Origin of the sequence: Pseudomonas sp. TH15 (genome assembly GCF_016651105.1) — a bacterium.
Classification (GTDB): domain Bacteria; phylum Pseudomonadota; class Gammaproteobacteria; order Pseudomonadales; family Pseudomonadaceae; genus Aquipseudomonas.
This window is the reverse complement of the sequence record NZ_JAEKEL010000001.1, coordinates 1,850,001-2,080,686: the sequence shown is the minus strand read 5'-3', so window position 1 is coordinate 2,080,686 and position 230,686 is coordinate 1,850,001. Positions and strand designations below refer to the sequence as shown.

The 230,686-nt window shown below is 58.4% G+C and carries 187 protein-coding genes, 3 tRNA genes, 2 rRNA genes, 1 other RNA gene and 8 pseudogenes (2 of these 201 only partly in view); 84 read left to right on the top strand and 117 right to left on the bottom strand.

Features of this window, described 5'->3' with window-relative positions; all coding sequences use genetic code 11:
- A protein-coding gene (locus JFT87_RS09290; protein ID WP_201195774.1) for an FKBP-type peptidyl-prolyl cis-trans isomerase crosses the window boundary here: on the bottom strand, positions 1-324 show its 5' portion. It extends 162 nt beyond the left edge of the window; 324 of the gene's 486 nt are visible here — the first part of the coding sequence; the start codon lies at positions 322-324; its stop codon lies off the left edge, out of view.
- Between JFT87_RS09290 and JFT87_RS09285 the strand changes: the two genes are divergently transcribed.
- Genes JFT87_RS09285 through JFT87_RS09275 form a run of 3 tightly spaced genes read left to right on the top strand, consistent with a single transcriptional unit; the run spans position 293 to position 3,694 of the window.
- Positions 293-631, top strand: coding sequence for a DUF3565 domain-containing protein (locus JFT87_RS09285; RefSeq protein WP_201200614.1), 339 nt, complete (start codon positions 293-295; stop codon positions 629-631). The two genes, JFT87_RS09290 and JFT87_RS09285, sit on opposite strands and share 32 nt — an antisense overlap.
- Positions 632-691: 60 nt before the next feature.
- A complete protein-coding gene (gene pta / locus JFT87_RS09280; RefSeq protein ID WP_201200613.1) occupies positions 692-2,791 on the top strand; it encodes a phosphate acetyltransferase in 2,100 nt (699 codons plus the stop codon).
- Positions 2,792-3,694 (top strand): acyltransferase, encoded by a 903-nt coding sequence (locus tag JFT87_RS09275; protein WP_201200611.1) that lies wholly within the window; start codon positions 2,792-2,794, stop codon positions 3,692-3,694.
- A gap of 161 nt (positions 3,695-3,855) precedes the next feature.
- On the opposite strand, the gene cysN is transcribed toward JFT87_RS09275, so the two are convergent.
- The 3 genes from cysN to JFT87_RS09260 all read right to left on the bottom strand — a co-directional run bounded on the left by cysN (position 3,856) and on the right by JFT87_RS09260 (position 7,696).
- Positions 3,856-5,754: a sulfate adenylyltransferase subunit CysN gene (gene cysN / locus JFT87_RS09270; RefSeq protein WP_201200609.1), complete on the bottom strand. Its 1,899-nt coding sequence runs from the start codon at positions 5,752-5,754 to the stop codon at positions 3,856-3,858.
- Positions 5,755-5,763: 9 nt separating this feature from the next.
- Positions 5,764-6,681, bottom strand: a complete 918-nt coding sequence (gene cysD / locus JFT87_RS09265; protein ID WP_201114859.1) for a sulfate adenylyltransferase subunit CysD — start codon at positions 6,679-6,681, stop codon at positions 5,764-5,766.
- Between the two features lie 256 nt (positions 6,682-6,937).
- Positions 6,938-7,696, bottom strand: coding sequence for a Nif3-like dinuclear metal center hexameric protein (locus JFT87_RS09260; protein ID WP_054616127.1), 759 nt, complete (start codon positions 7,694-7,696; stop codon positions 6,938-6,940).
- A gap of 102 nt (positions 7,697-7,798) precedes the next feature.
- Between JFT87_RS09260 and algW the strand changes: the two genes are divergently transcribed.
- The 3 genes from algW to JFT87_RS09245 all read left to right on the top strand — a co-directional run bounded on the left by algW (position 7,799) and on the right by JFT87_RS09245 (position 11,879).
- The gene (gene algW, locus JFT87_RS09255) at positions 7,799-8,953 is read left to right on the top strand and encodes a Do family serine endopeptidase AlgW (RefSeq protein WP_201200607.1); all 1,155 of its coding nucleotides are present in this window, start codon (positions 7,799-7,801) and stop codon (positions 8,951-8,953) included.
- Positions 8,954-9,041: 88 nt separating this feature from the next.
- Positions 9,042-11,147 (top strand): TonB-dependent siderophore receptor, encoded by a 2,106-nt coding sequence (locus JFT87_RS09250; protein ID WP_201200603.1) that lies wholly within the window; start codon positions 9,042-9,044, stop codon positions 11,145-11,147.
- A 12-nt stretch (positions 11,148-11,159) separates the two neighbouring features.
- The gene (locus JFT87_RS09245; protein ID WP_201200602.1) at positions 11,160-11,879 is read left to right on the top strand and encodes a DUF4198 domain-containing protein; all 720 of its coding nucleotides are present in this window, start codon (positions 11,160-11,162) and stop codon (positions 11,877-11,879) included.
- Between the two features lie 597 nt (positions 11,880-12,476).
- Here JFT87_RS09245 and hisC read toward each other — a convergent pair.
- From hisC to JFT87_RS09195, 10 genes are all read right to left on the bottom strand, one after another.
- Positions 12,477-13,529 (bottom strand): histidinol-phosphate transaminase, encoded by a 1,053-nt coding sequence (hisC, locus tag JFT87_RS09240; protein ID WP_201200601.1) that lies wholly within the window; start codon positions 13,527-13,529, stop codon positions 12,477-12,479.
- Between the two features lie 2 nt (positions 13,530-13,531).
- Complete coding sequence (hisD, locus tag JFT87_RS09235) at positions 13,532-14,857, bottom strand: histidinol dehydrogenase (protein WP_201200600.1); 1,326 nt, start codon at positions 14,855-14,857, stop codon at positions 13,532-13,534.
- Between the two features lie 126 nt (positions 14,858-14,983).
- A complete protein-coding gene (hisG, locus tag JFT87_RS09230) occupies positions 14,984-15,619 on the bottom strand; it encodes an ATP phosphoribosyltransferase (RefSeq protein ID WP_201200599.1) in 636 nt (211 codons plus the stop codon).
- 129 nt (positions 15,620-15,748) lie between these two features.
- Positions 15,749-17,014, bottom strand: a complete 1,266-nt coding sequence (murA, locus tag JFT87_RS09225) for a UDP-N-acetylglucosamine 1-carboxyvinyltransferase (RefSeq protein WP_054049887.1) — start codon at positions 17,012-17,014, stop codon at positions 15,749-15,751.
- Positions 17,015-17,036: 22 nt separating this feature from the next.
- Positions 17,037-17,288, bottom strand: coding sequence for a BolA family protein (locus JFT87_RS09220; RefSeq protein ID WP_201195781.1), 252 nt, complete (start codon positions 17,286-17,288; stop codon positions 17,037-17,039).
- A gap of 115 nt (positions 17,289-17,403) precedes the next feature.
- Positions 17,404-17,709 carry an STAS domain-containing protein gene (locus tag JFT87_RS09215; RefSeq protein ID WP_201200596.1) on the bottom strand — a complete coding sequence of 102 codons (306 nt, stop codon included), beginning with the start codon at positions 17,707-17,709 and terminating at the stop codon, positions 17,404-17,406.
- The gene (locus JFT87_RS09210; RefSeq protein WP_201200595.1) at positions 17,706-18,347 is read right to left on the bottom strand and encodes an MlaC/ttg2D family ABC transporter substrate-binding protein; all 642 of its coding nucleotides are present in this window, start codon (positions 18,345-18,347) and stop codon (positions 17,706-17,708) included. The genes JFT87_RS09215 and JFT87_RS09210 overlap by 4 nt, the downstream gene beginning before the upstream one ends.
- An 11-nt stretch (positions 18,348-18,358) precedes the next feature.
- The gene (gene mlaD, locus JFT87_RS09205) at positions 18,359-18,826 is read right to left on the bottom strand and encodes an outer membrane lipid asymmetry maintenance protein MlaD (RefSeq protein ID WP_201195787.1); all 468 of its coding nucleotides are present in this window, start codon (positions 18,824-18,826) and stop codon (positions 18,359-18,361) included.
- A complete protein-coding gene (mlaE, locus tag JFT87_RS09200) occupies positions 18,826-19,623 on the bottom strand; it encodes a lipid asymmetry maintenance ABC transporter permease subunit MlaE (RefSeq protein WP_201200594.1) in 798 nt (265 codons plus the stop codon). Before mlaE ends, mlaD begins: the two co-directional genes overlap by 1 nt.
- Complete coding sequence (locus JFT87_RS09195; protein WP_201200590.1) at positions 19,623-20,432, bottom strand: ATP-binding cassette domain-containing protein; 810 nt, start codon at positions 20,430-20,432, stop codon at positions 19,623-19,625. The genes mlaE and JFT87_RS09195 overlap by 1 nt, the downstream gene beginning before the upstream one ends.
- Before the next feature lie 275 nt (positions 20,433-20,707).
- On the opposite strand from JFT87_RS09195, the gene JFT87_RS09190 reads away from it, so the two are divergent.
- From JFT87_RS09190 to JFT87_RS09145, 10 genes are all read left to right on the top strand, one after another.
- On the top strand, positions 20,708-21,682 hold the full coding sequence (locus tag JFT87_RS09190) for a KpsF/GutQ family sugar-phosphate isomerase (RefSeq protein WP_201200589.1): 975 nt from the start codon (positions 20,708-20,710) through the stop codon (positions 21,680-21,682).
- On the top strand, positions 21,682-22,206 hold the full coding sequence (locus JFT87_RS09185) for a KdsC family phosphatase (protein ID WP_201195792.1): 525 nt from the start codon (positions 21,682-21,684) through the stop codon (positions 22,204-22,206). Before JFT87_RS09190 ends, JFT87_RS09185 begins: the two co-directional genes overlap by 1 nt.
- Before the next feature lie 7 nt (positions 22,207-22,213).
- Positions 22,214-22,786, top strand: coding sequence for an LPS export ABC transporter periplasmic protein LptC (gene lptC / locus JFT87_RS09180; RefSeq protein ID WP_201200586.1), 573 nt, complete (start codon positions 22,214-22,216; stop codon positions 22,784-22,786).
- Complete coding sequence (gene lptA / locus JFT87_RS09175; protein WP_201200585.1) at positions 22,773-23,306, top strand: lipopolysaccharide transport periplasmic protein LptA; 534 nt, start codon at positions 22,773-22,775, stop codon at positions 23,304-23,306. The genes lptC and lptA overlap by 14 nt, the downstream gene beginning before the upstream one ends.
- The gene (gene lptB, locus JFT87_RS09170; RefSeq protein ID WP_201195796.1) at positions 23,306-24,031 is read left to right on the top strand and encodes an LPS export ABC transporter ATP-binding protein; all 726 of its coding nucleotides are present in this window, start codon (positions 23,306-23,308) and stop codon (positions 24,029-24,031) included. The genes lptA and lptB overlap by 1 nt, the downstream gene beginning before the upstream one ends.
- 186 nt (positions 24,032-24,217) lie before the next feature.
- Positions 24,218-25,711 (top strand): RNA polymerase factor sigma-54, encoded by a 1,494-nt coding sequence (locus tag JFT87_RS09165; protein WP_109787870.1) that lies wholly within the window; start codon positions 24,218-24,220, stop codon positions 25,709-25,711.
- Positions 25,712-25,784: 73 nt separating this feature from the next.
- Positions 25,785-26,093, top strand: coding sequence for a ribosome hibernation-promoting factor, HPF/YfiA family (hpf, locus tag JFT87_RS09160; protein ID WP_093226719.1), 309 nt, complete (start codon positions 25,785-25,787; stop codon positions 26,091-26,093).
- A gap of 12 nt (positions 26,094-26,105) precedes the next feature.
- Positions 26,106-26,570, top strand: a complete 465-nt coding sequence (gene ptsN, locus JFT87_RS09155) for a PTS IIA-like nitrogen regulatory protein PtsN (protein ID WP_201195800.1) — start codon at positions 26,106-26,108, stop codon at positions 26,568-26,570.
- Between the two features lie 2 nt (positions 26,571-26,572).
- On the top strand, positions 26,573-27,430 hold the full coding sequence (gene rapZ, locus JFT87_RS09150) for an RNase adapter RapZ (protein ID WP_201200580.1): 858 nt from the start codon (positions 26,573-26,575) through the stop codon (positions 27,428-27,430).
- A gap of 15 nt (positions 27,431-27,445) precedes the next feature.
- Positions 27,446-27,718 carry an HPr family phosphocarrier protein gene (locus JFT87_RS09145; protein WP_201200579.1) on the top strand — a complete coding sequence of 91 codons (273 nt, stop codon included), beginning with the start codon at positions 27,446-27,448 and terminating at the stop codon, positions 27,716-27,718.
- Between the two features lie 70 nt (positions 27,719-27,788).
- Here the strand turns inward: JFT87_RS09145 and JFT87_RS09140 are convergent, their stop codons facing one another.
- The 6 genes from JFT87_RS09140 to pmbA form a co-directional block, all read right to left on the bottom strand.
- Positions 27,789-28,682 (bottom strand): ZIP family metal transporter, encoded by an 894-nt coding sequence (locus tag JFT87_RS09140; RefSeq protein ID WP_201200578.1) that lies wholly within the window; start codon positions 28,680-28,682, stop codon positions 27,789-27,791.
- 30 nt (positions 28,683-28,712) lie between these two features.
- On the bottom strand, positions 28,713-29,324 hold the full coding sequence (locus JFT87_RS09135) for a superoxide dismutase (RefSeq protein WP_201200577.1): 612 nt from the start codon (positions 29,322-29,324) through the stop codon (positions 28,713-28,715).
- A 2-nt stretch (positions 29,325-29,326) separates the two neighbouring features.
- Positions 29,327-29,767 (bottom strand): hypothetical protein, encoded by a 441-nt coding sequence (locus JFT87_RS09130; protein ID WP_201200576.1) that lies wholly within the window; start codon positions 29,765-29,767, stop codon positions 29,327-29,329.
- Between the two features lie 27 nt (positions 29,768-29,794).
- Positions 29,795-31,171: a class II fumarate hydratase gene (locus tag JFT87_RS09125; protein ID WP_201200575.1), complete on the bottom strand. Its 1,377-nt coding sequence runs from the start codon at positions 31,169-31,171 to the stop codon at positions 29,795-29,797.
- The gene (locus tag JFT87_RS09120; protein ID WP_201200574.1) at positions 31,164-31,559 is read right to left on the bottom strand and encodes a FagA protein; all 396 of its coding nucleotides are present in this window, start codon (positions 31,557-31,559) and stop codon (positions 31,164-31,166) included. Before JFT87_RS09120 ends, JFT87_RS09125 begins: the two co-directional genes overlap by 8 nt.
- A gap of 248 nt (positions 31,560-31,807) precedes the next feature.
- Entirely contained in the window at positions 31,808-33,154 is a 1,347-nt protein-coding gene (gene pmbA / locus JFT87_RS09115) for a metalloprotease PmbA (RefSeq protein ID WP_201200573.1), read from the bottom strand.
- Between the two features lie 108 nt (positions 33,155-33,262).
- Between pmbA and yjgA the strand changes: the two genes are divergently transcribed.
- Positions 33,263-33,787: a ribosome biogenesis factor YjgA gene (gene yjgA, locus JFT87_RS09110; RefSeq protein ID WP_201200571.1), complete on the top strand. Its 525-nt coding sequence runs from the start codon at positions 33,263-33,265 to the stop codon at positions 33,785-33,787.
- Between the two features lie 48 nt (positions 33,788-33,835).
- Here the strand turns inward: yjgA and tldD are convergent, their stop codons facing one another.
- The 8 genes from tldD to mreB form a co-directional block, all read right to left on the bottom strand.
- The gene (gene tldD / locus JFT87_RS09105; protein WP_201200569.1) at positions 33,836-35,278 is read right to left on the bottom strand and encodes a metalloprotease TldD; all 1,443 of its coding nucleotides are present in this window, start codon (positions 35,276-35,278) and stop codon (positions 33,836-33,838) included.
- A gap of 18 nt (positions 35,279-35,296) precedes the next feature.
- A complete protein-coding gene (locus JFT87_RS09100) occupies positions 35,297-36,145 on the bottom strand; it encodes a carbon-nitrogen hydrolase family protein (RefSeq protein ID WP_201200566.1) in 849 nt (282 codons plus the stop codon).
- A gap of 127 nt (positions 36,146-36,272) precedes the next feature.
- Entirely contained in the window at positions 36,273-40,076 is a 3,804-nt protein-coding gene (locus JFT87_RS09095) for a YhdP family protein (protein WP_201200565.1), read from the bottom strand.
- 75 nt (positions 40,077-40,151) lie between these two features.
- Entirely contained in the window at positions 40,152-41,609 is a 1,458-nt protein-coding gene (rng, locus tag JFT87_RS09090; RefSeq protein WP_201200562.1) for a ribonuclease G, read from the bottom strand.
- A 57-nt stretch (positions 41,610-41,666) separates the two neighbouring features.
- A complete protein-coding gene (locus tag JFT87_RS09085; RefSeq protein WP_201200561.1) occupies positions 41,667-42,266 on the bottom strand; it encodes a Maf family protein in 600 nt (199 codons plus the stop codon).
- Positions 42,267-42,307: 41 nt separating this feature from the next.
- On the bottom strand, positions 42,308-42,799 hold the full coding sequence (gene mreD / locus JFT87_RS09080) for a rod shape-determining protein MreD (protein WP_201200560.1): 492 nt from the start codon (positions 42,797-42,799) through the stop codon (positions 42,308-42,310).
- Positions 42,799-43,896 (bottom strand): rod shape-determining protein MreC, encoded by a 1,098-nt coding sequence (mreC, locus tag JFT87_RS09075; RefSeq protein WP_201205130.1) that lies wholly within the window; start codon positions 43,894-43,896, stop codon positions 42,799-42,801. Before mreC ends, mreD begins: the two co-directional genes overlap by 1 nt.
- A 142-nt stretch (positions 43,897-44,038) precedes the next feature.
- Positions 44,039-45,076 (bottom strand): rod shape-determining protein MreB, encoded by a 1,038-nt coding sequence (gene mreB / locus JFT87_RS09070; RefSeq protein ID WP_002555108.1) that lies wholly within the window; start codon positions 45,074-45,076, stop codon positions 44,039-44,041.
- Between the two features lie 211 nt (positions 45,077-45,287).
- On the opposite strand from mreB, the gene gatC reads away from it, so the two are divergent.
- The 6 genes from gatC to JFT87_RS09040 all read left to right on the top strand — a co-directional run bounded on the left by gatC (position 45,288) and on the right by JFT87_RS09040 (position 50,593).
- Entirely contained in the window at positions 45,288-45,575 is a 288-nt protein-coding gene (gene gatC, locus JFT87_RS09065) for an Asp-tRNA(Asn)/Glu-tRNA(Gln) amidotransferase subunit GatC (RefSeq protein WP_007901429.1), read from the top strand.
- Between the two features lie 16 nt (positions 45,576-45,591).
- Positions 45,592-47,043: an Asp-tRNA(Asn)/Glu-tRNA(Gln) amidotransferase subunit GatA gene (gene gatA / locus JFT87_RS09060; protein ID WP_201200559.1), complete on the top strand. Its 1,452-nt coding sequence runs from the start codon at positions 45,592-45,594 to the stop codon at positions 47,041-47,043.
- Positions 47,044-47,053: 10 nt separating this feature from the next.
- Entirely contained in the window at positions 47,054-48,499 is a 1,446-nt protein-coding gene (gene gatB, locus JFT87_RS09055; protein WP_201200558.1) for an Asp-tRNA(Asn)/Glu-tRNA(Gln) amidotransferase subunit GatB, read from the top strand.
- A 221-nt stretch (positions 48,500-48,720) separates the two neighbouring features.
- The gene (locus JFT87_RS09050) at positions 48,721-49,095 is read left to right on the top strand and encodes a septal ring lytic transglycosylase RlpA family protein (protein WP_201200556.1); all 375 of its coding nucleotides are present in this window, start codon (positions 48,721-48,723) and stop codon (positions 49,093-49,095) included.
- Positions 49,096-49,154: 59 nt separating this feature from the next.
- Positions 49,155-50,216, top strand: a complete 1,062-nt coding sequence (locus tag JFT87_RS09045; protein WP_201200554.1) for a calcium/sodium antiporter — start codon at positions 49,155-49,157, stop codon at positions 50,214-50,216.
- The gene (locus JFT87_RS09040) at positions 50,213-50,593 is read left to right on the top strand and encodes a carboxymuconolactone decarboxylase family protein (protein WP_090175522.1); all 381 of its coding nucleotides are present in this window, start codon (positions 50,213-50,215) and stop codon (positions 50,591-50,593) included. The genes JFT87_RS09045 and JFT87_RS09040 overlap by 4 nt, the downstream gene beginning before the upstream one ends.
- Before the next feature lie 115 nt (positions 50,594-50,708).
- On the opposite strand, the gene JFT87_RS09035 is transcribed toward JFT87_RS09040, so the two are convergent.
- The 9 genes from JFT87_RS09035 to JFT87_RS08995 all read right to left on the bottom strand — a co-directional run bounded on the left by JFT87_RS09035 (position 50,709) and on the right by JFT87_RS08995 (position 62,371).
- The gene (locus JFT87_RS09035) at positions 50,709-51,650 is read right to left on the bottom strand and encodes an AEC family transporter (RefSeq protein ID WP_201200547.1); all 942 of its coding nucleotides are present in this window, start codon (positions 51,648-51,650) and stop codon (positions 50,709-50,711) included.
- A gap of 265 nt (positions 51,651-51,915) precedes the next feature.
- A complete protein-coding gene (gene garD / locus JFT87_RS09030; RefSeq protein WP_201200545.1) occupies positions 51,916-53,469 on the bottom strand; it encodes a galactarate dehydratase in 1,554 nt (517 codons plus the stop codon).
- Positions 53,470-53,480: 11 nt separating this feature from the next.
- Complete coding sequence (locus JFT87_RS09025; RefSeq protein ID WP_201200542.1) at positions 53,481-54,848, bottom strand: MFS transporter; 1,368 nt, start codon at positions 54,846-54,848, stop codon at positions 53,481-53,483.
- Between the two features lie 164 nt (positions 54,849-55,012).
- The gene (locus JFT87_RS09020) at positions 55,013-56,458 is read right to left on the bottom strand and encodes an aldehyde dehydrogenase family protein (protein ID WP_201200541.1); all 1,446 of its coding nucleotides are present in this window, start codon (positions 56,456-56,458) and stop codon (positions 55,013-55,015) included.
- A gap of 59 nt (positions 56,459-56,517) precedes the next feature.
- On the bottom strand, positions 56,518-57,429 hold the full coding sequence (kdgD, locus tag JFT87_RS09015; RefSeq protein WP_201200540.1) for a 5-dehydro-4-deoxyglucarate dehydratase: 912 nt from the start codon (positions 57,427-57,429) through the stop codon (positions 56,518-56,520).
- Positions 57,430-57,787: 358 nt separating this feature from the next.
- Complete coding sequence (locus JFT87_RS09010) at positions 57,788-58,537, bottom strand: FadR/GntR family transcriptional regulator (RefSeq protein ID WP_201200538.1); 750 nt, start codon at positions 58,535-58,537, stop codon at positions 57,788-57,790.
- A 193-nt stretch (positions 58,538-58,730) separates the two neighbouring features.
- Positions 58,731-60,458 carry an ABC transporter ATP-binding protein/permease gene (locus tag JFT87_RS09005; protein WP_201200536.1) on the bottom strand — a complete coding sequence of 576 codons (1,728 nt, stop codon included), beginning with the start codon at positions 60,456-60,458 and terminating at the stop codon, positions 58,731-58,733.
- A gap of 97 nt (positions 60,459-60,555) precedes the next feature.
- The gene (locus tag JFT87_RS09000) at positions 60,556-61,116 is read right to left on the bottom strand and encodes a response regulator transcription factor (protein ID WP_007942792.1); all 561 of its coding nucleotides are present in this window, start codon (positions 61,114-61,116) and stop codon (positions 60,556-60,558) included.
- Positions 61,109-62,371, bottom strand: a complete 1,263-nt coding sequence (locus JFT87_RS08995) for an ATP-binding protein (protein WP_201200533.1) — start codon at positions 62,369-62,371, stop codon at positions 61,109-61,111. Before JFT87_RS08995 ends, JFT87_RS09000 begins: the two co-directional genes overlap by 8 nt.
- 385 nt (positions 62,372-62,756) lie before the next feature.
- Between JFT87_RS08995 and JFT87_RS08990 the strand changes: the two genes are divergently transcribed.
- Entirely contained in the window at positions 62,757-63,476 is a 720-nt protein-coding gene (locus JFT87_RS08990) for an SIMPL domain-containing protein (RefSeq protein WP_201200531.1), read from the top strand.
- Positions 63,477-63,645: 169 nt separating this feature from the next.
- Here the strand turns inward: JFT87_RS08990 and JFT87_RS08985 are convergent.
- From JFT87_RS08985 to JFT87_RS08975, 3 pseudogenes are all read right to left on the bottom strand, one after another.
- A pseudogene (locus JFT87_RS08985) lies at positions 63,646-63,822 on the bottom strand (DUF6124 family protein); the annotation flags it as partial.
- Positions 63,823-63,939: 117 nt separating this feature from the next.
- Positions 63,940-64,116: pseudogene (locus JFT87_RS08980) on the bottom strand (DUF6124 family protein); the annotation flags it as partial.
- A 122-nt stretch (positions 64,117-64,238) separates the two neighbouring features.
- Positions 64,239-64,591: pseudogene (locus JFT87_RS08975) on the bottom strand (DUF6124 family protein); the annotation flags it as partial.
- A 1,145-nt stretch (positions 64,592-65,736) separates the two neighbouring features.
- Between JFT87_RS08975 and JFT87_RS08970 the strand changes: the two are divergent.
- From JFT87_RS08970 to JFT87_RS08925, 10 genes are all read left to right on the top strand, one after another.
- Positions 65,737-66,999, top strand: coding sequence for an IS256 family transposase (locus JFT87_RS08970; RefSeq protein WP_201205128.1), 1,263 nt, complete (start codon positions 65,737-65,739; stop codon positions 66,997-66,999).
- 297 nt (positions 67,000-67,296) lie between these two features.
- Complete coding sequence (locus JFT87_RS08965) at positions 67,297-68,898, top strand: ABC transporter substrate-binding protein (RefSeq protein ID WP_201200527.1); 1,602 nt, start codon at positions 67,297-67,299, stop codon at positions 68,896-68,898.
- Positions 68,899-69,157: 259 nt separating this feature from the next.
- On the top strand, positions 69,158-70,783 hold the full coding sequence (locus JFT87_RS08960; protein ID WP_201200526.1) for an ABC transporter substrate-binding protein: 1,626 nt from the start codon (positions 69,158-69,160) through the stop codon (positions 70,781-70,783).
- 301 nt (positions 70,784-71,084) lie between these two features.
- The gene (locus tag JFT87_RS08955; protein WP_201200525.1) at positions 71,085-72,686 is read left to right on the top strand and encodes an ABC transporter substrate-binding protein; all 1,602 of its coding nucleotides are present in this window, start codon (positions 71,085-71,087) and stop codon (positions 72,684-72,686) included.
- A gap of 170 nt (positions 72,687-72,856) precedes the next feature.
- Positions 72,857-74,269 (top strand): OprD family porin, encoded by a 1,413-nt coding sequence (locus JFT87_RS08950; protein ID WP_201200523.1) that lies wholly within the window; start codon positions 72,857-72,859, stop codon positions 74,267-74,269.
- Positions 74,270-74,347: 78 nt separating this feature from the next.
- Entirely contained in the window at positions 74,348-75,943 is a 1,596-nt protein-coding gene (locus JFT87_RS08945; protein ID WP_201200521.1) for an ABC transporter substrate-binding protein, read from the top strand.
- 74 nt (positions 75,944-76,017) lie between these two features.
- Entirely contained in the window at positions 76,018-77,028 is a 1,011-nt protein-coding gene (locus JFT87_RS08940) for an ABC transporter permease subunit (protein WP_201200520.1), read from the top strand.
- 13 nt (positions 77,029-77,041) lie between these two features.
- Positions 77,042-77,953 (top strand): ABC transporter permease subunit, encoded by a 912-nt coding sequence (locus JFT87_RS08935; protein ID WP_201205126.1) that lies wholly within the window; start codon positions 77,042-77,044, stop codon positions 77,951-77,953.
- 10 nt (positions 77,954-77,963) lie between these two features.
- Complete coding sequence (locus JFT87_RS08930) at positions 77,964-78,932, top strand: ABC transporter ATP-binding protein (protein ID WP_201194391.1); 969 nt, start codon at positions 77,964-77,966, stop codon at positions 78,930-78,932.
- Complete coding sequence (locus JFT87_RS08925) at positions 78,932-79,912, top strand: peptide ABC transporter ATP-binding protein (RefSeq protein ID WP_201200519.1); 981 nt, start codon at positions 78,932-78,934, stop codon at positions 79,910-79,912. Before JFT87_RS08930 ends, JFT87_RS08925 begins: the two co-directional genes overlap by 1 nt.
- Before the next feature lie 202 nt (positions 79,913-80,114).
- On the opposite strand, the gene JFT87_RS08920 is transcribed toward JFT87_RS08925, so the two are convergent.
- Together JFT87_RS08920 and JFT87_RS08915 are read right to left on the bottom strand one after the other, a co-directional pair.
- On the bottom strand, positions 80,115-80,375 hold the full coding sequence (locus JFT87_RS08920) for a hypothetical protein (RefSeq protein ID WP_201200518.1): 261 nt from the start codon (positions 80,373-80,375) through the stop codon (positions 80,115-80,117).
- Between the two features lie 907 nt (positions 80,376-81,282).
- Positions 81,283-82,866 (bottom strand): peptide chain release factor 3, encoded by a 1,584-nt coding sequence (locus JFT87_RS08915; protein ID WP_201200517.1) that lies wholly within the window; start codon positions 82,864-82,866, stop codon positions 81,283-81,285.
- A gap of 330 nt (positions 82,867-83,196) precedes the next feature.
- On the opposite strand from JFT87_RS08915, the gene JFT87_RS08910 reads away from it, so the two are divergent.
- The 5 genes from JFT87_RS08910 (at position 83,197) to JFT87_RS08890 (ending at position 88,450) form a co-directional block, all read left to right on the top strand.
- On the top strand, positions 83,197-83,913 hold the full coding sequence (locus tag JFT87_RS08910; protein ID WP_054049992.1) for an ABC transporter permease: 717 nt from the start codon (positions 83,197-83,199) through the stop codon (positions 83,911-83,913).
- A 20-nt stretch (positions 83,914-83,933) separates the two neighbouring features.
- On the top strand, positions 83,934-84,827 hold the full coding sequence (locus JFT87_RS08905; RefSeq protein WP_201200516.1) for a glycine betaine ABC transporter substrate-binding protein: 894 nt from the start codon (positions 83,934-83,936) through the stop codon (positions 84,825-84,827).
- Between the two features lie 12 nt (positions 84,828-84,839).
- On the top strand, positions 84,840-85,493 hold the full coding sequence (locus tag JFT87_RS08900) for an ABC transporter permease (protein WP_201200515.1): 654 nt from the start codon (positions 84,840-84,842) through the stop codon (positions 85,491-85,493).
- Positions 85,490-86,647, top strand: coding sequence for an osmoprotectant ABC transporter ATP-binding protein OsmV (locus JFT87_RS08895; protein ID WP_201200514.1), 1,158 nt, complete (start codon positions 85,490-85,492; stop codon positions 86,645-86,647). The genes JFT87_RS08900 and JFT87_RS08895 overlap by 4 nt, the downstream gene beginning before the upstream one ends.
- A 639-nt stretch (positions 86,648-87,286) precedes the next feature.
- On the top strand, positions 87,287-88,450 hold the full coding sequence (locus JFT87_RS08890; RefSeq protein WP_201194372.1) for a type III PLP-dependent enzyme: 1,164 nt from the start codon (positions 87,287-87,289) through the stop codon (positions 88,448-88,450).
- Between the two features lie 51 nt (positions 88,451-88,501).
- Here JFT87_RS08890 and JFT87_RS08885 read toward each other — a convergent pair whose 3' ends face one another.
- The 4 genes from JFT87_RS08885 to JFT87_RS08870 all read right to left on the bottom strand — a co-directional run bounded on the left by JFT87_RS08885 (position 88,502) and on the right by JFT87_RS08870 (position 93,397).
- Positions 88,502-89,395, bottom strand: coding sequence for a hypothetical protein (locus tag JFT87_RS08885; protein WP_201200512.1), 894 nt, complete (start codon positions 89,393-89,395; stop codon positions 88,502-88,504).
- Between the two features lie 110 nt (positions 89,396-89,505).
- Positions 89,506-91,608 (bottom strand): alpha-xenorhabdolysin family binary toxin subunit A, encoded by a 2,103-nt coding sequence (locus JFT87_RS08880; protein WP_242487244.1) that lies wholly within the window; start codon positions 91,606-91,608, stop codon positions 89,506-89,508.
- Positions 91,609-91,958: 350 nt separating this feature from the next.
- Entirely contained in the window at positions 91,959-92,720 is a 762-nt protein-coding gene (locus JFT87_RS08875) for a tetratricopeptide repeat protein (protein ID WP_201200511.1), read from the bottom strand.
- The gene (locus JFT87_RS08870; RefSeq protein ID WP_201200510.1) at positions 92,717-93,397 is read right to left on the bottom strand and encodes a Fe2+-dependent dioxygenase; all 681 of its coding nucleotides are present in this window, start codon (positions 93,395-93,397) and stop codon (positions 92,717-92,719) included. Before JFT87_RS08870 ends, JFT87_RS08875 begins: the two co-directional genes overlap by 4 nt.
- 207 nt (positions 93,398-93,604) lie before the next feature.
- On the opposite strand from JFT87_RS08870, the gene JFT87_RS08865 reads away from it, so the two are divergent.
- Both JFT87_RS08865 and JFT87_RS08860 read left to right on the top strand, forming a co-directional pair.
- A complete protein-coding gene (locus JFT87_RS08865) occupies positions 93,605-95,920 on the top strand; it encodes a TonB-dependent receptor (RefSeq protein WP_201200509.1) in 2,316 nt (771 codons plus the stop codon).
- Positions 95,921-96,159: 239 nt separating this feature from the next.
- Positions 96,160-98,685, top strand: a complete 2,526-nt coding sequence (locus JFT87_RS08860) for a PepSY domain-containing protein (RefSeq protein ID WP_201200508.1) — start codon at positions 96,160-96,162, stop codon at positions 98,683-98,685.
- Between the two features lie 130 nt (positions 98,686-98,815).
- On the opposite strand, the gene JFT87_RS08855 is transcribed toward JFT87_RS08860, so the two are convergent.
- The 4 genes from JFT87_RS08855 to ptsP all read right to left on the bottom strand — a co-directional run bounded on the left by JFT87_RS08855 (position 98,816) and on the right by ptsP (position 106,078).
- Positions 98,816-100,357 carry an alkaline phosphatase D family protein gene (locus JFT87_RS08855; protein ID WP_201200503.1) on the bottom strand — a complete coding sequence of 514 codons (1,542 nt, stop codon included), beginning with the start codon at positions 100,355-100,357 and terminating at the stop codon, positions 98,816-98,818.
- Between the two features lie 167 nt (positions 100,358-100,524).
- Positions 100,525-102,264 (bottom strand): PTS fructose-like transporter subunit IIB, encoded by a 1,740-nt coding sequence (locus JFT87_RS08850; RefSeq protein WP_201200501.1) that lies wholly within the window; start codon positions 102,262-102,264, stop codon positions 100,525-100,527.
- An 11-nt stretch (positions 102,265-102,275) separates the two neighbouring features.
- Entirely contained in the window at positions 102,276-103,217 is a 942-nt protein-coding gene (gene pfkB / locus JFT87_RS08845) for a 1-phosphofructokinase (protein WP_201200499.1), read from the bottom strand.
- The gene (ptsP, locus tag JFT87_RS08840; RefSeq protein ID WP_201200497.1) at positions 103,217-106,078 is read right to left on the bottom strand and encodes a phosphoenolpyruvate--protein phosphotransferase; all 2,862 of its coding nucleotides are present in this window, start codon (positions 106,076-106,078) and stop codon (positions 103,217-103,219) included. Before ptsP ends, pfkB begins: the two co-directional genes overlap by 1 nt.
- Before the next feature lie 291 nt (positions 106,079-106,369).
- Here ptsP and cra point away from each other — a divergent pair, with 291 nt between their 5' ends.
- Both cra and JFT87_RS08830 read left to right on the top strand, forming a co-directional pair.
- Positions 106,370-107,365 carry a catabolite repressor/activator gene (cra, locus tag JFT87_RS08835; protein WP_201200495.1) on the top strand — a complete coding sequence of 332 codons (996 nt, stop codon included), beginning with the start codon at positions 106,370-106,372 and terminating at the stop codon, positions 107,363-107,365.
- Between the two features lie 3 nt (positions 107,366-107,368).
- Positions 107,369-108,145 (top strand): TatD family hydrolase, encoded by a 777-nt coding sequence (locus JFT87_RS08830; RefSeq protein WP_201200493.1) that lies wholly within the window; start codon positions 107,369-107,371, stop codon positions 108,143-108,145.
- A gap of 174 nt (positions 108,146-108,319) precedes the next feature.
- On the opposite strand, the gene JFT87_RS08825 is transcribed toward JFT87_RS08830, so the two are convergent.
- The 6 genes and pseudogenes from JFT87_RS08825 to JFT87_RS08805 all read right to left on the bottom strand — a co-directional run bounded on the left by JFT87_RS08825 (position 108,320) and on the right by JFT87_RS08805 (position 114,859).
- A complete protein-coding gene (locus JFT87_RS08825; RefSeq protein WP_201200491.1) occupies positions 108,320-108,709 on the bottom strand; it encodes a hypothetical protein in 390 nt (129 codons plus the stop codon).
- Between the two features lie 261 nt (positions 108,710-108,970).
- Positions 108,971-109,675: a methyl-accepting chemotaxis protein gene (locus JFT87_RS28800; RefSeq protein ID WP_446739729.1), complete on the bottom strand. Its 705-nt coding sequence runs from the start codon at positions 109,673-109,675 to the stop codon at positions 108,971-108,973.
- A 153-nt stretch (positions 109,676-109,828) separates the two neighbouring features.
- Positions 109,829-110,032, bottom strand: a pseudogene (locus JFT87_RS28795) (HAMP domain-containing protein); the annotation flags it as partial.
- 1,164 nt (positions 110,033-111,196) lie between these two features.
- A complete protein-coding gene (ampE, locus tag JFT87_RS08815; RefSeq protein ID WP_201200487.1) occupies positions 111,197-112,036 on the bottom strand; it encodes a regulatory signaling modulator protein AmpE in 840 nt (279 codons plus the stop codon).
- Positions 112,033-112,593 (bottom strand): 1,6-anhydro-N-acetylmuramyl-L-alanine amidase AmpD, encoded by a 561-nt coding sequence (gene ampD / locus JFT87_RS08810; protein WP_201200486.1) that lies wholly within the window; start codon positions 112,591-112,593, stop codon positions 112,033-112,035. The genes ampE and ampD overlap by 4 nt, the downstream gene beginning before the upstream one ends.
- Positions 112,594-112,657: 64 nt before the next feature.
- The gene (locus JFT87_RS08805; RefSeq protein ID WP_201200485.1) at positions 112,658-114,859 is read right to left on the bottom strand and encodes a DUF1631 domain-containing protein; all 2,202 of its coding nucleotides are present in this window, start codon (positions 114,857-114,859) and stop codon (positions 112,658-112,660) included.
- A 364-nt stretch (positions 114,860-115,223) separates the two neighbouring features.
- Between JFT87_RS08805 and nadC the strand changes: the two genes are divergently transcribed.
- Positions 115,224-116,072 carry a carboxylating nicotinate-nucleotide diphosphorylase gene (gene nadC / locus JFT87_RS08800; RefSeq protein ID WP_201200483.1) on the top strand — a complete coding sequence of 283 codons (849 nt, stop codon included), beginning with the start codon at positions 115,224-115,226 and terminating at the stop codon, positions 116,070-116,072.
- A gap of 101 nt (positions 116,073-116,173) precedes the next feature.
- On the opposite strand, the gene JFT87_RS08795 is transcribed toward nadC, so the two are convergent.
- Positions 116,174-116,479 carry a DUF6388 family protein gene (locus JFT87_RS08795; RefSeq protein ID WP_201200481.1) on the bottom strand — a complete coding sequence of 102 codons (306 nt, stop codon included), beginning with the start codon at positions 116,477-116,479 and terminating at the stop codon, positions 116,174-116,176.
- Between the two features lie 295 nt (positions 116,480-116,774).
- Here JFT87_RS08795 and JFT87_RS08790 point away from each other — a divergent pair, with 295 nt between their 5' ends.
- Positions 116,775-117,269, top strand: a complete 495-nt coding sequence (locus JFT87_RS08790) for a hypothetical protein (RefSeq protein ID WP_201200480.1) — start codon at positions 116,775-116,777, stop codon at positions 117,267-117,269.
- Positions 117,270-117,280: 11 nt separating this feature from the next.
- On the opposite strand, the gene JFT87_RS08785 is transcribed toward JFT87_RS08790, so the two are convergent.
- From JFT87_RS08785 to rlmE, 16 genes are all read right to left on the bottom strand, one after another.
- Positions 117,281-117,353 (bottom strand) — tRNA-Thr (locus tag JFT87_RS08785).
- Between the two features lie 152 nt (positions 117,354-117,505).
- A complete protein-coding gene (pnp, locus tag JFT87_RS08780; RefSeq protein WP_046045794.1) occupies positions 117,506-119,611 on the bottom strand; it encodes a polyribonucleotide nucleotidyltransferase in 2,106 nt (701 codons plus the stop codon).
- Positions 119,612-119,805: 194 nt separating this feature from the next.
- The gene (rpsO, locus tag JFT87_RS08775) at positions 119,806-120,075 is read right to left on the bottom strand and encodes a 30S ribosomal protein S15 (RefSeq protein ID WP_003176135.1); all 270 of its coding nucleotides are present in this window, start codon (positions 120,073-120,075) and stop codon (positions 119,806-119,808) included.
- 142 nt (positions 120,076-120,217) lie between these two features.
- Positions 120,218-121,135: a tRNA pseudouridine(55) synthase TruB gene (truB, locus tag JFT87_RS08770; protein ID WP_201200479.1), complete on the bottom strand. Its 918-nt coding sequence runs from the start codon at positions 121,133-121,135 to the stop codon at positions 120,218-120,220.
- Between the two features lie 3 nt (positions 121,136-121,138).
- Positions 121,139-121,540 carry a 30S ribosome-binding factor RbfA gene (rbfA, locus tag JFT87_RS08765; protein WP_007942872.1) on the bottom strand — a complete coding sequence of 134 codons (402 nt, stop codon included), beginning with the start codon at positions 121,538-121,540 and terminating at the stop codon, positions 121,139-121,141.
- 159 nt (positions 121,541-121,699) lie between these two features.
- The gene (gene infB, locus JFT87_RS08760; protein ID WP_201200477.1) at positions 121,700-124,225 is read right to left on the bottom strand and encodes a translation initiation factor IF-2; all 2,526 of its coding nucleotides are present in this window, start codon (positions 124,223-124,225) and stop codon (positions 121,700-121,702) included.
- A 27-nt stretch (positions 124,226-124,252) separates the two neighbouring features.
- Entirely contained in the window at positions 124,253-125,734 is a 1,482-nt protein-coding gene (gene nusA / locus JFT87_RS08755) for a transcription termination factor NusA (protein ID WP_201194346.1), read from the bottom strand.
- 47 nt (positions 125,735-125,781) lie between these two features.
- A complete protein-coding gene (rimP, locus tag JFT87_RS08750; protein WP_149657639.1) occupies positions 125,782-126,240 on the bottom strand; it encodes a ribosome maturation factor RimP in 459 nt (152 codons plus the stop codon).
- A gap of 138 nt (positions 126,241-126,378) precedes the next feature.
- Positions 126,379-126,455 (bottom strand) — tRNA-Met (locus JFT87_RS08745).
- Between the two features lie 96 nt (positions 126,456-126,551).
- A tRNA-Leu gene (locus JFT87_RS08740) sits at positions 126,552-126,637 on the bottom strand.
- Positions 126,638-126,659: 22 nt separating this feature from the next.
- Positions 126,660-127,043: a preprotein translocase subunit SecG gene (gene secG, locus JFT87_RS08735; protein ID WP_201194393.1), complete on the bottom strand. Its 384-nt coding sequence runs from the start codon at positions 127,041-127,043 to the stop codon at positions 126,660-126,662.
- Between the two features lie 4 nt (positions 127,044-127,047).
- Positions 127,048-127,803, bottom strand: a complete 756-nt coding sequence (gene tpiA, locus JFT87_RS08730) for a triose-phosphate isomerase (RefSeq protein ID WP_201200474.1) — start codon at positions 127,801-127,803, stop codon at positions 127,048-127,050.
- 66 nt (positions 127,804-127,869) lie between these two features.
- A complete protein-coding gene (gene glmM, locus JFT87_RS08725; RefSeq protein ID WP_201200473.1) occupies positions 127,870-129,207 on the bottom strand; it encodes a phosphoglucosamine mutase in 1,338 nt (445 codons plus the stop codon).
- 16 nt (positions 129,208-129,223) lie between these two features.
- The gene (gene folP, locus JFT87_RS08720; RefSeq protein ID WP_201200472.1) at positions 129,224-130,075 is read right to left on the bottom strand and encodes a dihydropteroate synthase; all 852 of its coding nucleotides are present in this window, start codon (positions 130,073-130,075) and stop codon (positions 129,224-129,226) included.
- Positions 130,076-130,083: 8 nt separating this feature from the next.
- Positions 130,084-131,997: an ATP-dependent zinc metalloprotease FtsH gene (ftsH, locus tag JFT87_RS08715; protein ID WP_054050044.1), complete on the bottom strand. Its 1,914-nt coding sequence runs from the start codon at positions 131,995-131,997 to the stop codon at positions 130,084-130,086.
- 200 nt (positions 131,998-132,197) lie between these two features.
- Positions 132,198-132,830, bottom strand: a complete 633-nt coding sequence (gene rlmE / locus JFT87_RS08710; protein ID WP_201200471.1) for a 23S rRNA (uridine(2552)-2'-O)-methyltransferase RlmE — start codon at positions 132,828-132,830, stop codon at positions 132,198-132,200.
- Positions 132,831-132,935: 105 nt separating this feature from the next.
- Between rlmE and JFT87_RS08705 the strand changes: the two genes are divergently transcribed.
- On the top strand, positions 132,936-133,244 hold the full coding sequence (locus JFT87_RS08705) for a YhbY family RNA-binding protein (RefSeq protein WP_008005472.1): 309 nt from the start codon (positions 132,936-132,938) through the stop codon (positions 133,242-133,244).
- A gap of 9 nt (positions 133,245-133,253) precedes the next feature.
- Here the strand turns inward: JFT87_RS08705 and JFT87_RS08700 are convergent, their stop codons facing one another.
- From JFT87_RS08700 to grpE, 8 genes are all read right to left on the bottom strand, one after another.
- The gene (locus JFT87_RS08700; RefSeq protein WP_201200470.1) at positions 133,254-133,658 is read right to left on the bottom strand and encodes an MFS transporter; all 405 of its coding nucleotides are present in this window, start codon (positions 133,656-133,658) and stop codon (positions 133,254-133,256) included.
- 28 nt (positions 133,659-133,686) lie between these two features.
- Positions 133,687-134,163 (bottom strand): transcription elongation factor GreA, encoded by a 477-nt coding sequence (greA, locus tag JFT87_RS08695; protein ID WP_201200469.1) that lies wholly within the window; start codon positions 134,161-134,163, stop codon positions 133,687-133,689.
- The gene (gene carB / locus JFT87_RS08690; protein WP_201200468.1) at positions 134,160-137,381 is read right to left on the bottom strand and encodes a carbamoyl-phosphate synthase large subunit; all 3,222 of its coding nucleotides are present in this window, start codon (positions 137,379-137,381) and stop codon (positions 134,160-134,162) included. Before carB ends, greA begins: the two co-directional genes overlap by 4 nt.
- Before the next feature lie 118 nt (positions 137,382-137,499).
- The gene (carA, locus tag JFT87_RS08685) at positions 137,500-138,636 is read right to left on the bottom strand and encodes a glutamine-hydrolyzing carbamoyl-phosphate synthase small subunit (protein WP_201200463.1); all 1,137 of its coding nucleotides are present in this window, start codon (positions 138,634-138,636) and stop codon (positions 137,500-137,502) included.
- A gap of 259 nt (positions 138,637-138,895) precedes the next feature.
- A complete protein-coding gene (gene dapB, locus JFT87_RS08680) occupies positions 138,896-139,702 on the bottom strand; it encodes a 4-hydroxy-tetrahydrodipicolinate reductase (protein WP_201200459.1) in 807 nt (268 codons plus the stop codon).
- 9 nt (positions 139,703-139,711) lie between these two features.
- Positions 139,712-140,836, bottom strand: coding sequence for a molecular chaperone DnaJ (gene dnaJ, locus JFT87_RS08675; protein WP_201200458.1), 1,125 nt, complete (start codon positions 140,834-140,836; stop codon positions 139,712-139,714).
- Between the two features lie 453 nt (positions 140,837-141,289).
- Positions 141,290-143,206, bottom strand: coding sequence for a molecular chaperone DnaK (dnaK, locus tag JFT87_RS08670; protein WP_201194329.1), 1,917 nt, complete (start codon positions 143,204-143,206; stop codon positions 141,290-141,292).
- 102 nt (positions 143,207-143,308) lie between these two features.
- Entirely contained in the window at positions 143,309-143,875 is a 567-nt protein-coding gene (grpE, locus tag JFT87_RS08665) for a nucleotide exchange factor GrpE (protein WP_201200457.1), read from the bottom strand.
- 241 nt (positions 143,876-144,116) lie between these two features.
- Between grpE and recN the strand changes: the two genes are divergently transcribed.
- Entirely contained in the window at positions 144,117-145,790 is a 1,674-nt protein-coding gene (gene recN, locus JFT87_RS08660; protein ID WP_201200456.1) for a DNA repair protein RecN, read from the top strand.
- A gap of 75 nt (positions 145,791-145,865) precedes the next feature.
- Here the strand turns inward: recN and fur are convergent, their stop codons facing one another.
- On the bottom strand, positions 145,866-146,270 hold the full coding sequence (gene fur, locus JFT87_RS08655; RefSeq protein ID WP_003197684.1) for a ferric iron uptake transcriptional regulator: 405 nt from the start codon (positions 146,268-146,270) through the stop codon (positions 145,866-145,868).
- 97 nt (positions 146,271-146,367) lie between these two features.
- Here fur and JFT87_RS08650 point away from each other — a divergent pair, with 97 nt between their 5' ends.
- On the top strand, positions 146,368-146,895 hold the full coding sequence (locus tag JFT87_RS08650; RefSeq protein WP_201200455.1) for an outer membrane protein assembly factor BamE: 528 nt from the start codon (positions 146,368-146,370) through the stop codon (positions 146,893-146,895).
- Positions 146,896-146,955: 60 nt separating this feature from the next.
- Here the strand turns inward: JFT87_RS08650 and JFT87_RS08645 are convergent, their stop codons facing one another.
- From JFT87_RS08645 to JFT87_RS08635, 3 genes are read right to left on the bottom strand one after another with little or no spacing between them, the layout of a single operon-like run.
- Positions 146,956-147,270 (bottom strand): RnfH family protein, encoded by a 315-nt coding sequence (locus JFT87_RS08645; protein ID WP_201200453.1) that lies wholly within the window; start codon positions 147,268-147,270, stop codon positions 146,956-146,958.
- On the bottom strand, positions 147,263-147,697 hold the full coding sequence (locus JFT87_RS08640; RefSeq protein WP_201200451.1) for a type II toxin-antitoxin system RatA family toxin: 435 nt from the start codon (positions 147,695-147,697) through the stop codon (positions 147,263-147,265). The genes JFT87_RS08645 and JFT87_RS08640 overlap by 8 nt, the downstream gene beginning before the upstream one ends.
- A 7-nt stretch (positions 147,698-147,704) precedes the next feature.
- Positions 147,705-149,108, bottom strand: coding sequence for a sodium-dependent transporter (locus JFT87_RS08635; protein WP_201200449.1), 1,404 nt, complete (start codon positions 149,106-149,108; stop codon positions 147,705-147,707).
- A gap of 118 nt (positions 149,109-149,226) precedes the next feature.
- On the opposite strand from JFT87_RS08635, the gene smpB reads away from it, so the two are divergent.
- Positions 149,227-149,709, top strand: a complete 483-nt coding sequence (smpB, locus tag JFT87_RS08630) for an SsrA-binding protein SmpB (RefSeq protein WP_076028704.1) — start codon at positions 149,227-149,229, stop codon at positions 149,707-149,709.
- A 150-nt stretch (positions 149,710-149,859) separates the two neighbouring features.
- Here the strand turns inward: smpB and JFT87_RS08625 are convergent, their stop codons facing one another.
- The gene (locus JFT87_RS08625; RefSeq protein WP_201200448.1) at positions 149,860-150,627 is read right to left on the bottom strand and encodes an FCD domain-containing protein; all 768 of its coding nucleotides are present in this window, start codon (positions 150,625-150,627) and stop codon (positions 149,860-149,862) included.
- Between the two features lie 261 nt (positions 150,628-150,888).
- Between JFT87_RS08625 and JFT87_RS08620 the strand changes: the two genes are divergently transcribed.
- The 9 genes from JFT87_RS08620 (at position 150,889) to JFT87_RS08580 (ending at position 161,303) form a co-directional block, all read left to right on the top strand.
- Positions 150,889-152,583, top strand: a complete 1,695-nt coding sequence (locus JFT87_RS08620; RefSeq protein ID WP_201200447.1) for a lactate permease LctP family transporter — start codon at positions 150,889-150,891, stop codon at positions 152,581-152,583.
- A 146-nt stretch (positions 152,584-152,729) separates the two neighbouring features.
- Positions 152,730-153,554, top strand: a complete 825-nt coding sequence (locus JFT87_RS08615) for a (Fe-S)-binding protein (RefSeq protein ID WP_201200446.1) — start codon at positions 152,730-152,732, stop codon at positions 153,552-153,554.
- A complete protein-coding gene (locus JFT87_RS08610; RefSeq protein WP_201200445.1) occupies positions 153,551-155,005 on the top strand; it encodes a LutB/LldF family L-lactate oxidation iron-sulfur protein in 1,455 nt (484 codons plus the stop codon). The genes JFT87_RS08615 and JFT87_RS08610 overlap by 4 nt, the downstream gene beginning before the upstream one ends.
- Entirely contained in the window at positions 155,005-155,676 is a 672-nt protein-coding gene (locus JFT87_RS08605; RefSeq protein ID WP_201200444.1) for a LutC/YkgG family protein, read from the top strand. The genes JFT87_RS08610 and JFT87_RS08605 overlap by 1 nt, the downstream gene beginning before the upstream one ends.
- Positions 155,673-158,483, top strand: coding sequence for an FAD-binding and (Fe-S)-binding domain-containing protein (locus JFT87_RS08600; protein ID WP_201200443.1), 2,811 nt, complete (start codon positions 155,673-155,675; stop codon positions 158,481-158,483). The genes JFT87_RS08605 and JFT87_RS08600 overlap by 4 nt, the downstream gene beginning before the upstream one ends.
- A 130-nt stretch (positions 158,484-158,613) precedes the next feature.
- Positions 158,614-158,895, top strand: coding sequence for a hypothetical protein (locus JFT87_RS08595; protein WP_201200442.1), 282 nt, complete (start codon positions 158,614-158,616; stop codon positions 158,893-158,895).
- Between the two features lie 206 nt (positions 158,896-159,101).
- A complete protein-coding gene (locus JFT87_RS08590; protein ID WP_201200441.1) occupies positions 159,102-159,377 on the top strand; it encodes a hypothetical protein in 276 nt (91 codons plus the stop codon).
- A 97-nt stretch (positions 159,378-159,474) separates the two neighbouring features.
- Positions 159,475-159,868: a transfer-messenger RNA gene (ssrA, locus tag JFT87_RS08585) on the top strand.
- A 187-nt stretch (positions 159,869-160,055) separates the two neighbouring features.
- The gene (locus tag JFT87_RS08580) at positions 160,056-161,303 is read left to right on the top strand and encodes an integrase domain-containing protein (RefSeq protein ID WP_201200439.1); all 1,248 of its coding nucleotides are present in this window, start codon (positions 160,056-160,058) and stop codon (positions 161,301-161,303) included.
- A 629-nt stretch (positions 161,304-161,932) separates the two neighbouring features.
- On the opposite strand, the gene JFT87_RS28665 is transcribed toward JFT87_RS08580, so the two are convergent.
- Both JFT87_RS28665 and JFT87_RS08570 read right to left on the bottom strand, forming a co-directional pair.
- Positions 161,933-162,736 carry an endonuclease NucS domain-containing protein gene (locus tag JFT87_RS28665; RefSeq protein ID WP_201200435.1) on the bottom strand — a complete coding sequence of 268 codons (804 nt, stop codon included), beginning with the start codon at positions 162,734-162,736 and terminating at the stop codon, positions 161,933-161,935.
- A 247-nt stretch (positions 162,737-162,983) separates the two neighbouring features.
- Entirely contained in the window at positions 162,984-163,718 is a 735-nt protein-coding gene (locus JFT87_RS08570) for an HNH endonuclease (protein ID WP_201200430.1), read from the bottom strand.
- Positions 163,719-163,730: 12 nt separating this feature from the next.
- Here JFT87_RS08570 and JFT87_RS08565 point away from each other — a divergent pair.
- A pseudogene (locus JFT87_RS08565) lies at positions 163,731-163,910 on the top strand (transposase); the annotation flags it as partial.
- 171 nt (positions 163,911-164,081) lie between these two features.
- On the opposite strand, the gene JFT87_RS08560 reads toward JFT87_RS08565, so the two are convergent.
- Positions 164,082-164,693, bottom strand: a complete 612-nt coding sequence (locus JFT87_RS08560; protein WP_223522833.1) for an EcsC family protein — start codon at positions 164,691-164,693, stop codon at positions 164,082-164,084.
- Between the two features lie 1,216 nt (positions 164,694-165,909).
- Here JFT87_RS08560 and JFT87_RS08555 point away from each other — a divergent pair.
- From JFT87_RS08555 to JFT87_RS28660, 12 genes and pseudogenes are all read left to right on the top strand, one after another.
- Positions 165,910-167,310 carry a YfjI family protein gene (locus JFT87_RS08555; RefSeq protein WP_201200427.1) on the top strand — a complete coding sequence of 467 codons (1,401 nt, stop codon included), beginning with the start codon at positions 165,910-165,912 and terminating at the stop codon, positions 167,308-167,310.
- Positions 167,294-167,664, top strand: a pseudogene (locus tag JFT87_RS28335) (hypothetical protein). Before JFT87_RS08555 ends, JFT87_RS28335 begins: the two are co-directional and overlap by 17 nt.
- Positions 167,642-168,622: an integrase domain-containing protein gene (locus JFT87_RS08550; RefSeq protein ID WP_201205124.1), complete on the top strand. Its 981-nt coding sequence runs from the start codon at positions 167,642-167,644 to the stop codon at positions 168,620-168,622. Before JFT87_RS28335 ends, JFT87_RS08550 begins: the two are co-directional and overlap by 23 nt.
- Positions 168,619-168,879: a hypothetical protein gene (locus tag JFT87_RS28330; RefSeq protein ID WP_342367170.1), complete on the top strand. Its 261-nt coding sequence runs from the start codon at positions 168,619-168,621 to the stop codon at positions 168,877-168,879. The genes JFT87_RS08550 and JFT87_RS28330 overlap by 4 nt, the downstream gene beginning before the upstream one ends.
- Before the next feature lie 559 nt (positions 168,880-169,438).
- Positions 169,439-170,647, top strand: coding sequence for an ABC-three component system protein (locus JFT87_RS08545; RefSeq protein WP_201200426.1), 1,209 nt, complete (start codon positions 169,439-169,441; stop codon positions 170,645-170,647).
- A complete protein-coding gene (locus tag JFT87_RS08540) occupies positions 170,644-171,084 on the top strand; it encodes an ABC-three component system middle component 4 (RefSeq protein WP_201200424.1) in 441 nt (146 codons plus the stop codon). The genes JFT87_RS08545 and JFT87_RS08540 overlap by 4 nt, the downstream gene beginning before the upstream one ends.
- 87 nt (positions 171,085-171,171) lie before the next feature.
- The gene (locus JFT87_RS08535) at positions 171,172-171,552 is read left to right on the top strand and encodes an AAA family ATPase (RefSeq protein ID WP_201200422.1); all 381 of its coding nucleotides are present in this window, start codon (positions 171,172-171,174) and stop codon (positions 171,550-171,552) included.
- Positions 171,552-173,144: an exonuclease SbcC gene (locus JFT87_RS08530; RefSeq protein ID WP_201200420.1), complete on the top strand. Its 1,593-nt coding sequence runs from the start codon at positions 171,552-171,554 to the stop codon at positions 173,142-173,144. The genes JFT87_RS08535 and JFT87_RS08530 overlap by 1 nt, the downstream gene beginning before the upstream one ends.
- A gap of 55 nt (positions 173,145-173,199) precedes the next feature.
- Entirely contained in the window at positions 173,200-174,945 is a 1,746-nt protein-coding gene (locus JFT87_RS08525) for a phosphoribosyltransferase-like protein (protein ID WP_201200418.1), read from the top strand.
- Complete coding sequence (locus JFT87_RS28790; RefSeq protein WP_446739728.1) at positions 174,861-175,070, top strand: phosphoribosyltransferase-like protein; 210 nt, start codon at positions 174,861-174,863, stop codon at positions 175,068-175,070. The genes JFT87_RS08525 and JFT87_RS28790 overlap by 85 nt, the downstream gene beginning before the upstream one ends.
- Positions 175,071-175,311: 241 nt before the next feature.
- Entirely contained in the window at positions 175,312-175,695 is a 384-nt protein-coding gene (locus JFT87_RS08520) for a MazG-like family protein (RefSeq protein WP_201200416.1), read from the top strand.
- Between the two features lie 174 nt (positions 175,696-175,869).
- Positions 175,870-177,590, top strand: a pseudogene (locus tag JFT87_RS28660) (DNA/RNA helicase domain-containing protein).
- Between the two features lie 793 nt (positions 177,591-178,383).
- Here the strand turns inward: JFT87_RS28660 and JFT87_RS08510 are convergent.
- Positions 178,384-179,991, bottom strand: a complete 1,608-nt coding sequence (locus JFT87_RS08510; protein ID WP_201200414.1) for an ATP-dependent nuclease — start codon at positions 179,989-179,991, stop codon at positions 178,384-178,386.
- Positions 179,992-180,219: 228 nt separating this feature from the next.
- Here JFT87_RS08510 and JFT87_RS08505 point away from each other — a divergent pair, with 228 nt between their 5' ends.
- From JFT87_RS08505 to JFT87_RS08495, 3 genes are all read left to right on the top strand, one after another.
- Positions 180,220-180,771: an SH3 domain-containing protein gene (locus tag JFT87_RS08505; RefSeq protein ID WP_201200411.1), complete on the top strand. Its 552-nt coding sequence runs from the start codon at positions 180,220-180,222 to the stop codon at positions 180,769-180,771.
- 99 nt (positions 180,772-180,870) lie between these two features.
- A complete protein-coding gene (locus tag JFT87_RS08500) occupies positions 180,871-181,647 on the top strand; it encodes a hypothetical protein (protein ID WP_242487242.1) in 777 nt (258 codons plus the stop codon).
- 234 nt (positions 181,648-181,881) lie between these two features.
- A complete protein-coding gene (locus JFT87_RS08495) occupies positions 181,882-183,288 on the top strand; it encodes a DUF2252 domain-containing protein (RefSeq protein ID WP_201200410.1) in 1,407 nt (468 codons plus the stop codon).
- A gap of 88 nt (positions 183,289-183,376) precedes the next feature.
- Here JFT87_RS08495 and JFT87_RS08490 read toward each other — a convergent pair whose 3' ends face one another.
- Entirely contained in the window at positions 183,377-183,955 is a 579-nt protein-coding gene (locus JFT87_RS08490) for a GNAT family N-acetyltransferase (RefSeq protein WP_201200408.1), read from the bottom strand.
- Between the two features lie 212 nt (positions 183,956-184,167).
- Between JFT87_RS08490 and rimJ the strand changes: the two genes are divergently transcribed.
- Positions 184,168-184,755, top strand: coding sequence for a ribosomal protein S5-alanine N-acetyltransferase (gene rimJ, locus JFT87_RS08485; protein ID WP_201200406.1), 588 nt, complete (start codon positions 184,168-184,170; stop codon positions 184,753-184,755).
- Between the two features lie 69 nt (positions 184,756-184,824).
- Positions 184,825-186,263, top strand: a pseudogene (locus JFT87_RS08480) (ArnT family glycosyltransferase).
- Positions 186,264-186,390: 127 nt separating this feature from the next.
- Here JFT87_RS08480 and JFT87_RS08475 read toward each other — a convergent pair.
- Positions 186,391-187,233 (bottom strand): phosphatase PAP2 family protein, encoded by an 843-nt coding sequence (locus JFT87_RS08475; RefSeq protein WP_201200404.1) that lies wholly within the window; start codon positions 187,231-187,233, stop codon positions 186,391-186,393.
- A 32-nt stretch (positions 187,234-187,265) separates the two neighbouring features.
- On the bottom strand, positions 187,266-187,937 hold the full coding sequence (pmrG, locus tag JFT87_RS08470; protein ID WP_201200401.1) for a lipopolysaccharide core heptose(II)-phosphate phosphatase PmrG: 672 nt from the start codon (positions 187,935-187,937) through the stop codon (positions 187,266-187,268).
- Positions 187,938-188,191: 254 nt separating this feature from the next.
- Here pmrG and JFT87_RS08465 point away from each other — a divergent pair, with 254 nt between their 5' ends.
- The gene (locus tag JFT87_RS08465; protein ID WP_201200399.1) at positions 188,192-190,111 is read left to right on the top strand and encodes a HAMP domain-containing methyl-accepting chemotaxis protein; all 1,920 of its coding nucleotides are present in this window, start codon (positions 188,192-188,194) and stop codon (positions 190,109-190,111) included.
- Between the two features lie 175 nt (positions 190,112-190,286).
- Here the strand turns inward: JFT87_RS08465 and JFT87_RS08460 are convergent, their stop codons facing one another.
- The 6 genes from JFT87_RS08460 to JFT87_RS08435 form a co-directional block, all read right to left on the bottom strand.
- Complete coding sequence (locus JFT87_RS08460; RefSeq protein ID WP_201200397.1) at positions 190,287-191,660, bottom strand: DUF1329 domain-containing protein; 1,374 nt, start codon at positions 191,658-191,660, stop codon at positions 190,287-190,289.
- A gap of 132 nt (positions 191,661-191,792) precedes the next feature.
- Positions 191,793-193,751, bottom strand: coding sequence for a DUF1302 domain-containing protein (locus JFT87_RS08455; protein WP_201200395.1), 1,959 nt, complete (start codon positions 193,749-193,751; stop codon positions 191,793-191,795).
- Between the two features lie 45 nt (positions 193,752-193,796).
- Entirely contained in the window at positions 193,797-195,086 is a 1,290-nt protein-coding gene (locus tag JFT87_RS08450) for a phospholipase (RefSeq protein WP_201200394.1), read from the bottom strand.
- A gap of 229 nt (positions 195,087-195,315) precedes the next feature.
- Entirely contained in the window at positions 195,316-196,884 is a 1,569-nt protein-coding gene (locus JFT87_RS08445; protein ID WP_201200393.1) for an FGGY-family carbohydrate kinase, read from the bottom strand.
- Between the two features lie 10 nt (positions 196,885-196,894).
- Complete coding sequence (locus tag JFT87_RS08440; protein ID WP_201200392.1) at positions 196,895-198,499, bottom strand: glycerol-3-phosphate dehydrogenase/oxidase; 1,605 nt, start codon at positions 198,497-198,499, stop codon at positions 196,895-196,897.
- A gap of 5 nt (positions 198,500-198,504) precedes the next feature.
- Positions 198,505-200,100 carry an FAD-binding oxidoreductase gene (locus JFT87_RS08435; RefSeq protein WP_201200391.1) on the bottom strand — a complete coding sequence of 532 codons (1,596 nt, stop codon included), beginning with the start codon at positions 200,098-200,100 and terminating at the stop codon, positions 198,505-198,507.
- A gap of 210 nt (positions 200,101-200,310) precedes the next feature.
- Here JFT87_RS08435 and gliR point away from each other — a divergent pair, with 210 nt between their 5' ends.
- Complete coding sequence (gene gliR / locus JFT87_RS08430) at positions 200,311-201,339, top strand: AraC family transcriptional regulator GliR (protein ID WP_201200390.1); 1,029 nt, start codon at positions 200,311-200,313, stop codon at positions 201,337-201,339.
- Positions 201,340-201,342: 3 nt separating this feature from the next.
- Here the strand turns inward: gliR and JFT87_RS08425 are convergent, their stop codons facing one another.
- The 7 genes from JFT87_RS08425 to JFT87_RS08395 all read right to left on the bottom strand — a co-directional run bounded on the left by JFT87_RS08425 (position 201,343) and on the right by JFT87_RS08395 (position 208,985).
- Positions 201,343-201,711, bottom strand: coding sequence for a glyoxalase superfamily protein (locus tag JFT87_RS08425; RefSeq protein ID WP_201200389.1), 369 nt, complete (start codon positions 201,709-201,711; stop codon positions 201,343-201,345).
- A gap of 148 nt (positions 201,712-201,859) precedes the next feature.
- Complete coding sequence (locus JFT87_RS08420) at positions 201,860-203,317, bottom strand: N-acyl-D-amino-acid deacylase family protein (RefSeq protein WP_201200387.1); 1,458 nt, start codon at positions 203,315-203,317, stop codon at positions 201,860-201,862.
- Position 203,318: 1 nt separating this feature from the next.
- Entirely contained in the window at positions 203,319-204,179 is an 861-nt protein-coding gene (locus JFT87_RS08415; protein ID WP_201200384.1) for a MurR/RpiR family transcriptional regulator, read from the bottom strand.
- A gap of 15 nt (positions 204,180-204,194) precedes the next feature.
- A complete protein-coding gene (locus JFT87_RS08410) occupies positions 204,195-205,544 on the bottom strand; it encodes a GntP family permease (RefSeq protein ID WP_166220365.1) in 1,350 nt (449 codons plus the stop codon).
- Between the two features lie 735 nt (positions 205,545-206,279).
- Positions 206,280-207,173 carry an NAD-dependent epimerase/dehydratase family protein gene (locus JFT87_RS08405; RefSeq protein ID WP_201200382.1) on the bottom strand — a complete coding sequence of 298 codons (894 nt, stop codon included), beginning with the start codon at positions 207,171-207,173 and terminating at the stop codon, positions 206,280-206,282.
- A gap of 103 nt (positions 207,174-207,276) precedes the next feature.
- Positions 207,277-208,188, bottom strand: coding sequence for a LysR substrate-binding domain-containing protein (locus JFT87_RS08400; RefSeq protein WP_201200380.1), 912 nt, complete (start codon positions 208,186-208,188; stop codon positions 207,277-207,279).
- A gap of 206 nt (positions 208,189-208,394) precedes the next feature.
- Positions 208,395-208,985, bottom strand: a complete 591-nt coding sequence (locus JFT87_RS08395; RefSeq protein ID WP_201200378.1) for an NAD(P)H-dependent oxidoreductase — start codon at positions 208,983-208,985, stop codon at positions 208,395-208,397.
- 161 nt (positions 208,986-209,146) lie between these two features.
- On the opposite strand from JFT87_RS08395, the gene JFT87_RS08390 reads away from it, so the two are divergent.
- Positions 209,147-209,461: a putative quinol monooxygenase gene (locus JFT87_RS08390; protein WP_201200376.1), complete on the top strand. Its 315-nt coding sequence runs from the start codon at positions 209,147-209,149 to the stop codon at positions 209,459-209,461.
- Here the strand turns inward: JFT87_RS08390 and JFT87_RS08385 are convergent.
- Positions 209,451-210,215, bottom strand: coding sequence for a sulfite exporter TauE/SafE family protein (locus JFT87_RS08385; protein WP_201200374.1), 765 nt, complete (start codon positions 210,213-210,215; stop codon positions 209,451-209,453). The genes JFT87_RS08390 and JFT87_RS08385 overlap by 11 nt on opposite strands.
- Before the next feature lie 214 nt (positions 210,216-210,429).
- Here JFT87_RS08385 and JFT87_RS08380 point away from each other — a divergent pair, with 214 nt between their 5' ends.
- The 4 genes from JFT87_RS08380 to JFT87_RS08365 all read left to right on the top strand — a co-directional run bounded on the left by JFT87_RS08380 (position 210,430) and on the right by JFT87_RS08365 (position 212,808).
- The gene (locus JFT87_RS08380) at positions 210,430-211,311 is read left to right on the top strand and encodes a LysR substrate-binding domain-containing protein (protein WP_201200372.1); all 882 of its coding nucleotides are present in this window, start codon (positions 210,430-210,432) and stop codon (positions 211,309-211,311) included.
- 43 nt (positions 211,312-211,354) lie between these two features.
- Positions 211,355-211,930: an NAD(P)H-dependent oxidoreductase gene (locus tag JFT87_RS08375; RefSeq protein ID WP_201200370.1), complete on the top strand. Its 576-nt coding sequence runs from the start codon at positions 211,355-211,357 to the stop codon at positions 211,928-211,930.
- Between the two features lie 46 nt (positions 211,931-211,976).
- Positions 211,977-212,348: a MerR family transcriptional regulator gene (locus JFT87_RS08370; RefSeq protein WP_201200369.1), complete on the top strand. Its 372-nt coding sequence runs from the start codon at positions 211,977-211,979 to the stop codon at positions 212,346-212,348.
- 109 nt (positions 212,349-212,457) lie between these two features.
- Positions 212,458-212,808: a cupin domain-containing protein gene (locus tag JFT87_RS08365; RefSeq protein WP_201200368.1), complete on the top strand. Its 351-nt coding sequence runs from the start codon at positions 212,458-212,460 to the stop codon at positions 212,806-212,808.
- 266 nt (positions 212,809-213,074) lie between these two features.
- On the opposite strand, the gene mmsB is transcribed toward JFT87_RS08365, so the two are convergent.
- Positions 213,075-213,962 (bottom strand): 3-hydroxyisobutyrate dehydrogenase, encoded by an 888-nt coding sequence (gene mmsB, locus JFT87_RS08360; RefSeq protein WP_201200364.1) that lies wholly within the window; start codon positions 213,960-213,962, stop codon positions 213,075-213,077.
- A gap of 10 nt (positions 213,963-213,972) precedes the next feature.
- Complete coding sequence (locus JFT87_RS08355; RefSeq protein WP_201200361.1) at positions 213,973-215,499, bottom strand: CoA-acylating methylmalonate-semialdehyde dehydrogenase; 1,527 nt, start codon at positions 215,497-215,499, stop codon at positions 213,973-213,975.
- A gap of 149 nt (positions 215,500-215,648) precedes the next feature.
- Between JFT87_RS08355 and JFT87_RS08350 the strand changes: the two genes are divergently transcribed.
- Positions 215,649-216,596, top strand: a complete 948-nt coding sequence (locus JFT87_RS08350; RefSeq protein ID WP_201200360.1) for a LysR family transcriptional regulator — start codon at positions 215,649-215,651, stop codon at positions 216,594-216,596.
- Here JFT87_RS08350 and JFT87_RS08345 read toward each other — a convergent pair.
- The 8 genes from JFT87_RS08345 to JFT87_RS08310 form a co-directional block, all read right to left on the bottom strand.
- Positions 216,593-217,045 carry an OmpA family protein gene (locus JFT87_RS08345; RefSeq protein WP_201205122.1) on the bottom strand — a complete coding sequence of 151 codons (453 nt, stop codon included), beginning with the start codon at positions 217,043-217,045 and terminating at the stop codon, positions 216,593-216,595. The genes JFT87_RS08350 and JFT87_RS08345 overlap by 4 nt on opposite strands.
- A 56-nt stretch (positions 217,046-217,101) precedes the next feature.
- Positions 217,102-218,370, bottom strand: coding sequence for a diguanylate cyclase domain-containing protein (locus JFT87_RS08340; protein ID WP_201200358.1), 1,269 nt, complete (start codon positions 218,368-218,370; stop codon positions 217,102-217,104).
- Entirely contained in the window at positions 218,367-218,942 is a 576-nt protein-coding gene (locus tag JFT87_RS08335) for a YfiR family protein (protein ID WP_201200356.1), read from the bottom strand. Before JFT87_RS08335 ends, JFT87_RS08340 begins: the two co-directional genes overlap by 4 nt.
- 119 nt (positions 218,943-219,061) lie before the next feature.
- Entirely contained in the window at positions 219,062-221,170 is a 2,109-nt protein-coding gene (gene recD, locus JFT87_RS08330) for an exodeoxyribonuclease V subunit alpha (RefSeq protein WP_201200355.1), read from the bottom strand.
- The gene (gene recB / locus JFT87_RS08325) at positions 221,167-224,856 is read right to left on the bottom strand and encodes an exodeoxyribonuclease V subunit beta (RefSeq protein ID WP_201200354.1); all 3,690 of its coding nucleotides are present in this window, start codon (positions 224,854-224,856) and stop codon (positions 221,167-221,169) included. The genes recD and recB overlap by 4 nt, the downstream gene beginning before the upstream one ends.
- A complete protein-coding gene (gene recC / locus JFT87_RS08320; RefSeq protein WP_201200352.1) occupies positions 224,853-228,305 on the bottom strand; it encodes an exodeoxyribonuclease V subunit gamma in 3,453 nt (1,150 codons plus the stop codon). The genes recB and recC overlap by 4 nt, the downstream gene beginning before the upstream one ends.
- A gap of 155 nt (positions 228,306-228,460) precedes the next feature.
- Positions 228,461-228,576: ribosomal RNA gene (gene rrf, locus JFT87_RS08315) — 5S ribosomal RNA — on the bottom strand.
- A 173-nt stretch (positions 228,577-228,749) separates the two neighbouring features.
- Positions 228,750-230,686, bottom strand: a 23S ribosomal RNA gene (locus tag JFT87_RS08310) (it continues 954 nt past the right edge of the window).

The window sequence follows — 230,686 nt, the reverse complement described above, 5'->3', positions numbered from 1 at the left end:
GACGATTTGCATCTGGCCGTCCGGCGCGGAAGCGTGGAACTGCATGCCCACTTCCAGTTCGTCGACGCCTTCGAACATGCTGCGGCTCAGGGTGCTGACCAGTTCGGCAGCGTATTCGCCGTAAGCATCTTCAGGTTCTACGGCGACAGTCAGTTCGTCACCGACTTTCTTGCCTTCCAGCGCCTTTTCCAGGCCCGGAATGATGTTACCTGCGCCTTGCAGGTAGACCAGCGGCGCGCCGCCGGCGGAGCTGTCGATGACCTCACCAGCGTCGTTGGTCAGGGTATAGTCGATGGAGACAGCCTTATTGGCGGCGATCAGCATGGGGCGAGACCTTTTGCAGAAGAATATAGAAAGACCAAGTTTAGCGAAGCAATCGCCCGAAAGCGAACACAACCCGGACAGACGGATTGCGGCGCAGTTCTCGACGGTCACAGGCTTTCATCAGGACGAGGACGGGCACTGGGTGGCCGAGCTTTCCTGCGGTCATACCCAGCACCTGCGCCACCAGCCGCCCTGGCAATCCCGGGCCTGGGTCCTGGACCCGGCGCAACGTATTGAAAAAATAGGCCAACCCTTTGACTGCGGTTGGTGCGCACAAGGCTCGGTTAGCGATAACCTTGGCGACTGAATTTCGGTAGAAGGCCAGTCATAGGCGTTCACCATTGCCATGCACCTCCAGGGAATCCGCATGCAAACTTTTTTTATCGCGCCCACCGATTTTGGTGTGGGTCTGACCTCCATCAGCCTCGGGCTGGTGCGTACCCTTGAGCGAGCCGGGCTGAAAGTCGGCTTTTTCAAACCGATTGCCCAGCCGCATCCGGGTGACACCGGCCCTGAGCGCTCCACTGAACTGGTGGCGCGCACCCACGGCCTCAAGCCGCCGCAACCACTGGGCCTGGCCCATGTCGAGCGCATGCTCGGCGACGGTCAGCTGGACGAATTACTCGAAGAAATCATCACCCTGTATCAGCAGGCGGCCATCGGCAAAGACGTGCTGATCGTCGAAGGCATGGTTCCGACCCGCAGCGCCAGCTACGCCGCACGGGTCAATCTGCACTTGGCCAAGAGCCTCGATGCCGAAGTGATTCTGGTCTCGGCACCGGAAAACGAAGTGCTGACCGAACTCTCCGGCCGGGTGGAATTGCAGGCGCAGTTGTTCGGCGGCCCGAAAGACCCGAAGGTCCTCGGCGTGATCCTGAACAAGGTAAAGACCGACGAAAGCATGGAGGCCTTCGCCTCGCGCCTGAAAGAGCACTCGCCTTTGCTGCGCAGCGGCGACTTCCGGCTGCTCGGCTGCATTCCGTTCCAGCCGGAACTGAACGCCCCGCGCACCCGTGACGTCGCCGACCTGATGGGCGCGCAAATTCTCAATGCCGGTGACTACGAAACCCGGCGCATGACCAAAATCATCATCTGCGCCCGCACCATGCGCAATACCGTGGAGCTACTCAAGCCCGGCGTGCTGGTGGTGACCCCCGGCGATCGTGACGACATCATTCTCGCCGTCAGCCTCGCCGCCATGAACGGCGTGCCGCTGGCCGGCCTGTTGCTGACCAGCGACACCCTGCCCGACCCGCGAATCATGGACCTGTGCCGTGGTGCCTTGCAGGCTGGCCTGCCGGTGTTGTCGGTGAGCACCGGGTCCTACGAAACCGCCAACCTGTTAAACGGCCTGAACAAGGAAATCCCGATCGACGACCGCGAGCGCGCGGAGATCATCACCGATTTCGTCGCCAGCCACCTCGACGCCAAATGGCTGCACCAGCGTTGCGGTACGCCACGGGAAATGCGCTTGTCGCCCGCAGTGTTCCGCTATCAACTGATCCAGCGTGCCCAGGCTGCCAACAAGCGCATTGTGTTGCCTGAAGGCAGCGAGCCGCTGACCGTGCAAGCCGCCGCGATCTGCCAGGCGCGCGGGATCGCCCGTTGCGTGTTGCTGGCCAAACCGGCGGACGTCGAAGCCGTGGCCCGCGCCCAAGGTATCGAGTTGCCGCCCGGCCTGGAGATTCTTGACCCGGACCTGATTCGCGGTAACTACATCGAACCGATGGTTGCCCTGCGCAAGACCAAAAGCCTCAACGCACCGATGGCCGAGCAGCAACTGGAAGACACCGTGGTGATCGGCACCATGATGCTCGCGCTGGATGAAGTCGACGGCCTCGTCTCCGGGGTCATCCACTCCACCGCCAACACCATCCGCCCGGCCCTGCAACTGATCAAGACCGCGCCGGGCTGCACGCTGGTGTCATCGGTGTTCTTTATGCTGTTTCCCGAGGAAGTGCTGGTTTACGGTGACTGCGTGATGAACCCACACCCGAGCGCCAGCGAATTGGCCGAGATCGCGTTGCAAAGCGCCGACTCGGCCGCCGCGTTTGGCATCACCCCACGGGTGGCGATGATCAGCTATTCCAGCGGTGAGTCAGCCAGCGGTGAAGAAGTCGAGAAGGTCCGCGAAGCAACGTTGCTCGCCCACGAACAACAAAACTCGTTGCTGATCGACGGCCCGTTGCAGTACGACGCCGCCGCCAACGAAACCGTGGCCCGGCAACTGGCGCCGAACAGTCAGGTGGCCGGTCGCGCCACGGTCTTCGTGTTCCCCGACCTGAACACCGGCAACACCACCCACAAAGCCGTGCAACGCAGCGCCGACTGCGTCAGCCTCGGGCCGATGCTGCAAGGCCTGCGCAAACCGGTGAACGACCTGCCGCGCGGCGCGCAAGTCGACGACATCGTCTACACCATCGCGTTGACCGCGATTCAAGCTGCCAACCGACCTTTGGATCTTTAAATGCTGCAATTCCTACCTGCACCCGTGCGCGGCGTGATCGCCTCGCTGCTGTTGGCACTGAATACCATTTTGCTGTGCTCGTTTCTGTTCTGCGTAGCGATTTTCAAGGTGTTGCCGTTTGCCCTCACCCAGCGCTTCACGCGTTGGTTGATGGGCCACACCCATGAAGCCTGGATCAGCAACAACAAGGCCTGGATGAACCTGGTCTGCCGTACCCGCTGGCACCTCACGGGCCTTGAAGGGCTGGACTACGAACACTCGTACCTGATCACCAGTAACCACCAGAGCTGGGTCGACATCATGGTGCTGCAATACGTACTCAACCGCCGTATCCAGCCGCTGAAGTTCTTTCTCAAACAAGAACTGATCTGGGTGCCAGTGATTGGTCTGGCCTGGTGGACCCTGGGCTTTCCGTTCATGAAGCGCTACTCCAAGGCCTACCTGGAAAAACACCCGGAGAAGAAAGGCAAAGACCTGGAAACCACCCGCAAGACCTGCGACAAGTTCCGCAATAGCCCGGTGGGGATTTTCAATTTCGTCGAAGGCACACGCTTCACCGAGGGCAAGCATGCCCAGCAAAAATCACCGTTTCGCTATCTGCTGAAACCCAAGGCTGGCGGCATTGCGTTTGTGCTGGATGCGATGGGTGAGCAGCTGGAATCCATCGTCAATGTGACCATTCACTATCCGGGCGGGCGTCCGGGTTATTGGGATTTGCTCTGCGGGAACGTGAAAGATGTAGTGGTGAATTTTGAAGAGTTGAAGATTCCGCCGCAGTTCATTGGCAAGAATTACGACCAGGATGGGGAATACCGACTGGAGTTTCAGGGTTGGATCAATAAGTTGTGGGAAGACAAGGATGCGCAGCTGGCGCAGATGCATCGCGAATACCCTACCCAATAATCGATTGCCTGTGATGGCCTCTTCGCGGGCAAGCCTTGCTCCTGCAATGTTATGAGGTGTACCTCCTGTAGGAGCAAGGCTTGCCCGCGAAAGCGATCTCAAGCTCACAAAAAAACCGCCGATGATCACTCATCGGCGGGTTTTTTATGAGCGGCTAACGCTTAGATCGCGCCGCGGCTACGCAGCAGATCCAGCACTTGCTTGACGCTTTCTTCCAGCGACAGCGACTGGGTGTCGACTACAAGGTCAGCGTCCAGTGGCACGTCGTACGGGAAGGAGTCGCCCGGGATGTTATCGCCAGCGGCGGTATACAGCCCTTGCGGATCACGCTCGGCGCAAACTGTCGGCGAGGCCTGGACGTAAACCGTCAGCAAACGCTCCTTGCCGATCAGGTCCTTGGCCTGCTCACGACCTTCGGCGCTTGGAGCAACAAATGCCGCCAGGGTCAGCAAACCGGCTTCGTTGAACTGACGCGCAACGTGCGCCGCACGACGCCAGTTCTCGGTACGGCCGGCGCGATCCAGTGGCAGACCTTTGTTCAGGTCATGACGCAGGTTCTGACCGTCGAGCACGAACACCGCACGGCCCAAGTCGAACAACTTGCGTTCAACCGCATAGGCCAGCGTGCTTTTGCCTGCGCCCGACAAGCCGCTGAACAACACGGTGGTCGGTTGCTGGCCGAAGCGTTGGGCACGCTCCTCGGTGGCTACATGGGCCGATTTGCCATGATGAGTGCCGCTTTCATGGCTCAACGGCTGGGCGATGATCATGCCAGCGGCGACGGTGCCGTTGGTCAAGCGATCGATGACGATGAACGAACCGGTGGTGCGGTTGCTCGAGTAACCGTCCAGCGCGATGGCGGCGTCGAGGCTGACCTTGACCCGACCGATCTCGTTCAGGTTCAACGAACTGGCCGGACCTTCTTCCAGGGTGTTCACGTCAACGCGGTTGACGATGCTGGTGATCGAACCCGGCACGTAGGACGTGGCGCGTTTGATGTCGTATTTCTTGCCCGGCAGCATCGGTTCTTCAGCCATCCACACCAGCATGGCGTCGAAGGCGTCAGTCACTTGCGGCTGGTTGTCGGCGTGCACCAGCAAGTCACCGCGAGAGATGTCGATCTCGTCTTCCATGGTCAGCGTGACCGCTTGACCTGGACCTGCGTGCTCCAGTTCACCCTCGAAGGTGACAATGGATTTCACGCGGCTGCTCTTGCCCGACGGCAGCACCACGACTTCGTCGCCCTTGTGCACGATGCCGCTGGCCAGGGTGCCGGCGAAACCACGGAAGTTCAGGTTCGGACGGTTGACGTACTGCACCGGGAAACGCAGGTCGGTGTAGTTGCGGTCGTTGGCGATTTCGACGGTTTCAAGGATTTCCATCAGCGACTGGCCGGTGTACCACGGCGAGCGCTCGGACTTGTTCACCACGTTGTCGCCCTTCAGAGCGGACATCGGCACGAAGGCCATGGTGGTCGGCTTGAACGCGATGCCTTCGGCGAACTTCAGGTAATCGGCCTTGATCGACTCGAACACGCTTTCGTCGAAGCCATTGAGGTCCATCTTGTTGATGGCGACCACGATGTGCTTGATGCCGAGCAACGAGGCAATGAAGCTGTGGCGACGGGTCTGGGTCTGCACGCCGTAACGGGCATCGACCAGGATGATCGCCAGGTCACAGGTGGACGCACCGGTGGCCATGTTGCGGGTGTACTGCTCATGGCCAGGGGTATCGGCGATGATGAACTTGCGCTTGGCGGTGGAGAAGTAGCGGTAAGCGACATCGATGGTGATTCCCTGCTCACGCTCAGCCTGCAAGCCGTCGACCAGCAATGCCAGGTCGATGTCTTCGCCGGTGGTGCCGACTTTTTTCGAGTCGCGGGTGATGGCTTCCAGGTGATCTTCGTAGATCATTTTGGAGTCGTGCAGCAGGCGCCCGATCAGGGTGCTCTTGCCGTCGTCGACGTTGCCACAGGTCAGAAAGCGCAGCATTTCCTTGCGTTCGTGCTGGCCCAGGTAGGCGAGGATGTCCTCGCTGATCAAATCAGATACGTGCGACATGACAACCCCTTAGAAATAACCCTGACGTTTCTTTTCTTCCATCGAGCCTGCACCATCGTGATCGATGACCCGGCCCTGGCGTTCGGAAGTTCGCGTCAGGAGCATTTCCTGAATGATGTCGGTCAGGCTGGTGGCCTCGGACTCGACCGCACCGGTCAACGGGTAGTCGCCCAGCGTACGGAAACGGACCTTTTTCTTGACGATGCGCGCCTTGTCTTCGTCGCTCAGGTGATTGAGCAGGCGTTCGTCGTCGATCATGATCCAGGTGCCGTTCATCTCGATAACGTCGCGCTCGGCGGCGAAATACAGCGGCACAATCGGGATGCCTTCGAGGTAGATGTACTGCCAGATGTCCAGTTCGGTCCAGTTCGACAATGGGAACACACGAATGGATTCGCCCTTGTTGACGTTACCGTTGTAGACGTTCCACAGCTCCGGGCGCTGGTTCTTCGGGTCCCAGCGGTGCTTGGTATCGCGGAAGGAATACACGCGCTCTTTGGCACGGGATTTCTCTTCGTCACGGCGGGCACCACCAAATGCGGCGTCGAAGCCGTACTTGTCGAGGGCCTGCTTGAGGCCTTCGGTTTTCATGATGTCAGTGTGTTTGGCACTGCCGTGGGTCAGCGGGTTGATACCCTGCGCAACGCCATCGGGGTTGACGTGCACCAGCAGGTCCAGGCCCAGTTCTTCGACCATGCGGTCGCGGAACGTGTACATCTCCTTGAACTTCCACTGGGTGTCGACGTGCATTACCGGGAACGGCAGCTTGCCCGGGAAGAATGCCTTGCGCGCAAGGTGCAGCATCACGGCGGAGTCTTTACCGACGGAGTACAGCATCACCGGGTTATCGAACTCGGCGGCGACCTCGCGGATGATGTGGATGCTTTCGGCCTCCAGCTGTTTCAGATGCGTCAGTTTGTCGACCATGGCTACTCACGAAAACGATCTTATGGACGGCCAGCGGGCCGTGTTCGAGCGGGGAATCCTAGCACAGCGGCCCCCTTCTAATCAGGACGCCAACTAGATCGAAAGGGTATATGAATATACCCCCTCGTTTGGCCACCACAGATCTCATGTGGGAGCGGGCTTGCTCGCGAATGCTGACTCACATTCAACATTGATGTCGACTGATACGCCGCCTTCGCGAGCAAGCCCGCTCCCACATTTTGATCAGTGGTCGATCTCAGATCGGGTTCGGGCAATCGATGAAGATGTGTTCCAGGGCAAACCGGCGTGCCAGGTAATCCCCCAGCGCCTGAACGCCATAGCGCTCAGTGGCGTGGTGGCCCGCGGCGATGAAACTGATGTCGTTTTCCCGGGCACTGTGGAAGGTCTGTTCGGACGCTTCGCCGCTGAGGTACAGATCGACACCCGCCAGAACCGCCTGATCAATGTAACCCTGACCGCCACCGGTGCACCAGCCGACCCGACGGATCATCTCGCTGCCTTCAATCAGCAACGGCTCACGACCCATGACTTCCTGCACACGACGGGCGAAGTCACGCGGGCTCATCGGTTCGCTCAGCGAGCCGACCAGACCGACGACTTTCAGGTTATCGGGGTCCAGCGGGCCCTCGACGGTGATGTCCAACTGACGCGCAAGCTGCACGTTGTTGCCGACGTCCGGGTGCAGGTCCAGAGGCAAGTGATACGACAGCAAACTGATGTCGTGCTTGAGCAGGGTTTTCAACCGGCGTTGCTTCATGCCGGTGATGCACGGGTTCTCGCCCTTCCAGAAATAGCCGTGATGCACCAACACCAGATCGGCCTTGGCTTCCACCGCAGCGTCCAGCAGCGCCTGGCTGGCGGTGACGCCGCTGACGATGCGCATCACTTGCGGGCGGCCTTCGACCTGCAACCCGTTGGGGCAGTAGTCGGCAATCTTTGAACTGTTCAGGTAACGGTCGGCTTCTTCGACCAGGGTGCTCAGGGCGACGGCCATAAAAGACTCCTAAATATCCCGTTCAGAGGCACGCGCGACCTCTATAATGCGCGACATTATGGGCGGTCTCATACCTCCTGCAACCTCTGTAGGACTTGTTTAATGCTTAAGGCGCTGCGTTTTTCCGGCTGGCCGTTGTTGGCCGGCGTGCTTATCGCTCTGTTGATCATTCAGCGTTACCCGCAATGGGTCGGGCTTCCGAGCCTCGACGTCAACCTGCAGCAAGCTCCGCAAACCACCAGCGTGCAACAGGGGCCCGTGTCCTATGCCGATGCCGTGGTCATTGCCGCGCCGGCGGTGGTCAACCTGTACACCACCAAAGTCATCAACAAACCCAATCACCCGCTGTTCGAAGATCCGCAGTTCCGCCGCTTCTTCGGCGACAACTCGCCCAAGCAGAAGCGCATGGAGTCAAGCCTGGGTTCCGGCGTGATCATGAGCCCGGAAGGCTACATCCTGACCAATAACCACGTGACCACCGGCGCCGACCAGATTGTCGTGGCGCTCAAGGATGGCCGTGAGACCCTGGCCCGGGTCATCGGCAGCGACCCGGAAACCGATCTCGCGGTATTGAAGATCGACCTGAAAACCCTGCCGTCGATCACGATCGGGCGTTCCGACAACATCCGCATCGGTGACGTCGCGCTGGCCATCGGCAACCCGTTCGGTGTCGGCCAGACCGTGACCATGGGCATCATCAGCGCCACTGGCCGCAATCAACTGGGCCTGAACAACTACGAAGACTTCATCCAGACCGACGCCGCGATCAACCCCGGCAACTCTGGCGGTGCGCTGGTGGATGCCAACGGCAACCTGACCGGCATCAACACGGCTATTTTCTCCAAGTCCGGCGGCTCGCAAGGCATCGGTTTTGCGATTCCGGTGAAACTGGCGATGGAAGTGATGAAGTCGATCATCGAACACGGCCAGGTAATTCGTGGCTGGCTGGGGATTGAAGTGCAGCCGTTGACTCAGGAACTGGCGGAGTCGTTCGGCCTGTCCGGGCGTCCGGGGATTGTGGTGGCGGGGATTTTCCGTGACGGCCCGGCGCAGAAGGCCGGCCTGCAACTGGGTGACGTGATCCTCAGCATCGACGGCGAACCGGCCGGCGATGGTCGCCGCTCGATGAACCAGGTGGCGCGGATCAAACCGACCGACAAGGTCTCGATTCAGGTGATGCGTAACGGCAAGGAATTGAAGCTGAGCGCGGAGATTGGTTTGCGTCCGCCGCCGGCACCGGTCAAAGAAGAAGAGTAAAACTTTTTTCGCGCGGTTCGCGCGAATAAAAGACATTCTCAAAAGGCATGTTATATTGTTTCAATTCTAGGAATTGGAACAACATAACATGTCGTCTCGAACAAAGGCTTCCCTGCTGAGCCTGAGCCTTGGTTTACTGGTCGATCCAGTCTTCGCCGAAGAACCGCAGCCCCTCGAACTCGACGCCATCAGCGTCACTTCCGACTATGAATCGCCGACCGGACCGGTCAAAGGCTACCGCGCCACGCGCTCCTCCAGCGCGACCAAAACCGACACCGCGATCCGCGATATCCCGCAAGCGATCAGCGTTGTACCGGCCAGCGTACTCAAGGATCTGGGCAGCACCAGCGTCGAACGCGCGCTGGATTTTGCCGGCGGTGTGTCGAAGCAAAACAATTTTGGCGGCCTGACCCTCTACGAGTACAGCGTGCGCGGCTTCACCACGTCGGAGTTCTATAAGGACGGCTTCAGCGCCAATCGTGGTTATCCAAGCACGCCCGACGCCGCCAACATCGAGCGCATCGAAGTGCTCAAAGGCCCGGCGGCCAGCCTGTATGGTCGAGGCGATCCGGGTGGTACGGTGAACATCGTCACCAAGAAACCAGAGCCCGACGCCTTCACCACCCTGCAAACCAGCGCCGGCAGTTGGGATCGCTATCGCACTGCACTGGACGTCAACACGCCGCTGGATGATCAGGGCGATGTGCTCTCGCGGATCAACCTTGCGGTCGAGGATAACCACAGCTTTCGCGATCACGTCGATAGCCAGCATGTGTTTGTCGCACCTTCAATCAGCTGGCAATTGAATCCGGACACGTCGCTGTTGGTTGAAAGTGAAATCGTCCGCCACAACTCCACTTTCGACCGTGGCATCGTTGCGCCGAACAATAAATGGAGCGGCGTCTCACGCTCGACCTTCCTCGGCGAACCCAACGACGGCAACATCGACAACCACAACAACCTGTTGCAGGCGACCCTCGAACATCACCTCAATGACAGCTGGAAACTGCGTCTGGCCAGCCATTACAAGGAAGGCAAACTCTGGGGTGATGCCTCCGAGTCTCGCCCGTTGAACGCTGACGGCCACACCGTCAATCGCCGCTATCGCGAACGTGACACAAACTGGCACGACAGCATCACGCAGCTGGAACTGCGGGGTCTGTTCGACCTTGGCCCGTGGCAACACGAACTGCTGATCGGCACCGAGTACGAAAACTTCCGCAAGAACGAACGCGTCACCACGATTGCTGGCGGCCCCTACGCGATCGACATCTACAACCCGATCTACGGCCAGCCGAAACCCAACGGTGCACGCTCGGGCACGGATACTTTCGAACACGTCGAAAGCCATGCGCTGAACCTGCAGGATCAAATCGTCTTCAGCGACAAACTGCGCGGGATGTTCGGCGCGCGCTTCGAGCATTTCGACCAGCGTATCGACGACCACAGCCGTAACGCCAACAGTCGCCAGAGCCACGATGCCCTGACCCAGCGCGTCGGTCTGCTCTATCAGCTGACGCCCAATACCGGGCTGTTCGCCAACGCCTCGACCTCGTTCAAACCGAACAACGGTCTCGACGCCGCGGGCAAATCCTTCGATCCGGAAGAAGGCGTCGGCTATGAAGTCGGGATCAAGAACGAGTTGTTCGACGAGCGCCTGAGCAGCACCCTCGCCTTCTTCCACATCGACAAGGAAAACGTCCTCGCCCTCGACCCCGGTACCGATACCAGCCGCGCGATGGGCAAAGCGCGTAGCCAGGGCTTCGATCTGCAAGTGACCGGACAAGTCACTGACGCGGTGCGGGTGATCGGTGCATTCGCGTACATCGACGCGGAAGTGACCGAGGGCGACGCGGTCATCCCAAAAGGCAGCCGCATTCTTGGCGTGGCCAAACGCAGCGGCAGCCTGCTCGGTGTTTATGAATTTCAGGATGGCCCTTTGCGGGGCTCGGACGTCGGCGCAGCGTTCACTTATGTCGGCGACCGCTCTGGCGAATCCGGCAGCGATTTTGAATTGCCGGCCTACCACACCGTTGACCTGCTGGCCCATTACAAGGCCAGCGGCAACGTCACCGTCGGCCTGAACCTGAACAACCTTTTCGACGAAAAGTATTACGAGCGCTCCTACAGCAACTACTGGGTCAACCCCGGCGAGCCGCGCAACTTCACTGTCAGCCTGACCCTCAACCTGTAAAAGGACGTCACCATGCGACACGGCAAAACCCTTGTACTCATCGCCGCACTGTTCGCCGGCCAGGTCTCGGCCCACGGTCTGTGGACTGAACAACGTCGCGGCAATATCGAAGTGATCTACGGCCACGGCGCCGAAGACAATGCCTTCAAGGCCCGGAAGATCAGCGGCGCCTGGGCTTATGACGCCAGCGGCAAGATGATCCCGGTCACGGTTGAACGCTTGGCAGATCACGCTCGCCTGAAACCACTGAAAACACCGGCGGTGATGGCCGTGGCCCTGAACAACGGCATGTGGTCGCAAACAGCGGACAAGAAGTGGATCAATGAAGGGCGCAGCAAAGTGCCTGGCGCCATCGAGGCGACGCAGACGTTCAAATACAGCCTGGCGATTTACCAGCCGGGGGCGAAGTTGCCGAAGCTCGATCAGATCAAACTGCTGATTGTGCCGGAGGTTGATCCACTGACCGTGGGGCCGGGCAATTCATTGCCGGTGCGGGTGTTGCTCGATGGCAAACCGGTGGCGGGTGTGAAGTTGATTGGTGACTACCGCAGCGCACCGCACACCCTGAGCACCGAGACGGATAAGGATGGCCGTGCGCAGGTGCTGGTGAGGAACGAAGGCTTGAATGTAATTGCCGCGCAGGTTGAAGTGCCGGTGAAGGACAGCCCTGATGTCAACAGTCGCGGCCTGTTCACCTCACTGACATTCCTCGGCGAGCCGCATCACGAATAAAAGCAAACCCTCACCCCAGCCCTCTCCCGGAGGGAGAGGGGGCCGACCGAGGTGACTCAGCCTATCCATCAACCTGAAAAACCGTGTCGATTATGGACTCGACAAAGCAAGATCAGGTCGGTGCAATTCAACAGCATCCCCCATTCAGTCCCCTCTCTCTTTGGCTGGGAGAGGGGGCCGACCGAGGTGACTCAGCCTATCCATCGACCTGAAAAACCATGTCGATTATGGATTCGGCAAAGCAAGATCAGGTCGGTGCAATTCAACAGCATCCCCAATCAGTCCCCTCTCCCTTTGGCTGGGAGAGTGAGCCGACCGAGGTGACTCTGGCTATCCATCAACCTGAAAAACCGTGTCGATTATGGATTCGGCAAAGCAAGATCAGGTCGGTGCAATTCAACAGCATCCCCAATTCAGTCCCCTCTCCCTTTGGCCGGGAGAGGGAGCCGACAGAATTGTCTTGCGGGGTACATCGACCTGAAAAACCATGTCGATTATGGATTCGGTTAAGCAAGATCAGGTCGGCGCAATTCAACAGCATCCCCCATTCAGTCCCCTCTCCCTTTGGGAGAGGGTTAGGGTGAGGGGCTCTTGCCTTTAGAGCTCGCCGAGGCCGTCGATCAGCGCCTGATTCTGCTCAGGCGTACCCACCGAAATCCGCAGGAACTGCGCAATCCGCTCCTGCTTGAAGTGCCGCACAATCACGCCCTGCTCGCGCAACTTCGCTGCCAGAGCCGCCGCATCGTGCTGCGGGTGCCGGGCGAAGATGAAGTTGGCCGCCGACGGCAGTACTTCAAAGCCCTTGGCCTCCAACTGCGCGACAACCTTCTCGCGATTGTCGATGACCAACCGGCAAGTCTTGTCGAAGTACTCGCGATCCTCGAACGCCGCCGCTGCCCCGACATTCGCCAGGCGATCCAGCGGATAAGAGTTGAAGCTGTTCTTGATCCGCTCCAGCGCCTCGATCAGGTCTGGATGCCCAACCGCCAGACCGACCCGCAGGCCCGCCAAAGAACGGGACTTGGACAGGGTCTGGGTCACGAGCAGGTTCGGGTAACGGTCCACCAGGCTGATCGCGGTTTCGCCGCCGAAGTCGATATAGGCTTCATCGACCACCACCACGGAATCCGGGCTGGCCTTGAGGATTTGCTCCACGGCATCCAGCGCCAACAGACAACCGGTCGGTGCGTTCGGGTTCGGAAAAATGATCCCGCCGTTCGGCTTGGCGTAGTCTGCCGGGTTGATCTGGAATTGCGCGTCCAGCGGCACCGCATCGAAGGCAATGCCGTACAACCCGCAGTAGACCGGATAGAAGCTGTAGCTGATGTCCGGGAACAGTACCGGATTGTCGTGTTGCAACAAGCCGTGGAAGATGTGCGCCAGGACTTCATCGGAGCCATTGCCGAGGAACACTTGGTTCGCCTGCACGCCGTAATAAGTGGCGACCGCATTCTTCAGCAGATCGCTGTTCGGGTCCGGGTACAGGCGCAGGTTGTCGTTCAGTTCGGTCTGCATCGCGGCCAAGGCTTTAGGCGATGGGCCGTACGGGTTTTCGTTGGTGTTGAGCTTCACCAGTTTCGCCAGCTTCGGCTGCTCGCCCGGTACGTAAGGCACCAGACTCTTGACGAAGGGACTCCAGAATTTACTCATCTTTATTTCCCTTCTTGATCATCAACGATGCGGTATTCAGCGCTACGGGCGTGAGCGGTCAGCGACTCGCCACGGGCCAGCACGGAAGCGGTTTTGCCCAATTCGGAAGCACCCTGCTCGGAGCAGAAGATGATCGACGAGCGTTTCTGGAAGTCGTACACACCCAGCGGCGAAGAGAATCGCGCGGTGCCGGAGGTCGGCAAGACGTGGTTCGGCCCGGCGCAGTAATCGCCCAACGCTTCGGAGGTGTGACGGCCCATGAAGATTGCACCAGCGTGGCGGATCTGCGGCAGCCAGGCTTGTGGATCGGCGACCGACAACTCCAGGTGCTCCGGCGCGATGCGGTTGGCCACTTCGATGGCTTGTTGCATGTCGCGGACCAGGATCAGCGCGCCGCGGCCATTGATCGACGTCTCGATGATCTCGGCACGTTCCATGGTCGGCAGCAATTTGCTGATGCTGGCGGCGACTTTGTCGAGGAACTCGGCGTCCGGGCTGACCAGAATCGCCTGGGCGTCTTCGTCATGCTCGGCCTGGGAGAACAGGTCCATGGCGATCCAGTCCGGATCGGTCTGGCCGTCGCAGACCACAAGGATCTCGGACGGACCGGCGATCATGTCGATGCCGACCTGGCCAAACACGTGGCGCTTGGCGGTGGCGACATAAATATTGCCCGGGCCAACCACTTTGTCGACCTTCGGCACGCTTTCGGTGCCGTAAGCCAGCGCGGCAACCGCTTGGGCGCCACCGATGGTAAACACACGATCCACGCCGGCAATGCAGGCCGCGGCCAATACCAGTTCATTGATTTCACCGCGCGGGGTCGGCACGACCATGACCACTTCGGTCACGCCAGCGACCTTGGCCGGAATCGCGTTCATCAGTACCGACGACGGGTACGACGCCTTGCCGCCCGGCACGTACAGACCGGCGCGATCCAGCGGCGTGACCTTCTGGCCCAGCACCGTGCCGTCGGCTTCGGTGTAGCTCCAGGAGTCCTGTTTCTGTTTTTCGTGGTAGCTGCGCACTCGGGCCGCGGCTTTTTCCAATGCTTCGCGCTGGGGCGCGGTGATGCGGGTCAGGGCCAGCTCCAGGCGTTCGCGCGGCAGGATGAGGTCGGCCATCGAGGCAACTTGCAGGCCGTCGAACTTCTGGGTGAACTCCACCAGCGCCGCATCGCCACGCTCGCGCACGGCTTTGATGATGTCCAGCACCCGCTGATTGACCGAGTCGTCAGACACACTTTCCCAGCTCAGCAGATGATCCAGATGATGTGCGAAATCCGGGGCAGCAGCGTTGAGTCGGCGAATTGCAGTCGGTGCGGTCATAGCGAGAGCCTCATAGGAATGGCAAAAACTCAGGCGCCCTAACTTAGCAGTCGTTTCCGCTTGGGCACCTGAGAATTCTGGCTATGAGGCGGATAGACGGGCGCGACTTAACGTCGCGCAGGTGAATCAGCCGCGGTGTCGAGACTCCACTGCCTTGCGCAGGGTGTCGATCAACGCCTGGATACGGGCGTGCTGCATTTTCATCGAAGCTTTGTTGACGATCAGACGGGAGCTGATGTCAGCGATGAAATCCTGTGGTTCCAGGCCATTGGCCCGCAGCGTGTTACCGGTGTCGACCACGTCGATGATCTTGTCGGCCAGACCGATCAGCGGTGCCAGCTCCATCGAGCCGTAGAGCTTGATGATGTCAACCTGACGACCCTGCTCGGCGTAGTAACGCTTGGCAACGTTGACGAACTTGGTGGCAACGCGCAGTCGGCCCTTGGGCTCGACTGCGCCAATTTTGCCGGCGGTCATCAGCTTGCACAGGGCAATTCGTAGGTCCAGCGGCTCGTAGAGGCCCTGGCCGCCGTATTCCATCAGCACATCTTTACCGGCGACGCCCAGGTCCGCGGCACCATGTTCGACGTAAGTCGGCACATCGGTTGCGCGCACGATCAGCAGACGTACGTCGGGCTGGGTCGTGGGGATGATCAGCTTGCGGCTCTTGTCCGGATTCTCGGTCGGCACGATGCCTGCTTCAGCCAGAAGCGGCAGGGTGTCGTCAAGGATGCGGCCCTTGGACAGTGCGATGGTCAACATGGGAAACGTCAGTCCTTATCAAGGTACTCATGTCCGGTCGCAAACGGCGCCGGACACACATCGAGGGTGTAACCACCCTCGACTTGGAACAAAACCAACGGGCGCGTCCCTGCGCCCATGCAGCAGAAACTAGCCCGGTACGCGGCGGATCTTGGCGCCGAGCATCTGCAGTTTCTCTTCGATGCACTCGTAACCACGGTCGATGTGGTAGATGCGATCGATCAGGGTGTCGCCTTCGGCGATCAGTGCCGAGATTACCAGGCTGGCCGAAGCACGCAGGTCGGTGGCCATGACTGGCGCGCCTTTCAGCTTCTCGGTGCCGGTAACGATGGCGGTGTTGCCCTCGACCTGGATCTTGGCGCCCATGCGGTGCAACTCATACACGTGCATGAAACGGTTTTCGAAGATCGTCTCGATCACCGCACCGGTGCCTTCGGCAATGGCGTTGAGGGAGATGAACTGCGCCTGCATATCGGTCGGGAACGCCGGGTACGGAGCGGTACGCACATTGACGGCTTTTGGCCGCTTGCCGTGCATGTTCAGCTCGATCCAGTCATCGCCGCAGGTGATTTCGGCACCCGACTCACGGAGTTTTTCCAGAACGGCTTCGAGGATGGTCGGATCAGTGTCCTTGACCTTCACACGGCCGCCGGTCACGGCAGCTGCCACCAGGTAGGTGCCGGTTTCGATACGGTCCGGCATCACTTTATAGGTGGCCGGGTGCAGACGCTCAACGCCATCGATGGTGATGGTGTCGGTGCCGGCGCCAGTGATCTTGGCGCCCATGGCGATCAGGAAGTTCGCCAGGTCGATGACTTCAGGCTCGCGAGCGGCGTTAGCCAGAACGCTGCGGCCCTTGGCCAGAGCGGCGGCCATCATGATGTTTTCGGTACCGGTCACGCTGACGGTGTCGAAGAAGAAGTGCGCACCGCGCAAGCCGCCTTCAGGCGCCTTGGCCTTGATGTAGCCGCCCTCGACATCGATGACTGCGCCCATGGCTTCGAGGCCACGGATGTGCAGGTCGACCGGACGCGAACCAATGGCGCAACCGCCAGGCAGCGCGACTTCGGCTTCACCGAAACGGGCAACCATCGGCCCCAATACCAGGATCGAGGCACGCATGGTTTTCACCAGTTCGTACGGCGCGATCAGGGTCTTGATGGTGCGTGGGTCGATTTCGACGCTCAGCTTCTCGTCGATCACCGGCTCGATGCCCATGCGACCGAACAGCTCGATCATGGTGGTGATGTCGTGCAGGTGCGGCAGGTTGGCCACGGTGACCGGGCCATCACACAACAGAGTGGCCGCAAGGATCGGCAGGGCAGAGTTCTTTGCCCCGGAGATGCGGATTTCGCCATCAAGACGAACACCACCAGTAATAATCAATTTATCCATAAGAATCTCGACGCCCTTGGGCTCAGGTGCGCTCGGCCCAGGCCGCGCTGCTGAAAAATTTCATAGTGACCGCATGGATGCTGCCATCGGTGATCCATGGGTTCAAATGGGCATAGATCTGCTGCTGACGCTTCACCGGGCTCAACGCCGCCAGTTCATCGCTAATCACGTTCAGCTGAAAGTTGCAGCCTTCGCCCTCAACTTCAACCTGCACAGATAAAAAAGTCTCGGACAGCTTTCCTTCGAGAAAGCTCTTCACTTCGGTGGCCTGCATGCTCAACCTCAATCGGCGCTCTGCGCGCGCGGGTCGGACATCATACAAAAAAGCCCCGCGCCTGCGAACCCCGCATTCACAGGACTCTGACGGGGGGCTTCTTTATAGATGCCGGTTAGGGGTGCGCCAACAGCTCGGTCAATTCGCTGACCTGAGCGATTTCGCGCATGTCTTCGGGCATTGCGCGGATGCTGACGGCCTTGCCGGCCGCCTCTGCATCACGCATGAAACACAGCAGCAGCGACAAGCCGACACTGCTGGATTTCAACACCGCCGAACAATCGACCACCACGGCGGGGGCCGTACTGGCTTTGATCAGCGCCTGGCCCTGCTTGCGCAGACCCGGGCCGGTGCGGTAATCCAGCATGCCGCTCAACCGCAGCTCGCCGGACTCGGTCATGCGAATGGCCGATACACTCATTGTGCTGGCTTCTCGGTGCTGGCCTTGGCTTTGGCGACTTCCCCGGCCCAACCATTGATGGTCTTGTCCAGGTCGTTGCCATTGCGCTGCATCGCGTCAGCAAACTGATCGCGGAACAGCTTGCCAATGTTGATGCCGTTGATGATCACGTTGCGCAGCTTCCACTCGCCATTGATCTTCTCGAGCGTGTACTGCACCGGATAAATCGCGCCGTTGCTGCCCTTGACCGTCATGCCAATGCTGGTGCGGTCGCCCGACTCATCCTTGGCAGGATCAACGACGATGCCCTGGTTGTTGTACTCCAGCAAGGCGTTGCCGTAGAACTGGAACAGGCCTTTCTTGAAGTTTTCCTGAAAGGTCTGCATTTGCGCAGGCGTGGCTTTGCGCGAGTACTTGACCGTCATGATGCTTTTGGAAATGCCCTCGGCATCCACCACAGGTCCGACGATGGTGTTCAGCGCCGTATAAAAGTCCTGCGGGTCCTGCTTGTACTTCTCTTTATTGGCCGACAGATCGGCAAGCATCCGATTGGTCGTGTCCTGCACGAGCGCGTGCGCGGAAGAATCCGCCACGGCGTTGCCCATCAGCGGCAATGTTGCAAGCAGTACCAGCAGGCCACGTCGCAAGGTAGAAATCATTCAAAAGCTCCTCATTTAGCGTCTTTGCTAACGGTATTGAGCAGGAATTTACCGATCAAGTCCTCGAGCACCAGCGACGACTGGGTGTCGTGGATGGTTCCACCATCCTTGAGCAAGGCTTGTTCCCCGCCCACGCTGATACCGATGTACTTCTCGCCCAACAGGCCAGCCGTCAGGATAGATGCAGTGGAGTCAGTCGGCAGATTATCTACGCGCTTTTCCAATTGCATGGTCACCCGGCCGGTGAAACTGTCGCGGTCCAGATCGATCGCCGTAACCTTGCCGATAGTCACACCGGCCATGGTCACTTTAGCTCTGACAGTCAAACCGGCGATATTGTCGAAGTAGGCATAAAGTTTATACGTATCGGTGTTTGCGGTCGGGGACAGGCCACTGACCCGCAACGCAAGCAGCAACAAAGCCAGGATGCCAGCCAGCAAGAAAAGGCCGACACCGATTTCCAGGGTGCGGTTTTGCATCAGAAATCTCCAAACATCAGGGCGGTCAAAATAAAGTCCAGGCCGAGCACTGCCAAAGAGGCATACACCACGGTCTTGGTTGTGGCACGACTGATCCCCTCGGAAGTAGGCTCGCAATCATAGCCTTGGAATACGGCAATCCAGGTCACGACAAAGGCGAAGACGACACTTTTGATGATGCCGTTGAGCACATCACCATTGAACGTCACGCTGTTCTGCATGTTCGCCCAGTAGGAGCCGTCATAGACACCCAGCCAGTCGACTGCCACCCACGAACCGCCCCAGATCCCGACGACGCTGAAAATCATCGCCAGCACCGGCAGGGAAATGAAACCGGCCCACAGGCGCGGGGCAATGATGTACTTGAGCGGATCGACGCCAATCATTTCCAGACTGGACAACTGCTCGGTGGACTTCATGTTGCCGATTTCGGCAGTCAGGGCCGAACCTGCGCGCCCGGCAAACAGCAATGCAGTCACCACCGGCCCCAGTTCACGCAGCAACGTCAGGGCAACCATCTGCCCGACAGCCTGTTCCGAACCGTAGCTGGACAGGATATTGAAGCCTTGCAGCGCCAACACCATGCCGATGAACACCCCGGAGACGACGATGATCACCAGGGACATCACGCCGACCGAATGCAATTGCTTGATCAGCAAACCAAAACCGCCGCCAATACCGCCGCGGCTAAACAATGCGTGAAACAGGAAAATCGTCGCCCGCCCGAACACCCCGACGGCATCGATAGCCCCGTGGCCGAACCGGCGCACTTTTTCTATCAGTGAAATCTTGCGCATCAGCGCTTCCCCAGAAGATCTGCGCGGTAATCCGTCGCTGGAAAGTGATAGGCGACCGGACCATCGGGGTCACCTGTCATGAATTGACGGATACGTGGCTCCTGAGAATTCATCAATTCGTCAGGCGTGCCCTGCCCCAGCACTTGCCCATCACCCACTACATAAATGTAATCGGCAATGCTCGCGGTCTCTGCCAGATCGTGGGAGACCACGATGCTGGTGATGCCCAACGCATCGTTGAGCAGACGGATCAGGCGCACCAGTACGCCCATGGCGATCGGGTCCTGCCCCACAAAGGGCTCGTCATACATGAGGATTTGCGGATCGAGGGCAATCGCTCGCGCCAGCGCGACACGACGCTTCATGCCACCGGACAGTTCGTCGGGCATGAGATCGATGGCGCCGCGCAAGCCAACGGCCTGCAATTTAAGCAGGACGATGTCACGGATCATTTCTTCCGGCAGCTCGGTATGAACCCGTAGCGGGAAGGCGACGTTCTCGAACACATCCAGATCGGTAAACAACGCGCCGCTCTGGAACAGCACACCCATGTGCTTGCGCGCATCGAACAAATCGCTGCGCGACAACTTGGGCAGGTTCTGACCGTTGACCCAGACTTCACCGCTATTAGGTCGCAACTGGGCGCCCATCAGCCGTAACAGGGTGGTCTTGCCACACCCGGAAGGCCCCATGATACCGGTGACCTTGCCGCGTGGGATGCGGATATCGACGTTATTGAAAATGCTGCGCGCACCGCGCTTGAAGGTCAGTCCCTTCAGCTCGACCGCGTAGGCGTTATCGGCACTCATCTAAACTCCTTGCGATGCAGCCTCTCACTCGGACGCCTGGCTTTCTGACGAAAGCACATACCTCCCCGGGCAGGCCGAACTGGCGGCGAACTATATCACTGCAATAGCCAAGCGCCCAAGGCCCAAGCCGGGGCATGTTCAGCAAGAGGACAGGCAAAAAGCCGCATTTGGAGTATTTCGGTAACAGGTATTAACAAAGCACGACGAACTAACGTGAGGGTTTCGATCATTACCGCTATAATCGCCGCCTTTTCATCGGGCTATACGATTCTGACATGAGCCAATCAAGCGACCTGATTCAATCGGCACAACGCACCATCCGCCTCGAAGTGGAAGCCGTACAAGGCTTACTGCCCCATATCGACGCTGATTTCGTACGCGCTTGCGAGATGATTCTGGCCAGCAAAGGCCGCGTAGTCGTGGTCGGCATGGGCAAGTCGGGGCATATCGGTAACAAAATTGCCGCCACCCTGGCCAGCACCGGCACCACGGCGTTTTTCGTACACCCGGCCGAAGCCAGTCATGGCGACATGGGCATGATCACCCGCGACGACATCATTGTGGCGCTGTCGAACTCTGGCTCTACCAATGAGATCGTTACGCTGCTGCCGCTGATCAAGCGTCTGGGCATCCAGTTGATCAGCATGACCGGCAATCCCGATTCGCCATTGGCCAAGGCTGCCGAGGTCAACCTCAACGTTCACGTGGAGCACGAAGCCTGCCCGCTGAACCTGGCGCCGACCTCATCGACCACCGCCGCGCTGGTCATGGGCGATGCCCTGGCCGTGGCGCTGCTCGAAGCCCGCGGTTTTACCGCAGAAGACTTCGCATTTTCCCACCCGGGCGGCGCGCTCGGCCGACGCTTACTACTAAAAGTGGAAAACGTCATGCACGCCGGCGAAGAGTTGCCGCAAGTCCAGCGTGGCACGCTACTCAAGGATGCCCTGATGGAAATGACCCGCAAGGGCCTGGGCATGACCGTCATTCTGGAAGCCGACGGCAAGCTGGCTGGGATTTTCACTGACGGCGACTTGCGCCGCTCCCTGGATCGCACGATCGACATTCACCGGGCGACCATCGATGAAGTGATGACCGCTCACGGCAAGACCGCACGCGCCGAGATGCTTGCCGCCGAAGCCCTGAAGATCATGGAAGACAACAAAATCAGCGCACTGGTAGTGGTCGACAGCGAAGACCGTCCGGTCGGCGCCTTGAACATGCACGATTTGCTGCGTGCAGGAGTAATGTAATGAGCAACGACCTGCTGCAACGCGGCAAACAAATCAAACTGGCCGTGTTCGACGTCGATGGCGTCCTGACCGACGGGCGCCTGTACTTCCTCGAAGACGGCAGTGAATTCAAGACATTCAGCACCCTCGACGGCCAAGGCATCAAGATGTTGATGGCAGCCGGCGTGCAGACCGCTATCATCAGCGGCCGCAAGACCCCTGTGGTCGAACGGCGGGCAAAAAACCTCGGCATTCCACACCTCTACCAGGGTCGCGAAGACAAACTGGTGGTACTCGACGAGCTTCTTGCCCAACTCAACCTAAGCTATGAACAAGTTGCCTACCTCGGTGACGACCTGCCTGACCTGCCGGTGATTCGCCGCGTCGGGCTGGGCATGGCGGTGGCCAATGCCGCCAGTTTCGTGCGCGAACACGCCCACGGCATCACCCTGGCCCGTGGCGGCGAAGGTGCTGCCCGCGAATTCTGCGAACTGATCCTGCGCGCCCAGGGCCGCCTCGATGCGGCTAACGCCGCGTACCTGTGAGCCCATTATGCTGAGCAAAAAGTTTCGCAATTTCTTGATGTTCTGTTGCATCGCCGCGATATTCGCAGCGGTCGGCTACTGGAACATCAGCCCGGAACGCTTCCTCGACAAGCCAGTGGCCAAGGTCGATGTCAGCCAGATCGACTATTACGCACTCAACGCCCACAGCGTGCAGTACCTGCCGGACGGCGGCTTGCAGTACGACTTGACGTCCGACAAGGTCGAACACCTCAAGGCGAGCGACATTACGCTGGTCACCAAACCCGACCTGAACATGTACCGCGGCACCGAGTTTCCGTGGCATGTCACAAGCTTGCGTGGCGAGGTGAATCCGGACGGCACTCAGGTAGAGCTGATCGACTCGGTACGTATCGCACGGACCGATGAAAAGAACCGCGAGATGATTATTACCAGTACTCGCATGACAGTGTTCCCGCAGCAGCAATATGCGCAGACCGAGCAACCCGTTAGAATCGACGGCGCTGGCGGTGTATCGACTGGCAACGGAATGAAAGCGTATTTGAAAGAAAGCAGGATACACCTGCTATCGAACGTAAGAGGACAGTATGAGGCTCGTTAAAACCCTCCCTATTTTGCTCAGTCTGGGCGCAGCACTGGGAAGCGTGAGCGCCTGGGCTCTGCCGGACGATAGTACGAAACCGATCCGTATCCAGGCCGACGATGCCCAGCTCGATGACAAGCAAGGTATCGCCACCTATAAAGGTGATGTAATCATCACCCAGGGTTCGATGAAGGTTACCGGCAATACCGTGACCATCACTCGTACAAAGGATGGCCAGATCGATGTCGTAACGTCGGTGGGCAACCTGGCGTACTTCGAGCAGTTGCAAAAAACCACCTCCCCACAGCCAGTCAAAGGCTATGGCAAGACTGTCCAGTACCATGCCCAGCAAAACCGCATCGTGCTGATCGATCAAGCCAAAGTCATCAGCGATGACGGCAGCACCACCGAAGGCGAGAAAATCGTCTACGACACGGTGAAACAGGTGGCTACGGCCGGCCGCGCCACTGGCTCGCCGATCACAACGCCGCGCCAACGGATCGACATGGTGATCCCGCCGAAGCAGAAGGCCCAGTAATGGCAACTCTGAAAGCCCAGCATCTGGCCAAGAGCTACAAGAGCCGCCAGGTCGTGCGTGACGTCAGCCTGTCCATCGACAGCGGTCAGATCGTCGGCCTGCTTGGCCCGAACGGCGCCGGCAAGACCACCTGCTTTTACATGATCGTTGGCCTGGTACAAGCCGACCAGGGTCGCGTACTGATCGACGATCTGGACGTCAGCCACCAGCCGATGCACGGTCGTGCAAAGGCCGGTATCGGCTATCTTCCGCAAGAAGCGTCGATCTTCCGCAAACTCTCGGTCGCCGACAACATCATGGCCATCCTCGAGACCCGCAAGGAACTCGACAAGGCCGCTCGCCGCAAAGAGCTGGAAAGCCTGCTGCAGGAATTCCACATCAGCCACATCCGTGACAACCTCGGCATGAGCCTGTCCGGTGGTGAACGACGCCGAGTGGAAATCGCCCGGGCCTTGGCCACCAACCCGAAATTCATCCTGCTCGACGAACCTTTCGCCGGTGTAGACCCGATTTCGGTTGGCGACATCAAGCAGATCATCCATCACCTCAAGGCCAAAGGCATTGGCGTGCTGATCACCGACCACAACGTCCGTGAAACACTGGATATCTGCGAAACCGCCTACATCGTCAACGATGGTCAGCTAATTGCCGAAGGTGACTCCGCCACCATCCTGGCCAACGAACTGGTCAAGGAAGTGTATCTGGGCCACGAGTTCCGCCTGTAAACACCGAGGTGTCTGGCTAGTCGACAGAGCGCATGGCGCAATTAACACATCGCTGTGTTTTTTATTGTTACGGCGCTCTAGGCAAACACTTCAGTTTCAGGCATATAATTTGCTTAAGTTTGGCGCTTCGGCGCCCTGTAGTGGATGGCGCATGCGCGCCGGCGAATAAGGTGTTAAGCCCCTGCCATGAAACCATCGCTAGTCTTGAGAATGGGCCAGCAGCTGACGATGACACCTCAGCTGCAACAGGCCATCCGCCTGCTCCAATTGTCGACCCTGGACCTGCAACAGGAAATCCAGGAGGCCCTGGAGTCCAATCCGATGCTCGAACGCCAGGAAGAAGGCGACGACTTCGATAACGCCGACCCATTGGCCGACAAAGCCGAACAACCACCCAACGCCGACATTCAGGAACCCTCCTACCAGGAAACCGCCCCGACGGTGGATAACCTCGAGGAAGGGGACTGGAACGAGCGCATTCCCAACGAACTGCCCGTCGATACCGCCTGGGAAGACGTTTACCAGACCAGCGCCAGCAGCCTGCCGAGCAACGATGACGACGAGTGGGATTTCACCACCCGTACATCCGCCGGCGAAAGCCTGCAAAGCCACCTGCTCTGGCAACTGAACCTGGCGCCGATGTCCGACACCGATCGCCTGATCGCCGTGACCTTGATCGATTGCATCAACAATCAGGGCTACCTGGACGAAACCCTCGAGGAAATCCTCGAAGCCTTCGATCCGGAACTGGACATCGAGCTGGACGAAATCGAAGCCGTCCTGCATCGCATCCAGCAATTCGAACCGGCCGGCATCGGCGCCCGCAACCTGGGCGAGTGCCTGTTGCTGCAATTGCGTCAACTGCCCGCCAAAACACCTTGGCTGGCTGAGGCCAAGCGCCTGGTCACCGATTACATCGACCTGCTCGGCAGCCGCGACTACAGCCAACTGATGCGCCGCATGAAGCTCAAGGAAGATGAACTGCGCCAGGTGATCGAGCTGGTCCAGAGCCTGAACCCGCGTCCAGGCTCGCAGATCGAGTCCAGCGAAGCCGAATACGTCGTGCCCGACGTCATCGTGCGCAAGGATAATGAGCGCTGGCTGGTGGAGTTGAATCAAGAGTCAGTGCCAAAGCTGCGGGTCAACGCCCAGTACGCCGGCTTCGTGCGCCGCGCCGACACCAGTGCCGACAACACCTTCATGCGTAATCAGTTGCAGGAAGCCCGCTGGTTCATCAAGAGCCTGCAAAGCCGTAACGAAACCCTGATGAAAGTCGCCACCCAGATCGTCGAGCACCAGCGCGGTTTCCTGGAGTACGGCGACGAAGCCATGAAGCCGCTGGTCCTGCATGACATCGCCGAAGCGGTGGGCATGCACGAATCGACGATTTCACGGGTGACCACCCAAAAGTTCATGCATACCCCACGGGGCATTTATGAACTGAAATACTTTTTCTCCAGCCATGTCAGCACCTCTGAAGGCGGCGAATGCTCGTCCACAGCGATCCGCGCGATCATCAAAAAACTGGTTGCCGCGGAAAATCAGAAAAAGCCGTTGAGTGACAGCAAGATCGCTGGTTTACTGGAGGCACAAGGCATTCAGGTGGCTCGCCGCACCGTCGCCAAGTACCGCGAGTCCTTAGGGATCGCGCCTTCGAGCGAACGCAAGCGGTTGATGTAAGCCACGCCACAGCGTTCCAGTGGCAGGTACCTTTACCTGCCGCTTTATGCACTGGCAACGAAGGAGAAGCTGTATGCAAGTCAACATCAGTGGACACCAACTGGAAGTGACCGAACCCCTGCGCACCTACATCGGCGAAAAACTCGACCGATTAGAGAGGCATTTCGACAAGATCACCAACGTGCAAGTCACGATGACCGTCGAGAAGCTGCTGCAGAAAATCGAAGCCACGCTGCATATCCCCGGCGGAGAAGTGGTCGCCAATGCCGAGCATAACGACATGTATGCCGCTATTGACCTACTGACCGACAAGCTGGATCGCCAACTTAAAAAGCATAAGGAAAAGACCCAGAGCCTCCTTCAGGGCGCAACCGGTCGTTAACACTCCCAACCCATGATCCGACTTGAAAGTATCCTGACCCCCGGCCGTTCCCTCGTGAACGTGCCGGGCGGCAGTAAAAAGAAAGCCCTCGAACAAATTGCCAACCTGATCGCCCGGGAAGTCCCGGATCTGGAGATGCAAGATGTCTTCGAGGCTCTGATTGCCCGTGAAAAACTCGGCTCCACCGGTTTTGGCAACGGCATTGCTATCCCCCACTGTCGCCTGAAGGGCTGCACCTCGCCCATCAGTGCCTTGATGCACCTTGACGCACCTATCGATTTCGACGCCATCGACGGCGCTCCGGTTGACCTGCTGTTCGTGCTGCTGGTCCCGCAAGCCGCCACCGATGCGCACCTGGAATTACTGCGCCAGATCGCCAGCATGCTTGATCGCAAGGAAGTACGCGAAAAACTGCGCAGTGCCCCGAGCAACGAAGCCTTGTATCAGGTTGTCCTGAGCGAGCAAAACGGTCACTAATCATGCGTTTGATCATTGTCAGTGGCCGCTCCGGCTCAGGTAAAAGTACTGCACTCGATGTCCTTGAGGACAACGGCTACTACTGCATCGACAACCTGCCGGCCGGCCTGCTGCCGGAGTTGGCCGAACGCGCGCTGATTCATACAGAGCTGGCTCAGCCGCTGGTCGCCGTTTCCATCGACGCCCGCAACCTGCCCAGTCACCTGACGCGATTCCCCGAATTACTTGAAGAAGTTCGCGGTCGGCATATCCAATGCGATGTGCTGTATCTGGACGCCGATGAAGAAACCCTGCTCAAGCGTTTCTCGGAAACCCGCCGCCGTCACCCGCTGAGCACCGCCAACCGCTCATTGGCCGAGGCGATAGAAGACGAAACTCAACTGCTGGGGCCGATTGCAGACCTGGCCGACCTCAAGGTCAACACCACCAACCTGAACCTGTACCAACTGCGCGACACCATCAAGCTGCGCCTGTTGAATCAGCCTGAGCCCGGCACGGCGTTCCTGGTGGAGTCTTTCGGGTTCAAGCGTGGCATGCCAGTAGATGCCGACGTGGTGTTCGATGTGCGCTGCCTGCCCAATCCTTATTGGAAACCGGAGCTGCGCGCACAGTCCGGGCTCGATCAACCGGTAGCCGAATACCTGGCAGCACAGCCGGACGTCGAAGAAATGTTCCAGGACATTTATGGTTATCTGTTCAAGTGGCTTCCGCGTTTTGCTGCCAGCAATCGCGCTTACGTCACCATCGCCATTGGCTGTACCGGCGGTCATCACCGCTCCGTCTACCTGACCGAACGTCTGGGCCAGGCCCTGCAACAATCCCTGAAGAACGTCCAGGTTCGCCACCGCGACCTCAGCTAAAGGATTCACAACGCGATGCCTGCTCTGGAAATTGAAATCATCAACAAACTGGGCCTGCATGCCCGTGCTTCAGCGAAATTCGTTGGGGTTGCCGGTCAGTTTCCCTGCCAGATCAGAGCGGGACGCACCCCGCAAGCCATGGTCGATGGCAAAAGCATCATGGCCATGATGATGCTCGCCGCCGGCAAGGGCAGCAAAATCCATCTGAGTACTGAAGGTGAGCAAGAGCAAGAAGCGCTGGATGCACTGGTGGCGCTGATCAATAACTTCTTCGACGAAGGCGAATAAATCAAAAAATCGCAGCCCTCGGCAGCCCCGCTCCCTATCTCGTAGGAGCTGCCGAAGGCTGCGATCTTTTTCAAGCCAGTGCCGTATCCATCACCATCATCAAACAAAACCCCAGCAGCAACCCCAGACTCGCCAGTTTGTCGTGACCATTACGCCGCGACTCTGGGATGATTTCATGGGTCACCACCAGCAGCATCGCCCCGGCCGCCAGCGCCAAACCCAATGGCAATAACAATTCAGCCAGGCTAACCAGCCACGCACATAACAGTGCGAAGACCGGCTCTACCAGCCCTGACGCAGCACCGATCAGGAACGCCTTGGCCCGCGACATCCCGGCCCCGGCCAATATCAACGCGATCACCAGCCCTTCGGGTACGTCTTGCAAGGCGATACCCATGGCCAGGCTGTCGGCGTCGGGCATACCGCCGCCGGCCGAAACCCCGACCGCCATGCCCTCGGGAATGTTGTGGGCGATGATGGCGAACACAAACAGCCAGATTCGCGGTGGAATCACCGGTCGCTGCAAGGTGCCGACGAGCATTTCCGGGCTGGCCCCGGAAACCTTGCGATCCACCAGAAACAGCCCGAATGCGCCGAACATGATACCGAAGCTGATTAGTCCACTGGCCGCCCAAGGCGTCAGCCCCAGGCTTTCGGCCGCAGAAATGCCCGGGACGATTAGCGAGAACGCGGTCGCCGCGAGCATCACCCCGGCACCGAAACCGAGCAGGGTATCGCTGAGCGTCCGCGGCATGCGCCGAATCACCAGCACCGGCACCGCCCCCAGCGCGGTACCCAAGGCGCAGATCGCCCCTCCTTGCAGGGCACGCGACAGCTTCGGTTCCAGGTCTAGCCATGCCAACCCTTGGGCTGCCAACAACGTCATACCCGCCAGCAGTAACAACGATCCCAGTGCGTAACGAAACATTCGTCCACTTCCGATCGCCAATGTTTCAGTGCCCATAGTCGGCCTTGGATTCTTGTTATCGATGACTTAAACCAGTGCAGCCTGATAGCGCGCCGCGACTTCAGGCCAATTAATCACGTTGTAGAACGCGTTGATGTATTCCGGTCGACGGTTCTGATAGCGCAGGTAATAAGCGTGCTCCCAGACGTCGAGGCCGAGGATGGGCGTGTTGCCATTCATCAACGGGCTGTCCTGATTGCCGCTACTCTCCACTATCAGGGTCTTTTGCGGCGTGACGCTCAACCACGCCCAGCCACTGCCGAAACGCGTCAACGCTGCTTTGGTGAACGCCTCTTTAAAACGATCCAGGCCACCCAGTTGCTCATCAATAGCCTCGGCCAGCGCACCGTCAGGCTTGCCTCCAGCATGGGGCGCCATGATTTCCCAGAACAGCGAATGGTTGGCGTGGCCGCCGCCCTGATTAATCACCGCTGCGCGAAGCTTTTCCGGGAGTTGCTGGACGCTGGCCACCAGTTTTTCCACCGACCATTCGGCAAACTCGGTGCCTTCGACGGCCGCGTTGAGGTTGTTGATATAGGTCTGGTGGTGCTTGGTGTAGTGGATTTCCATGGTCTGCGCATCGATATGCGGTTCCAGGGCGTCGTAGGCGTAGGGCAAGGCAGGCAAGGTAAAAGCCATGTTCAATGGACTCCATGTTGATGAGAGGCGGGCTGATGCCGGGGCGATGCAGCATCCATGTGCAACAGCCGATGGGTGCGCGGGTATTCGCCGTACTCACTGATGAAATTCAGCAGTTCGACGTAGGTCTTGCTGCTCTGGCGCAACGCCGCCTCGCGCAGCGCCGGAGCCAGTCGCGCGTCCTGCATCGTCTGCAACAACCGTTGATGGATGGCGCACAGGTACTCGGCGCTCTCCTCCGGCTGGTTCAGACGCAAGTGCAGATCCGCGAGGTTGTGGTGAGAAATCACGCAAGCAGCCACCGCTTCATCGGCATCCGCCCAACGCTCAAACAACACCTGGGCCAGCGCCAGTGCCTGCAAGTAAGCCTCGCGGGCATCGACGAATTCGCCCAGCATGAAACAGCGATTAGCCCTTTCGATCGTGCGTTTCCAGTGCTCCATGGTGAGCCTCCAAAGCGGTAGCGGTGATTACACGCCGCCTGCGGTGAGCTTTTCTGGATTGAGCAACTCTTCCAGCTGGCTGCGCGACAGGTCGGTGTGTTCCAGAGCGATATCAATCACCGGACGGCCCTGCTGATACGCCTTCTTGGCGATCTCAGCGGCTTTTTGGTAACCAATGATCGGGTTGAGTGCGGTAACCAGAATCGGGTTGCGCGACAGCGCTTCCTTGAGCCGGGCCTCGTTGACCTTGAAGCTGGCGATGGCCTTGTCACCCAGCAGACGGCTGGCGTTGGCCAGCAATTCGATGCTGCTCAGCAGGTTTTGGGCGATGATCGGCAGCATCACGTTCAATTCGAAGTTGCCCGACTGGCCGGCGATGGTGATCACCGTGTCGTTGCCGATCACTTGAGCGGCGACCATCGCGGTGGCTTCCGGGATCACCGGGTTGACCTTGCCTGGCATAATCGAGGAGCCAGGCTGTAAGGCTTCGAGTTCGATTTCGCCGAGGCCGGCCAACGGGCCGGAGTTCATCCAGCGCAGGTCGTTGGCGATTTTCATCAGCGACACGGCGGTGGCCTTGAGCTGTCCGGAGACCGCGACCGCCGTGTCCTGCGAGCCGATCAGCGCGAACAGGTCCTTGCCAGGCTTGAATTGCACCTGAGTCAGTTTGCTCAACTGCTGACTGAATCGCGCCGCGAACTCCGGATGCGCGTTGATCCCGGTGCCCACCGCTGTGCCGCCCTGCGCCAGGGATTGCAGGCTCGGTAGCAAATCTTGCAGGTGGCCGATATTGGCCTTGAGCTGTTGCGCCCAACCGTTGAGCACCTGACTCATGCGCACCGGCATGGCATCCATCAGGTGAGTGCGGCCGGTTTTGACGTGATGATAAACCTGCTCGGCCTTGTGCTCGATCACCTGCACCAGATGCACCAGCGTCGGCAGCAATTGCTCGTGCAGCGCCAGTGCGGCACTGACGTGGATGGTGGTCGGAATGATGTCGTTGCTGCTCTGGCCGCAGTTGACGTGATCGTTGGGGTTCACCGGCTCGCCGAGCAGTCGGCTGGCCAGGGTGGCGATCACTTCGTTGGCGTTCATGTTGGAGCTGGTGCCAGAGCCAGTCTGGAAGATATCCACCGGGAAGTGCTGCATAAAGTTGCCTTCGAGCAGCCCTTGCGCCGCGTCGACGATGGCTTTGCCCTGGGACTCGCTGATTTGCTTGAGCTCGACGTTGGCCCCGGCGGCGGCAGCCTTTGCCAGGATCAACGCGCGGATGAACTGCACCGGCATAGGTTTGCCGCTGATCGGGAAGTTATCCACCGCGCGCTGGGTTTGCGCGCCATAGAGGGCGTCTTCGGGGACCTGAAGCTCGCCCATGCTGTCACGTTCGATACGCGTGTTATTCATCGGGAAATCCTTGCACCAGTTCTATGAGAGGAATCGAAGGCTGCAACTCGCAGGTCGCCAGTTGCCAGGTGTAGCTTTGCCAGCGCTTGAGGCGGCACTTACACAGGGAGAGGCGTTCCAGTTCGCGCAATGGGCGCCAGGCCTGGTCGAGGCAGAAGGTGCGCCAGTGCCACGGCAGCGCGACATCGGCGGCGGTGTCGAGCAACAAACGGAAGGAAGTTTCGGCGATGGTCCAGGGAGACGTTGCCGTGCAACAGGCCAGATACCGACCTTCGGCCAGGTAATGGTCGATCAGGCGAGGCTCATCGGGGTCCATCGCGCAACGGATCTGGCGACTCATCCAGCGCCAGCTTTCGAGGTAAGGCTGCTCGTGCAAGGCAGAACTCATGATCCGGGCTCATTCGGTAATGAGATTTATTATTAGATGATAATGAGAACCAAAACAACCCCGAGAAATTAGATGAGATCCATTGTGGGAGCGCGCTTGCTCGCGATGACGGTCGACCATTCAACATATGTGTCGTCTGACACACTGCTATCGTGAGCAAGCTCGCTCCCACAGGGGACGGTGTGAACGCCATAAAAAAAGGCGCGCCATCCGTTTGGATGACGCGCCTTTTTGTGTAACGGTGTGGGTCAGCTACCCGCCACCGTCATCCGCTCGATCAACACCGAACCGGTGCGAATGTTGCTGCGCAGTTCCAGGTCATTCCCCACGGCAACGATCTGTTTGAACATGTCGCGCATGTTGCCGGCGATCGTGACTTCCTGGACCGCGAACTGGATTTCACCGTTCTCGACCCAGAAACCCGCCGCGCCACGGGAGTAATCGCCGGTGACCATGTTCAAGCCGTGGCCCATCAACTCGGTGACCAGCAGACCACGCCCCATGCGACGCAACAGGGCAGCCTGATCTTCATCGCCATGGGTCACGAACAGGTTGTGCACGCCGCCCGCGTTGGCGGTGCTCGGCATGCCCAGCTTGCGTCCGGAATAGGTACCGAGGATGTACGACACCAACACGCCGTTCTCGACGAACGGTTTGGCATAGGTCGCCAAGCCATCGCCATCGAACGCCGAACTGCCCATCGCCTGCATCAGGTGCGGACGCTCATCAAGGGTCAGCCATTCCGGGAACAACTTCTGACCCAGCGTGCCTTCCAGGAACGATGACTTGCGATACAGACTGCCGCCAGACACTGCCGACAGGAAGCTGCCGAACAACCCACCGGCCAACTCGGCCGAAAACAGCACCGGCACTTCGCAAGTTGGCACCGGACGCGCGCCCAAACGGCTCGCTGCCCGTTGCGCGGCACGCTGGCCAATGCTCACCGGGTCAGCCAGCAAAGTGCCCTGACGGCTCACGTCGTACCAATAATCGCGCTGCATCTGGCCTTCGGCCTCGGCGATCATCACGCAGCTCAGGCTGTGGCGGGTCGACGCATAACCGCCGATAAACCCGTGGCTGTTGCCGTAAACGCGGCAGCCCTGGTGGGTGCTGAGGGTAGTGCCGTCGGCGTTCTTGATCCGGCTATCGGTGGCAAATGCCGCCGCTTCACAGGTCAGGGCCATCTCGATGGCTTGCTCGGGGGTGATGTCCCATTGGTGGAACAGGTCGAAATCGTGCAGATCCTTGGCCATCAGCGCGGCGTCGGCCAGGCCTGAGGCTTCGTCTTCAGAGGTGTGCTTGGCGATGGCCAGTGCGGCAGCAACGGTTTCGCGAATCGCTTCCGGACCGCTGGCCGAAGTGCTGGCCGATCCTTTGCGCTGGCCAACGTACAAGGTGATGCCAAAGCCCTGATCGCGATTGAATTCGACGGTTTCGACTTCTCGCTGACGAACCGATGTCGACAGGCCTTGTTCCAGCGAGACCGCGACTTCACAGGCGCTGGCGCCTTGGCGCTTGGCTTCAGCAATGATCTGCTCGACTTGCTCTTGCAGTGCCGGCAACGCTTGTGGGCCGACGCTTTCAACTGCACTCATGCTGTTCTCCACTCAAATTCTGCTTTCGGCTAGGGCCTTCGAGCGACCGGGCCGGACAAGCGGCCCCCGACTGGTTATCATGGCGGCGTTTCTTTGCGGACGGCCACCATGGTTGATTCTTACGACGACTCCCTCGATACGGGAGAAAAAAGCAAATCCCAGGTTAAACGCGAGCTGCATGCTCTGGTTGACCTTGGCGAGCGCCTTACAACACTCAAGCCTGACTTGCTGGCAAAACTGCCGTTGACCGACGCTATGCGCCGGGCCCTGGCCGATGCGCCCAAGCACACCGCGAATATCGCGCGTAAACGGCACCTTATGTTCATCGGCAAACTGATGCGCGACCAGGACACTGACGCCATTCTGACCTTGCTCGATCAACTCGATGCCTCCACCCGGCAGTACAACGAACGTTTCCACGGCCTGGAACGCTGGCGCGATCGCTTGATCGCAGGCGACGACGCGGTCCTGGAGAAATTCGTTGTCGATTACCCGGAGGCTGATCGTCAACAGTTGCGCTCCCTGATCCGTCAGGCCCAGCACGAACTGGCGACCAACAAGCCACCGGCATCGAGCCGTAAAATGTTCAAGTACATCCGTGAGCTGGACGAGACTCAACGCGGTCTGCGTTAAGTCCCTTCTCGGGTGGGCTGCACCGCAGTCCACCCGAAGCTCCATCCCTCAAGATCCTGTGCCACCCACAGTGATCGCATCGATTTTCAGCGTTGGCTGGCCGACACCCACCGGCACCGACTGCCCATCCTTCCCGCACGTTCCCACGCCACTGTCCAGCGCCAGATCGTTACCGACCATCGACACTTTGCTCATGGCTTCCGGCCCGTTGCCGATCAACGTCGCGCCTTTGACCGGGGCGGTAATCTTGCCGTCTTCGATCAGGTACGCCTCGCTGGTGGAGAACACGAACTTGCCGCTGGTGATGTCCACCTGACCGCCGCCGAGGTTGGCGCAGTAGATGCCGCGTTTCACCGAGGCGATGATTTCTGCCGGGTCGCTTTCGCCCGCCAGCATGTAGGTGTTGGTCATCCGAGGCATCGGCAGGTGCGCGTAGGATTCACGACGACCGTTACCGGTGCGGGCCACGCCCATCAGGCGCGCGTTGAGCTTGTCCTGCATGTAGCCTTTGAGCACGCCGTTTTCGATCAGCGTGGTGCACTCGGTCGGGGTGCCTTCGTCATCGACGCTCAACGAGCCACGACGACCCGCCAGGGTGCCGTCATCGACGATGGTGCAGAGCTTGGACGCAACCATCTCGCCCATGCGCCCGCTGTAGGCCGAACTGCCCTTGCGGTTGAAGTCGCCTTCCAGGCCGTGGCCGACCGCTTCGTGCAACAGCACACCGGACCAACCCGAACCCAACACCACCGGCAACGTACCAGCCGGCGCCGGAATCGCTTCCAGGTTCACCAGCGCCTGACGCAACGCTTCACGGGCGTAGCCCATGGCACGGTCGTCGCTGAGAAAATAACGATAATCGGTACGACCGCCGCCGCCATGACCACCGCGCTCGCGGCGGCCGTTTTGTTCAACGATCACGCTGACGTTGAAGCGCACCAATGGCCGCACATCCGCCGCCAGGCTGCCGTCGGTGGAAGCCACGAGAATGCGCTCCCAAACCCCGGCCATGCTCACGGTGACTTGCTGGATACGCGGGTCGAGGGCACGGGTCGCGACGTCGATACGCTTGAGCAGTTCGACTTTTTCGGCGCGGGTCATCACTTCCAGCGGGTTGTCCGGACCGTACAACTGGGCGACATCCTGGGTGGTGAACGCTTGCACCGTGCCGTTCTGCCCGGCTCGGGAGATCGAACGCGCGGCACGAGCCGCCGCGCCGAGCGCTTCGAGGGTGATGGCGTTGCTATAGGCAAAACCGGTTTTCTCACCCGATTGCGCCCGCACGCCGACGCCCTGGTCGAGGTTGAAGCTGCCTTCCTTGACGATGCCGTCTTCCAGCGCCCAGGACTCGGAAATCTGGCCCTGGAAATACAGATCGGCAGCATCGATGCCCGGGCCGGCCAGATCGCCGAGCACACTTTGCAGGCTCTCGATGGTCACGCCGCCGGGCGCTAACAGGTGGTCACTGACTGAGGACAACAACTCGCTCATATGCTTTACGCCTTAAATTCATCGTTCTGAGGCAGGTCGCTGCGCGCCCTGCGAGAAAAAGCGCCGGTGACTGGACACCGGCATCCGCGCCCTGATGGACGCCTGTTCGCTGCTATCGCGTTCGGCCAGCAACACGGCCTCGCCTTGATCCTGTTGCGCCAGCACGCGCCCCCATGGGTCGACGATGGCGGCATGTCCATAAGTCTCTCGCGGTCCCGGATGGGTGCCACCCTGGGCGGCCGCGAGTATGTAGCATTGGGTCTCGATGGCCCGTGCGCGGATCAGTACATCCCAATGGGCCGCGCCAGTCACGGCGGTGAAGGCCGATGGCGCGGTGATCAACTCTGCACCGGCAGCCCGCAATTCGCTGTACAGCTCCGGGAAACGCAGGTCATAACACACTGTCAGGCCGACTCGACCGACGGGTGTGTCTGCCACAACCACCCCACTGCCATAAGCATAGTCATCGGATTCGCGATAACGCCCGCGATCGTCCGCCACATCGACGTCGAACAAGTGCAACTTGTCATACCGTGCAACGGTTTCGCCCTGATCATCCACCAACAGCGAGCAGGCATGCACTTTCGCCATCGGCTGGTCAGCCGGCGGTAACGGCAAGGTGCCGGCTACTATCCATAACTTGAGGGCGCGGGCGGTCTGTTTCAACCACGGCAGGATCGGACCTTCGCCCAAGGCTTCGGCGCGACCGATATCGGCGATGTCGCGACGCCCCATGGCGGCGAAGTTTTCCGGCAGCACTGCCAGTCGAGCGCCAGCGTTCGCCGCTTGCTCCAGCAAGCGACGGGCCTGGGCCAGATTGGCCAGCACATCGCTCTGGCTGACCATTTGAATCACCGCTACAGACATGGCCATTTCCTTATCTGGAATCAACACATACCTGTAGGAGCTGCCGCAGGCTGCGATCTTTTGATTTTCACAAGATCAAAAGATCGCAGCCTGCGGCAGCTCCTACAAGGGGATAGGATCATGCTACTCAAAAAGGTTTATCCAGAGTGATCTTCGGCTCTTTCCATGGGCCTTTGACGGTGTATTTGACGCTGGCGAATCGCGCCACGCGGTCGCCGATCAGTTTGTCGATCAGGAACAGCGCACCACCAATGGCTGGCGCGCCGACAATCAGCGCAGCAATCGGCAGGTTGTTCGTCAGCGGCAGCGTCACCAGCAACTTGGCGTCGACATTATCGCCCACCAGATCCAGCGTGCCGTTGATCTCCAGATTGCTCGACGGACCGGTCAGCACAATCGGCTCGCGAGTGACATAAACCCCGCTGCTCGCCACCAACAGGCCTTTGACCCGGTCGTAGCTCAGACCTTTGCCAAACAGGTCGGAGAAGTCCAGGCGCAAGCGCCGACCAATCGAGTTGAAGTTAAGCAGACCAAATACCCGCAATGCCTGGGCACCGCCCTCGACTTCGACAAACTGACCTTTGTTCAACGATGCATCGAGGCTGCCGGAGAACCGCTTGGTAGCCAACCAGGCCGGGGAGCCCGGCCATCGGCCATCGACATCCATGTGAAAGTCCTGACTGGTGACGCTCGGGGCAAAGCCCCAGCCCTTGAGCGAGTCGGCCAGGTTCTTGCCACTGATTCGGCCCTTGTACCAACTGCTGGTGGCACCCGGCGTTCCTTCCCAGCCCCCGTTGCCCTGCAACAGGATGCCCTTGAGGCCCATGTCCAGCGTATTGAGCGCAATGCCTTTGGCTGTCGGGCGGACTTTCAGCGACCAGGCGCCGACCAGGTCATCGCCCTGGAACAGCTGATTGATGAGGATATCCAGCGCGGGAATCTTCGTCGGGTCCACGGAAACCAGCGGGTCCGGCGAGTTTTCATCGGCCAGCACGGTCGGGTCGGGAGCCGGCAATTTCACGTATTGCAGATTGATGCCAATCGGCGTGGCTTTCGCGTCCGGGATAGTCACGCTGCCCTTGGCCTGTTGACTGTCGAGCTGCAAGGCCCAGACAGAAGGTTTGCGGGTCAACTGCACTGATGCTTGATCCAGTGTCGTACCGAAACCACTGAGCTTGCCGACTTTGAAGTCCGCGCCGCTGAGCAACTGCTTGGCGCTACCGCCCGGGTCCTGACCGGCGTACTTGTCCACAAGGTCTTTCCATGGGCCGACGTCCAGTTCCGACAGCACCCCACTGACGCGCAAGCCCTTGGTGGCCGGCAGCACGGCATTGCCGCCACCGAGGAACAACTCACCGCGACCGTCGCCGAAATTACCCGGCGGCGCCGCGAAAGTGAAATTCGCCAGGTCACCATAGCTGACCCAATAGCGCCGCTCCGGCCCTTGCAGGGTCATGCGGAACACCGTGTCACGCCCCACATCAGTGGCCATGCCGAACGGCGCCGGCAAATCGACGGCCACGCCTTTAAGGTTGGAGCTGACCATCAATTGGCTGTCCGGCCCATTGAGGTTCAGTTGCAGTTGGTAAGGGACCACGCCGGAAACCGGCAACGGCTGGGTCACGTTGAGCCAGTCCGTGAGTTTCTTGACCTCGACCTGACCGGATGCGCTGACCCGGGTATTGAGTTTGCCCGGGCTGCCATCGGCAAAAATCTGCGCGGTCACCGGTTTGTCGAAGGCTCTCGCGGTGATGTTCTGACCGCTCAAACCCTTGCTGCTGTCGAAACGGAAATCACCTTTGAGCTGAGTCAGTTCCAGCGTCGGCTCAGCCAGTTTCAGCCGGGCCCTGGCGGTCTTGAAGTCGACGATAATCTTCGGCAGATCACCTTTGGCCAGCGGGATGTCCAGTTTCAGCTTGCCCTGCAGGTCGCCATCGCCTTCCCAACCGGCAAAGGTGTCGGCGGTGCCGATCGGTGCTTGCTGAAGAATTTTCAGGCCATCGCCCAAGCCTCCGGCAAACGCACCGTCGAGGAACAGATGGACGTTTTGCCCGGCTGGGACATGCGGGATATTGACGTAGACATCGCTGACCTGAGTGTCGAGCAACTGGCCCTTGCTGGCCAGAATCCGCACACCGCTGTCTTCGATAAACACATCGCCACTGACCTTGCTGACGTGCGGCCAACCCGGCTGGAATGCCAGTTCGGCGTCGTGAACCTTGAAGAACAGGCTGATGCTGCGAGCGTTTTCGGGGGCGCCATGGTTCAGCGAACCCTGGTACTGGAAGAAACCCTGGTCCACGGCACCTTTGAGAATCGCCGTGCGCAGCCATTCGTCCAGCGCCGGGCTGAGGACTTGCGGCAAGTACTTGGCGGTGTATTTGCCATCGCCGTCCACCAGGCCGACCCGCAGGTCCATGTAGTCTTCCTGGGTGTGATCGAAATGCAGGCGGATCAGGAAGTCGCCGGCGATCTTGCCCTCTTCGCCCAACACCTTCAGGTATGGCGCGATCAGCGTGAAGCCTTCTTTATCGAGTTTCCAGGTCAGCCGGGCATTGGCCTGGATGTACTGCCATGGCTTGGCGAAAATCGGGTCCAGGTGCAGGACGAAATCCTTGCTGTCCATGCGCAATTCACCGTGACCGAGGTCACCGCTGATGCTGCCGCTGACATTCCGCGCTGCCGGGGCGCCGTGATAAGCGTCGAAACCGACCCGCTCCAGATTGGCGGCGAAACTGAATTTGCTGTCGTCCGTGGCATTGGGCCGCAGGTCGATCAACACGTTGCGCAATGCACCCGTGACCTTGAGCTTCTCGACAGCGGTGGCCACACCTTCAGGCAGTGGCCCCAGGGCATTGAGCAGCGGCGTGAGAGGCGCCAGGTCCAGACGGTCGGCTTGCAGATGCCAAAGCTCTTCGGTCTTGTCGGTGGCTTCGCTTTGTTTGAGTTGCAGGTGGCTTTCCCAGCGTGTGTCGCCCAGGTTCATGGCCAGGGAATCGAGGGTTACCACGGCGCCTTCGCTGCTACGCTGGAAGTAACCGTTCAGCGCCAGATTGTTGATCTGGATTGGCTTGCGCTCGGCGTAGGCGCCTTTGAGTTGCGGGGCGTTGAGGCGAATCGCCGCGCTTTGCACCGCGCCCTCACCCCAGCTCAGCCAAAGCTCGCCGCCGGCCTTGATCTCGGAAAAACCCCATTGCCGGGTCAGGCGTCCGGGCAACCATTTCGACCAGTCACTTTGCGGCAGACTCAGGTAAGCCTCGGCTTCGCCGTCCTTCCACGCACTGGCACGCACGCGAGTACGCAGGCTCATGGCCACTGGCTGACCATCGGGCAAGGTCAGGCGCACGTCGAGGCGCTGGCGGGAGGCGCCGGTTTTCAGGTTCAGGCCGACGTAGGTCAACGTCAACGGTTCATGGTCCACGGGCTGCAAGGTGATCTGGCTATCGAGTACCGACAGCTGTTCGATCATTTGCAGGCTATTGAGCAGTTGTTCCGGGTCGAGCGGCTGGTCCTGCCGCACCGGCAAACCTTCCAGCGCCCATTGACCGTCCTCGCCTTCCTTGAGGCTGATCTTCAGACCATTGAGTTCCAGGTGAGCAATGCGTACTTGCCGGGCCATCAGGCTGGTCCAGAGATCCGGCACGGCGCGCACGTTATCCAGGTGCAGGGCATTGCTGCCCTCGCCGACTGTCACGTCGTGAGCCAGCAGAATCGGCGCAAAACCGCTCCAGCTACCTTCCAGCCTGCCGATTTGCAGGGGCATGCCCAACGCGTCACTGGCCTTGGTCTCGATGTCGGCGCGGTATTCGGCCACCAGCGGCGTCAGTTCCCGACCGAGGCTGACGTACAACGCCATCAGCACCAGAACCAACGCACACAGGCCCAGCCCCCAGCGGGTCATTGCAGCCAAAATGCGTGTCAGACGGTCCATGTCAGTTGGCTCCCATGGCATAAATACTGCAAAAAGCTGAGGCCAGCCGTTCTAGTCGCGGTGAAACCTGGAGATTCAGAGCAGCACCACGTCGTATTGTTCCTGGGAATACATGGTTTCTACCTGAAATCGTATGGTGCGACCGATAAAGCCTTCCAGCTCGGCGACGTTGCCTGACTCTTCATCGAGCAAACGGTCCACCACTTTTTGGTTCGCCAATACACGATAGCCTTCAGCCTGATAGGCGCGGGCTTCGCGGAGGATTTCGCGGAAAATTTCGTAGCAGACCGTTTCCGGGGTCTTGAGCTTGCCGCGACCCTGGCAACTGCTGCACGGTTCGCACAGCACCTGTTCGAGACTTTCGCGGGTGCGCTTGCGGGTCATCTGCACCAGGCCCAACTCGGTGATGCCGATGATGTTGGTCTTGGCGTGATCGCGCTCCAGTTGCTTCTCAAGCGTGCGCAGCACCTGGCGCTGATGCTCTTCGTCTTCCATGTCGATGAAGTCGATGATGATGATCCCGCCCAGGTTGCGCAGGCGCAGCTGACGGGCAATAGCGGTGGCGGCTTCGAGGTTGGTCTTGAAGATGGTTTCTTCGAGGTTGCGATGGCCGACAAACGCACCGGTATTGACGTCGATGGTGCTCATGGCTTCCGCCGGGTCCACCACCAGATAACCACCGGACTTGAGCGGCACCTTGCGCTCGAGGGCTTTCTGGATTTCATCTTCGACACCGTACAGGTCGAAAATCGGCCGCTCGCCAGGGTAATGCTCAAGGCGATCGGCGATTTCCGGCATCAGCTCGGCGACGAATTGTGTAGTTTTCTGGAAGGTTTCCCGGGAGTCGATCCGGATCTTCTCGATCTTCGGGCTCACCAGGTCACGCAAGGTCCGCAGGGCCAGGCCGAGGTCTTCGTAGATCACGCTCGGGGCGCCGATGGTTTGGATCTGGGCGTTGATCTGGTCCCACAGACGGCGCAGGTAGCGGATGTCCATGAGGATTTCATCGGCCCCGGCGCCTTCGGCGGCAGTACGCAGGATGAAGCCGCCGGCTTCCTTGATGCCTTCTGTGGCCACGCAGTCGGTGACCACTTGCTTGAGGCGTTCGCGCTCGGCTTCGTCTTCAATCTTCAGGGAAATGCCGACATGGGCCGTGCGCGGCATGTACACCAGATAACGCGATGGAATCGACAGTTGCGTGGTCAGGCGCGCGCCCTTTGAGCCGATCGGGTCCTTGGTGACTTGCACCACCAGGCTCTGGCCTTCGTGCACCAGACTGCTGATGCTTTCTACCGCAGGGCCTTCACGCAGGGAAATTTCCGAGGCATGAATGAACGCTGCACGGTCCAGGCCGATGTCGACGAAGGCCGCCTGCATGCCCGGCAAAACACGTACGACTTTGCCTTTATAGATGTTGCCGACGATCCCGCGCTTTTGCGTGCGTTCGACATGAACCTCTTGCAGAACACCGTTTTCGACCACCGCCACGCGCGATTCCATCGGCGTGATGTTGATCAGAATCTCTTCACTCATGGCAGGGTCTCGTTCAGGCATGTTCACGATAATGGCCGCATCTTGTCAGTACGACGCTTAGCGCGCGTTAAGGGTTTGCCAACAGGGTATGCCGAAACGGCCGAGTAGTTCTGCGGTTTCGCACAGCGGCAGTCCGACCACCGCTGAATAGCTGCCATCGAGCCCAGCGACAAACACCGCGCCCAGTCCTTGAATACCATAGCCGCCGGCCTTGTCCCGGGGTTCGCCGCTGGCCCAGTAGGCCGCCGCTTCCTGAGCGCTGATCGGGCGAAAACGCACCAGACTGCGCACCACCAAAGACTCGCAACGCTCGTCGTCGAGCACCGCGATGGCCGTCAGGACTTCATGCTCATGACCGGACAATATTTTAAGCATGGCGCACGCATCGGCTTCGTCCACCGGTTTGCCGAGAATTTTTCCATCCAGCACCACCGCCGTGTCGGCGCCCAACACGCAAAACGACGCATCGGACACGACTGTGCCGCGCCCGGCCTCGGCCTTGCCGCGCGCCAGACGCTCGACATAAGCCGACGGGGTTTCGTCGTTTAAAGGGGTTTCATCGATGTCCGCACTGATGACGGAAAACGGCACGCCGATCTGCGTGAGCAGTTCACGTCGACGCGGCGAGCCAGAGGCGAGGTACAGCGGCTTACTCATCAAGACATCTCCCTGTCCAGTACGGGCTAATGCCTGACCGTTTAATTGATTTTGTAACGTCGACGCAAACCACGCAAACCGAAGCTGATCCACGGCCAGAGCAACGCACTCACCAAGGCTGGAAGTACCAACGCCAGGGTGGGTTGGCGGTTGCCGGTCAGGGCGCTGAGCCACAGTTGAACCAGTTGGGCCAGGCCGAAAATCACCAGAAGCACCAGGCACTGCTGCCACATCGGGAACATCCGCAGACGCTGTTGCAGCGACAGCACCAGGAAGGTGATGAGGGTCAGGATCAACGCATTCTGGCCAAGCAATGTGCCGTAGAGCACGTCTTCAGCCAGCCCCAGGCAAAAAGCGGTCACCATGCCGACTTTTTGCGGCATGGCCAGCGCCCAGAATGCCAGTAGCAACGCCAGCCAGAGCGGGCGCAGGATTTCCATGAATTGTGGCAACGGCGAAACGCTGAGCAACAGACCGATGGCGAAGGTCAGCCAGACGATCCAGCCGTTTCGGGATGCAGTCGCACCGGCCATTATTCTCTTCCCCCAGTGGTGGCCGGTGCAGAGACAGGCGGTTTGGCAGCAGGTTTCACAGCAGGCGGCTTGGCGACAGGCTTGGCCGGACGGGTGGTTGCCGCAGGCTTGGCAGGCGTTGTGGCAACTGGCGCTGTGGCCGGCGCAGCAACAGCTGGAGTCGGCACGACCGCAGGAATCGGCTTCGGCACGGTTGCCGGGATGATCGGCCCGCCGCCGTGTTGATCCAGAGCCTCCTGGGCCTGGGCTGCGTCGTTGGCGCGCTCTTCTGCGGTGCGACCATCGCTGAACACCAGCAGCAGATAACGGCTACGGTTCAAGGCTGCGGTCGGCACGGCGCGCACAATGGCAAACGGCTGGCCGGAATCGTGGATCACTTCCTTGACCGTTGCTACCGGGTAACCCGCCGGGAAACGCTGACCGAGGCCGGAGCTAACCAACAAGTCGCCTTCTTTAATGTCGGCAGTGTCGGCGACATGACGCAGTTCCAGGCGTTCCGGATTACCCGTGCCGCTGGCAATCGCCCGCAGGCCGTTACGGTTCACTTGCACAGGGATGCTGTGGGTCGTGTCTGTCAGCAACAATACGCGGGAGGTGTACGGCATCAACTCCACCACTTGGCCCATCAGGCCGCGGGCATCGAGCACCGGCTGACCGAGGACCACACCGTCGCGCTCACCTTTATTGATGATGATGCGATGGGTGAAGGGGTTGGGGTCCATGCCGATCAACTCGGCCACTTCGACCTTCTCGTTGACCAGCGCGGAGGAATTGAGCAACTCGCGCAGCCGAACGTTCTGCTCCGTGAGGGCGGCAAGCTTTTGCATGCGACCCTGCAGCAGCAGGTTTTCAGTCTTGAGTTTTTCGTTCTCGGCAACCAGTTCGGTACGGCTGCCAAATTGGCTGGCCACACCTTGCCATAGCCGCTGCGGCAGGTCGGTGATCCAGTAAGACTGCATCAGCACCAGCGACATCTGACTACGCACTGGCTTGAGCAGTGTGAAGCGGGCATCGACCACCATCAGCGCGACCGATAGCACGACCAGCACCAATAAGCGCACGCCCAGTGAGGGGCCTTTGGCGAAAAGCGGTTTAATAAGCCGCTCCTCCCAGGCAAATGTTCTCTTTATTCATACGGCATCAAACCGGCCTGGATGCAGACTGACAGAAGATAAACGCCAACAGGCAGCACTGCAAAGTGCTGCCTGCGCGCTCACAGCATAGATGCAACCCAACGACTTATTCGCTGGAGAGCAGGTCCATGGTGTGTTTATCCATCATTTCCAATGCACGGCCACCGCCGCGAGCAACACAGGTCAGCGGATCTTCGGCAACGATTACCGGCAGACCGGTTTCCTGGGCCAGCAACTTGTCGAGGTCGCGCAGCAAGGCGCCACCACCGGTCAGTACCAGGCCACGCTCGGCGATATCGGAAGCCAGTTCCGGAGGCGATTGCTCCAACGCGCTTTTGACAGCCTGAACGATGGTGGCCAGGGACTCTTGCAGAGCTTCCAGCACTTCATTGGAGTTCAGGGTGAATGCGCGTGGAACGCCTTCAGCCAGGTTACGGCCGCGAACGTCGACTTCACGCACTTCGCCGCCCGGGTAGGCAGTACCGATTTCCTGCTTGATGCGCTCGGCGGTGGATTCGCCGATCAGGCTGCCGTAGTTGCGACGTACATAGGTGATGATCGCTTCGTCGAAACGGTCGCCGCCAACCCGTACGGATTCGGCGTAAACCACACCGTTCAGGGAGATCAACGCGATTTCAGTGGTACCACCACCGATATCGACAACCATCGAACCGCGTGCTTCTTCAACTGGCAGGCCGGCACCGATCGCAGCAGCCATTGGCTCTTCGATCAGGAACACTTCACGAGCACCGGCACCAAGGGCCGATTCACGGATGGCACGACGCTCCACCTGGGTGGATTTGCACGGAACGCAGATCAGCACACGAGGGCTAGGCTGCAGGAAGCTGTTTTCGTGAACCTTGTTGATAAAGTACTGCAGCATCTTTTCGCAGACGCTGAAGTCGGCAATGACGCCGTCTTTCATCGGACGAATGGCAGCAATGTTGCCCGGCGTACGACCAAGCATGCGCTTCGCTTCGGTGCCGACAGCAACGACACTTTTCTGGTTACCGTGTGTCCGAATAGCCACAACGGAGGGCTCATTCAGGACGATTCCGCGCTCGCGCACGTAAATAAGGGTGTTGGCAGTGCCCAGGTCAATGGAAAGATCGCTGGAAAACATGCCACGCAGTTTCTTGAACATGGGAAAGGGACCCTAGGCAACGCGTGGGTAAAAAAGTGCGGCAAACTCTAACAACGACAGGGATTTTGGGCAAGGCGCCAATATGTTAAATTGGCCGCTTTTCTGTGCACCAACCCCCACAATCGCGGCCTTATGACCGTAGAAATGCGGTAGTGTTCCGACAATCTAACACACGGACGCCGTCCGTTCTGTTTTCCACTGGAGAATCGCAATGGCGCTTGAACGCTCCGACGTGGAAAAAATCGCACATCTGGCCTGCCTTGGCCTGAATGATGCCGATCTTCCACACATCACTTCGGCCCTGAACAGCATTCTCGGGCTGGTCGACGAAATGCAGGCAGTCAATACCGATGGTATCGAGCCGCTGGCCCACCCACTGGAAGCCAGCCAGCGCCTGCGTGCAGACGTCGTGACCGAGACCAATCATCGCGAGGCCTATCAGTCCATCGCACCAGCGGTCGAAAACGGCCTGTACCTGGTTCCGAAAGTCATCGACTAAAGGGAAAGAGCCTGCAATGCATCAAATGACTCTGGCCGAGATCGCCCGCGGACTCGCCGATAAAAAGTTTTCTTCCGAAGAGCTGACCAAAGTCCTGCTGGCGCGTATCGCCCAGCTCGATCCACAGCTCAACAGTTTCATCAGCCTCACCGAAGACCTGGCGCTCCAGCAGGCGAAAGCCGCTGACGCACGCCGCGCCAATGGTGAGAGCGGCGCCCTGCTCGGCGCGCCGATTGCCCACAAAGACCTGTTCTGCACGCAAGGCATCCGCACCAGCTGTGGCTCGAAGATGCTCGACAACTTTAAAGCACCGTATGACGCCACCGTGGTCGCCAAACTGGCCGCTGCCGGCGCCGTGACGCTGGGCAAGACCAACATGGACGAATTCGCCATGGGGTCGGCCAACGAGTCGAGTTACTACGGCGCGGTGAAAAACCCGTGGAACCTGGAACACGTGCCGGGCGGTTCGTCCGGTGGTTCGGCTGCCGCGGTTGCCGCTCGTCTGTTGCCAGCCGCGACGGCTACCGACACCGGTGGCTCGATCCGCCAACCGGCGGCGTTCACCAACCTCACTGGCCTGAAACCGACCTACGGTCGTGTTTCGCGTTGGGGCATGATCGCTTATGCCTCTAGCCTCGACCAAGGCGGCCCGTTGGCGCGCACGGCTGAAGACTGCGCGATCCTGCTGCAAGGCATGGCCGGTTTCGATACCAAGGACTCCACCAGCATCGACGAGCCTGTGCCGGATTACAGCGCCAGCCTCAATACGTCGCTCAAAGGCCTGCGCATCGGCGTGCCGAAGGAATACTTCAGCGCCGGTCTCGACCCTCGCATCGCCGAGCTGATCCACAACAGCGTCAAGGAGCTGGAAAAGCTCGGTGCCGTGATCAAGGAAATCAGCCTGCCGAACATGCAGCACGCGATTCCTGCGTACTACGTGATCGCTCCGGCAGAAGCCTCCTCCAACCTGTCGCGTTTCGACGGTGTGCGTTTCGGCCACCGCTGCGCCGATCCGAAGAACCTGGAAGACCTGTACAAACGTTCCCGTGGCGAAGGCTTTGGCCCGGAAGTGCAGCGCCGGATCATGGTCGGGGCCTACGCGCTGTCGGCTGGTTACTACGACGCCTACTACCTGAAGGCGCAGAAGATCCGTCGCTTGGTGAAGAACGATTTCATGGCCGCCTTCACTGAGGTCGACATCATCCTCGGCCCAACCACGCCGAACCCGGCCTGGAAGATTGGTGCCAACAAAAACGATCCGATCGCCGAGTACCTGGAAGATATCTACACCATCACCGCCAACCTCGCGGGCCTGCCGGGCTTGTCCATGCCAGCTGGTTTTGTCGACGGTCTGCCGGTCGGCGTGCAATTGCTCGCCCCGTATTTCCAGGAAGGTCGCCTGTTGAACGTTGCCCATCAGTATCAGTTACACACTGACTGGCACACCCGCACCCCAACCGGCTTCTGAGGAGAAACACATGCAATGGGAAGTCGTGATCGGGCTGGAGATTCATACCCAGCTCACCACCCGGTCGAAAATCTTTTCCGGTAGTTCCACCACCTTCGGTTCCGAGCCGAACACCCAGGCCAGCCTGATAGACCTGGGCATGCCCGGCGTACTGCCAGTGCTGAACCAGGAAGCGGTGCGCATGGCGGTGATGTTCGGCTTGGCAATCGATGCCGAGATCGGCCAGCACAACGTGTTCGCCCGTAAAAACTATTTCTACCCGGACCTGCCCAAGGGCTACCAGATCAGCCAGATGGAATTGCCGATCGTCGGCAAAGGCCACCTGGACATCGCCATGGACGACGGCACGATCAAACGTGTCGGCGTGACCCGTGCGCACCTGGAAGAAGACGCCGGTAAAAGCCTGCACGAAGAGTTCAACGGCGCCACCGGCATCGACTTGAACCGCGCCGGCACGCCGCTGCTGGAAATCGTTTCCGAGCCGGACATGCGCAGCGCCAAGGAAGCCGTGGCCTACGTCAAGACCGTCCACGCGCTGGTGCGCTATCTGGGGATCTGCGACGGCAACATGGCCGAAGGCTCGCTGCGTTGCGACTGCAACGTGTCGATCCGTCCGAAAGGCCAGGTCGAATTCGGCACGCGCTGCGAGATCAAGAACGTCAACTCGTTCCGCTTTATCGAGAAGGCGATCAACAGCGAAGTACGCCGTCAGATCGAGCTGATCGAAGACGGCGGCAAAGTGATCCAGCAGACTCGCCTGTACGATCCGAACAAGGACGAAACCCGTCCAATGCGCAGCAAAGAGGAAGCCAACGACTACCGTTACTTCCCCGATCCGGACCTGCTGCCGGTGGTGATCGAGGACTCGTTCCTCAATGACGTGCGCGCTACCCTGCCGGAACTGCCGCCGCAGAAACGCGAGCGCTTCCAGGCGCAGTTCGGTCTGTCGGTCTACGACGCCAGTGTCCTGGCCACCAGCCGTGAGCAAGCCGATTACTTCGAGAAAGTCGCGAGCATCGGCGGCGACGCCAAGCTGGCGGCCAACTGGGTGATGGTTGAACTGGGCAGCCTGTTGAACAAACAGGGCCTGGACATCGAGCAGTCGCCGGTCTCGGCCGAGCAACTGGGCGGCATGTTGCTGCGCATCACCGACAACACCATCTCCGGCAAAATCGCCAAGGTTGTGTTTGAAGCGATGGCCAACGGCGAAGGCAGCGCGGACGAGATCATCGACAAGCGCGGCCTCAAGCAAGTGACTGACAGCGGCGCGATCTCGGCGGTACTGGACGAAATGCTCGCAGCCAATGCCGAACAAGTTGAACAGTACCGCGCGGCAGACGAAGCCAAACGCGGCAAGATGTTCGGCTTCTTCGTCGGCCAGGCCATGAAAGCCTCCAAAGGCAAGGCCAACCCGCAACAGGTCAACGAACTGCTGAAAAGCAAGCTCGAAGGCTGATGAGAATAGAGCCAGTCTCAAGGACTGGCTCCGTCTCCTGCAGGAGTGATCTGTGGCGAGGGGATTTATCCCCGTTGGGCTGCGCAGCAGTCCCAAAATCTGAGAGCTCGGTTTATCGGGTGTAAATCAAGCTCGGCATCTGGGGCCGCTTCGCTGCCCAACGGGGATAAATTCCCTCGCCACAAAAGCTCACGCCTGCACTAGTTTCGGGAAACCTTTGAATGAAGCGTTTGTTCATCAGCTGCGCCCTGCTCTCCTTGCTGGCCGGTTGCGCCAGCAACGACATCATCGACCCACACGGTTACGACCAGACAGGCACGGCGTCCTATTACGGCGCCAAGCACCACGGCAAACGGACCGCCAGTGGCGAGCCGTTCAACCAGAATGCCCTGACCGCCGCCCATCGCCAGTTGCCGTTCGGCACCCGGGTGAAGGTCACGAATTTGAACAACGACAAATCCTGTGTGGTGCGCATCAATGATCGTGGCCCGCATACTCGCGGACGCTTGATCGACCTGTCCCGCGCAGCCGCCGCGCAGTTGGGTATGGTCAGCAGCGGCACCGCACGGGTTCGCGTGCAAGCCCTCGATAACTGACCCCTGCCACTGATGGAGCCCAGGCCATTTACGGATTAGCCGACATCCCCCTGCTGAGCGTGATCGAACTGCTCAGCGGCCTGTTTCTACTGATCGCCGGCGCCGAGCTGATGGTCCGCGCCGCCGTACGCCTGGCAGCGCGCCTGCATGTGCGGCCGCTGATCATCGGCCTGACCATCGTCGCCCTCAGCAGCAGCGCCCCGCAGATGGCCGTCAGCCTGCAAGCCATGCTTGCGCAAAACGCCGACATTGCCGTCGGCAGCGTGATCGGCAGCAGCATTTTCAACATCCTCGTCACCCTTGGCCTGTCGGCGCTGATCATTCCGTTGCGGGTGTCGCGTCAGTTGGTACGCCTGGACATTCCGCTGATGATCGGCGCCAGCCTGCTGGTGTGCGTATTGGCCTGGAACGAAAGACTGACCCGCCTCGACGGTGTGATTCTGCTGGCCGCGCTGGTGTTGTACCTCGGCCTGCTGCTTCGCCAGTCACGGCACTCGGCCCGTCCGCAAACGAACCACGAAGCCACGTCACAAGCCCCGTGGTTCAGCAGCCTGCTGATGATCTTCGCCGGGCTGGCAATGTTGGTGTACGCCGGTCACTTGTTGTTGGGCGCGGCCGTTTCCGTCGCCAGCGACTTGGGGCTGTCGGAGCGGATCATCGGCCTGACCGTCGTCGCCATCAGCACCTCCCTGCCCGAGCTCGCCACCTCGCTGATCGCCGCGCTGCGCGGTCAACGGGAGATTGCCGTGGGCAACGTGATCGGCAGTAACCTGTTCAACCTGTTGGGCGTGCTCGGCTTTACCGCACTGGTGGCGCCATCGCCGCTGTCGGTTTCGCCCAATGCCCTGGACTTCGATTTGCCGGTGATGCTCGGCGTCGCCGTACTCTGCCTGCCGCTGTTTTATACCGGCTACCGGATAACCCGGGCCGAAGGATTGCTGTGCCTGGGTTTGTACCTGGCGTACGGCCTGCACATGGTGTCGTTCACCACCGGGATGCCGCTGGCCGGCAAACTTGAACACCTGATGCTGTTTTTCGTATTGCCGGCGCTGTTGGCGTTCTTGCTGTTCACGTCGCTGCGCGCCTGGCGTCGCCAACACCACAAGAGGGATGTGCAATGACCGACAACAAAAAGCCCGGCGTTGAAGTTCGACGCCAAGTGATGGGCGATGCTTTCGTCGACCGGGCGCTGGGCAATGCCACCGAGTTCAGTCAGCCGCTGCAGGATTTCGTCAATGAACATGCTTGGGGCAGCGTCTGGAATCGTGAAGGTCTGCCGCTGAAAACCCGCAGCCTGATCACCCTCGCCGCGCTGACCGCGTTGAAGTGCCCGCAAGAGCTGAAAGGTCACGTGCGCGGTGCACTGAACAACGGCTGCACCGTGGAAGAGATTCGCGAGGCGTTGCTGCATTGCGCGGTGTATGCCGGAGTGCCGGCGGCGATTGATGCGTTTCGGGCGGCGCAGGAAGTGATCGATAGCTATCAGAAGCCCGAGTAATTCAGAGAGGCTGAAATAGCTTTCGCGAGCAGGCTCGCTCCCACATTGAAATGCGTTTCAACTGTGGGAGCGAGCCTGCTCGCGAAGAGGCCCGAAAGAACAACCAAGCTTCAGGCTAGATCCACCCACCCCACTGCAAAACGAAGATGCCGATATTGGTGGTAATCGCCGCCATCAGCGTGGTCAGCACAATAATCGCCGCCGCCAACTCATGATTGCCCTGCGCCGCCCGGGCCATGACAAAACTCGCCGCCGCCGTTGGGCTGCCGAAGTACAGAAACAGAATCCCCAACTCCGCCCCACGAAAGCCGCACAGCCAGGCGCCAGCGGTCGCCAGCAGCGGCAGGCCGATCATCTTCACCAGGCTTGAACTCAGCGCCATGTTGCCGCTTTTGCGCAATGCCGCCAGTGACAGCGTGCCGCCGATGCAGATCAGCGCCAATGGCAACGTGGTTTGCGCCAGATACTGACCGGACGCCTCCAGCCAACCCGGCAAACTGATCTTGAAATAGGCACACGGCGCTGCCGCAATCACGCTGATGATCAGCGGGTTGGCCATCACGCTTTTGCAGATACTCCACGGATCGGACTTGATCACCGGGCTGTACACCGCCAGCACGATGGTCGAGAGGGTGTTGTAGAAGAGAATGACGAGCGCCGCAAGAATCGCCCCGAGGGAAATCCCGTAGTCGCCGTACATGCTCGCCGCCAGGGCCAGGCCGATGACGCCGTTGTTCCCGCGAAACGCGCCTTGGGTGTAGATGCCCCGGTCTTCTCTCGGACACTTCCAGATCGCCCAACCCCAGGCGATGGCGAAACACACCAGCGTGGCAACGGAGAAGTAAATCAGCAGCGCCGGTTGCAGCGCGGCGTGCAGATCCGCGTGCAAGATGCCCAGAAACAGCAGCGCCGGCATGGTGACGTTGAACACCAGGGCCGACGCGGTATGGATGAAGTTGTCGTTGATCCAGTTGATGCGCTTGAGCAGCACACCCAGAAACAGCATGGCAAACACCGGCGCGGTGATGTTCAGGGTTTCGAGGAAAATTGCCAGCATGCCGGGGGGAACCTTGGGTGGGCGTTGTCAGGGGGCTAATGATAAAGCAAAAGCCCCTCACCCTAGCCCTCTCCCCGAGGGAGAGGGGACCGATCGCGGGATATTCAATAATTCCACCGACCTGAAAGGGCACCTCTGAATCCGGAACGGCTTGTCGAGTCCATAATCAACGCGGTATTTCAGGTCGATGTATTGCGCTGGACAACTCGGTCGGCCCCCTCGCCCTCTGGGAGAGGGCTGGGGTGAGGGCCAAGCCGATCACGCATCAAGTAATCGGCGCCGGGTTGAACAACGTGATGTCGTTATGCAGCTTATGCCGCTCCGCCCACGTCTGCTTCTTGCCGCTGGCCACGTCCAGGTAGTAGTGAAACAACTCCCAGCCCAAATCCTCAATCGAAGCCCGACCCGTCGCAATCCGCCCGGCATCGATATCAATCAGGTCCGGCCAACGCTGCGCCAGTTCAGTCCGGGTCGAGACCTTCACCACCGGCGCCATCGCCAAACCATACGGCGTGCCACGCCCGGTGGTGAACACGTGCAGGTTCATCCCCGCCGCCAGTTGCAACGTCCCGCAGACAAAGTCACTGGCCGGGGTCGCGCAGAAGATCAGGCCTTTGCGCTTGAAGCGCTCGCCAGGGCCAAGCACGCCATTGATCGCGCTGCTGCCGGATTTGACGATCGAACCCAACGACTTCTCGACAATGTTCGACAACCCACCCTTCTTGTTCCCCGGCGTGGTGTTGGCGCTGCGATCCGCTTCGCCCTTGGCCAGGTAACGGTCGTACCAGTCCATTTCCCGCACCAGCTCCTCGGCGACTTCTTTGCTTTCGGCCCGGGAGGTCAGCAGGTAAATCGCGTCGCGCACTTCGGTGACTTCGGAAAACATCACCGTCGCACCGGCCCGCAGCAACAAGTCCGAGGCATAGCCCAGCGCCGGGTTGGCGGTGATGCCGGAGAACGCATCGCTGCCGCCGCACTGCATGCCCAGGATCAGTTCGGACGCCGGCACGGTTTCCCGGCGACGTTGATCGAGCTTCTTCAAACGGGTTTCGGCCAGCGCCATGATCTGCTCGATCATCTCGGTGAAACCATGACTCGAATCCTGCAAGCGATACAGCCATGGCTCGCTCAAATCCACCGAGCTGTCGTTGTCGTGCATCACCTGCCCGGCCTGCAATTTTTCGCAACCGAGGCTGATCACCAGCGCTTCACCACCCAGGTTCGGGTTGCGCGCCAGGTTGCGCACGGTGCGAATCGGGATGTACGCGTCGGTGGCGGTGATCGCCACGCCGCAGCCGTAACTGTGGGTCAGCGCCACCACGTCATCGACGTTCGGATAGCGCGGCAGTAACTCGTCCTTGATGCGCTTGACCGCATGATTGAGCACGCCAGTGACGCATTGCACGGTCGTGGTAATCCCGAGAATATTGCGCGTGCCAACGGTACCGTCGGCGTTGCGGTAACCCTCGAATGTAAAGCCTTCCAGCGGTGCCTGCGCCGCCGGCACTTCGGTGGACAGCGGCAGGCTGTCCAGCGGTGGCGCGGTGGGCATACGCAGTTGATCTTCCTTGACCCAACTGCCGCGCGGAATCGGCTGCAAGGCGTAGCCGATGGTCTGGCCGTAGCGAATCACCTGGCCGCCCTCGGGAATGTCTTCGAGGGTGACTTTATGGCTCTGCGGCACGAAGTCCACCGTCACCAGACCATCGGGAAACTCGGTGCCGGCCGGCACGCCCTGGTCATTGACCACGATCACCACATTGTCCCGCTCGTGCAGGCGGATGTAGCGCGGCGAGTCGGAATGTTCAATCAACTGCATGACGCCGCTCCTCAGGAATGCGCTCGGGATAATTTGTTGGTCATTTCAGGACCATTGACGGGAGGCTCTTTCAACACGACGCGTTTGATCGGGCCGACGATCACCAGATAACTGAACACCGCCACCAACGCATTGCAACCGACAAACACCAGCGCCCACTTGAACGATCCGGTGGTGGCGATGATGTAGCCGATGACGATCGGCGTGGTGATCGAGGCGATGTTGCCGAACATGTTGAACAGGCCGCCACTCAAACCGGCGATCTGTTTCGGCGAGGTGTCCGAGACCACGGCCCAGCCCAGCGCGCCAACGCCTTTGCCGAAGAATGCCAATGCCATGAAGCCGACGACCATCCATTCCACGTCCACGTAATTGCAGGCGACGATGGTGGTCGAGAGCAGCAGACCGCCAATGATCGGCGCCTTGCGGGCGAAGGTCAGCGAGTGGCCCTTGCGCAGCAGGTAGTCGGAAATGATCCCGCCGAGTACACCGCCGATGAAGCCGCAGATCGCCGGCAACGACGCGATGAAACCGGCCTTGAGAATGGTCATGCCGCGTTCCTGCACCAGGTACACCGGAAACCAGGTCAGGAAGAAGTAGGTGATGCCGTTGATGCAGTATTGGCCCAGGTACACGCCGAGCATCATGCGGTTGGTCAGCAACTGGCGAATGTAGTCCCACTTCGGACCGTCGACCTTTTGGCCTTTGCCTTTGTCTTGATCCATGTCCACCAGGCCGCCGTTGTCGGCGATGTGCTGGAACTCGGCGTCGTTGATCATCGGGTGCTGGCGCGGGCTGTGGATAAGTTTCAGCCAGAGCAGCGAGAACACGATGCCGATGCCGCCCATGACCACGAACACATGCTGCCAGCCGAAGGTGTAGACGATCCAGCCCATCAGCGGCGCGAAGATCACCGTGGCGAAGTATTGCGCCGAGTTGAAGATTGCCGAAGCGGTACCGCGTTCAGCGGTCGGGAACCAGGCCGCCACAATGCGGGCGTTGCCAGGGAACGACGGCGCTTCGGCCAGGCCCACCAGGAAGCGCAGCATGAACAGCGCGACGATGGCGGTGGAAACCCCGAACTCACCGACATAGCCCTGGAGCACGGTGAACAGCGACCAGGTGAAGATGCTCAGTGCGTATACTTTTTTCGAGCCAAAACGGTCCAGCAACCAGCCACCGGGAATTTGCCCGGCCACGTAGGCCCAACCGAACGCAGAGAAGATAAAGCCGAGGGTGACCGCGTCGATGCCGAGGTCTTTTTGCAGGCTGGAGCCGGCGATAGCGATCGTAGCCCGGTCGGCGTAGTTGATCGTGGTCACCAGAAACAGCATGAGCAGGATCAAATAGCGGACGTGAGTCGGCTTGGTCGATGACATGTAGATGTACTCCCACTGATTATTTTTATGCGGGGTGAATCTTTAGTTTTTCTGTGGGAGCGAGCTTGCTCGCGATGGTGGTCAACGATGACACAGGGCATCAGGTTTACCACCGCGTCCTCAAGACCATCGCGAGCAAGCTCGCTCCCACAGGGGTATTGCGTTTACGATCCGATGTAGGAGGTCTTCACCACGGTGTAGAACTCTTGCGCATAACGACCTTGCTCACGTGAGCCATAGGATGAACCTTTACGGCCACCGAACGGAACGTGGTAATCCACACCGGCGGTCGGCAGGTTGACCATTACCATTCCGGCCTGGGAATGGCGTTTGAAGTGGTTGGCGTACTTCAACGAGGTGGTGGCGATGCCCGCCGACAGACCGAACTCGGTGTCGTTGGCCATGGCCAGTGCTGCCTCGTAATCCGCCACGCGAACCACGTTGGCTACTGGGCCGAAGATCTCTTCGCGGCTGATACGCATCGCTGCTTCGCTGTCGGCAAACAGCGTTGGCGCGAGGTAGTAGCCTTCGGTGTCGCACGTCACCAAGCCACCGCCGCTGACCAGACGCGCACCTTCGGACTGGCCGATGTCGATGTACTTCAAGTCTTGCTCAAGCTGAGCCTGGGACACCACTGGACCGATGTCGGTGCCGGTTTTTAGTGCGTGGCCGACCTTGATCGACTTCATGCGCTCGGCCACGGCTTCAACGAACTTGTCGTGAATCCCGGCAGTAACGATGAAACGGCTCGAAGCGGTGCAACGCTGGCCGGTGGAGTAGAACGCACTCTGTACCGACAGCTCGACCGCTTGCTTGAGGTCGGCGTCGTCGAGAATGATCTGCGGGTTCTTGCCGCCCATTTCCAGCTGAACTTTCGCTTGGCGCGAGACACAGCTGACGGCGATCTGACGACCGACACCGACCGAACCGGTGAAGCTGATGCCGTCGACTTTCGGGCTCTGCACCAGCGCATCGCCAACCACACGACCGCTGCCCATCACCAGGTTGAACACGCCGGCCGGGAAACCTGCGCGGGAGATGATTTCAGCGAGGGCCCAGGCGCAACCTGGAACCAGATCCGCCGGTTTCAGCACGACGCAGTTGCCGTAGGCCAGGGCCGGGGCGATTTTCCACGCAGGGATGGCGATCGGGAAATTCCACGGGGTGATCAGACCGACCACGCCCAAGGCTTCGCGAGTGACTTCAACATTCACACCCGGACGCACCGACGGCAGGTAGTCGCCGGACAGACGCAGGCATTCACCGGCGAAGAACTTGAAGATGTTGCCGGCGCGAGTCACTTCGCCGATGGCTTCCGGCAGGGTCTTGCCCTCTTCCCGGGCCAGCAAGGTGCCGAGTTCTTCACGGCGGGCGAGGATTTCAGTGCCGACTTTATCCAGCGAATCGTGGCGAGCCTGGATGCCCGAGGTCGACCAGGCCGGGAACGCAGCGCGAGCGGCGTCGATGGCGGCGTGGACCTGAGCCAGATCGGCTTTGGCGTATTCACCGATGGTGTCGGTCAACTCGGACGGGTTGATGTTGCGGCAGTAATCGCTGCCCGCAATCCATTCACCGTTGATGTAGTTATCAAAACGCTTTGAATCAGCCACAGAATTTCTCCTACGCAAAAGGCCGCTGATCACTCAGCGGCCTTGTTTAATCGGGATGGTTACTGAGCACCTTGCTTGTCGATCAGCGCGGCGAGCATTTCGTACTCTGCGCCCGTCAGATCGGTCAGCGGTGCACGCACAGGACCTGCGTCATAGCCGGCAATTTTTGCCCCGGCCTTGACGATGCTCACCGCGTAACCGGCTTTGCGGTTGCGGATGTCCAGGTACGGCAGGAAGAAGTCGTCGATGATCTTGCCGACGGTGGCGTGATCGTCGCGAGCGATGGCGTGGTAGAAATCCATCGCGGTTTTCGGGATGAAGTTGAACACCGCCGAGGAGTAAACCGGTACGCCCAGCGCCTTATAAGCAGCGGCATACACTTCGGCGGTCGGCAAACCACCCAGGTAGCTGAAGCGATCACCGAGGCGGCGACGGATCGACACCATCAATTCGATATCGCCCAGGCCATCTTTGTAGCCGATCAGGTTCGGGCAGCGTTCGGCCAGACGTTCCAGCAGCGGCGCGGTCAGGCGGCAGACATTGCGGTTGTAGACCACGACGCCGATTTTCACCGACTTGCAGACCGCTTCAACGTGGGCGGCAACGCCGTCCTGGCTGGCTTCGGTCAGGTAGTGCGGCAGCAGCAACAGGCCTTTGGCGCCCAGACGTTCGGCTTCCTGTGCGTATTCGATGGCTTGACGAGTCGAACCGCCTACACCGGCCAGGATTGGCACGCTGGTTTCGCAGGTGTCGACAGCGGTCTTGATGATTTCCGAGTATTCGCTGGCCGCCAGAGAGAAGAACTCACCGGTGCCGCCCGCGGCGAAAAGTGCCGTGGCGCCGTATGGGGCCAGCCACTCGAGACGTTTGATGTAGCCCGCGCGATGGAAATCGCCCTGAGCATTGAAATCGGTGACCGGGAAAGACAGCAGGCCGGAAGAGAGGATGGACTTCAGTTCTTGTGGATTCATTATTCGAACACCCTGGATAGCAACGTATGTGTGAGAAAACCGTTCAGCCTTCGCCGAAGTTGTAGGTCATCGTACAACTTAAAATATAACCGTCAACTGCATTTCATCGTTGCGGGCGATTTTTTGTCGGACAGGATTCCAGGTAATGCCGGAAAAACGTTGCAGCAGGGGGCTATCAGCGGCGGCGCGATAACACGCCAGAAAGGTTATGGACGAGAAAGGATGTCGGAGGAGTCAGCCATGACTAGCTGAATACAAAAGCGGCGGCGCACTGCGATCTTTTGACCTGATACTAAAACTGGATCAGAAGATCGTAACGTGCCGCCGCTTTGCAGGATGGGGGCTGGTGCTGAAGCGCTTAGCCGCGCTGGGCTTGTGCTTCTTCGTGGGCCTGGCGCAACCGCTCGCGGCTGTTGGTCAGGTGCAGTCGCATGGCCGCGCGGGCGGCATCACTGTCCTGACGGGCAATCGCTTCGTAGATTTCTTCGTGCTCACGGCTCAGGCGGTGCATGTAGTGCTGCTGATCATCATGCGCCAGACGCGCCGAATTCAGCCGCGTGCGCGGAATAATACTGGTGCCGAGGTGAGTCATGATGTCGGTGAAATAGCGGTTGCCAGTGGACAGCGCAATTTCCAGGTGGAAGGCGAAGTCCGAGGCCACAGCATCGCTGGCGTGGGCGACACTGTCGTTCAAGGCATCGAGGGCGGCGCGCATGGTTGCCAGTTGCTCGGGACTGCGGCGTTGCGCGGCGAGGCCGGCGGACTCCACTTCCAGGCTGATACGCAGTTCCAGAATGGCCAGCACATCACGCAAGGTGACGACGGTGGCCGGGTCAATACGGAAACCGCTCGGGCTCGGGGTGTCGAGCACGAAGGTGCCGATGCCGTGACGGGTTTCAACCTGCCCGGCGGCCTGCAAACGGGAAATCGCTTCGCGCACCACGGTGCGGCTGACGCCATGGGCATCCATGATCGCCGACTCGGTGGGCAACTTGTCGCCACGCTTGAGCTGACCGTCGCGGATCTGCTCGGACAGCACCGTCACCAGTTCCTGAGCGAGGCTGCGGCGCTTGCGAGGGAGGCGAGGTGCGTCGATCGGGTTTTCCATGGTGAACGTCTGTCTCGAAAAATTCGGCTGAAAGCGCATCATAGCGCAAGCGGGTTGTACGATCACTTCTCGTCACACGTTGCCTTTGCAGGAGCCGGGCTTGCTCGCGAAAGCGCCGTGTCAGTCAGCCCATGATTTGGCTGGTATGTCGCCTTCGCGAGCAAGCTTTGCTCCTACAAGTGTTATGGGCTGATCAGGCAGTGACGGTTTGCTCGACAAGGTGGCCGTTGTCGATGCGTACATGCCGTGGGTGGAATCGTTTCAAACTGCTGCGGTGGCCGACACTGACGATGCTCAGCCCTGGCAACTCATCGATCAACGCCTGATACAGCGACGCTTCGTCCTCTTCATCCATCGCCGACGTGGCTTCGTCCATGTACAGCCATTGCGGTGCATAGAGCAGCGCACGGGCAAAGGCCAATCGTTGCTGCTCACCCGGCGACAACATGCGTTGCCAGTGATTGGCTTCATCCAGACGCGACACAAGGTGCGGCAAACGGCAGGTTTCCAACACTTCCACATAACGCTCAGGCGCATACGTGTCGCCGGGCTGTGGATAACTCAACGCTTCGCGCAAGGAGCCAATCGGCAGATACGGCTTCTGCGGCAAGAACAGGTAACGCGCCGCCGGTAGTCGAATGTTGCCGTGACCCGCTGGCCACAAATGCCCCATCGCCCGCAGCAAGGTGGATTTGCCGCTGCCGGAACGACCGCTGAGCATGACGCGTTCGCCCTCCTCCACGGTCATATTGCCGCTGGTCAGCAAGTGGCGACCGTCGGCCAGATCGAGGCCCAGGTTGTGGATTTTCAGGTCCGAGCCCTGGTTTTGAACATCGATGGCTGGCTCGCGCTCTTCGTTATCGGCCATGGCCTGGCGGAAACTCAGGAGACGATCACAGGTGGCGCGCCACGAGGCGAGGTCCGAGTACGCGCTGATAAACCAGCTGAAACTCTCCTGCACGTTGCCGAACGCCGAGCTGATTTGCATCAGTTCACCGAGTTCGATCTTGCCGGCGAAGTAACGCGGCGCAGCGACCATGAACGGGAAGATGATCGCGATCTGGCTGTAACCGGAGGTGAAGAACGTCAGACGCTTGGACACCTTCATGATGTCCCAGAAGTTGTGCCAGACCATCCCGAAGCGGTTGCTCAGGCGACGGTTCTCGTTGGGTTCGCCGTTGTACAGCGCGATGCTTTCAGCATTCTCGCGCACCCGCACCATGGAGAAACGCAGGTCAGCTTCGAAGCGTTGTTGTTGGTTGTTCAGGCCGATCAAGCGACGACCGATCAAGTGCGTCAGCCAACTGCCGACCGCCGCGTACACCAGCACGCACCAGAACATGTAGCCGGGAATCTCATAGCCGAACACCTCGATGCTGCCCGAGACACCCCACAAAATGATCGAGAACGACACTAGGCTGACGACGTTGCGGATCAGCCCAAGGCCCAGGCTCAGGGTGTTGGAGGTGAAGTTGTTAAGGTCTTCGGAAATCCGCTGGTCCGGGTTATCGGTATAACCACCCTGCTCCAACTGATAGTAATTTTTGTCGCCAAGCCAACGGTCGAAGTATTTCTCGGTGAGCCAGGCCCGCCAGCGGATGGTCAGCATCTGCGTCAGGTACAGCCGATACACCGCGCCGACAATCGCCACGGCGGCAATCACGCAGAAATACAGAATCAACTTCCAGAACGCCGCCTCGTCTTTCTTTTGCAGGGCGTTGTAGAAATCCTTGTACCAGGTGTTGAACCACACCGAGATGCCGACGCTGATCAGCGACAGCGCGATCACAGCGATCAGCAACGTCCAGGCCTTGCCCTTCTCTTCGCTGAACCAATACGGCGTGGTCATCGCCCAGACTTTGCGGAAAAACTGCCCGCGCACAGCATCATTGACCGCGGAATATTCAGCGTTCTGATTCATGGATAAGGCTCGATAGAGAAAAGAACACGCACGAACCGATCATAGATGATCGGTTCGGTTTGTCGCGAGGCGTGGCCTGCATTCGTTCAGCGCAGGTTCAGCGACGAACAGGGCGCTTCTGCAGTTTGCGCTGCAGAGTGCGACGGTGCATGCCCAAGGCGCGGGCAGTGGCGGAGATGTTGCCTTCGTGCTCGGTCAACACCCGCTGGATGTGCTCCCACTGCAGGCGATCCACGGACATCGGGTTTTCCGGCACCAGGGTGTCGAGGTCGGCGTGCTCGGACAGCAGCGCGGCCAGCACGTCATCGGCGTCGGCCGGTTTGCACAGGTAATTGCAGGCGCCGCGCTTGATAGCCTCGACGGCGGTGGCGATGCTCGAGTAACCGGTGAGGATCACCACGCGCATTTCCGGATCGAGTTCGAGCAGTTTTGGCAGCAGTACCAGGCCCGAATCGCCGTCCATTTTCAGGTCGAGCGCGGCGTAATCCGGCAGGTCGGCCTGGGCGATGGTCAGGCCTTCTTCGGCGGAACCGGCGGTGCTGACGCGAAAACCACGGCGGGCCATGGCGCGGGCCATCACGCGGGTGAACGTGGCGTCATCGTCTACCAACAGCAAATGCGGCAGTTCTTCGCCTTCTACTTGGATCTCGTCACTCATGTTCGTCTCCTCGGGCGACACGGGGCAGGCGCAGCTCGGTAAGCGTGCCACCTTCCTCATGACTGTAGAGTTTCACTGAGCCGCCGGCGCGTGTCACGCTGGCCTTGCTCAAAAACAGGCCCAGGCCGAAACCTTTGCCCTTAGTGGTAAAGAACGGTTTGCCGATCTGTTCGGCAATGGCCAGCGGCACACCGGCGCCGTGGTCGCGAATGCTGATGGTCAAGTCCTCGGCATTCCAGTCCAGCGTCACTTGCAGCCCTTCGGGGCAAGCGTCGGCGGCGTTGTTCAACAAATTCAGCAGTGCCTGGGTCAGGTCTGGCGGCGGCGCCATGCGTGGCACCGCGCCCTGGCCCAGACGCTGGAAGCGGTAACTGGCTTCCGGGCGCATCAAGTGCCAGCGGTTCAGCGCTTCGTCGAGCCAGTCGGTGACGTCCTGCATCTCTACCGCCAAGCGGCGATTGGCTTCAGCGGCGCGCACCAGTTGCTGCAAGGTCTCCTTGCAGAGTTTGACCTGATCCTGCAGCACCTTCAGGTCATCCTGCAACAGCGGGTCTGGATGATCCTGCTGCATCTCTTTGAGCAGCACGCTCATGGTTGCCAGCGGCGTGCCCAGTTCATGGGCGGCACCGGCAGCCTGAGTCGCGACGGCCAGCAATTGCTGATCGCGCAGGCCTTCTTCGCGGCGGATCGCGCGCAATTCTTCCTGACGGCGCAGCTCTTCGGCCATACGCGCGGCGAAGAACGTGATCACCGCAGCAGCGAGGGCGAAACTCAGCCACATTCCATAGACCTGAAGGCTTTCCCGGGCAATCGGAAAGGTTTGCAGCGGGTAAAACCGCGCCAGCAGCAGGGTGTACATGGTCAGGGCGATGCCCGACAGGATCACCGAAAAACGCCATGGCAACGTCACGGCGGCGATGGTCAGCGGCACCAGGTAATAAGAGACGAACGGATTGGTCGAACCGCCGGAGAAATACAGCAAGGCACTGTGGATAAACAGATCGCAGGCCAGTTGCACGGCGTATTCGAGTTCGGTCACCGGCCACGAAGTGCGCAAGCGGATGGCCGTGAAGGCACACAGCAGCATCGAGCACGCGAGGGTCATTGCCAGTTGAAACCAGGGCAACGGCAGCAAATCGAACCAGTAGGCCAGCCCCACGGAACCGGCCTGAGCGGCCAATACCAAAGTGCGGATGAACGTCAGCCGCCAGAGATTCTGGCGAGTCGCGGAAGTGAGTTGAACGGGGGCGAGCATGAGCTCTCCTGATGAGCGCTCCAGGCGGATCGCAGGGAGTATAACCAAGCGCGGGGGCTGGCAGGCAAAAGTGCGGCAAACCGCCACAGTTACCCACGATCCATCGGCGATGAATAACTCCTGTGGCGAGGGAGCTTGCTCCCGCTCAGCTGCGCAGCAGACGCAAATCGGCTGACTCGGTTTGACGGTTAAATCGCGGTGACTGGTTTTGGGCCTGCTTCGCAGTCCAGCGGGAGCAAGCTCCCTCGCCACACAAGCTTTTCACCACCGAGTTGATTCATCTGTATAGAAGTTGTAACTGGGCGAACCGGATCATAAAAGCTAGAGTCTGATGGTTTCACGCAGGCTCGGACCTTAACCCCTGCGCCCCTTCAAGGAGCTTTTCATGCACACACTTCGCCGCAGCGCCGCCCTCCTCGCCCTCAGCGTTGGCACCGTCGCCAGCCTCCCAGCCCTGGCCGCCGACGAATTGCATTACAACCAGATCTCCCTGCGCGCCGAAGTCAGTCAGGAAGTGGCCCGCGACCTGATGATCGTGACGCTCTACACCGAAGATCAAAACACCGACCCGGCCAAACTCGCCGCCGACGTCAGCACCACCATGAACAAGGCACTGGCCCAGGCCAAGCAAGTCAAAGACATCACCCTGCGCCAGGGCAGCCGCAACAGCTACCCGATCTACGACACCAAAGGCCAGAAAATCACCGGCTGGCGTGAACGCGCCGAACTGCGCCTGGAAAGCTCCGACTTCGCCGCCCTGTCGAAACTGACCGGCGAACTGCTGACCGACCTGAAAATGGGCGGCATGGACTTCGCCATCGCCACGCCAACCCGCAAAGCCAGCGAAGACGCGCTGCTTAAAGAAGCCGTCACCGCATTCAAGGCCCGAGCGCAACTGGCCACCGATGCGTTGGGCGGCAAGGGCTACAAAATCGTTAACCTGAATTTGAACAGCAACGGTTATCCACAACCCTTCATGCGCGCGCCAATGATGATGAAAGCGGCAGCAGGCATGGACTCGGCACCGGTAACGCCGGATGTTGAAGCCGGTACCAGCCAGGTCAGCATGACGGCGGATGGGTCGATTGAAGTGTTGATGCAGTGATTTGATTTGGGCTGAATGAAAAACCGGCGATCAGACAATGATCGCCGGTTTTTTTATGCCTGGGATTTGTGGTGGAAGACCCGACGCCTTCGCGAGCAAGCCCGCTCCCACATTTGGAATGCGGTCTCCTGTGGGAGCGGGCTTGCTCGCGAAGAACGATAACGCGGTCTCACGTCTGCGGGTCCAGATTATCCAGCGCCCGATTCACCGCCAGCTCACTGAGCATGATGATCTGCTGTAGTGCCAGCATCGTGTTGCGTTGCAAACCGCTCAGCTCATCGGCGAAGTTACTGGCCGCAGCACTGGCGGAGGCCAGTGATTCACAGGCGTGAGCGAGCAGGCTTTTCATGTGCCTGGAATTTGTGGTGGAAGATCCGACGCCTTCGCGAGCAGGCTCGCTCCCACATTTGGAATGCGCACTCCTGTGGGAGCGGGCTTGCTCGCGAAGAACGATAACGCGGTCTCAAGTCTGCGGATCAACCCGATCCAGCGCCCGATTCACCGCCAACTCAGCCAACATGATGATCTGCTGAATCCCCAGCACTGTGTTGCGCTGCAGACCGCTCAGCTCATTGGCGAAGTTGCTGGCCGCAGCACTGGCGGAGGCCAGTGATTCACAGGCGTGAGCGAGCAGGCTTTTCATGTGCCTGGAATTTGTGGTGGAAGATCCGACGCCTTCGCGAGCAGGCTCGCTCCCACAGGTACGGCGGAGTCCTTGTGGGAGCGAGCCTGCTCGCGATGAACGATAACGCGGTCTACACCGGGATCGACGTTGTCCAGGGCGCGGTTCACCGCCAGTTCTGCCTGCATGATGATTTGCTGGATCGCCAACGCGGTGTGGCGTTGCGGGCCGATCAGGTTGTTGGCGAAGTCGCTGGCCAGGACACTTGCTGAGGCCAGCGATTCACAGGCGTTGGCCAGCAGGCTTTCGGTGTCGACGTCCGGGGCGATCATGTACATGGTGCTCGGCCGGCGCGACTTCGTGGGTTGGGGGCAGAGATAGAAATCGAGGGCGCGTTTCATGGCTTCGCGGTTTCGGGCGAGGTCTTCGTCGCGTATGGCTTCGTCGAGAGGGGTTGGTTTTTCTTCGGGGGATCGGGTACAGGCTTAGTCATTGGAAAACCCTATTTTGCAAATGGAGCCATCACTTTCCGTTTCTCACACGGAAAGGGGTGGCAGCTATGTGCAGGGTGAGAAAACCGGGAGTAGAACCGGCCAGACCGAAGTCTGCCCGCACACAGCCGCCATAGAACATCACTGGCAGCGGATAAGCTGGCGGCAATTATGGTGGTACTGGCGCCAGATTCATACTCTCGGGCTTCTCACACCCGATCGCTGATGGGTCAGCGACAGCCAAAAGACTAGAGAGCCAGCGTCCGACGGACAACCTGAAAATGTCGTGGGAAGGTTCCGAAATTTTTGCTGACCATTAAACAGCGTCGTTTGCGAGGGCCTCATCGCGAGCAGGCTCGCTCCCACAATTGGACCGAGTACATCCGAGAGAGATTGGTCGGCTGTCAGGCCGCCTTCGCAGGCAAGCCAGCTCCCACAATTGGACCGAGTGCATCCGAAAGAGATGGGTCGGCTGTCAGGCCGCCTTCGCAGGCAAGCCAGCTCCCACAATTGGACTGAGTGCATCCGAGAGAGATGGGTCGGCTGTCAGGCCGCCTTCGCAGGCAAGCCAGCTCCCACAATTGGACCGAGTGCATCCGGGAGAGATAGGTCGGCTGTCAGGCCGCCTTCGCGAGCAAGCTCGCTCCCACAATTGGACCGAGTGCATCCGAAAGAGATGGGTCGGCTGTCAGGCCGCCTTCGCAGGCAAGCCAGCTCCCACAATTGGACCGAGTGCATCCGAAAGAGATTGGTCGGCTGGCAGGCCGCCTTCGCGGGCAAGCCTCGCTCCTACAGGATCGAAATCAAGATCAAAAGATCGCAGCCCTCGGCAGCGCCTACCGGGGAGACAAGTACACCCACCACGCGGCGCAGCCGCCCCACTCAACAGGATGAGCGTTAGCTCGGCAGCAGCTCTTGATCTTGATTCACGGGCGACATCGGAAGGCTGAGTGGAGGGATTCATCCGGGGGTGGGAGCGCAGCGACCGTTCGACGAAGTCGAACACATCGAGAGGAGGTGCAGCGCAGCAAACCGTAGGCGATGCCCCCGGATGGATCCCGGAGCGAAGGAACCCCGAGCCCCAGCGAGCGGGCCGCACGGGAGTGTCATAAATTTTGTGTTCGGGCATAACATGCTGCAGAGGTGCATGTATGCCAACCAAAAGAAACCGGCCCGTGAGGCCAAGCGTGACCTTCCGTCCATTCCAAAAGAGCTGATCGACCAGTTCCTCAGCGAGACGATGAGTGCCGAAGCGATTCAGGATGCCGCGATGGCGTTCAAAAAGGCGCTTATCGAAAGAGCCCTTGGTGCCGAGTTGGGACTTCACCTTGGCTATCCTCAGGGCGCGGAGCGCCCTGAGGATTCGAGTAACCAGCGTAACGGCAAGAGCGGCAAAACCGTGCTGACCGATGACGGCCCGTTGCGTCTGGATATTCCCAGAGACCGTGACGGCAGCTTTTCTCCGATTTTGATCCCCAAACACGAGCGGCGTTTTACAGGCTTTGATGACAAGATCATTGCCATGTATGCCCGCGGCATGAGCGTTCGTGAGATTCGTGCATTTCTCTCGGAACAGTACGCAACAGATGTCTCCCATGACTTCATCAGCACCGTTACCGACGCTGTTCTGGAGGAAGTCAGTACGTGGCAACAACGGCCCCTCGAGCCCATGTACCCGGTCATTTTCTTTGATGCGCTGCGGGTTAAAATCCGTGATGAAGGCGTGGTTCGCAACAAAGCGATTTACCTGGCTCTGGGCGTACTTCCGGACGGCACCCGCGACATTCTGGGCATCTGGATTGAGAACACAGAGGGCGCCAAGTTCTGGATGAAAGTCTTCAACGACCTTAAAACCCGAGGTGTCGAAGATGTCCTGATTGCGGTAACGGATGGTCTCAAAGGCATGCCTGAAGCCTTGAGTGCAGTGTTTCCTCAGACAGCGTTGCAGACATGCATCGTTCACCTGATCCGCAACAGCCTTGATTACGCGGCATGGGACAAGCGTCGCGAACTGGCCAAGGCCCTGAAACCGATTTATCAAGCACTCAACGCCGAAGTCGCCGAGCAAGCTCTGGATGCCTTCGAATCGGGGCCTTGGGGCAAGCAATATCCAACGGTGGTTGCAGCCTGGCGACGCGCTTGGGATCGAGTTATCCCGTTCTTTGTGTTCCCGCCAGCCATACGAAAGGTGATCTACACCACCAATGCCATCGAGAGTATCAACTCGCAGCTGCGCAAGATCATCAAGACAAGAGGTCACTTTCCAACCGACGAAGCCGCGACGAAACTGATCTGGCTGGCACTGCAAAACATCACCGCCAACTGGGGAAGCGCCGCCCATGACTGGAAAAACGCTATGAATCAATTTGCGGTTTTGTACGGGGACCGATTCATCAGGTCTAACTGGTGAAATGAAGGCCTGCCTGACGGCAGGCCATTAACGGCCCGCACACAAAAAATCTGACACTCTCGGCCGCACGTAGGAGCAAGCCTTTTTTGCTTACTTTTTTGAGGCGTTTGTCAAAAAAGTGAGTCGCCGTCAGGGCGAAACCCTAAGCAGCCGTTACCGCAGCAACGGATATGCCCCCAACAAAAACCCCCACATATACCGAGATAGACACTCCCACAGGAAAAACGATATTTCCGGACACCCCCAAATCCCCGCTACCCTCAAAAAACCACCACCTCCAATATCCCCGGGGACTCCATGGAAAGAACCACCGTCAAACCTCTCCTGCTCGCAATCGCCCTAGCCACCACCGCTCCCTTCGCCCAAGCCGCCACAACATTGGTCTACTGCTCCGAAGCCAGCCCCGCCGGCTTCGACCCGAGCCAATACACCAGCGGCACCGACTTCGATGCCTCGGCGGAAACCGTCTTCAACCGCCTCACCCAATTCAAACGCGGCGGCACCGAAGTCGAGCCTGGCCTGGCGACCAGTTGGGACGTGAGCAAGGACGGCCTCAGCTACACCTTCCACCTGCGCGACGGCGTGAAGTTTCATACCACCGACTACTTCACCCCAACCCGGGATTTCAACGCCGACGACGTGTTGTTCACCTTCCAGCGTCTGCTCGATCCGGAGAATGCGTTCCGCAAGGCCTACCCCGCCGAGTCGCCGTATTTCACCGACATGGACCTGAACAAAACGATCAAGAGCGTCGACAAGATCGATGAGCACACCGTGCGCTTCAGCCTGAACAACACCGACGCCGCCTTCATCCAGAACCTGGCCATGAGCTTCGCCTCGGTCCAGTCCGCCGAGTACGGCGCGCAGCTATTAAAGGAAGGCAAAGCCGCGGACATCAACCAGAAGCCGGTCGGCACTGGCCCGTTCGTGTTCAAGCGTTATCAGAAGGACTCGCAGATCCGCTACGTCGGCAACAAGGCGTACTGGAAACCTGAGGACGTGAAGATCGACAACCTGGTGTTCTCGATCACCCCGGACGCCGCCGTACGCTTGCAGAAGCTCAAGACCGGCGAGTGTCAGGTCAGCGGCTACCCGCGCCCGGCCGATATCGAGGTGATGGAGAAAGACCCGAACCTGACGGTGCTGAAGCAGGCCGGATTCAACCTCGGCTTCCTGGCCTACAACGTGACGCATCCGCCACTGGATCAGCTCAAGGTCCGCCAGGCCCTGGACATGGCCATCGACAAACCGGCGATCATCAAAGCCGTGTACCAGAGCGCCGGCCAACTCGCGCAAAACGCCCTGCCACCGGCGCAATGGTCGTATGACCCGACCATCAAGGACGCGCCCTACGACCCGACCAAAGCCAAGGCGCTACTGAAAGAAGCAGGGGTTGCACCCGGTACGACGATCAATTTGTGGGCGATGACCGTGCAGCGCGCCTCCAACCCGAATGCGCGGATGTCGGCGCAGATGATCCAGCAGGATTGGGAGAAGGTCGGGATCAAGGCCAATATCGTCAGCTATGAGTGGGGCGAGTACATCAAACGCGCCAAGAACGGCGAGCATGACGCGATGATCTACGGCTGGACCGGCGACAACGGTGACCCGGATAACTGGCTCGGCGTGCTCTACAGCTGCGCTGCGGTGAAAGGTAGCAACTACGCCAAGTGGTGTGATCCGGCGTACGACAAACTGGTTCAGCAAGCCAAGGTTTCAACCGATCGTGACGAACGGGTCAAGCTCTACCAACAGGCGCAGAAAATCCTTAAGCAACAGGTGCCTATCACACCGATCGCCAACTCGACGGTGTTCCAGCCTTTGCGCAAGGAAGTTACCGACTTCAAGATCAGTCCTTTTGGCCTCACACCCTTCTATGGCGTGGGTATAAATAAGTAACACCGCGCGCCAACCGGGTGCGCCAGGCGCCCCGGTTGCCCCCTTGTGGGGCGCCATTTGCACCGTAAAAAACGTGCGCAAACGGTCAAATGCGTCAAAATTTATACATATGCGACATTAAGGTACGTTCGTGCCACTGTTTAAGACTTGTGGCCGCTCTGGATCTTGCAATGGGTATGGCCCCTGCATAAGTATCCGCAGGCACGACTCACGAGGTCGTCCTCTAATTCCAAAAATGACAACAAATCATGAGGCCACCATGCTTAAACACGCGGTCATTCCGTTTTTAGTCGGCGCAAGCTTGTTAGCTAGCGCACCTTTCGCCCAAGCGGCGACTAACCTGGTGTTTTGCTCCGAAGGGAGCCCGGCCGGTTTTGATCCTGGTCAGTACACCACCGGAACCGACTTCGACGCCTCTGCAGAAACCATGTTCAACCGCCTGACCCAGTTCGAGCGCGGCGGCACCGCCGTGATTCCTGGTTTGGCGACCAGTTGGGATATTTCCCCGGACGTGAAGGAATACACTTTTCACCTGCGTGAAGGTGTGAAGTTCCATACCACTCCGTATTTCACCCCGACTCGCAACTTCAACGCTGATGACGTGCTGTTCACCTTTAATCGCATGATTAACAAGGATGATCCGTTCCGCAAAGCGTACCCGACCGAATTCCCGTACTTCACCGACATGGGGATGGACACCAACATCGCCAAGATCGAGAAGGTCGACGATCACACGGTCAAGTTTGTCCTGAACACCGTTGACGCTGCGTTCATCCAGAACATGGCGATGAGCTTCGCTTCCATCCAGTCCGCCGAGTACGCTGCCAAGCTGCTCAAGGAAGGCAAGGCAGCCGACATCAACCAGAAGCCAATCGGCACTGGCCCGTTCGTGTTCAAGAGCTACCAGAAAGACTCCAACATCCGCTACACCGGGAACAAGGACTACTGGAAGCCTGAAGACGTGAAGATCGACAACCTGATCTTCGCTATCACCACCGACCCGTCGGTACGTATTCAGAAGCTGAAGAAAAACGAATGCCAGGTCACTCTTTTCCCGCGTCCAGCCGACCTCAAGGCACTGGGTGAAGACAAAGAGCTGAAACTGCCAAACCAGGCCGGTTTCAACCTGGGCTACATCGCCTACAACGTGATGGACAAGGTCAAGGGCAGCAACGAGCCGAACCCGCTGGCTGACCTGCGCGTCCGTCAGGCACTGGACATGGCCGTCAACAAGCCTCAGATCATCGACTCGGTTTACCAGGGCGCCGGCCAACTGGCCGTCAACGCCATGCCTCCGACCCAGTGGTCCTACGACACCACCATCAAAGATGCCAAGTACGACCCTGAGAAAGCCAAAGAGCTGCTCAAGGAAGCTGGCGTCAAGGAAGGCACCCAGATCACTCTGTGGGCCATGCCGGTTCAGCGGCCATACAACCCGAACGCCAAACTGATGGCTGAAATGCTGCAGTCCGACTGGAAGAAAATCGGCCTGAACGTGAACATCGTCAGCTACGAATGGGGCGAGTACATCAAGCGTTCCAAAGGTGGCGAAAACCAGGCGATGATCATCGGCTGGAGCGGTGACAATGGGGACCCGGACAACTGGCTCGGCACCCTGTTCGGCTGCGACGCGCTGAACGGCAACAACTTCTCCAAATGGTGCGACAAGCCGTACGACGCTCTGATCAAAGAAGCCAAGGCTACGCCTGATCAGGCCAAGCGCATCGAGCTGTACAAGCAAGCACAACACATCCTCAAAGATGCAGTTCCAATGACACCTATCGCACACTCGACGGTGTATCAACCCATGCGCGCCAACGTGCAGGACTTCAAGATCAGCCCATTCGGCTTGAACTCCTTCTACGGCGTCAGCGTCAGCAAATAAGGTTTGGCAACGGCGACGTTTATGACGTCGCCGTTGCTTTATCTGCCGGGAAAGTAGGAATTCTCTGACAGCCAAATCCACTGCGTACCACAGCAGAGGTTTAGGACGTGTCGGCTTTTCCTACGCGTTTTTCAGGCCTTTCCGCATTTACTGCCAGACCCGCGGCTCATACCGTCGGGATCTGACCAGTGCATGCGTGGGCTCTCGGTTTGCTGCGCGCAATGGTTTGAACTCAATGCAGCCCCCACGTCCCTGGACGGGACGGAGGCTCATTGTTAAACACTAATAAAGAGGGAGCGTTATGCGCCATACCTTGGTTTTATCCGCATTGCTGGGCACCGGCCTGTTGGCCGCCACTTCCATCAGCCAGGCCGCCAACAACAGCCTGGTATTCTGCTCAGAAGGCAGCCCCGCCGGTTTCGACACGGCGCAGTACACCACTGCGACCGACAACGACGCCGCCGAGCCGCTGTATAACCGACTGGCAGAGTTTGAAAAAGGCGCCACCAACGTCGTTCCTGGCCTGGCAACCCGCTGGGATATTTCCGAAGACGGCCTCACGTACACCTTCCACCTGCGCGAAGGGGTGAAGTTCCATACCACGCCTTACTTCACGCCAACCCGTGATTTCAATGCCGATGACGTGCTGTTCACGTTTAATCGCATGCTCGACCCGCAACAACCTTTCCGTAAGGCTTATCCGACTGAGTTCCCGTATTTCAACGGGATGAGCCTGAACAAGAACATCGCCAAGGTCGAGAAGACCGGGCCGCTGACCGTGGTCATGACGCTCAACAGCGTGGACGCCGCGTTCATCCAGAACATCGCCATGAGCTTCGCCGCCATCCTGTCGGCCGAATACGCCGACAAACTGCTGGCGGTTGGCAAACCAAGCGATATTAATCAGAAGCCGATCGGCACCGGGCCGTTCGTGTTCAAGAGTTACCAGAAAGACTCCAACATCCGTTACACCGGCAACAAGCAGTACTGGGACCCGAGCCGGGTCAAGCTCGACAACCTGATTTTCGCCATCAACACCGACGCGTCGGTGCGGGTGCAGAAGCTCAAGGCCAACGAATGCCAGATCACTCTGCACCCGCGCCCGGCCGATGTAACAGCACTCAAGAACGACCCGAAACTCCAGCTCATCGAGAAGCCTGGCTTCAACCTCGGCTACATCGCCTACAACGTGCGCCACAAACCGTTCGACCAGCTCGAAGTGCGTCAGGCGCTGGACATGGCGGTGAACAAAAAAAGCATTTTGAACGCCGTGTACCAGGGCGCCGGGCAGTTGGCGGTCAACGCCATGCCGCCGACCCAGTGGTCCTACGACGAAACCATTAAAGATGCTGCCTACGATCCGGAAAAAGCCAGAGAGTTGCTCAAGGCTGCCGGCGTCAAGGAAGGCACCGAAATCACCCTCTGGGCCATGCCGGTCCAGCGCCCCTACAACCCCAACGCCAAGTTGATGGCCGAAATGCTCCAGGCTGACTGGGCGAAAATCGGCCTCAAAGTGAAGATCGTCAGCTACGAATGGGGCGAGTACATCAAGCGCACCAAGAATGGCGAGCACGACATCAGCCTGATCGGCTGGACCGGTGACAACGGGGACCCGGACAACTGGCTCGGCACGCTGTACAGCTGCGACGCCATTGGCGGCAACAACTACTCCATGTGGTGTGATCCGGCTTACGACAAGCTGGTCAAGCAGGCGAAGGTCGTCACTGATCGGGACCAGCGCACCGTGCTGTACAAACAGGCGCAGCAATTGCTCAAGCAGCAAGTGCCGATCACGCCTATCGCTCACTCGACGGTCAACCAGCCGTTAAGCGCCAAAATAGAAGGGTTCAAGGTGAGCCCGTTTGGTCGCAACGTGTTCTCGGGTGTCAGCATCGATCAATAACCGATAAGCCAAAAACGCTGGGGGCGGATTTCGCCCTCACGCAAGCGTATTGCCGTAATTCGCCAATTGGGCCTACAGCAAACGTTTGCGAAGCGCTGAATGAGTTCTAAACCAATAGCCGGGCCACAAAAAAACCGGCACTAAAAAAAGAAAGTAAAGGAGCTTCACCCATGAAACTGAGCAGCACCGCGATCCTGGCCTTGGCCATCAGCAGCATCACCGCCACGGCGTATGCGGAAACCCAGAGCCAGGATTTCACCCCGGTGACCGTCAACACCGCCAGCGCCCAAGCCGAAGCACCTGGCTTTGTCGAAGGTACAACGATCAAAGGCACCACCCGTAACTGGTACGCCAACGAGCAACTGAAACGTGGCGGCAAGTTCACCTACCGTAAAGACGGTGTAGCAACCCCGACCGATCGCCGGATCAACTGGGTTCAGGGCACCATCGTCAATTTCACTTCCGGCTTCACTCAGGGCACCGTCGGTGTCAGCACTGAAGTGGCCGCGTACAACGCCGTTGCACTGGAACGTGATCGCAAGAGCCTGGCCTCCAACAACGGTGGCGCACCAGGTTCCCGTCCAGGCGCCGGTAACAACCGTACCCTGACCACCGAAGGCGGCGACGCTGAAGGTCAGTGGAGCAAACTGGGCCTGGCCAACGTCAAGTTCCGCGTGTCGAACACCACCCTGACCGCCGGTCGCCAGAACTTCAGCACGCCAATCGTCGACACCATCGGCAACCGTCCACTGCCTTCGAGCTTTGAAGGTGTGAGCCTGCACAGCGAAGAGCTGAACAACCTGTCGTTCGACGCTGGCACCTTCGACCGCGTATCGCCGCGTACCGAAGAGAGCCTGTCGAAATTTCGCTCCGAGTACACCAACAACAACGCTGAAACCGATCGCGTTAGCATCGTCGGCCTGAACTACCAGCCGCTGAAAAGCCTGAAGACCAGCCTGTATGCATCCCAGGTTGAAGACTTCTGGAACCAGTACTACTTCGGCGCTACCCATGAACTGGGTGACAGCAATGTCCTGAGCCTGACCACTGGCCTGAACTACTACAAAACCGTCGATACCGGCAAAAAAGAGATGGGTGAAATCGACAACGACGCCTACTCCCTGTCGTTCGGCCTGACTCACCAGGCCCACAGCCTGACCTTCTCGTACCAGGAAATTAACGGCAACGAGTACTTCGACTACCTGCATGAAACCAACGGCATCTACCTGGCCAACTCCCTGCTGTCCGACTTCAACGGTCCGAACGAGAAATCCTTCCAGATCGCCTACGGTCTGAACATGGCCGAATACGGCGTGCCAGGCCTGAAGTTCAACATCTACCAGGCTCGCGGCTGGGGCATCGACGGTACTCACTACACCGGCACTGCGTATGACGTGAAAAACATGGACGGCGAGCATCACTACGAATACGGCATCGGTGCTTCGTACGCAGTGCAGAGCGGCCCACTCAAGGCCTCCACTGTTCGCGCGACCTACACCGCTCACCGTGCCAGCGAAAACCAGGCTGACGGCAGCATCAACGAGTTCCGTCTCGTAACCACCATCCCGTTCAACATTCTGTAAAAACACCGCCCAACGGCTGACTCATGAAGAGTCGGCCGTTCGGTTTTTTCCTGTTCAACCGATTGCAGAGGGCTCTTGATGAAAATGCTTCCCCTACGTGCGGCCATCGCTGCCGCGTTGCTGAGTGTCGCTGTTGGCGTCTCGGCCAAACCCTTGGTGGTCTGCACCGAAGCCAGTCCGGAAGGCTTCGATATGGTCCAGTACACGACTGCAGTCACAGGCGACGCAGTGTCCGAAACCATCTTCAATCGTCTGGTGGCGTTCAAGCCCGGTACCACCGAAGTGGTTCCGGCACTGGCCGACTCCTGGGACATCAGCGAGGACGGTCTGAACTACACGTTCCATCTGCGCAAAGGCGTCAAGTTTCACACCACCGAATACTTCAAGCCGACCCGCGACATGAATGCCGACGACGTGGTCTGGAGCTTCCAGCGTCAACTGGACCCAAACCATCCATGGCACAAACTGTCGAGCGTGGGCTTCCCGTACTTTGAAAGCATGGGCTTCAAGGAACTGCTGAAAAGCGTCGAGAAAGTTGACGACAACACCGTCAAATTCACCCTGACTCGTCGCGAAGCGCCATTCCTGGCTGACATCGCCATGGCCTTCTCCTCGATCTACTCCGCCGAGTACGCTGACCAGTTGCTCAAGGCCGACAAGACCAGCGATCTGAACAGCAAGCCAATCGGCACCGGCCCGTTTATCTTCCAGCGTTACGCCAAGGATGCTCAGGTCCGTTTCAAGGCCAACCCGGAGTATTTCCGTGGCAAGCCTCCGGCTGATGCGCTGATCCTGGCCATCGCCACCGACAACAACGTGCGCCTGCAAAAGCTCAAGGCCAACGAGTGCCAGATCGCGCTGTACCCGAAACCGGATGACATCCCGAGCATCAAGAAAGACTCGAACCTGAAGGTCGATGAACTGAACGCGATGACCGTTTCGTACATCGCCATGAACACCACCCACAAGTACATGAGTGACGTGCGGGTGCGTAAGGCCATCGACATCGCCTTCGACAAAGCGGCTTACGTCAATGCGCTGTTCGGCAAAGGTAACGCCACGGTCGCGGTCAACCCGTACCCGGACACCCTGCTGGGTTACAACCACGACTTGAAGAACCCGCCGCGTGATCTCGACAAGGCTCGCGCCCTGCTCAAGGAAGCCGGCGTACCGGAAGGCACGGTGCTCACCCTGTTCACCCGTAACGGCGGCGGCCCGACCAACCCGAACCCGATGCTCGGCGCGCAGATGATGCAGGCCGACCTGGCCAAGGTCGGAATCAAGATTGATATTCGCGTCATGGAATGGGGCGAAATGCTCAAACGCGCCAAAAACGGCGAGCACGACATGGTTTCCGCCGGATGGGCGGGCGACAACGGCGACCCGGATAATTTTCTGACGCCTATGCTCAGTTGCGAGGCTGCCAAAAACGGCGAAAACTACGCCCGTTGGTGCAACGAGAAATTCCAGACACTGCTGGACGAAGCACGCGCTAAAGTTGACCCGGCCGAACGGGCCAAGCTGTACGAGCAGGCTCAGGTGATCTTTAACCAGGATCAACCGTGGATCAGCATGGCCCACACCCGTATGTTTACCGCAATGCGCAACAACGTAGAGGGCTATCACATTAGCCCCCTCACCACTAATAACTTCGCCACCACCCAGGTGAAGTAGATAAGAAAACTCCCGGCGTCCCTGACCCCAGGGACGCCAGGCACGCCTAACCGGCTGATGAGGTACCACACAAGATGTTTAGTTTTATTGCCCGCCGACTGGGGTTATTGATCCCCACGTTTTTCGGCATCACCCTGCTGACTTTCGCACTGATTCGCATGATTCCGGGCGACCCCGTGGAAGTAATGATGGGCGAACGTCGGGTCGACCCCGAAATGCACGCCCAGGCAATGGAACGCCTAGGTCTGAACAAACCCCTGTATGCCCAATACCTGGATTACATCGGCAAGTTGGCCCACGGCGACCTTGGCGAATCACTGCGCACACGCACCAGTGTCTGGACCGAGTTCAGCTCTCTATTCCCTGCGACCCTGGAACTGTCCATGGCCGCACTGTTGTTCGCTGGCGTCCTGGGCCTTCTGGCCGGGGTGATTGCGGCACTCAAGCGAGGATCCCTGTTCGACCATGGGGTGATGGGCATCTCCCTGGCGGGATATTCGATGCCTATCTTCTGGTGGGGCCTGATCCTGATCATGTTCTTCTCGGTATCCCTGGGCTGGACGCCAGTGTCCGGGCGGATCGACCTGCTCTATGACATCGAGCCGCGCACCGGCTTCATGCTCATCGACACCTTGCTGGCCGATGACGTCGGTGCATTCTTCGATGCCCTGCATCACCTGATCCTGCCGGCCATTGTGCTCGGCACCATCCCGCTGGCCGTTATTGCGCGGATGACCCGTTCGTCGATGCTCGAAGTGCTGCGTGAGGATTACATCCGTACCGCTCGCGCCAAAGGCCTGTCGCCGGCTCGCGTGGTATTCGTCCACGGCCTGCGCAACGCACTGATTCCGGTGCTGACCGTGGTTGGCCTGCAAGTCGGCACGTTGCTGGCCGGTGCGGTCCTGACCGAAACCATCTTCTCCTGGCCCGGCATCGGCAAATGGCTGATCGAAGCCATTGGCGCACGGGACTATCCCGTGGTGCAAAACGGCATCCTGTTAATCGCCTGCCTGGTGATTCTGGTCAACTTCGTAGTGGACATCCTCTACGGCTTTGCCAACCCACGCATTCGTCACCAGCGCTGAGATCATCATGACCATGAGCACTCCAATTCCAGCGGTAGCAGTCGATCAAAGCCTGCTGTACCCGTCTCCGTACAAAGAATTCTGGCAAGCATTCTCCAAGAACAAAGGCGCCGTCGCCGGCCTGATGTTCATGCTGCTGGTGATTTTCTGCGCGATCTTCGCGCCGTGGGTTGCCCCGCACAACCCGAGCGAGCAATACCGTGACTTCCTGCTGACCCCGCCGTCCTGGCTGGAAGGTGGGCACATCCAGTTCCTGCTCGGTACCGATGAACTGGGTCGCGACCTGCTGTCGCGGCTGATCAACGGTTCGCGCCTGTCCCTGTTGATCGGCTTGTCGTCGGTTGTCATGTCGCTGATCCCGGGGATCCTGCTGGGTCTGTTCGCCGGTTTCTTCCCGAAAATGCTCGGCCCGACCATCATGCGTCTGATGGACATCATGCTGGCCCTGCCGTCCCTGCTGCTGGCGGTGGCAATTGTCGCCATCCTCGGCCCTGGCCTGATTAACACCATTATTGCGATCGCCGTGGTTTCGTTGCCGTCCTATGTTCGTCTGACCCGCGCCGCGGTGATGGGCGAACTGAACCGCGACTACGTGACCGCCGCGCGCCTGGCCGGTGCCGGCCTGCCACGCCTGATGTTCGTCACTGTGCTGCCCAACTGCATGGCGCCACTGATCGTTCAAGCGACCTTGAGCTTCTCCTCGGCGATTCTCGATGCCGCCGCCCTGGGCTTCCTGGGTCTTGGCGTTCAACCGCCAACCCCTGAGTGGGGCACCATGCTGGCTTCGGCTCGCGACTACATCGAACGCGCCTGGTGGGTGGTAAGTCTGCCTGGTTTGACCATTTTGCTCAGCGTGCTGGCAATCAACTTGATGGGCGACGGCCTGCGCGATGCGCTGGACCCGAAACTCAAGAACGCCGCCTGAGGAGATTCAAATGTCACTGTTAGAAATCAAGAATCTCAACGTTCGTTTCGGCGACAAGAACGCCGTTCCGGTGGTCGACGGTCTCGACATTACCGTGGACAAAGGCGAAGTCCTGGCCATCGTTGGCGAATCGGGTTCCGGCAAGTCCGTGACCATGATGGCGCTGATGGGCCTGATCGAACATCCGGGGATCGTCACTGCTGACGCCCTGAATTTCGACGGCAAGGACATGCTCAAGCTTAGCAACCGTCAGCGTCGGCAAATCGTCGGCAAAGACCTGGCTATGGTCTTCCAGGACCCAATGACCGCGCTGAACCCGAGCTACACCGTCGGTTTCCAGATCGAAGAAGTGCTGCGCCTGCACCTGAAAATGTCCAGCAAGCAAGCGCGCAAGCGTGCCATCGAGCTCCTGGAAAAAGTTGAAATCCCGGGGGCCGCCAGCCGTATGGAGGCCTACCCGCATCAATTGTCGGGCGGTATGAGCCAGCGTGTTGCAATCGCCATGGCGATTGCCGGCGAACCGAAACTGTTGATCGCCGACGAACCGACCACTGCACTCGACGTGACCATTCAGGCCCAGATCATGGACCTGCTGTTGGCCCTGCAAAAAGAGCAGAACATGGGCCTGGTGCTGATCACTCACGACCTCGCGGTCGTGGCCGAAACCGCCCAGCGTGTGTGCGTGATGTACGCCGGCCAAGCGGTCGAAGTCGGTCAAGTGCCACAACTGTTCGACATTCCGGCGCACCCGTACAGCGAAGCGCTGCTCAAGGCGATTCCGGAACACAGCCTCGGCGCCACGCGTCTGGCCACGCTGCCGGGCATCGTTCCCGGTCGCTACGACCGCCCGCAGGGTTGCCTGCTATCGCCGCGTTGCCCGTACGTGCAGGATTCCTGCCGCGCACAGCGTCCTGGCCTTGACCCGAAAAGCAACAGCCTCGCCCGCTGCTTCTACCCGCTGAATCAGGAGGTGGCGTAATGGCCGTCGTACTTACCGCCCGCGACCTGACCCGTCATTACGAAGTGTCCCGCGGCCTGTTCAAGGGCCATGCGCTGGTTCGCGCGCTTAACGGTGTGTCGTTCGAACTGGAAGCCGGCAAGACCCTCGCCGTTGTAGGCGAATCGGGTTGCGGCAAATCCACTCTGGCCCGTGCCCTGACACTGATCGAAGAGCCGTCCTCCGGTTCCTTGAAAATCGCCGGGCAAGAAGTGACCGGCGCTGACAAGGCTCAGCGCAAGCAATTGCGCAAAGACGTGCAGATGGTGTTCCAGAGCCCGTACGCCTCGTTGAACCCACGGCAGAAAGTCGGTGACCAGCTCGGCGAGCCGCTGCTGATCAACACCAACCTGTCGGCCGCCGAACGTCGCGAGAAAGTCCAGGCGATGATGAAGCAGGTGGGCTTGCGTCCTGAGCACTACCAGCGTTATCCGCACATGTTCTCCGGCGGTCAGCGCCAGCGGATCGCCCTGGCGCGCGCCATGATGCTGCAACCGAAAGTGCTGGTGGCGGACGAACCGACCTCCGCGCTGGACGTGTCGATCCAGGCGCAGGTGCTGAACCTGTTCATGGATTTGCAGCAAGAGTTCAACACCGCCTACGTGTTCATCTCCCACAACCTGGCGGTCGTCCAGCACGTGGCCGATGACGTGATGGTGATGTACCTCGGTCGCCCGGTGGAAATGGGCCCGAAGAACGACATCTATCAGCGTCCGCTGCACCCGTACACCCAGGCGTTGCTGTCGGCCACCCCGACCATTCACCCGGACCCGAACAAGCCGAAAATCAAGATCGTCGGCGAATTGCCCAACCCGCTGAACCCACCGTCCGGCTGCGCTTTCCACAAGCGCTGCCCGTACGCCACCGAGCGCTGCAGCACCGAAGAGCCGGCCCTGCGCCTGCTCGACAGCCGCCAGGTGGCTTGCCATTACGCCGAGCAATTTCTCGACGGCGCTGCGTAAAAAGATCTGCGGACAAACACAAAACCTGTAGGAGCTGCGGCACGCTGCGATCTTTTGATTTTTAGAATCAGGATCAAAAGATCGCAGCGTGCCGCAGCTCCTACAGGGATCGTGTTTTACCCGGGTTTAAAGTGTTAACCAAACCCCTTCCACCTCGATTGCGCATCAGTCGAGGCAGAAGGGGTTTTCTTTTGCCTGCAATCTACGTCTGGCTGTCGCCATCATCTGGATCATCGGTGTCCGGCTCGTCCGTGGTCGAGTCGTCATCGTCCTTGCTACCGCCCTGATCCTGATCGCCAGGCTCGGATTCGGACTTCGCCAGCATCAACCCGCTATGCCCGGCCTGCCCACTGAACGCCTGCGAACCATGATCCTCGCACGCGGCCCAAGCCGTCGCGGTGCCGAGGGACAGCATGACCATCACTTTCAACAGCAGTAAAACGCGTAGCAACCTGTTTTTCATGACCGATTCCATCCTGTGCAGGTGAAACACCAAAGCCGATCCGGCGCTGAGTGAAATCTAGTTCCGATCAGCCGGGTTCACCAGATAGGACGCTAATGAACACGCAGAAATGCCGTTGGCGGACAGACCTGTTTCGAATAAAGGTCATAACCGGATCAGCTAAGCGACACGCGACAGCGAGGGTTCACGGGCTGGGCGGGCGCCTTCGCGAGCAGGCTCGCTCCTACAATTGGATCGTGTGCAGCCTGTAAGGAATGAGGTGGCTGGCGGGACGCCATCGCTGGCAAGCCAGGCTCCCACAGGGATTGGGTGCAGCCTGAAGGGAATGGGGCGGCTGGCGGGACGCTATCGCTGGCAAGCCAGGCTCCCACAGGGATTGGGTGCAGCCTGAAGGGAATGGGGCGGCTGGTGGGTCGCCATCGCTGGCAAGCCAGGCTCCCACAGGCATCGCGAGCAGGCTCGCTCCCACAAAAACCAACAGCAAAACACCCATCACCCCTGCTCCTCACCACTCAACAGGATGAGCGTTAGCTCGGCAGCAGCTCTTGATCTTGATTCACGGGCGACGTCGGGAGGCTGAGTGGAGGTGTTCATCTGGGGGTGGGCGCGTAGCGCCGTGCGGCGAAGCCGCACACATCGAGAGGAGGTCGAAGCGAAGCCGACCGTAGGCGATGCCCCCAGATGAATACCGGAACGAAGGAACGCCGAGCCTAGGCGAGGGGCCGGACGCTCGGGGCGAGCCTTTTTTTGCTTACTTTTTTTTGGCGTTTGAAAAAAAAGTGAGTCGCCGTAAGGGCGAAACCCTAAGCCGCCGTTACCGCAGAAATGGATATACACACAAAACCAAACCAACAAAAAAGCCCCCAAGGCCTACACCTAGGGGGCTTCAGATAAACCAGCTAAAAGCTTAGTGATGCTCACGCGTCGCACGGAATTTCACATCCGGCCAACGCTCTTCCATCAACGCCAGGTTGACCCGGGTCGGGGCCAGGTAGGTCAGGTGACCGCCGCCATCGATAGCCAGGTTTTCCACAGCCTTGACGCTGAACTCTTCAAGCTTCTTCTTATCGCTGCAATCGATCCAGCGGGCGGAGTACACCGTGATCGGCTCGTATGAGCATTCGACCTTGTATTCCTCTTTCAAGCGGCTGGCGACCACATCGAACTGCAGCACACCGACGGCGCCGAGGATGATGTCGTTGCTGCGCGTCGGGAAGAACACTTGGGTCGCGCCCTCTTCGGCCAATTGCTGCAGGCCCTGGCGTAGTTGCTTGGATTTCAGCGGATCGCGCAGGCGTACGCGACGGAACAGTTCCGGGGCGAAGTGCGGAATACCGGTAAAACCCAGGACTTCGCCTTCGGTGAAGGTGTCGCCAATCTGGATGGTGCCGTGGTTGTGCAGGCCGATGATGTCGCCGGCAAACGCCTCTTCCAGTTGCTCACGCTCGGAGGAGAAGAACGTCAGCGCGTCGCCGATCCGTACATCCTTGCCGGTACGCACGTGGCGCATCTTCATGCCTTTTTCGTATTTGCCGGAGCAGATACGCATGAAGGCAATACGGTCGCGGTGTTTCGGGTCCATGTTCGCCTGGATCTTGAACACGAAACCGGCGAACTTCTCTTCAACCGGTTCCACGGTGCGCTCATTGGCAACACGGGCCAGGGGTTTCGGCGCCCAGTTGACCACGGCGTCGAGCACGTGATCGACACCGAAGTTGCCCAGAGCAGTACCGAAGAACACCGGGGTCAGTTGGCCGTCGAGGAATTCCTGTTGATTGAATTCGTGGCAGGCGCCCTGCACCAGTTCCAGCTGATCGACGAAGCGATCGTATTCGTCACCCAAGTGCGCGCGGGCTTCATCGGAGTCGAGCTTCTCGATGATTTTCACATCGGTGCGCTCGTGGCCGTGACCGGCGGTGTAGACAATGATGTAGTCGTCGGCGAGGTGATAAACGCCCTTGAAGTCGCGGTAGCAACCGATCGGCCAGGTGATCGGCGCGGCCTTGATCTTCAGGACGGCTTCGATTTCGTCGAGCAGTTCGATCGGGTCGCGGATGTCACGGTCGAGTTTGTTGATGAAGCTGACAATCGGCGTATCCCGCAGACGGCAGACGTCCATCAGCGCAATAGTCCGTGGCTCTACACCCTTACCGCCATCGAGGACCATCAATGCCGAGTCCACTGCCGTCAAGGTGCGGTAGGTATCTTCAGAGAAGTCTTCGTGGCCCGGGGTGTCGAGCAGGTTGATCATGTGGTCGCGATACGGGAACTGCATGACCGACGTGGTAATCGAGATACCACGCTGCTTTTCCATTTCCATCCAGTCGGAGGTGGCATGGCGGTCGGATTTACGGGATTTCACCGTGCCAGCAATCGCAATCGCCTTCCCCATCAGCAAGAGCTTCTCGGTGATGGTGGTTTTACCGGCATCGGGGTGGGAAATGATGGCGAAAGTGCGGCGTTTCGCGACTTCGGCGGCCTGGTTGGTCATGGGAAATCGCCTGGCGGTGATTCAAAAAAGGGCCGCGATTATAGCCCAAGTCAGTGCAATAACCGAACCGTTGGGACATCAAGGGTGGCTAAATGCTGCTAAATATGGAACCTTTTAAAAGGTGCAGACGTCCACTCCCCTGTTACTGCACTCGTACCAGGGGCTGAAAAATCAGCAAGTTAGCCTGACGAGGCTGCGCTTATGGCTCGATTCATGTCCCTTTGCGGACATAGAACGCGCTGCTTTTCGCGAACGTTGATATCCCGGCAGCCAGCAATGGCATGCCACAAAGGACTGCGTTCGCCGACTAAGAAAAAAAGGAGTCCGCCTGTGGCGATTCGCTATGGCAAGGGGCTTATAGGAGGTGCGGTTGTCGTCGCACTCCTGGCCCTGCTGGTCCACTGGATTGGCATCAACACGATCGAACATTACCGCGACGATTTATTGTTTTACCTGCAAGCTCACTTGATTCTCGTCCTTGTCTCCATGCTGGCCGCCCTCGTTGTGGGCATCCCCGCCGGTATCTTCCTCAGCCGCCCGACCATGGTTGGCCGCGCTGAACGCTTCATGCAGATCTTCAACATCGGCAACACCGTTCCGCCTCTCGCCGTACTGGCCATCGCCCTGGGGATTCTGGGCATCGGCAGCGGCCCCGCGATCTTCGCCCTGTTCCTCGCCTCGCTGTTGCCGATCGTGCGCAACACCTATGAAGGCCTGAAAAACGTCCAGGGTTCACTCAAGGAAGCGGCCGTCGGCATCGGCATGACCCCGACTCAAGTGCTGTGGCGGGTCGAACTGCCGAACGCGGTGCCGATCATCATCGGTGGTGTGCGCGTGGCCCTGGCGATCAATGTCGGGACCGCACCGCTGGCGTTCCTGATCGGCGCCAACAGCCTGGGCAGCCTGATTTTCCCTGGCATCGCCCTGAACAATCAGCCGCAACTGCTGCTCGGCGCCGCTTGCACCGCCCTGCTGGCCTTGCTGCTCGACGGTCTGGTGACACTCGCCAGCCGCCTCTGGCTCGAACGCGGCCTACGCCCGTCTTAAGCCTCGGCAAAGGAATATTTATGAAAAGACTGACCCTATTACTAGGCTGCGCCCTGCTGTTCGCAGGATTTGCCCAAGCCGCTGAAAAACCGGTGATCCGCATCGGCGCCCGGGTGTTCACCGAACAAACCCTGCTCGCGGAAATCACTTCCCAATACCTGCGCACCAAGGGTTACGACACCCAGGTGACCGGCGGTCTGGGCAGTAACCTGGCCCGCAGCGCTCACGAAAGTGGCCAGCTCGATCTGATGTGGGAATACACCGGCGTGTCGCTGGTGGCTTACAACCACGTCACTGAAAAGCTCGACAGCGAACAGTCCTACGCCCGGGTGAAAGAACTCGACGCGAAAAAAGGCCTGGTCTGGCTCACGCCGTCGAAATTCAGCAACACCTACGCCCTGGCCCTGCCGGAAACCACCGCCAAGGCTTATCCGCAGATCAACACCATCAGCGAGCTGAACACGGTGTTGCAGGCTGAGCAGAAGGACAATCACCTGGTGGCGCTGGACACCGAGTTCGCCAACCGTTCCGACGGTCTGGACGGCATGGTCAAGCTCTATGGCATGAACCTGACCCGCAAAAACATCCGGCAGATGGATGCTGGTTTGGTTTACACCGCCTTGCGTAACGGCCAAGTGTTTGCCGGTCTGGTCTACACCACCGACGGTCGATTGAACGCCTTTAAGCTGAAACTGCTCGAAGACGACAAGCACTACTTCCCGGACTACACCGCCGCCCCGGTGGTGCGTCAGGTTTACCTCGACGCGCATCCCAAGCTTGCCGAAGAACTCAAGCCACTGGCGGAACTGTTCGATGACGCGACCATGCGCCAGCTCAACGCGCGGGTCGATGTCGATCACGAAAGCCCTTCATCCGTTGCCGCAGATTTCCTGCGCCAGCACCCGATCAACTGAGGAGGAAAAGCCATGGAATTTCTGAACGCCTTTTCCCATCTCGACTGGCCGCTGGTCCTGCACCTGACCTGGCAGCACATCACGTTGGTCGGCATCGCTGTGACGTTGGCAATCCTCGTTGGTGTACCGCTGGGCGTGCTGATGACGCGCTTCCCGTCGCTGGCCGGCCCACTGCAAGCCAGCGCCACGGTGCTGCTGACCGTGCCGTCGATTGCGCTGTTCGGCCTGCTGCTGCCGTTTTACTCCAAGTTCGGCCAGGGCCTGGGCCCGATGCCGGCAATCACCGCCGTGTTTCTCTACTCGCTGTTGCCGATCATGCGTAACACCTACTTGGCGCTGACCGGTGTCGAACCCGGCATTCGCGAAGCCGCTCGCGGCATCGGCATGACGTTCTATCAGCGCTTGCGCATGGTCGAACTGCCGATCGCGGTGCCGGTGATCCTGGCTGGCGTGCGCACCGCCGTGGTCATGAACATTGGTGTCATGACCATCGCCGCGACCATCGGCGCCGGTGGCCTCGGTGTACTTATTCTCGCTTCAATCAGCCGCAGCGACATGTCGATGCTGATCGTCGGCGCCGTGCTGGTCAGTCTCCTGGCCATCTTCGCCGACCTGCTTCTGCAATGGCTGCAACGCTCGCTGACTCCAAAAGGACTCCTGAAATGATCGAACTTCAAAACCTCAGCAAGACCTTCCAAAGCAACGGCAAAGATGTGAAAGCCGTGGATTCGGTAAGCCTGACCGTCAATGAAGGCGAAATCTGTGTGTTCCTCGGGCCATCGGGTTGCGGCAAAAGCACCACGCTGAAGATGATCAACCGGTTAATCAAGCCGACTTCGGGCAAGATCCTGATCAACGGCGAAGACACTACCGACCTCGACGCGGTGACCCTGCGTCGCAACATCGGTTATGTGATCCAGCAGATCGGTCTGTTCCCGAACATGACCATCGAGGAAAACATCACCATCGTTCCGCGCCTGCTGGGCTGGGACAAACAGAAATGCCACGACCGCGCCCGCGAGTTGATGAGCATGATCAAGCTCGAACCCAAGCAGTACCTGACTCGCTACCCGCGTGAGTTGTCCGGTGGTCAACAGCAACGGATCGGCGTGATTCGTGCGCTGGCGGCGGATGCGCCGCTGTTGTTGATGGACGAACCGTTCGGCGCGGTCGACCCGATCAACCGCGAAATGATCCAGAACGAGTTCTTCGAGATGCAACGCGCGCTGAACAAGACCGTGATCATGGTCAGCCACGACATCGACGAAGCCATCAAGCTCGGCGACAAGATTGCGATCTTCCGCGCCGGCAAGCTGTTGCAGATCGATCACCCGGACACGCTGCTGGCGCACCCGGCGGATGACTTTGTCAGCAACTTCGTCGGCCAGGACAGCACGCTCAAGCGCCTGTTGCTGGTGAAAGCCGAAGACGCTGCGGACAACGCACCGTCGGTGAGCCCGGAAACCCCGGTGGCCGAGGCCCTGGAGTTGATGGACGAACTGGACCGTCGTTATGTCGTGGTGACTTGCTCCGACAACAAGGCGCTGGGTTACGTACGACGTCGCGACCTGCACCGTCAGACCGGCACCTGTGCGCAATACCTTCGCGAGTTCAACGCCACGGCCGCGTTCGACGAACATTTGCGCATCCTGCTGTCGCGCATGTACGAGTTCAATCGCTCGTGGCTGCCGGTGATGGATGCCGAGCGGGTGTTCCTGGGGGAAGTGACCCAGGAGTCGATTGCCGAGTATTTGAGCTCCGGTAAGTCCCGTGGCGGCAAGACCAGCATTGTTTCGCCGGCTGAAGCGGTAGTCGCCTAAAAAATACACACCCTGTGAGAGCGAGCCTGCTCGCGAAAGCAAAATGTCAGTCGGCGATGATGTCGGCTGGGAAAATGCCTTCGCGAGCAGGCTCGCTCCCACAGGATTCGTGTGATTTTTTCTTCACTCATGAGGCGGAAAAGAATCTCAACACTTGAGAACAGCACAGTCGACCTTAAACAGTCTGCGAAACAGCCAAAATCCCCCTCACACCGTCCTCACGCCGCCAACGTCGCCGATGTTGTCGCCATCACACTTACCCACGACTTCGCTGACAAAAGCGGCGAACGTGCAGGTATTTTTAACACTCTAAAATTCCTGGGGAACATCTGCCCGTCATCTCGGTCGGCTACAAAGAGTGCTGAAAGCGACGCACGACGGAAGCGTGTAAAAACGCGACATTTTTTGTTGATCTCAAGCCCCTCACGCCCTAAAGTTCGCGCCGAACGTCCATGCTGGAAACGATCCATCCGGCTCAAGTACTGACGACGAGACAGCAAGGCCAAGGGAAGCACCATTTCCCATGGCCTTTTTGCTTTCGGCGACATGCCTTGGGAAGTAGGCGAACCAAAGTGGGGATACGGAGGACGTTCATTTGCACCCATTGATTAATCTAGTTTGCCAGTAGGAGTTCCCAGCATGTCGATCAACGTCGAAGACTATTTCGCGCGTGAAACCTTCAACAAAATGAAGGCGTTTGCCGACAAACAAGAAACCCCGTTCGTGGTGATCGACACCGCGATGATCAGCCAGGCCTATGACGACCTGCGTGCCGGTTTCGAATTCGCCAAGGTCTACTACGCGGTCAAGGCCAACCCGGCCGTCGAAATCATCGACCTGCTCAAAGAGAAAGGCTCGAACTTCGACATCGCGTCGATCTACGAGCTCGACAAAGTGATGAACCAGGGCGTCGGCCCGGATCGCATCAGCTATGGCAACACCATCAAGAAATCCAAGGACATTCGCTACTTCTACGAGAAGGGCGTGCGTCTGTATGCCACCGACTCCGAAGCCGACCTGCGCAACATCGCCAAGGCTGCGCCGGGTTCGAAAGTCTACGTGCGCATCCTCACCGAAGGCTCGACCACTGCTGACTGGCCTTTGTCGCGCAAATTCGGCTGCCAGACCGACATGGCCATGGACTTGCTGATCCTAGCCCGTGACCTGGGCCTGGTGCCTTACGGCATCTCGTTCCACGTCGGCTCGCAGCAACGCGACATCAGCGTCTGGGACGCAGCGATCGCCAAGGTCAAAGTGATCTTCGAACGCCTGAAAGAAGAAGACGGCATTCACCTGAAGCTGATCAACATGGGCGGCGGCTTCCCGGCCAACTACATCACCCGCACCAACAGCCTGGAAACCTACGCTGAAGAAATCATCCGTTTCCTCAAGGAAGATTTCGGCGACGACCTGCCGGAAATCATCCTGGAACCGGGCCGTTCGTTGATCGCCAACGCCGGTATCCTGGTCAGCGAAGTGGTATTGGTCGCGCGTAAATCCCGTACTGCGGTAGAGCGCTGGGTGTACACGGATGTGGGCAAATTCTCCGGTCTGATCGAAACCATGGACGAAGCCATCAAGTTCCCGATCTGGACCGAGAAGAAAGGCGAGATGGAAGAAGTCGTCATCGCCGGCCCGACCTGCGACAGCGCCGACATCATGTACGAGAACTACAAGTACGGTTTGCCGCTGAACCTGGCCATTGGTGATCGTATGTACTGGTTGTCGACCGGTGCCTACACCACCAGTTACAGCGCCGTTGAATTCAATGGCTTCCCGCCGCTGAAGTCGTTTTACGTGTGATCAGCCTGTAACTCAACGAAAGCCCTTGACCTGTCATGGGCTTTTTTTGGTTTACAACCTGCGCATTTTGACCAGTTGATCCGACATACTTTGAACGTCGCTCAGCGGGCCCTTGAACATCGGCAGCACAGCTTTTGCACGTGCCATGGTCATCGCCGGGTAATGGCATTGAAGCACCTGCCTGGCCTCATCCAGCATGCATGTCATCCGATAGCAAAAATCGCTGAGGTTGTTCGCCGCACTGGCGGCGCGTCGGCGCAGGTTGAAGAGAAACTCGACATGCTCTTTCGACTGCGCGATTCGCTCCTCCTGCGAATACAGTCGACCCGGCTCGTAAGTCGTACCGGGCAAACCGATTTTACCCAAGCTGTAATACGCTTCGATCTTGGGGATCGGCTTATCGCAAGTGCATATTGGCGTAGTCAAACACTCTATGAAACGCACGAAGATACTGTGCATCGACTCCGCCAGTCGGGTCACCTGGACATTGAAGTCCAGCACAGCCGACCGGTACTGACCCAGTCGCCGATGCATTTCGCGTAGAACATCGATTATGTTTTCGGCGGGGGCATTACCCCATGCGGGCGATCTGACCAGTGAAAAGTGCTGTGGATCGATAGTGACAATCGCCTTCCGGCGATTGTCGACATTTGAAACAACAGACTCAAACTCTTCGATAAAGCCAAAAACGTCACGCAATACCAGCGTGCAATTGCTGCCAAGCAGCGGTGTTGCCATCGCTATCGCGCGCCAACAAGCAGCGCTGGTTTGGGCTGCCTCTTTCAAGCTTTGAACATTCGGCGGCGGCAAAATGAGGTGTTTTTGCCGCTCGAAAATCGCAGTAAATTCGCTGATTTCCTGCAAAGCAGGACGCAGGTCGTTGAGGAACGTTACATATTGCTTCAATGCAGAAAAGTTCTTTTCTGCCAGTAGATAGGCAAGCATCAGTCTCTCCTTAGTCTGATCGAATTGATGGTGCCGATGGACCTGTATCCATCGGCAGCCCTGCGGCACTCTGATCTCAAGCAGCAAGGCAGGGCACCAGGACAACTACATCAGCGCTGCGGCATCGACAGCGGATAAAGGAGCGCACTAAACAGTGGCGCGTGCTGTTTCAGTACTGCACTGAGTGCATCACTGTCGTCGTACAGGTCGACATTGATTGCATTGCGGAACTGCTCAAAAGCATTCACCGCGACACTGAAGCTGACGGCAAACTTCTCGCGCTGGTCTTCCATCACATGAATGGCCTTCAGGTAAGCGACCTTGCCCTGCGAATCACGAATCCCTGCGCGCTCACGCTCGATATCAGCCTGAACAACATCGATCTTCTGTTTCAACTTGGCATTCTCGCGAACCATGTCCAGAAAGCGCACAGACTCACTTATACCGATAAGGGTTCGTTTCAGTTGGTCAATGGCCGCCATGACCAGCTTGACTTCCGGCGGAGCCAGACCGAGTTCGGTAATCTGGCCGATGGTCAGTTCAATGTCTTTGCCCAGATTCTCGATGCCGCTTTTTTCCAGGAGACTGATGCCGTCATTGATGACCTTTCGCCCTGCTGCAAGCTCTGCAAGCTTGTCCTCCAGTTGCGAAATTTCAGCATTGATCAGGAGCGCGTCATGCTGGAAATCAGCGATGTAAGCCTGTGTCAGACGCACATCAAACTTTGCATCAATGTTGCGCAAGGAGCCACGCAACAGGGAGGCCTGCCTGGACATGGCAGAGGAAATCGCAGTCAGAATTTCCTTGCGCTCATCGTCGATTTCTCCGATGACTTCAGGATCGGTTTCTTTCAATCGGTCCTTTTCGTTGCGGGCGAGACGTCGCAAGGTGTTTTGCAGATCATACATACCCACTTGTGCCGAATCCTGTAATTGGCTTTGGCATTGCCCCATACCACTCACGATACGCTTGAAGCGGTCGAATAGATCTGGCAGGTAACTCAGTTTGACCTTCCAGACTTCCGCCTGAGTACGGGCCTCACGCATCTGTTCAATAGTCGAATTCAGAGCGGCAGTGTCTACCAGTGGATAATTCACTGGGGCGTTGAAGAAGCTGACCACACGAGTGGTTCGCGCGCTGAAAGAATAATTACGCTCGTACTCTTCATCAGCCTCTTTGAAGACCTCAATCAGCTTGTCCGAGTCGCTGCCGATGGCTTTCCATGGCTGCACGACTTCTTCGAACTCGACACCAAAGATCCGCAGACTCAACGCGTCATTGATTCGACTCATTGCCGAAACGGAATTGCTGATGTGCAGGTACAGACTTTTCCAGACGTGCAGCAGGTTCTGCGTTGCAATGTCGGCATCGATCGCCACAATCATCAGGTTTTGCAGGTCGTGTTTGACGCGAGCAAGGGAACCCAGCGTCTGGTTCTTGCTCGACAGAGTCTGAATGTCTCGATCCTGTTCGGCGTACAACTCATCGCGTGCAACCCGAATGTTCTCGGCTTCTACACCCATGTAAATAGCCATCGCCAAGCCTGCGATATTCAGCCCGGCGGCAGACTTCAACGCCTCCTGAACAGCCGCCTTGTACTCAGTATTCTTTATATCGATTTCTTTCGCACGGTTATCAATATCGTTTTTCAAGACTTTGATATCCACCGCCAACGTACTACTGTCAATCAACCCGACCCTTAGCTTTATGTTAGGTAGAACATGCTCCCGCAGATCATAAGCAAACGTATCCAGATCATTCTTGATGCTCTGCACATCACTCAGGTTTTGATTGATCTTTTCAAATATCCGCTGCAGATAATAGTCCAGCGTCGCGACCGTATCAGGATCAATTTCAATATCCGGAAACTTGTTGCCCAATTCCATTTCGAGTGCTTTAAGCTGAGCAAGCGTTTTAATTTTGTTTTTCTTGAGGAACGCGACCGAATCATCGTCGTTCAAGACTTCCTGAATCGACCTGCCATAATTGATCATGCTGCTGGCAAAGCTCTTCAGCCCTTGCCCGGTCATCATGATGCGTTGACGCAGCGGCGACCAGCGTCTCGCGTGGTTGCGGGTCTGGGTGAATGTGTTCAGAAAGTCGGTAGGGTTCAAACCGGGCCCACCGTCCTGACCTGCGCCAAAACGCAGGTAATCCTGAACATCTTTGAGGGTGTAGGGAAGTGCCAGACCGGCGGCTTCATACTTACGCAAATCAATGATCTGTTTTTTGTGAGGAGAAGCCCTCTGTCACGTACTACATCATCGCCATCTGAATTGGATACATCGCTCAGCAACTTTGGCGCGGTGATCGCCATTTGCATGACTTGCTCAGGCGAGGCATTATTCAGGGCGCTGCCCCATAAACTGGAAGAAGGCATGATCATTCCTTTAATCGATATTTTAAGTTAAGTAGACACCAGAAATAAAAGCCGCAATGGCTATAAACTTCCGAGCTGACTTAAACATAAAAGCTGCACGTGTAAAAGCAGCACAGGCCTTCAATATATTTATAAAAAATACCAACAACTTGACACACGAATTAAAATTCGCGAATTGCCATCTTAATCCACTTGACCAGCCAGTTGTTCTGCGCGTTTTTTATACTCTAACGCCATTGATTGAATGGCGGTATGCGAAGCGTTCGCCAATGTCTGAGCAGCCACTTCGAGAAACACCGCATGCCCTCCGGACATCGCCTGGCGGTACCAAACTAACGCTTCCTGAATATTTGAGCGTTCAGCCAGCACGCTGGCAAAACTGAACTGACCGCGGAAATCGCCACCCTGCGCCGACCGGCGATACCAATCGAAAGCCGCGTCAGGATCCGCGCAACAATGGCGCCCCTCTTCCAGGTAACGGCCAAGCAGATTCATCGACTTGGCGTGGCCTAACTCGGCAGCCTGACGATAAAGTGCCAATGCTTGCGGCTGATCAACCGTCACACCGCGCCCGGTCGCCAACAGATTGGCAAGGTTGTACATCGCCCAGTCCAGACCCGCCTCGGCGGCGATTCGGTAATGCCGCGCAGCAATCGCAGCATCAGCGGTACATCCCCAGCCATGCTCATGACAACGACCGAGCATGTTGCACGCCATCAAATGCCCGCCCTTGGCGGCGATCCCGAACCAGCGCACCGCCAGCGGCTGATCCTGCTCAATGCCCAGCCCGTCCAGCAGAATCTGCCCCAGCAAGGCCTGAGCATCGAGAACACCTTCGCCAGCCGCGATCAAAATCGCTTGCGCCGCCCGTGCCGGACTTTCCTCGAGCATCGCTTTGAGCCGATCACCGTCGAGCACTTCCTCGCGACGCAGTTGATAACTCATACCTCGACCCAGCGGCGCAGCAGGTTGTGATAGGTGCCGGTGAGGCGAATCAGCGAAGGGTGATCAGGCATGTCCTGTGTCAGTTGCTGGATCGCCCCGTCCATCTCGAACAGCAACGCGCGCTGGCTGTCTTCGCGGACCAGGCTTTGGGTCCAGAAAAACGACGCATAGCGCGTACCGCGGGTGACGGCGTTGACCTTGTGCAGACTGCTGCCGGGGTACAGGACCATGTCGCCGGCGGGCAACTTGACGCGTTGAGTGCCGAAGGTGTCCTGGATTTCAAGTTCACCGCCGTCGTAGTCGTCCGGTTCGCTGAAGAACAGCGTCGCCGACAGGTCGGTGCGCACGCGCTCGATGCTGCCCTTGGGCTGACGCACGGCGTTGTCGATGTGGAAGTCGAAACTGCCGCCCGCCGTGTAACAGTTCAGCAACGGTGGGAAGACTTTGCTCGGTAACGCCGCTGACATGAACTGTGGATTTTTCCACAACCGCTCAAGCATCGCCGCACCGATTTCCTTGGCCAGCGGATGACCTTCCGGCAGTTGCAGGTTGTGCTTGGCCTTGGCCGACTGAAAGCCGGCGGTGATTTTGCCGTCGGCCCAATCGGCCTGTTCCAGCGCCTCACGGATGCGCTGCACTTCTTCTTTCGCGAACACGCCGGGAATGTGCAGCAACATGGGGACGACACCTGAAAACAGAGGGGCGCCAATGGTATTGATTCTTATTGCCCGTGTAAAACCCCATAGACGAACGAGACACCAAAAACCGTAAGGTCAAATTGTAAAGAATGTAAATTCGTCACGAATAGCAACGTTTCGCAATTGATACAGATACTTGTTTACCCTATATTCCGCGGCCTCAAATCCTTGGGGAGGGGAATTCAAATGTCACGCCAACAACTACAATCACCCGTCAGTTCACCGCGCTTGCTCGCCTCTGCGATTGGCATGGCGATCACCGCCGGCTCCGCTGGCCACATGGTTTTCGCTGCTGAAAAGACCGACAGCAAAGCCTCTGGTAATGCCATCGCCCTGGACGCTACCGCCATCACCGGCGAAACGCAGGACCCGACGTCCTACCAGGTCGAGAAAGCCTCCTCGCCCAAGTACACCGCACCGCTGGTCGACACGCCGCGCTCGGTAACGGTAATTCCGCAACAGGTTCTGAAAGACACCGGCGCCCTGAACATGCAGGACGCGCTGCGTACCGTGCCAGGCATCACTTTCGGCGCCGGTGAAGGCGGCAACCCGCAGGGCGACCGTCCATTCATCCGTGGTTTCGATGCCCAGGGCGACACCTACCTCGACGGCGTGCGCGACACCGGTTCGCAGAGCCGCGAGATCTTCGCCGTGGAAAACATTGAAGTCAGCAAGGGCCCGAACTCAGCCATCGGCGGTCGTGGCGCAGCCGGCGGCAGCATCAACCTGGTCAGCAAGAAAGCCCATCTGGGCAACTCGTTCGACGGTGGGTTCACCTGGGGCTCCGACCAGACCCAGCGCTACACCCTCGACGGCAACTACCAGTTCAGCGACACCGCCGCCGGCCGTCTCAACCTGATGAGCCACGAGAGCAACGTTGCCGGTCGCGACAAGGTCGATTACGACCGTTGGGGTATCGCCCCGTCCCTGGCCTTTGGCCTGGGTACCGACACCCGCGTCAACCTCGATTACTACCATCTCGAAAGCAACGACACCCCGGATTCGGGCATCCCGTACACCATTCCAACCGGTGGCTCGGCGGCGCGCACCAAGTCCAACCCGGACAAACCGTACTCGGGTGGCGACCACAGCAACTTCTACGGTCTGGATCGCGACTTCCGCAAGGGCCGCACCGACACCGCGACCTTCGCCATCGAGCATGACCTGAGCGACTCGCTGACGATCAAGAACACCCTGCGTCACGGCACCAGCATGCAGGATTACATCCTCACTCAGCCGGACGACAGCAAGGGCAACGTCAACAATGGCAGCGTCTGGCGTCGTGCGAATACTCGGGTGAGCAACACCGAGACCACCACCAACCAGACCGACCTGTTCGGCAACTTCTACGTCGCCGGCTTCAAGAACAGCTTCTCCACTGGCGTTGAATACACCCGGGAGGAAAGCCAGAAGTCCTCGTACAACGTCAACACCGACACCACGCCACGCACCAGCGCCGCGACCACCAACTGCACCCCGTCGATGATCGGCGCATCGAGTGGCTACAACTGCACCTCGCTGTCGAACCCGAACCCGAACGATCCGTGGAACGGCGCGATCTCGCGTAACTACGCCGGCACCGACACCAAGGCCAACACCTACGCGCTGTATGTGTTCGACACCCTGGAGTTGAACGAGCAGTGGCTGGTGAACATGGGTCTGCGCTACGACCATTTCGACACCGACTACAAGTCGTATACCGCTGCCGGCGCGACCACGGCCAAGGGCGATGACACCAGCGAGTTCGTTACCGGTCAGTTCGGCATCGTCTACAAGCCGGCAGAAAACGGCAGCATCTATGCCTCCTACGCCACCTCGGCGACGCCACCGGGCAATACCCTCGGTGAAGGCATGGACGGCAACCCGTTGGGCGGCGCCACCGATCGCAGCGGCAATCTGCTGAGCAGCGACATGGAGCCGGAAACCACCAAGAACTACGAAATCGGTACCAAGTGGGATCTGTTGAATGATCGTCTGTCGCTGACCGCCGACATCTTCCGCACCGAGAAAGAAAACGCTCGTGTGCAAGTCGATACCACGTCGTACGAAAACGCCGGCAAGACCCGCGTGCAAGGTGTCGAACTGTCGGCCAGCGGCAAGATCACTGACAAGTGGCAAGTGTTCGCCGGTTACGCCTACATGGACAGCGAGCAGGTGGATGGCGGCCCGCTCAACCGCGCCACCGACGGTAACGAACTGCCGAACACACCGAAAAACAGTGCCAGCCTGTGGACCACTTACCAGGTCACGCCGAAGCTGACCATCGGTGGCGGTGCGTTCTACGTTGATGACGTCTTCGGCAGCGTGGCCAACACCACCATGGTCGATTCGTATGTACGTTACGACGCAATGGCCAGCTACGCCCTGACCAAAAACGTCGACCTGCAACTCAACGTGCAGAACCTGACCAACGAAACCTACTACGACAAAGCCTTCTCGACCCACTTCGCCAACCAGGCGGCGGGGCGTACGGCACTGCTGAGCACCAATTTCCACTTCTAACCGATGTGGAAACCTGTGGGAGCGGGCTTGCTCGCGAAAGCGGTGTGTCAGGCAACATTGATGTTGACTGACACGACGCCTTCGCGAGCAAGCCCGCTCCCACATGGGAATGCGCTGCAAGGCTCGGCCCCGTTCATCCAGGTGAACGGGGCTTTTGTGCGTAATAAAGAATGTTTCTCGACAACCCACGGCATAATGCGCGCCGTGATGATTACTTTCGAACGAACAAGGCGAGCGACGTGTTGAAGAAAACCCTGTTCCAGTTGCACTGGTTTTTTGGCATCAGCGCCGGGCTGATCCTGGCCTTGATGGGCATCACCGGAGCAACGGTGTCGTTTCAGGATGAAATCCTGCGGGCGTTGAATCCCTCTGTGCTGCAGGTCGAGAAACAGGTCGCCGGCGTCCTCCCGCCCGCCGAACTGGTCGAGCGCATCGAAGCCGCATCCGGCAAAAAAGTCTCGATGCTCTGGGTCGAGACCGACAGCGGCAACGCTGCGCGGGTGATCTTCACGGCGCCGCCGGGCGAGCGTCGCGGCGAGATGCGTTATTTCGACCCGTACACCGCCGAGTTCACGGGCGACGTCACCGGCCAGGACTTCTTCGGCCTGATGCTGCAATTGCACCGCTTCCTTGCGATGGGCGATACCGGGCGGCAAATCACTGGCGCGTGCACATTGATCCTGGTGTTTTTCTGCCTCTCAGGCCTGTACCTGCGCTGGCCGCGCCAATGGAAGAACTGGCGAGCCTGGCTGACCCTGGACTGGAAGAAAAAGGGCCGCAGCTTCAACTGGGACTTGCACTCGGTGGCGGGCACCTGGTGCCTGGTGTTTTACCTCTTGGCCGCGCTGACCGGGTTGTCCTGGTCTTACGAGTGGTACAACCAAGGTCTGACCAAACTGCTGTCCGACGCACCGCAAAACGAGCGGGTTCGCAACCGCGGGCCGGCGCCGAGCGGGCCGGCGCCGACTGCCGATTACGCCGCGATGTGGAGCAGCATCTACAGCGCCGCCGGCCCGCACTTGTCTGCCTACAACATCCGCATGCCGCCGGTGGCTGGCCAACCGGCCACGGTGTTCTACCTGTTGAATACCTCGCCCCATGACCGCGCGCTGAACCAGATCACCCTGGATCCGGCGACCGGGATCACCAAACGTCATGATCGCTACAGTGACAAGAGCCTCAAGGCGCAATTGCTGACCAGCATTTATGCGCTGCACACGGGCAGTTACTTCGGCATTGTCGGGCGGATCATCCTGACGATCACCGCGCTGACCATGCCGCTGTTTTTCGTCACGGGCTGGTTGCTGTACCTGGATCGTCGACGCAAAAAGCGTCAGATCAAGGACGCGCGCAAAGGCCTGGTGCAACCGGGCGGCGACGCACCTGCCTGGCTGATCGGCTTCGCCAGTCAGAGCGGGTTTGCCGAGCAATTGGCTTGGCAGACTGCCGGGCAATTGCAGGCCGCAGGCTTGCCGGTGAAGGTGCAGCCGCTGGCGAATGTCAGCGAACAGGATCTGCGTGATTCGAGCAATGCACTGTTCGTGGTCAGCACTTTCGGCGACGGCGAAGCACCGGACAGCGCCCGTGGTTTTGAGCGCAAAGTGCTGGGTCGGGCGTTGAGCCTTGAGAGTTTGAACTACGCGGTGCTTGGTCTCGGTGATCGACAGTATCAGCACTTCTGCGGCTTCGCCCGGCGCTTGCACACCTGGCTCGGCGAACACGGCGGCAAGACCCTGTTTGCCCCGGTGGAAGTCGACAGCGGCGACCCCTACGCCTTGCGTCACTGGCAGCAGCAACTTGGCCTGCTGACCGGACAGGCGCCTGTGGATACCTGGCAAGCGCCCAGCTACGACAACTGGACGCTGGCCCGGCGCGAACTGCTCAACCCGGACAGCTGCGGCTCGCCGGTGTACTTGGTGGGTCTGATTGCCCCAAGCACCAGCAGTTGGCTGGCCGGTGATCTGGTGGAAGTCATGCCGCGCAATTGCACGTGGGCGATCGAGCATTTCCTCGATGGCTTGGGGATTGATGGCCGGGCCAGTGTAGAACTCGACGGCCTCTCGCAACCGCTGGATCAAGCCCTCGCCAGTCGACAACTGCCCGAAAACCGGGCACATCTGGTTGGTCTGCACGCCCAGGCATTGGTGCAGGCGTTGGTGCCGTTGGCGATGCGTGAATACTCGATTGCTTCGATTGCCGCCGACGGCGTGCTGGAACTGATCGTGCGTCAGGAACTTCATCCCGACGGCAGTCTCGGCATCGGCTCCGGCTGGCTGACCGAACACGCCCCAGTGGGCGGCAGCATCAGTTTGCGGGTACGGCGCAACAGCGGTTTCCACCTGCCGAACGAACCGGTGCCGATGATCCTGCTGGGCAACGGCACGGGCCTCGCCGGGCTGCGCAGTTTGCTCAAGGCGCGGATTGCCGATGGGCAGCAACGGCATTGGCTGTTGTTTGGCGAGCGCAATCGCGAGCACGACTTCCTGTGTCGCGATGAGCTGGAAGGTTGGCTGATTGAAGGTGACCTGGAGCGGCTGGACCTAGTGTTTTCACGGGATCAGGCCGAGAAAATCTACGTCCAGGATCGCCTGCGCGAATCCGCCGCCGAGCTGAAAAAATGGCTGGCCGACGGCGCCGTGATCTACATCTGCGGCAGCTTGCAAGGCATGGCTTCGGGCGTGGATCACGTGCTCAACCAAGTGCTGGGGATCGAAGAAGTCGATCGATTGATCGAACAAGGCCGCTACCGCCGCGACGTTTACTGAAAACACACCCTCCCTGTGGGAGCGGGGTTGCTCGCGAAAGCGGTCTGACAGCCAACATCTCTGTTGAATGTTGAGCCGTCATCGCGAGCAAGCCCGCTCCCACAGTTGATCTACGCCCTGCCTGAAAGTATCAAACCGGCGCCAGCTTCTGCTCAAACACACTCACCCCATCCAAATCCCGCAACACCACACTCATCTCCCCGCTCTGCCCATCAATATTCACCTCGCCAAAAAACTGAAACCCGGCAAATGGCGAGGTGTTCTGCGCCGGTGGTGCTTTCTCGAACACCACTTGCGGCCCAAAGGTTTTATCCAGCGGATTAGGCCCGAAGCTCCCGGCATTCAACGGCCCGGCGACAAACTCCCAAAACGGCTCAAAATCCTGAAACGCCGCACGCTCCGGGTGATAGTGATGCGCAGCGCAGTAATGCACATCCGCAGTCAGGAAGACGAAATTGCGCACTTGCTGGGCGCGCAGAAAACCGAGCAACTCGGCGATTTCCAGCTCGCGGCCCTGAGCCGGTCCCGGGTCACCATTGGCCACCGCTTCCCAACGGGCGACACCTGGGCTGACTTCACCATCGGGCACACCGAGACCAATCGGCATGTCGGCCGCGATCACTTTCCATTGCGCGTTTGAAGCTTTCAACGAGGCCTTCAACCAGTCCAGTTGCTCGCGGCCGAGGAACGGCTTCTCCCCGCCCAGGTTGTCATCATTCGCCCCACGATAACTGCGCATGTCGAGCACGAACACATCAAGCATCGGCCCGTAACTGAGCTTGCGATAAATCCGTCCGCCGTTGTCGGCGGCTTGCAAACGCATCGGCGCGTATTCGAGCCAGGCCTGCCGCGCGCGGCCGACCAGGCTGTGGATATCTTTGCTCTTGTAGCGGTCGTCCAACTGCTTGCCCGGCGACCAGTTGTTGACCACCTCATGGTCGTCCCACTGCCAGATCTGCGGCACTTCAGCGTTGAAGCGGCGGATGTTTTCGTCCATCAGGTTGTAGCGATAGTTGCCGCGATATTCGTCGAGGGTTTCGGCGACTTTGCTCTTGGCTTCGCTGGTGATGTTGCGCCACACCCGACCACTTTCAGTAACAAGCTGTGCCGGCACCGGGCCGTCGGCGTAGATGGTGTCGCCGCTGTGGATAAAGAAGTCCGGCAGGCGCAGGCGCATGGCTTCGTAGATGCGCATGCCACCGATGTCCGGGTTGATGCCGAAGCCCTGGCCGACGGTGTCGCCGCTCCAGACAAAACGAATGTCGCGACGGGCCGTCGGCACGCTGCGCAAGTGGCCGAACCAGGGTTCACTGGCGGCACCACTTTGGGCGTCTTCGAAGTGCACTCGATAGAAAATCGCCTGGTCGGCTGGCAGCCCATTGAGTTCAACTCGAGCGGTGAAATCGGTGCGGGCGTCTGCCAGTGGCGAGACAAAACGACGCGGGTTGGTGAACAGGCTGCGGGTGTCCCATTCCACCACCATCCGCGCCGGACGGTCGCTGCGACTCCAGACCATCGCTCGGTCGCCCAGTAGATCGCCGGACTGCACGCCGTCGGTGAGTTGCGGCCGATCCTGGACCGAGGCAATCACCGCCGGGGCCAGGCCCGGCAGCAACAAACCAGCGCCGACCGCTTGCATGACACGACGGCGACCGAGGTTGAATTCGCTCATGGTGTTCTCCCTGTAAAAGGGAAACTAAAGCATGTGCGCATGACGCCCGTGTGAAACGCGATCCCCTGTGGGAGCGAGCTTGCTCGCGATAGCGGCGTGTCAGACAACATCAATGCTGAATGTTAAACCGTCATCGCGAGCAAGCTCGCTCCCACAGGGGCTGGGTGTCAGGCCTTGGCTGGTTCCAGAGCCAACTCCACCACTTCCGGTCGCTTGAGCACCGCGTACGCCACCGCAGTCAGCAAACTCCCCGCCACAATCGCCAGCAAATAAAGCAGCGCATGGTTGATCGCATTCGGGATCATCAGCACGAACAACCCGCCGTGCGGTGCCATCAACTTGCAGCCGAAGTACATCGACAACGCACCGGTCAGCGCGCCGCCAGCAATGCTCGCCGGAATCACCCGCAACGGGTCTTTGGCGGCAAACGGAATCGCGCCTTCAGAGATAAAGCACAGCCCCAACACCAACGCCGCTTTACCGGCCTCGCGCTCGGTCTGGGCAAATTTTCGCCGGGCAATAAACGTCGCAATCCCAAGACCAATCGGCGGCACCATACCGGCGGCCATGGTCGCGGCCATCGGTGCATAACTCTGCGACGCCAACAGCCCGACCGAGAACGCGTAAGCAGCCTTGTTGATCGGTCCGCCGAGGTCGACGCACATCATGCCGCCGAGCAACACACCGAGCAGAATCGCGTTGGTGGTTCCCATGCTGTCGAGGAAATGCGTCAACGCTTCGAGCATCCCCGCCACCGGTTTGCCGACCACGTAGATCATCACCAGACCGGTGAACAGACTCGCCAGCAAAGGGATGATCAGGATCGGTTTCAGCGCTTCAAGGCTCTGCGGCAACCGCGCATAACGATTGATCGCCTGGGCCGCGTAACCGGCGATGAAACCGGCAACAATCCCGCCGATAAAACCGGCGCCCAAGGTACTCGCGAGCAAGCCACCAATCATCCCCGGCGCCAGGCCCGGACGGTCGGCAATGGAGTAAGCGATGTAGCCCGCCAGCAACGGCACCATCAACTTGAACGCAGTCTCGCCGCCGATCTGCATCAGCGCGGCCGCCAGCGTGCCCGGTTCCTTGAACGCGGTGATGCCGAACACAAACGACAGCGCGATCATCAACCCGCCCGCCACCACCATCGGCAGCATGAACGACACACCGGTCAGCAGGTGTTTGTAGACGCCGGTCTTCTCTTGCTTGGCCGGGCCTTTGGCGCCGCTCGAAGCGGTTTCCTGCTTGCCTTCGGCCAGGGCTTTGTTGAGCGTGGCTTCGGCTTGTTTCAACGCGATGCCAGTGCCACAACGGTAAATCTTCTTGCCGGCGAAACGCTCGGTGGCGACTTCGATATCGCAAGCCAGCAGCACCACGTCAGCATCGGCAATCGCTGCGGCACTCAGCGGATTGCGCGCGCCGACCGAGCCCTGGGTTTCCACTTGCAGGTCGTAGCCCAGACGCTTGGCCGCTTGCTGCAAGGCTTCGGCAGCCATGAAGGTGTGGGCAACACCGGTCGGGCACGCGGTGATCGCGACCAGGCGCGGAGCGTTTTTAGCGGCCACGACAGGCTCGGCGACTGCTTCAGCGGCGACGTAAATCTCGGCCTCTTCCGCGCCACGGCGCAGCACGACTTCAACGTCTTGCAGGGCCTGGGCCGGGGTGCTGCGGAATACGCGTTTGCCGACGAATCGGGCCATGTCCACTGGCGCGCTGGTCACCAGCAGCACCCATTCGGCGGACTCAATGGTGGCCGCCGACAACTGGCGTTCCGGATGTGCCGCGTCGTTCACTTCGACGCAGGTGCTCCAGCCCTGACGCTGGGCGGCGGCGTCAAGCAACCGCGCGCACAGCACACTGGTGACCATACCGTTCGGGCAGGCCGTAACAATGGCTAACTTCATGACAACCCCTCTTATTGTTCTGTCAGGAGGCGCACGCGCACGCCCTGTTCGAGCTGCGCCAATTGCGCGGCATCACTGATGCCGAAACCGATCTGCGTGACGGCCATCGCGGCAATCGCCGTGGCGGTGCGCAGGGTCTGTTCAGGCGTGTCGGCACTGAGCAAACCGTGAAGCATGCCGGCCAGCAACGAATCGCCCGCACCCACCGTGCTGGCCACACTGACCTTGGGCGGCGTGGCATGCATCGCCGCGCCGACACTGAACCAGTTCACCCCTTCGGCGCCGTGGGAAATCACCACATGCTCGATACCTTGAGCGTGCAAGCGGCTCGCGGCTTTGGCTTGTGCAGCTACGCAAATCACTTCGCAACCGAGCGCATCCGCAAGCTCTTCGGTGTTGGGTTTGATCAGCCATGGACCGGCCGCCAGCCCTGCACGCAATGCTTCACCGCTGGTGTCCAGCGCCACGTTCAAACCGAGGTTTTTCAAGCGAGCGATCAACGCCTGCAACCATTGCGGGCTAACGCCTCGCGGCAGGCTACCGGCGACGACAACGGCATCATGCCCCGGCGCGATCTGATCCAGTCGGTCCAGCAACGCTTGCTGCGCCGCTTCACTGACTTGCGGGCCTGGGCCGTTGATATCGGTGATGCGCCCGTCGCTTTCCGCCAGTTTGATGTTGCTGCGAGTCTCTCCTGGCACGCGAATGAACGCGTCGACAAAACCGCGTTTGACGAACAGGGTTTCAAACGCCTGAAGATTGTCTTCACCGAGAAAACCGCTGACCGTCAGTTGATGCCCGAGATCGGCCAGCACCTGGGCCACGTTCACGCCTTTGCCAGCGGCGTGGGTGTGCATCTCGTCACTGCGGTTGACCTGACCGGGTTCCAACCGTGGCAACTGGACGGTCAGGTCCAGCGCCGGGTTGAGGGTCAGGGTTAAAATCTTGGCCATTACAGGGCCTCCACTAATGCGCGCACTTCATTGGCGCTGCCCACGATCAGGGCCTGTTGAGCGAGCGTTTGAGTCTGGGCCAGGCTGAGTTCGCGGATACGCGCCTTGACCTCGGCGATGCTGCGGCCGGAGACGCTGAGTTCGTCCACACCGAGGCCGACCAGCACCGGTACCGCCAGCGGGTCCGCCGCCAGTTCGCCACAGACGCCAACCCACTTGCCATGGGCATGGGCCGCGCGCACGGTGATGTCGATCAGTTGCAGCACCGCCGGGTGCAAGCCGTCCGCCTGGGCCGACAAGGTCGGATGCCCCCGGTCGATGGCCAGGGTGTATTGCGTCAGGTCGTTGGTGCCGACACTGAAGAAGTCGACTTCCTTGGCCAGAACCGGCGCCAGCAATGCTGCCGACGGCACTTCGATCATGATCCCCAGTTGCAGGTCTGCCACCGGGATTTCCAGACGCAGGCGCTCGGTCATGTCCCGGGCCTGACGCCACTCATCAACGCTGCCGACCATCGGGAACATGATCCGCAATGGACGGTTGTCCGCCGCACGCAGCAACGCGCGCAACTGCGCTTCCATGATGTGCGGACGTTGCAAGGTCAGGCGAATGCCGCGCACACCGAGGAACGGGTTTTCTTCCTTGGCGATCGGCCAATACGGCAGCGGTTTGTCGCCGCCGACATCAAGGGTACGCACCACCAGCGGACGACCGGCGAGGCCATCGAGGACGCGACGGTATTCAACTTCCTGAGTAGCTTCGTCCGGTGCTTGCGAGTGCGCCATGAAAATCAGTTCGGTACGCAGCAGGCCGATGCCTTCGGCGCCCTGCTCTACCGCACTGGTCACACCGGCGCTTTCGCCGATGTTGGCGAACACTTCGACTGCATGACCGTCGGTGGTCAGCGCCGGTTGGTGGCGTTGTTCGGCCGCCGCTTTTAATCGCTGCTCGCGGGTGTCGCGTTCTTCAGTGGCACGCTGCAAGGTTGCGGCATCGGCGTCGACATGCAGGCGACCGCGTTGCCCATCAATCAGCAACGGCGTGCCCGGTGCCAGCAGCAACACTGCGGCACCGGCGCCGACCAGCGCCGGAATCCCAAGGGCGCGGGCGACGATGGCGCTGTGGGCGGTGGCGCCGCCACGGGCAGTGAGAATGCCGGCCACCCGCGCTGGATCGAGACGGGCGACGTCGGATGGACCGACCTCGTCCATCACCAGAATGTACGGTTGCTCCGGTTCGCTCGGGGTTTCAATGCCGCAAAGTTGCGACAGCACCCGGCGACCGATATCGCGCAAGTCAGCAGCGCGCTCGGCGAGCAAGGCGTCTTGCAGCGATTCCTGTTGTTTAGCGGCGGCTTCGATCACCGCCATCCACGCCGCTTCGGCGCTTTCGCCTTGCTTGAGGCGCGTGTCGACTTCATCGGTCAATTCCGGGTCGTCGAGCATCTCTTGGTGGGTGATGAAAATCTCGCGAATGGCTTTGGATTTGCTGCGTTCGATCAAGCCTTCGATGTCGCGACGGACATCGGTCAGCGCTTGCTTGAGACGCTCGCGCTCGACGGCGGCGGATTCACCGCGCAGCGGATAATCGATGGCTTGCAGTACTTGAATGTGCGCCGGGCCGATGGCGATTCCCGGCGCGGCGGCGATGGCCTGGACCAAGCTGCCGGACTTTGGCGCGAGCAACACTTCGGCGACATCGGCAAACACTTCGCGCTGCTGACTGACGGCTGGCAACGGCTCGACTTCTTCACCGAGACCTTCTTCGATGGCTGCCAGCAACGCCGGCAAGGCATCGGCGGCGATGCTCGGTTCGGCGATGAACTCCAGCACCTGACCGCGACGGGCGCCAAGGCTGAGCAGCTTGCTCAAGCTCTTCACCGACACGGCGCTGTCCTGGCCATCGACGATGCGCACACGAATTTCGCCTTCAAAACTTTTCGCCAGTTGCGCGAGGATCTTCGCCGGGCGCGCATGCAAACCGTGGGCGTTGGCCAGGGCAATGCGCGCGCTCGGCCAGTCGGCAGGCACTTCACCGCCCAGTACTTCGAGGACTTTGCGACTGCTGGTGGCGCGGCCCAATTCGTGGCCACGGCCTTCAATCAGCAACGCACACAGGCGTTCGAGCAAGGCCTGATGCGCTTCGCCGAGGCTGGCCAGGCAGAACAGACCGCTCAACGGCTGACCTAGGTAGCGCATCGGTTTGTCCGGCGTGACGAAGGCCAGCCCCGGACGCTTCACGGTTTGCTCGCTGTGCAGCCACCACAGGCCATCGCCCAACGGCAGCGCGTCGACTTGTTGCAGCACGGCGGAGAAACCGTTGCTCACGCAATCGGCCTGACGCAGCAAACGCGCGCCGCGCCAGACCAGTTCTTCGAAGTCATCGGCGGACACACCGAGGCCGATCATCTGGGCATCCAGCGCCAATTCTTGCGGCGCGCCTTGCAGCAGTTTCAGCAGCGCTTCGGCGGAACTGGCGCGACGCAGGGCCTGGCCCAGATCGGTCTCGCCGAGGGCACGGGTCAGCAGTTGCAGCAGACGCAGGTGTTCATCGGATTTGGCAGCGATACCAATCGCCAGGTAGACAATGTGGCCATCGCCCCAGTCCACGCCCTCAGGAAATTGCATCAGCCGCACGCCAGTGGAAAACACCTGATCGCGGGTTTCCGGAGTACCGTGGGGGATGGCAATACCTTGACCGAGAAAGGTCGAGCCCTGGGCTTCACGCGCCTGCAAACCGGCGAGATAACCCTCGGCGACCAAGCCATCGGCGACCAGATGTTGGGCCAGCAGGTGCAACGCGGCTGACTTATCCACAGCCGACTGGCCCATGGATATCTGCTCTATGGTGAGCTCGAGCATGCTTTCTCCTTTTTGGCGCCCTTGGGGTGCCAGGTATTGTTTTGAATGTTTCAGCTTAGGCGCTTGATCATGACTTTTGGCAGTTTCGCGGCAGAACCGGCCAAAGGCACCTATAACGTAGAAAATACGCTTGCTGAAACGTTTAATCTAGAAAGTTTGGCACGTTACTCGATAATGTCTCATCCTTGAAGTCCAACTTGTCGGATGCGCTGCGACAATGGTTGCCTGCCTGAATCAGGTAGGATTGGCGAAAATGTCGGGGCAAGCTCGAAAAAACAAGGAAATCCCGAGTTGAAACTCAGTGATATCGCACAGTTGGCCGGTGTGTCCGTAACCACCGCCAGTTATGTCATCAATGGCAAAGCCGCACAGCAACGCATCAGCAGCGCTACCGTCGAGCGTGTGCGTGCCGTGGTTGAGCAACATGGCTTTACACCCAACCCTCAAGCCGCCGGGCTGCGCAGTCGGCATACCCGCACCTTGGGGTTCATCCTGCCGGACCTGGAAAACCCCAGTTACGCGCGGATCGCCAAACTCCTGGAGCAAGGCGCCCGGGCGCGCGGCTATCAGTTGCTGATCGCCAGCTCCGATGATGCACCGGACAGCGAACGGCAACTGCTGAAACTGTTCCGGGCCCGGCGTTGCGACGCCTTGATCGTCGCCAGTTGCCTGCCGACCGATGATGACAGCTATCGCCAGTTGCAGGCCAAAGGCATTCCAATCATCGCCATCGACCGGGTTATGGAACCCGAGCATTTCTGCTCGGTGATCAGTGACGACCGCGAGGCCAGCCTGCAACTGACCCGCAGCCTGCTCGACCCATTGCCCAAGCAAATCGCCCTGATCGGCGCCCGTCCCGAGCTGAGCATCAGCCAGGAGCGGACGGCGGGCTTCAAAGAGGCGCTGGCCGGGTTCAAAGGCGAAATCCTGATCGAACAGGGCGAGTCGTTCAGCCGCGAGTGCGGCAAGCAACTGATGGAAGAATTACTCCAGCGTCTGGGGCATTTGCCGGATGCGCTGGTGACCACGTCCTACGTGCTGCTTCAAGGCGTGTTCGACGCGTTGCACGACTTCCCGCTGAAAACCCGGCCGCTGCGTCTCGGCACGTTCGGCGACACGCAGTTGCTGGATTTCCTGCCGTTGCCGGTCAACGCCATGGCCCAGCAGCATCAGTTGATCGCCGACAAAGCCCTGGAGCTGGCCCTGGCCGCCATCGAACAGTCGGACTACCAACCCGGCGTGCTCGCCATTGCGCGGACGTTCAAGCAGCGCATTCGCCAGGACTGAACCGTGGAGCTGATCGACAGCCACACTCATCTGGATTTTCCGGACTTCGACGCCGATCGCACGGCGTTGTTGGCCGAAAGCCGCGCCCTCGGGGTACGGCGGATGGTGGTGCTGGGGGTTTACCAGGGTAATTGGCAGCGGGTCTGGGACCTGGTTTTGAGTGATCCTGATCTGCATGCAGCGTTCGGCTTGCATCCGGTGTATCTGGATGACCATCGTCCTGAGGACCTGACGGTTCTCGGCGAATGGCTGACTCGGCTGGCCGGTCATCGGCAGTTGTGCGCCGTGGGCGAAATCGGTCTGGACTACTTCATCGAAACCCTTGATCGCGAGCGCCAGCAGGCGTTGTTCGATGCGCAGCTGCAACTGGCGGTGGATTTCAATCTGCCGGCGCTGATTCATGTGCGGCGCAGTCATGCCGCGGTGATAGCTACCCTCAAACGCTTTCGTTTGAAACGCGCAGGCATCATCCACGCCTTCGCCGGCAGCAAGGAAGAGGCGCGGGAATACATCAAGCTTGGTTTCAAACTGGGCCTCGGTGGCGCCGCGACCTGGCCTCAGGCCTTGCGCATGCATCGGGTGCTGGCCGAGTTGCCACTGGACTCGGTGGTACTGGAAACCGACTCCCCGGACATGGCACCTGTCATGTTCCCCGGCCAACGCAACAGCCCGGCGCACTTGCCGGCGATCTGCTCGGCACTGGCCGAGCTGATGAGTCTTTCCCCGCAACAACTTGCCGCCGCCAGCACGGCCAACAGTTGTGAAGTATTTGGCTGGTAACCGACCGAGCGAATGCATCCTCCTGCAGGAGCCGCGGCCCGCGGCGATCTTTTGATCCTGCCTTTGAAGCAAGATCAAAAGATCGCAGCCTCGTTTCACTCGACAGCTCCTACTGCTCCTACCGCTCCTACAGTTAGCCATCAATGATCATCAGGTCGCGGTCAGTCGGAATTTTTAGTCGGCGTGAGCCTTGGCGGCTTCGAGAAGCAGAGTCAGGTGCTGACGTTGGCGCGCATAACGCACCACCACGAAGTACACGAAGATCGTGATCAGTGAAGCATTCAGTTGTTCGGTGACGCTGAGCAGCCCCACCCACTCCATCACCAACGCCACCAGCAGCGCGGTACACACTGTCACCGAGGCAGTGAAGCGCAACAACGCCAGTGAATCGAGCGATTTGAAGCGCTTGATCTGTTGCGGGCAGCGTAGCTCCAGAGCTTTTTGACAATGCTCGCAACTGAACGCCTCGTTGATCGAGATAGCATTGAGCTGCCAGGGTTTGAGGGCCAGAGTGGTCTGGCAATGGGCACAGCGGCCCTGGACTCCCAGGGTTGCAACAGACATGTGCAGTCTCCTCCAAAACGGTCTGACACGGATTCTGGTTGATTGAAGGCGAAAATCCAGCGGACTGAGGAAAACAGGATTTCACCTACAGAAGCCAGCCAAAAAGTACTACAAGCAATTCAGACATAAACCCGAGTCTTGTCCCTGCAAACTGGCAACTGGCAACTGGCAATGTAGGAGCTGCGGCACGCTGCGATCTTTTGATCTTTAAAAACAACATCAAAAGACCGCAGCGTACCGCAGCTCCTACGGGGGTGTTGATTAGACCCGGAACGCGCAGATCAACTGTTTCAACTCCACCACCTGCGCCGACAATGCGCGGCTGGCATTTTCGGTCTGGTGCGCACCTTCGGCGGTACGCTCGCCGGCACGGTTGATCTCGACGATGTTCTGGTCGATGTCATGGGCCACGGCGGTTTGTTGCTCCACGGCAGCGGCGATCTGCTGGTTCTGGTCGACGATCATACCCACGGCGCCGAGGATGTTTTTCAGTGCTTGCTGGACCTTTTCCGACTGCCCCACGGTGCCGTTAGCCATTTGATGGCTGACGCCCATGGCTTTCACCGCCGCACCGACACCGCCATGGAGCTTGGCGATCATCTGCTCGATTTCTTCGGTCGATTGCTGGGTGCGTTTGGCCAAGGTCCGGACTTCATCCGCCACCACCGCGAAACCACGGCCCTGCTCCCCCGCCCGCGCGGCTTCGATGGCGGCGTTCAGCGCCAGCAGGTTGGTCTGCTCGGCAATGCTTTTGATCACATCCAGCACGCGGCTGATGGACTGGCTGTCGCTGGCCAGTTGATTGATCACCATCACCGACTGATCGATCTCGCCAGCCAGTGCCGCAATGCTGCCCTGCTGGGACTCCACCAGCCCACGACCGTTGAGGGTCTCGTCATTGACGCTGTGGGCGCTGCTGACTGCCGCCGCCGCGCTGCGTGCCACTTCCAGCGATGTGGCTGACATCTGGTTCATGGCAGTGGCGACCTGTTCGATCTGCGTCCGCTGCCCGGCCACGGCCTGATTGCTCTGGGCGGAAACGCTTTCCACTTGCCCGGCCTGGCGCTCGACTTCGCTGACGGTCTGGCCGACCCGCTCGATCAAGTCGTGGATTTTCTTCACCGTCCCGTTGAACACCTCGCCCAACTCACCCAACTCATCGCGGCTGTGGGCGCTGAACGTCACGGTCATGTCGCCGGCCGCCACTTTATCCATCACCGCGCCCAGGCGCTTGAGGGTGGTGCGGGTCGAGGCGTAAAAGCCGCCGTAGAGATAGAAGATCAACACAAACACCACCGACAACGCTACGGCCTGCAAGACCATGTGAGTGCGGTTCTGCTCCAGTCGCTGCTGCAACTGGGTGCCGAGAAACGTCAGGGTGGCTTCATTGAGCTGGTAAGTCTGGTCCATCAGGCCAGTTACCTGATCGTAAAATCCCTGCCACGGTGCATCGAGCGTGTCGGCCACAACCACCTGCGTTTCGAACAGCTCGCCGGCCTTTTTCAGCGAGGCCTTGCTGCTCTCGGCCTGAGCGGCCAGGGTGTCGTGCGCCGCTTGGCTTGCGCCCAACGCATCGTGCAACTTCAACCCGTATTCGGCTTGAAGCTTTTCGATCTGCGCCAGCAACTCGTCGAAACGGGTGCTTGACGCCGAATTGAGAAAGCCCTGCCCCAGCGAAAATGAGCCCATGGCCCGGCCTTCGCCCAGAATCTGCGTCACCGGCGGGGTGACGCTGGTGATGAGTTCACTGAGCTGGCGCATGTCGCTCTGGGTGTCACGACTCAGGCCGGCCTGGCTGGCGATGATCTGGCTGAAAACCTGCGCGTTGCCGAGCAACTTGCCAATCAGCGCACTTTTGCTTTGCAGAGAATTTTCCGCTTGCTGGGCCTTGAACGCGGCGATCATTTCATCGCGTTTGCCATCGAAGACTTTGATCTGTTCCGGGTCGGTGCTCATGGCCACCAGACCTTGCAAGCGAGTCAGAATACTTTGTCCCAGCGCCGTGATCTTCGACTCCACATCACCGGCCTTGCCGGACTGACCGAGGGTGACGTTGATCTGCACCAGGTTGTTCAGGGTTTCCAGATCCCGCCGAAGGGTCAGGCTGCTGCCCAGCAGGTCGAGGCTTTGCAGTTCGACCTGGGTGCCCTGGAATTCGCGATAAGAATCGCGCACCAGATAGAAGTTGGTCACCAGCATCGGCACCAGGAACAGCACGCTGATCAGGCTGAACTTCATGCCGAAGCTCAGACGGTTCATCAGCGCGACAGCGGGATAGAGCAAGCTCTTCACTGTGAAGTCTCCCTTTTGATTTCTTATTTTTATTGGCAGGCGCGCAGCGACAGCAGATAGCCACTATTTGGCGCTATGTCTGTATAGCTCAAATCGAAGGGAGGTTTTGTAACTTAAGGTTAACGACAGCCCGCGAAACACACATCCCTCTGTAGGAAATGCCGCAGGCTGCGATCTTTTGATCCTTCTTTGAAATCAGTGAACCAGAACCGTCCACAACGCAAACCCGGCATACCAGAGCACCGCCGCCCGCAGCAGCAATTCCCAGATGCGATCCAGGCTGTTGATGCCGTCGGGGCCGACCATCGGCGCTGGTATCTCACCGGCCACCAGCCCGACCTTTTCGATCAACTGGGCGGCGCTGATGTTCCAGTTCAGCAACTCGTGCAGCATCACCCGCCCGACCGCAACAAAGTTACCGACCAAGGCAAAACTCGCCGCCAGCAACCGCACGGGCACCCAATCGAAGGCATGGCGCAATTGCGCAGCACGCTCAGCCACCGCCGGGTTCTGGCTATGCTCTTCGGCCAGCGCGAGCAAGCGATAGCTCAGCGCAGCTACCGGGCCCAGCAGGAAGTACCAGAAAATAACCGCGAAAAAGCTTTGGTAGGCCTCCCAAATCAGATGGGCCTGAACCCGCTCCAGCAGTTGCTCGCCATTGTCAGCGCAGATGTCCAGGTCACGCTTGGCCACGTGTGCAGCGGCTTGCAGGTCTTCGCGGCGCCAGGCATCGCGAAACGGTCCGAGACCCGCCAGCAGATCACCACGCCCCAGGCTGTAAATCACCACCAACAGGTGCACCGGCAGCGCCAGCAAGCCATAAGCCAAAGGCTCCAGGACCAGCAACAGCAAACCGAGCAGCGCCACCGGCAACAACACCAACAGCACCAATACCAGCCACGGACGGTCTTTCAGACGCGGGCTGGCCTCAAGCTTGTGCAGCTCGCGGACCCAACCACCATCACGCTGAACCCGATGACGCAGGGCCGAGAACTTCTCGATCCAGACCGCCAACAGCAACACCAGAAAACTCATTGTTGTTCCTCTTTTGCCAGAGCGGCGCGATAGCGTGTCCAGTCGAACGCCGGTCCCGGATCGGTTTTGCGCCCGGGTGCGATGTCGCTATGCCCGCAAATGCGCTGCGCGGTAATGCCGGTGAACGTGTTTTGCAACTGGCGGGTCAGTGTCGTCAACGCCTGATACTGCGCGTCCGTAAAGGGCAGATCATCCGTACCTTCGAGCTCGATGCCCACGGAAAAATCATTACAGACTTCCCGCCCCTCAAAATTCGAGACACCGGCATGCCAGGCACGCTCAAGACAGGAGACAAACTGAGTGACGGTGCCGTCACGCTCGATCAGAAAATGCGCAGACACCCGCAGGTCAGCAATCCCCTCAAAGTAGGGATGCTCCGTGACATCCAGACGATTCTGGAAAAACTCCTGCACCTTGCCGGTGGCGAACTGCGCCGGCGGCAGGCTGATGTTGTGGATCACCAGCAGGGAAATTTCATCCGTGGGGCGCGCATTGAAGTTGGGCGAGGGGCATATGTTTACGCCCTGGCACCAACCGCTCGCGGGGTCCAACTGCATACAGGTTCCTTCAACGACGACCGTGTTGGCGCCCAGTATGCCGCGATAGACCCTCTGCGCGCGATCACTTGCCGTGATTGAGACGCCGCAAGTTGCCAATCACCGATTCCAGAGCCCGATCGAACAGCAACGTATCGTCCAGCGCACGCACCGCACCACGGCGAAACTCCAGGGCCAGACCGATACGGTTGCGCTCCAACACTTTCATCCCGGTGCGGTTGACGAAGATGTACTTGCCGGTGGCGTCAATGACCGCCGCCAGCTTGCAACGCAAGGTGTTTTCTTCGTCTTCCTGAAACTCGACCCAGCAGCCCAGGCGCAGCTGATCTACCTGGAGCAGGCCAATATCGTCCGCCGGCAAACGTACCGACGCCGTGTCGACCGGACCTTCATCGGCAGTACGCAAGACGATTTCCTCCCGCACTTCGACCATCACTGGCTCATCGCGGGGTGTCGTCTGTTCCGGTGTCCGGGCTGGCCGCTCGAACAGTTGAACGTGCAAGGCTTCCAGCTCACTGAAGAATTCACTGGTGGCAAACGGGTCGAACGCCGAACTGCTCAGGCCATCACGCAGGGATTTGAGCAGCCCCGGCACCAGCGACAGCAGACGCAGGCTCGCGTCGGCTTCGTCGTGACGCTGCACGCTCCAGATCAATTGCGCCATGGTTTGCACATCGGCGTGCCATTCGGCGGACTGATCGCCGTGCTTGAGGTAAGTCAGCAACAGCAGCTTGCTCCAGGCGTCCTGGACGAATACCACCACGCCTTGCGGGAGCAGCTTGCCCAACAAGGCCTCATTCAGCGCCCGTTCGACCCGCTGACGCGCCAATTCAGTCTTGGTCCGGCCTTCTTCGGCGTCCCGGGTGCGCTGTTCCAGCAGCTCGCTGCGACGGCGTTCATCACTGGTAAACGCCAGAAAGTCCGCCAGCAACTCGGAGAAAATCGCCGGGTCGTCGACAAAGTCATTCAACAGCCGCTGCACCACTTGCTCAATGCGCAGGTACAACGAATCGCGCTCATGATCGTCACACTGGCCCCAACCCATGGCCGCGGTGGCGATTTCATTGAGCAGACGTCGCGCCGGGTGGCTGCTGCGGCTGAAAAAGCTCTTGTCGAGCACCGCGACCTTCAGCATCGGGATCTGCAAGCGAGCGATCAACGCTTTGAGCGAGTCCGGCACATTGCGGTCTTCGAGGATGCAGTCGAAGACCATGGCAATCAGATTGATCACGTCTTCGTCTGCGCCGCCGACAATCCGTGATTTGCCACTTCTGACGCTGACCCGAGTCAGCAGTTGTTCGAGCTGATTGCGCAGATCGAAGTCGTCCTGCGCCGCCAGCGCCGGCACGTACTGTTGCAAATGCGAGAGCAGGCGCAGCAGGTCGCGGGTGGTAATCGGCTGACTGGTGCCGCTGGGCTCCAGCGTCGGTGCGACGCTACCGCGCACATGCAACAGCAACTCCTGCAACGCGGCGAAGACCTCCTGCACGCCTTCGTCAGCCGGTGCGGGGTCATGACTTTCTTCGCTGTAGACGCTGGACGCGACGCGATCAATTGCGCGACGCGCCGGCGCTGGTTGCAACCCTGGCAGCACGCCGGTGGCGATCAGCAATTGGTTGGCTTCGGCGTAGAGCTGATCGGCGCTGCTGAGCACATAGCGCTCGAACAGTTTGAGAATGATCAGCTTGACCTTGATCTCCACGCCCAGATTGCGCCCGGACTGCAGAAAATACTCGCACAACATCGCCGGGCCCATCGGGTTGTGCTGTTCGAGCAACTCCTTGCCCAACAACACGCTGAGTCGGGTGGTCAGTTGATCGAGGGCGAACCCTTCGCGGTTGAGTACTTTGCTGACCATCGCCTCCACCGCAACGTTGCGCTCCAGGTCGTCATTGGGCAGCGATGCATTAGCATCGAACGCCAATGCCTGGGGCAAGGTCGAGTGAGTGATGTCGTACTGAGTGAGGCTGACGAATGCCTCAAAAAACTGTTCGAGAAAGCCGCGTTCAATGCTTTTGCGCTTGAGGCGCAAGTCGCGCATGGCTTCGAAAAAGAGGTTCTGCTCGACGTCGTTGCGGGCCCGGTCGGCCATTTCGAACAGCGTGTCATCTGCATTATCGAACAGCTCCTGCAAACCATGCCTGAGTAACTGAGCAGCCTTGTCGCGAACCTGAAGCAGAATCACAGGCAGGCGGGCGAGCGGCGAGTGGGTCGCCTGATCGGTAGCCGCCTTGTGCAAAGGCACTACATTCCCGTCGTTGTGCATCCAAGCCTCCTGAAACGGTGATTCTTCGGTTCGGTAAGAAAGATCGACGGCGGGTGCAAGCCTCACGGGCGGTGCTCAACGGGGATCACCGCCCACCCGCTGTCATTCAATAATCGGGGACCCAAAGGGACGTCAAAGCTATGACGTCAAATGCAAGGCGAATTATCTGTAAAACACACGGCTTGTGCCAGCAGACTCTGCGCTTCTCATTGAAATAGACGTACAAGGCAGACCCCTGCTTAACGCCAAATGCTCAGGCGAATCGACCAAATGCAGGTTTCAGAGCGATGTGAACACCGTGGATGCCTTGGGTTGGTTCGCGCCATGGCCCTATAATCGAGCCACTTAGTTTGTGGAGCCCGTTATGCCGAATCTACGTCTCGCCGATTTGACCGCCGAAATCGAAGCCAACGTGCGCCGTGCGTTGCTCGAAGATATCGGCAGCGGCGACATCACCGCACAGCTGATCCCGGCCGAACGCCTGGCCAAAGCCACCATCATCACCCGCGACGCGGCCGTCATTGCCGGCACTGCTTGGGTTGACGCCGTTTTCCGGCAGTTGGACCCACGGGTTGCGGTGCACTGGCAGGTGCGCGATGGCGAACGGGTGCAGCCCAATCAGCCGCTGTTTCACCTCGAAGGCCCGGCGCGTTCGCTGCTGACGGGTGAGCGCTGTGCGCTGAATTTCCTGCAATTGCTGTCAGGTGTGGCAACGCGCGCGCAATTTCTGGCGGATTTCGTCGCCGAGACTCAGGTAAAGCTGCTCGACACCCGCAAAACCCTGCCGGGGCTGCGTCTGGCGCAGAAGTATGCCGTGACTTGCGGCGGCTGCCACAACCACCGTATTGGTCTGTATGACGCCTTCCTGATCAAGGAAAACCATATCGCGGCCTGCGGCGGCATTCCTGAAGCGATCAAGGCCGCGCACAAGATTGCCCCGGGCAAGCCGGTAGAAATCGAAGTGGAAAGCCTGGATGAGCTGAAAGAGGCCCTGGCGGCCGGTGCCGATATCATCATGCTCGACGAACTGAGCCTGGATGACATGCGTGAAGCGGTGCGCCTGAACGGCGGCAAGGCAAAACTGGAGGCCAGCGGCGGTATCAACGAAAGCACGTTGCTGCCGATTGCCGAAACCGGGGTTGATTACATTTCGATTGGTGCGATGACCAAGGATGTAAAAGCCGTCGACCTATCGATGCGGCTCAGCCTCTGATTGAAAAATGTGGGAGCGGGCTTGCTCGCGAAAGCGGTGAGTCAGACGATAAAAATCGTCGACTGATACACCCTCTTCGCGAGCAAGCCCGCTCCCACAGGTCAGACCACCAGATTATTGTCCTCGCAGTACTGTTCCCACTCGACACCCAATACTTCGGCCGCCTCTTTGTGCAGAACCAGGCGTGCCGCCTCGAACTCTTCAGGACTTGAGGTGTACTTGAGCGTCAGCTCCCAAGGCTGCAAGCCTTGCGATTCCGCTTCATCCTCGAACGCCCATTGGACCTGGTCTTTCTGATCGTCGGCGGGCAGGTCCTTGATCTCTTCGGCTAGCTGGGGCGACTCCAGCAAGTACTTCTTGAGCGCTTCTTCGTGTCTGGCTTCTTGGGTCAATTCTTTAACGGTCATGTCGTTCTCGCTGATCTGGGGAATGGAAGATGGATCTGGATCATCAAGGATCTCTCTGACGCAAAAAACCGCGTGAAGCCTGGTTTGTCTGGCCTTCAGAACCATTCGGGATCATCTGAAAACAGCTCGGTGGTGCTCATGCAAGCTCCGAATATAGGACCTTTAGCTGACGATTTACACGGCTCTTTACATCTCTCTCACAAAAAGTTGACCTGCGGAACATAAATACGCTTTTCGAGTCATAGCGATGTGCCACTTCGGCACTCATCTCCGCTGTTCACAAGGAAAACCAGTGATGCGCAGCTTTTCGAAGATCTCCACCGTTGTGTCCGCCACCGCTCTGATCACGGTTCTGGCGCTTCCTGCCAGCGCGATGGCTGTGGAGCTGAGTTCCAGTAGTCCGTCCTACGGCGACAAGGTTCCGCTGATTCACAACGATTACGGCAAAGAGGTGGTGATCAGAAGCGACATCAGTATCGATGAGCTGAAAAAGATGCGTGACACGATCAGTGAGCAGACGCGCCAGATCGAAGACCTCAAACGCAGTAGCGGTTCCAGTTCAAACTCCAGTGGCAAGGAAATTGATGACCTGAAGAACAAGGTCAAGGAACAGGATCGCGAGCTGGACACCCTCGGTCGTCAGGTCGAAGACCTCAAGCGCAACAGCGGTTCGAGCTCAAGCTCGAGCAGCAGCGAGATTTCCAATCTGAAACAGAAGATCAATGATCAGGATCGGGCGATGGATCAGCTCAAACGCTCCGTCGAGGATCTGAGCCGGAAGGTGAAATAGCAGTAATTCTTTGCCCGAGACAGGAATCGAACCTGCGACCTTCGCGTTACGAGTGCGCTGCTCTACCGGCTGAGCTACACGGGCGGTGAGCTAAACCTAGCACAGGTCGTGTGCTGCGGCAAATTTGTGGGTTGCCTGATGGTTATCTCTTGAAACTCAATTGCTTTTTACCAGACAAAAAATGCCCCGCCGTGTACACGGCGGGGCATTTTTATTGCGCTAAAGCGAGGGGTGTCTTAAACGCCCGACGCCTTGGCTGCTGCTACGTCTTTGATGGACAGCTTGATACGGCCGCGGTTGTCCACGTCCAGTACCAGTACTTCCACTTCCTGGCCTTCTTTCAGGATGTCGGTCACTTTCTCAACGCGAGCGTCGCTCAACATGGAGATGTGAACCAGACCGTCCTTGCCAGGCAGGATGTTGACGAATGCGCCGAAGTCGACGATGCGCTCAACCTTACCGACGTAGATCTTGCCGATTTCAGCTTCTGCGGTGATGCCCAGAACGCGCTGACGTGCAGCTTCAGCAGCTTCCTTGGTTTCGCCGAAGATCTTGATCGAGCCGTCGTCTTCGATATCGATCGAAGCCTTGGTCTCTTCACAGATCGCACGAATGGTCGCGCCGCCTTTACCGATAACATCACGGATTTTGTCGGTGTCGATTTTCATCGCGATCATGGTCGGAGCATTTTCCGACAACTCGGTGCGGGACTGACCAATGATCTGGTTCATCTGACCGAGGATGTTCAGGCGCGCTTCCAGGGCTTGGCCCAGAGCGATTTCCATGATTTCTTCGGTGATGCCTTTGATCTTGATGTCCATCTGCAGCGCGGTAACACCTTTGGCGGTACCGGCTACTTTGAAGTCCATGTCGCCGAGGTGGTCTTCGTCACCCAGGATGTCGGTCAGGATGGCGAATTTCTCGCCTTCTTTAACCAGACCCATGGCGATACCGGCAACCGGTGCCTTCATCGGAACGCCGGCATCCATCAGGGCCAGGGAAGCGCCGCAGACCGAAGCCATGGAGCTCGAACCGTTGGACTCGGTGATTTCCGACACAACACGAATGGTGTACGGGAACACGTCGGCAGCAGGCAGCATGGCTGCAATCGAACGACGGGCCAGACGGCCGTGACCGATTTCGCGACGACCAGCGCCACCCATGCGACCACACTCACCTACCGAAAACGGAGGGAAGTTGTAGTGCAGCATGAACGGGTCTTTTTTCTCGCCTTCCAGGGTGTCCAGCAGTTGTGCGTCACGGGCGGTGCCCAGTGTTGCAACAACCAGAGCCTGGGTTTCGCCACGGGTGAACAGTGCCGAACCGTGGGTCTTTGGCAGAACACCGACTTCGATGTTCAGAGGACGTACGGTCTTGGTGTCGCGGCCGTCGATACGTGGCTTGCCGTTTACGATATTTTCGCGAACGGTGCGGTATTCGATTTCGCCGAAAGCAGCTTTGACTTCGCTGGAAGAAGGCTGGCCTTCTTCACCGGACAGCTTGGCAACAACCTGGTCTTTCAGCTCACCCAGGCGAGCGTAACGGTCGGCCTTGATGGTGATGGTGTAAGCCTGGGAGATCGCGTCGCCGAACTCGGCACGGATGGCGCCCAGCAGAGCGGTGGCTTCTGGCTGTGGAGTCCAGGTCCAGGTTGGCTTGGCCGCTTCGGCAGCCAGTTCTTTAACGGCGTTGATCACAACCTGGAACTCGTCGTGAGCAAACAGTACCGCGCCCAGCATCTGGTCTTCGGTCAGCTCTTTGGCTTCCGATTCAACCATCAACACAGCTTCCGAAGTACCGGCAACGACCATGTCCAGGCTCGAAGCTTTCTGTTGTTCGTAAGTCGGGTTCAGCAGGTAGCCGGTGCTTTCGTGGAACGCAACGCGTGCACAGCCGATAGGGCCATCGAAAGGAATGCCGGAGATGGCCAGGGCAGCCGAGGTACCGATCATCGCAGCGATGTCCGGATCGGTCTTCTTGCTGGTGGAAACGACGGTGCAGACAACCTGCACTTCGTTCATGAAGCCTTCTGGGAACAGCGGACGGATCGGACGATCGATCAGTCGGGAAGTCAGGGTTTCTTTCTCGGAAGGACGGCCTTCGCGCTTGAAGAAACCGCCAGGGATCTTACCGGCAGCGTAAGTCTTTTCCTGGTAGTGAACGGACAGAGGGAAGAAGCCCTTGCCTGGATCGGCTTGCTTGGCACCAACGACGGTCACCAATACGCTGACGTCGTCGTCAACGGTGACCAATACTGCGCCGGAGGCCTGACGGGCGATACGGCCAGTCTCGAGGGTAACGGTCGACTGACCGAACTGGAATTTTTTGATTACCGGGTTCACGGTGTCCTACCTTCTTTGTGGCTCTTGGGGAACTTGTCTTCTTGCGAAATTCTTGGGCAATGTCGGGAGTCGGCCCAACGTCTGTCCAGGGTAAAACGTGTATCCAGATAAAACTTGAGGCTGGGAGCCTGCCATGCGCCAGCGGGAAACCCACTGACGCAAGACAGACAACCAACCTCTAGCGCAATCGCTTATTAGCGACGCAGACCCAGGCGACCGATCAGAGCCTGGTAACGGCCCAGATCCTTGCCTTTCAGGTAGTCCAGCAGCTTACGGCGCTGGTTTACCATGCGGATCAGACCACGACGGGAGTGGTGATCTTTACCGTTGGCCTTGAAGTGACCTTGCAGTTTGTTGATGTTGTGGGTCAGCAGTGCAACTTGCACTTCTGGCGAACCAGTGTCACCAACAGCTTGCTGGTAGTCAGCTACGATTTGAGCTTTTTCTTGAACGTCGAGAGCCATGAGGCAATCCTTTTATCAGGAAACTGTTTCAGAGAAACAGCTTCAACAGGCCAGGGACAAATCCCTGTATCTAAAAATGAGTAGTGACCGTGCCTGCTAACAGCCACCCTCGCCAGCCTGCTGTTACGCAGACCGGTTTCGGTCATTCCGACCGAATCAGTCGACGCGGCGCGATGCGCCCGTCTTCGCTCACTTCACCGATACCGATGAAGCGACCGTTGTGATCCTGTACCCGTACCATGCCAAACTTCGGTGCATCCGGGGCCCGTACCGGTTGGCCGTTAAGCCAGTAGAACGAGCTGTGCTCCGAGAACTGCAACAGTGGCCAATCCAGCAAGCCGCTGTCCGATGGCATCAGGAAGCGGTCGACCGCTTCGTTGCCGCCTTCGGCATGTACCGCTTCCAACTCTTCAAGCGTGACAGTCTGCGCCAGCGTGAAAGGCCCGGCCTGGGTACGTCGCAATTCAGCAACGTAAGCGCCACAACCGAGTTGCTCACCGATATCCTCCACCAGTGTGCGGATATAGGTGCCTTTGCTGCAATCCACCGCAAGCCGCGCAGTATCACCCTCAAAGGCCAGCAATTCCAAGCGCGCAATAGTAACAGAACGCGGTTCGCGCTCCACTACTTCGCCTGCACGGGCCAGCTTGTACAGCGGCTGGCCATCACGCTTGAGCGCCGAGTACATCGGCGGTATCTGACTGATTTGCCCACGAAAACCGGGTAAAGCAGCTTCGACATCGGCGCGACCAACGGTCACCGGGCGCTCCAGCAGAACATCACCTTCGGCATCCGCCGTGGTGGTGGTCTTGCCCAGTTGCGCCAGGGTTTCATAAGCCTTGTCGGAGTCGAGCAGGTATTGCGAGAACTTGGTGGCCTCACCGAAGCACAACGGCAGCACACCGGTGGCCAGCGGATCAAGGCTACCGGTGTGCCCGGCCTTCTCGGCGTTCAGCAACCAGCGAACCTTCTGCAACGCCGCGTTGGAGGTGAACCCCAGCGGTTTGTCGAGCAGGATGATGCCGCTGACGTTACGACGGATACGTTTGACCTGAGCCACCGATTACTCCTTGGCGTCTTCGGGTTCAGCCGCTACCGGGTGCTGATTGTCTTCAGCCACTGCACGCTCGATCAGGGCCGACAGGTGCGCGCCACGCACGACGCTTTCGTCGTAGTGGAAGTGCAACTGTGGAACGCTGCGCAACTTCATTTCGCGAGCCAACTGCATGCGCAGGAAGCCGGCGGCGGAGTTGAGCACCTTGATGCTTTGCGCGATGTCTTCGGCGTTGTCCTGGCCCATCACGGTGATGAAGATCTTGGCGTGACCGACGTCACGGCTGACTTCAACAGCGGTAATGGTGACCAGGCCGACGCGCGGGTCTTTGACTTCACGACGGATCAGCTGTGCAAGCTCACGCTGCATCTGATCGCCGATACGTTGGGTACGGCTGTATTCTTTTGCCATGTCTTGTTACCTGTTACTGCCTCACGGTGAAACCCGTGGGGTCTGAAAGCGGCAAACGCCCGGCCTGACAAAAGCCAGACCGGGCGTTGCGTTTAGAGTCCTGACGCCGTGCCGCGCACTTGCATGCGGCGGCTCGCCGTGGCCCTTGAAGTGCGCGAGTTAGAGGCTGCGAGCAACCTGAACCTTCTCGTAGACTTCGATCTTGTCGCCAGCTTTGACGTCGTTGTAGCTCTTGACGCCAATACCGCATTCCATGCCGGCACGTACTTCGGAAGCGTCATCCTTGAAGCGGCGCAGGGATTCCAGCTCGCCTTCGAAGATAACGATGTCTTCACGCAGTACACGGATTGGACGGTTACGGTGAACAACACCTTCGATAACCATGCAACCGGCGATCGCGCCAAACTTCGGCGAACGGAACACGTCACGTACTTCAGCGGTACCCAGGATGTTCTCGCGAACATCGCTGCCCAGCATACCGGTGAGGGCTTTCTTGACGTCTTCGATGATGTCGTAGATCACGTTGTAGTAACGCATATCCAGACCTTCCTGCTCGACGATCTTGCGAGCGCCAGCATCGGCACGCACGTTGAAGCCAAACAGTACAGCGTTGGAGGCCAGCGCCAGGTTAGCGTCGGACTCGGTGATACCACCGACGCCGCCACCAACAACACGCACTTGCACTTCGTCGTTACCCAGGCCGTTCAAGGCACCGTTCAACGCTTCCAGCGAACCACGGACGTCAGATTTGAGGACGATGTTAAGCGTCTTCTTCTCTGCCTGGCCCATGTTTTCGAAGATGTTTTCCAGCTTGCCGGCGTGAGCACGGGCCAGCTTGACTTCGCGGAACTTGCCTTGACGGAACAGAGCCACTTCACGGGCTTTCTTCTCGTCCGACAGCACGCTCATCTCGTCGCCGGCGTCCGGGGTACCGTCCAGGCCGAGGATCTCGACAGGGATGGAAGGACCGGCTTCCTTGATTGGCTTGCCGTTCTCGTCGAGCATGGCACGTACACGGCCATAGTTCGAACCGACCAGGACCATGTCGCCTTGGCGCAGGGTACCGTCTTGAACCAGAACGGTTGCAACCGGGCCACGACCTTTGTCGAGACGCGATTCAACCACGACACCACGACCTGGGGCCGATGGAGTCGCTTTCAGTTCCAGAACTTCGGCTTGCAGCAGAACAGCTTCGAGCAACTCGTCCACGCCAGTACCGACTTTCGCCGAAACCGATACGAACGGGGTGTCGCCGCCCCACTCTTCCGAGGTCACGCCGTGAACCGACAGTTCACTACGGATGCGATCAAGATCAGCGCCCGGCTTGTCGATTTTGTTCACTGCAACGACCAGTGGAACACCGGCAGCCTTGGCGTGCTGGACAGCTTCAATGGTCTGCGGCATTACGCCGTCGTCCGCTGCAACGACCAGGATCACGATGTCGGTCGCCTTGGCACCACGGGCACGCATTGCGGTAAACGCAGCGTGACCCGGGGTATCGAGGAAAGTGACCATACCGCGATCAGTTTCAACGTGGTACGCACCGATGTGCTGGGTGATACCGCCGGCTTCGCCAGCAGCTACCTTGGCACGACGGATGTAGTCGAGCAGCGAGGTTTTACCGTGGTCAACGTGGCCCATTACGGTCACAACCGGTGCACGGGAGAACGTCTCACCCTCAAACTTCAGGGACTCGGCCAGGGAATCTTCCAGGGCGGTGTCGCTGACCAGGGTCACTTTGTGGCCCAGTTCTTCGGCTACCAGCTGAGCAGTTTCCTGATCAAGCACCTGGTTGATGGTCGCTGGGGTACCCAGTTTGAACATGAACTTGATGATTTCAGCAGCCTTGACCGACATCTGATTGGCGAGATCGCCAACAGTGATGGTCTCGCCAATCTGCACATCACGCACGACAGGGCCGGTTGGGCTCTGGAAACCGTGAGCGTTGCGTTTCTTCAGCTTGGCCTTGCCGCGACCACCACGACGGAAGCCATCGCTTTCTTCGTCGGTAGTACGTGGCGCAACACGTGGAGCAGGCGCTTTCTCTTTAACCGAAGCACGATGCGGAGCGTTTTTGCGCTCACCATCGCCACCGCCGCTACGACGATTATTATCGTCGGCACGTGGTTTGTCCGGACGACGCTGATCGTTTGGCTTGCGGTCGGCAGAAGGAGCCGGTGCAGCCGCCACAACCGGTGCGCTTTCGCGTACTGGCTCGGCAACCGCAGCAGGCGCTGCGACAGCATCGTTAGTAGCGTTTTGCGCAGTAGCAGGCTGGCGACGCGCTTCTTCTTCGGCGCGACGCTTGGCTTCTTCTTCAGCCTTTTGACGGGCAGCATTATCTACTGCGCGACGTTCTTCCAGTTCGCGTTTGCGCTCGGCTTCGATTTCTTCCGGGCTGCGTTGTACGAAAACTTTCTTTTTACGGACTTCAACGCTGATGCTTTTGCTGCCAGCAACACGCAGGGTGCTGGTGGTTTTACGCTGCAGCGTGATCTTGCGTGGTTCTTCCACTTTCGCCTTGTGGCTGCTTTTCAAGTGAGTCAGCAAAGATTGCTTCTCACTGTCAGTCACATGTTCTTCGGCGGCGGTGTGCGGCAGACCTGCCTCACGCATCTGCTGCAACAGGCGCTCTACCGGTGTTTTGACCTCATCGGCCAGTTGTTTCACCGTGACTTGCGTCATGCACTTCTCTCCTCAGGCCGCGCCTAATTACTCGAACCAGTGGGCTCGGGCGGCCATGATCAACTTGCCGGCACGATCATCGTCAATGCCGTCGATGTCGAGCAGGTCGTCAATAGACTGCTCGGCCAGGTCTTCGCGGGTAATTACGCCGCGCACCGCCAGTTCCATCGCCAAATCCTTGTCCATACCCTCAAGCGAGAGCAGGTCTTCGGCCGGATGGGCGTCTGCCAGCTTTTCCTCAGTAGCGATGGCTTTGGTCAACAAACGATCCTTGGCGCGAGCGCGAAGCTCGTTGACGGTTTCTTCGTCAAAGCCGTCGATGTTGAGCATTTCTTCCAACGGTACGTAGGCAATCTCTTCCAGGCTGGTGAAGCCTTCATCTACCAGCACTTGCGCCAGGTCTTCATCGACTTCCAGCTCGTCGATGAAGTTGCGCAGGATGTCGCCGGTTTCTGCTTGCTGCTTAGCCTGGATGTCCGATTCGGTCATCACGTTCAGGGTCCAGCCAGTCAACTGGCTAGCCAGACGCACGTTCTGACCACCGCGACCGATGGCCTGAGCCAGATTGTCTGCGCCAACGGCGATGTCCATTGCATGGGCATCTTCGTCAACGATAATTGCCGCCACTTCAGCCGGCGACATTGCATTAATCACGAACTGCGCCGGGTTATCGTCCCACAGGACGATGTCCACACGCTCGCCGCCCAACTCGCCCGACACTGCCTGGACGCGCGAACCGCGCATACCGATGCAAGCGCCTTGCGGGTCAATGCGTTTGTCCTTGGAGCGGACCGCGATCTTGGCGCGCGAACCCGGGTCACGGGACGCAGCCATTACTTCGATCAGGCCTTCAGCGATTTCCGGCACTTCGATGCGGAACAACTCGATCAGCATTTCCGGCGCGGTACGCGACAGGATCAGCTGCGGGCCGCGGTTCTCGGTGCGGATTTCCTTGAGCAGCGCACGCAGACGCACGCCAACCCGGAAAGTTTCGCGAGAAATGATGTCTTCACGAGCCAGCAACGCCTCAGCGTTGTTGCCCAGGTCAACGATCACGTTGTCGCGGGTCACTTTCTTCACGGTGCCGGAGATGATTTCACCCAGGCGCTCGCGGTAAGCATCAACAACTTGAGCACGCTCGGCTTCGCGAACTTTCTGCACGATGACTTGCTTGGCAGTCTGTGCAGCGATACGGCCGAACTCGATGGATTCGATCTTTTCTTCGACTACATCACCAACCTGGGCACCAGGATGCGTTTCTGCAACCTTGCTCGGCCAGGTTTCGATAGCCGGATCGTCCAGGTTTGCTTCTTCGACGACCGTCCAGCGACGGAATGTCTCGTAAGCACCGGTGTGGCGATTGATTTCCACACGCAGATCGACTTCGTCCTCGAAACGTTTTTTGGTAGCAGTGGCCAGAGCCAGCTCCAGCGCTTCAAAAATTACGTTTGCCGGTACGCCCTTTTCATTGGATACCGACTCAACAACCAGCAGTACTTCTTTGCTCATCGTACGCCTCGCCTTTCGCAAGCCATTGGATCCGCGGGATCCGCGTCTCAGTCAAAACTGGGAATAATGTTGGCCTTGTCGACCATATCGATCGGCAACAGGAACTCATGGTCTTCTACCTGCACCACGACGTCCTGCTCTTCTACACCGCGCAGAAGGCCCTGAAAGTTGCGTCGGCCTTCGAAAGGCGAGCGCAGCTTGATCTTCACTTGTTCACCGGCAAATTTTGCAAACTGCTCAAGAGTGAACAGTGGGCGTTCCATGCCTGGCGAGGAAACTTCAAGGGTGTACTCAACGGCGATTGGATCTTCAACATCCAGAACACCGCTGATCTGACGGCTGACGATGGCACAGTCGTCAACCAACACACCGCCTTCTTTATCGATATAAACGCGCAACATTGAGTGGCGACCTTGAGCCGAAAACTCAATACCCCAGCATTCATAGCCTAGGGCCACGACCACCGGGGCCAGCAAGGCCTGCAACTCTTCTAGCTTGCTCGACACCTGAACCCCCTCGTGCATGTATGTGCATGCTATGCAAAATAAAAAAATGGGCGAAACGCCCATCCTTGAAACGCCGTCGAACAGCGGCGTTGAAAGTGTCCAGCTAACAAAAAGCCCCTTAAAAGGGGCTCCTTAAACTGGTTGCGGGGGCCGGATTTGAACCGACGACCTTCGGGTTATGAGCCCGACGAGCTACCAGACTGCTCCACCCCGCGACAAAGCTGGGGCGGAAGTATACGACCGATCCCTGACAGGGTCAATGTAACCTTCCACCTACAAGAAAGCCCGCAACAGCGGGCTCTCCTGATAATTGGTACCGAGAAGGGGACTCGAACCCCTACACCCTATGGGCACAACCACCTCAAGGTTGCGTGTCTACCAATTCCACCACCTCGGCAATACTACGTTTGAAACCCTTCTTACTTCTGCTCTTGAGCTGGAGGCACGTCAGTCGCTGGAGTAGCCGACTTTTGCTCTTGAAGCACCGGGACATCATCAGAAGCCGGTTTTTGCTTTGGTACTTCCAACACTGCTGGATTTGGCAAACCTACTTGAGTCAGCTGATGAGCTTTCTCTTTAGCAAAGTAACCTAACCCTAAGCTGGTTATGAAGAAACCTGCGGCAAGTATAGCAGTAAACTTACTAAGAAAGGTAGAGGAACCTTGGCTTCCGAACACAGTATTTGAAGCACCTGCTCCGAAAGACGCGCCAGCATCCGCACCTTTACCCTGCTGCAGCAATACCAGAGCAACTACGCCCAATGCGCCCAGCAGATGAAAAACGACTACGACTGTTTCCAGCATTTTTTCAGTTTCCCGCGGCGCGACAAATCGCACCGAACTCATCTGCATTCAGGGAAGCTCCACCAATGAGCCCCCCATCGATATCCGGCATGCCGAACAGTTCGACCGCATTGGCCGCCTTCACGCTGCCGCCGTATAGAAGCCGCACACCTTGTGCGACCTCAGAATTCTCTGCTGCCAACTGAGCGCGAATGGCTGCGTGCACATCCTGCGCCTGTTGCGGCGAAGCAGTCAGCCCGGTGCCAATGGCCCAGACCGGCTCGTAAGCAATTACTGCCTTTGCAAAAGCACCAACACCCAGCTCCTCAATGATGCTGCCCAGCTGACGCCCGACAACCTCAAGAGTTTTCCCGGCTTCGCGCTGCTCAAGGGTTTCCCCTATGCACAACACCGGAATCAAGCCACATGCCTGTGCCGCTGCGAACTTGCGAATGAGTGTTTCATCATTCTCGCCGATGATCTGGCGACGTTCAGAGTGACCCACGAGTACCAGTGAGCAACCCTCTTCGGCCAGCTGACTCGGCGCAACTTCACCGGTCAACGCACCTTGTTTGGATTCCACCGCAGCGTTCTGCGCGCCGACCTTGATCGACTTTCCTTCCAGACCATCAATCACTTGATTGACATGCAGAAAGGACGGGAATACCGCTACATCAACACCGCTCGGCAAGGCTAGATTACGCAAGCCATTGATCAGCTCAGCGACGCTGGCGCGGGTACCATGCATCTTCCAGTTACCAGCTACCATAGGGCGACGCATGCTGTACCTCGTCGGTCAAAGTGGGCGCAGATGTTACCCAACACAATCATGGCTGGCAAGCCGAATTCAGGCAGAAACTTCAGTAACCAGTTTTGCCAGCTCTTCGGCATAACCACGAACCTGTGTTTCGTCCTCGCCTTCAACCATGACCCGCACCAGTGGCTCGGTACCGGACTTGCGCAACAGCACACGCCCACGACCCGCCATGGCCTGCGTGACGCGCTCGCTGGCCTCCATAACCGACGGATGTTCGAGAGGGCTCGCACCGCCGCCGAAACGGACATTAATCAGCACCTGAGGACACTTGCGCAGCGCCTGACGGGCCTGAGCCAGTCCTTCGGAGCGAGTCTTCAGCGCCATCAACACCTGCAACGCCGCGATGATCGCATCACCGGTGGTGGTGTGATTGAAGCAGACGATGTGCCCGGAGTTCTCGCCACCGACCAACCAGTTGCGCTCCAGCAGGTCAGCGATCACATAACGGTCGCCGACATTGGCGCGCACAAATGGAATCGACAGATCTGCCAGGGCCAGTTCCAGGCCCAGGTTACTCATCAACGTACCGACCACGCCGCCCTGCAACTTGCCACGCTCATGCAGATCGCGAGCGATGATGAACAGCAGCTCATCACCATCGACGACAGCGCCAGTGTGATCGACCATCAGCACCCGATCACCATCACCATCGAAGGCGATACCCAGATCGGCATGTTCGGCCAATACGGCAGCTTGCAGTGGACCCATATGAGTCGATCCGCAATTTTCGTTGATGTTCAGGCCGTTTGGCTGAGCAGATAACACAACAACATCGGCACCCAGCTCACGGAATACGCTAGGCGCGACTTTGTAAGTCGCACCATGGGCGCAGTCGATTACGATTTTCAGGCCCGCGAAGCTGGTGCCGGTCGGGACGCTGCTCTTGCAGAATTCAATGTAACGACCCGAGGCATCGTTGATGCGCGACACCCTGCCGATCTTGCTCGACTCAACCACGGTCATCGGGGTATCGAGCAACTCTTCGATCATCAACTCGACTTCATCCGGAAGCTTGGTGCCTTTCCCGGAGAAAAACTTGATGCCGTTGTCATCGTGTGGATTGTGCGAAGCACTGATCACGATGCCGGCCTCGGCATGGAAAGTACGCGTCAGGTACGCGATGGCCGGTGTCGGCATTGGCCCCAGGAGCATCACGTCGGCACCGGCCGAAGTCAGCCCGGCTTCAAGTGCCGATTCGAACATGTACCCGGAAATTCGAGTGTCCTTGCCTACCAGCACCTTGCAGGCACCCATCTTGCGGAACGCCATGCCGGCAGCCCAACCGAGCTTGAGCATAAAGTCTGGAGTGATCGGATATTCGCCGACCCGACCACGAATGCCGTCGGTGCCAAAATATTTCTTAGTCATAAGTGCTCCATCATTCTTATTCGGCTGATTCCACTGCGGCAATCATCCGCACGAGATCGACTGTTTCGGCCACATCATGAACGCGCAATATGCGCGCGCCCTTAACCGAAGCCAGCGCTGCCAACGCCAGACCGCCATACAGACGTTCGCCAACCGGACGATTCAAGGCCTGACCTATCATGCTCTTTCGCGAAACCCCTACCAACAGGGGCCGCCCCAAGGCATGCAAGGCCTCCATATGTTTGAACAAGCTTAGATTGTGCTGCAGGGTTTTCGCGAAACCGAAACCCGGATCAAGAATGATCCGCTCAGCCGGAATCCCCACTGACGCACACTGTGCCATGCGCTCGGCGAGAAACTCACCCACCTCTTTCGTCACGTCGCGATACTGCGGATCGTCCTGCATATCGCCCGGCTCGCCGAGCATATGCATCAGACACACCGGAAGACCGGTCGCCGCCGCAGCATCCAGGGCGCCGTCACGTCGCAATGACCGTACATCATTGATCAACCCAGCACCCAGTCGCGCAGTTTCGCGCATGACTGCTGGCGTGGAAGTATCAACTGAGATGATCACATCCAGCTCGCGATTGATGCGCTCGACAATCGGCGCAACGCGCTCAAGCTCTTCGAGCGGTGAAACCGCCCTGGCGCCAGGCCGGGTCGACTCACCACCGACATCTATAAGCGTTGCACCAGCCGCCACCATCGCTTCGGCGTGGCGCAGCGCTGCATCGAGCTGGCTGTATCGGCCGCCATCGGAAAAGGAATCGGGAGTGACATTGAGAATGCCCATGACATGCGTATGGGCCAAATCAAGAACCCGGTTGCCGCAAGGCAACCGGGTCAGGGACTGAACAGAAGTCATTTCAAACCTTAAACGTCAGCAGCCGGACCGCCGATCGGTGTTTCCGGACGCGGATCCTGCGCCACCGGAGGTGTTCCGGAGGTACCAGCACCGCCGCCCGACCAGTCGCGTGGTTCACGAGGCGTACGACCGGCCATGATGTCGTCGATCTGATCGGCGTCGATCGTCTCGTACTTCATCAGGGCGTCCGCCATGGCGTCGAGCTTGTCACGGTTATCCGTGAGGATCTGCTTGGCTGTGCCGTAGCACTGATCAATGATGCTGCGCACTTCGGAGTCGATCAGCTTGGCAGTCTCACCGGAGAAGCTTGCACTCTGACCACCGCCGCCACGACCGAGGAACACTTCACCCTCTTCTTCGGCGTACATCAACGGACCGAGTTTTTCCGACAGCCCCCACTTGGTCACCATGTTTCGTGCAATCTGACTTGCACGCATGATGTCGTTCGACGCACCGGTAGTAACGCCATCAAAGCCCAGGGTCATCTCTTCAGCGATACGGCCGCCGTACAACGAGCAGATCTGGCTGATCAAGGCGCGCTTGGACAGGCTGTATCGATCTTCTTCCGGCAGGAACATGGTCACACCCAGCGCACGACCGCGCGGAATGATCGACACCTTGTAGACCGGATCATGCTCAGGCACGACGCGACCGACGATAGCGTGGCCAGCCTCGTGGTAAGCGGTGTTCTGCTTCTCTTTCTCGGACATGACCATCGATTTGCGCTCGGCGCCCATCATGATCTTGTCTTTGGCCAGTTCGAACTCTTTCATCTCAACGATGCGCTTGCCGGTACGGGCAGCGAACAACGACGCTTCGTTTACCAGGTTGGCCAGGTCGGCACCAGAGAAACCAGGCGTACCACGAGCAATTACGGCCGGAGCGACATCGTCACCCATCGGCACTTTGCGCATGTGAACCTTGAGGATCTGCTCACGACCACGGATATCCGGCAAGCCGACCACAACCTGACGGTCGAAACGGCCCGGACGCAGCAACGCAGGGTCCAGAACGTCCGGACGGTTGGTTGCAGCGATCACGATGATGCCGTCATTCATTTCAAAGCCGTCCATCTCTACCAGCAACTGGTTGAGTGTCTGCTCGCGCTCATCGTGACCACCGCCCATGCCGGCGCCACGGTGGCGACCGACAGCGTCGATTTCATCGATGAAGATGATGCATGGCGCGTGCTTTTTGGCTTGTTCGAACATGTCACGAACACGGCTGGCACCAACGCCGACGAACATTTCGACGAAATCGGAACCGGAGATCGTGAAGAACGGAACCTTGGCTTCACCGGCAATCGCCTTGGCAAGCAAGGTTTTACCGGTACCCGGAGGACCGACCATCAGCACGCCGCGAGGAATGCGACCGCCCAGACGCTGGAACTTGCCTGGATCACGCAGGAACTCGACCAGCTCACCGACTTCTTCCTTGGCTTCGTCGCAACCTGCAACGTCACCCAAGGTGGTTTTCACCTGATCTTCGGAGAGCAGGCGCGCCTTGCTCTTGCCGAAGCTCATCGGCCCGCCCTTGCCTCCAGCGCCACCCTGCATCTGCCGCATGAAGAACATGAACACGGCGATGATCACCAGGATCGGGAAGCTTGCGACCAGGAGTTGAGTCCAGATGCTTTGCTGTTCCGGCTGCTTGCCTTCGACTACGACGTGGTTATCCACCAGGTCGCCGATCAGGCCATTGTCCTGAATTGCCGGACGAATGGTCTTGAAGCTGTCGCCATCGTTGCGCTTGCCGGTAATCACATAGCCATCCACGGCTACGCGCTCGACCTTGCCATCCTTGACCTGCTGGATGAAGTCGGAATAGTTAAGGGTCTGCGGCTCGTTAGGGCTGGAGAAGTTGTTCATCACCGTCACAAGGACAGCCGCGATGATCAACCACAGGATCAGATTCTTTGCCATATCGTTCAATTAACTACCCTCTGAAGCAAGCTCCGCTACTGGCGCGCGCTTCGCATGATATTCACCGGCCTAACTTACTACATTACCTACGGCTCTGGCAGGCGCCGTCTGTAACCCTTTGTGAAACACTTTCTACACAATATTCGCTAATGCTCACGAGGCGAAATGCGAAAAACCTATCACCCCGGTCGAAAAACCTCTTATTCCTCGCTACGCCCGCGGAAACCGCGGCCCAGCAGGTACTGCTCACGAGAGCGATCGCGCGACGATTTAGGCTTGCGCGTCGTGACCTTTTCGAACTGCATGCGAACGCTCTTGTGGTATTCGTCGAAGCCTTCACCCTGGAAGACCTTGATCAAAAAATCACCACCTGGCTTCAATACCCGTACCGCAAGATCCAGTGCCAACTCGCACAGGAACATTGATCGCGGCATATCTACAGACGCCAATCCACTCATATTGGGGGCCATATCGGAAATCACAAGGTCCACCTCGTTTTTTCCGACAGCTTCGAGAATCTGCGCGAGCACTGCATCCTCGGTGAAGTCACCCTGAATAAAGGTCACATCAGGGATGCTGTCCATTTCCAGGATGTCGGAAGCGATCAGCGTGCCTTGCCCACCAATCAGACGACTGGTCACTTGGGACCAGCCACCCGGGGCGGCGCCCAGGTCGATCACGCTCATGCCGGGGCGGATCAGACGATCCCTGTCCTGGATCTCCAGCAGCTTGTAGCTGGCACGGGAGCGGTACCCGTCTTTTTGCGCCATTTTGACGAATGGGTCGTTGAAATGCTCTTGCAGCCATTTAAGACTTGTCTTGGAACGGGCCACGGGCCACCTCGAAAATAAAACGGGTCGTGATTAACTGGGCGGTCCCGGACTCGCTCGGGTAAACTGGCCGCCGCTTTTTACAAGATCAGACGCAGGGGTCAGATTATGCCGCTCACTCAAGAGCAGAAGAAACAGTACAAATCCATTGGCCACCATCTGAAACCAGTTTTGACTGTGGCTGATAACGGTTTGACTGAAGGTGTGTTAGCCGAACTTGAACGCGCGTTGGCGGATCACGAGCTGATTAAAATCAAGCTCAACATCCTCGATCGCGAGTCGCGCCTGGCGAACATTGCAGAACTGTGCAAGGTCGGCAAAGCGGACCTGGTTCAGGTTATCGGCAAGATGGCACTGATTTACCGCAAGAACTTCAGCGTCAACAAGCAGCTGTCGAACGTCCATCGCTTCAAGTGATGGCAAGGGTCAAGGGTGTGCTTCGCGCACCCTGCCACTCCATCCAGGCACCGGCTGCAACACCAGCACCAGCCCGGCAAACCCCAGGACCAGATAGCTGAACTCTTCCCAGCGCACTGCATCCGGCCAATCGAAGCGCACGACGAAATACATCGCGCACGCATAGAGCGCCATCAGCAGCAGTTGCCCGCGAATATCCCGCCATAGACTGACAAGGCCCTCGGCCTGAACCAGCACCAAAGCCTGAAAAATCACACACGCTGTGGCGAATCCCACCATCAGCGCATCAAGCATGCCTTCAATTTCATCGATCAGCAGCGGCGCCAGGCCAATTTTGCCCAACGCCGGCAGCAAACCGATATGCAACAGCCACAGGCCCCCAACCCACAACATCTGGGTCAGCTGCCAAAGCATGGCGCCCGCACGTAGCGGGCGCCTTCTTTTAGATGTGACGGACTTCGACAATCTCGTACTCGATAACGCCACCTGGCGTTTTCACGGCGACCACATCGCCTTCTTGCTTGGCGATCAAGGCGCGAGCCAGTGGCGAACCCACCGAAATCTTGCCCAGCTTGAAGTCAGCCTCGTCCTCACCAACGATGTGGTAAATGACGGTCTCGTCAGTTTCGACGTTGGCGATTTCAACGGTGGTACCGAAAATCACTTTGCCGGTATGAGGAATGGTCGTGACATCAATGATCACCGCATTCTGCATACGGCCTTCGATGTCACGGATCCGCGCCTCGACCATACCCTGCTGCTCGCGAGCAGCGTGGTATTCGGCGTTTTCCTTCAGATCACCCAATTCGCGGGCCGTACCGATGTCCTGGCTGAGCTTCGGACGGACGACCTTGGTCAGGTGAGCGTGTTCCTCTTCCAGGGCTTTGGCACCCTGGACGGTCATTGGGTATTTGATCATGCCTTCAATCCTGCGTGTAGGTCCTGCAAGCGGCGCACAGTCTTCTCGGGACCGAACTTCAGCGCTTCACAGATAGCTTCGCCAGCAGCAATGGTGGTGGTGCAGTAGATCTTGTGCTGCAAGGCATTACGACGAATGGAGTACGAATCAGCGATCGATTGACGACCTTCGGTGGTGTTGATGATCAGGGTGACTTCGTCATTTTTGATCATGTCGACCACGTGCGGACGACCTTCGGTCACTTTGTTCACACGACGCACTTTCAGGCCTGCGGCTTCGATCAGCTTGGCAGTACCGGCAGTGGCAACCACTTCGAAGCCCAAGTTGATCAGATCACGGGCCACGCCTGCAACCAGCGGCTTGTCGTCGTCACGCACGCTGATGAACGCGGTACCGCCGGTCGGCAGCACTTCGCTGGCGCCCATTTGGGCCTTGGCGAACGCTTCACCGAAGGTATCACCCACGCCCATCACTTCACCGGTGGACTTCATCTCTGGGCCCAGGATCGGGTCCACGCCAGGGAATTTGGCGAATGGGAACACCGCCTCTTTCACGCTGTAGAAGTTCGGAATGATTTCTTTGGTGAAGCCGATTTCTTTCAGGGTTTTACCGGCCATCACGCGAGCCGCGATCATTGCCAGGGAAACACCGATGCACTTGGACACGAACGGTACGGTACGGGAAGCGCGCGGGTTGACTTCGATGACGTAGATGTCTTCGCCTTGCAGCGCCAACTGAACGTTCATCAGGCCGACAACGCCCAGCTCCAGGGCCATTTTCTTGACCTGTTCGCGCATCTCGTCCTGGATGTGCCCAGGCAGAGAATACGGCGGCAGGGAGCACGCGGAGTCACCGGAGTGAACGCCGGCCTGCTCGATGTGCTGCATGATCGCGCCGATCACCACGTCGGTGCCGTCGCAAACTGCATCCACGTCCATTTCGATGGCGCAGTTGAGGAAGTGGTCGAGCAGCACCGGGCTGTCGTTGGACACTTTCACCGCGTCACGCAGGTAGCGCTTGAGTTCTTCTTCTTCGTAGACGATTTCCATCGCACGACCGCCCAGTACGTAGGACGGACGAACCACCAGCGGGTAACCGATCTTGGCAGCAGCGCGAATCGCTTCGTCTTCGCTGCGAACGGTAGCGTTTGGCGGCTGACGCAGATTCAGGCGCTCAACCATTTGCTGGAAGCGCTCACGGTCTTCAGCACGGTCGATAGCGTCCGGGCTGGTGCCGATGATCGGCACGCCGGCTTCTTCCAGGGCACGCGCCAGTTTCAGCGGGGTTTGGCCGCCGTACTGGACGATCACGCCTTTCGGCTTCTCGACGCGGACGATTTCCAGCACGTCTTCCAGGGTCACTGGCTCGAAGTACAGGCGATCGGAGGTGTCGTAGTCGGTGGAGACGGTTTCCGGGTTGCAGTTGACCATGATGGTCTCGTACCCGTCGGCGCGCAGGGCCAGTGCCGCGTGTACGCAGCAGTAGTCGAACTCGATGCCTTGGCCGATACGGTTAGGACCGCCGCCGAGGATCATGATCTTGTCGCGGCCCGACGGTGCAGCTTCGCACTCTTCCTCGTAAGTCGAGTAGAGGTAAGCGGTGTCGGTGGCGAACTCGGCCGCGCAGGTGTCAACGCGCTTGTAGACCGGGAAGATTTCCAGCTTGTGACGGTGGCGACGCAGGTTTTTCTCGGTCACGCCCAGCAGCTTGGCCAGACGCATGTCGGAGAAGCCTTTGCGCTTGAGGCGGAACATCACGTCGCGGTCGATGCTGGCCAGACCCAGGGTCTTGACCTTCTCTTCTTCCTTGATCAGATCTTCGATCTGCACCAGGAACCACGGGTCGATCATGTTCATGCCGAAGATGTCTTCGACCGACAGGCCGGCGCGGAACGCGTCAGCCACATACCAGATACGCTCGGCGCCCGGCACGGTCAGTTCGCGCTTGAGAATACTCATGCTTTCCGGATTGCTCAGGTCGAGCTTCTCGTCCAGGCCGCAAACGCCCACTTCCAGACCGCGAAGGGCTTTCTGCAGGGATTCCTGGAAAGTCCGGCCGATGGCCATGACTTCACCCACCGACTTCATTTGAGTGGTCAGGCGCGCGTCGGCTTTCGGGAATTTCTCGAAGGCGAAGCGTGGCAGCTTGGTCACGACGTAGTCGATGGACGGCTCGAAGGATGCAGGAGTAGCGCCGCCGGTGATTTCGTTCTGCAGTTCGTCCAGGGTGTAGCCGATCGCCAGTTTGGCAGCGATACGCGCAATCGGGAAACCGGTGGCTTTCGAGGCCAGGGCCGAGGAACGGGATACCCGCGGGTTCATCTCGATGACAACCATACGGCCAGTGTCCGGGCAGATGCCGAACTGGACGTTGGAGCCGCCGGTTTCCACGCCGATCTCACGCAGTACCGCCAGGGAGGCGTTACGCATGATTTGGTATTCCTTGTCCGTCAGGGTCTGTGCTGGCGCAACAGTGATCGAGTCACCGGTGTGCACGCCCATCGGGTCAAAGTTTTCGATGGAGCAGACGATGATGCAGTTGTCCTTCTTATCGCGGACAACCTCCATCTCGTACTCTTTCCAGCCGATCAGGGATTCGTCGATCAGCAGCTCTTTGGTCGGCGACAGGTCCAGACCACGGGCGCAGATTTCTTCGAACTCTTCGCGGTTGTAAGCGATACCGCCGCCGGTGCCGCCCATGGTGAAGGACGGACGGATGATGCACGGGAAGCCAAGCTTCTCGAGCACCGCGTTGGCCTCTTCCATGCTGTGGGCGATGCCCGAACGCGGGCAGTCCAGGCCAATGGATTTCATCGCCTTGTCGAAGCGCGAACGGTCTTCAGCCTTGTCGATGGTGTCAGCGTTGGCGCCGATCATCTCTACGCCGAACTTCTCCAGAATGCCTTCGCGTTCCAGGTCCAGTGCGCAGTTCAGAGCGGTCTGGCCGCCCATGGTCGGCAGCAGCGCGTCCGGACGCTCTTTCTCGATGATCTTGGCAACGGTCTGCCATTTGATCGGCTCGATGTACGTGGCGTCAGCCATGTCCGGGTCGGTCATGATGGTCGCTGGGTTGGAGTTCACCAGGATGACGCGGTAACCCTCCTCGCGCAGGGCTTTGCAGGCCTGGGCGCCGGAGTAGTCGAATTCACAGGCCTGGCCGATAACGATCGGGCCAGCGCCGAGAATCAGGATGCTTTTTATGTCTGTACGTTTTGGCATGGGTTTGTCACTCAAATCCGCAGGTCAGTCGGCAAGCCGTCTTGTTCAATCTGTGAAGCCTTGAGGGGGCCGCCGGTGTCGGGACCACCCTCAAGCTTTGCTGCATCAGGGCTAGCGATTAGCGTCGCTTGGCCATTTCGTTGATGAAGCGATCAAACAGCGGCGCTACGTCGTTCGGGCCAGGGCTGGCTTCAGGGTGACCCTGGAAGCTGAAGGCGCTCTTGTCGGTACGCTCGATCCCTTGCAGGGTGCCGTCGAACAGCGATTTGTGGATCGCCCGGACGTTGGCTGGCAGGGTGGCTTCGTCTACCGCAAAACCGTGGTTCTGGCTGGTGATCATCACAACGCCGGTGTCCAGATCCTGGACCGGGTGGTTGGCACCGTGGTGGCCGTGACCCATTTTCAGGGTCTTGGCGCCCGAGGCCAGGGCCAGCAGTTGGTGACCGAGGCAGATGCCGAACACCGGAATCTCGGTTTCGAGCACATCCTTGATCGCCTGGATCGCGTAGTCGCAAGGCTCCGGGTCACCAGGGCCGTTGGACAGGAACACGCCGTCCGGCTTCATGGCCAGAACATCAGCGGCTGGGGTTTGCGCCGGCACTACGGTCACGCGGCAACCGCGCGCGACCAACATGCGCAGAATGTTCAGCTTGACGCCGTAGTCGTAGGCAACCACGTGGTACGGCAGCTCGGAGGCGTCGATGGTCGCGTGGCTGTCGGTTTTCAAGTCCCAGACAGTCGAGCGCCACTCGTACTTCTCTTTGGTGCTGACGACTTTTGCCAGGTCCATGCCTTTGAGGCCAGGGAAACCCTGAGCAGCGGCGATGGCAGCTTCTTCGGAGATGTTGTCGCCGGCCATGATGCAGCCGTTTTGCGCGCCTTTCTCACGCAGGATGCGTGTCAGGCGGCGGGTGTCGATACCAGCGATCGCCACAACGTTGTTGGCTTTCAGGTAGTCGGACAAGGACATCGTGTTACGCCAGTTGCTCGCAACCAGTGGCAGGTCACGGATGACCAGTCCAGCGGACCAGACGCGATCGGACTCGGCATCTTCCGGTGTCGTACCGGTGTTACCGATGTGCGGATAAGTCAGGGTAACGATCTGTTGGGCGTAGGAAGGATCGGTAAGGATTTCCTGATAGCCGGTCATGGCGGTGTTGAACACCACCTCACCAACGGTTTGACCGTCGGCTCCAATGGCTTCGCCGCGAAAAATGCTGCCATCAGCAAGGGCGAGTATGGCTGGCTTAGTCAAGAAGACCTCCCGTAAATAAAGCCTGAAAGGGCGATCGCAGGTTGTAAAAAAGCGGAGTGACGTATGGACACGTCACCCCGCTTCTTCACTGAATTATTCTGCGCGCTTTTAGTGGACACACTAAAGCTGTAGCTTACAGAAAAAGGCATTTTTGGTCTACCGCCAATGAGCCTTAAAGGCCGGGGAATGCGACAGGACGTCGCTTGGCAGTGTAAAACCGGGTTCAAACACGCTGTTTGAACCCGGTTTCGGGCGCATCTTAACGCAAATCGAGCACGTCTTGCATGTCGTAGAGGCCAGGCGTTCGCCCATCAAGCCACAATGCAGCGCGCACCGCGCCCTTGGCGAAGGTCATGCGGCTGGACGCCTTGTGCGTGATCTCGAGGCGCTCGCCCTCGCAGGCGAACAACACCGTGTGATCACCCACCACATCACCACCGCGAACAGTGGCGAAGCCGATGGCTTCCCGCTCGCGGGCACCGGTATGGCCTTCACGACCATAGACCGCAACCTTCTGCAGATCACGACCCAACGCACCGGCAATCACTTCACCCATGCGCAGCGCCGTGCCTGAAGGCGCATCGATCTTGTGCCGATGATGGGCCTCGATGATTTCGATATCTGCCTCATCACCCAGCACACGAGCAGCCATGTCGAGCAGCTTCAGCGACAGGTTCACACCGACACTGAAGTTAGCCGCAAACACAATCGGAATGTCGTTGCCCGCTTCAGCCAGCAACTGCTTCTGCGCAGCGTCCAGCCCGGTCGTACCGATGACCATGGCTTTGCCTGCCTTACGGCAGAACGCCAGGTTTTTCAGCATGACTTCCGGCAGCGTGAAGTCGATCAAGACATCGAACTCTTCAGCCACCGCTTCCACATGACCGGACAGCGGCACGCCGATACGCCCGAGCGAAGCCAGCTCGCCAGCATCCACGCCAATCAGCGTGCTGCCGGGGCGCACGATGGCTGCCGTCAGGCCCGTCAGCGGCGCGCGTTGCTGCACCGCCTCGACCAGGATTTTGCCCATGCGCCCGGCAGCGCCCATCACAGCTATACGTCGCATGCCGACTCCTTACAAATCGCCGAAGAAGCGCTTCACGCCTTCGAACCAACCAGTGGTTTTTGGCGAATGACTGTTGTCGTCCGCCAACGAACTGCGGAATTCTTCCAGCAATTCGCGCTGACGACGACCCAGGTTGACCGGGGTTTCGACCGCCACACGACACATCAGGTCGCCAGCACCGCCGCCACGCACTGGCGCAACGCCTTTGCCGCGAACACGGAACTGCTTGCCGGTCTGAGTCCCTTCCGGGATTTTCAGTTTGACCCGACCATCAAGGGTCGGAATCTCCAGCTCGCCACCCAGTGCAGCATCGACGAAGCTAATCGGCACTTCACAGAATAGGTGCTTGCCGTCGCGCTGGAAGATCGCGTGCTCGCGCACATTGATCACCACGTACAGGTCGCCAGTCGGACCACCCTGGGCGCCCGCCTCGCCTTCGCCGGACAGGCGAATGCGGTCGCCGGTATCAACACCGGCCGGCACTTTGACGGAAAGGGTTTTGTACTCTTCGACACGACCTTCGCCGTGGCAGGAGTCGCACGGATCGGAAATGATCTTGCCTTGGCCATGGCAGCGCGGACAGGTCTGCTGCACCGAGAAGAAACCTTGCTGCATGCGGACCTGACCGATCCCGCCGCACGTCGGGCAAGTGATCGGCGCCGAGCCTTGCTTGGCGCCCGAACCGTCGCACGGCTTGCAGTTGACCAGTGTCGGAACGCGGATATTCACGGTCGTGCCACGCACCGCTTCTTCCAGGTTCAGCTCCAGGGTGTAACGCAGGTCGCTGCCGCGCTGAGCGCCGCCACGGGAACCGCCGCGACCACCACCGAAGAAGTCACTGAAGACATCGCCAAAGATGTCGGAGAAATTCTGACCGCCAAAACCGGCACCGCCGCCGCCCATGCTTGGGTCGACACCGGCATGACCGTATTGGTCGTACGCCGCGCGCTTGCTGGAATCGGACAGCACTTCGTAGGCCTCGTTGGCCTCTTTGAACATCTCTTCCGACGCTTTATCATCGGGATTACGGTCCGGGTGATGCTTCATCGCCAGGCGACGATAGGCCTTTTTCAGGTCCGCTTCGCTTGAGCCGCGCTCAACACCCAATACTTCGTAATAGTCACGCTTTGCCATAAGTCTTTGCACTCTTAAGGACGTTCGGCAAACCCCTCCTGAGCTTCGCCAAACTCGTTGAGCCCCAATACAGGCCCGGACCCAACTCACGTCAATTCAACGATCCTGGTCTTTGATTCATTGCAGTACTTGCGGCTCGAAAAGCAGGAGCATTCCCGGCCATACCACCAACACTGAGGCGGACTGAATGGCTTGTTCGTTAGGCAACCTCGGCGTCCGAGCCCCATACCCTGCGTTGCCGCTCCTCCCCATAGCAAGCTATGAGTCGTCGCGGCGCCTTGGCTATGGCGCCCTGGCATCCGAACTTGCTCTAACGAACAAGCCACTCACTCCGCCTTTGTCGCATGCTGTAAAAATTCGCTTACTCCAGACACGCCAACGCGGGAGCAAGCTCCCGCGCGGCGACATCCTACCAGTCACCGCCTAAAGGCAGTCAACCGGCCGACCAACAACTTACTTGTGGTCTTTGACTTCTTCGAACTCAGCATCGACAACGTCGTCGGCTTTTTCAGCTTTTTCGTCGTGCGGTGCAGCGCCTTCAGCCGGCTGAGCCTGCTCGGCGTACATTTTCTGAGCCACTGGCGCGGAGACTTTCGACAACTCTTCAACCTTGGCGTCGATAGCAGCCTTGTCGTCGCCTTTGACGGCGGCTTCCAGGGCAACTACGGCAGCTTCGATTGCAGTCTTCTCTTCAGCGGTCACTTTGTCGCCAGCATCAGCGACCATTTTGCGCGTCGAGTGAACCAGCGCATCGCCCTGGTTACGGGCAGCGGCCAGCTCTTCGAACTTGCGATCTTCGTCGACGTTGGCTTCAGCATCGCGAATCATCTGCTGAATTTCTTCCTCGGACAGACCGGAGTTGGCCTTGATCACGATCGACTGAGTCTTGCCAGTAGCCTTGTCTTTGGCGCCTACGTGCAGAATGCCGTTGGCGTCGATGTCGAAGGTCACTTCAATTTGTGGCACGCCACGTGGTGCTGGTGGAATCTCGGCCAGGTCGAACTTGCCCAAGGACTTGTTCTGAGCGGCTTGCTTACGCTCACCTTGCAGCACGTGAATGGTCACAGCGCCCTGGTTGTCGTCGGCCGTCGAGAACACTTGCGATTTCTTGGTAGGAATCGTGGTGTTTTTCTCGATCAGCGCAGTCATCACGCCACCCATGGTTTCGATACCCAGGGTCAGCGGGCTAACGTCCAGCAGCAGAACGTCTTTCACGTCGCCAGCCAATACCGCGCCCTGGATAGCAGCACCCATGGCAACAGCTTCGTCCGGGTTCACGTCTTTACGAGCTTCTTTACCGAAGAACTCGGTCACCAGCTTCTGAACCAGTGGCATACGGGTCTGACCGCCCACCAGGATCACGTCGTTGATCGCGCCAACGTCGATACCGGAGTCTTTCAGAGCGATGCGGCAAGGTTCGATGGTGCGCTGAACCAGGTCTTCTACCAGCGCTTCGAGCTTGGCGCGGGAGATTTTTACGTTCAAGTGCTTAGGACCGGTGGCATCTGCAGTGATGTACGGCAGGTTCACGTCGGTCGAATTGCTCGAGGACAGTTCGATCTTGGCTTTTTCAGCAGCTTCTTTCAGGCGCTGCATGGCCAGCGGGTCACCCTTAAGGTTCATGCCGCTTTCTTTCTTGAATTCGTCAACGAGATAGTCGATCAGACGAATGTCAAAGTCTTCACCGCCCAGGAACGTGTCGCCGTTGGTGGCCAATACTTCGAACTGGTGCTCGCCATCGACTTCAGCGATTTCGATCACGGAAACGTCGAAAGTACCGCCGCCCAAGTCGTAAACGATCACGGTGTGATCGCCTTTCGCTTTGTCCATACCGTAAGCCAGAGCGGCTGCGGTTGGTTCGTTGATGATCCGTTTAACGTCCAGGCCCGCGATGCGGCCGGCGTCTTTGGTCGCCTGGCGCTGGCTGTCGTTGAAGTAGGCCGGAACGGTGATTACCGCTTCGGTCACTGGCTCGCCGAGGTAGTCTTCGGCGGTCTTCTTCATTTTCTTCAGAATTTCAGCCGAGATTTGCGGCGGCGACATTTTCTGGCCGTTTACTTCAACCCAGGCGTCACCGTTGTCAGCCTTGGCGATTTTGTACGGGACCATCTTGATGTCTTTCTGAACGACTTCTTCGTCGAACTTACGACCGATCAGACGCTTCACCGCGTACAGGGTGTTGTGCGGATTGGTTACAGCCTGACGCTTGGCCGACTGACCTACCAGGATTTCGCCGTCGTTGGCGTAAGCGATGATCGACGGCGTGGTGCGCGCGCCTTCAGCATTTTCGATAACTTTTGCTTTGCCATTTTCCATGACGGAGACGCAGGAGTTGGTAGTCCCCAGGTCGATACCGATAATTTTGCCCATGTTAACTCTCCCGAAACTTTGGATTTGGTTGCCGCAGCAGTGGTGGCTAACTGCGGTAGCACTTAAACGCTTGACTTCTAAATGGGGGCCTTGCGGCTAATTTCAAGCCTGCTCATCAATCGAAGGCGAAACCGGCGAAGGTGCCTTGCTGACCACAACCATGGCCGGGCGCAGCAAGCGACCGTTGAGCTGGTAACCCTTCTGGAACACCTTGAGCACGCTGTTCGGCTCTACATCGGCGCTTTCCTGCATGGCCATCGCCTGGTGATGAACGGCGTTGAACGGTTCGCCGTGCGGATCGATCGCTTCCAGCTGATAACGCTTCAGGGTGTCCTGGAACATTTTCAGGGTCAGCTCGATGCCTTCACGCATTGGGCGAATGCTTTCGTCGTCCGGGTTGGACAACTCCAGGCCACGCTCCAGGCTGTCGACGATCGGCAGCAGGTCGCCAGCGAACTTTTCCAGCGCGAATTTGTGAGCCTTTTCGACATCCTGCTCGGCGCGACGGCGGACGTTCTGCAGATCAGCCGCTACACGCAAAGCCTGATCATGAGCACCAGCCAACTGCTCTTCGAGCACTTGTACACGAGCCGCCAGCTCATCACCCGCAACCTGGGCAGCCTGATCGGCGTCGAGATTTTGCGTATCCACTGTCTGTTCGTCAGCCATAGATTTTCTCCTTTCAATATCGTCCGCGAGCTCAACTCGCGCTTCTGCCCAGCTATATGGGGCCGCAAAATTGAGCTTCAAGGGGTTTGCTGTGATTAACCCTACAAAAAGAGCTGCATTGTCATTCCCCAATGCACTAACGATTTCGTCGGATCAAGCAAATCGAGCTAATGGAGGGCATTGTCAGCCACAAATAAAACACTGTATAAATAACCAGACCTAAAGCCTGGGAGCGGCCTTTATGCTGGTGCACCTGTCCGTACACAACTACGCCATCGTCGAACATCTCGATCTCGAACTTGATCGCGGGATGAGCGTGATCACAGGGGAAACCGGCGCCGGCAAATCGATCATGCTCGACGCCCTGGGCCTGACCCTGGGCGATCGCGCCGACAGCGGCGTGGTTCGCCCCGGCGCCGACAAGGCCGATATCCTCGCGACTTTCGACCTGATCGACATCCCCGAAGCCAGTGCCTGGCTTGCCGAACGCGACCTGGAAAGCGACGGTCCGTGCATCCTGCGCCGGGTGATTACGGCTGAAGGTCGTTCACGCGGCTATATCAACGGCACGCCCTGCCCCCTCGGTGATCTCAAGGCCCTGGGCGAGCTACTGATCGATATCCACAGCCAGCACGAACACCAATCCCTGCTCAAGACCGACACCCACCGCCGCTTGCTCGACGAGTACGCCGGCGCGACAGACCTGGCCCGCCAGGTCCAACTGGCCGCCCAGCGCTGGCGCCAGACCCGCCAGGAGCTGGACCGTCTGTCCAACTCCGGCGACGAGCAGCGCGCCCGCCATCAATTGCTGAGCTATCAGCTCGAAGAACTGGAAAACCTCGGCCTCGGTGAAAATGAGCTGGAGCAGTTGGAGCAGGAGCACAAGAACCTGACCAATGCCGAAACCTTGCTGGGTATCTGCCGACAAGTGGTCGAACAATGCAGCGAAAGTGATTCCGGCAATGTACTGAACGCCCTGACCGCCAGCCTCAACCGCTTGTCGAGCGTGAACAACTCGATCAGTGCGCTGGGCGAAGCCAGTAGCCTGCTGACCAGCGCCCAGATACAGGTTGAAGAGGCCGTCGGCGAACTGAACCGCTTCCTCGATAACTTCGACGCCGACCCGGCGCGCCTTCAATACCTGGAAGAACGCCTCGATGCGATCTACACCCTGGCGCGCAAACACCGCATCCAGCCGACCGAAGTCGCCGAGATGCAGCAAAAGCTGCTGGATGAGATCGAAACCCTGAATGCCAACGACGAATCCATCGAACGCCTGAGCGATGAACTCGCTTCCTACGCCCGTCATTATCAAGAGAAGGCGCGCGACTTGAGCGACCTGCGTCATCAAGCCTCTGGCAACCTGTCCAGCGCCGTGGAGCAGGAAATCCAGCGCCTGGGTATGCCCGGCGGCCGCTTCACCATCGAACTGCGCCCCAATAGCAGCAACGAGTTGCTGCCCAACGGGCTTGAACAGGTGGAACTGCTGGTCAGCGCCAACCCCGGGCAACCGATGAAAGCCCTGGCAAAAGTAGCCTCGGGCGGCGAGCTGTCACGGATCAGCCTGGCAATCCAGGTCATCACCGCACAGACCTCCCGGGTTCCGACCCTGGTGTTCGACGAAGTGGACGTTGGCATCGGCGGCCCGACTGCCGAGATCGTCGGCCAGTTGCTACGTCGGCTCGGGGAGCGCGGACAGGTGCTGACAGTCACGCACTTGCCGCAAGTGGCGGCGCAAGGTCACCAGCATCTATTCGTGCACAAGGTGCGCGGTGAGGATGCCACCCATACGGCGGTGTCCAAGCTGAGCAAGAATCATCGCGTCGAAGAAGTTGCGCGCATGCTGGGGGGCATCGATCTCACCAAAGAATCTCTGGCTCACGCGAAAAAAATGGTCATCACCGCAAAAATTTAAGACCGGCAGAAAGCACGAAGGCGACCCTGGGGTCGCCTTCGCTCGTTTCGCGAACATCATGTTCGCGCGACATGCTTACTTTTTCTTGCGTACGTACAGCACGAGATTGTGATCCACCATCTCGAAGCCATATTTGTCGACGATCGCCTTCTGAAGACGCTCGATTTCTTCGTCGAAGAATTCGATCACTTCACTGGTTTCGACGTTGACCATATGGTCGTGATGCTTGCCGTCGTCCAGTTCGAAGACGGCATGACCGCCGTCGAAGTTGTGTCGCACCACAAGCCCAGCTGCCTCGAACTGAGTCAGTACACGGTAAACCGTGGCCAGACCGACGTCCTCACCAGCCTCCATCAGCGCCTTGTAAACATCCTCGGCACTCATGTGGCGTTGCTCGGCGGAATCGAGCATTTGCAGAATTTTGACCCGTGGCAGGGTCACTTTGAGGCCGGCTTTGCGTAGTTCGCTATTTTCAACCATGGTCAGCTTTCTCGCGATGCTGCTTCGCAGCTTCTCTTAATGCGGGTATGATCGGCGTTTACGTTGTCCCAGCCAAGATAGTGGAAGTCGCCCACCGATGCAAAACACCAAGCTCTTGCTAACCAGTTTCACCTTCGTGGGACTGCTCGCACTCGCCGGTTGTTCATTCCCCGGGGTTTACAAAATCGACATCCAGCAGGGCAATGTCGTCACGCAGGACATGATAGACCAGTTACGCCCGGGAATGACCCGCCGGCAAGTACGGTTTATCATGGGTAACCCTCTGCTGACCGACACGTTCCATGCCGATCGCTGGGATTACCTGTATAGCCTGCAACCGGGTGGTGGTGAACGCCAACAGGAACGCATAAGCGTTGTCTTTAACCCTAATGACCAACTCGTCAGCCTGTCGGGCGATTTTATGCCTGGCGTGAGCCGCGACGAAGCCATTCTCGGCAAGGACACCGGCACTCCTGTGACCGCTCCTGCAGAAAACACCGAGAAGCCAAAACCGGAAAAACCGGTGAAACCAGGTTCGTTGTTGGACCAGATCCAGAAGGACGTCGACGGCGTACAAACCGTTCCAGTCCCGACTCCAACACCACTGGAAACCACGCCGCAATAATTTGCGACGCAATAAAAAACCCGGCACGTCCGGGTTTTTTATTGTCTGGCATTTATTGAATCACTGATTTCGCGCCTTGGCCTCGGCAGCCTTGGCGGCGCGCAAGCGACGCACCTCTTTAGGATCGGCGAGCAACGGCCGGTAAATCTCGATGCGATCACCTGCTTGAACCACTTGAGTGTCAGGGTCAGAAATCACCTTGCCGAAGATCCCGACCGGGCAACTGGCCAGATCCAACTCAGGAAACTCGGCCCCCATACCGGACTTCAGCAGCGCACCCCGAACCGTCGAACCGGCTGGCACCGCCACTGTCAGCAGCACCTGACGATCAACGGCGGCATACACCACCTCAACCTCAATCACCGACTCAACCATGTATCTGTTTGGCGCGCTGACAAAACGCATCGACCAGCGTGTTCGCCGCCTGATTGAACAAAGGCCCCAACGTTGCGCGCACGATTGGCCCGGCGTAGTCGAACGACAGGTCCAGGCTAATCTTGCAGGCCTTCTCACCCAAAGGCTTGAACACCCAGACGCCATGCAACTGGTTGAACGGTCCTTCCTCCAGATTCATCTCGATTGAATGTCCGGGCACCAGCGTATTGCGGGTCACGAAATGCTGACTGAGGCCGCCCTTGGCCACGCCGACACTGGCACGCATGTGCTCAGGGGAGCTTTCCAGCACTTCGGCAGCCGAGCACCACGGCAGGAATTCCGGATAACGCGCCACGTCATTAACCAGGTCATAAAGGGCTTGCGCCGGATACGGCAGCAGAGCCGAGCGTTGAATATGGGTCGTCATGTCAGCGTCACTTCCACAGCTGGGCGGCAAACACTACAAGAATGCCGATGGGCGCCACATAGCGCATCAAGAACAGGGACAGGGCAAATAGAACCGGGCTGCGAATCGACAATTCGTCACGCACCGCTTCACGCCCCATGATCCAGCCTGCAAACACCACGAAACACAAACCACCGAGTGGCAGCATGATCCGCGAGGTGAAGAAATCGATCACACCAAAGAAGTCCAGACCACCGGCCGCTCCCCATTGGTAGAGATGGAACATCCCGCCTTCGTTCACGAAAAATTTGGCTTGCTTCCAGATATTGAAGGAAAACACCGTACCCAGACCGACGAACCAGCAAATAAATGCCAGCCAAAAAGTCACCCAGGCGCGGCTAATTTTCGTGCGTTCAACCAGGTAAGCCACCATCGGTTCAAGCAATGAAATCGCCGAACTCCAGGCCGCAACCGCCACCAGTACGAAGAACACTACGCCCATCAACTGGCCGAACGCTACGTTACCGAAGGCAAATGGCAGGCTGACGAACATCAGGCCAGGGCCTTCGCTTGGGTTCAGGCCGGCGGCGAACACAATCGGAAACAATGCCAGGCCAGCGACCAGCGAAACGAAGGTATCGAGCAGCGCCACACCGACCACGGTGCCGGAAAGCGATGAGTTCTTCGGCATATAGGCGCCGTAGATCATGATCGAACCCACGCCCACGCTCAGAGAAAAGAAGGCGTGCCCCATGGCGGGCAGCAAGCCGTCGAGGACTTTTTCCGGGTGGAAGTCGAACATGAAATGCACGCCTTCCATGAAATGGCCGGTGGTCATGCTGTAACCCAACAGCACCAGAATCATCACGAACAGCAGCGGCATCATGATGCGAAGGCTGCGTTCAAGCCCGGCGACCACGCCTTTGGCGATCACCACGGCGGACAGCAGCATAAAAATCGTGTGCCAAAGTGTCAGGCGCCATGGATCAGAGATCACATTGCCGAAATAAGCACCGACTTGATCTGACGTCACACCCTGGAAGTCACCACGGCCCATGTCGATGATGTAGTCCAGCGACCAGCCGCCGACCACACTATAGAAAGACAGAATCAGCAACGCCGTGATCATCCCGGCGAATGCGCCCCAGGACCACTTGCCCGAATGCCCCGCCTCTATCGCCAACACCTTCAAGGCGTTGGCCGGGCTTTGACGGGCGCGGCGGCCGATCAGGGTTTCAGCCAGCATGACCGGCACGCCGATCAGCGCGATGCAGACCAAAAACATGAGAACGAACGCGCCGCCGCCATAGACGCCGACCATGTACGGGAATTTCCAGATGCTACCAAGCCCCACGGCCGAACCGGTCGCGGCGAGTATGAAGACCCAGCGGCTAGCCCAACTGCCGTGGACAGAAACCTTGTCTGTCGACATCGTTACCACGTCCAAGCATTCAAAAAAGAGGCCGCATTGTCCGGGATTCAATCAACCTGCTCAAGCACGTAGCGATACCGTAGCCGACTCGCGTGCAACTCCCTATAATGCCGCCCCTATGGCTAAACAGAAGAAACACCCAACAGGGACCATCGCGCAGAATAAAAAGGCGCGGCACGATTACTTCATCGAACACAAGTTCGAGGCTGGTCTGGTCCTGGCCGGCTGGGAAGTAAAAAGTCTGCGGGCAAGCAAGCTACAACTGGTTGACAGTTATGTACTGCTCAAGGATGGCGAAGCCTGGCTGCTCGGCAGCCACATCACGCCGCTGATGACCGCCAGCACCCACGTCATCGCTGATCCGACCCGCACCCGAAAATTGCTGCTCAACCGCCGCGAGCTGGAAAAGCTGGCCACGGCAGTGCAGCAAAAAGGCTATGCCTGCGTGTGCCTGTCCTGGTACTGGAGCAAGCACATGGTCAAGTGCGAGATCGCTCTGGGCAAGGGCAAGAAGGAATACGACAAGCGTGATACCGAACGCGAACGCGATGCCGGTCGTGAGTTGCAGCGTGCGGTGCGGAACAAGGGCAAGGAAGAGTAATTTTCCTGCCTGATCGCGGGTCTTGTGGCGAGGGGGCTTGCCCCCGTTCGGCTGCGAAGCAGTCGCCGGCATTCTTCGAGATGGCGGCGACGCGCGAGGGCCGCTCCGCACCCCAGCGGGAGCAAGCTCCCTCGCCACAGTAAACTGAAACTACATCCCCTTGCGCCGCTCCGCCCGAGCCATGCGCTGCACTTCCTGACGCACTTCCTCCAGCACTTCCTGCACATACAAAATGTGTCGACTGGAAACTTCCCGCGCCTGCTCCGCCCGCCCTTCGATAATTGCCAGGTACAACTCCCGATGCTGACTGATCAGCATGTCGCGAGTCTCGGTACGTTGTTTGTACATGCCGCCAATGTTGGTCACCACGTTGCGCTTGAGCAGATCGAACAATCCGCGAATGGTGTGCAGCAACACCGCGTTGTGACTGGCTTCGGCGATCGCCAAATGGAATTTTGCATCCGCCGCGCCCTCCTGCTCCCGGCTCACTTCATCGTGACGCGTGTAGCAATCCTGCAATTCGTCGAATGCCGCGGTCAGCCTTTCGCGATCCACATCAGTGGCGCGCAACGCCGCGTAATAAGCACAGGACGCTTCAAGGGTATGGCGAAACTCCAGTAGATCGCGCTGCGCCTCGGGGTTGCTTTCCAGCAGATGCAGCAACGGATCGCTGAACGTCGAGCCCAGGGAATCCACCACATAATTGCCGCCGCCCTGGCGACTGACCAGCAAGCCCTTGGCCGCCAGTTTCTGGATCGCTTCGCGCAACGAAGGGCGTGACACACCAAACTGCTCGGCCAACGCGCGCTCGGCAGGCAAGCGCTCACCAGACTTCAGCGTGCCTTCGAGAATCATCCCCTCGAGCCGCTCGACAATATCGTCAGACAAACGGCGCTGACGAATTTGATCAAACCCCATAACTCATCTCTCCACGATCCCGGCAGCTCGCCGGGCTCTCTATTCTGGCCTATCGGCGCTGTCGCGACACCTACCAGACGACGCTTGAGCGAACAGATCAGATGCGTTCTGCACCGCTTATTCGACAAAAGTTTTAGGGCGGCAAATTGACACACCCCATACAAGGCTTTTACCCTAGCCAACAGCGATTGTAAATTGGTATTACCAATTAACCAAGAACGCTGGCAGTGCCTGACCAACAACAATTAGGGGCCACCCCATATGCAAACCTGGCAACAGCTCTACAGCCCGCTCGGCAGTCTCGGCGTGTCCGCGCTCGCGGCCGTTATCCCCATCGTATTTTTCTTCCTGGCCTTGGCCGTGTTTCGCCTCAAAGGCCATGTGGCCGGCAGCATCACTCTGGCCTTGTCCATTGCCGTAGCGATCTTCGCCTTCCAGATGCCGGTAGATATGGCCTTCGCCGCTGCCGGGTATGGCTTCGCCTACGGCCTGTGGCCGATTGCCTGGATCATCGTTGCGGCGGTGTTCCTCTACAAACTGACGGTCAAGAGCGGCCAGTTCGAAGTCATCCGCAGCTCGGTGCTGTCGATCACCGACGACCAGCGCCTGCAAGTGCTGCTGATCGGCTTCTGCTTCGGCGCCTTCCTGGAAGGTGCAGCCGGTTTCGGTGCGCCGGTAGCGATTACCGCCGCGCTGCTTGTAGGACTGGGCTTCAACCCGCTGTACGCCGCAGGCTTGTGCCTGATCGCCAACACCGCGCCCGTCGCATTCGGCGCACTGGGGATTCCAATCATCGTCGCCGGGCAAGTGACCGGCATCGATGCGTTCAAGATCGGCGCCATGACCGGCCGCCAGCTGCCGCTGCTTTCGCTGTTCGTGCCGTTCTGGCTGGTGTTCATGATGGACGGTATGCGCGGCGTTCGGGAAACCTGGCCGGCAGCATTGGTGGCGGGCTTGAGCTTTGCCATCACCCAGTACTTCACCTCGAACTTCATCGGCCCGGAGCTGCCAGACATCACCTCTGCGCTGGTCAGCCTGATTTCCCTGACGCTGTTCCTGAAAGTCTGGCAGCCAAAACGCGCCGCCGGCCAACACATCGCCGGCGCCGTTTCGGCGTCCGTGGTCACCGCCAGCGTCGGCGGTTTCGGCCAGAAGCGCACCACTGTGGCTTCGCCCTACAGCCTCCTGGAAATTTTCAAAGCCTGGTCGCCGTTCCTGATCCTCACCGTACTGGTCACCATTTGGACGCTAAAACCGTTCAAGGCGATGTTCGCTGCGGGCGGCTCGATGTACAGCTGGGTGTTTAACTTCGCCATCCCGCACCTGGATCAAATGGTGATCAAGGTCGCGCCGATCGTGACCGCGCCGACCGCCATTCCAGCGGTGTTCAAACTTGATCCGATTTCCGCCACCGGCACGGCGATTTTCTTCTCGGCACTGATCTCGATGCTGGTGCTGAAGATCAATTTCAAAATTGGTATTACCACTTTGAAAGACACCTTCTACGAACTGCGCTGGCCGATTCTGTCCATCGGCATGGTGCTGGCGTTCGCCTTCGTCACCAACTACTCGGGCATGTCTTCGACCATGGCCTTGGTGCTGGCGGCAACCGGCGCGGCGTTCCCGTTCTTCTCGCCATTCCTCGGTTGGCTGGGCGTGTTCCTGACCGGCTCCGATACCTCGTCCAACGCGCTGTTCAGTTCGTTGCAAGCAACCACCGCGCACCAGATCGGTGTCAGCGATGTGCTGCTAGTCGCGGCGAACACCAGCGGCGGCGTGACCGGCAAGATGATCTCGCCACAATCGATCGCCGTGGCCTGCGCCGCGACCGGCCTGGTGGGCAAGGAATCGGACCTGTTCCGTTTCACCCTCAAGCACAGCCTGTTCTTCGCAACGATCGTTGGCCTGATCACCTACATCCAGGCCTATTGGCTCACCGGGATGCTGGTGCACTAAGGACTACAAGCCGCACTGATAAAACCGACGCTGGACCACGATTCCGGCGTCAGCTATTCACCACCCGGTCTGTAAGGCTGCTGAAAGCTTCCGGCTCTATATTCAGCAGCCTCAACGGACGGATAACCGGCCGAGAGACACGCCTGATGAGCGAGCTTTTTTACAACGCTGTGCCGAACGCGACCCGCGTCGCCCCGCCACTGCCCACGCCTCGGCAATACCCCAGCGAGAAGCCTTCACGGGTGTACCTGTTCGGGACCTGCGTGGTGGATTTGTTCTACCCCGAAGCCGGGATGGACGCTATCCACCTACTGGAACGCGAAGGCATTCGTGTCGAGTACCCGCAAGGGCAAAGCTGCTGCGGGCAACCGGCCTACACCTCGGGTTACACCGAGCAGGCCCGGACCGTGGCGCGCTCGCAACTGGCGCTGTTTGCCGGGGATTATCCGGTGGTGGTGCCGTCGGGTTCTTGCGCGGGCATGTTGCGCGAACACTACGCCGACTTGTTCAAGGACGAGCCGGACACGTTGAAACAAGTCCAGGCCCTCGCGGCCCGGACGTATGAGTTGGCGGAGTTCCTGCTGTTTGTCTGCAAGGTGCAGCTCAAGGACAGCGGCGAACCGGTGAAAGTGGCGCTGCACACATCGTGCTCGGCACGCCGGGAGATGAACACCCACTTGCACGGCCGTGAGTTGTTGGCGCAGTTGGGCAACGTGGAGCGCGTCGATCACAGCCACGAAAGTGAATGCTGTGGCTTTGGTGGGACTTTCAGCGTCCGTATGCCAGACATTTCCGGCGCGATGGTAGCTGACAAGACCCGGTCGCTGAAGGAATCCGGCGCGCACCAGGTACTCAGCGCCGATTGCGGTTGTTTGATGAACATCAACGGCTCGCTGGAAAAACAGAAGGAAGCGTTGCGCGGCCAACACCTGGCCAGCTTCCTTTGGCAGCGAACCGGAGGTGTTCAATGAACGCTTCCGTGATTATTCCTACGGTTGCCGTAGAAGAAGATTTTCGCAGCAGGGCTCACGAGGCTTTGGCTGACACGCAACTGCGAAACAACTTTCGCAGCGCGATGGATTCACTGATGACAAAACGGGCAGCGTCCTTCAGCGATGCCCACGAAAGAGAACATTTGCGAGTGCTGGGCAATGCTGTCCGCGCCCGTGCGTTATCCAAGTTGCCCGACCTGCTCGAGCAGCTTGAACAGAACCTGACCCGCAACGGTGTGACAGTGCACTGGGCGGAAACGGTGGACGAGGCCAATGGCATCGTCCTCTCGATCATCCGCGCTCACGAGGGGCGGCAAGTGATCAAGGGCAAATCGATGGTCAGCGAAGAAATGGAGGTGAATCATTTCCTCGCTGAACAGGGCATTGAATGCCTGGAATCGGACATGGGCGAGTACATCGTCCAGCTCGACCACGAGAAGCCTTCACACATTATTATGCCGGCGATCCACAAGAATGCCGGTCAGGTCGCGTCCTTGTTCCACGACAAACTTGGCGTGGAATACACCAAGGACGTTGACCAACTCATTCAGATCGGTCGCAAAGTCTTGCGGCAGAAATTCTTCGAAGCGGACATCGGCGTCTCCGGCGTCAACTTCGCCGTGGCCGAAACCGGCACCCTGCTGCTGGTGGAAAACGAAGGCAACGGCCGCATGACCACCACGGTCCCGCCGGTGCATATTGCCGTTACCGGCATCGAAAAAGTCGTTGAAAACCTGCGGGACGTCGTACCGCTGCTGTCGCTGCTGACCCGCTCGGCCCTCGGCCAACCGATCACCACCTACGTCAACATGATCTCCGGCCCGCGCCAGGAGCATGAGCTCGACGGCCCGCAGGAAGTCCACCTGGTATTGCTCGACAACGGCCGCAGCCAGGCCTTCGCCGACAGCGAATTGCGCCAGACCCTGAACTGCATCCGCTGCGGCGCCTGCATGAATCATTGCCCGGTGTATACCCGAATCGGCGGCCACGCCTATGGGGAGGTTTACCCTGGGCCTATCGGAAAAATCATCACCCCGCACATGGTCGGCCTGGCGAAGGTCCCGGACCACCCAAGTGCGTCGTCGCTGTGCGGTGCCTGCGGTGAGGTCTGCCCGGTAAAAATCCCGATCCCCGCACTGCTGCGGCGCCTGCGGGAAGAGAACGTCAAAGCCCCGGATAGCCCGCATCAAGTGATGCGCGGCCAGGGCAGCAAGTACTCGCGCAAAGAGCGCTTTATCTGGAACGCCTGGGCCAGGCTCAACAGCTCGCCGACGTTGTATCGCCTGTTCGGCTTCTTCGCCACGCGCCTGCGTGCCCTCGCACCGAGTAATGTAGGCCCGTGGACGCAAAACCACAGCGCGCCAAAACCCGCTGCCCGCTCGCTGCATGACATGGCCCGCGAGCATCTGGCCAAACAGGGAGATCGTTGATGAACGCCAAGCAAAACATCCTCGCTAAATTGAGGAACAGTCTGATCGGCACTACGCCGGTGCCTGACGAATTCGACGTCGAACTGGTGACTGCGCCCTACACCTACACGCCTGAACAACGCATCCCGCAACTGCGCAAACTGATGGAAGCGGTGCACACCGAAATCCATCTGACCTCCGATGAAGGTTGGCCCGAACTGTTGGCGCAGCTTTTAAGGGATCGTCAGTTGCCGAGCCTGTTGATCGCGCCGACCACACCTCACGGTCAACGGGTCACTCAGCACTGGTCGAAAAATCCCGACCTGCCAACGCTCAAATCCTACGACCGCCCGGTAGAGGAATGGAAAGCCGAACTGTTTAACGACACCCCGGCCAGCCTCACGACTACCCTCGGCGCAATCGCTGCGACAGGTAGTCTGATTCTCTGGCCGACGCGGGAAGAACCGCGCCTGATGAGCCTGGTGCCGCCAGTACATTTCGCCCTGCTCAAGGCCAGTGAAATCCGCGACAACTTCTATCAAGTGCAGCAGGAATTCGAGTGGGCCCAAGGCATGCCGACCAACGCTTTATTGGTGTCCGGCCCGTCGAAAACCGCCGACATTGAGCAAGTGCTGGCCTACGGCGCCCACGGCCCGAAAGATCTGGTTGTGCTGATCCTGGAGAACCAATGACGCTACCGACTGCTTTCCTGCGTGACGCGCAGCAACTGATCCCTGAAGACCGACGTTTCGACGACCCGCTGTCGACATTGGCCTTCGGTACCGATGCGAGTTTCTATCGGCTGATTCCGAAACTGGTGATCCGCGTCGAGTCCGAAGATGAAGTGGTTGCCTTGCTGAAACTGGCGCAACGGGATCAGGTCCCAGTGACCTTTCGTGCGGCCGGCACCAGCCTCTCCGGGCAGGCCATCAGTGACTCAGTATTAATCGTACTCGGGGATAACTGGAACGGGCGCGAGATTCGTGGTTTGGGCACACAGATTCGCCTGCAACCGGGGGTGATCGGCGCGCAGGCGAACGCGTGGCTGGCGCCATTCGGACGCAAGATCGGTCCGGACCCGGCCTCGATCAATGCTTGCAAGATCGGCGGCATCGTTGCCAACAATGCCAGCGGCATGTGCTGCGGTACGGCGCAGAACACCTATCACACACTGGCGGGCATTCGTCTGGTGCTGGCTGATGGCAGCCGTCTCGATACCGAAGATGCTGCCAGTGTTACGGCGTTTCGTCAGAGCCATTCCGAACTGCTGGAGCGTCTGGCGACGTTGGGCCGAGAGACCCGCGCCAATTCCGAATTAGCCGCGAGAATTCGCCACAAATACCGTCTGAAAAATACCACCGGCCTGTCGCTCAACGCCCTGGTGGATTTCGACGAGCCTGTGGATATCTTGAGCCACTTGCTGGTGGGCTCCGAAGGTACGCTCGGCTTCATCAGCGCGGTGACCTACGACACGGTAATCGACCATCCGAACAAGGCCTCGGCGCTGATCGTGTTCCCGGACGTGGAAACCTGCTGCAACGCAGTCACAGTGCTGAAAAGCCAACCGGTGTCCGCCGTGGAACTGCTGGATCGTCGCAGCCTGCGCTCGGTGCAGAACAAACCCGGCATGCCGGATTTCGTACAGCACCTGTCGAACAATGCCTGTGCCCTGCTGATCGAATCCCGCGCTGCATCGTCCACGTTACTACGCGAACAACTGGCGCAAATCATGGCGTCCCTGACCTCGTTCCCAGTGGAAAAACAGGTCGACTTCACCGAAGATCCGCTGGAAAACGCCCGGCTCTGGGCGATCCGCAAAGACACTTTCCCCGCCGTCGGTGCGGTGCGCAAAACCGGCACCACGGTGATCATCGAAGACGTGACCTTCCCGGTGGAGCAACTGGCCATCGGCGTGAACCGCTTGATCGAGCTGTTCGACAAACATCACTACGACGAAGCGATCCTTTTCGGACACGCGCTGGAAGGCAATCTGCACTTTGTCTTCACCCAAGGCTTCAACAATCCGGAAGAAGTCGCACGCTATCAGGCGTTCATGGACGACGTGGCGCAACTGGTCGCCGTGGAGTTCGGTGGCTCGCTGAAGGCTGAGCACGGCACTGGCCGTAACATGGCGCCCTTCGTTGAGCTGGAATGGGGCAGTGATGCCTATCAATTGATGTGGCAGCTCAAACGCCTGCTCGACCCGAACGGCATTCTCAACCCGGACGTGGTGCTCAGCGACGATCCGCAGATCCACCTTAAACACCTGAAACCGCTGCCCGCCGCCGATGAGATTGTGGACAAGTGCATCGAGTGCGGCTTCTGCGAACCCGTCTGCCCGTCGAAAGGCCTGACCCTGAGCCCGCGCCAGCGCATCGTGATCTGGCGGGACATTCAGGCGAAGAAACGCGCCGGCGTCGATACCACCGAACTCGAAGCCGCTTACGAATACCAGGGCATCGACACCTGCGCCGCCACGGGACTTTGTGCACAGCGTTGTCCTGTAGGAATCAACACCGGCGAGCTGGTGAAAAAGCTCCGCAGCCGTAACGCGACACACACGAAAACCGCCAACTGGCTGGAAGGCAACTTCGCCACTGCGCTGCAAGGTGCGCGCTTTACCCTGCACGTGGCCAACGGTGCGCGAATGCTGCTGGGAGCGCCACGCCTGGCGAAGCTGTCGGCAACGCTAACGCGGTTGTCCAAAGGCCAGGTCCCACAATGGACCAACGCCATGCCGCAGCCGGAAAAAGCCATTCGCTTCAGCCCGAGCGTGTCGGACGAACGCCCTCGGGTGGTTTATCTCGCGGCGTGTGTCTCGCGGGTCATGGGCCCGACGGCGGGTGATAAAGAACAAATGTCGCTCTACGACAAAACCCGGGGGTTGCTGGAAAAGGCCGGTTACCAGGTCGTCTTCCCGGACAACCAGGACAACCTCTGCTGCGGTCAGCCATTCGCCTCCAAAGGCTACGCCGAACAAGCCGAACACAAGCGCCAGGAATTGATTGGCGCGCTGCTGCACGCCAGCCGCGGCGGGCTCGATCCGATCTACTGCGACACCAGCCCGTGCACCTTGCGATTGGTTCAGGACCTGGGCGATGTTCGACTCGACCTGTACGACCCGGTGCGTTTCATTCGTACGCACTTGATGGATCGACTGGATTTCACACCGCAGGAAGCGCCGATTGCGGTGCACGTCACCTGCAGTACTCAACACCTCGGCGAGAGCCAGGCATTGATTGATCTGGCGCGAAAATGCAGCAACAACGTGGTCATCCCCGAAGGCATCCATTGTTGCGGGTTTGCGGGGGACAAGGGTTTTACCACGCCGGAACTGAACGCCCATTCACTGCGCACGCTCAAGGATGCGGTGCAGCACTGCGGTGAGGGGATTTCTACCAGTCGCACCTGTGAGATTGGCCTGACGCAACACGGTGGAATTGACTACCACGGGTTGGTCTATCTGGTGGATCGGGTAACGCGGACACGGGCCATCTAAAGAAAAAATAGAACCCTGACGCCGCGCCGCAGTCCACTGATCAAGTCCCGCACATTTGGGACCTACCCCACACTCGGCAGCCCGTCCTGATGGCCAGCGATGCCTGGACCCTCAGTTCAAGGAGATACACATGAAACGTTCTGTACTGTTAGGTCTGTTCGTTACTGCCTCACTGATGGCGTCCACCTCGTTCGCCGCTGACAAGCCAACCAGCCTCTGCGAAGCGAATTTGCAGACGATCAACAACGCCAAGGCGCAATACCAATCGTCGCCTGAACTGAATGCACGCGTCTCGGCCAGCGTGAGCAAAGCCCAAGCCCTCAAAGCTCAAGGCAAGATCGACGACTGCCTGGCGGAAACCCAGCAAACCATTCTGGAAATCCAGAAAACCACTGGTGACACCAAAAAATGATGCATGGGCTGACCAACCTTGGATTCAGCGTCATCGGCCAGGGGTTTGGTGCGATGGCCTTTTCATACCAAATGTAAAAAAACCGAATTCCTGCGTGCCGTGGCGGTCGATTAAACAGGCACTACACTAACGTGGCCTGTCATGACCTCGGCATCGCCGCCAGACCGTCCGGCAGCACCGAGCCCCCATCGTTCAAGGAGATACCCATGAAGCATTCTGCAATTGCTGGATTGTTCATCGCTGGTGCACTTCTGGCGTCGCCGGTGTTTGCGGCAGACAAAGACCTGTGTGCCGGGAATCTTCAAACCATTAAAGACTTTGTGACCAGCCAGCCTTCCATTCCGGAAACCTCGATGAACAACGTCAAAGAGGCTCAGGAAAAAGCACAGTCGGCACAGGCTTCCGGGAACGACAAGGAATGCGTTGAAGTCACCAATGGCCTGATCACAAAAATGCAGATCCGCAATCCAACACGCAACTGACACACCAGGAAGCCAACCTTCCGGTTGGCCTTCTGGGGCGCGTTGGCGTACACTGCGCAGGCTTGTTGCTCACTTTGATTCACAGAGCAACAGGCACGGGGCCGTTTAGGATTCGACGCCGGTCGCGAAACTTTAGGTGCATGCCGAGTTGGTAACAGAACTCGTAAATCCACTGTTGCAACTTTCTATAGTTGCCAATGACGAAACCTACGGGGAATACGCTCTCGCTGCGTAAGCAGCCTTAGCCCTTCCCTCCTGGTACCTTCGGGTCCAGCAATCATCAGGGGATGTCTGTAAACCCAAAGTGATTGTCATATAGAACAGAATCGCCGTGCAGTACGTTGTGGACGAAGCGGCTAAAACTTACACAACTCGCCCAAAGCACCCTGCCCTTCGGGTCGCTGAGGGTTAACTTAATAGAAACGGCTACGCATGTAGTACCGACAGCGGAGTACTGGCGGACGGGGGTTCAAATCCCCCCGGCTCCACCAACTTTACATCTAAAGACGTCCACGGACGTCTTTTTTTGTGCCTGAAATCCAGTGGATACAGGGAGTTCAGCGATTTGGGGGGCCTTGGAGGATTTTGCGAGTTCCAGCCGCCTTGGTATCCCAAGTGGTATCCCGAACTACCAAATGCTATTTTCAGGATACCAAAACGGTGCTGGAGGTGGCGCCCATGCCTACTAACGCAACCCTCCTCTCTGATCGCCAGCTCAAGGCAACTGGTAAAGACTTCGTCCTCAGCGACGGCGATGGCTTGCAGCTTCGAGTACGCACCAGCGGCTCGATGATGTGGAATTTCAATTATCGCGAGCCGTTGACCAGAAGCCGTCTTAATATGGCGCTCGGCCCATACCCCGACCTCTCATTAGCGAATGCTCGGAAGAAAGCAGTCGAGGCGCGAGAGCTACTTGCTCAACGCATTGATCCCAAAGCCCAGCGCGATGAGCAAAGGCAAGCCAGACCGGCTGAGACCGAACACACCTTCGAGAAGATAGCCACCGCCTGGTTCGAACTGAAGAAAAACTCAGTGACGCCAGCGTATGCCGAGGATATTTGGCGTTCACTTACGCTGCATGTTTTTCCGAGCATGAAATCGACGCCGCTTTCTGAAGTCAGTGCTCCTATGGTGATCAAGCTCTTTCGCCCGATTGAGGCCAAAGGCAGCCTGGAAACAGTGAAGCGACTGACACAACGACTCAACGAGATCATGACCTACGGCGTGAACTCGGGAATGATCTTCGCCAACCCGCTCAGTGGTATTAGGGCCGTTTTCAAGAAACCGAAAAAACAGAACATGGCCGCCCTCCGTCCTGAAGAGCTGCCGGAACTGATGATTGCCATTGCCAATGCGAGTATTAAGAGAACAACACGCTGCCTGATCGAATGGCAGCTTCACACCATGACCCGCCCCGCCGAGGCCGCGACGACCTCTTGGGCTGACATCGATCTCGACAAGAAAACTTGGACGATTCCAGCGGAGCGTATGAAGAAGCGCCGTGCCCACGTCATACCGCTGACCGAACACGCACTTGCTCTGTTGGAGACGATCAAACCCTACAGTGGACACAGAAAATACGTGTTCCCGGCCGACAGAGATCCTCGGGATCACTGCAACAGCCAGACGGCAAACATGGCCTTGAAGCGTATGGGCTTCGAAGGTCGATTGGTGAGTCATGGCATGCGCTCCATGGCGAGCACCATCCTGAACGAACAGGGATGGGACCCAGAGCTGATCGAAGTCGCACTTGCACACGCGGACAAAGATGAGGTGCGTAGCGCCTACAATCGTGCAGATTACATTGAGAGAAGACGCCCGATGATGATCTGGTGGAGCGAACACATACAGCATGCCGCTACTGGCAACTTGTCGGCATCTTCGATCAATCAAACTAGGGACCACAACGTCGTGCCTATAAGGTAAGCGCTCACCGGACGCCGCAAGTAACCGAGAATGACTCCCCAGATGGAGTGATGCTTGATTTGGCGACACCGGCGATAACCCGCGAATATCTGGCCTGTTGCACGGCGACAGAAGTGGCGACTGTCGCCACTGCAAGCCTTGTTCTTGGGGCCTTTTGACTAAGTCCATGCGGGCGGGAAGGCTCCGCATTCCCATTCGCGTGGGCTCTGCGCTATGGCATCTCACTTGACCACCTAATTGCATTGCCACTGACCAGTCATTCGCATTCGCGCTGACCAGCCGCTTGCAGTTGATGATTGTCAGCGGATGCCACTCAGCCGCGAAAGCGTCAGCCAAGCACTTAAGGACTGCAACCGGCCGAATGTGTTGAAACAGTCGACCCGGCCTGGTGACCCATACAATGAGCGGTGAAAGCGCCTTTTTTGCACGCCGCTACGTCAATCTGAGCCCTGAACCTTCTGCGCTAAACACAGATTTCAATCTCAGAGGCGCACTTTTCTGCCGTGGAAACCGAAGCCGACTTTTTCAACACAATCGGCCAAAAAGAGACCGTGACTCTGCCGGTTCAACGCTCTATTCACGGGAAGATGTCGGCTGGTCACGGCCTTGCTAGGAGGGGTGGCGTCCGGTCAACTATGCAGGGCCACCGATCGAAGCGACACAGCAAGGTCATATTCCATCAGGCGTACGTTTGGCACCTGTGATGCCGCGTACCGTAGTTTTTGGCCGATGTCAGAAGCGACGATGACGCCATACACGCTCCTCTCGCCCGCGAGGTGCTCTTTCACCCAGCCCATGTAACGAAGGATTTGTCCCATTGCCGCGTCCGGCCCACGGCCTACTTTCAGTTCGAGGACGTAGAAGTCGCCGTTTCCCGTCGCCAGGATGTCGATCGGGCCGACGTCAGTTTGGAACTCCACGCCGTCTCGATCGTCCGTGCGGTATAGCGTGAGCGGCGCATCGTGGCCAGGTAACCTTGGAAGTTTTTTTGCGAGGTAATCGCGCAGGTGTGCCTCCAGAGCGAACATGCCGTACGCCTCATCGGATGCCTCAACAGCTTCGACGATCGGCAGCGGATTCTCACCCACCCCGTCAGCGAGGCGGACAATCAGTGCGCCATCGCCAGATTGTGCGATCTCCCACACGCCGTGCTTCTCTGGTTGGTACCAAACGACCAGGCCGCGCCCAGTGCTATACAGGTAATCGTAGGCCGTGTCGGTGAGCCGTGGTTTCTTGTTCTCGTTGTAGTGAATACGTGATGGGTGATTCACCGCCCCCGAGATGATGCTGCATGTCATCGAACTGTCGTTGACGTCATGACCATACATCGACCTTACCTTTGCTTTGATCGCAGGGTATGTGCATTCCCCGTTCATCTGCTGCGCTGCTTCCCGAACCATCTGCCATACCGGCGGGCGGTTGCCATTGCTCACTGTTGTACTCCTCGTTTGTGTTCTGTTTTCGCGTAATGGACCACGCCGTGAGCGTATAGGGTTCACTTAATCGTGGTAGCAATTCGTTAGCCCTTACGGCGAGCTTTGGATAGTAAGCCGCCTTTCAAGAGAGGGCGTAATCGGTCAGTGCCGGCCTTTCATGAGCGTCGATTAAATCTGGTACGGTTCAGCCCATGCCGTTGAGTGCGACCTACCTCCCGGCAGCTTTGATATTGGTGGGTGTGGGCTACGCGAAGCCGAACGTATCCCTATGGGAAGCAAGGTAGGGCAAATGCTTTGGATTGAGCTTGCGTAGCTTCATGGATTTCGACAGACCAAACTCTGGAGGCAGCTTTTCGGCAATGCTGGACAGCAGAATAGAGCCATCATCTTTGAATGAGATCAGACCTTGGTCAAACAGACGATCGTAGTGTGGCGCCAGTAGCAAGCCGTTAAATGGATCGAGCTTGGAATCTGCTTCTGACTGGCTCCAGGGAACAATGTGCGATGCGACCAGCAGCTTGGGTTCCTTTACTCCGGAGAGTGCGCAAGCATCACCCCAAAACCCCATCAATTGCTTCCTGAACTTCTGCTGGCCGACGCGGGCCATGATTGTCGTTGCCCGAGCGGTAATCAGGTTAGCCAAATCTTTTGTACTCCTGACCTGGCCATCTTCATGTTCAACGGCATCGAGCACGGTAACAATGAAGCTGGATTCGGAATTTTCCAGCACCATGGGGCTGATCATATCAACGAGCGCTTTCGGGAACTTGATCTCGCGTCCGCTAGTGATCTGAAAGTAATCGACGATATCCAGTTCGAATCGTGGCTCGAATGAGATTTGTAGGAGGCGGCGTGTGCCGTCTACGAAATTGCAGTTTTCACGAACCTCGGTGTGGGAGCCCCAAAGAATGTGTTCCTTTTTACGGTCGCGGAATGGCTGTTGCCAGGATGTATCCGATAGTTTGATGAGCTTGGCCATGCCAATCCCTTTTCGAATGAGAACACCAATGGGCTGTTAAGACAGTACTTCCTGAAAGGGACTGACCTTGCTGATCACTCGCAAGTCACGCTCAATGAGGTGGTAAGGCAGCTAAATACCAGTCCTCGGAAAACACTAAACTACGAAACGTCCGCTGAACGATTTAGCCAATCTGTTGCATCGACCGGTTGAATCCACAGCCTAAAGCAGCCAGTCAGCATCCACGAATGGGCCGATTCACGCTGTGTAGTGCTAGGTGAAGGGACAGATTTATTTACCCCAATTACCCCCAGCAAACTTAACCTGTGGCAGGGGAGCTGACGCCTGGCCACAGGGAAATCCGGCTATCACTAAGGCGGGTCGTTATGCCGTCGCGACTTCTTTTGGTGTAAATGTATCGCGCGCTACGTTACCGATGGTGTTGGTCGTGTAGGCATCGAAACTTCCACCAATCAAGCCACCCAGCAGGGGCACGGCTTTACCGAGATTGATCACGCCTTTTTCACCAAATTTGGTGAACAGCTTGAAGCCTACCTTTTTGTTTATCTCTATCAGCGTCTTACCGGAAATCGACTTCACTGCGTTCATCGCCAGCTTGTTGCCGACGGCAATGCCGATGTCTTTCAGCACTTCCTTGGCGGAGTTAGCTGTGAGGCAGGCGAAAACCAGGGTCTTTACCTTGTCATCCTTGACGTCGTAGCCACCCAAGTGGGCGATGGCGGCGATCATGCGAATTTGTACGAAAAGCACACTCGTGATATTGGCGGGCAACGCGACGGGCAGTGTGATCAATCCACCGAGGCCGGTAATGAAGCCTGAGGTGGCCGATTTGGTGTTCTGCCAGCGAATCAGGGAATTAGCTTGATCGTAGGCAGGGCTTTCTTCCTTGGCGTAGCTGGCTGCGAGCTCCTCGGCGGAATCAAGACCGGAGAATCCATTCACAGATCTCTCGTAGGCCCAGTCGAGGACTTGCATTATCTTTTCTTGACTTATCAGTTCCATCTTCAGTCTCGGCGCATGATTGATGGCTTTATGATGCCATACATGTTCCTTTATCCGCATTACCTTGCTTTGAACAATTTTCCTTCGCCACATCCATCCGCCTGCGCCGACGGCAGCCCCCTTTTATAAATAATTGCCCACATCCGCGACTGTATACCTGCGGATTGTGGTTCGCCAACGTGCGGGGATTCTTGAGGTTCTGACCCCAGTTAGCCGTCTCCACCTGATCAGTAGACTGACCGCTATTGGCCGTTCTCCGCCGGTCGTCACTACGGCGTTTGCTGGTCACGTCGAATGCAAACGGTTGATCAGCACGAATGCGATTGACTGGTCAGTAACGATGCAAATGGGTGGTCAAGTCCATGCAATTACGCAGGCTCACATTAAAAACCGACAAACGACCACCCGACCATGGAAAGCCACCGGCCTCCAAGGTCTTCCAGTGCTTTCGATTGGCGCAACAGCCGCCCTCCAAAATACGGTTGACCTCGAGCAGAACGAGCGCTAAACCAGAACTGTACCAGCGCTGTCGCTGACAGCAACCCAGGTAGCCCGAACCTTTAAGGCTACGCCACACCGTGGTGGTTCTCCCAAAGTGCGATTAGCGTCCGGCGGCTCGCACGGTCACAGCGATGTGATGGATGCCTACTTTTATCAGTGTGCCCACTGCGGCAACTCATCCCTTTCATAGCTGCCCTGCAGCAACCTATCCGCTTGGCCATTTCCTTGTGCCAACCTGCGCCCGTCTCTTTCTTCCGGAAAGAGACGGGCGCTCCTACCGTTGCTGCAGCCCAACTCGTACAAGGCTTTGCGGCATTCCCCCTCGTGACAATCGGCGTGACAAACACCGAAGTCACCAGCAACAGCGATGAACATGATGGTGCCGCAGCCCAAGGAATGGACTGCACCTGACTGACAGTCAGGCATGCCCCGGTCATCGTATCACTGCCTTCACCCGACTCAGGATCTCGCGGCACCGGTCTCGTCAGCCAGTGCAGCCTCCACCCGCCCACGTCTTCGGAAGTGCTCAGGAGGCCAGATCATGAGATGCCCAAGCTCCCGGTCGGGAGCCGTAAGTCCCGCGTGAGTGGACAACCCTCACAGGCCGCAGGGGCCTTGATCCCTGATAACACTCAACAACCGTGGCGGGATGAGTGAGGACGAAGTCGATAATCTCAGGAGAAGTGCGATGCAACTGTGCGAAGCGTTCGAGCCACCACAACTATTGCTGGAATACCAGCAGGCGCCACTGCCCTACCCGGTCGAAGCACTCGGGGATCTGTTGGGCCCTGCGGTCGAACGACTGGCCGAGGTGATCGGCGTGCCCTGTGCCATGGCTGCACAATCGGTGCTGGCCAGCGCTGCCCTGGTGAGCCAGGGTCATGCCAATGTCCAACTCGACGGCCGAACCTATCCGTTGTCCCTCTACCTACTGACGGTGGCGTCCTCGGGGGATCGCAAAAGGGCGATGGGTCATCTGGCACTGAAGACGGCGCGCGATTGGGAACGACAGCAGTGGACCCTGTATGCGGAAAAGCTCAAAGTCTATCGCGCCGCTACCAGCATCAGGGACAAACCCAAAACCTCAAGGAGACACGCGGAGGCGGAAGGCGGTGAGCCATCCGAGCCGGTACCGCCGAGACTGATCATTGCCGAGCCCACTATCGAGGCCCTGGTCAAAAGCCTGTGCCATGGCTTGCCCAGCATGGGTTTGTTCAATGATGAAGGTGGCCAATTCTTGGGTAGCAGCACCATGAGCAAAGAGAATCTGCTCAAGGCAATCACCACCTTGTCCATGCTGTGGGATGGCAGCCCGATCGACCGGGCCCGCTCCATGGCCGGAGAAAGCCTGCGCGCCTATGACCGCCGCCTCAGTCTGCACCTGATGCTGCAGCCCTACCTGGCCAACCAGCTGTTCAAACACCCGGTGATCAATGGCCAAGGCATCCTCGGCCGTTGCCTGATCAGTTGGCCCGAGCGCCTGGCCGGCCAGCGACTCTACAAGGCAAACGACCTGACCAGAGATGTCAAAGTCCAGCGCTACCAACAGCGGATCACCGCCCTACTGCAACAGCCCTGGTCACTTCACAAGGATGGTTCACTCAATCCCACCACACTGGAGCTGACTTCCCGTGCCCGTCGTGCCTGGATTGATATTCACGACACCATCGAATGCCAGTCCGGCGAGTTCGGCGAGCTGGCCGGTATCCAGCCTGTCGCGGGCAAGGCCGCGGCGAATGTACTACGTATCGCAGGCGTGCTGGCCATGGTGGAAGAGGCAAGTGCGTTGGACGAAGCACACATCCAGCGCGCCTCCACGCTGATGGATTACTACCTGGCCGAGATTCAGCGCCTGACCGAACAGGAGCCGGTCAATAGCCGACGCGAGGAAGCGGATCGGTTGCTGCGCTGGCTGGTGCAGAAAGGCTGGACCCAGTTCACCGTCCGCGACGTCAATCGCAACGGCCCTCGTTTTGCCCGCAAGAGCGCTGACCATACCGCCACTTTATTCGTCGAGCTGATCACTCATTGCTGGCTGAGCAGCCGCGACGGAAAAACTTTCGAGGTCCGCCATGTTTCGCCTCAATGACGCGGTGCGCCGCTACCAGGCGCAACATCAAGCGCCGCCCGAGTCGCAGCGTGTCGCCGCCTCTGTCGCCACCCTGTCGCCACCCTGTCGCCACGCACCAGGCCAGAAACGACGCGGGTTGTCGCCACTGTCGCCGCTGTCGCCACACCACCTCTGGCCCCTGCCAACATCGCCCTGCTGATCGAGCAACTGCGTGAGGAAGGGGCGCTGCTGCAACACCGGGAGAACGTCCTCGTGATCCGCCCGACACACTGGCAGCAGATGGACAGGCTCAGCCCCCACTGGAAAGCCTTGCTGCTATTTCTGCAAACAAACGAAAACGGTGATGATGATGGCCTTGGTCGGTCGGCGTGAGGGTCGCAACTTTGGCTATGGCCGCCAGCTGAGCTACGCCGGCCCACAAGCACTCAAGGATCTGTTTGCCGGCGGCCACTTCGCCACGGTCAAAGCGCATAGCGATCGCTGGCAAGCGTTCGTGCGTTGGTGTCGGTCAGAGGAGGGTCCCGGTTACAACGATGCGCGCCAGATCAATCGACGGACGCTGCAGGACTACGCCGCATACCTGCGCCAGCAGATCCAGCAAGGTGAACTCTGCATCGCTACCGCGCAGAACCGCCTCAGCAGCGTCAACCGTACCCTCGTTGCGCTGCGCGGTAATCAGGACGTGAGGATCGCCAGCCCGAGTCAGGCGTTGGGACAGAAACGCTCGACCGTACGCCCCCGTGCACCGGATGGCCAAGACCGCCAACAGCTGCGGCGAGTGCTTAAGGTGCTTGGCGAACGGCAACACGAGCGGGTGGCGGTGATTGTCCTGTTGGCCCGAGAAACCGGCATGCGCCTGCGCGAAGCTATCCTGGCTGACCTGCCACGACTGCAACGCGAAGCCGAACACTTAGGCCGCATCAACATTCAGGACGGCACCAAAGGCGGCCGTTCAGGGGCATCAGCGCCGCGATGGGTTGTGGCTAATGAAGAGGTGAAGGCGGCGCTGCAGTTGGCTCGTCATGCGTCGCCGCCCCATAGTCGCAACCTGCTGGCCCGAGACGAAAGCTACGCCGCGTTCCTGCAACAGACCGTGCTCCCCGCCCGCGACACGCTACATGAACACGGGCTGAAGGGCTTTCATGAACTGCGAGCAGCCTACGCCTGCGAGCGTTACGAACAGCTCACTGGCCACGCCGCACCGGTCAATGGTGGCCACTGCTATCGCATTGACCGCAACCTTGATCAGCAGGCGCGCCAACAGATCAGCCTTGAGCTCGGGCATAACCGGATCGATGTGGTTTCGGACTACATAGGAGGTCGAGCGTGAGCAAGCCCTTCAACATGGCGTTATTCCTGAGCGGCGTATTGACTGTCTCGAAGGTCACGCAGCAACGACACCTACGTCAAGCCCGAATCATGCAAGCGGCAATTCAGCAGCGATGGCAATGCGAAAATCCGTGGACGTGGAAACACAAGCACATACGCTGGTTTTTTGATCAATGCCTGCGAAACAACTCTGATGACACTCGGTACTACTACCGACTCACCGTCCGACTAGTTTTGTTAAGACGCACGCATCATTGATCAGCGACCATGAAGTGGATCATCCAACGTAGGCCAAAGATCGCTGAAATCTAAAGTACACGGCACTGGACTTCATGGTTCATTGCAAAAGCTCTGGCTCCCTAAGCAACCAGTTATCACAGGTAGGAACCGATCGAAGCGGCCGGCCGTAGTATCTTAAAAACCAGGGGCAATTCGAGGCTAACGTTCCTACCGGAAATAATCAGCCAGTCAGGAGCGTCAGCAATCGACTGTGCCAACGTTCAGACGATAGATGAACTGTCGCTTTTTTAAACATCACACAGCAAAATCAATTTTACTTACAGCGCCTGAGGTAGCACGCGCCGTGGGGACCAGAAAGAGCTGGAGGGAGCACGATACCGATGCCCTGCTGATGCATACAGTGCTACATGTCATCGTTGACAACACGAACGGTCAAGAGGGCCTTAGCTACCTATCTCGGAGACAGACAGACAAAGGTACAACCAGCCCCTGCATAGCCTTTTGACATCAAATCCATCGTGCTACCATTTATTAACGTTGGAAAATAATATTTTTTTGTGTTCTCAGGGAATGACTCATGAGCATGATGGAGTGGGTAAAGCGAGGCGACACCTCAAGTTTGATTGTATTTGTGCATGGGCTGAAAGGAGGTATTGATACCTGGTCGCATGATGCAAACACGTCATTTCCGAAGCTGTTATGTCAGGAAGCAGAACTCCAACACTACGATGTCGCATGCTTTAATTACTTCACTACATTTACGAATACTTACGGCGCTTCGAAGTCTTTGATCGCACGGCTTTTCGGGTCATTAAAATCAATCAAGAAGAATCTCCCGATTGACGAAATAGCCGAACTATTAAAATCAGAGTTAGAAATTAATTTTTCAAAATACAAAAGAATTGTAATCATTGCCCACAGCATGGGCGGGCTAGTTTCCAAGTCATGTATATTAAAACAGCTTACTCAGGACGAACACTCAGCAGTCACTGGATTCATCTCTCTAGCCGTACCACACAATGGCGCAAAGATTGCCAACATAACATCTATGATTTCCTCTAATGTGCAACTGGGAGATCTAGGGGTACTGAGTAACGCAATCGACCAGCTCAATCGAGACTGGAATAAAACCCAAAACAAACCGCCCGCCAAGTACGTCTATGGCGCACACGATCTATTTGTTCAAAAAAGCAGCGCATTACCGATTGACTGCCAGAAAAAAGACACAACAGCGGTCGACGAGGATCACACGAGCATTTGCAAACCAAAGGACAATAGCCAAACTGTTTACGGCGCCATTGTAAAATTCATCAATGAATTTGATAGCCTAGCAAAAGATCCGCTGAAGGTAATGGACTTCGTTGATGAAAAGCAGTACGACGACCACTTCTTCGTACTAAAATTAATACTGGCCGATGTCCACGAAGTTATAACAGGGCATGCCAAGTCTTATTTTTTCAACGCAGAAGAAGCAAGAAAAATATTTACAAGCGAAAATGATCGAGCACTTCTTTTTGATCTTTATAAGAAAATTGAGAATCTTTATCGACAAGAATACGAATACCATATCGCTCACAACACCACTCCAACCCAACTAGTACAATCACTTCATCAAAAAATATTCGAATCTCAAGACGGCTACCTGAAAAGCATGCTGTTAAAGCTAGAAGATGAACATAAAAAGGGAATGCTTCATCAACTCGCCAACAAATATGACGCTAAAATCGTCTGGTCAGCGACAACCACTCTTGAGGATCTGGGTAAGCTTAAAGGAGATGAGCTATGAAAAGTGAACTTCCTTTTATCCCTATTGACGAAGACTTTAGCTTAAACATCACCATTTTGACTGTATTACTTACTCGGCTCGCCACTACAAATCGTGGCAGTTACGCCTTAGATTTTGAGAAAATCCAAGCACTTCTCTATCTGATCAAAAACCCTGCAAAAATAAATGAAATTTTGACGCTGGCAGGCAAACAGTATGCACCCCTTGATACAAGGTACACGCATACCATAGAAAGCATGTCCAACAACGTAGATATACTATTCGACCGCGACAAATTGAAATATCTTTTCAAGAACATGGCCGCATGGGGATTACTTGGCTGCCATTTCGACGAAAAGCAAAATAGCATCAAATATTATATGAGCGAGAAGGGTCTAACCTTCTCTGAATCGCTTGAGAAAAAAGTGCCCCTACAGAGTACTACTTTGATCTTGTAGAAATTATTGAAAGCGTTGCAACTCTACAGTCTCAGCCGACGACCAAAATAAATTCATGGTTGAATATCACTTTCAAAAGGAATTGACATGCATTCATACTTAAGCATTCACCATCTTCACTTGGTCGGCTATCGCAAAACCTACTCCATACCTTTTTACCCGGGGGTCAATATTATTTATGGCGACTCCGACACGGGAAAATCAAGTATCTTGGAGTTCATAAATTATCTGCTCGGAGCAAGCAGCATTGAACTGGCGGATGAAATTATCGCATCAGTAGAATATGCAGCCCTTGAGTTAGAGATCAACGGTATAGATCACACAATAAAAAGAGACATATTTAACCCTGGCAAGCACATTGAAGTTTACAGATGTATATTTAGTGAATGTTCAAAAAATTTCCCTCAGAAATACGCCCCCAACTTCAACTCGGCAGTCGGTGCTGACGGATTTTTTCTGACTTCTTGATGGACAGCCTGAATTTCCCTAAAGTCCAAATAAAGGTTGCCCCCTCAAAAATAGACTCTGAGGTGAAGCGACTGAGTTTTCGAAATCTGTTTAAATACATCTATCTGAGTCAAGACGACGTCGGCAGCAAAGGGTTCCTAGACCAGAGCAATGGTATAAAATACACCACAAACAAAGAGGTATTCAAATACATATTCAACGTCCTGGACTCCAGCATAACCGAGCTAGAGCACGAAATATCCTTTAAAGCAAAGGAATCGGCAAGCCTATTAAGCAAATACAAAGCAGTGTCCGACTTCTTAAGAGAAACTGATTATGACAATCAAGTTTCTTTGGATGACTCTATAAATAGCATAGACGAAACTATCGAGGCCTTGAGTGTCGAATTAAAAACTATTAACTCCAAAATGACTGCTAACTCCGAGAGTTATCAATCAATAAAAGCCGCTTTCGACCTATTATCTCTTAATGAAAAGCGCGTATCAATTGACATCTTAAAAACAAAAGACCAAATTGATCGATACACTAGATTAAAGAATGATTACGAAAACGACATCGCAAAAATTAATAGCATTTTAAGTGCACAAACCCGGATCGGAGAGCTTACTACCGAAAGCAACCCCTGCCCGGTGTGTGACACACTGCTGGCCCCCTCAACTGTGGAAACTGCTTTCAACTCGTTTAAAGACAACACATTAACAAACGAAATGAGCTCCCTTCAAAAAAGGAAGAGAAGCATTCAGGGGCTTATAGAAGAATTATCCACAAAACAGCGACCACTCAGCGCTCAACTGTCATCGATCCAGCACGACCTAATAAAGGCCAGAGAAATGCTGGATACCGAAAGTGAGCAGATGATAACTCCCTACCTGACTCAACGCGACGCTTTGATCAAAGAGGTATCGATCAAATCTCAACTACGAGTTCAACTTGTCAACAACCTAAAAATCAGAAACCAGCAGCAGAAAATTTACGACTTGTACTCGCAAGCACAGCGTGCAATAGAGCAACTCCAAACTAAATTACAGGAGCTACGAGATGCTGCTCCAAGCTTGTCTGCCGTGCTAAGTACGCTGGGGGACAATCTAAACTCATATCTAAAACGAGTAAATATTAAAAACCGAAACGACATCAGCGTTAGTGAAAAAACTTTCCTGCCAGTCATTCGCGGCCGTGATTACTACCGAATCACCTCAGGAGGCCTAAGAACTATCGCGTCTATCGGCCACCTTATCTCATTACTAGAATATGCTATCGACTCCGACATAAACCATCCGAGGCTATTGGTGATTGACACTGTTGGTAAATACCTAGGTAAAACCACAAAAGAAAAATATTCGGATGAAACTAACGTATCAGAAGACGTCGCTGAAGGCATTTCCGACCCACAAAAATATCAAAATATTTACGAGCACATGCTAGCTTTAGCAAATAAAGCAGAAGAAAAACAGGTCCCCTGCCAGATTATAATTGTCGACAATGACGTACCTGATACGTTTATCAATAGATTTAAAACGTTCATCGTTGCACATTACAGCTCAAGTGGGGAAGGTGGCTTGGCAAAAGGGTTAATCGACGATATCGATGAGTAACATTTAAAATTCACTTACGATTAACTCGCAAGAACTCATCAAGGCAGCTAAATTTATGGAAATCTCTTCGCGTTTGTCGGACGACTCTTCAACCAATATTGAGGAAAAAATTCTGGGGGATCATCGATTCCTTGACATTAGAAGCTATTTCAATTTCGACTTTTCTATTTTCTCATCCGCACCTGGAATTCCAGAGCATGACGACGAAGCGATACTGACATTCAAACTATTTAAGCGCCTGTTGGATAGCAGACAATCTAAGTTAGCAAAATCCTTTTCCAAGATAGCAGGATCGCTTGGAAAAACTCGAGACCTTGATCGTTACTCACAATTCCTAATGCAACTTCCGGCAAGCGAAATAAAAATCGAACTACTGCTAAAACAAGTAAATAGTTTTGAGAAATTTGCAAAAGACTGTATAAACGATAGGTATGTTGACTCACAATCCTTGAGCTCGATAGCGATCCCAGCGCTAATTCAGCCCATATATTATTGGTCAAACAATTTAGATAATGAGCAACAAAAAATTCTCATGCAACGTTTCGAGACACTGATACAAAGTCTCGACAAAATATTACCTGCATCCACATTGCTATCTGGCTCAGCAGAATTTAAAAGCTACATATTATTCGCATACGTTTTGCTTGGCGAAATCTGCAAGACCGGCCTATCTAGTGGTGTATTTTGCTATCATCTTATTTACTTTAGAAAGCAAAGCTTGACGCACTGGTTAAACATTCACCCCCAAGAGCGCCTGCTATTTTCTGTAATCTCTCTTCATGTTCTTTTGAGATTCTATAAGATAGACGAACCATTCTCACCTAAATACGGCTTCAGCCATAACACCTTCAGCGATCTACATTCGTTATTAAATGATGCGCACAACGCATGCAACAGCCTTGGATTGATAACAACCGGGCAAGTTTTTATGTGGCTCTTAGAGCGCGTCGAATTAGAAGCCCTGGGATACAGCGATCTGGCAGTTGGACGACGTGCGTTAAAGGGTCTTACCCCCGGTGAAAAATCATCTGTTGTTGATCTGGTAAAACGTTTTTCCTCTTACCGCATTCCTGTTACCGCGGAACGTATGGAGCACTTCCTCGTCCAATTCAAGACCACGGCAAGAATTAGATCTGCTCTAAAGCTCCTATCTCATCTAAAATTTTATCCCCTTTGGCAGCTTGGCGAAGCTATTGAGACACTGCTAAAACAACAGTCAGATGAGTTTGGAAAAATAGTCGTTTCACCATTAGGGGACAGAACTGGAAGCACCGCTATAATCAATTATCTTGTTTCACATTCAACCCTCAACAATATAGTCTTTGCTGACGACCTGTCTCACGCACTAAAATTGACAAAAACAGGGGGCAGAATATATTTCGTAGATGACTGCGCCTTAAGCGGCACGCAATCTATCCACATCATGCAAGAGCTCATGGGGGAGCGTTTATTAAAACCCCATCACACAAAGCATTGTGAGCCGCTTTCGAGCGCCCAACAAAATACAGTATGCAAAAGAACATTAGTTTTTACGTACTGCTTGGCGTGTGACATAGCCGTTGAACGCATGACCGAAGAACTGTCAAAACTACGCGACTCTAGAATAAAATTTGAAATCCTATACGCAATCCCAGAACCTTCGAAATCAAAAGCCTTTTCTTCAGCCAGCTCGGTTCCGTGGGAGAGCATGGAAGAAAGAAATGAGCTAAAGCAGTTCTGTTCGGAGATCGGTTACGATCTGTTGGGCAAAATGGCAGAAAAAAGGAATGGGATGACGATAGAAGAGTCCAAAGTTCACTAGGCTTTTCTGACTTTCAAAGACTGCTCGTATTCCCATATAGCGTGCCTAAAACAACCTTGCCAATCCTCTGGCTAGGTCAGAGCTCGGAAATAAGATGGACACCGTTATTTCCTGTAATTGATTAACATCCCACTCCCGATTAACCATCTAAAAAAGCCTATTAATTCCGACCACAGTCACACACTGGCCGATTCTGCTAATAGAAGTAGAATCGGTCATTCTCGCAACGCTGCCTGAATGGGCTGTCGCCTGTCGAGTAAAATCAGCTAAAAATCTGCCGTGAAAAGGGAATACTCTTACAATCCACGTCTATATTTCTGACCAAGCTTTTCGGTCAAATTACTGTGGCAACATAGAGGCGAGTCTGTGAGCAAGGTAGATGACATTTCCGAGCAGTTGATTGATGTGGAGCGTCTTGCCGCATCGCTGCAGCGCTTTGCCGATGATCGCGACTGGCAGCAGTTTCACTCACCCAAGAACCTCCTCATGGCACTCACAGGTGAGGTAGGTGAACTCTGCGAAATTTTCCAATGGATGAGCGAGGCCGATTCAACGGGTGCAGCAAAGCGTCCCGAAACCGCTCAAGCCGTGAAGGACGAACTGGCTGACGTGCTCATGTACTTGGTCCGCTTGGCCAGTGTGCTCGGCGTCGATCTCAACGAAGCGGTGACAAGCAAGCTCGCCCTGAACGGGCAGAAATACCCTGTCGACAAAGCTAAAAGCACCAGCAAAAAGTACGACCAACTCTGACCCATTGGGCTCTAAGGATCATTCGTGATCGTTTACGCTGCGACCAAACAGCAATTCCTCAAAGACAGCGATAACGACGATATTGAAGAGGTGATCCTCAGGCACTTCAAAGAAGCCACCGGCAAGAAGGTAGGCGCTTCGGAGATTAGATCCTGGCAGGGTTCACTGACTTATATGGCCAAGGTGCTTCGAGACGACGGCCTGCCCAACAGCGCCGGCCTGGCGATTGAGCTGCATATCCCTCAGTCATCGAAACGAATCGACTTTTTGCTAACAGGCCGCGATGAGAATCAGGCTAAAAACGCGGTATTGATCGAACTTAAGCAATGGAGCAAGGCCAGCGCAACCACCAAGGATGCGATTGTCAAAACGGCGCTGGGTGGAGGTCTTGTCGAAACCATTCATCCGTCCTACCAGGTCTGGTCGTACGCCGCGCTGCTGGAGGGCTTCAACGAAGCCGTCTACGACAAAAGCATCGAAGTACGCCCCTGTGCCTACCTCCATAACTATGGCAGCGACGGCATCATCAACTCAGCACACTACGAAGCCTATACCAGCAAAGCCCCCTTGTTCCTCAAAGGCCCCGAAGAGCTTGCAAAACTGCGAAGTTTCCTCAAGAAGCACATCATTCATGGCGACGACAAGGAGGTGCTTTACGAACTCGCCAACGGGAAGATTCGCCCGTCCAAAGCGCTGGCTGATGCGCTGAGCGGACTAATGAAAGGCAAGCCTGAGTTCGTATTGATTGATGATCAAAAGGCAATCTTCGAGTCGGCGCTCGCTGCGGCAAGTGAGGCCTCTATCGAAGTGCCAAAGGTGCTAATCATCGAGGGCGGTCCGGGAACCGGAAAAACCGTATTGGCAATCAACTTACTGGTAAGACTCACCGCCTTGAAGCTGTTGAGCAAATACGTCTCGAAAAATGCTGCGCCACGCAAGGTATACGAGAGCAAATTGGTTGGTACTGTCAAACGTAGCCACTTCTCCAATTTCTTTTCCGGATCGGGGGCGTTTATCGAAACCGAGTCCAATACGTATGACGCACTTATCGTTGACGAAGCCCACAGGCTCAATGAGAAAAGTGGGCTTTATGGAAACCTGGGAGAAAACCAAATCAAGGAGCTGATCGAGTCAGCAAAATGCTCGATTTTCTTCATCGACGAAGACCAGCGCGTGACCTTGAACGACATTGGTAGCAAGCAGGCTATCCGCGCCTTTGCCAAAGCCAAAGGCGCAACCGTGGAGGAATACATACTGTCTTCCCAGTTCCGTTGCAGTGGTTCTGATGGTTACCTGGCGTGGTTGGATGACGTACTGGGGATTCACACGACAGCCAACCCGCTGCTCGATACCAGCGAGTATGAGTTCAAGGTGTTCGACTCCCCCAGGCGATGCACGCGGCTATCGAGCAGAAAAACCACGGAAACAAGGCTCGCGTTGTCGCGGGTTACTGCTGGCCTTGGCTCAGCAAGAAAGACTCCAAGGCCGCTGACATCGTTATCGGCGATGACTACGCACGCCAATGGAACCTGGATCAGGATGGCAGCTTGTGGATCATCGCGGAAAAATCCATTGAGCAGGTCGGCTGTATCCACACCTGCCAAGGGCTGGAAGTGGATTATATTGGTGTGATCATCGGACCGGATTTGATCGTGCGTGACGGGCAGGTGATGACGTCGCCGCATGAGCGAGACAAGCACGACAAATCGATTCGTGGCTGGAAAAAGTTGATGAAGGAGCAACCTGCTCTGGCACAGCAGGAGACAGATCTGATCATCAAAAACACGTATCGAACACTGATGACCCGTGGGATGAAAGGCTGCTACCTGTACTGTACCGATCAGGAGACGGCGCAGTACTTTGAAAGCCGGCTTGCCGAGTACTATAAAGACTGACGACCCCGCGGAACGCGGTGTCATTATTCGAGGTTCAGCCTCACGAAAAAACCGTAGGCTGAACCACAAAAAAGCCGGTCAAATGTCGCGAAAAAATCATAAAAAAGTGGGATCAAGGCGTTTTTTAAAACCTTAAATCATTGTTTTTCAAAAACATAGACCAATAAAAAGCTAGCCACAATCTGACCTTTCCGAACCGCCCGAAAAAGCTGATTAACTGCTTTGGCTGTGAGAGGGGTGTTTTGTCTGTAGAAATAGCAGGACTTGCTGGCTTGAAGCTCAGCGATCATAACCGTATCCCTACCGAGGAGTGGTGACCTGTTGTCGATGCACAAGCCCCCAAAGTAGCCTAGCGCCACTACAGGTGCCTTGCCGCAGCAGGCATACCCTCTTGCCTTCTTGAGCTCCCCTCTCCTCCCTGCTTCTGCGCAACCTATGCATTAGGTCGCACAGAGCAACTGGAGGAGTGAAAAACAGAGGCGAAAAATTTACACCGCGGGATTTTTCATCGTGACGTTGGCACATCTGACTCTTAGAGAAAATCTGAGCAGAGCGATTCTCAGCTAATCCGTATTCCAATCGGTATTCCAGCAACAAAACAAAAACACCATTATTTATGTTAATCATATATATACAGCAGCAGTTCAAATTACCCCGGCCCACCAACTCAACAAAAAAGACGTCCAAGGACGTCTTTTTTGTGCCTGAAATTCGGCAAAAAATGCCGGTTACACCCCCTCGCCATCAGGCGCCCAGCTCTGCTAACCGCTTCCGGCGGCCGACCCAATGAGCATCACGCATTACAGCGGTTTATGAAGGTACACAACTGATCAAGCCGTGGCTCCAAATCCAGAACACCGCACTTTACCCCGTTGTGTTTCAGATAGTGGCTCGCGACGTCGACCTTGTTGCCCGTGCGTTCCGGGTCTTTATTTTTTGCGTTGGACTTTTCCGGATCCACTTCAAACTTCAACAAATTTGCCCACATTCCACTGCCCACCGGGCGCACCATTGACGGGTGGACCTGTTTCAAACTCGTCCTGAGCGAGTCTTCATCCAGGTAGTTTTCAATTTCGCGGCCTTCCGTCACCCAGGCAAAGCCATTGCCTGCGTCGAACTCTTCCTGCAGACGCTGCTTTGTTTCTGTCAGCTTGGCATCCGGCCCGGCCTTGTCACTGTCGAACACAATGGCGGAGTTGCGATTCAAGCGGCACAGTGAGATCAAGTCGTTTACCGCTGTGCCACTGCCAGTCACATGTTTGAACAGCTTTCCCCCATAGAACATGATCGAGTAATGCAGGCCTTCCTTGAGGCTAGGGTCTCTAGCCATGAGCCAGGTATTGAGATACATGCGGTCCGAAGGGCCCTCGACCCAGATCACGCAATTCGCCTGCAACAGGTCTGCGGCCTGATAGCCCAGACGGTCGAGCACTTCAGCGATATTCGCCTCGACAATCTTCTGGCCCTGCGCCTGGAGGATGTTGATGTCGCGGCTGGCTGCAGCATTGATCAGAGCTGCCGAGTGGGTACTGATCACCAATTGCAGGTTCTTCTTCTCGGCGACCTGCAAGACTTGCTCGAACATACGCCGCTGCAGTTTCGGGTGCATGTGCACCTCTGGTTCTTCGAGCAGACAGATGCTGTCGTCCTGCACATTACTGAGCCAATGGAGTATGGCTGCACAGGCTTTCCAACCGGACGGATACCAGCTGGCTTTGACATTGTTGGGCATGTCCATTCGCGCCCGGCCCGATTCGTCCGGGTTGCCGAGCCATGTGGAGGCCACGCCAGTTTGCGCGGCGTTGATAGCATTACCGTCCAGTGGCACATGCTCAGGCCTGGTGTAACGCTTCCAGTCGATCATTCCGGTGAGCAATTCGGCGTGAGCGTTGAGGTATTCCAGCGCGTTGGCGTCAACGTTCAAGGATTGACCGCCACAGTTCAGATACTCGATCCGAATGTCTTCGGCGGATGGGATCTTTCCCTCCGCCGGATGCTCGGTAAACCGCTCCAGCACTTTTCTAGCAAGTTTCTCGAAATGGCCACCCGCCGGCCTGTACGCCATCGTGCAAGTGACCTTCTGAAACGTTTCGTCCAGAAGGTAATAAGCGAACTTATACAAATAAGCGCGACCGTCCTTGAACTCGATACCGAACTCCGGGCTACAACCACATTCCGGGTTGTCACGCGCGAGGCTTGGCAGCACGTCCGGCCAACGCAAGGCGCGGATCATATCGATGACCGTGGACTTACCCGTGCCATTTTCACCGATCAGCAAATTGACCGTTGCCAGCTCCAGACCGCCCAGATGCTCAAAGAGCTTGTCGTAGTCGACATGGTCATCCTGAATATTGGCATTAAGCCGGCGAATAGATTTGAAGCCGATCGACTTGATATGCATAAGCGGACAATTCTTCCTTGAGTTGATGGATTAATTCCGGACTTTACTCGGCCGCGAGGTTACAGCGTGGCGGATTTTATTTTTGCAAATGAGCATCAAGCAAGCCAAAACCTCTGTGCCCAGGACGATGATGCATAGCGCTCTCCAGTGAATAAGCATCAGGCACGGTGGGCGAGAATCGCCTACCTTGAAGACAGGCAATGGCTGTGGTGCCATCACTGGAGAGCAATGGATATGCGCAAGAAATCTCAGCCGTGGCTGGTTCCCCTCATCATACTGGTGGGCATTTTCTGGCTGTTCGGCGAGAAAACGCCTACAGCGACCAAGCCTGCTGGCGTCGTGACGCCCTCTCAGAATCTGATCTCGACACCGGCTCCACTCGTGAGTCATCCCGAGGCGCCGGCAGCCCAGCCCGTTAGCGATCAATACGTAAACGCAGACAAGCTCAATCAACGCGACCGACCCGCTGGCAAAGTTGTCTCCAGCCTGAAACGGGGAACCCAGGTTCAAATATATGAACGGCAAAATGAATGGGTTCGCGTAAGCGCTGACGGACAGCCCGCAAGGTGGCTGTCGTCCAGCAAGTTATGCACGGGGGCCACCTGTTTTACGGTCTCCAAAGCACCATCTGCACCGCTCGCCTCCCCGCCCAAACAATATCGGCAGGCATCACCCAGTTACGGTTCATCTTGTTCCTGCTCGTCAGGAAACGTGTGTATCGGCCCACGTGGTGGTCGGTATTGCATCACTTCTGGAGGTAACAAACGCTACGGCGTGTGATCCAACAACCGAACTTTGTGATCCGTGGGAAAAGCTGCAAAGCCCATGCACCCAACTCGGGTGATCATTCTCCCCGCCACCATTACCCGAAGGACGCTCATGAACATCTGGCTCGGCGCCATACTGGCTGCCCTCGTTTCTCTTTCGGCCCACGCAGCCACCGCCGACATTCCGCCGAGGATTCAGCAGGTCAATTACAAAAGCGGTTATGGCAGCGTGCAGTTCAAACAGTCGATCAAGGGCTATAAAACCGCGGAGTACAAACTCAACGCCAAGGCGGGGCAGGTGCTGACGGTGGACTTCAAGCCCTCCAACACCTCCGCCTATTTCAATATCGCCGCCAAGGATTCTGACTCCGCGCTGTTCAACGGCTCGGTCATGGGCAATCACTTCATCGGTTCGTTGCCCGCCGACGGTGAGTACACGGTGCAGGTTTATCTCATGCGCAATGCTGCACGGCGTAATGAAGTCGCGAACTACGGGATCACCCTGATCCTCTCCAACGGCGACGCAGCGGATAACAACTCGCCATTCGAGCAGAACCTGGCGTTGCAGGGCATCAACTTTCACCTGAAAGAGGATCGGGTCGATGGCAAACCCACTTTGCGCATCGAGCCCAAGGGGTTGGAAATCGACAATTCGCTGCTGACCCAGCCACTCACGGGCAACATCGTCCGTGCCGAAGTTGCCGACCTCAACAATGACGGCTCACCCGAGATCTACATCGCCACGCGCGCGCCAGGTCGCGGTATGCAGGGAGGGTTGGTCGCCTATTCGGCCAACAACAAAAAATCCCTCAGCGAAATCTATCTGCCCCCGGTCAGCGACAATCCGAAAACGGCCGAGGGTATCAGGGGGAGGACGCGTTTGCGGTAGTCGAGAACAGGCTGGTGCGGCGCTTCCCGGTGTATGACAGCGCGGATGCCAATGCGGGCCGGACGGGAAAGATGCGGCAGGTTCAGTACAAATTGATGGCTGGCGAGGCTGGGTGGATTTTGCGTGAGGACAAGGTCACGGAGTATTGAACGGCAACCGCTCGTTGCAGACAGACGGATAAACCGCAGAAGCGCTTCTACACTCACAGCGCCGCCCCCGTCAGAACGAGCCCCCATGACCAGCCTTCAAGATCGCATGCAACAAGGCAAGGACGCCCGCAAGAATTGTTCGCGCAGCTCTCAGGCGAACACGGGCAAGATGAACCGCGACCCGATTCCGCTGATCAAGGCATCCAGCCAGGGCCGCGTCGCCTCGCTGGTCGAATTGCGGTACGGGCGCATGCTGGTTTCGCCGTTCACGTTTTTTCGCGGCAATGCGTTATTGCATGCTCATGATCTGTCGAGTACGCCAAACATGGGGCTGACGTTGCCGATCTGTGGCGATTGTCATTTGATGAATTTCGGTGGTTTTGCCACGCCCGAGCGCAATCTGCTGTTCAGCGTCAACGATTTCGATGAAGCGCATCCCGGGCCGTGGGAATGGGATCTGAAACGCCTTGCCGCGAGTTTCGTGGTGGCCGCGCGTGACTTGCGCCACGGCGATACGGTCGAGGAAGACGTCTGCCGTCAGGTGGTCGCGGCCTATCAGAAAACCATGGCGGAGTGCGCCCAACAGAGCGCGCTGGAAACCTGGTACGGGTCCATCAGTTACGACGATTTGCTGGAGCAAGCGAGTAAAGCCACGCTGGAACACGTGGAGCGGGCCATCGAGAAAGCCGAGCGGCGCACGCATGCCGAGTTGCTGCCAAAAATATGCGAACGTGACGCCGAGGGCCGTCTGACCATTCGCGATGACTTGCCGGAAATTTTTCACCTGCACACCACCACGACGCTGCTGGATGCCGACGATGACTGGCTGCGGTTCTCTGACTGGAAGCCGCTTTACGACACGTTCATGGGCGACTATCGAACCACACTGCAGGCTGACCGGCGTGAGCTAATGTCGCGGTTTCATGCCCACGACATGGCGTTCAAAGTGGTCGGTGTCGGCAGTGTCGGCACGCGTTGCCTGGTGGCACTGTTGACCGACGAACAGGAAAATCCGCTGTTCCTGCAATTCAAGGAGGCGCGGCGCTCGGTGCTCGCCGGTTACGTCAAGAGCAAGTCGCGGGTGCAGCACAACGGTCAGCGGGTGGTGAACGGCCAGCGGTTGATGCAATCGGCCAGTGACCTGTTTCTCGGCTGGACGACCGGCCCCGGCGGTCGACAGTTTTATGTACGCCAGTTACGCGACATGAAAGTCTCGGCTGAAATCGAGACATTCGACGCCGAAACCTTTGCAGCCTATGGACGAACCTGCGGCCGAGCCCTGGCCCGTGCCCACGCCAAATCGTCAGGGCAAGCCGCGCAAATCAGCGGTTACATTGGCAAAAGCGCGGCACTGGCCGATGCGCTCTTCAAGTATGCCGAAGGCTACACCAAGCAGAATGAGCAGGATTTCGAGCGCTTCCAACAGGCTTGCCGCAAGGGCCGTTTGCGGGCGCGTTCCGAGGCCGACTTTGCGGCGGATCACTTGCCATAGTCACCGTAATGGCCCGGTGAGCGTTGAGGTAGATAAATTTTTCTTCACTACACGCGCCTCCATCAAACGGTACATTGCCCTCGCTCATTCAAGAAACTACGGTTTGCCCGCCCTCCCGCGGGCTTTTTTTTGCCTGCCGTTTGCCGTCGAAGCGATACACATAAGTGTCCTGCACGCCGTGGCGTGAAGAATGGCGGGCCTGTGGATGAATTCTGATCAGCGCAAATCCCGCCGATTGAGCCAAGCGTTGGCTGCGCGTATTGGCCGACGAAGTGGTCAGGTAAAACCTTGAGTCAGGCAAACTTCTCACCAAACGCGCAAGAGCGGCGCGCATGTAGCCATTGCCGGAATGCTCGGTGTTGGCCCAGTACCCGACAACAAAGCGATCACGCTGGCGCGGTTTCAGGCCGATGCAGCCAATGATGGCTTGCCCGTCCGCACTGATGATGAACAACCGGCGCTCAGCGGTTTCACTGCTGAAGTCGTCACGGGCCTGTAGCAAAGATTCCAGCGCCTGCACCTCGGTGGTGTGCGGCCGGGCCCAGGCGAGGAACTCCGCGTGCTGTGGATAACTGACGTTCAGCGCTTGCTGGAACGCCTTGCACAATGCCGGATCCGGAGACCTCAATGTCAGCGACTCAGTGCCGACGGTAAACGCAAACTCCATCACCCTCTCCCTGACATTACACCGCCGATGCAGGAGCTGCCGCAGGCTGCGATCCTTTGACGTTACTCTTTCAATTAAAAGCAGGATCAAAAGATCGCAGCCTTCGGCAACTCCTACATATGTGCAATGAGTGGCCAGAATTTATAGAGCGGTTTGTATTTTCTGCCGCAGCGGGCAATTCTGTCCTTTGATACCACTGACCGGAGCGCCCAATGCCGCTGCTGACCCTGCCCTGCAATCGCCTGACCCTGGCGGTGCTCGACCCTGAACAGGCGGCGCTGGAGAGCGACTTCTACCGGCGCAACCTGAGGCATCTTGCCCGCTGGTCGCCGATTCGCCCCAGCGATTACCACAGCACTGAAAACATCCGCCCGCGCCTTGAGGTGCAAGCCAGCGCGTTCCAGGCCGGCCTGGCGGTGCATTTTGCGTTGCTGACCCCGGACAGCGGCCAGATGATCGGCGCCTGCAACTTCAGCAGCATCACTCGCGGGGCGTTTCAGGCCTGCTACCTCGGTTACCACATCGACGAAGCTCATCAGGGCCAGGGCTTGATGCAGGAAGCGCTGGAAGCAGGCATTCGCTATATGTTCGAACAGCAGAGTCTGCACCGGATCATGGCCAATTACATTCCTGGCAATGAGCGCAGTGCGCGGCTGCTGGACCGTCTGGGATTTGAACGCGAGGGCTATGCCAAGGCCTACCTGAGTATCGCCGGGCGCTGGCAGGACCACGTGCTGACGGCGTTGATCAACTCAACGTTCGAAACACCGGACAAGCGCTGGTCGCGACGGTTGGCGTGAGTTTCACAATTTGTTAAGCATTGGCGCAGTATGCTCAGGCCTCCCGCCCCTTTCGGTTGCCTGAAAGCCATGTCGCGTCCTGCCCCGTTGCTTTTCCTGCTTGGCTGTCTGCTGTTTTTCTTCGCACTTGGCAATCATCAATTGCAAGGTTCTACCGAAGCCCGGGTTGCCGGGATCGCCATGGAAATGCACCTGGATGACGACTGGGTGACCCCCCGTTTGTTCGGCGAACCGTTTCTGGAGAAACCTCCCCTGAGCCTTTGGCTCGATGCCGGGGCAATTCGCGTGTTCGGCGGCACGCCGTGGGCAGTGCGACTGGCCTCGGCGTTTGCCGGGTTGTTCAGCGTGATGGTGCTGTACGCGATGCTGCGCCGGTTTGGCCGGCCAAAGACCGTTGCCTGGACCGCCGGGATCCTGCTGGCGACCATGGCCAGCTACTGGAGCAACGTGCGCGGTGTCGGTGAAGACGCCTTGCTCGCCCTCGGCGTGACCATGGCGCTGTTGGCTTTTTTCAGGGGCAAAGAGCATCGAGCTTCGGCAATTCGCTGCTGTTTGTCATCGGGATTGCCATTGCGACGCTGAGCAAAGGCGTGTTGGGCCTGGCGATGCCGGGGGTGGTGATCTTCGCGTTTCTGCTGGCCGAGAGCCTGATGGACAAACGCCTGAAAGTCGCCGACTGGCTGCGCCCCGGCGTGTTGACGCTGGTGGGGTTGATTCCGCTGCTGATCTGGCTCGCCGTGCTGTATCAACGCGGCGGCGCACATGCCCTGGGCGAAGTGCTGTTGACCAACAGCGTCGGGCGCTTCAGCGGCTCCTTCGTCGAAGCCGGGCATTACGAACCGTTCTATTACTACCTGGCCAAATTGCCGGAAGCATTCCTGCCCTGGAACATTCTGGTGTACCTGGGGCTGTGGCACTTTCGCAAAAGCCTGATGGCCAACCGTTACTTGCTGTTTTTCACCCTGTGGATCCTGGCGCAGTTCGTCATGCTGACGTTGGCGTCGAGCAAGCGCACGGTGTACCTGATGTCGATGACGCCTGCCGCGGCGGTGATTGCGGCGGAGTATGCGTGGGTGTTGCTCGAGAAGTTGAAAACGTACGAATCGGCCAACTCTTTTCCAGGCAGAATCGCTCGTCATCGTCAGGCGCTGGCGGCAACCGTACTGACGGTGGTGATTGCTGGCTATCTGGGCGCCGCACAGTGGGCACTGCCAAACGCCGATAAGCATCTATCGTTCCTGCCATTGACTGACCACATCCAATCGCTGCAAGCCGACGGTCATCAAGTCGCGCTGTTTCAGGCAAACGAGCGGGTCGGTGGCGCCAGCGTGTTCTATACGCAGAGTGTGCTGAAGGGACTGGATACAGAGGCGCAGTTGCAGGACTTCCTCAGCGCTGCATCAACGAACGTGGCGGTGATCTCGGCGGACACTGAACCCGCCGCGCCACTCAAAGTGCTGAAAACCATGATGGTCGGACGGCAGGCGTACTACTTCGTCAGCGACTGACGCCTGTCCGAAACCTACCTGTGGCGAGGGGATTTATCCCCGATGGGGCGCGTAGCGGCCCTCTCTTTTGATTCAAAAGAAAGGACCGCTGCGCAGTCCATCGGGGATAAATCCCCTCGCCACAGGGTTATTCGTTGCTCAAGGGAGTTGCCAGGATGCTGGCAGGCACTCGCTGTTGATGCTTGTGCAGCACCGGCTGCTCCAGCCGCGCTCGCCCGTAGAACGCCAGTGCCGTCAGCAAACACGCCAGCCACACGAAGATCCCGGCCCAGAAGGTGTGGGACATGTAGTGCCAGCCCTGCAGGACCCGTGTGGTGCCGTAGATGAAGCCAAGCAACAACGAACCCCACATCAGCGCTTTCGAGAAGCGCCACCGGTAACGACGGGCCACGAAATACAACGCAAGCATGGTGAAACCGCCCGAGGCATGTCCGCCCGGCCAGCAGCGTCCGTCGCCAGCTTCCTTGAACAGCTGGAAGTTGTTGTACCACTCCATGTGGGCGATTTTGCCGCCATAGAGGGTCGTTTCAATCGGGCAGTAGACGCTGGTGTGGGCCTTGAGGAAGTGGATCACGCCGGTGCAAATGGCAAACGCAAACACCACAAACAGGAAATCCCGACGATGCCCGCTGGCAAACCGCAGTACCGGTGCGACTTTGCTGCGTTCCAGAAAACCAGCCAGTCGCGGGTACTTTTGCGTGTTGATCAGCGGCCAGACAAACGAGAGGATCGCGCCGATCAAGGCGATTTCAGCCGTCCAGTTCGGAATGATGCGCGCCCACTTGTGGGTGAGCTGTTCGAAGAAATGAACCTTGTCCAGCGGGAAGCTCTGGGTGACAGGATCAAACAGAAGGTTGCTGAAAGCGATGTCGATTTTCGTCATGTCGAACATCAGAAAAACCACGGCCGCACAGAACAGTGGAATACCAAAGTTCACCCAGTAAAAGCGGTAAGGAGAAGAAGTCAGCATGAACGTCCTGATTCAGAAAAGTGAAGGGCAACTTACTGGGTCGTCACCGACCGCCAGTCAGAGGCCTCGATGAAGCCAAGCATACGCGGCGCTTGAGGGGTTTCGGCGGAGATGAACAGCGAGGCGCCATAACCGGGGGTGGAAAGCGACAGGTTGAGCGCTTTCGCCAGATCTGCCATGCATTCGCTATGGGTCACCAGAATCAGGTTCCTGCCTGGCACTTTGTGCGCCAGCGCGTCGCGCAACATGGTGCCCTTGCAACTGATCAACCAGTCTTCGCCCACACCCACCGAGTTGAACATGTAGCCGGCGGTCTGCGCCGTGCGCAGCATCGGGCTGTTGTAAATGTCGGCTCTGGTCAGGCCCAGACGTTCGAAGTGCGAACCAACAGCAACGGCGACGCCGCGGGAACGGTCAGTGATGCCATCGTTACCACTCAGGCAAACGGCCGTGGAGTGATCGCAACGTTCGACGTGGCGTACCAGAACGATCATGTCGCCCTTGGCCCAGCCGGACACCAACGCCTTGGCGCCGGCCACGTTGCCATGGGCCAGGTCCGGTACCGAGGCGGGCCGCAACAGCCAGATCGTCAGTGGAATAACCAATAGCGAAGCGGCCAGGATGACGGCGGTGTTTCGATAACGGGCCAAACGGCTCACGTTAATCGAGCGTTTTACCCCGAACAGACTCAGTCTCAATTCCACATCAAGCCGCCTCGCCAGCCAGCATCACTTGTCATTCGATGCGACGAAACTACAGAGGCTCGCGTGGGCAGCGGGTGAAACCCATGTGAAAAAAGTCTTGGGATCGTCTGTTACAAATTCTGTCCTACAAAAACCTTTCAGCTCTCGGGATTACTGCCGATACAGGTTGGCAACACACCTTGCTGGCACCCTAAAAACAACAATCTTCCAGCCAAATGACGATAAAGAAATACAACGTTCCTGGAGGAATTGTGATGAATAGCTGGTTCGCAAATATCAGCGTAAACCTGAAACTGGGCCTGGGATTCGGTCTGGTTCTGGCATTGACCTGCGTCCTGGCCCTCACCGGCTGGACAAGCCTGGGCGGGTTGATTGACCGCAGCAACTGGATGAGTGACATCACCCAGCTCAACGCCGGCCTGACCAAATTGCGCGTGGTTCGCCTGCAATACATGCTGACCAACGGCGACGAAACCGCCGCGCAGAATGTACAGACCACCCTCGACAGTTTTGCGGCTCAACAAACCGCACTGCTGGGCAGTTTCAAAAATGCTGACAACCTGAAAACGCTCAAAGAGCAGGCCGCGGTCATCGCCGCGTATCAGGCATCGTTGAAAGAAATGCGCAGCGCTTACCGCACCGGTAACAACGCCCGCGACGCCATGGGCGCCAATGCCGAGTCAGCCAACACGCTGATCAACACGATCAGCAAGCAAGTTCAGGAGATGCCCCTGAGCGATCAACGCTTCGAACAGTTCCAGGCTGTTACGGCGGCCAAGGAAGCGTTCATGCTGGCGCGCTACGAAGTGCGCGGTTACACCGCCAACTCTAATGCCGAGACCGAACAGAAGGCTGTCGCCCAACTGGATGCGGCCATCGCCAGCCTTAAACAACTGAACGTGCATTTTGCCGACACCCAGCCAGACAACCTGCGTCAGCTGGAAACAGCGCTGACTAATTACCGCAGCGCCTTGCAGGCGTTCAAGGTCGCCACCGCCGACGCTGTGCGAGTGCGCAAGGACATGACCGACCAAGGCAATGCCATCGTCGACCTGAGCGACAAGCTCTATCAATTCCAGCTCGACCGTCGTGACGTCGAAAGCGCCCAGGCCCGCACCCTTCAGCTGATCAGCACCTTGCTGGCGTTGCTGGTGGGCGTGATTGCCGCGGTGGTCATCACCCGTCAGATCACCGGCCCGCTGCGCGAAACCATGACCGTGGTTGACCGTATCGCCAGCGGCGACCTGTCCCAGGACGTCAAAGTCACCCGCCGCGACGAACTCGGCGTGTTGCAGCAAGGCATTGGTCGCATGGGCGTGACCCTGCGGGACCTGATCAGCGGCATCCGCGACGGTGTCACCCAGATCGCCAGCGCGGCCGAAGAGTTGTCGGCCGTGACCGAGCAAACCAGCGCCGGGGTCAACAGCCAGAAGATCGAAACCGATCAGGTCGCCACCGCGATGCACGAGATGACTGCCACTGTGCAGGAAGTCGCGCGCAACGCCGAAGAAGCCTCCCAGGCAGCCGCCGCGGCGGATGGCGAAGCTCGTGAAGGCGACAAAGTGGTTAACGAAGCCATCGCCCAGATCGAACGCCTGGCCACCGAAGTGGCGCGTTCCACGCAAGCCATGAACGTGCTGCAACAGGAAAGCGACAAGATCGGCAGCGTCATGGACGTGATCAAGGCCGTGGCCGAACAGACCAACCTGCTGGCCCTCAACGCCGCGATTGAAGCCGCCCGTGCCGGTGAAGCCGGTCGTGGTTTTGCCGTGGTGGCCGACGAAGTCCGTGGCCTGGCCCAGCGCACGCAGAAATCCACCGAAGAAATCGAAGGCCTGGTGGCCGGTCTGCAGAACGGCACCCAACAAGTGTCGGCGGTGATGAACAACAGCCGCGCCCTGACCGACAGCAGCGTCGCGCTGACTCGCAAGGCTGGCGTATCACTGGAAAACATCACCCGCACGGTGTCCAACATCCAGTCGATGAACCAGCAAATCGCCGCCGCTGCCGAACAGCAAAGCGCCGTGGCCGAAGAGATCAGCCGCAGCATCATCAACGTGCGCGACGTGTCCGAACAGACCGCCGCCGCCAGCGACGAAACGGCTAAATCCAGTGTTGAACTGGCACGGTTGGGTGGTCAGTTGCAGCAGATGGTCAGCCACTTCCGCGTTTGACCTTCAGTCAGCGTCATAGCCTGGATCCAATCGCGGGCAAGCCCGCTCCCACAGGTTTTCGGTCGTTCACAGAGTTTGTGTCCGACTCGATACCTGTGGGAGCGGGCTTGCCCGCGATTGCGTTATGACTGGCACTACTGAAGTCTGGTCATGCCTCGAAACTGCCCGCCCCTTTCTATCGCGTGCCACGCTGACGCAATGCCGACGGCATAAAATACGCATCTTCCGGCACCGGTTGCGCAAAATCCACGGTCTCCGCTTCTTCGTTATCGAGGTTCTGCACGTAGTAACGGCGGGCCTGCAAGTCATGGAAAACGTCCAGCGCACTCCACGTCGTTGGCAGGTCGTAGAAGTTTTTCAGGTAGGCCATCGACACGCGCCACAACTCCCCTCGCCCGTCGTATTGATCGACCAGCGCCGCGCCCCAGCTGTCTTCATCGAGAAACAGCACGCGCTTGGAATAGATGTGTCGCGCGCCCGGTTTCAGGTTGCCTTCAACCACCCACACCCGGTGCAGTTCATAACGCGTGAATTGCGGATTGAGGTGGCCCGGCGTGAGCAGTTGCGCGTATTTCACGTCGGGGCTGCCAACTTTGTAGTTGTTGTACGGAATGTAGATTTCCTGTTTGCCCTTGAGCTTCCACTCATAGCGATCCGGCGAGCCGTTGAACAGGTCGGTGTCGTCGGCCGTGCGCAGGCCATCGGATGATGCAATCGGCGTGTCATAGGCGAGGTTCGGTGCGCGGCGCACGCGGCGTTGGCCGGCGTCGTAGATCCAGGCCTGGCGCGGGTCTTTCAGCTGATCGAGCATCTCATGCACCAACGCTGCACCGCCGGCCAGCCGCGCCGGACTTTTCACAAAGGCGAGGTAGTAGAACAGGATGTTTTTCAGGTCGGCGAACTGGCCGCCGGGACGGTAATAGTTGAAGAGTGCCTCCTGCTGCGAGGTCACCAGGGCAAAGCTGCCGTTGCGCTGGACCGGCGCTTCGGAAGCGCGGCGCACCACGTAGATACCGCGATAGCGGGTGATGTGGTTCCACAACACTTCAATGCCGTCCTTCGGTACCGGGAACGGCACGCCGCCATAGGCATCGGAGAAACCGCTGCCGCCCTCGAGCAGCTTGGCCGAGGTGGCATTTTTCAGAGTGTTGTCGTACAGCCATTGCGGTGCCGAACCTGATCGACGGGAAGGATAGATCGGCATCTGAAAGGTGTCGGGGTAGCTGTTGAACATCGCGATCTGGCCCGGGCTGAGATGGGCCTTGTACTGATCGAGGTTAGCCTTGGTGATGGTGAACAGCGGTTTGTCCGCCGCATACGGATCGGGGTGATGCTGGCCGGGTTTGTAGCCGGCCGGCGCCTGGGTGATGCCGCCAGTCCACGCGGGAATGGTGCCCGCCGCGTTGCCGGCACGCTCGGCGCCCATGGGGGTCAGGGTGGTTTTCAGCTGTTCGGCTTGCTGTGGGGTGATGGCGGCCAGGGCGGTGCCTGCGGCCAGACCCAGCACGAGCGCCAACGATATTCTTGTCAGTCGTGAAGTGTGAAACATGATCTTCTCCAAAATACAAAAACCTGTGGGAGCGAGCTTGCTCGCGATAGCGGTGTGTCAGTCGACATCAATGTTGAATGTACCGGCCTCATCGCGAGCAAGCTCGCTCCCACAGGGGGAATGAGTTGGAATTCACAGGAAATACTTGAGGTTGAACCCGATGTTGTCGCGGTCGCGAATGCCGTTGTTTTGCCCGCCGCCGTAGAACTCGGTGTATTGCAGCTCGGCCTCAAGCTTGTTCTGGTAATTGGCCTTGATCCCCAGCGTGTAGGCCTTGCGACCTTCGATGGTGTTGCCGGCCTGATAGCTGTTGCCTTTGAAGTCGTCCTTGTAGACGACATAAGGCGAGACGTTGACCCCGGCGTACACGTCGTTCCACGTGCCATTGAGCATTGCCGTGTAGCTGTAGGAATCACGGTTGACCTGATCGTCACGATCACCGCCCGACACATAGGAATAATTACCGGTGCCGGCGTAGTAACGGGTGCTGCCGTCATAAGCGGTGTATTGCAGGCTGCTGCCGCGCAGGTGCTCGGAGGCCAGTTCGAAGATGCCGAACAGCGAATCGAACGAGGCCGTCGGACCGAAGTTGTAGATAATGCCCAACGAAGTGTTGAAGGCTTCCACACGCTCGGCGTTGTTGATCTCACTGTTGAGGTTGACCATCTGCCCGCCGACATTGATCGACTTGCCCGTCACCGCCACGGCGGCACCGTTGGCCAGGTCGCCGATCAAATCGTTGGTGGCCGCGACGCCAATCGGCAGGTTCGGTCGATAAGCGATTTCGCCGAACACCGATGCCGTACCCAGCGTGGTGTTGAAGCTGAAACCGTACATGCGAATGTCTTCGGCGTAACGTCGATGCGCCTGGATGTTTCCCATGACATCAGCGGTGGCCAGACCGTTGGCGAGTGCCCCGGCCTGACTGCCGGCGACACCGGACAACAGGTTGGTCAGGGCATCCATGTCGATGCCTTTGTACCCGCCAAGGTCAGCGGCAATGGTCGGCTCCTTGGCGTGGTAATTGACCATGTACAAGCCGAACTCGGTGCTGTTGAGTTGCTCGGCGATATAGCGAAAGGCAAAGCCGAACTGGCCGTCGTTGCGCGCGTTGTAGTCCTTGCCGACCGAGGCCACTTTGAGGGTATTGCCATACGCCGGGGTCACGCCGTTGGCGTACAGGCCGGTGGTTTGCAGGGCCTGGCTCAGCAACGGGTTATTGCCCAACGCGCTGTACAAGCCGATGACATTGCCAAAACCGGGCACCGGCGTATCGAGCGCGGTGCCGCTGAAGTTGTTGTAGCCGGTGTTGCCGCCGTCGGCGAACAGGTCAGTTTGCGAGTAGAAGGTGCCGACCGGATCGATGCGGGTTTCCTTCCAGTTGGTCTGGTAGAAACTCTCCATGGTCAGGCTGTCGGTCAGGCCGATGTTGAAGCTCAGCGCCTCCACCGGCACCAGCACTTCCTTGACCTCGGCGCCGGGCAAGCGGTACTTGGCAGCGTCCACCGGGTTGGTGGTGTTGATCCCGCCGCGATAGAAAATCCCTTCGCCCCAGTTGAACACCTGGCGGCCGACCCGCGCGGTGACCGGCATCTGCGCAACGTCCCAACTGCCATGCACGTAGGCGTCGAGCATCTCGATGCGGCCGCCGGCGATGTCGCGGGTCTGGCTGGTGAAGTGGTTGTCCTGCGGGTAACTCTGGCTGGGTTGCGACGGGTTGTTGTTGTCGTAGTAGTCGTTGCGCTTGTCCATCAGTTGCGTGTCGTAAAACGCAGTGCCGCGCATGAACAAACCATAGTTCTGATAGTTAGCCTCAAGCTCGGAGGTGATCTTGTACACCTCGGAAACCAGCCCGGTGTCGAAGTTGCGATTGCCGTCGTTGGTGTTGACGTCATCGTTAGTCTTGTCGCGACCCTGCACCCGCCACAGGCGCCCGTACGACAAGGTCGTGTCGAGGGAACCGGTGACCTGCTTGTCCATCAGGCTGAACTCCACAGCCTGCGCGCTATCGACTGCGCACAGTTGCAGCAACCCTGCCAAACCAACACCGGGAAGCGCCGCGCCAGACCGGCGCAATCGAGTACTGATCATCTGATCCTCCTTGTTTTTGTTGTTTTTCGTGTCGCGTCGCGATCGTTAAGGGACCAATCCCGCACTGACATAAATCCGGCTGTGCGAGCCGAAATGACCGAGCAATCTGAACAACTGTTGGTTGAGTACCGGGTGGTCGAAATCTTCACGGTGCAGTCGATTACCGCCGCTGAAATCACTGGTCGCCGGAGTCGTTTCCAGCCACTGACCGATGGCCTCGTCGAAGGCGGCGGAAGCATCGACAGACTCGGCGCTGACCACTTCGCGCAGGTAGTCGACGGAGTACGGTGGATACGTTTCGTCTCGGGCAACGTCGGCGTAAGCGTCGAGCATCGGATGCGGCTGACCGGCACGCAGCAAACGGCGCAACCAGGTCGATTGGTACTTCTCCACCTCCATGTGCCGGGTGGCGACGCGTTCGATGGAGGCCTGCTTATCCTCAGCGAAACCGGCGATGGCTTTGCCTTCCAGCAGCAAAAGACTGGCAAGATCGACGCCGGGCAATGGCTTGGCGTGATAAGGCTGGGTCAGGTCCTGAATGTGGTGCAGGCCCCAGCCGAGAAAACGGTAGCCCCAGTACGGATGGCCACTGGCAAACGCCAGTCGGGCCAACCCCATGTATTGATACGCGCGCCAGTCCGGCCAACTGCGTTCGAGAAACCCGGCAGCGGCGTAGACCACCGCGCTTTCATGGAAAAAACCCATGTGGAACGGCGCCTGTGAGCTGTACTGAAACCTTGCATCACCGAAGGGTTGCGGGCCGAAGCCGTAGCGCGCACCGACTTCACCCGGGTTGTCGCTGAACAGGTTGATGTCGTGGCCGTAATCGGGTTCGTCGGCGGCGCTGGCCAGCACGGCCAGTGGTGCGACTTTTTCGTGCTCGGCGACAACGATGAAACGTTGGCGATTCCACGGTGAAAGGGTCTGTTCGACCATGACCTGATCGGCTTGCAGGTGCGCGCGTTCGGGCAGGTCTTTGCCAGGCAATGGCTGAATGACCATCGCCAGATGGATCTCGGGATTGATGCGCAATGCGCTGAGGAAATCGTGGCGCAGATTGTCACTCGGCGTGGCCGGTAATTTCAGGCTGTCGGGGCGTGGCGGGTATTGGGCAAAGTGCTCGCGGGCGAAGCTTTCCTGTTCCTCGAGCAACGCGCTGACCGCCTCGTACTGCTCCACCAGAAAGGATTCCAGCGGCTCGACTTCGATGGGCGGCGCATCGCGCAACGCCGGCAGATCCTGCAACGCCAGGTAGCTGCCCACCGTATGGTTCGACCAGCCCCAGGCGCTCGGGGCTGTTGCACAAAGCAGCAGCAGGAGGAATGTCAGCTTCATTGCTTTTGGTTCTTATTGGATGTGCTGTGAGGGTTGAGCCTAACAACCGACCCCGCTGCTGACACTGTCCGATCTCACCAGAAAAGCTCTCCGATGGCGCCAATTCAAATCGCAATACGGTTTCTGTAGGAGCCTGCCGAAGGCTGCGATCTTTTAACGTTGATCTGAAAAAACAAGATCAAAAGATCGCAGCCTTCGGCAGCTCCTACAGGGGGATTTTTGAGGATTTTCAGGCCGGGTAGCCAGTGATCTTGCGAATGCTTTGGTACAGCGGCTTAAGCTGTCGGTACATGCGCAGGTAGACCTCTTTGTACAGTCGCTGATAGATCTGCTGCGCCTCAGGCTGCGGCATGAATACCGCGCCGACGCGGGTCATGGCCGTCATCGCCGTGGGAAAATCCGCGTGCAATCCAAGCCCGACCGCGCAGCAAATGGCCGCTCCCAAACCGGACGCTTCGTAGACATGTGGACGCTCGGCCGGCAGGCCAAAAATGTCCGCAGTGAGCTGCATCGCCGCATCACTCTGGGAGCCACCACCGGCGACTCGCAAGCGCTTGATGGAGACCTTCGAACGCTTCTCGATGCTCTCCATACCCTGACGCAAGGCATACGCTAAACCTTCGAGGATCGCCCGATAGATATGCGCGCGCGTATGCACGTCGCCGAAGCCGATCATCGCGCCCTTGGCTTCCACACCCGGTTCGCGAATGCCGGGCGACCAGTAGGGTTGCAGCATCAGGCCCATGGAGCCTGGCGGCACGGCGTTGACCAACGCGTCGAAGAGTTGCTCAGGCTCCACGCCTTGCGCTTTGGCCTGCTGCATTTCCCGCAGGCCGAACTCGTTCTTGAACCAGCTGACCATCCAGTAGCCGCGATAAATCATCACCTCGCAGTTGTATTGATCCGGCACCGCAGAGGGGTAAGGCGGAATCAACGGGACGATTTCCAGATAGCGCGAACGGGTGCTGGTGATCGTCGCCGTGGTGCCGTAGGACAGGCACACCGTGTCCGCGTCGACCACTCCGGAACCCACGACTTCGCAGGCCTTGTCGGCACCGGCGGCGATCAGAGGCAGTCCCTCGGGAATGCCGGTATGGCGGCTGGCCTCGGCGCTAATGTGGCCCAGGGTTTCACCGGGTTTATGCAGCGTGGGCAATTGCCCGGGACGCACCGCCAGCGCCTGCCATTTCCAGTCGGAGGGAGCGGCCCAGCGCAGGCGTTTGAAGTCGAAGGGCAGGTAGCCGACGCAACAGCCCACCGAGTCGACAAAGCGCCCGCACAGACGATGGGTGAGAAACCCCGAGAGCAGCAAAAACTTGTCAGTCGCCGCCCACACTTCAGGCTGATGGCGCGCGATCCAGTTGGCCTCGGCCTGAGCGCGAAAATAATCCACGGTGGCTTGCGCGCCGACCAGTTTGAACAGCCAGCCCCACGGTCCCTTGATCCCGCCTTCGACTTCGGTCTGGCGTTGATCGAGCCACAGAATCGCCGGGCGCAGCGGCTTGCCTTGGGCATCGACGTTGATCACTGTGCCGCGCTGGGTGGTCAGGGAGACGCCGGCAATCTGTGAACGGTCGATGCCGGTTTGCTGCCATAACTGCTGGCAGGCCTCCCCCAGTTTCGCCCAGTAATATTCCGGGTCCTGCTCGGCCCAGCCAGGTTGCGTCGAGTAATACGCCTGCAATTCAACCTTGCCTTTGCCCAGCAGATTGCCCTGCAAGTCGAAGAGCAGCGCGCGCACGCTCTGGGTCCCATTGTCGATCGCCAGCAGGTAACGCTTGTTCGGGGGGTTATCCATGGAGCTCTCTTCAATGGGCATTTTGCGAGGCTTCCGGCAAACCGTGGTGGCGTTGCCACAACGCTCGGTAACGCTGCAGCTCCTGTTGCCAATGCTCATCGTCCCAGCCCAGTCGCGGCTGACAGAGGTGACGAATGGCCGCAAAGTAATCCTCGCCGCCACGAGGCAGCAACAGACCCAAACGGGTGCGACGCAACAACAGGTCATCCAGGTGCAGGACCATTTCCGTGTCGCAGGCAAAGGCCAGTTCCGCCCACAAGGTGTCAGTGGCGCCAACGCTGTCATGGCCCAACTCGGCGATCAGTTGCGCCAGCCTCGGCAGGTCACGGCCATGCCGTCCGGCCAGGCGCCGCCATTGACTGCCACTGAGCCCCGCAATCGCCAGCGGTGGCACGACGGCAAACACCGGCGCGCCGTCATCACTGAGGGCGCGCCCGAGCATGGTCGCGCAGGCCTTGAGCACTTCGATGGCCTGCGGGCGAAAGGTCGTCAGCTTGCCGCCAGCCAGGGTCACGCAACCGGGTTCCAGCCACAGCACATGCTCGCGGGTTTCACTGGACGGTTTGCCCTGATGCTCACCCGCAGCGCTGCCAACTACCGGGCGCACGCCCGACCAGGTCGACAACACATCGGCGGCGACCACTTCAGCCTCGGGGAACTGCTGGGCACAGGCGGCCAGCAGGTAGTCGAGTTCCTCGGCGCTGATGCTCGCGCTCTGGTCCAGATCCTCTTGATGATCGAGGTCCGTGGTGCCGACCACCGTGGCACCTTCCCAAGGGAAAACAAACACCGGTCGACGGTCGCGCTCGTGCAGGAAGGTAAAGGCCTGCGCCACGGGTAGCCGCCAGCCCGGCAGCAACAAATGACTGCCACGCAACGGGCGCAACTGATGCGGGGCATCGGACGGCCGCAAGCGTTCAGCCCAGGCGCCAGTGGCCACGGCCAACACAGCACAACGCAATTGCAGCGACGAACCGCCCTCGCAGTCCTCGACCTGAACCCCGCACACCCGCCCCTCTTCACGCAGCAACTGCTGCACACGCATCCCGTTGAGCACCATGGCGCCGTCGGCTCGCGCCTCGCCCAAAACGCGCATCACCAGACGGGCGTCATCGGTCAGTGCATCAACAAAACAGGTGCCGCCCAGTAGGTCATGTTGCTTCACCCCCGGCGCGAGATAACCCAGTTGCTGCGCGTCATGGAAGCGATGACTACGCCGCCCGGCCAACGCGTCATAGACGCTCAACAAACCACCCAGCACCCGCGGGCCGGGAAAGCCGCCACGGTAATGCGGCATCAAGAAACTCATCGGCTCCACCAGCCCCGGCGCTTCGTCGAGCAGGCGCTGGCGTTCGCGAACCGAATCGCGGGTCAGGCGCCACTGGCCCTTGGCAATGTAACGCAAGCCGCCATGAACCATTTTCGAGGAACGGCTGGAAGTGCCCCAGGCGAAATCGCGCTGTTCCAGCAGCAGGCAACGCCAGCCACGGCGCGCGGCTTCGCGCAGGATGCCGGCGCCGCTGATGCCGCCGCCAATGACAATCAGGTCCCAGGTTTCATCCGCCAGCGTCGGCAGCACGTGCTGCCTCCACGCCGCGTTCCAGTCGAGGCTCATGCTCGTCACTCCTGCAACAGCGTGCCAGGGTTCAGTCGCCCGGCCGGATCGAAATGCCGGCTCAGCGCCTGCAGGGTGTCCATCGCCAGCGCGCCCTTCTCCCGCAGCAAGTACGGCGCGTGGTCTTTGCCCACGCCATGCTGGTGACTGATGGTGCCGTGGTTGTCGACGATGGTCTGACTGGCGGCCTGTTTGAGCGCCTGCCAGCGAGCCAGGGTGGCAGCGTAGTCCGCTGCCGGGCGAAACACATAAGTGGTGTAGATGCTCGAGCCTTCGCCATAGACATGGGACAGGTGAGTGAACACATGCACCCGCTCGCCTTCAGCGGCCAAGGCGTCGCGCAGGCTGTTTTCGACCAGGCTCAGCAGGTTGTCGACATTGCTCCAGTCGGTGGCGGTTTCGAGGGTGTCGACCACATAACCGGCGTTCCACAGGTTCTCGCGCAGGTAAGGGAAACGGAAGCGGTTCTGCGCCCACTTCTTGCCGAGCAAGGTGCCGGTGAAGACGCCGCCGAAGGCCTTCAAGTGCTGCCGGGCCTGACTCAGGGACAGCGCATTTTGCCGCCGATTGCCGGTCACGCCGAACGTCAGCAGGCATTTGCCCGCACCGGCGCCACGCAGGGTGAGGTACTTTTCCAGCCAGGCAATTTGCTGCGGATGACCGGCCAGCGCCAGCTGGGTCTCGGTTTCCACCGCGTTGGACAAGCGCAGCATCGACAGCGGTACGCGCGCTTGGGCCAACTGGCGGATGGCTTGCAGCGCCTGCGGCCAATCGGGCAAAAACACCCCATAGAAACGCTCATCGGCCGGTAGTGCGCTGACCCGCACTTTGACCTCGGAAATAATCCCGAAACGGCCTTCACAGCCCAGCACCACCTCGCGCAGATCGGGACCGGCGGCCGAGGCCGGGAAAGTAGCGATTTCCAAAGGACCGGCAAAGGTTTCCAGGGTGCCACCGGCGAACAATTGCTCGATTCGCCCGTAGCGCAGCGACTGTTGGCCACTGGATCGACTGGCGACCCAACCGCCAAGGGTCGACAGTTCCCACGACTGCGGAAAATGCCCCAGGGTGTAACCACGGGCGCGCAGCTGACTTTCCACCTGCGGCCCCGTCGCACCGGGGCCGAAAGTAGTCAGCAGGCTCTGTTCGTCGAGGTCCAGCAGGCGATTCATGCGGGCCAGGGAAACCGTCACCACGGGCCGTGCGGAACTCGGCGGATTGATGTGCCCGGCCACCGAGGTGCCGCCGCCATAAGGAATCAGACACAGGTCCTGCGACTGGGCGAGCGCCAGTAAGTGGCGAATCTGTTCGGCGCTCTCGGGGAAGGCCACGGCGTCCGGATAAATCCCCGGAGCCCCTTCGCGCAACGCCAGCCAGTCCGGCAGGCTCTGCCCCCGCGCGTGCAGCAAACGATCATGCGCAGTCACGCTGTACGAGGGATGTTCCGACAACCGCGAGGCCGGCACGCGGGTCAGTGCCGTCTCGAGCGTTGCATCGGGCAGCGCTCGGCCGGCACCTAGCCGTTCAGCGAGAAATCCCGCGCCCTGGGCCGGCAGCTCGACCACCGTGGTTGCATCTCCCCAGCCGTTCCAGCGTCGCATGCGTGTGTCCTTTTGCGGTTCTGATCAGTGATATTTCAGAGCTCCATACTAGTCAGCTGCCGAAAAGTGTCACGGTCGCATCCGGCCAGTTCGAGTAGCCAATTGAGTCAAACGTCGCGCAAACGTCAGCCATTTACTTTAGCGGTGGTTTCAACTTACCTTTCAGGGCAATCACCCGCGCACGCGGGCTTTGATCAAAGGACTACGATCATGCAATCCCTGGGCTTCACCTCGGTCCCTCCGCTGCTCAAATACTTGCGCCATGCCGAACAACTGGGCATGGCCATCGAGCCTGCGTTGGCGGCGGCCGGGTTGCAGGCGCAGCAGTTGAGCGACAACAGCCTGCGATTGCCGGGCGAAGCTCATGAACGGTTGCTCGATTATTTCTGCGAACATTCGGGCGATCCGTTGTTCGGCCTCAACGCCGCGCGTTTTGTGTTGCCCAACTCCTGGAGTGTGCTGGGTTACATCACCATGAACTGCGCAACGCTGGGCGATGCCATGAGCCGCATCATGCCGTTCGAAAAGCTGGTGGGAGACATGGGGGTCAGCCGCGCCGAGGTGCAGGACAGTCACGTGCACCTGATCTGGACGTGCCGTCATCAACGGCCGCGAATCCGCCGGCACCTGGTGGAAAACGTGCTCGGTTCCTGGCTGCAATACGCGCGCTGGATCGCCGATACCCAGCTGTCGCCGGCCGCCGTCTGGCTCGAACATGCACGTCCGGCCGACACGACGCTGGCGCAGTACGAACGGTTCTTCGACTGCCCGGTGCTGTTCGACCAGCCTTATTCGGCGCTGATTGTGCCGTTGCCGTATTTGCAGTTGCCCTTGCGCCAGGCCGATCCGCAATTGCTGCGCACCCTGGAAGAACATGCCCTGGGATTAATGGCCACGCTGGAGGACGCGTCGCTTGAGCAGCGGGTCAAAAGCATCCTGCGCCAGTTGCTCAAGGAAGGGTTGCCCCGCAAAGAACAGGTGGCCGAGCAGTGCGCCGTGTCGGTGCGCACGCTGCAACGCCAGTTGCATCAGGCAGGCACTTCATACCAGCAGATCCTCGATGACCTGCGCCAGGAACTGGCCGAGCATTACTTGCTGAACAGCAACTTGCCGATTCAGGACATCGCCCAGTACCTGGGTTTCACCGAACCCCGCTCATTTCACCGTACGTTCAAAAGCCGGCGCGGGATGCCGCCCGGCGAGTTTCGCCAGACCCACCGGTCGTCGGACGAAGGCTGAAACTCAAACACTGATCGCATTGGTAAACACCAACCGATTGCCGAACGGATCGGCGATGGTCATGTCCTGGCTACCCCACGGCATGGCCTGGATCTGGGGTTTGGCGAAAGTGTATTCCTTGGCCAGCAACTGCTGCTGGAACGCCTCCAGTTCATCCGTTTCGATGCGCAATGCCGAGCCCGGTGTGGCGTCGCCGTGGTGTTCGGACAGGTGCAGCACGCATTCGCCCCGGGAGACTTGCAGGTACAACGGGAAGTTGGCTTCGAAGCGATGCTGCCAGTCGATCTTGAAGCCCAGGAAGTCGACGTAAAACTCCACGGCTTTGGTTTCATCGAAAATCCGCAGGATCGGGGTGACTTTGCCGAAGCTCATGGGTTGCTCCTGGTTGAAAAGACCCAGTGTAGCTGGGCTGGATGTCAGCGCTTCGGCTCGGCGCGAGGTTTCTTTAATCTCACAGTGCCACCATGAGACATAGTTCAAAAGTTCGCAGCCTTCGGCAGCTCCTACAGGGGTTCCGTGATCAATTGAAACCTTTGCGTAGATCACCTTCCCTTGCCAGAAAGCGTCCTTCCCGTTTGTCATTTGCCTGGCCGTCGCGGTAACTCAAAACACCGTTGATCCACACGCCATCAATCCCTTCCGCCGCCCGCTGCGGATCATGAAAATCCGCCACGTCGCGAATGGTCAGCGGATTAAACAACACCAAATCCGCCCAATGCCCTTCACGAATCTCGCCCCGTTCCTTCAAGCCAAAGCGCGCCGCCGACAACCCGGTCATTTTGTGCACGGCGGTGTGCAGCGGAAAAAGCCCGACGTCACGGCTGAAATGTCCGAGTACTCTTGGGAACGCGCCCCACAAGCGCGGGTGCGGAAACGGGTCTTCCGGCAAACCGTCGGAGCCGACCATCGACAACGGATGCGCGAGAATCCGCCGCACATCCGCCTCGTCCATCCCGTAATACAACGCTCCGGCAGGTTGCAGGCGTCGGGCGGCGTCGAGTAACGGCACACCCCACTCGGCGGCGATGTCGATCAAGTCGCGGCCACCCAGCTCAGGATGCGGCGTCGACCAGGTGATGGTGATGCGGTGGGCGTCGGTGACTTGCTTGAGGTCCAGGGTCGAAGAACTCGCCGCGTAGGGATAACAATCGCAGCCCACCGGGTGGGTTTTCGCGGCGAGTTCAAGAGACGCCAACAGTTGCGGACTGCGGCCCCAGTTACCGACGCCCGCACACTTGAGGTGAGAAATGATCACCGGGGATTGGGCATGACGAGCGATCTGGAAGGCTTCGTCCATGGCCTCCAGCACCGGTTCGAACTCGCTGCGCAAATGGGTGGTGTAGACCGCGCCGAATGCGGTCAGCTCTTCAGTCAGTTGCATCACTTCATCGGTGGACGCCGAGAAGGCACTCGCATAGGCCAGGCCTGTGGATAAACCCAACGCGCCCGCCGCCAGACTATCGCGCAGTTGCTCGCGCATCGCGCTGATTTCGTCCGGCGTGGCGGTGCGAAACAGGTCGTCGAGGTGATTGCTGCGCAACGCCGTATGACCGATCAGCGCCGCCACGTTCAACGTGGTGTTGGCCGCTTCGACAGCGGCGCGGTAATCGCTGAAGCGTGGATAAACAAACGCCGTCGCCGGACCGAGCAGGTTCATCGGGTCCGGCGGATCGCCGCGCAAACTGACCGGTGAAGCGCTGATCCCGCAGTTGCCGACGATCACCGTCGTCACACCCTGGCTGAGCTTGGGCAGCATCTGCGGCTGGCGGATGACCACGGTGTCGTCGTGGGTGTGGACGTCGATGAAACCCGGCGCCAGCACTCGGCCGGCGGCGTCGACTTCTTCAGTGGCGCGGGCGTCGTGCAAGTCGCCGATGCGCTCGATGCGCCCGTTCAGAATCGCCACGTCAGCGGGATAACCGGGGCTGTTGCTGCCATCGATGATCAGGGCGTTGCGAATCAGCGTGTCGTACAACATATCAGTCTCCCGGCAGCAGGTGATCGTCGCCGCCACGGTATTCGTCGAGGGCGAGTTTGATCCGCCGCAGACGTTCTTGGTTGTCTTCAGGATTGGCCAGCGCCAGTTCGGTGGCGAGCACGTCGATCGCAAGCAGCATGCCGTAGCGCGCCGCCGTCGGTTTGTAGATGAACGAGGTTTCCGCGCCTTGCAGCGGCAGGACGATGTCGGCCAGTTCGGCCAGCGGCGAATCGGCGCGGGTGATCGCCAGAATGCGCGCGCCGTAATTGCGCGCCAGCTCGACAGTCTCCAGCAATTCCGGGGTGATGCCGGTCAGCGAACAGACGATGAGCACTTGCTCGGCGTTCAGGCTGGCGGCGGTGACGCGCATCATCACGGCGTCGTGACACACGGCGATCGGATAGCCGAGGCGCACCAGCCGTACCTGCAATTCGTCACTGCACAGCGTCGAGCAACCGCCCATGCCGAACGCATGAATCATCCGTGCCTGGCCAAGTAATCTCACCGCATCGGCGAAGCGCGACTCGTCGAATCCAGCGAGATGCTGGCGCAGCGTGGTTTCGATATCGCCGACGATCTGCCCGTAGAACGCCGACTGTTCAGGCGTGCCCGCCGGGTCGAGAAAACGGCTGCCGACGCCGCTGGCCTGAGCCAGTTGCAGGCGTAGATCACGCAGGTCACGGCAACCGACGCTGCGGGCAAACCGCGACAGCGTGGCGGTGCTGACCTCGGCGCGTTGCGCCAGATCTTCGAGGCTGGCGGAGGCAGCAAAACCAACGTCGTCGAGCATCAGCCGAGCGATGCGGCCCTCGCCGGCGCTGAAGGAATCCTGGCGGGCGCGGATCTGGTAGAGGATGTCCATGGCGGCGGGCTCCGGTTACAACAGATAAGAAAGGCCGACGGTCAGACCGAAAGCGACCAGCGAGATCAACGTCTCAAGCACGGTCCAGGTCTTGAACGTCTGCGCGACCGTCATGTTGAAGTATTCCTTGATCAACCAGAAGCCGCCGTCGTTGACGTGGGAAAAGATAACCGAGCCAGCACCGGTCGCCAGCACCAACAGCTCAGGGTGTGGATATCCCAGACCAATGGCCACCGGCGCGACCACCCCGGACGCGGTGGTCATGGCCACGGTGGCGGAGCCTGTGGCGATGCGCATCAACGCCGCGAACAACCAGCCCATGATCAGCGGCGACAGGTGAAATTCGTGCGCGAGGCCGACGATCTGATCGGTCACGCCGGCATCCACCAGAATCCGGTTCAGACCGCCGCCAGCCCCGACCAGCAGGGTGATGCTGGCGGTCGGTGCCAGACATTCGTTGGTGAATTTGAGGATCGATTCGCGGTTGAAACCCTGGGCGATGCCCAGCGTCCAGAAACTCAGCAACGTTGCCAGCAACAGGGCGATCACCGAGTTGCCGATGAACAACAGGAACTGATTGAAACCGCTGCCCGGCGTGGAAATCAGGTTGGCCCATCCGCCGATCAGCATCAGCACCACTGGTAGCAGAATGGTCGCCATGGTGATGCCGAAACCCGGCAGCTTGTCGCGCGGTTCGCGGTCGAGAAATTGTTTTTCCAGCGGGTTATCTGCCGGCAACTGAATGCGCGGCACGATGAATTTGGCGTAGAGCGGGCCGGCGATGATCGCCGTCGGAATGCCGATCGCAATCGCATACAACAAGGTCTGCCCGACCGACGCCTGATACGCCTGCACCGCGAGCATTGCCGCCGGGTGCGGCGGCACCAGCGCATGCACCACCGAGAGGCCGGCAACCATCGGCAGACCGACCATCAGGATCGACACACCGACGCGCCGCGCCACGGTGAAGGCAATCGGCACCAGCAAGACAAAACCGACTTCGAAGAACAACGGCAGCCCGACCAGAAACGCAATGCAGACCATCGCCCAGTGCGCGTTCTTCTCGCCAAACTTATCGATCAAGGTGCGCGCCATCTGCTCGGCGCCACCGGACTCGGCCATCATCTTGCCGAGCATCGTCCCCAGCGCTACCACCAGCGCAATGTGCCCCAGCGTCTTGCCCACGCCGGCCTCATACGCGCCCACCACGCCCGACGGCGGCATCCCGGCCACCAGCGCCAGACCAATGGAAATCAGGGTGATGACGATGAACGGATTGAGCCGGTAACGGGCGATCAATACGATCAGCGCGATGATGGCGACGGCGGCATATACCAGCAGCCAATAGCCGAAAGAAGGCGTCATGCGGTACTCCTCGAAAGGGTCACGTTCGAATGGGTTGTGAAACTCATAAATCATTTCGAGATCGAGTTTTCAAACCGCATGAAAGTAATTTTCGTGGAGAGGTAAGGCGTGTCGCAAATGGATATGTCGTGTCGCGATTAATGAAAATCGAGGGGCGGGATTTACATAAGTTTCCTGGCAGGTGAAAAACCAATGTGGGAGCGAGCCTGCTCGCGAAGACGGTCTCGCATTCAGCATTTCTATCGACTGAAGCACCGCTTTCGCGAGCAGGCTCGCTCCCACAGTTTTGATCGTATTCGTTCAGCCTGGTTTGGGGATGTTTTGAAAATTGAGGCAAGCGCTAGACTCGCCTGACGCGTCTCTATCGAGCACCCGCCATGACCAGCACGCGCCGCACCAGAAAAAACTGACTGCCGAAAACCTGATACGTGCAATCGCCAGCTCTACAGCCATTGAGACGGGGCAGAGTGTTGAAGCAATTGAACGCAAACTCAAAGTCAAAAACAGCAAGTTCCTGCACCTCTCCCTGGCCAAGTAACGTCGCCGTTCAAGCCCACAAGGCTTGTCGTACCCAATACTCCATCGGTTCGTAGTTGCAATTCAGACCTTGGTGAATCGCAGAAAAATAAGCCATAAGACCGGTCTGACACGAGAGCAAAGCCTGAAATACAAACGGCCGCCCGAGGGCAGCCGTTTTGAGGGGGATCGCCAAGCCCTACAGGGCTTAAACACCCATCACACCATTTCGTGCAGGATCCACTCGGTCACCGAAGTCCGCTTCGGCGCCCAGCCCAGCAGTTCCCGCGCATGCTTGCCGCGAACCCGGCTGTTCGAACCCAGGCCATAGTTGGCCATTTCATAACCCCATTCGGCTTCGGCGTCTTTGAGCGGCCAGTCTTGTGGCTTGCCGAGCTTCAAGGCTTGCGCCATGGCGGTGGTCATGTCGACGAACGAGGATTCGCCGCTTTCAACGAAATAGAACGTGCCCGGTACGTTTTTGGTCAGCGCCAGCAGGTACAAGGCAACCACGTCTTCGATGTGCACGTTGGACCAGATGTTCTGGCCCGTGCCGACGTGGCGGACCACACCACTTTTGCGTGCCTGTTTGAGCAGGCGCGGCAACTGCACGCTGTCGCGCTTGACGCCCAGGCTGTGGCCGTAGATCAGCGTGTTACAGATGACGGCGGAGTTCACTCCGTCCTTTGCGGCGGCGAGAATCAGGTTGTCGATGGCCACGCGTGCGGCTTTGTCGACAGTCGGCTCCGGCAGGTTGTCTTCGTAGTAGATAACGTCGCTGGACTTACCGCCCGACGCATCGCCGACGATGCTCGAACCGCTGGTGTGCAGGAACACTTTGTTCGAACCGCGCAGCGCATCGAGCAAGGCTTCCACGGCCGCGCGATGGTCGCTGCTGGCCGCGTTGATCACGGCGTCGGCGGCGCGGGCCTGTTCGGCCAGCAGAGCGCTGTCATCCAGCGTGCCGATCACCGCAGTGATGCCCTGCGCGGTCAGTTCTTGGGCTTGCTCGGCGCTACGCACCAAGCCGGTAACTTTATGGCCGGCCTGGACCAGGCCGGTGGCGATGGAGCCGCCGATAAAACCGGCGGCGCCGGTAACGAATACGTTCATGGAGAAACTCCCTGCGTGAATAAGTGATGCCACGAGTATCAAGGACCGATCCCTGTCGAAACATACCCGCTGGCCCAATTCACTCTTGCGCAGAGGTCACGAATCAGCCTTTGAAATCCGTATTCGCGTAAACCGCCAATTTGCCCTGGATGAAGTCCAGGAAGCACTGAATGCGTAGGGCAAGTTGCGAGTTGCGGTAGTACACCGCGTTGATCGGCTGGCGATAGCCGCTGTTGAAATCCGCCAGCACCACCTTCAGGCGCCCGGCGCGAATGTCTTCGATGGTCATGAAGTGCGACAGGCAGGCAATGCCCTGGCCTTCCAGCGCCAACTGCCGCACGGTCTCGCCGCTGGAGGCGTTGATCGCCGCGTTGATCGGCCAGCGATCACCGTGCACATGGCGCAGCGGCCATTGGTTGAGGCCTTCGTTCTGGGTAAAACCGAGCAGCGCGTGGCCGTTGAGGTCGGCAACGGCGCCGGGTGTGCCGTGTTGCTCAAGATACGCCGGGCTGGCGACGATGTGCAGTGGGCTGCAACCCAGTGATCGGGCGTGCAAGGTCGAGTCAGCCAAGGTGCCGATGCGGATGGCGATGTCGGTGCTTTGTTCCAACAGGTCAATGATCAGGTCGTTGCTGTTGAGTTCGAGCTGGATGTCCGGGTAGAGCCGGCGGAACTCATCGATGTACGGCACGACGGCGTGCAGCATGAAGGGTGATGCGGCGTTGATGCGCAGGCGCCCGGACGGGGTTTGCTGGCGGGAATTGAGGCGCTCTTCGAGCTCGTCCATCTGATCGAGGATCAGCTTGGCGTGTTCGAAGAAATACTTGCCCTCCTCGGTCAGGTCCATGCGCCGGGTGGTGCGGTTGATCAGCGTGGTGTCGAGCTTGGCTTCGAGCCGCGACAGCGTGCGACTGACCGCCGACGGCGTTTGCCCGACCTGCTCCGCCGCAGCCGAAATCGACCCGCATTCAATCACGCAGACGAAAATCTGCAATTCATCGGATCTGGCTTTCACGTGGGTCCCTTAATTGATCGTCGGCACAAATCCATTGTGGAGAGAGAACACCTTTGTGGCGAGGGGATTTATCCCCGCTGGGCTGCGCAGCAGGCCCGTTCTTTTTCAAAAAGCGGGGCCGCTGCGCGACCCAGCGGGGATAAATCCCCTCACCACAGATAAATCCCCTCGCCACAAATAAATTCGCTCACCGAGAGGTAATCATTTCAGGCCTTGAGACCAAACACCTCAATCAAATGCTGCTCATACCGCGCCATGTCGCGTTCGATGTCCGGGCGTTTCATCACGTCCACGCACAGAAACGTCGGCAAACCGGTCATGCCGAGGAAGGTGTTGGCCTTGTGGAACGGGAAGTACACCGCGTCCACGCCCTTGGCTTCAAAGAAGTCAGTCGGGTCGTCAAACGCTTGCTGCGGTGCGTTCCAGGTCAGGGACAACATGTATTGCTTACCCTGCAACAAACCACCGCTGCCGTACTTTTGCGACGCATCGGAACGGGTGCGGCCGTCACTGGCGTAAAGGCTGCCGTGGCCTTCGGTGAAGACTTCGTCGATGTACTTTTTCACGGTCCACGGCGCGCCCATCCACCAGCCCGGCATCTGGTAAATGATCACATCGGCCCAGACAAACTTGGCGACTTCTTCCGCGAGGTCGTAGCCCTCGTCGATGAAGGTGCTCTTCACATCCACGCCGCCGCGATCCAGCACGCTGAGCGCGGTGCCGTGCAGGGTGGCGTTGTAGCGGCCATCGGAGTGGGCGAACTTTTTGCCGCCGTTGAGCAAGAGGACTTTTTTCATGAGAGGTCTCAGAAGGCTGGAATTTGATGGCGGCAGAGTAACGACCCACCTCGCGCGGAATAAGCGCCGGATTCACAAAATTCATTTGACCAAAACGCACGAATCGACAGGCGATTGTTGCCATAGACTTTCGCCGATTCTTAACTTGAGGGAGATTTTCGATGAGTGACGTACAAGGCTTCATCCTGCACGCCAAGACCCGCCCGGAAAAAGCCGAGGCCTTCGAAACGCTGTTTCGCGCCTACGTCGAGCCGAGCCGCGCCGAACCCGGTTGCATCGAGTACCACATGCTGCGCGACAAGCAGGACCCGACACTGTTTATCTTCTACGAGATCTGGCAGTCCCAGGCCCACCTGGACGTGCACTCGAACCTGCCGCACATGCAGCAGTTCCGCGATCAGCGCATGGACTATCTGGAGCAGGATTTCGACATCCGCCCGATCGACATGCTCAGTTCGTCATCGGCTAGCCGCTGACCAGCAAGTGGCCGCCGAGCACACCGAGGCCGATAAAGAACACTCGCTTGAACAACACGGCGCTAATCCGCTGACGCAACCATTGCCCGAGCAACATGCCGAGCACCGCAGGGATCAACGCCAGCAACGAGGCGCTCAACTCACCACCGCCGAGGGCGCCGCGCCAGAACAGGCCGGCGGCGAGTGCCAGGGTCGAGACGGTGAACGACAGGCCTAGCGCCTGCACCAGTTCGTCTTTGTTCAGACCCAGTGCTTGCAGATAGGGCACTGCCGGAATCACGAAAACGCCGGTGGCCGAGGCAATGACACCGGTCAGTACGCCGCAGAGTGGTCCGAGCCAACGCTCGGTGCGACTGCCGACGCGCATCGTCGGTAGAAACAGACCGCTCAAGGCGTAGATCAACAACGCCGCGCCCAATCCCCGTACCACCCAATGACCACCGGCCATGCCGATCCATACTGTGCCAGCGCCGGTGCCGATGAAGATCGCCAGCAGCATCGGCCACAAGCGTTTGATCAGCCCTTGCAGGTGCCCGCCGAATACCAGTTGCCAGACGTTGGTCAGGGTCGCGGGGATGATCAACAACGCCGCAGCCTGCGACGGCGCCATAGCCAGACCGAGCAGGCCCATGGCGATAGTCGGCAGGCCGAGGCCGATCACACCTTTGATCATCCCGGCCAGCAGGAAGGTGGCGATGACCAATATAGACAGGGCCAGACCGAGGTTTTGGTAGAACGTGGCGAGTGTGTTCATGGGGCTATCCTGAGCCCTGACTGCCGGGTTGAAAATCTGCCATATACTGAGGCTGCCTCTTTCATAACAAGAGGCTGAAATTTTCTTTGAGACCTCAGGCCCCTTCGCGAGCAGGCTCGCTCCCACATTGGATCTGTGGCGAGCACAAACCTGTGGGAGCGAGCCTGCTCGCGAAAGGGCCAGTCCAGTCACTACCAAATCAGAGGCCATCATCATGCACTTCGACCTGACCGACCTGCGTCTCTATCTGAACATCCTCGACACCGGCAACATCACCGCCGGCGCCGGGCTTAGTCATCTGTCCCTGGCTGCCGCCAGCGCGCGCATCCGGGCCATGGAAGCCTCGCTGGGCATCGAGTTTCTACAACGCAATCGCCGCGGCGTCACGCCAACGCCGGCCGGCAAAGCCCTGGCACAACACGCCAGGGTTCTGCTGCAACAGGCTGAACGCATGCAACAGGACCTCGCCGACTATGCCAAAGGGGTCAAAGGCCAGGTGCGGTTGTTGTGCAACACCACCGCGATCACCGAATACCTGCCGGAGTTGCTCGCAGACTTCCTGCGCGAGCACCCTAACCTCGACATCGACCTGCAAGAACTGCCCAGCGCCCGCATCACTCACGCCCTGCGCCAAGGCGCGGCGGATCTGGGGATTGTGTCTGACGCGGTCGACACCAGCGACTTACAGACGCAAGCGTTCCGCGACGATCCACTGGTGCTGATTCTGCCGCTCGACCACCCATTGTCTGACGCCGCCGAGGTCAGTTTCAGCGACGCCTTGCGCCACGACTTTGTAGGACTGAGCGCCGACAGTGCCTTGGCCATCTATCTCGAAGAACAGGCCCTGCACAGCGGCTCGCGAATGCAGGTGCGCATCCGCGCGGATGGCTTCGACGGCGTGATACGCATGGTCGGCCGTGGCGCGGGGCTTGCCATCGTGCCACTGGCCGCTGTCGAACGCGCGGCGTCTCGCACCTTCAAAAGCATTGCCCTTGATGAACCCTGGGCCCGCCGTACCCTGATGCTCTGTGCCAGAGATTTCAGCGCATTGCCGGGCTACGCCAAAGCGTTGTTGCACACCTTGACTCTCCCCTAAGGGGCAGACTTCATCCTTGGCTTTTTCCAGCAGGGACAGTGACATGGGCAAACGCATTCTGTTGATTCTCGGCCATCCTTCGGCGAGCAGTTTCTGCGCCGCGCTTGCCGAGGGTTACGCCCAATCGGCGCTTGAGGCCGGGCATGAGGTGCGGCAGTTGCGACTCGGAGCGCTGGATTTCGATCCGGTGCTGTGTGCAGGTTATCAACAGGTCCAGGCGCTGGAAGATGACTTGAGCGGGGCTCAGTCCGACATCCTCTGGGCCGAACATCTGACGCTGGTTTACCCGATCTGGTGGGGCGGTATTCCGGCGCTGCTCAAAGGTTTTTTTGATCGGGTGCTGCTGCCGGGATTCGCCTTCAAATACCGCAAAGGCAAAGCCTTCCCGGACAAACTGCTGAAGGGCCGCACCGCCCATTTGCTGGTGACGATGGACACACCGCCCTGGTATTACCGCTGGATCTATCGCATGCCCGGCCTGCATGAAGTGCGCAAGACCACCCTCGAGTTCTGTGGGATAAAACCACTGCGCACCCTCACCTTCGGCCCGGTGCTCGACTCAACCGATCAGCAACGACAAACCTGGTTGCAGCAGGCGCAGGCTATCGCCGGTCGTTGAGTCTGCCGATAATGCGCCGCGCGGTCTCACATTAAAAAGGACGTTTATGTACATCGGCCAAGCTGCGCAACGCTCCGGCACCACCATCAAAAGTATCCGTCACTACGAGACGATCGGCCTGCTGCCCAAACCTCGCCGCCATGGCAACTACCGCCTCTACGATCAACAAAGTGTCGAACTGCTGATCTTCATCAAATGCGCCAAAGACATGGGTTTTCGGCTCAAGGAGTTGCAGGCGATCTTCGCTGATCACCACGGTGAGGCGATGCCTTGGGCGCTGGCACGACAGGCCATCGAAGCGAAGAAACGCGAAATCAACGACAGCATGGCCGAGCTCACCCGGCAATACGCGCAACTGGAAGGGTTCGAGGCAACCCTTGAGCACGCCAGAGTCAGTTGCCCGCTGAAAAACCTCTAAGCGGTGCGCGCGCTTCTGAGCACTTCGATGTCGAGCACAGACAACTGAGCAGCGCCCGGGCGCTATAGGGTGCGACTTCATTCCTCAAGTCCACTGCCCGGAGTCCCCCATGACCGCGACCGCACCTATCACCGTTCTTCGCGATACCCACCCGCTGCCGGTGCTCGACGCCTGCAAATGGGAAAAACTCGAAGGCGACCCGCACACCGTCAACCTCAACGCCTATACCAGCGAAGACGGCAGCAAGATCATGGGCACCTGGATCTGCACGCCGGGCAAGTGGTACGTGGAATATGTGAAGTGGGAATACTGCGATTTCCGCGAGGGCTACTGCATCATCACCCCAGAAGGGAAAGAGCCGATCCATCTGCGCGCCGGGGATATCTTCGTCATCGAACCGGGGATGAAAGGCACGTGGGAAGTGGTTGAGACCGTGCGTAAGTATTTTGTGTTTGCCTGATGCAAAAAACCGAGAGACCACCCGACGTGATTTCCCGGCAACACCTACTGCAATTTTTTTCAGTACATCCCAGAGATATCCACACCCCAGAGATATCTGTGGGAATAGAGAACCTGTGGCGAGGGAGTTTACTCCCGCTGGGACGCGAAGCGGCCCCCTGCATTTTTTCAGACATACCGCGTTCGCGGGATTGACGACTGCTGCGCAGCCGAGCGGGAGTAAACTCCCTCGCCACAAAAAGCTCTTTCACCAGAGACTTTGAAAAGTTACTGAGGTTTGCGATAGCTGTTGATGATCGCCGAGAAGTCCTTGCCACCCTCCCCGCGCTGGCTCATCGCCTGATACAACTGCTGCGCCACCGCGCCAAGCACCACCGGTTGGTGCGCCTGACGTGCCGCTTCCGTGGCCAGCCCCAGATCCTTGAGCATCAACTCAGCACCGAAACCGCCGGTATAACCGCGCGAGGCCGGTGCCGTTTCGACGATGCCCGGCCATGGGTTGTACATCTCCGAACTCCAGCAACGCCCGGTCGAGCTGTTGATGATCCCGGCCAACACGCCGGTGTCGATCCCCAGCGCATCGCCCAAGGCCATGGCTTCGCTGACGCCGACCATGGAGATCGCCAGCAGCAGGTTGTTGCAGATCTTGGCGATTTGCCCGGTGCCGACTTCGCCGCAATGGACGATGTTGCGGCCCATCTGCGCCAATACCGGTTGCAGAGTGGCGAACAGTTCAGGGGTGGCGCCGACCATAAAGGTCAGCGTCCCGGCCGTTGCACCACCGGTGCCGCCGGAGACCGGTGCATCGGCCATGGCCACGCCTTGCTTGGCAGCCGCGGCCGCCACTTCGCGTGCCGTTTGCGGATCAATGGTGCTGCAATCCACCGCCGGCACGCCTTTGCCGATACCGGCGAGTACGCCGTCCTCACCGAGCCAGACGCTGCGCACATGCACAGCAGCGGGCAACATGGTGATCACCAGCTCTGCACCTTCTGCGGCCTCGCGGGCCGAAGCGCTGATGCTGCCGCCCAGTTGCTCCAGCTCGGCCAGAACGGTTTTGTTCAGATCGACCAGGTTCAGCGAGTGGCCAGCCTTGATCAGGTTGCGCACCATCGGCGCGCCCATGTTGCCGAGACCGATAAAAGCGATTTTCATGTCCGGCTCCTTAACGCAAGTTGATGGTGGTGTTCACACCGTCGTTGACGCTGTCGTCATCGAACCAGCGACTGGTGACAGTCTTGGTCTGAGTGTAGAACTGCACCACTTGCTTGCCATACGGACCGAGGTCGCCGAGTTTCGAACCGCGGGAACCGGTGAAGCTGAAGAACGGGACCGGCACCGGAATCGGGATATTGATCCCGACCTGGCCGACGTCGATTTCGCTCTGGAATTTACGCGCCGCCGCACCGCTCTGGGTAAACAGGCCCGTGCCGTTGCCGAACGGGTTGGCGTTGACCAGTGCAATCGCCTGATCGAGGGTGTCGACTTCCAGCACCACCAGCACCGGGCCGAAGATTTCCTGGGTGTAGATCTGCATGTCGGTGGTCACGCCGGAGAACAGCGTTGGACCAACAAAGTTACCTTTCTCGAAGCCAGGAACGCTGATTTCGCGACCATCCAATTCCAGCTTCGCGCCTTCCTTGATGCCGCTTTCGATCAGATCCAGAATCCGCGCCTTGGCCTTTTTGGAAATCACTGGACCGACATCGGTGCCCGCCTCGCTACCCGCGTTCACTTTGAGTTTCTGCGCCAGCGCCTTGAGGTCCGGCAGCCATTGCTTGGCCGCGCCCACCAGCACCACCACCGACGTGGCCATGCAACGCTGACCGGCCGCACCGAAACCGGCGCCGACCAACGCATTGAGGGTTTGTTCGCGATTGGCATCCGGCAGCACCACCGCGTGGTTCTTCGCGCCCATCATCGATTGCACGCGTTTGCCGTGTTTGCCGGCCAGGTCGTAGACGTGAGTCCCGACGGCGGTCGAACCGACGAAGGAAACGGCCTTGATGTCTTTATGGGTGCAGAGCGCGTCCACCACATCCTTGCCACCGTGAACCACGTTGAGCACGCCCGCCGGAACACCAGCCTCAATCGCCAGTTCCACCAACAGTACGGTCGACAGCGGATCCTGTTCGGACGGCTTGAGCACGAAGGTGTTGCCGCAGGCGATCGCCATCGGGAACATCCACAGCGGAATCATCGCCGGGAAGTTGAATGGCGTGATGCCGGCGCAAACGCCGATTGGCTGACGCAGGGTGTAGGTATCAACGCCGCCCGCAACGTTTTCGGCGAACTCGCCCATTTGCAGGGTGCCGATGGAGCAAGCATGCTCGACCACTTCCAGGCCACGGAAAATGTCGCCTTCAGCGTCAGCAATGGTTTTGCCTTGCTCGGCACTCAACACCACGGCGATGCGTTTGGAGTGTTCGCGAATCAACGCCTGGAGCTTGAGCATGATGCGCATCCGCGCGCCGATTGGCGTCAGCTTCCAGGTCTGGAAGGCGCGGTGAGCGGCACTGATGGCAGCGTCGACTTCTTGCGCGGTAGCAAACGGAACCTTGGCCAGCACTTGCTGGGTCGCCGGGTTGACGATGTCGTGCCATTCGGTGGTCTGGGACTCGACCCACTCGCCGTTGATCAACAGCTTTACGGTTTGGACGGTGGTTTCGTTTGGCGTGAGCGATGCGTTCATGCTGGTCTCCAATACTTATTGTTATGCAGGGAGCCAAGGCGGGTAAGTCGCCTTGAGATGAGGCGTGTGTCGCGAATTGGTTGTCGGACTGTTTTTGGAGTATAGATGTGCAAACTTCTAATAAGAACGCACATAAAAGCCGGTCCAACATGCAAAAAAACATCACGTCTTTAGGTTCGCTGAACTGGGATGACCTCAAGTTTTTCCTCGAAGTCGCCCGCACCCGCAAGGCCAGCACCGCGGCCAAGCGCCTGGCGGTGGACTACACCACCGTGTCCCGACGCATCAGTTCGCTGGAAGCGGCGTTGGGCACATTGCTGTTCGAGAAGTCCCGGACCAGCGGCTTCGTCCTGACCGCCGAAGGCCAGCGTTTGCTGGGTTACGCCGAGTCGATTGAAAGCACGTTGCACATGGCCTGCGAGCAGGTTTCCGGCTCCGGCGTGGCGTTGTCCGGGCATGTGCGCATGGGTTGCACCGAGGGTTTCGGCAGTTTTTTCATCACCCCGCAGCTGAGCCATTTCGTCGACGCCTACCCGGCGATCTCGGTGGACATCCTGCCGCTGCCGCACTTCATCAGCCTGTCCAAGCGCGAGGCCGACATCGTCATCGCCCTGGAACGCCCGGAGCATGGCCCGTACGTCTGCTGCAAACTCTGCGACTACAAATTGCAGCTGTACGCGACCCAGGATTACCTCGACAAACACCCACCGATCCGCCGCCCGGCGGACTTGGGTAAGCATTCATTCATAAGTTATGTCGATGACCTGGCCTTCAGCTCAGAGCTGCTGTACCTGGCGAACGTGCTGCCCGGCGCCAGCGCCAACCTGCGCAGCACCAGCGTGATCGCGCAGTTCGTGGCGGCGCAACAAGGACGATCACTGGCGATCCTGCCGTGCTTCCTGGCAGCGCAGGACCCACGGCTGCTGCCGGTGTTGCCGGCAGAAATCAACATCACCCGACAGTTCTGGATGTACTGCCGCGAGGATCTGCGCAAGCTCAAGCGGATCACCCTTTTGTGGGATTACATCCGCCAAGTTACAGAGCAAAATCAGGACCTGTTGATGGGGGAAACTCGGGAGATGTTGTTCGCCGATTAATCGGCGATCACCACGATCGACACCCGGCGATTCTCGGTGCGGCCAACGGTCGTGTCATTGGAAGCAACCGGCTCAGTGCTGCCAAGTCCTTGAAGCTTGATGTTCTCTTCCTTCATCCCGACCGCCGTCAGCACGTTGCGAACGCTTTTCGCCCGGCGCAGGGACAACTGCTGGTTGTAAGTCTCTTTGCCCGATGCATCGGTGTGGCCGTCGACCCGCACCCGCTCAATGCCGACACCCAGCAGCGCCTTGCCGATCCGTTGGACGATCTCGGTGCTCTGGGAATTCAGGCTTTCAACGTCGCTGCCGAACAGCACTTTGCCGGACAGGCCAAACGCCCAGCCTTCGTCGGTCAACTCGAAACCTTGTTGCTTGAGTACGGCGATCTGCGCCGGGGTCAGACCTTTTTGTGGCGCGGTCTGGCAACCGGTCAACGCCAATAAGCCCATGAACAGAATGAGAGTGAAAAATCGCAGGGAACGCTGAGGGATTGAGAACACAGAAATTAGCTCCTGGTTTGAATATGGACGACAGGGTGCTCCGACCCGGCCGTGTGCTGTGCGCCTCGGGACAGGCGCTTGGCTTGGTACATCGCCGCATCGGCGGCGTTGAGCAGGGCACCCGGTGTGGCGCCATGATCGGGATAGACGGCAATGCCGATACTGAGTGAGGTCAACACCGAGGTGTTGCCTGGCAACGAAATGGGCGCCGCCATGCTGGCAATGATCTTGTCGGCAATGCGCTCGGCGTCTTCGGTCTTGTGCAACGGCGTCAGCAGGACAGCAAACTCATCGCCGCCCAGACGCGCCACCAGATCCTCTTCGCGCAACTGCGCACGCACCCGCGTGGCCACCGCCACCAGCACGGCATCGCCAGCGGCATGACCGAAGTTGTCGTTGATCTCTTTAAACCGGTCGCTGTCGAGAAACAGCACCGCCATGCGCTCATTGAGCTTGTTGGCATTGCGCAACGCGCGAATCAGCCGACCTTCGAAAAACGCCCGGTTCGGCAATCCGGTAAGGCTGTCATGGCTGGCTTGGTGAGCCAGGGTTTCGTTTTCGCTTTGCAGGTGGGTTTGCCAGGCTTCGAGCTCATCGAGCAATGCATTGAAGTCGTTGCCCAGGTTATCCAGCTCGGCGATGTCGGCCGGCGGCACGCGTTGGTCGAAGGCACGTTCGCTGCGGGCCGCGTGAGCCACGGACGCCAGGCTGCGCAGCGGGCCGGTGATTCCGCGAAGCTGTCGGCGCGCCAGATAAAGCGCGACCCAGGCACTGACCGCCGTACACACGACGATCCCCATCAGCCCGCTGAGCAAGAAGCGCATCAGGCTGCCACCGTGGCCGGTGAGCTGAATGCTGCCGATCTCCTGGCCCTGATGAAGAATGGGCATGCTGATGGGTTTTTCCAGAAAGGCCTTGGCGATCTGCATTTCGAGATCGGAGAACAACCCGGTTTCCGGTCGCTGCCAACGGGCCAGCAGCACACCCTGCTCGTCGAGCACTTGGGCATCGGCGACTTCTTCGGTGGACGCGATCAAAGCCAACGCTTCGGTGGCGGCGACCTTGTCGTTGAACACCACTGCGGCTTCGACGGTGTAGTTGATCGAGCGAGCAATCAGGTGCAGGTTGTGGTCGGCATAGACCCGCAACGCCAGAACCCCGAGCAACGTCAGCGAGACGCTGGCCATGGCCACGCCGACCAGCGCGACGATCAAATGACCGCGACCGATGACCGAACGCAAGGTTGGGCGCTTACCCGATTTGAATAGACTCATGGTGCAGCCGGCTTGCGGCGCGACAGTTGCAGCACGCTGGGGTGAATCCGCACACCACTGCGGGCGACGGAGTCGAGGTTGACCTCGAAGGACACCTGATCGTCGCTGACCCGCAGACAGAAAAGGCTGCCAACGGTGCATTGATCGCTGCCTTCGCTGATGCTCAGCACCGGGCGACCGTTCAACGAGGTGAACAAGCGACTGCGCTCATCGGCGGTCAACTTGCCGATATAGACGGCATCGCACTCACTGGCAATTGCCGGATTGTCGGCCAGTAGTCTGGTTACGGTGACAGGTCGACCGGTGGCCTGGGTCGAGCCCTTGACCAGATCGTCGGTGTATTCGGTCGGACCGACCACACACAGCCGCAACTGCGCAGGCTCCACGGGCCAGCGGGCATAACTGAGAATCCCGAGCACCACTTGGGTGACCGCTTTGGCACGTTGATCGGCCATGCTGACGGCCGTTTCAGGCTGAGCGGACGCGACGCCAGTTAGCAAACAGAGTAGGCCGACAAGCAATACGCGCTTGCAGCCAATAACGCACTCTGTCGCTCGGACAGCCACCTTCATGCAGGATTCTCTTCGATCTTAACGGAATGATGCCGCAACGATAGCACAGCACCGAAACGCCAGCGAGGCCGCGGAACAGGGCACTTCGGACAGATATCCGTCGTCAACCGATTGGCATTTTAAGGGCTAGACTTATCACCCGCCTCCAACTCCAGCATCAACCCGCTCAAACGCTTCACTTTGCGTTGCACGGCCTCCTCGAACACACCGGCACGCGGCTCGATCAGAGTGAACCAGTCCTTGGCCCGGGTGATCCCGGTGTAGATCAGTTCTTTGGTCAGTACCGGGTTCAGGGCATCAGGCAGAATCAACGCTGTGTGGGCAAATTCCGAGCCCTGGGATTTATGCACGGTCATTGCGTACACCGTCTCGACATCGTTGAGTCGGCTCGGCAGAACAAAACGCACGCCACCCTGGCCGTCGTTGCGCGGAAAGGCGACACGCAGTACGTGCTTGCCTGCCTCGGGCCCCTCGCGCTCCGGCAATTTGAGCGCAATGCCAATGTCGCCGTTCATCAAGCCCAGGCCGTAGTCGTTGCGAGTCATCAGCACCGGCCGGCCTTCGTACCACTGCTGATCGCTGTCGATCAGCCGGGCCTTGAGCAAGGCGTCGGTGACTCGTTGATTCAGGCCTTCGACACCCCAAGGCCCTTTGCGTACAGCGCACAACAACTGGAAGGTATCGAAGGCTTGCAACACTTGCCGCGCCCACTCAGTCCAGCGTTTGTCATCAAGGGCGCAGTCAACGGGTGGTCGCTGGTTGCGCAGCAGACTCAGGTAATGCCGATAACCTGGTGGTCCGTCGTTATGGCCGTCCAGCAGCAAACGCTCCAGCGCTTTGTCCTGTTCACCTTTGAGCGGCAGGGAAAACACGTCTTTGTAGTTACGTTCGGCCAACAGCTTGCGAGCTTCATCGGGTTGTTGCTGATTGACCCAACGCGCCAACTGACCAATGCCGCTGCCCTCGCCGAATCGACGTGAGTGTCGCAGCATCACCACTTGCTGGGCCAAGGGATGAGTGCCCTCCAGGTCCTCATGCAAACCGCTGGTCTCGAGACTTTCGCCGCTGACAGCCTCCAGCCACTGGCGAGTCTGCGGGCTGTACCACCCGGCCTCGGCGTCGCGACACAAATCGCCCAACACGGCACCGGCCTCCACGGAGGCCAGTTGGTCCTTGTCACCGAGCAGCACCAGACGCGCATGGGCCGGCAATGCGTCGAGCAAGTTGGCCATCATCTCCAGGTCAATCATCGATGCTTCATCGACGACCAGTACATCCAGTGGCAAGCGATTACCGGCGTGGTGACGGAAATGTCGGGTGCCGGGCCGACTGCCCAGCAAACGGTGCACAGTGGTGACGTCGGACGGAATCTTGTCCCGTACTGCCTCGGCTACCGTCAGGGTTTGTACTTGCTGACTGATGGATTCCGTCAGCCGCGCTGCTGCCTTGCCGGTCGGTGCGGCCAGACGAATACGCAACGGTTTTCCGGCCTCCACGGCAGGCGCCTGGAGCAGCGCCAGCAGTCGCACCACCGTAGTGGTCTTGCCGGTCCCCGGACCGCCGGTGACGATACTGAACGCGCCGCGAGTGGCCAGGGCGCACGCGAGTTTTTGCCAGTCGATCACCTCACCAGGCTTGGCGGGGCCGAACAAACCGGTCAGGCGCTGGAGCAAATCCGCCGGCGTTGCTTCATGTTCCGCCAGGCGTTGACGCAGGGAATTGTCGATGCGCCGTTCATAAGCCCAGTAGCGGCGCAGGTACAGACGCTTGCCCGACAACACCAGGGGCCGATGCCGGGCTTCTTCACAACCGTCTACCGCCAGTGCCACCAGACTGCTGGCGGCCAGTACCTTGCACCAGTGAGCGCCGTCCAGCGCTTCAAGCAATTGTGATGGCAGCAACATCGCGCCACTTTGCAGATCGCCTTCGGGTGGCAGCGACAGGGCGAAATCCGGCGCCTTGAGCGTCTCGAACAAGTCCAGGCAGACATGACCGTGACCGAGCTGGTGACTGGTCAACGCTGCCGCCAGCAACACCAGCGGATCATCATTGGGGGCGAGTTCATGAAGGAAGGCGACGAAGGCCTTGTCCAGGGCACGCAGCCAACCGCGTTCGACCCAACGGGTGAGCAGCAGCAAAAGGTCGTCCGCGCGAGTCAACGGCGCCAGGTCTGCCAGACTTTCGGCCGCCAATGGCGTGGGCAACAAATCGGCGAAGGTGCGGCTCATAGCAGTACTCCCTGTTCCCAGGCGGGCTCGGCCTTGAGTTCCTGCTTGCCCTGGAACAGACGATCCAGACGCTCGATCAATTCCCGAGGCGGACGGGCGAAATAAACGCCCTGGCTGGCCGCTCGCGTTCCGCGCAGGAACAGGTACAACGCGCCACCGACATGTCGGTCGTAGTCATAATCGGGCAGCCGCGCCTTGAGCTGACGGTGCAGGGCCAACAGGTACAACACGTATTGCAGGTCGTAGCGGTTATCGAGGATCGATTGTTCCATGGCTTGCTCGGTATAAGCCGAATCATCGACGCCGAGCCAGTTGGATTTGTAGTCGGCGACGTAGTAACGACCTTCATGCTCGAACGTCAGGTCGATAAAGCCTTTGAACATGCCATTGAGCATCACCGGCTCAGCGGCCACTCGGGCCACGCCGTTGTGGGTGTATTGGCGCACCAGTTCATCGAGTTTGAGCACATCGACTTTATGACTGGCGAACCAGAATTCCATCTCGACCCGGTATTGGTTGAGTTGCTCGAAGACCACTGGAGGCTGCCCTCCGCCGATGTGCAACGGCGATCTGAGCAGGTGCTGCAGCCAGTCACTCAACGTGACGATCCAGCCTTCCCAGCCGCGGCGATTACAGCGACGGCCAACGGCGTCTTCCACCGCTTTTGGCGTTGCGCTGAAGCCTTCATCACCAGCCCATTCCAACAAACCATGGAGAAAGGTGCCGGGGTTCGGACCACGGGGGAAGCGGTGAATGTCAGCGCCGCCAGTGACCACGTCCCGTGGTGCTTCGGGGTCGAGACGTTCGTCGTCAAAGAGTTTTTGCGCTTGCGGGCTTTCCGGTGCTTCGTCAGTGCCCACACTCAAGATGTCGCCAATGCGCAAGGCGCTGTAGGAGGCGATCCACCAGTTTTCACTGGCCTTGCGTTTGGGAATCAACGGCGCGAGTAAAGTCGCTTCATTACGCGGCGGATGGTAATGCTCGCCTGTCGCTTCGGGCATCTCGCTATAACGGAGCGCCGGGCAATCCTCTTGCAAGTCTTCCAGCCAGCGCTTCAGGCCCGCAGGTTCGGCCAGCGCCGCACCACCGCCCAACAGATAACCCAATGCTGACAAGTGCAGCACCGAGCTGTTGTTATTGCCACGCTTGAGGTCAGTCACACCAAGCCAGCAGGCATGCTGCGCGCGGGTCAGCGCCACATAGAGCAAGCGCAAATCCTCGGCCAGTCGCTCGTCATCGGCCTGGGCGATCAACTCGGCTGTCGGCCTCAGGGTCACCTGGGCTTTGCCCGTGGCGTCGTGGTAATGCAGTGGTAAACGACTGCCATCCACCGGTTTCGCCGAACAGATGAAAGGCAAAAATACCAAGGGGTACTCAAGCCCCTTCGACTTGTGAATAGTTACGACCTTGACCAGTTGTTCGTCGCTTTCCAGGCGCAGGATTTGCTCCTCACCCGCCTGACCGGACAGTGCCAAGTGCTCGGACAAATGGCGGATCAGGGCTTGTTCGCCATCGAGTTCGGCGGCGGCTTGTTGCAGTAATTCAGACAGGTGCAGCAGGTTGGTCAGCACGCGCTCGCCGTCACTGCGGGTGATCAATGCCTGGGGCAGTTTGAAGTCATGCAGTAAACGACGCAGCATCGGCAGCACGCCCTGCTTGCGCCAGATCTCGCGATAACGGCGGAACTGCATGACCCGTGCTTCCCAGGCCAGTTCGTCCTGATTCAACCGCTCAAGTTCGGCCAGCGAGAGGTTCAGCGTGATGCAGGCCAATGCGGCCCGCAGTGGACGCTCGACATCCGGTTCGGCGCAGGCCTTGAGCCAGGTCAGCAGGTCGTGCGCTTCCTGGGCGGCGAACACCGAGTCCTTGTCCGACAGATACACGCTGCGCACACCGCGGGCAGAGAGTTCGCCACGCACGGCCTGGGCCTCTTTACCGTCGCGTACCAGAATCGCGATATCCGCGGGTAGCAGGCCTCTGAAGTCCTTGCCGTCCTGTATGAAGCCGGCACGACCTTGTTGCCCGCCATTGAGCAGAGCGCTGATTTCACTGGCGCAAGCGCCAGCCAGTTGTTGTCGGTACACCACGCCGGACAGCGGCTGATCTGCGGACAGATGCCAGATATTCAGCGCCGGCACGCTCTGACCATCAACGTGCAGAACTTCTTTGCGACCCTGGGATTCGACAGGCAGGAAAGGTACCGGGTTTTCGCCGCTTTTCTCGCGAAAAAGGAATGCACCGCGCCCGGTCTCACGAGACTCCGCGCGTTCGAAAACATGGTTTACGGCATCGACCATGCCATGGCTTGAACGGAAGTTGGTGCCCAATGTATGCAGACGGCCGGTGGTGGCCTGACGAGCACGCAGATAGGTGTAGATGTCGGCGCCGCGGAAGGCGTAGATCGCCTGCTTCGGGTCGCCGATCAGGAACAGACCACACTCGGGATTGTTTTCTTCGATGCGATAGATGCTTTCGAAGATGCGGTACTGCACCGGGTCGGTGTCCTGGAATTCGTCGATCAACGCCACCGGAAACTGTTCGCGAATCAGGGTGGAGAGGCGCTCACCACCGTCGGACTGCAACGCTGCGTCGAGGCGCAGCAACATGTCATCGAAACCCATTTCCGCACGGCGACGTTTTTCCTCTTCGAACCGGGCACCTACCCACTGAGCAGCGTGTTGCAGAACCGCAGCGTCAGGCGTCGGCAAACTGTCGAGACTGACCTTGAGGCCAGGCATAGCGTCTAGCCCGGGATGATGAGGTGCTTCGCCTTTCCAGGCTTCGGCCATGCCATCGTTGGTCAGGCGAGTGAAGCCGGTGCCGATGTCCAGTTGTTCGAGGGCCTCGTCGTCGGCCCAGGCCTTGAGCTTTTCGAACCAGGGTTCGAAGTAGCGCGCCTGCATCTTGCGCCCGTCGACGCTTTTACTCGCCACGCCTTGGTGACAGATCGCCAGCAATTCGTCCGCCCATTGGCGCCACGGCATCTTCAGTTCGAGCAGCGCCGTGCGCCGTTCGAGCAGGCACTCGGCAATGAGCTCGGCAGGTTCTTTTCCTTCAACGCTCTCGCGTTCGCTGGCGAACAGCCCTCGCACCCGCGGCAGCAATGCCGCAGGACCACCCCAATTGCCGCGAACCCAGTTCAGCGCATCGCCCTGCATCGGGTAACAGAACAGCCGCCAGTAATCGCGCAGGACTTCGCCCAGCAGATCGCTGTGATCAGTTTCCAGGGTCTGAGTGAATAGACTGCCGCTGTCGAAGGCATGCTCGCGCAGCATGCGCTGGCACCAACTGTGAATGGTCGACACAGCCGCTTCGTCCATCCATTGAGCAGCGATGTCCAGACGGTTTGCGCAACCGGACCATTGCTCGGGAAGGAACTGCTCCCTCAACTCTGCAATCAGGCTGTCCGGCGCGGGGGTCTCTTCCCGGAAAAACCGTGCGGCTTCGGCCAGGCGGGTGCGAATACGCTCGCGCAGTTCTTTGGTGGCGGCGTCGGTGAAGGTCACGACGAGGATTTGCGGCGGTAACAGCTCACGCCCGAAACCACTCGACTCGCCGCCATGGCCAAGGACCAGACGCAGATATAGCGCGGAGATGGTGAAGGTCTTGCCGGTCCCGGCGCTGGCCTCGATCAGTTGGCTGCCGCGCAGAGGAAAGGCCAGGGCCAACGGTGTCTTCGTCGTCATGAGCGCGCGCCCTCGCTGGTCAGTGAGCGCCAAGGGGCTTCGAGCAGTGGCCGGTACAAAGCGTCGCACCAATCGGTGAAGGTCTCGTCGGCAGTCAGGCTGTCATAGTCGGCGAATTGCCGGGTGAGTGCCGGGCTTTCGCGGCGCTCACCATCGGTAGTCTGACCATCGCCTTCGTAGGCTTTTCGCGCGGCGGCTTCGGCTTTGACCGGGTCGGTTTGACTGAGCCAGGCGAAGGCAGTTTTCACCGCGATGGGCAACGGTTGACGCATACCTGTTTGCCAGGCCAGCAGCAGGTTACCGAGGATCTGAAATGCGGCATCCTTTTCCAAAGGTTCCAGCAGCAAGCTGTCGTCGCTGGCGACCAGCGCGGTGGTCATCGATATGCCGCTGGCGCAGGCGACCAAGTGATTGACCCAGGGCCGCGTCAAGCGATGCCATTTGCGAGTCTTGATCGAGCCGATACTGTTGGGAATCGTGGTGACCGACAGCAAGCCACCGTCTGCGCGTTGATGCAGGCCACTGAGCCAGCCTTCAAGACGCAAGCCGTGCAATTCCAGACTCACCGGCAAGGCACTGGCGAGCAGTGTCGGCCATAACGTCAGGAGTTGTTGATAACGTTGCAGCAGATCCGGCAGTGGCTCGATCAACTCTCGTTGAAGACATTCGCCGAAACCGGCCATGGGCAGCAGGCCGCTGTTTTGCAGGCGTATGGCCTGTGCTTCCAACGCTTGATCGGAGTGATCCAGCTGACTCAGTGCTGCTTCGAGCAAACTGTCGCTGAGGCTGTAGCGTTGCAGCGCGTCGAGAACGAAGGGTTCTTCATCGGCCAAAGGGACTTCGGCCGCTTCAAAGAACACCTTGAGCCGCTGGCTGAAGAAGTGTCGTACGGGATTGCGCAGGAAATCCTGCAATTGCCCCAAGCCCAGCGGCTCCTCCTGAATGTAGGGTTCGAGGACCTCGACATCAGTTGCTTGCTCACTGGCTTGATGAAGCACTTGCCACTCGCTGGCGTAGCTGAACAGCGCATCGCCTTCGTGAAAGTAGCGGGCGCTGAACGGTTGCAGGGGATGTTCCTGTGTCATTGCCTCAAGCAAATCATCGGCGTCGCCCTCCAGCCGCCAACCGCTGGCGAGATGATCGCGCAATTGGCCAATCAGTACCGATGCCGGCCGCTCGCTGTTATCGCGAATGCTGCGGCCTACCCAGCTGATATAGAGCTGATTGCGGGCGGACAACAGAGCCTCCAACAGGAGGTAGCGGTCATCTTCACGCCGGGAGCGATCGCCGGGGCGGTAATCACTGCCCATCAGGTCAAAGTCCAGCGGCGGTTGCGCTCGAGGGTAATCTCCATCATTCATGCCGAGCAGACAAACCAGTTTGAACGGGATCGCCCGCATCGGCATGAGCGTGCAAAAGTTGACTGCACCGGCTAGAAAGCGCTGGGACAAGCGGCCTTGGTCAAGACCGGCCAACCAGGCTTCACGGACTACGGTTAACGGTAACTTGTCCTGCAATCCCACTGATTCACAGGTATCGAGCCAGGTTTCACGCAGCTCTTCGAGTTGAGCCAGCAAGTAGTCGTCGTGCTCGTTACTGGCCTTGAAAAACAGCTGAACCAGCCCTTGCAAACGCACGCCCCACTCTTTTGGAGCAGCCGGCTGCGTAAGTTCTTGATGCGCAATCTCCAGCGCGTCGAGCAGAGCCACCAACGGACCGATGAGCGCAGCATCCAGCCCACCAATTTCGTCATAGGGTTCTATACCTTCGCAGGCACTGGCGCTGCCGACCGCGTAACCCAGCAGCATTCGCCGAAGACCGAAACGCCAACTGTTTTGCTCCAACTCCTCGGGTAGACCAAGGCCCGCGCGTTGCTCAGCATTCATTCCCCAGCGGATGCCGGCACCTTCGATCCAGCGGTGCAGCGTTGGCAGGTCACGCTCTTCGACGCCGAACCGAGCACGGAGTGCGGGTACGTCCAGCAGATCGAGAATCTCGCTAACCGGGAAACGACTGTCCGGCAGCTTGAGCAGGTGTTCGACAGCAATCAGTAACGGATCACGGCCGCGTTGCCCCTGATCCGCCAAAGTGAAGGGAATGAAACGCTGATCGTTGCGCTCTAGCTGACCAAACACCGCGCGGATGTGCGGAGCGTAGCTGTCAATGTCCGGAACCATCACGATCACGTCGCGAGGTCTTAAATCCGGATTAGCACTGAAACGCTCGAGCAGTTGATCGTGAAGGATTTCCACTTCTCGCTGGGCGCTATGGGCGATGTGAAAACGGATCGATTTATCGATGTGTGGATCGACGGCCAGCCAATGCTCGCGGGTTTCGTTTAAAGGACGCAGTTCCAGGATGTCGTCCTGCAACTGATTGAGCATATTTTGTGGTTGGCTATCGCTGAACAGGTCGATGCGACCATCACGAAATGCCGCGCGATAGCTGCCGGGATCGTCATAGCTGTCGAGCAGATTGATGTAGTCCCGTCCCTGCTTGCCCCACGCGGCCAATAGGGGGTGAGCGTGTTGGTGAAGGGTTTGCGGGTCGAGTACAACCGGCATGCCGCTTTTGCGCGCCTGACGCTTGTATTGATGCCGCAACAGGTCTTTATCGGCGACGATGTCTGCCCAATGGTGACGACATGGGTTGTGAACGCACAGCAAGACCTGGCTGAATCGAGCCAGTCCGGCGAGTGCTTCCAGTGCTTGAGCGGGCAGCGAAGAGATCCCGAAAACGATCACCCGGGACGGTAATCCATCTGGCGCGGAGTCGAGACGGTTGATGCGTTCGATAAACCGTTGGTGAACGCCGGCACGGCTTTGGGCCATGCCTTGTTCCCCTACATCCAACAGTAGCGCACGCCACAGCTCTGCCTGCCAGCAGTTGGCCGGGGTTAGCGCCTTGGCTTCCCCTCTGCCATTACGTAGTTGATGTCGACCTTCTGCCCAATCCTCCAGCCAGTCGGCACGGTACACCTGGTATTGATCGAACAGATCCGCCAGACGCTCGGACAACTGATAGCGTTTACGCAAATCGGTGTCATGAGTGAGGAAGCGTTGCAGGGGTTCGAAATAAGGTTGGTCGATTAGCTGCGGTAGCAGGCGCATCAGACGCCAGGTCAGCGGCGCTTTATCGAGCAGGGATTTCACCGGGATTTCGTCACGACCCAGGACCATGCGATAGAGCTGCCACATGAAGCTACCCGGCAATTGCACATCGATTGCCGCCGCGATGCCACAACCGCCCATATCGTCGTCTTCAGGGTCTTCGGCCAGTGCGAGCTTCAGCCATTGAGCGATACCGTTGCTCTGCACCAAGGCGATTTCATTTTCCAGGGGAGCCAACGGGTAGTGCCGCATTACGCTGATCACAAGGCTACGCAGTTCATCCAAACTGTTGCTTTGAACCACCATAAAACCAGCATTGAGGGACGCGGCGTCCGGCATAAGGCTTCCTTGGGAAAATACAAAAGCTAGGGCCGAACCTTAGCACTGTCGGGAGACTGTGACAGCCGGGAGCCGTCTGAAGATGCTGTATGAACTTTCCTGCGGGCAAAACAAAACCCCTACCTGCATACGCAGATAGGGGTTTCGGAATTTAATCTTGACGATGACCTACTCTCACATGGGGAAACCCCACACTACCATCGGCGATGCATCGTTTCACTGCTGAGTTCGGGATGGGATCAGGTGGTTCCAATGCTCTATGGTCGTCAAGAAATTCGGTAGCCAGGTCGTTCTCCTTACGGAGTACGCTCCAGCGAATGGGTATGTGATAGATCTCGGTGTTTTGTGAGTGTCTCGAACTTTCGGTTCGTTTCGTCTTCACACACCGCAATCTGGTGCTCTTTCGCTTTTCAGCTCGAAGCAAGCAAATTGCTTGGGTGTTATATGGTCAAGCCTCACGGGCAATTAGTATTGGTTAGCTCAACGCCTCACAGCGCTTACACACCCAACCTATCAACGTCGTAGTCTTCGACGGCCCTTCAGGGGACTCAAGGTCCCAGTGAGATCTCATCTTGAGGCTAGTTTCCCGCTTAGATGCTTTCAGCGGTTATCTATTCCGAACATAGCTACCCGGCAATGCCACTGGCGTGACAACCGGAACACCAGAGGTTCGTCCACTCCGGTCCTCTCGTACTAGGAGCAGCCCCTCTCAAATCTCAAACGTCCACGGCAGATAGGGACCGAACTGTCTCACGACGTTCTAAACCCAGCTCGCGTACCACTTTAAATGGCGAACAGCCATACCCTTGGGACCGGCTTCAGCCCCAGGATGTGATGAGCCGACATCGAGGTGCCAAACACCGCCGTCGATATGAACTCTTGGGCGGTATCAGCCTGTTATCCCCGGAGTACCTTTTATCCGTTGAGCGATGGCCCTTCCATACAGAACCACCGGATCACTAAGACCTACTTTCGTACCTGCTCGACGTGTCTGTCTCGCAGTCAAGCGCGCTTTTGCCTTTATACTCTACGACCGATTTCCGACCGGTCTGAGCGCACCTTCGTACTCCTCCGTTACTCTTTAGGAGGAGACCGCCCCAGTCAAACTACCCACCATACACTGTCCTCGATCCGGATAACGGACCTGAGTTAGAACCTCAAAGTTGCCAGGGTGGTATTTCAAGGTTGGCTCCACGCGAACTGGCGTCCACGCTTCAAAGCCTCCCACCTATCCTACACAAGCAAATTCAAAGTCCAGTGCAAAGCTATAGTAAAGGTTCACGGGGTCTTTCCGTCTAGCCGCGGATACACTGCATCTTCACAGCGATTTCAATTTCACTGAGTCTCGGGTGGAGACAGCGCCGCCATCGTTACGCCATTCGTGCAGGTCGGAACTTACCCGACAAGGAATTTCGCTACCTTAGGACCGTTATAGTTACGGCCGCCGTTTACCGGGGCTTCGATCAAGAGCTTCGCGTTAGCTAACCCCATCAATTAACCTTCCGGCACCGGGCAGGCGTCACACCCTATACGTCCACTTTCGTGTTTGCAGAGTGCTGTGTTTTTAATAAACAGTCGCAGCGGCCTGGTATCTTCGACCGGCATGGGCTTACGCAGTAAATGCTTCACCCTCACCGGCGCACCTTCTCCCGAAGTTACGGTGCCATTTTGCCTAGTTCCTTCACCCGAGTTCTCTCAAGCGCCTTGGTATTCTCTACCCAACCACCTGTGTCGGTTTGGGGTACGGTTCCTGGTTACCTGAAGCTTAGAAGCTTTTCTTGGAAGCATGGCATCAACCACTTCGTGTTCTAAAAGAACACTCGTCATCAGCTCTCGGCCTTAGAATCCCGGATTTACCTAAGATTCCAGCCTACCACCTTAAACTTGGACAACCAACGCCAAGCTGGCCTAGCCTTCTCCGTCCCTCCATCGCAATAACCAGAAGTACAGGAATATTAACCTGTTTTCCATCGACTACGCTTTTCAGCCTCGCCTTAGGGACCGACTAACCCTGCGTCGATTAACGTTGCGCAGGAAACCTTGGTCTTTCGGCGTGGGTGTTTTTCACACCCATTGTCGTTACTCATGTCAGCATTCGCACTTCTGATACCTCCAGCAAGCTTCTCAACTCACCTTCACAGGCTTACAGAACGCTCCTCTACCGCATCACCTAAGTGATACCCGTAGCTTCGGTGTATGGTTTGAGCCCCGTTACATCTTCCGCGCAGGCCGACTCGACTAGTGAGCTATTACGCTTTCTTTAAAGGGTGGCTGCTTCTAAGCCAACCTCCTAGCTGTCTAAGCCTTCCCACATCGTTTCCCACTTAACCATAACTTTGGGACCTTAGCTGACGGTCTGGGTTGTTTCCCTTTTCACGACG

Excerpts from the sequence above, each read along its gene's own strand:
- JFT87_RS09285 (WP_201200614.1), top strand. The coding sequence starts at position 293 with ATGGAGACAGCCTTATTGGCGGCGATCAGCATGGGGCGAGACCTTTTG.
- pta (WP_201200613.1), top strand. The coding sequence starts at position 692 with ATGCAAACTTTTTTTATCGCGCCCACCGATTTTGGTGTGGGTCTGACC.
- JFT87_RS09275 (WP_201200611.1), top strand. The coding sequence starts at position 2,792 with ATGCTGCAATTCCTACCTGCACCCGTGCGCGGCGTGATCGCCTCGCTG.
- cysN (WP_201200609.1), bottom strand. The coding sequence starts at position 5,754 with ATGTCGCACGTATCTGATTTGATCAGCGAGGACATCCTCGCCTACCTG.
- cysD (WP_201114859.1), bottom strand. The coding sequence starts at position 6,681 with ATGGTCGACAAACTGACGCATCTGAAACAGCTGGAGGCCGAAAGCATC.
- JFT87_RS09260 (WP_054616127.1), bottom strand. The coding sequence starts at position 7,696 with ATGGCCGTCGCCCTGAGCACCCTGGTCGAAGAAGCCGACCGTTACCTG.
- algW (WP_201200607.1), top strand. The coding sequence starts at position 7,799 with ATGCTTAAGGCGCTGCGTTTTTCCGGCTGGCCGTTGTTGGCCGGCGTG.
- JFT87_RS09250 (WP_201200603.1), top strand. The coding sequence starts at position 9,042 with ATGTCGTCTCGAACAAAGGCTTCCCTGCTGAGCCTGAGCCTTGGTTTA.
- JFT87_RS09245 (WP_201200602.1), top strand. The coding sequence starts at position 11,160 with ATGCGACACGGCAAAACCCTTGTACTCATCGCCGCACTGTTCGCCGGC.
- hisC (WP_201200601.1), bottom strand. The coding sequence starts at position 13,529 with ATGAGTAAATTCTGGAGTCCCTTCGTCAAGAGTCTGGTGCCTTACGTA.
- hisD (WP_201200600.1), bottom strand. The coding sequence starts at position 14,857 with ATGACCGCACCGACTGCAATTCGCCGACTCAACGCTGCTGCCCCGGAT.
- hisG (WP_201200599.1), bottom strand. The coding sequence starts at position 15,619 with ATGTTGACCATCGCACTGTCCAAGGGCCGCATCCTTGACGACACCCTG.
- murA (WP_054049887.1), bottom strand. The coding sequence starts at position 17,014 with ATGGATAAATTGATTATTACTGGTGGTGTTCGTCTTGATGGCGAAATC.
- JFT87_RS09220 (WP_201195781.1), bottom strand. The coding sequence starts at position 17,288 with ATGCAGGCCACCGAAGTGAAGAGCTTTCTCGAAGGAAAGCTGTCCGAG.
- JFT87_RS09215 (WP_201200596.1), bottom strand. The coding sequence starts at position 17,709 with ATGAGTGTATCGGCCATTCGCATGACCGAGTCCGGCGAGCTGCGGTTG.
- JFT87_RS09210 (WP_201200595.1), bottom strand. The coding sequence starts at position 18,347 with ATGATTTCTACCTTGCGACGTGGCCTGCTGGTACTGCTTGCAACATTG.
- mlaD (WP_201195787.1), bottom strand. The coding sequence starts at position 18,826 with ATGCAAAACCGCACCCTGGAAATCGGTGTCGGCCTTTTCTTGCTGGCT.
- mlaE (WP_201200594.1), bottom strand. The coding sequence starts at position 19,623 with ATGCGCAAGATTTCACTGATAGAAAAAGTGCGCCGGTTCGGCCACGGG.
- JFT87_RS09195 (WP_201200590.1), bottom strand. The coding sequence starts at position 20,432 with ATGAGTGCCGATAACGCCTACGCGGTCGAGCTGAAGGGACTGACCTTC.
- JFT87_RS09190 (WP_201200589.1), top strand. The coding sequence starts at position 20,708 with ATGAGCCAATCAAGCGACCTGATTCAATCGGCACAACGCACCATCCGC.
- JFT87_RS09185 (WP_201195792.1), top strand. The coding sequence starts at position 21,682 with ATGAGCAACGACCTGCTGCAACGCGGCAAACAAATCAAACTGGCCGTG.
- lptC (WP_201200586.1), top strand. The coding sequence starts at position 22,214 with ATGCTGAGCAAAAAGTTTCGCAATTTCTTGATGTTCTGTTGCATCGCC.
- lptA (WP_201200585.1), top strand. The coding sequence starts at position 22,773 with ATGAGGCTCGTTAAAACCCTCCCTATTTTGCTCAGTCTGGGCGCAGCA.
- lptB (WP_201195796.1), top strand. The coding sequence starts at position 23,306 with ATGGCAACTCTGAAAGCCCAGCATCTGGCCAAGAGCTACAAGAGCCGC.
- JFT87_RS09165 (WP_109787870.1), top strand. The coding sequence starts at position 24,218 with ATGAAACCATCGCTAGTCTTGAGAATGGGCCAGCAGCTGACGATGACA.
- hpf (WP_093226719.1), top strand. The coding sequence starts at position 25,785 with ATGCAAGTCAACATCAGTGGACACCAACTGGAAGTGACCGAACCCCTG.
- ptsN (WP_201195800.1), top strand. The coding sequence starts at position 26,106 with ATGATCCGACTTGAAAGTATCCTGACCCCCGGCCGTTCCCTCGTGAAC.
- rapZ (WP_201200580.1), top strand. The coding sequence starts at position 26,573 with ATGCGTTTGATCATTGTCAGTGGCCGCTCCGGCTCAGGTAAAAGTACT.
- JFT87_RS09145 (WP_201200579.1), top strand. The coding sequence starts at position 27,446 with ATGCCTGCTCTGGAAATTGAAATCATCAACAAACTGGGCCTGCATGCC.
- JFT87_RS09140 (WP_201200578.1), bottom strand. The coding sequence starts at position 28,682 with ATGGGCACTGAAACATTGGCGATCGGAAGTGGACGAATGTTTCGTTAC.
- JFT87_RS09135 (WP_201200577.1), bottom strand. The coding sequence starts at position 29,324 with ATGGCTTTTACCTTGCCTGCCTTGCCCTACGCCTACGACGCCCTGGAA.
- JFT87_RS09130 (WP_201200576.1), bottom strand. The coding sequence starts at position 29,767 with ATGGAGCACTGGAAACGCACGATCGAAAGGGCTAATCGCTGTTTCATG.
- JFT87_RS09125 (WP_201200575.1), bottom strand. The coding sequence starts at position 31,171 with ATGAATAACACGCGTATCGAACGTGACAGCATGGGCGAGCTTCAGGTC.
- JFT87_RS09120 (WP_201200574.1), bottom strand. The coding sequence starts at position 31,559 with ATGAGTTCTGCCTTGCACGAGCAGCCTTACCTCGAAAGCTGGCGCTGG.
- pmbA (WP_201200573.1), bottom strand. The coding sequence starts at position 33,154 with ATGAGTGCAGTTGAAAGCGTCGGCCCACAAGCGTTGCCGGCACTGCAA.
- yjgA (WP_201200571.1), top strand. The coding sequence starts at position 33,263 with ATGGTTGATTCTTACGACGACTCCCTCGATACGGGAGAAAAAAGCAAA.
- tldD (WP_201200569.1), bottom strand. The coding sequence starts at position 35,278 with ATGAGCGAGTTGTTGTCCTCAGTCAGTGACCACCTGTTAGCGCCCGGC.
- JFT87_RS09100 (WP_201200566.1), bottom strand. The coding sequence starts at position 36,145 with ATGTCTGTAGCGGTGATTCAAATGGTCAGCCAGAGCGATGTGCTGGCC.
- JFT87_RS09095 (WP_201200565.1), bottom strand. The coding sequence starts at position 40,076 with ATGGACCGTCTGACACGCATTTTGGCTGCAATGACCCGCTGGGGGCTG.
- rng (WP_201200562.1), bottom strand. The coding sequence starts at position 41,609 with ATGAGTGAAGAGATTCTGATCAACATCACGCCGATGGAATCGCGCGTG.
- JFT87_RS09085 (WP_201200561.1), bottom strand. The coding sequence starts at position 42,266 with ATGAGTAAGCCGCTGTACCTCGCCTCTGGCTCGCCGCGTCGACGTGAA.
- mreD (WP_201200560.1), bottom strand. The coding sequence starts at position 42,799 with ATGGCCGGTGCGACTGCATCCCGAAACGGCTGGATCGTCTGGCTGACC.
- mreB (WP_002555108.1), bottom strand. The coding sequence starts at position 45,076 with ATGTTCAAGAAACTGCGTGGCATGTTTTCCAGCGATCTTTCCATTGAC.
- gatC (WP_007901429.1), top strand. The coding sequence starts at position 45,288 with ATGGCGCTTGAACGCTCCGACGTGGAAAAAATCGCACATCTGGCCTGC.
- gatA (WP_201200559.1), top strand. The coding sequence starts at position 45,592 with ATGCATCAAATGACTCTGGCCGAGATCGCCCGCGGACTCGCCGATAAA.
- gatB (WP_201200558.1), top strand. The coding sequence starts at position 47,054 with ATGCAATGGGAAGTCGTGATCGGGCTGGAGATTCATACCCAGCTCACC.
- JFT87_RS09050 (WP_201200556.1), top strand. The coding sequence starts at position 48,721 with ATGAAGCGTTTGTTCATCAGCTGCGCCCTGCTCTCCTTGCTGGCCGGT.
- JFT87_RS09040 (WP_090175522.1), top strand. The coding sequence starts at position 50,213 with ATGACCGACAACAAAAAGCCCGGCGTTGAAGTTCGACGCCAAGTGATG.
- JFT87_RS09035 (WP_201200547.1), bottom strand. The coding sequence starts at position 51,650 with ATGCTGGCAATTTTCCTCGAAACCCTGAACATCACCGCGCCGGTGTTT.
- garD (WP_201200545.1), bottom strand. The coding sequence starts at position 53,469 with ATGCAGTTGATTGAACATTCCGACTCGCCGCGCTACATCCGCCTGCAC.
- JFT87_RS09025 (WP_201200542.1), bottom strand. The coding sequence starts at position 54,848 with ATGTCATCGACCAAGCCGACTCACGTCCGCTATTTGATCCTGCTCATG.
- kdgD (WP_201200540.1), bottom strand. The coding sequence starts at position 57,429 with ATGAATCCACAAGAACTGAAGTCCATCCTCTCTTCCGGCCTGCTGTCT.
- JFT87_RS09010 (WP_201200538.1), bottom strand. The coding sequence starts at position 58,537 with ATGGAAAACCCGATCGACGCACCTCGCCTCCCTCGCAAGCGCCGCAGC.
- JFT87_RS09005 (WP_201200536.1), bottom strand. The coding sequence starts at position 60,458 with ATGAATCAGAACGCTGAATATTCCGCGGTCAATGATGCTGTGCGCGGG.
- JFT87_RS09000 (WP_007942792.1), bottom strand. The coding sequence starts at position 61,116 with ATGAGTGACGAGATCCAAGTAGAAGGCGAAGAACTGCCGCATTTGCTG.
- JFT87_RS08995 (WP_201200533.1), bottom strand. The coding sequence starts at position 62,371 with ATGCTCGCCCCCGTTCAACTCACTTCCGCGACTCGCCAGAATCTCTGG.
- JFT87_RS08990 (WP_201200531.1), top strand. The coding sequence starts at position 62,757 with ATGCACACACTTCGCCGCAGCGCCGCCCTCCTCGCCCTCAGCGTTGGC.
- JFT87_RS08970 (WP_201205128.1), top strand. The coding sequence starts at position 65,737 with ATGTATGCCAACCAAAAGAAACCGGCCCGTGAGGCCAAGCGTGACCTT.
- JFT87_RS08965 (WP_201200527.1), top strand. The coding sequence starts at position 67,297 with ATGGAAAGAACCACCGTCAAACCTCTCCTGCTCGCAATCGCCCTAGCC.
- JFT87_RS08960 (WP_201200526.1), top strand. The coding sequence starts at position 69,158 with ATGCTTAAACACGCGGTCATTCCGTTTTTAGTCGGCGCAAGCTTGTTA.
- JFT87_RS08955 (WP_201200525.1), top strand. The coding sequence starts at position 71,085 with ATGCGCCATACCTTGGTTTTATCCGCATTGCTGGGCACCGGCCTGTTG.
- JFT87_RS08950 (WP_201200523.1), top strand. The coding sequence starts at position 72,857 with ATGAAACTGAGCAGCACCGCGATCCTGGCCTTGGCCATCAGCAGCATC.
- JFT87_RS08945 (WP_201200521.1), top strand. The coding sequence starts at position 74,348 with ATGAAAATGCTTCCCCTACGTGCGGCCATCGCTGCCGCGTTGCTGAGT.
- JFT87_RS08940 (WP_201200520.1), top strand. The coding sequence starts at position 76,018 with ATGTTTAGTTTTATTGCCCGCCGACTGGGGTTATTGATCCCCACGTTT.
- JFT87_RS08935 (WP_201205126.1), top strand. The coding sequence starts at position 77,042 with ATGAGCACTCCAATTCCAGCGGTAGCAGTCGATCAAAGCCTGCTGTAC.
- JFT87_RS08930 (WP_201194391.1), top strand. The coding sequence starts at position 77,964 with ATGTCACTGTTAGAAATCAAGAATCTCAACGTTCGTTTCGGCGACAAG.
- JFT87_RS08925 (WP_201200519.1), top strand. The coding sequence starts at position 78,932 with ATGGCCGTCGTACTTACCGCCCGCGACCTGACCCGTCATTACGAAGTG.
- JFT87_RS08920 (WP_201200518.1), bottom strand. The coding sequence starts at position 80,375 with ATGAAAAACAGGTTGCTACGCGTTTTACTGCTGTTGAAAGTGATGGTC.
- JFT87_RS08915 (WP_201200517.1), bottom strand. The coding sequence starts at position 82,866 with ATGACCAACCAGGCCGCCGAAGTCGCGAAACGCCGCACTTTCGCCATC.
- JFT87_RS08905 (WP_201200516.1), top strand. The coding sequence starts at position 83,934 with ATGAAAAGACTGACCCTATTACTAGGCTGCGCCCTGCTGTTCGCAGGA.
- JFT87_RS08900 (WP_201200515.1), top strand. The coding sequence starts at position 84,840 with ATGGAATTTCTGAACGCCTTTTCCCATCTCGACTGGCCGCTGGTCCTG.
- JFT87_RS08895 (WP_201200514.1), top strand. The coding sequence starts at position 85,490 with ATGATCGAACTTCAAAACCTCAGCAAGACCTTCCAAAGCAACGGCAAA.
- JFT87_RS08890 (WP_201194372.1), top strand. The coding sequence starts at position 87,287 with ATGTCGATCAACGTCGAAGACTATTTCGCGCGTGAAACCTTCAACAAA.
- JFT87_RS08885 (WP_201200512.1), bottom strand. The coding sequence starts at position 89,395 with ATGCTTGCCTATCTACTGGCAGAAAAGAACTTTTCTGCATTGAAGCAA.
- JFT87_RS08875 (WP_201200511.1), bottom strand. The coding sequence starts at position 92,720 with ATGAGTTATCAACTGCGTCGCGAGGAAGTGCTCGACGGTGATCGGCTC.
- JFT87_RS08870 (WP_201200510.1), bottom strand. The coding sequence starts at position 93,397 with ATGTTGCTGCACATTCCCGGCGTGTTCGCGAAAGAAGAAGTGCAGCGC.
- JFT87_RS08865 (WP_201200509.1), top strand. The coding sequence starts at position 93,605 with ATGTCACGCCAACAACTACAATCACCCGTCAGTTCACCGCGCTTGCTC.
- JFT87_RS08855 (WP_201200503.1), bottom strand. The coding sequence starts at position 100,357 with ATGAGCGAATTCAACCTCGGTCGCCGTCGTGTCATGCAAGCGGTCGGC.
- JFT87_RS08850 (WP_201200501.1), bottom strand. The coding sequence starts at position 102,264 with ATGAAGTTAGCCATTGTTACGGCCTGCCCGAACGGTATGGTCACCAGT.
- pfkB (WP_201200499.1), bottom strand. The coding sequence starts at position 103,217 with ATGGCCAAGATTTTAACCCTGACCCTCAACCCGGCGCTGGACCTGACC.
- ptsP (WP_201200497.1), bottom strand. The coding sequence starts at position 106,078 with ATGCTCGAGCTCACCATAGAGCAGATATCCATGGGCCAGTCGGCTGTG.
- JFT87_RS08825 (WP_201200491.1), bottom strand. The coding sequence starts at position 108,709 with ATGTCTGTTGCAACCCTGGGAGTCCAGGGCCGCTGTGCCCATTGCCAG.
- JFT87_RS28800 (WP_446739729.1), bottom strand. The coding sequence starts at position 109,675 with ATGTCAGCCACATCGCTGGAAGTGGCACGCAGCGCGGCGGCGGCAGTC.
- ampE (WP_201200487.1), bottom strand. The coding sequence starts at position 112,036 with ATGAGTTTTCTGGTGTTGCTGTTGGCGGTCTGGATCGAGAAGTTCTCG.
- ampD (WP_201200486.1), bottom strand. The coding sequence starts at position 112,593 with ATGCAGTTGGACCCCGCGAGCGGTTGGTGCCAGGGCGTAAACATATGC.
- JFT87_RS08805 (WP_201200485.1), bottom strand. The coding sequence starts at position 114,859 with ATGCACAACGACGGGAATGTAGTGCCTTTGCACAAGGCGGCTACCGAT.
- nadC (WP_201200483.1), top strand. The coding sequence starts at position 115,224 with ATGCCGAATCTACGTCTCGCCGATTTGACCGCCGAAATCGAAGCCAAC.
- JFT87_RS08795 (WP_201200481.1), bottom strand. The coding sequence starts at position 116,479 with ATGACCGTTAAAGAATTGACCCAAGAAGCCAGACACGAAGAAGCGCTC.
- JFT87_RS08790 (WP_201200480.1), top strand. The coding sequence starts at position 116,775 with ATGCGCAGCTTTTCGAAGATCTCCACCGTTGTGTCCGCCACCGCTCTG.
- rpsO (WP_003176135.1), bottom strand. The coding sequence starts at position 120,075 with ATGGCTCTCGACGTTCAAGAAAAAGCTCAAATCGTAGCTGACTACCAG.
- rbfA (WP_007942872.1), bottom strand. The coding sequence starts at position 121,540 with ATGGCAAAAGAATACAGCCGTACCCAACGTATCGGCGATCAGATGCAG.
- infB (WP_201200477.1), bottom strand. The coding sequence starts at position 124,225 with ATGACGCAAGTCACGGTGAAACAACTGGCCGATGAGGTCAAAACACCG.
- nusA (WP_201194346.1), bottom strand. The coding sequence starts at position 125,734 with ATGAGCAAAGAAGTACTGCTGGTTGTTGAGTCGGTATCCAATGAAAAG.
- secG (WP_201194393.1), bottom strand. The coding sequence starts at position 127,043 with ATGCTGGAAACAGTCGTAGTCGTTTTTCATCTGCTGGGCGCATTGGGC.
- tpiA (WP_201200474.1), bottom strand. The coding sequence starts at position 127,803 with ATGCGTCGCCCTATGGTAGCTGGTAACTGGAAGATGCATGGTACCCGC.
- glmM (WP_201200473.1), bottom strand. The coding sequence starts at position 129,207 with ATGACTAAGAAATATTTTGGCACCGACGGCATTCGTGGTCGGGTCGGC.
- folP (WP_201200472.1), bottom strand. The coding sequence starts at position 130,075 with ATGACTTCTGTTCAGTCCCTGACCCGGTTGCCTTGCGGCAACCGGGTT.
- ftsH (WP_054050044.1), bottom strand. The coding sequence starts at position 131,997 with ATGGCAAAGAATCTGATCCTGTGGTTGATCATCGCGGCTGTCCTTGTG.
- JFT87_RS08705 (WP_008005472.1), top strand. The coding sequence starts at position 132,936 with ATGCCGCTCACTCAAGAGCAGAAGAAACAGTACAAATCCATTGGCCAC.
- JFT87_RS08700 (WP_201200470.1), bottom strand. The coding sequence starts at position 133,658 with ATGCTTTGGCAGCTGACCCAGATGTTGTGGGTTGGGGGCCTGTGGCTG.
- greA (WP_201200469.1), bottom strand. The coding sequence starts at position 134,163 with ATGATCAAATACCCAATGACCGTCCAGGGTGCCAAAGCCCTGGAAGAG.
- carB (WP_201200468.1), bottom strand. The coding sequence starts at position 137,381 with ATGCCAAAACGTACAGACATAAAAAGCATCCTGATTCTCGGCGCTGGC.
- dapB (WP_201200459.1), bottom strand. The coding sequence starts at position 139,702 with ATGCGACGTATAGCTGTGATGGGCGCTGCCGGGCGCATGGGCAAAATC.
- dnaJ (WP_201200458.1), bottom strand. The coding sequence starts at position 140,836 with ATGGCAAAGCGTGACTATTACGAAGTATTGGGTGTTGAGCGCGGCTCA.
- dnaK (WP_201194329.1), bottom strand. The coding sequence starts at position 143,206 with ATGGGCAAAATTATCGGTATCGACCTGGGGACTACCAACTCCTGCGTC.
- grpE (WP_201200457.1), bottom strand. The coding sequence starts at position 143,875 with ATGGCTGACGAACAGACAGTGGATACGCAAAATCTCGACGCCGATCAG.
- recN (WP_201200456.1), top strand. The coding sequence starts at position 144,117 with ATGCTGGTGCACCTGTCCGTACACAACTACGCCATCGTCGAACATCTC.
- fur (WP_003197684.1), bottom strand. The coding sequence starts at position 146,270 with ATGGTTGAAAATAGCGAACTACGCAAAGCCGGCCTCAAAGTGACCCTG.
- JFT87_RS08650 (WP_201200455.1), top strand. The coding sequence starts at position 146,368 with ATGCAAAACACCAAGCTCTTGCTAACCAGTTTCACCTTCGTGGGACTG.
- JFT87_RS08645 (WP_201200453.1), bottom strand. The coding sequence starts at position 147,270 with ATGGTTGAGTCGGTGATTGAGGTTGAGGTGGTGTATGCCGCCGTTGAT.
- JFT87_RS08640 (WP_201200451.1), bottom strand. The coding sequence starts at position 147,697 with ATGACGACCCATATTCAACGCTCGGCTCTGCTGCCGTATCCGGCGCAA.
- JFT87_RS08635 (WP_201200449.1), bottom strand. The coding sequence starts at position 149,108 with ATGTCGACAGACAAGGTTTCTGTCCACGGCAGTTGGGCTAGCCGCTGG.
- smpB (WP_076028704.1), top strand. The coding sequence starts at position 149,227 with ATGGCTAAACAGAAGAAACACCCAACAGGGACCATCGCGCAGAATAAA.
- JFT87_RS08625 (WP_201200448.1), bottom strand. The coding sequence starts at position 150,627 with ATGGGGTTTGATCAAATTCGTCAGCGCCGTTTGTCTGACGATATTGTC.
- JFT87_RS08620 (WP_201200447.1), top strand. The coding sequence starts at position 150,889 with ATGCAAACCTGGCAACAGCTCTACAGCCCGCTCGGCAGTCTCGGCGTG.
- JFT87_RS08615 (WP_201200446.1), top strand. The coding sequence starts at position 152,730 with ATGAGCGAGCTTTTTTACAACGCTGTGCCGAACGCGACCCGCGTCGCC.
- JFT87_RS08610 (WP_201200445.1), top strand. The coding sequence starts at position 153,551 with ATGAACGCTTCCGTGATTATTCCTACGGTTGCCGTAGAAGAAGATTTT.
- JFT87_RS08605 (WP_201200444.1), top strand. The coding sequence starts at position 155,005 with ATGAACGCCAAGCAAAACATCCTCGCTAAATTGAGGAACAGTCTGATC.
- JFT87_RS08600 (WP_201200443.1), top strand. The coding sequence starts at position 155,673 with ATGACGCTACCGACTGCTTTCCTGCGTGACGCGCAGCAACTGATCCCT.
- JFT87_RS08595 (WP_201200442.1), top strand. The coding sequence starts at position 158,614 with ATGAAACGTTCTGTACTGTTAGGTCTGTTCGTTACTGCCTCACTGATG.
- JFT87_RS08590 (WP_201200441.1), top strand. The coding sequence starts at position 159,102 with ATGAAGCATTCTGCAATTGCTGGATTGTTCATCGCTGGTGCACTTCTG.
- JFT87_RS08580 (WP_201200439.1), top strand. The coding sequence starts at position 160,056 with ATGCCTACTAACGCAACCCTCCTCTCTGATCGCCAGCTCAAGGCAACT.
- JFT87_RS08570 (WP_201200430.1), bottom strand. The coding sequence starts at position 163,718 with ATGGCCAAGCTCATCAAACTATCGGATACATCCTGGCAACAGCCATTC.
- JFT87_RS08560 (WP_223522833.1), bottom strand. The coding sequence starts at position 164,693 with ATGCAAGTCCTCGACTGGGCCTACGAGAGATCTGTGAATGGATTCTCC.
- JFT87_RS08555 (WP_201200427.1), top strand. The coding sequence starts at position 165,910 with ATGCAACTGTGCGAAGCGTTCGAGCCACCACAACTATTGCTGGAATAC.
- JFT87_RS08550 (WP_201205124.1), top strand. The coding sequence starts at position 167,642 with ATGGCCTTGGTCGGTCGGCGTGAGGGTCGCAACTTTGGCTATGGCCGC.
- JFT87_RS08545 (WP_201200426.1), top strand. The coding sequence starts at position 169,439 with ATGAGCATGATGGAGTGGGTAAAGCGAGGCGACACCTCAAGTTTGATT.
- JFT87_RS08540 (WP_201200424.1), top strand. The coding sequence starts at position 170,644 with ATGAAAAGTGAACTTCCTTTTATCCCTATTGACGAAGACTTTAGCTTA.
- JFT87_RS08535 (WP_201200422.1), top strand. The coding sequence starts at position 171,172 with ATGCATTCATACTTAAGCATTCACCATCTTCACTTGGTCGGCTATCGC.
- JFT87_RS08530 (WP_201200420.1), top strand. The coding sequence starts at position 171,552 with ATGGACAGCCTGAATTTCCCTAAAGTCCAAATAAAGGTTGCCCCCTCA.
- JFT87_RS08525 (WP_201200418.1), top strand. The coding sequence starts at position 173,200 with ATGGAAATCTCTTCGCGTTTGTCGGACGACTCTTCAACCAATATTGAG.
- JFT87_RS08510 (WP_201200414.1), bottom strand. The coding sequence starts at position 179,991 with ATGCATATCAAGTCGATCGGCTTCAAATCTATTCGCCGGCTTAATGCC.
- JFT87_RS08505 (WP_201200411.1), top strand. The coding sequence starts at position 180,220 with ATGGATATGCGCAAGAAATCTCAGCCGTGGCTGGTTCCCCTCATCATA.
- JFT87_RS08500 (WP_242487242.1), top strand. The coding sequence starts at position 180,871 with ATGAACATCTGGCTCGGCGCCATACTGGCTGCCCTCGTTTCTCTTTCG.
- JFT87_RS08495 (WP_201200410.1), top strand. The coding sequence starts at position 181,882 with ATGACCAGCCTTCAAGATCGCATGCAACAAGGCAAGGACGCCCGCAAG.
- JFT87_RS08490 (WP_201200408.1), bottom strand. The coding sequence starts at position 183,955 with ATGGAGTTTGCGTTTACCGTCGGCACTGAGTCGCTGACATTGAGGTCT.
- rimJ (WP_201200406.1), top strand. The coding sequence starts at position 184,168 with ATGCCGCTGCTGACCCTGCCCTGCAATCGCCTGACCCTGGCGGTGCTC.
- JFT87_RS08475 (WP_201200404.1), bottom strand. The coding sequence starts at position 187,233 with ATGCTGACTTCTTCTCCTTACCGCTTTTACTGGGTGAACTTTGGTATT.
- JFT87_RS08465 (WP_201200399.1), top strand. The coding sequence starts at position 188,192 with ATGAATAGCTGGTTCGCAAATATCAGCGTAAACCTGAAACTGGGCCTG.
- JFT87_RS08460 (WP_201200397.1), bottom strand. The coding sequence starts at position 191,660 with ATGTTTCACACTTCACGACTGACAAGAATATCGTTGGCGCTCGTGCTG.
- JFT87_RS08455 (WP_201200395.1), bottom strand. The coding sequence starts at position 193,751 with ATGATCAGTACTCGATTGCGCCGGTCTGGCGCGGCGCTTCCCGGTGTT.
- JFT87_RS08450 (WP_201200394.1), bottom strand. The coding sequence starts at position 195,086 with ATGAAGCTGACATTCCTCCTGCTGCTGCTTTGTGCAACAGCCCCGAGC.
- JFT87_RS08445 (WP_201200393.1), bottom strand. The coding sequence starts at position 196,884 with ATGGATAACCCCCCGAACAAGCGTTACCTGCTGGCGATCGACAATGGG.
- JFT87_RS08440 (WP_201200392.1), bottom strand. The coding sequence starts at position 198,499 with ATGAGCCTCGACTGGAACGCGGCGTGGAGGCAGCACGTGCTGCCGACG.
- JFT87_RS08435 (WP_201200391.1), bottom strand. The coding sequence starts at position 200,100 with ATGCGACGCTGGAACGGCTGGGGAGATGCAACCACGGTGGTCGAGCTG.
- gliR (WP_201200390.1), top strand. The coding sequence starts at position 200,311 with ATGCAATCCCTGGGCTTCACCTCGGTCCCTCCGCTGCTCAAATACTTG.
- JFT87_RS08425 (WP_201200389.1), bottom strand. The coding sequence starts at position 201,711 with ATGAGCTTCGGCAAAGTCACCCCGATCCTGCGGATTTTCGATGAAACC.
- JFT87_RS08420 (WP_201200387.1), bottom strand. The coding sequence starts at position 203,317 with ATGTTGTACGACACGCTGATTCGCAACGCCCTGATCATCGATGGCAGC.
- JFT87_RS08415 (WP_201200384.1), bottom strand. The coding sequence starts at position 204,179 with ATGGACATCCTCTACCAGATCCGCGCCCGCCAGGATTCCTTCAGCGCC.
- JFT87_RS08410 (WP_166220365.1), bottom strand. The coding sequence starts at position 205,544 with ATGACGCCTTCTTTCGGCTATTGGCTGCTGGTATATGCCGCCGTCGCC.
- JFT87_RS08405 (WP_201200382.1), bottom strand. The coding sequence starts at position 207,173 with ATGAACGTATTCGTTACCGGCGCCGCCGGTTTTATCGGCGGCTCCATC.
- JFT87_RS08395 (WP_201200378.1), bottom strand. The coding sequence starts at position 208,985 with ATGAAAAAAGTCCTCTTGCTCAACGGCGGCAAAAAGTTCGCCCACTCC.
- JFT87_RS08390 (WP_201200376.1), top strand. The coding sequence starts at position 209,147 with ATGAGTGACGTACAAGGCTTCATCCTGCACGCCAAGACCCGCCCGGAA.
- JFT87_RS08385 (WP_201200374.1), bottom strand. The coding sequence starts at position 210,215 with ATGAACACACTCGCCACGTTCTACCAAAACCTCGGTCTGGCCCTGTCT.
- JFT87_RS08380 (WP_201200372.1), top strand. The coding sequence starts at position 210,430 with ATGCACTTCGACCTGACCGACCTGCGTCTCTATCTGAACATCCTCGAC.
- JFT87_RS08375 (WP_201200370.1), top strand. The coding sequence starts at position 211,355 with ATGGGCAAACGCATTCTGTTGATTCTCGGCCATCCTTCGGCGAGCAGT.
- JFT87_RS08370 (WP_201200369.1), top strand. The coding sequence starts at position 211,977 with ATGTACATCGGCCAAGCTGCGCAACGCTCCGGCACCACCATCAAAAGT.
- JFT87_RS08365 (WP_201200368.1), top strand. The coding sequence starts at position 212,458 with ATGACCGCGACCGCACCTATCACCGTTCTTCGCGATACCCACCCGCTG.
- mmsB (WP_201200364.1), bottom strand. The coding sequence starts at position 213,962 with ATGAAAATCGCTTTTATCGGTCTCGGCAACATGGGCGCGCCGATGGTG.
- JFT87_RS08355 (WP_201200361.1), bottom strand. The coding sequence starts at position 215,499 with ATGAACGCATCGCTCACGCCAAACGAAACCACCGTCCAAACCGTAAAG.
- JFT87_RS08350 (WP_201200360.1), top strand. The coding sequence starts at position 215,649 with ATGCAAAAAAACATCACGTCTTTAGGTTCGCTGAACTGGGATGACCTC.
- JFT87_RS08345 (WP_201205122.1), bottom strand. The coding sequence starts at position 217,045 with ATGGGCTTATTGGCGTTGACCGGTTGCCAGACCGCGCCACAAAAAGGT.
- JFT87_RS08340 (WP_201200358.1), bottom strand. The coding sequence starts at position 218,370 with ATGAGTCTATTCAAATCGGGTAAGCGCCCAACCTTGCGTTCGGTCATC.
- JFT87_RS08335 (WP_201200356.1), bottom strand. The coding sequence starts at position 218,942 with ATGAAGGTGGCTGTCCGAGCGACAGAGTGCGTTATTGGCTGCAAGCGC.
- recD (WP_201200355.1), bottom strand. The coding sequence starts at position 221,170 with ATGAGCCGCACCTTCGCCGATTTGTTGCCCACGCCATTGGCGGCCGAA.
- recB (WP_201200354.1), bottom strand. The coding sequence starts at position 224,856 with ATGACGACGAAGACACCGTTGGCCCTGGCCTTTCCTCTGCGCGGCAGC.
- recC (WP_201200352.1), bottom strand. The coding sequence starts at position 228,305 with ATGCCGGACGCCGCGTCCCTCAATGCTGGTTTTATGGTGGTTCAAAGC.